General features: G+C 51.2%; 195 protein-coding genes and 8 tRNA genes (1 of these 203 cut by a window edge). 120 read left to right on the top strand and 83 right to left on the bottom strand.

Annotated features, from left to right (window positions below):
* From A0G03_RS06685 to A0G03_RS06655, 7 genes are all read right to left on the bottom strand, one after another.
* Positions 1–439, bottom strand: partial view of a type I polyketide synthase gene (locus A0G03_RS06685; protein WP_048258622.1) — the start only. 7,691 nt of this gene lie to the left of the window's left edge; 439 of the gene's 8,130 nt are visible here — the first part of the coding sequence; it begins with the start codon at positions 437–439; its stop codon lies off the left edge, out of view.
* 13 nt (positions 440–452) lie between these two features.
* The gene (locus tag A0G03_RS06680) at positions 453–1,895 is read right to left on the bottom strand and encodes a class I adenylate-forming enzyme family protein (RefSeq protein ID WP_048258623.1); all 1,443 of its coding nucleotides are present in this window, start codon (positions 1,893–1,895) and stop codon (positions 453–455) included.
* Entirely contained in the window at positions 1,892–2,425 is a 534-nt protein-coding gene (locus A0G03_RS06675) for a hypothetical protein (protein ID WP_039313139.1), read from the bottom strand. Before A0G03_RS06675 ends, A0G03_RS06680 begins: the two co-directional genes overlap by 4 nt.
* Complete coding sequence (locus tag A0G03_RS06670; RefSeq protein ID WP_039313135.1) at positions 2,422–3,567, bottom strand: beta-ketoacyl-[acyl-carrier-protein] synthase family protein; 1,146 nt, start codon at positions 3,565–3,567, stop codon at positions 2,422–2,424. The genes A0G03_RS06675 and A0G03_RS06670 overlap by 4 nt, the downstream gene beginning before the upstream one ends.
* Positions 3,561–4,058, bottom strand: coding sequence for a 3-hydroxyacyl-ACP dehydratase FabZ family protein (locus A0G03_RS06665; protein ID WP_039313130.1), 498 nt, complete (start codon positions 4,056–4,058; stop codon positions 3,561–3,563). The genes A0G03_RS06670 and A0G03_RS06665 overlap by 7 nt, the downstream gene beginning before the upstream one ends.
* Positions 4,055–4,330, bottom strand: coding sequence for an acyl carrier protein (locus tag A0G03_RS06660; protein ID WP_039313127.1), 276 nt, complete (start codon positions 4,328–4,330; stop codon positions 4,055–4,057). Before A0G03_RS06660 ends, A0G03_RS06665 begins: the two co-directional genes overlap by 4 nt.
* Positions 4,331–4,442: 112 nt before the next feature.
* Positions 4,443–6,005 carry a class I adenylate-forming enzyme family protein gene (locus A0G03_RS06655; protein ID WP_048258624.1) on the bottom strand — a complete coding sequence of 521 codons (1,563 nt, stop codon included), beginning with the start codon at positions 6,003–6,005 and terminating at the stop codon, positions 4,443–4,445.
* A gap of 259 nt (positions 6,006–6,264) precedes the next feature.
* Here A0G03_RS06655 and A0G03_RS06650 point away from each other — a divergent pair, with 259 nt between their 5' ends.
* The 5 genes from A0G03_RS06650 to A0G03_RS06630 all read left to right on the top strand — a co-directional run bounded on the left by A0G03_RS06650 (position 6,265) and on the right by A0G03_RS06630 (position 12,717).
* Positions 6,265–7,227, top strand: coding sequence for a LysR family transcriptional regulator (locus A0G03_RS06650; protein ID WP_048258625.1), 963 nt, complete (start codon positions 6,265–6,267; stop codon positions 7,225–7,227).
* Positions 7,228–7,646: 419 nt separating this feature from the next.
* Entirely contained in the window at positions 7,647–9,107 is a 1,461-nt protein-coding gene (locus A0G03_RS06645) for a UvrD-helicase domain-containing protein (RefSeq protein ID WP_048258626.1), read from the top strand.
* 119 nt (positions 9,108–9,226) lie between these two features.
* Positions 9,227–9,718, top strand: a complete 492-nt coding sequence (locus tag A0G03_RS06640; protein ID WP_048258628.1) for a DinB family protein — start codon at positions 9,227–9,229, stop codon at positions 9,716–9,718.
* Between the two features lie 292 nt (positions 9,719–10,010).
* The gene (locus tag A0G03_RS06635; protein ID WP_048258629.1) at positions 10,011–11,609 is read left to right on the top strand and encodes a conjugal transfer nickase/helicase domain-containing protein; all 1,599 of its coding nucleotides are present in this window, start codon (positions 10,011–10,013) and stop codon (positions 11,607–11,609) included.
* An 85-nt stretch (positions 11,610–11,694) separates the two neighbouring features.
* Positions 11,695–12,717 carry a tyrosine-type recombinase/integrase gene (locus A0G03_RS06630; RefSeq protein WP_011092233.1) on the top strand — a complete coding sequence of 341 codons (1,023 nt, stop codon included), beginning with the start codon at positions 11,695–11,697 and terminating at the stop codon, positions 12,715–12,717.
* Between the two features lie 181 nt (positions 12,718–12,898).
* On the opposite strand, the gene A0G03_RS06625 is transcribed toward A0G03_RS06630, so the two are convergent.
* A tRNA-Phe gene (locus A0G03_RS06625) sits at positions 12,899–12,974 on the bottom strand.
* Positions 12,975–13,145: 171 nt separating this feature from the next.
* On the opposite strand from A0G03_RS06625, the gene A0G03_RS06620 reads away from it, so the two are divergent.
* Both A0G03_RS06620 and A0G03_RS06615 read left to right on the top strand, forming a co-directional pair.
* Positions 13,146–13,991, top strand: a complete 846-nt coding sequence (locus A0G03_RS06620; RefSeq protein ID WP_048258630.1) for an AraC family transcriptional regulator — start codon at positions 13,146–13,148, stop codon at positions 13,989–13,991.
* Between the two features lie 35 nt (positions 13,992–14,026).
* Entirely contained in the window at positions 14,027–14,617 is a 591-nt protein-coding gene (locus A0G03_RS06615) for a LysE family translocator (protein ID WP_048258631.1), read from the top strand.
* On the opposite strand, the gene A0G03_RS06610 is transcribed toward A0G03_RS06615, so the two are convergent.
* The 5 genes from A0G03_RS06610 to aspA all read right to left on the bottom strand — a co-directional run bounded on the left by A0G03_RS06610 (position 14,614) and on the right by aspA (position 20,297).
* Positions 14,614–15,189, bottom strand: coding sequence for a transcriptional regulator (locus tag A0G03_RS06610; protein WP_048258634.1), 576 nt, complete (start codon positions 15,187–15,189; stop codon positions 14,614–14,616). The two genes, A0G03_RS06615 and A0G03_RS06610, sit on opposite strands and share 4 nt — an antisense overlap.
* Before the next feature lie 43 nt (positions 15,190–15,232).
* The gene (locus A0G03_RS06605) at positions 15,233–16,966 is read right to left on the bottom strand and encodes a protein-disulfide reductase DsbD (RefSeq protein WP_048258635.1); all 1,734 of its coding nucleotides are present in this window, start codon (positions 16,964–16,966) and stop codon (positions 15,233–15,235) included.
* A complete protein-coding gene (gene cutA / locus A0G03_RS06600; RefSeq protein ID WP_039303002.1) occupies positions 16,942–17,274 on the bottom strand; it encodes a divalent cation tolerance protein CutA in 333 nt (110 codons plus the stop codon). Before cutA ends, A0G03_RS06605 begins: the two co-directional genes overlap by 25 nt.
* Before the next feature lie 151 nt (positions 17,275–17,425).
* Complete coding sequence (locus A0G03_RS06595) at positions 17,426–18,727, bottom strand: anaerobic C4-dicarboxylate transporter (RefSeq protein WP_048258637.1); 1,302 nt, start codon at positions 18,725–18,727, stop codon at positions 17,426–17,428.
* A gap of 130 nt (positions 18,728–18,857) precedes the next feature.
* On the bottom strand, positions 18,858–20,297 hold the full coding sequence (gene aspA / locus A0G03_RS06590; RefSeq protein WP_048258638.1) for an aspartate ammonia-lyase: 1,440 nt from the start codon (positions 20,295–20,297) through the stop codon (positions 18,858–18,860).
* Between the two features lie 497 nt (positions 20,298–20,794).
* Between aspA and A0G03_RS06585 the strand changes: the two genes are divergently transcribed.
* The 5 genes from A0G03_RS06585 (at position 20,795) to ubiA (ending at position 25,181) form a co-directional block, all read left to right on the top strand.
* Positions 20,795–21,265: an FxsA family protein gene (locus tag A0G03_RS06585; RefSeq protein WP_048258640.1), complete on the top strand. Its 471-nt coding sequence runs from the start codon at positions 20,795–20,797 to the stop codon at positions 21,263–21,265.
* 237 nt (positions 21,266–21,502) lie between these two features.
* Positions 21,503–21,796, top strand: coding sequence for a co-chaperone GroES (locus tag A0G03_RS06580; protein WP_011092242.1), 294 nt, complete (start codon positions 21,503–21,505; stop codon positions 21,794–21,796).
* Positions 21,797–21,841: 45 nt separating this feature from the next.
* Entirely contained in the window at positions 21,842–23,491 is a 1,650-nt protein-coding gene (gene groL, locus A0G03_RS06575; RefSeq protein ID WP_011092243.1) for a chaperonin GroEL, read from the top strand.
* A gap of 280 nt (positions 23,492–23,771) precedes the next feature.
* Positions 23,772–24,305: a chorismate lyase gene (gene ubiC / locus A0G03_RS06570; RefSeq protein ID WP_048258641.1), complete on the top strand. Its 534-nt coding sequence runs from the start codon at positions 23,772–23,774 to the stop codon at positions 24,303–24,305.
* Between the two features lie 12 nt (positions 24,306–24,317).
* Positions 24,318–25,181, top strand: a complete 864-nt coding sequence (gene ubiA / locus A0G03_RS06565; protein WP_048258643.1) for a 4-hydroxybenzoate octaprenyltransferase — start codon at positions 24,318–24,320, stop codon at positions 25,179–25,181.
* 138 nt (positions 25,182–25,319) lie between these two features.
* On the opposite strand, the gene plsB is transcribed toward ubiA, so the two are convergent.
* The gene (gene plsB, locus A0G03_RS06560) at positions 25,320–27,785 is read right to left on the bottom strand and encodes a glycerol-3-phosphate 1-O-acyltransferase PlsB (RefSeq protein WP_048258645.1); all 2,466 of its coding nucleotides are present in this window, start codon (positions 27,783–27,785) and stop codon (positions 25,320–25,322) included.
* A 251-nt stretch (positions 27,786–28,036) separates the two neighbouring features.
* Between plsB and A0G03_RS06555 the strand changes: the two genes are divergently transcribed.
* The 3 genes from A0G03_RS06555 to A0G03_RS06545 all read left to right on the top strand — a co-directional run bounded on the left by A0G03_RS06555 (position 28,037) and on the right by A0G03_RS06545 (position 29,777).
* Complete coding sequence (locus A0G03_RS06555) at positions 28,037–28,402, top strand: diacylglycerol kinase (RefSeq protein ID WP_010282908.1); 366 nt, start codon at positions 28,037–28,039, stop codon at positions 28,400–28,402.
* Positions 28,403–28,512: 110 nt separating this feature from the next.
* Complete coding sequence (gene lexA, locus A0G03_RS06550) at positions 28,513–29,121, top strand: transcriptional repressor LexA (RefSeq protein WP_048258646.1); 609 nt, start codon at positions 28,513–28,515, stop codon at positions 29,119–29,121.
* A 446-nt stretch (positions 29,122–29,567) separates the two neighbouring features.
* Positions 29,568–29,777 (top strand): CsbD family protein, encoded by a 210-nt coding sequence (locus A0G03_RS06545; protein WP_039289892.1) that lies wholly within the window; start codon positions 29,568–29,570, stop codon positions 29,775–29,777.
* A 45-nt stretch (positions 29,778–29,822) separates the two neighbouring features.
* On the opposite strand, the gene zur is transcribed toward A0G03_RS06545, so the two are convergent.
* Entirely contained in the window at positions 29,823–30,332 is a 510-nt protein-coding gene (gene zur / locus A0G03_RS06540; RefSeq protein WP_039303032.1) for a zinc uptake transcriptional repressor Zur, read from the bottom strand.
* Between the two features lie 106 nt (positions 30,333–30,438).
* Complete coding sequence (locus tag A0G03_RS06535) at positions 30,439–31,137, bottom strand: pirin family protein (protein ID WP_048258648.1); 699 nt, start codon at positions 31,135–31,137, stop codon at positions 30,439–30,441.
* Positions 31,138–31,249: 112 nt separating this feature from the next.
* Between A0G03_RS06535 and A0G03_RS06530 the strand changes: the two genes are divergently transcribed.
* Positions 31,250–32,146 (top strand): LysR family transcriptional regulator, encoded by an 897-nt coding sequence (locus tag A0G03_RS06530; protein WP_039303041.1) that lies wholly within the window; start codon positions 31,250–31,252, stop codon positions 32,144–32,146.
* Positions 32,147–32,215: 69 nt separating this feature from the next.
* Here the strand turns inward: A0G03_RS06530 and A0G03_RS06525 are convergent, their stop codons facing one another.
* The 10 genes from A0G03_RS06525 to A0G03_RS06480 form a co-directional block, all read right to left on the bottom strand.
* Positions 32,216–33,211 carry a glutathione S-transferase family protein gene (locus A0G03_RS06525; protein WP_048258649.1) on the bottom strand — a complete coding sequence of 332 codons (996 nt, stop codon included), beginning with the start codon at positions 33,209–33,211 and terminating at the stop codon, positions 32,216–32,218.
* 118 nt (positions 33,212–33,329) lie between these two features.
* On the bottom strand, positions 33,330–33,725 hold the full coding sequence (locus tag A0G03_RS06520) for a DoxX family protein (RefSeq protein ID WP_012822487.1): 396 nt from the start codon (positions 33,723–33,725) through the stop codon (positions 33,330–33,332).
* A gap of 285 nt (positions 33,726–34,010) precedes the next feature.
* A complete protein-coding gene (locus A0G03_RS06515) occupies positions 34,011–34,301 on the bottom strand; it encodes a YqjK-like family protein (RefSeq protein ID WP_048258650.1) in 291 nt (96 codons plus the stop codon).
* Positions 34,298–34,693 carry a phage holin family protein gene (locus tag A0G03_RS06510; protein ID WP_011092256.1) on the bottom strand — a complete coding sequence of 132 codons (396 nt, stop codon included), beginning with the start codon at positions 34,691–34,693 and terminating at the stop codon, positions 34,298–34,300. The genes A0G03_RS06515 and A0G03_RS06510 overlap by 4 nt, the downstream gene beginning before the upstream one ends.
* Positions 34,694–34,706: 13 nt before the next feature.
* Complete coding sequence (locus tag A0G03_RS06505) at positions 34,707–35,012, bottom strand: ElaB/YgaM/YqjD family protein (RefSeq protein WP_005971326.1); 306 nt, start codon at positions 35,010–35,012, stop codon at positions 34,707–34,709.
* A gap of 190 nt (positions 35,013–35,202) precedes the next feature.
* Positions 35,203–35,592: a DUF1090 domain-containing protein gene (locus tag A0G03_RS06500; RefSeq protein WP_048258651.1), complete on the bottom strand. Its 390-nt coding sequence runs from the start codon at positions 35,590–35,592 to the stop codon at positions 35,203–35,205.
* Between the two features lie 5 nt (positions 35,593–35,597).
* Positions 35,598–35,993 (bottom strand): EnvZ/OmpR regulon moderator MzrA, encoded by a 396-nt coding sequence (gene mzrA, locus A0G03_RS06495; RefSeq protein ID WP_048258653.1) that lies wholly within the window; start codon positions 35,991–35,993, stop codon positions 35,598–35,600.
* Positions 35,994–35,995: 2 nt separating this feature from the next.
* Positions 35,996–36,679: a DedA family protein gene (locus A0G03_RS06490; protein ID WP_048258654.1), complete on the bottom strand. Its 684-nt coding sequence runs from the start codon at positions 36,677–36,679 to the stop codon at positions 35,996–35,998.
* A 453-nt stretch (positions 36,680–37,132) separates the two neighbouring features.
* A complete protein-coding gene (gene exuR / locus A0G03_RS06485; RefSeq protein WP_048258655.1) occupies positions 37,133–37,909 on the bottom strand; it encodes a transcriptional regulator ExuR in 777 nt (258 codons plus the stop codon).
* A 207-nt stretch (positions 37,910–38,116) separates the two neighbouring features.
* A complete protein-coding gene (locus tag A0G03_RS06480; protein ID WP_048258656.1) occupies positions 38,117–39,418 on the bottom strand; it encodes an MFS transporter in 1,302 nt (433 codons plus the stop codon).
* Between the two features lie 416 nt (positions 39,419–39,834).
* On the opposite strand from A0G03_RS06480, the gene uxaC reads away from it, so the two are divergent.
* The 4 genes from uxaC (at position 39,835) to A0G03_RS06460 (ending at position 45,042) form a co-directional block, all read left to right on the top strand.
* Positions 39,835–41,244 carry a glucuronate isomerase gene (gene uxaC / locus A0G03_RS06475; protein ID WP_048258659.1) on the top strand — a complete coding sequence of 470 codons (1,410 nt, stop codon included), beginning with the start codon at positions 39,835–39,837 and terminating at the stop codon, positions 41,242–41,244.
* A gap of 201 nt (positions 41,245–41,445) precedes the next feature.
* Positions 41,446–42,912, top strand: a complete 1,467-nt coding sequence (locus A0G03_RS06470) for a tagaturonate reductase (protein ID WP_048258660.1) — start codon at positions 41,446–41,448, stop codon at positions 42,910–42,912.
* A 19-nt stretch (positions 42,913–42,931) separates the two neighbouring features.
* The gene (locus A0G03_RS06465) at positions 42,932–44,422 is read left to right on the top strand and encodes a UxaA family hydrolase (RefSeq protein WP_048258662.1); all 1,491 of its coding nucleotides are present in this window, start codon (positions 42,932–42,934) and stop codon (positions 44,420–44,422) included.
* Positions 44,423–44,511: 89 nt separating this feature from the next.
* Positions 44,512–45,042 carry a YgjV family protein gene (locus tag A0G03_RS06460; RefSeq protein ID WP_048258663.1) on the top strand — a complete coding sequence of 177 codons (531 nt, stop codon included), beginning with the start codon at positions 44,512–44,514 and terminating at the stop codon, positions 45,040–45,042.
* A 146-nt stretch (positions 45,043–45,188) separates the two neighbouring features.
* Here A0G03_RS06460 and A0G03_RS21855 read toward each other — a convergent pair whose 3' ends face one another.
* The 4 genes from A0G03_RS21855 to A0G03_RS06440 all read right to left on the bottom strand — a co-directional run bounded on the left by A0G03_RS21855 (position 45,189) and on the right by A0G03_RS06440 (position 49,413).
* Positions 45,189–45,371, bottom strand: coding sequence for a hypothetical protein (locus A0G03_RS21855; RefSeq protein ID WP_048258664.1), 183 nt, complete (start codon positions 45,369–45,371; stop codon positions 45,189–45,191).
* A gap of 114 nt (positions 45,372–45,485) precedes the next feature.
* Positions 45,486–46,733 carry a serine/threonine transporter SstT gene (gene sstT / locus A0G03_RS06450; RefSeq protein WP_048258665.1) on the bottom strand — a complete coding sequence of 416 codons (1,248 nt, stop codon included), beginning with the start codon at positions 46,731–46,733 and terminating at the stop codon, positions 45,486–45,488.
* A gap of 455 nt (positions 46,734–47,188) precedes the next feature.
* A complete protein-coding gene (locus A0G03_RS06445; RefSeq protein WP_011092269.1) occupies positions 47,189–48,142 on the bottom strand; it encodes a TerC family protein in 954 nt (317 codons plus the stop codon).
* 272 nt (positions 48,143–48,414) lie between these two features.
* The gene (locus A0G03_RS06440) at positions 48,415–49,413 is read right to left on the bottom strand and encodes a Gfo/Idh/MocA family protein (RefSeq protein WP_048258666.1); all 999 of its coding nucleotides are present in this window, start codon (positions 49,411–49,413) and stop codon (positions 48,415–48,417) included.
* Between the two features lie 161 nt (positions 49,414–49,574).
* Between A0G03_RS06440 and rlmG the strand changes: the two genes are divergently transcribed.
* Entirely contained in the window at positions 49,575–50,714 is a 1,140-nt protein-coding gene (gene rlmG / locus A0G03_RS06435; RefSeq protein ID WP_048258667.1) for a 23S rRNA (guanine(1835)-N(2))-methyltransferase RlmG, read from the top strand.
* Positions 50,715–50,730: 16 nt separating this feature from the next.
* Here the strand turns inward: rlmG and A0G03_RS06430 are convergent, their stop codons facing one another.
* Positions 50,731–52,764, bottom strand: a complete 2,034-nt coding sequence (locus A0G03_RS06430) for an NADPH-dependent 2,4-dienoyl-CoA reductase (protein ID WP_048258669.1) — start codon at positions 52,762–52,764, stop codon at positions 50,731–50,733.
* 215 nt (positions 52,765–52,979) lie between these two features.
* On the opposite strand from A0G03_RS06430, the gene A0G03_RS06425 reads away from it, so the two are divergent.
* The 5 genes from A0G03_RS06425 to A0G03_RS06405 all read left to right on the top strand — a co-directional run bounded on the left by A0G03_RS06425 (position 52,980) and on the right by A0G03_RS06405 (position 58,374).
* Positions 52,980–53,276 carry a hypothetical protein gene (locus A0G03_RS06425; protein WP_011092273.1) on the top strand — a complete coding sequence of 99 codons (297 nt, stop codon included), beginning with the start codon at positions 52,980–52,982 and terminating at the stop codon, positions 53,274–53,276.
* Between the two features lie 265 nt (positions 53,277–53,541).
* A complete protein-coding gene (gene spy / locus A0G03_RS06420) occupies positions 53,542–54,030 on the top strand; it encodes an ATP-independent periplasmic protein-refolding chaperone Spy (RefSeq protein WP_048258670.1) in 489 nt (162 codons plus the stop codon).
* A 198-nt stretch (positions 54,031–54,228) separates the two neighbouring features.
* A complete protein-coding gene (locus tag A0G03_RS06415) occupies positions 54,229–55,698 on the top strand; it encodes a GGDEF domain-containing protein (RefSeq protein ID WP_048258672.1) in 1,470 nt (489 codons plus the stop codon).
* A gap of 71 nt (positions 55,699–55,769) precedes the next feature.
* Positions 55,770–56,132 carry a CopM family metallochaperone gene (copM, locus tag A0G03_RS06410; protein ID WP_048258674.1) on the top strand — a complete coding sequence of 121 codons (363 nt, stop codon included), beginning with the start codon at positions 55,770–55,772 and terminating at the stop codon, positions 56,130–56,132.
* 325 nt (positions 56,133–56,457) lie between these two features.
* Positions 56,458–58,374, top strand: coding sequence for a beta-glucoside-specific PTS transporter subunit IIABC (locus A0G03_RS06405; protein WP_048258675.1), 1,917 nt, complete (start codon positions 56,458–56,460; stop codon positions 58,372–58,374).
* A gap of 55 nt (positions 58,375–58,429) precedes the next feature.
* Here the strand turns inward: A0G03_RS06405 and A0G03_RS06400 are convergent, their stop codons facing one another.
* Complete coding sequence (locus A0G03_RS06400; RefSeq protein WP_048258676.1) at positions 58,430–59,818, bottom strand: glycoside hydrolase family 1 protein; 1,389 nt, start codon at positions 59,816–59,818, stop codon at positions 58,430–58,432.
* On the opposite strand from A0G03_RS06400, the gene A0G03_RS06395 reads away from it, so the two are divergent.
* Positions 59,817–60,089 carry a hypothetical protein gene (locus tag A0G03_RS06395; RefSeq protein ID WP_048258677.1) on the top strand — a complete coding sequence of 91 codons (273 nt, stop codon included), beginning with the start codon at positions 59,817–59,819 and terminating at the stop codon, positions 60,087–60,089. The two genes, A0G03_RS06400 and A0G03_RS06395, sit on opposite strands and share 2 nt — an antisense overlap.
* A gap of 32 nt (positions 60,090–60,121) precedes the next feature.
* On the opposite strand, the gene A0G03_RS06390 is transcribed toward A0G03_RS06395, so the two are convergent.
* Positions 60,122–60,886 carry a type 1 glutamine amidotransferase domain-containing protein gene (locus A0G03_RS06390; RefSeq protein ID WP_048258679.1) on the bottom strand — a complete coding sequence of 255 codons (765 nt, stop codon included), beginning with the start codon at positions 60,884–60,886 and terminating at the stop codon, positions 60,122–60,124.
* A gap of 178 nt (positions 60,887–61,064) precedes the next feature.
* On the opposite strand from A0G03_RS06390, the gene A0G03_RS06385 reads away from it, so the two are divergent.
* Positions 61,065–61,967, top strand: coding sequence for a LysR family transcriptional regulator (locus A0G03_RS06385; RefSeq protein WP_048258680.1), 903 nt, complete (start codon positions 61,065–61,067; stop codon positions 61,965–61,967).
* 415 nt (positions 61,968–62,382) lie between these two features.
* The gene (locus tag A0G03_RS06380; protein WP_048258681.1) at positions 62,383–64,374 is read left to right on the top strand and encodes an acyltransferase family protein; all 1,992 of its coding nucleotides are present in this window, start codon (positions 62,383–62,385) and stop codon (positions 64,372–64,374) included.
* Between the two features lie 453 nt (positions 64,375–64,827).
* Here the strand turns inward: A0G03_RS06380 and A0G03_RS06375 are convergent.
* Positions 64,828–64,903 (bottom strand) — tRNA-Ile (locus A0G03_RS06375).
* A 140-nt stretch (positions 64,904–65,043) separates the two neighbouring features.
* Here A0G03_RS06375 and mug point away from each other — a divergent pair.
* Entirely contained in the window at positions 65,044–65,547 is a 504-nt protein-coding gene (mug, locus tag A0G03_RS06370; RefSeq protein WP_011092295.1) for a G/U mismatch-specific DNA glycosylase, read from the top strand.
* Positions 65,548–65,643: 96 nt separating this feature from the next.
* On the opposite strand, the gene rpoD is transcribed toward mug, so the two are convergent.
* The 3 genes from rpoD to rpsU all read right to left on the bottom strand — a co-directional run bounded on the left by rpoD (position 65,644) and on the right by rpsU (position 69,757).
* Complete coding sequence (rpoD, locus tag A0G03_RS06365; RefSeq protein WP_048258683.1) at positions 65,644–67,479, bottom strand: RNA polymerase sigma factor RpoD; 1,836 nt, start codon at positions 67,477–67,479, stop codon at positions 65,644–65,646.
* Between the two features lie 154 nt (positions 67,480–67,633).
* On the bottom strand, positions 67,634–69,388 hold the full coding sequence (gene dnaG, locus A0G03_RS06360) for a DNA primase (protein ID WP_048258685.1): 1,755 nt from the start codon (positions 69,386–69,388) through the stop codon (positions 67,634–67,636).
* Between the two features lie 153 nt (positions 69,389–69,541).
* Positions 69,542–69,757 carry a 30S ribosomal protein S21 gene (rpsU, locus tag A0G03_RS06355; protein WP_001144069.1) on the bottom strand — a complete coding sequence of 72 codons (216 nt, stop codon included), beginning with the start codon at positions 69,755–69,757 and terminating at the stop codon, positions 69,542–69,544.
* Between the two features lie 227 nt (positions 69,758–69,984).
* Here rpsU and tsaD point away from each other — a divergent pair, with 227 nt between their 5' ends.
* A complete protein-coding gene (gene tsaD / locus A0G03_RS06345) occupies positions 69,985–70,998 on the top strand; it encodes a tRNA (adenosine(37)-N6)-threonylcarbamoyltransferase complex transferase subunit TsaD (RefSeq protein ID WP_048258686.1) in 1,014 nt (337 codons plus the stop codon).
* A 99-nt stretch (positions 70,999–71,097) separates the two neighbouring features.
* Here tsaD and argR read toward each other — a convergent pair whose 3' ends face one another.
* A complete protein-coding gene (argR, locus tag A0G03_RS06340) occupies positions 71,098–71,568 on the bottom strand; it encodes a transcriptional regulator ArgR (protein WP_048258687.1) in 471 nt (156 codons plus the stop codon).
* A gap of 469 nt (positions 71,569–72,037) precedes the next feature.
* Between argR and mdh the strand changes: the two genes are divergently transcribed.
* A complete protein-coding gene (gene mdh / locus A0G03_RS06335) occupies positions 72,038–72,973 on the top strand; it encodes a malate dehydrogenase (protein WP_048258688.1) in 936 nt (311 codons plus the stop codon).
* A gap of 263 nt (positions 72,974–73,236) precedes the next feature.
* Here the strand turns inward: mdh and A0G03_RS06325 are convergent, their stop codons facing one another.
* Positions 73,237–73,500 (bottom strand): helix-turn-helix domain-containing protein, encoded by a 264-nt coding sequence (locus A0G03_RS06325; RefSeq protein WP_005971488.1) that lies wholly within the window; start codon positions 73,498–73,500, stop codon positions 73,237–73,239.
* Positions 73,501–73,687: 187 nt separating this feature from the next.
* On the opposite strand from A0G03_RS06325, the gene A0G03_RS06320 reads away from it, so the two are divergent.
* Both A0G03_RS06320 and A0G03_RS06315 read left to right on the top strand, forming a co-directional pair.
* Positions 73,688–74,074: a DNA-binding protein gene (locus A0G03_RS06320; protein ID WP_048258689.1), complete on the top strand. Its 387-nt coding sequence runs from the start codon at positions 73,688–73,690 to the stop codon at positions 74,072–74,074.
* A 248-nt stretch (positions 74,075–74,322) separates the two neighbouring features.
* On the top strand, positions 74,323–74,697 hold the full coding sequence (locus A0G03_RS06315; protein WP_048258690.1) for a DNA-binding protein: 375 nt from the start codon (positions 74,323–74,325) through the stop codon (positions 74,695–74,697).
* An 85-nt stretch (positions 74,698–74,782) separates the two neighbouring features.
* Here the strand turns inward: A0G03_RS06315 and ispB are convergent, their stop codons facing one another.
* Entirely contained in the window at positions 74,783–75,754 is a 972-nt protein-coding gene (ispB, locus tag A0G03_RS06310) for an octaprenyl diphosphate synthase (protein ID WP_048258691.1), read from the bottom strand.
* A gap of 256 nt (positions 75,755–76,010) precedes the next feature.
* On the opposite strand from ispB, the gene rplU reads away from it, so the two are divergent.
* The 4 genes from rplU (at position 76,011) to cgtA (ending at position 79,084) form a co-directional block, all read left to right on the top strand.
* Complete coding sequence (rplU, locus tag A0G03_RS06305) at positions 76,011–76,322, top strand: 50S ribosomal protein L21 (protein ID WP_010283026.1); 312 nt, start codon at positions 76,011–76,013, stop codon at positions 76,320–76,322.
* Positions 76,323–76,340: 18 nt separating this feature from the next.
* Entirely contained in the window at positions 76,341–76,598 is a 258-nt protein-coding gene (gene rpmA / locus A0G03_RS06300; protein WP_005971498.1) for a 50S ribosomal protein L27, read from the top strand.
* 89 nt (positions 76,599–76,687) lie between these two features.
* Positions 76,688–77,650: a DMT family transporter gene (locus tag A0G03_RS06295; protein ID WP_048258692.1), complete on the top strand. Its 963-nt coding sequence runs from the start codon at positions 76,688–76,690 to the stop codon at positions 77,648–77,650.
* Between the two features lie 261 nt (positions 77,651–77,911).
* On the top strand, positions 77,912–79,084 hold the full coding sequence (gene cgtA / locus A0G03_RS06290) for an Obg family GTPase CgtA (RefSeq protein WP_048258693.1): 1,173 nt from the start codon (positions 77,912–77,914) through the stop codon (positions 79,082–79,084).
* Positions 79,085–79,154: 70 nt separating this feature from the next.
* Here the strand turns inward: cgtA and dacB are convergent, their stop codons facing one another.
* Positions 79,155–80,588 carry a serine-type D-Ala-D-Ala carboxypeptidase gene (gene dacB, locus A0G03_RS06285; RefSeq protein WP_048258694.1) on the bottom strand — a complete coding sequence of 478 codons (1,434 nt, stop codon included), beginning with the start codon at positions 80,586–80,588 and terminating at the stop codon, positions 79,155–79,157.
* Between the two features lie 268 nt (positions 80,589–80,856).
* On the opposite strand from dacB, the gene greA reads away from it, so the two are divergent.
* A complete protein-coding gene (gene greA, locus A0G03_RS06280) occupies positions 80,857–81,336 on the top strand; it encodes a transcription elongation factor GreA (protein ID WP_048258695.1) in 480 nt (159 codons plus the stop codon).
* A 128-nt stretch (positions 81,337–81,464) separates the two neighbouring features.
* On the opposite strand, the gene yhbY is transcribed toward greA, so the two are convergent.
* A complete protein-coding gene (yhbY, locus tag A0G03_RS06275; RefSeq protein WP_048258696.1) occupies positions 81,465–81,758 on the bottom strand; it encodes a ribosome assembly RNA-binding protein YhbY in 294 nt (97 codons plus the stop codon).
* A gap of 143 nt (positions 81,759–81,901) precedes the next feature.
* Between yhbY and rlmE the strand changes: the two genes are divergently transcribed.
* From rlmE to A0G03_RS06240, 6 genes are all read left to right on the top strand, one after another.
* Positions 81,902–82,531, top strand: coding sequence for a 23S rRNA (uridine(2552)-2'-O)-methyltransferase RlmE (gene rlmE / locus A0G03_RS06270; protein WP_048258697.1), 630 nt, complete (start codon positions 81,902–81,904; stop codon positions 82,529–82,531).
* Between the two features lie 56 nt (positions 82,532–82,587).
* Positions 82,588–84,528, top strand: a complete 1,941-nt coding sequence (ftsH, locus tag A0G03_RS06265) for an ATP-dependent zinc metalloprotease FtsH (RefSeq protein ID WP_048258698.1) — start codon at positions 82,588–82,590, stop codon at positions 84,526–84,528.
* A 118-nt stretch (positions 84,529–84,646) separates the two neighbouring features.
* Positions 84,647–85,480 carry a dihydropteroate synthase gene (gene folP / locus A0G03_RS06260; RefSeq protein ID WP_048258699.1) on the top strand — a complete coding sequence of 278 codons (834 nt, stop codon included), beginning with the start codon at positions 84,647–84,649 and terminating at the stop codon, positions 85,478–85,480.
* A 7-nt stretch (positions 85,481–85,487) separates the two neighbouring features.
* Complete coding sequence (glmM, locus tag A0G03_RS06255) at positions 85,488–86,825, top strand: phosphoglucosamine mutase (RefSeq protein WP_048258700.1); 1,338 nt, start codon at positions 85,488–85,490, stop codon at positions 86,823–86,825.
* A gap of 248 nt (positions 86,826–87,073) precedes the next feature.
* The gene (secG, locus tag A0G03_RS06245; RefSeq protein ID WP_048258701.1) at positions 87,074–87,406 is read left to right on the top strand and encodes a preprotein translocase subunit SecG; all 333 of its coding nucleotides are present in this window, start codon (positions 87,074–87,076) and stop codon (positions 87,404–87,406) included.
* Between the two features lie 24 nt (positions 87,407–87,430).
* Positions 87,431–87,517, top strand: a tRNA-Leu gene (locus A0G03_RS06240).
* A gap of 60 nt (positions 87,518–87,577) precedes the next feature.
* On the opposite strand, the gene A0G03_RS06235 is transcribed toward A0G03_RS06240, so the two are convergent.
* The 8 genes from A0G03_RS06235 to A0G03_RS06200 form a co-directional block, all read right to left on the bottom strand.
* Positions 87,578–88,594 carry an NADP-dependent oxidoreductase gene (locus A0G03_RS06235; RefSeq protein ID WP_048258702.1) on the bottom strand — a complete coding sequence of 339 codons (1,017 nt, stop codon included), beginning with the start codon at positions 88,592–88,594 and terminating at the stop codon, positions 87,578–87,580.
* A 52-nt stretch (positions 88,595–88,646) separates the two neighbouring features.
* Complete coding sequence (locus A0G03_RS06230) at positions 88,647–89,273, bottom strand: hypothetical protein (protein ID WP_048258703.1); 627 nt, start codon at positions 89,271–89,273, stop codon at positions 88,647–88,649.
* Between the two features lie 64 nt (positions 89,274–89,337).
* Entirely contained in the window at positions 89,338–93,408 is a 4,071-nt protein-coding gene (locus tag A0G03_RS06225; RefSeq protein ID WP_048258704.1) for a non-ribosomal peptide synthetase, read from the bottom strand.
* Between the two features lie 78 nt (positions 93,409–93,486).
* Positions 93,487–98,991, bottom strand: a complete 5,505-nt coding sequence (locus A0G03_RS06220) for a type I polyketide synthase (RefSeq protein WP_048258705.1) — start codon at positions 98,989–98,991, stop codon at positions 93,487–93,489.
* Positions 98,992–99,130: 139 nt separating this feature from the next.
* Complete coding sequence (locus tag A0G03_RS06215) at positions 99,131–99,403, bottom strand: hypothetical protein (protein WP_223250552.1); 273 nt, start codon at positions 99,401–99,403, stop codon at positions 99,131–99,133.
* A gap of 224 nt (positions 99,404–99,627) precedes the next feature.
* Entirely contained in the window at positions 99,628–99,900 is a 273-nt protein-coding gene (locus tag A0G03_RS06210; RefSeq protein WP_048258707.1) for a phosphopantetheine-binding protein, read from the bottom strand.
* Between the two features lie 10 nt (positions 99,901–99,910).
* Positions 99,911–101,422: an amino acid adenylation domain-containing protein gene (locus A0G03_RS06205; protein WP_048258708.1), complete on the bottom strand. Its 1,512-nt coding sequence runs from the start codon at positions 101,420–101,422 to the stop codon at positions 99,911–99,913.
* Between the two features lie 97 nt (positions 101,423–101,519).
* Positions 101,520–102,149 carry a DUF2589 domain-containing protein gene (locus tag A0G03_RS06200; protein WP_048258709.1) on the bottom strand — a complete coding sequence of 210 codons (630 nt, stop codon included), beginning with the start codon at positions 102,147–102,149 and terminating at the stop codon, positions 101,520–101,522.
* 315 nt (positions 102,150–102,464) lie between these two features.
* Here A0G03_RS06200 and A0G03_RS06195 point away from each other — a divergent pair, with 315 nt between their 5' ends.
* Entirely contained in the window at positions 102,465–105,563 is a 3,099-nt protein-coding gene (locus tag A0G03_RS06195) for a non-ribosomal peptide synthetase (protein WP_223250553.1), read from the top strand.
* 137 nt (positions 105,564–105,700) lie between these two features.
* Here the strand turns inward: A0G03_RS06195 and A0G03_RS06190 are convergent, their stop codons facing one another.
* Genes A0G03_RS06190 through A0G03_RS06180 form a run of 3 tightly spaced genes read right to left on the bottom strand, consistent with a single transcriptional unit; the run spans position 105,701 to position 107,226 of the window.
* Positions 105,701–106,132 carry a hypothetical protein gene (locus A0G03_RS06190; protein WP_048258711.1) on the bottom strand — a complete coding sequence of 144 codons (432 nt, stop codon included), beginning with the start codon at positions 106,130–106,132 and terminating at the stop codon, positions 105,701–105,703.
* A gap of 55 nt (positions 106,133–106,187) precedes the next feature.
* Complete coding sequence (locus A0G03_RS06185) at positions 106,188–106,640, bottom strand: lysozyme (RefSeq protein ID WP_048258712.1); 453 nt, start codon at positions 106,638–106,640, stop codon at positions 106,188–106,190.
* A complete protein-coding gene (locus tag A0G03_RS06180; protein ID WP_048258713.1) occupies positions 106,633–107,226 on the bottom strand; it encodes a DUF2589 domain-containing protein in 594 nt (197 codons plus the stop codon). The genes A0G03_RS06185 and A0G03_RS06180 overlap by 8 nt, the downstream gene beginning before the upstream one ends.
* 430 nt (positions 107,227–107,656) lie before the next feature.
* Here A0G03_RS06180 and A0G03_RS06175 point away from each other — a divergent pair, with 430 nt between their 5' ends.
* From A0G03_RS06175 to cptA, 13 genes are all read left to right on the top strand, one after another.
* Positions 107,657–108,271, top strand: a complete 615-nt coding sequence (locus A0G03_RS06175; protein WP_048258714.1) for a response regulator transcription factor — start codon at positions 107,657–107,659, stop codon at positions 108,269–108,271.
* A 310-nt stretch (positions 108,272–108,581) separates the two neighbouring features.
* Positions 108,582–108,658 (top strand) — tRNA-Met (locus A0G03_RS06170).
* A gap of 216 nt (positions 108,659–108,874) precedes the next feature.
* Positions 108,875–109,327 (top strand): ribosome maturation factor RimP, encoded by a 453-nt coding sequence (rimP, locus tag A0G03_RS06165; RefSeq protein WP_010279686.1) that lies wholly within the window; start codon positions 108,875–108,877, stop codon positions 109,325–109,327.
* A gap of 21 nt (positions 109,328–109,348) precedes the next feature.
* The gene (gene nusA / locus A0G03_RS06160; RefSeq protein ID WP_048258715.1) at positions 109,349–110,878 is read left to right on the top strand and encodes a transcription termination factor NusA; all 1,530 of its coding nucleotides are present in this window, start codon (positions 109,349–109,351) and stop codon (positions 110,876–110,878) included.
* Positions 110,879–110,903: 25 nt separating this feature from the next.
* Complete coding sequence (infB, locus tag A0G03_RS06155) at positions 110,904–113,606, top strand: translation initiation factor IF-2 (RefSeq protein ID WP_048258716.1); 2,703 nt, start codon at positions 110,904–110,906, stop codon at positions 113,604–113,606.
* A gap of 74 nt (positions 113,607–113,680) precedes the next feature.
* Complete coding sequence (rbfA, locus tag A0G03_RS06150) at positions 113,681–114,079, top strand: 30S ribosome-binding factor RbfA (RefSeq protein WP_005971529.1); 399 nt, start codon at positions 113,681–113,683, stop codon at positions 114,077–114,079.
* Entirely contained in the window at positions 114,079–115,023 is a 945-nt protein-coding gene (gene truB, locus A0G03_RS06145; RefSeq protein ID WP_048258717.1) for a tRNA pseudouridine(55) synthase TruB, read from the top strand. The genes rbfA and truB overlap by 1 nt, the downstream gene beginning before the upstream one ends.
* Before the next feature lie 123 nt (positions 115,024–115,146).
* Positions 115,147–115,416 carry a 30S ribosomal protein S15 gene (gene rpsO, locus A0G03_RS06140; protein ID WP_010279698.1) on the top strand — a complete coding sequence of 90 codons (270 nt, stop codon included), beginning with the start codon at positions 115,147–115,149 and terminating at the stop codon, positions 115,414–115,416.
* 250 nt (positions 115,417–115,666) lie between these two features.
* On the top strand, positions 115,667–117,787 hold the full coding sequence (gene pnp / locus A0G03_RS06135; RefSeq protein ID WP_048258718.1) for a polyribonucleotide nucleotidyltransferase: 2,121 nt from the start codon (positions 115,667–115,669) through the stop codon (positions 117,785–117,787).
* 137 nt (positions 117,788–117,924) lie between these two features.
* The gene (gene nlpI, locus A0G03_RS06130; protein WP_048258719.1) at positions 117,925–118,809 is read left to right on the top strand and encodes a lipoprotein NlpI; all 885 of its coding nucleotides are present in this window, start codon (positions 117,925–117,927) and stop codon (positions 118,807–118,809) included.
* A gap of 105 nt (positions 118,810–118,914) precedes the next feature.
* Positions 118,915–118,992: a protein YrbN gene (gene yrbN / locus A0G03_RS22090; RefSeq protein WP_101749494.1), complete on the top strand. Its 78-nt coding sequence runs from the start codon at positions 118,915–118,917 to the stop codon at positions 118,990–118,992.
* Entirely contained in the window at positions 118,985–120,892 is a 1,908-nt protein-coding gene (locus A0G03_RS06120) for a DEAD/DEAH family ATP-dependent RNA helicase (RefSeq protein ID WP_048258720.1), read from the top strand. The genes yrbN and A0G03_RS06120 overlap by 8 nt, the downstream gene beginning before the upstream one ends.
* A 286-nt stretch (positions 120,893–121,178) precedes the next feature.
* A complete protein-coding gene (cptA, locus tag A0G03_RS06115; RefSeq protein WP_048258721.1) occupies positions 121,179–122,897 on the top strand; it encodes a phosphoethanolamine transferase CptA in 1,719 nt (572 codons plus the stop codon).
* A 78-nt stretch (positions 122,898–122,975) separates the two neighbouring features.
* Here the strand turns inward: cptA and A0G03_RS06110 are convergent, their stop codons facing one another.
* From A0G03_RS06110 to ubiU, 3 genes are all read right to left on the bottom strand, one after another.
* The gene (locus A0G03_RS06110; RefSeq protein WP_048258722.1) at positions 122,976–123,983 is read right to left on the bottom strand and encodes a luciferase-like monooxygenase; all 1,008 of its coding nucleotides are present in this window, start codon (positions 123,981–123,983) and stop codon (positions 122,976–122,978) included.
* 166 nt (positions 123,984–124,149) lie between these two features.
* Entirely contained in the window at positions 124,150–125,028 is an 879-nt protein-coding gene (locus tag A0G03_RS06105; protein WP_048258723.1) for a U32 family peptidase, read from the bottom strand.
* Between the two features lie 11 nt (positions 125,029–125,039).
* Positions 125,040–126,035 (bottom strand): ubiquinone anaerobic biosynthesis protein UbiU, encoded by a 996-nt coding sequence (gene ubiU / locus A0G03_RS06100; RefSeq protein WP_048258724.1) that lies wholly within the window; start codon positions 126,033–126,035, stop codon positions 125,040–125,042.
* Positions 126,036–126,389: 354 nt separating this feature from the next.
* Between ubiU and ubiT the strand changes: the two genes are divergently transcribed.
* The gene (ubiT, locus tag A0G03_RS06095) at positions 126,390–126,914 is read left to right on the top strand and encodes a ubiquinone anaerobic biosynthesis accessory factor UbiT (RefSeq protein WP_048258725.1); all 525 of its coding nucleotides are present in this window, start codon (positions 126,390–126,392) and stop codon (positions 126,912–126,914) included.
* Entirely contained in the window at positions 126,908–127,450 is a 543-nt protein-coding gene (locus tag A0G03_RS06090) for a GNAT family N-acetyltransferase (protein WP_048258726.1), read from the top strand. The genes ubiT and A0G03_RS06090 overlap by 7 nt, the downstream gene beginning before the upstream one ends.
* On the opposite strand, the gene A0G03_RS06085 is transcribed toward A0G03_RS06090, so the two are convergent.
* The gene (locus tag A0G03_RS06085; RefSeq protein WP_048258727.1) at positions 127,434–127,745 is read right to left on the bottom strand and encodes a GIY-YIG nuclease family protein; all 312 of its coding nucleotides are present in this window, start codon (positions 127,743–127,745) and stop codon (positions 127,434–127,436) included. The genes A0G03_RS06090 and A0G03_RS06085 overlap by 17 nt on opposite strands.
* Positions 127,746–128,664: 919 nt before the next feature.
* Between A0G03_RS06085 and deoC the strand changes: the two genes are divergently transcribed.
* The 4 genes from deoC to deoD all read left to right on the top strand — a co-directional run bounded on the left by deoC (position 128,665) and on the right by deoD (position 132,979).
* A complete protein-coding gene (gene deoC / locus A0G03_RS06075) occupies positions 128,665–129,444 on the top strand; it encodes a deoxyribose-phosphate aldolase (protein ID WP_048258728.1) in 780 nt (259 codons plus the stop codon).
* A 129-nt stretch (positions 129,445–129,573) separates the two neighbouring features.
* Entirely contained in the window at positions 129,574–130,902 is a 1,329-nt protein-coding gene (deoA, locus tag A0G03_RS06070) for a thymidine phosphorylase (RefSeq protein ID WP_048258729.1), read from the top strand.
* An 89-nt stretch (positions 130,903–130,991) separates the two neighbouring features.
* Positions 130,992–132,215: a phosphopentomutase gene (deoB, locus tag A0G03_RS06065; RefSeq protein WP_048258730.1), complete on the top strand. Its 1,224-nt coding sequence runs from the start codon at positions 130,992–130,994 to the stop codon at positions 132,213–132,215.
* A 44-nt stretch (positions 132,216–132,259) separates the two neighbouring features.
* Positions 132,260–132,979, top strand: coding sequence for a purine-nucleoside phosphorylase (deoD, locus tag A0G03_RS06060; RefSeq protein WP_048258731.1), 720 nt, complete (start codon positions 132,260–132,262; stop codon positions 132,977–132,979).
* Between the two features lie 53 nt (positions 132,980–133,032).
* Here the strand turns inward: deoD and A0G03_RS06055 are convergent, their stop codons facing one another.
* From A0G03_RS06055 to A0G03_RS06025, 8 genes are all read right to left on the bottom strand, one after another.
* Entirely contained in the window at positions 133,033–134,781 is a 1,749-nt protein-coding gene (locus tag A0G03_RS06055; RefSeq protein WP_048258732.1) for an ABC transporter ATP-binding protein/permease, read from the bottom strand.
* Positions 134,782–134,829: 48 nt separating this feature from the next.
* Complete coding sequence (locus A0G03_RS06050; protein ID WP_048258733.1) at positions 134,830–137,325, bottom strand: TonB-dependent siderophore receptor; 2,496 nt, start codon at positions 137,323–137,325, stop codon at positions 134,830–134,832.
* Between the two features lie 145 nt (positions 137,326–137,470).
* Positions 137,471–138,448 (bottom strand): FecR domain-containing protein, encoded by a 978-nt coding sequence (locus A0G03_RS06045; protein ID WP_048258734.1) that lies wholly within the window; start codon positions 138,446–138,448, stop codon positions 137,471–137,473.
* Positions 138,445–138,987 carry a sigma-70 family RNA polymerase sigma factor gene (locus A0G03_RS06040; RefSeq protein WP_048258735.1) on the bottom strand — a complete coding sequence of 181 codons (543 nt, stop codon included), beginning with the start codon at positions 138,985–138,987 and terminating at the stop codon, positions 138,445–138,447. Before A0G03_RS06040 ends, A0G03_RS06045 begins: the two co-directional genes overlap by 4 nt.
* 48 nt (positions 138,988–139,035) lie before the next feature.
* Entirely contained in the window at positions 139,036–139,182 is a 147-nt protein-coding gene (locus tag A0G03_RS21850; protein WP_157860048.1) for a hypothetical protein, read from the bottom strand.
* A gap of 33 nt (positions 139,183–139,215) precedes the next feature.
* On the bottom strand, positions 139,216–139,695 hold the full coding sequence (locus A0G03_RS06035; protein WP_048258736.1) for a discoidin domain-containing protein: 480 nt from the start codon (positions 139,693–139,695) through the stop codon (positions 139,216–139,218).
* Between the two features lie 202 nt (positions 139,696–139,897).
* Entirely contained in the window at positions 139,898–140,341 is a 444-nt protein-coding gene (gene rimI, locus A0G03_RS06030) for a ribosomal protein S18-alanine N-acetyltransferase (protein WP_048258737.1), read from the bottom strand.
* Positions 140,292–140,723 carry a DNA polymerase III subunit psi gene (locus A0G03_RS06025; protein WP_048258738.1) on the bottom strand — a complete coding sequence of 144 codons (432 nt, stop codon included), beginning with the start codon at positions 140,721–140,723 and terminating at the stop codon, positions 140,292–140,294. The genes rimI and A0G03_RS06025 overlap by 50 nt, the downstream gene beginning before the upstream one ends.
* Positions 140,724–140,882: 159 nt before the next feature.
* Between A0G03_RS06025 and rsmC the strand changes: the two genes are divergently transcribed.
* A complete protein-coding gene (gene rsmC / locus A0G03_RS06020) occupies positions 140,883–141,929 on the top strand; it encodes a 16S rRNA (guanine(1207)-N(2))-methyltransferase RsmC (protein ID WP_048258739.1) in 1,047 nt (348 codons plus the stop codon).
* A 21-nt stretch (positions 141,930–141,950) separates the two neighbouring features.
* On the opposite strand, the gene A0G03_RS06015 is transcribed toward rsmC, so the two are convergent.
* Positions 141,951–142,943 (bottom strand): aldo/keto reductase, encoded by a 993-nt coding sequence (locus tag A0G03_RS06015; protein WP_048258740.1) that lies wholly within the window; start codon positions 142,941–142,943, stop codon positions 141,951–141,953.
* Between the two features lie 113 nt (positions 142,944–143,056).
* Between A0G03_RS06015 and A0G03_RS06010 the strand changes: the two genes are divergently transcribed.
* The 4 genes from A0G03_RS06010 (at position 143,057) to A0G03_RS05995 (ending at position 144,477) form a co-directional block, all read left to right on the top strand.
* On the top strand, positions 143,057–143,962 hold the full coding sequence (locus A0G03_RS06010; protein WP_048258808.1) for a LysR family transcriptional regulator: 906 nt from the start codon (positions 143,057–143,059) through the stop codon (positions 143,960–143,962).
* 103 nt (positions 143,963–144,065) lie between these two features.
* Positions 144,066–144,152: transfer RNA gene (locus A0G03_RS06005), tRNA-Leu, on the top strand.
* A 77-nt stretch (positions 144,153–144,229) separates the two neighbouring features.
* Positions 144,230–144,316: transfer RNA gene (locus A0G03_RS06000), tRNA-Leu, on the top strand.
* 74 nt (positions 144,317–144,390) lie between these two features.
* Positions 144,391–144,477, top strand: a tRNA-Leu gene (locus tag A0G03_RS05995).
* Positions 144,478–144,597: 120 nt separating this feature from the next.
* Here the strand turns inward: A0G03_RS05995 and A0G03_RS05990 are convergent.
* Together A0G03_RS05990 and A0G03_RS05985 are read right to left on the bottom strand one after the other, a co-directional pair.
* A complete protein-coding gene (locus A0G03_RS05990) occupies positions 144,598–144,888 on the bottom strand; it encodes a DUF1435 domain-containing protein (protein ID WP_048258741.1) in 291 nt (96 codons plus the stop codon).
* A 106-nt stretch (positions 144,889–144,994) separates the two neighbouring features.
* Positions 144,995–145,897 carry a LysR family transcriptional regulator gene (locus A0G03_RS05985; RefSeq protein WP_048258742.1) on the bottom strand — a complete coding sequence of 301 codons (903 nt, stop codon included), beginning with the start codon at positions 145,895–145,897 and terminating at the stop codon, positions 144,995–144,997.
* A 128-nt stretch (positions 145,898–146,025) separates the two neighbouring features.
* On the opposite strand from A0G03_RS05985, the gene budA reads away from it, so the two are divergent.
* Together budA and alsS are read left to right on the top strand one after the other, a co-directional pair.
* Positions 146,026–146,808 (top strand): acetolactate decarboxylase, encoded by a 783-nt coding sequence (gene budA, locus A0G03_RS05980; protein ID WP_048258743.1) that lies wholly within the window; start codon positions 146,026–146,028, stop codon positions 146,806–146,808.
* 21 nt (positions 146,809–146,829) lie between these two features.
* Positions 146,830–148,509 (top strand): acetolactate synthase AlsS, encoded by a 1,680-nt coding sequence (gene alsS, locus A0G03_RS05975; RefSeq protein WP_048258744.1) that lies wholly within the window; start codon positions 146,830–146,832, stop codon positions 148,507–148,509.
* Between the two features lie 102 nt (positions 148,510–148,611).
* On the opposite strand, the gene fucO is transcribed toward alsS, so the two are convergent.
* Positions 148,612–149,763 carry a lactaldehyde reductase gene (gene fucO / locus A0G03_RS05970; protein ID WP_048258745.1) on the bottom strand — a complete coding sequence of 384 codons (1,152 nt, stop codon included), beginning with the start codon at positions 149,761–149,763 and terminating at the stop codon, positions 148,612–148,614.
* Between the two features lie 563 nt (positions 149,764–150,326).
* On the opposite strand from fucO, the gene gcvT reads away from it, so the two are divergent.
* The 3 genes from gcvT to gcvP all read left to right on the top strand — a co-directional run bounded on the left by gcvT (position 150,327) and on the right by gcvP (position 154,996).
* Positions 150,327–151,442 carry a glycine cleavage system aminomethyltransferase GcvT gene (gene gcvT / locus A0G03_RS05965; RefSeq protein ID WP_048258746.1) on the top strand — a complete coding sequence of 372 codons (1,116 nt, stop codon included), beginning with the start codon at positions 150,327–150,329 and terminating at the stop codon, positions 151,440–151,442.
* 184 nt (positions 151,443–151,626) lie between these two features.
* Positions 151,627–152,019, top strand: coding sequence for a glycine cleavage system protein GcvH (gene gcvH / locus A0G03_RS05960; RefSeq protein ID WP_048258747.1), 393 nt, complete (start codon positions 151,627–151,629; stop codon positions 152,017–152,019).
* A 103-nt stretch (positions 152,020–152,122) separates the two neighbouring features.
* Positions 152,123–154,996 (top strand): aminomethyl-transferring glycine dehydrogenase, encoded by a 2,874-nt coding sequence (gene gcvP / locus A0G03_RS05955; protein ID WP_048258809.1) that lies wholly within the window; start codon positions 152,123–152,125, stop codon positions 154,994–154,996.
* A 150-nt stretch (positions 154,997–155,146) separates the two neighbouring features.
* Here the strand turns inward: gcvP and A0G03_RS05950 are convergent, their stop codons facing one another.
* On the bottom strand, positions 155,147–155,512 hold the full coding sequence (locus tag A0G03_RS05950; protein ID WP_048258748.1) for a winged helix-turn-helix transcriptional regulator: 366 nt from the start codon (positions 155,510–155,512) through the stop codon (positions 155,147–155,149).
* Between the two features lie 104 nt (positions 155,513–155,616).
* Between A0G03_RS05950 and A0G03_RS05945 the strand changes: the two genes are divergently transcribed.
* The 6 genes from A0G03_RS05945 to A0G03_RS05920 all read left to right on the top strand — a co-directional run bounded on the left by A0G03_RS05945 (position 155,617) and on the right by A0G03_RS05920 (position 161,641).
* Positions 155,617–156,366, top strand: a complete 750-nt coding sequence (locus A0G03_RS05945) for an SDR family oxidoreductase (RefSeq protein ID WP_048258810.1) — start codon at positions 155,617–155,619, stop codon at positions 156,364–156,366.
* Between the two features lie 135 nt (positions 156,367–156,501).
* The gene (locus A0G03_RS05940; protein WP_048258749.1) at positions 156,502–157,374 is read left to right on the top strand and encodes a carbohydrate ABC transporter permease; all 873 of its coding nucleotides are present in this window, start codon (positions 156,502–156,504) and stop codon (positions 157,372–157,374) included.
* Positions 157,364–158,263: a carbohydrate ABC transporter permease gene (locus tag A0G03_RS05935; RefSeq protein WP_048258750.1), complete on the top strand. Its 900-nt coding sequence runs from the start codon at positions 157,364–157,366 to the stop codon at positions 158,261–158,263. Before A0G03_RS05940 ends, A0G03_RS05935 begins: the two co-directional genes overlap by 11 nt.
* Before the next feature lie 165 nt (positions 158,264–158,428).
* On the top strand, positions 158,429–159,253 hold the full coding sequence (locus A0G03_RS05930; protein WP_048258751.1) for a phosphodiesterase: 825 nt from the start codon (positions 158,429–158,431) through the stop codon (positions 159,251–159,253).
* Positions 159,253–160,341, top strand: a complete 1,089-nt coding sequence (locus tag A0G03_RS05925; protein ID WP_048258752.1) for an ABC transporter ATP-binding protein — start codon at positions 159,253–159,255, stop codon at positions 160,339–160,341. Before A0G03_RS05930 ends, A0G03_RS05925 begins: the two co-directional genes overlap by 1 nt.
* A complete protein-coding gene (locus A0G03_RS05920) occupies positions 160,334–161,641 on the top strand; it encodes an ABC transporter substrate-binding protein (protein ID WP_039290013.1) in 1,308 nt (435 codons plus the stop codon). Before A0G03_RS05925 ends, A0G03_RS05920 begins: the two co-directional genes overlap by 8 nt.
* 135 nt (positions 161,642–161,776) lie before the next feature.
* Here A0G03_RS05920 and A0G03_RS05915 read toward each other — a convergent pair whose 3' ends face one another.
* From A0G03_RS05915 to A0G03_RS05900, 4 genes are all read right to left on the bottom strand, one after another.
* Positions 161,777–163,039 carry an MFS transporter gene (locus A0G03_RS05915; protein WP_048258753.1) on the bottom strand — a complete coding sequence of 421 codons (1,263 nt, stop codon included), beginning with the start codon at positions 163,037–163,039 and terminating at the stop codon, positions 161,777–161,779.
* 269 nt (positions 163,040–163,308) lie between these two features.
* Entirely contained in the window at positions 163,309–165,453 is a 2,145-nt protein-coding gene (locus A0G03_RS05910; RefSeq protein WP_048258754.1) for an alpha-galactosidase, read from the bottom strand.
* Positions 165,454–165,668: 215 nt separating this feature from the next.
* On the bottom strand, positions 165,669–166,673 hold the full coding sequence (locus A0G03_RS05905) for a LacI family DNA-binding transcriptional regulator (RefSeq protein ID WP_048258755.1): 1,005 nt from the start codon (positions 166,671–166,673) through the stop codon (positions 165,669–165,671).
* Positions 166,674–166,727: 54 nt separating this feature from the next.
* Complete coding sequence (locus tag A0G03_RS05900; RefSeq protein WP_048258756.1) at positions 166,728–167,336, bottom strand: HD domain-containing protein; 609 nt, start codon at positions 167,334–167,336, stop codon at positions 166,728–166,730.
* A gap of 403 nt (positions 167,337–167,739) precedes the next feature.
* Here A0G03_RS05900 and trhA point away from each other — a divergent pair, with 403 nt between their 5' ends.
* Positions 167,740–168,387, top strand: coding sequence for a PAQR family membrane homeostasis protein TrhA (gene trhA, locus A0G03_RS05895; RefSeq protein ID WP_048258757.1), 648 nt, complete (start codon positions 167,740–167,742; stop codon positions 168,385–168,387).
* A gap of 54 nt (positions 168,388–168,441) precedes the next feature.
* Here trhA and ygfZ read toward each other — a convergent pair whose 3' ends face one another.
* Complete coding sequence (gene ygfZ / locus A0G03_RS05890) at positions 168,442–169,443, bottom strand: tRNA-modifying protein YgfZ (protein ID WP_048258758.1); 1,002 nt, start codon at positions 169,441–169,443, stop codon at positions 168,442–168,444.
* 235 nt (positions 169,444–169,678) lie between these two features.
* Here ygfZ and sdhE point away from each other — a divergent pair, with 235 nt between their 5' ends.
* The 3 genes from sdhE to rlmF all read left to right on the top strand — a co-directional run bounded on the left by sdhE (position 169,679) and on the right by rlmF (position 171,513).
* Positions 169,679–169,945 carry an FAD assembly factor SdhE gene (gene sdhE / locus A0G03_RS05885; protein WP_039303362.1) on the top strand — a complete coding sequence of 89 codons (267 nt, stop codon included), beginning with the start codon at positions 169,679–169,681 and terminating at the stop codon, positions 169,943–169,945.
* Positions 169,926–170,339, top strand: coding sequence for a protein YgfX (locus tag A0G03_RS05880; RefSeq protein ID WP_072061993.1), 414 nt, complete (start codon positions 169,926–169,928; stop codon positions 170,337–170,339). The genes sdhE and A0G03_RS05880 overlap by 20 nt, the downstream gene beginning before the upstream one ends.
* 238 nt (positions 170,340–170,577) lie before the next feature.
* On the top strand, positions 170,578–171,513 hold the full coding sequence (gene rlmF, locus A0G03_RS05875) for a 23S rRNA (adenine(1618)-N(6))-methyltransferase RlmF (RefSeq protein ID WP_048258760.1): 936 nt from the start codon (positions 170,578–170,580) through the stop codon (positions 171,511–171,513).
* A 63-nt stretch (positions 171,514–171,576) separates the two neighbouring features.
* On the opposite strand, the gene A0G03_RS05870 is transcribed toward rlmF, so the two are convergent.
* The 3 genes from A0G03_RS05870 to A0G03_RS05860 all read right to left on the bottom strand — a co-directional run bounded on the left by A0G03_RS05870 (position 171,577) and on the right by A0G03_RS05860 (position 173,933).
* Complete coding sequence (locus A0G03_RS05870) at positions 171,577–171,900, bottom strand: hypothetical protein (protein ID WP_048258761.1); 324 nt, start codon at positions 171,898–171,900, stop codon at positions 171,577–171,579.
* Positions 171,901–171,928: 28 nt separating this feature from the next.
* The gene (gene fldB / locus A0G03_RS05865) at positions 171,929–172,447 is read right to left on the bottom strand and encodes a flavodoxin FldB (RefSeq protein ID WP_048258762.1); all 519 of its coding nucleotides are present in this window, start codon (positions 172,445–172,447) and stop codon (positions 171,929–171,931) included.
* Between the two features lie 160 nt (positions 172,448–172,607).
* Complete coding sequence (locus A0G03_RS05860; protein ID WP_048258763.1) at positions 172,608–173,933, bottom strand: MFS transporter; 1,326 nt, start codon at positions 173,931–173,933, stop codon at positions 172,608–172,610.
* A gap of 311 nt (positions 173,934–174,244) precedes the next feature.
* Here A0G03_RS05860 and xerD point away from each other — a divergent pair, with 311 nt between their 5' ends.
* From xerD to A0G03_RS05815, 9 genes are all read left to right on the top strand, one after another.
* On the top strand, positions 174,245–175,144 hold the full coding sequence (xerD, locus tag A0G03_RS05855) for a site-specific tyrosine recombinase XerD (RefSeq protein WP_048258764.1): 900 nt from the start codon (positions 174,245–174,247) through the stop codon (positions 175,142–175,144).
* Between the two features lie 125 nt (positions 175,145–175,269).
* The gene (gene dsbC / locus A0G03_RS05850) at positions 175,270–175,986 is read left to right on the top strand and encodes a bifunctional protein-disulfide isomerase/oxidoreductase DsbC (RefSeq protein WP_048258765.1); all 717 of its coding nucleotides are present in this window, start codon (positions 175,270–175,272) and stop codon (positions 175,984–175,986) included.
* Between the two features lie 6 nt (positions 175,987–175,992).
* On the top strand, positions 175,993–177,738 hold the full coding sequence (gene recJ, locus A0G03_RS05845) for a single-stranded-DNA-specific exonuclease RecJ (RefSeq protein ID WP_189315168.1): 1,746 nt from the start codon (positions 175,993–175,995) through the stop codon (positions 177,736–177,738).
* 114 nt (positions 177,739–177,852) lie between these two features.
* A protein-coding gene (gene prfB / locus A0G03_RS05840; RefSeq protein ID WP_101749491.1) for a peptide chain release factor 2 occupies positions 177,853–178,951 on the top strand; the annotation gives its coding sequence in 2 pieces (ribosomal slippage) (positions 177,853–177,927 and positions 177,929–178,951; 1,098 coding nt in all).
* Positions 178,952–178,959: 8 nt separating this feature from the next.
* The gene (lysS, locus tag A0G03_RS05835) at positions 178,960–180,477 is read left to right on the top strand and encodes a lysine--tRNA ligase (protein WP_048258768.1); all 1,518 of its coding nucleotides are present in this window, start codon (positions 178,960–178,962) and stop codon (positions 180,475–180,477) included.
* A gap of 397 nt (positions 180,478–180,874) precedes the next feature.
* On the top strand, positions 180,875–181,630 hold the full coding sequence (locus tag A0G03_RS05830) for an AraC family transcriptional regulator (RefSeq protein WP_048258769.1): 756 nt from the start codon (positions 180,875–180,877) through the stop codon (positions 181,628–181,630).
* Between the two features lie 62 nt (positions 181,631–181,692).
* Positions 181,693–182,376 carry a LysE family translocator gene (locus A0G03_RS05825; protein ID WP_048258770.1) on the top strand — a complete coding sequence of 228 codons (684 nt, stop codon included), beginning with the start codon at positions 181,693–181,695 and terminating at the stop codon, positions 182,374–182,376.
* A gap of 81 nt (positions 182,377–182,457) precedes the next feature.
* Positions 182,458–182,531: transfer RNA gene (locus A0G03_RS05820), tRNA-Gly, on the top strand.
* 270 nt (positions 182,532–182,801) lie between these two features.
* Entirely contained in the window at positions 182,802–183,194 is a 393-nt protein-coding gene (locus tag A0G03_RS05815; RefSeq protein WP_048258811.1) for a YybH family protein, read from the top strand.
* 101 nt (positions 183,195–183,295) lie between these two features.
* Here A0G03_RS05815 and A0G03_RS05810 read toward each other — a convergent pair whose 3' ends face one another.
* Complete coding sequence (locus tag A0G03_RS05810; protein ID WP_048258771.1) at positions 183,296–184,381, bottom strand: DUF1176 domain-containing protein; 1,086 nt, start codon at positions 184,379–184,381, stop codon at positions 183,296–183,298.
* 378 nt (positions 184,382–184,759) lie between these two features.
* Here A0G03_RS05810 and lpxP point away from each other — a divergent pair, with 378 nt between their 5' ends.
* Entirely contained in the window at positions 184,760–185,683 is a 924-nt protein-coding gene (gene lpxP / locus A0G03_RS05805) for a kdo(2)-lipid IV(A) palmitoleoyltransferase (protein ID WP_048258772.1), read from the top strand.
* A gap of 310 nt (positions 185,684–185,993) precedes the next feature.
* On the opposite strand, the gene A0G03_RS05800 is transcribed toward lpxP, so the two are convergent.
* Positions 185,994–186,410: a hypothetical protein gene (locus A0G03_RS05800; RefSeq protein ID WP_048258773.1), complete on the bottom strand. Its 417-nt coding sequence runs from the start codon at positions 186,408–186,410 to the stop codon at positions 185,994–185,996.
* A 342-nt stretch (positions 186,411–186,752) separates the two neighbouring features.
* Here A0G03_RS05800 and A0G03_RS05795 point away from each other — a divergent pair, with 342 nt between their 5' ends.
* The 23 genes from A0G03_RS05795 (at position 186,753) to A0G03_RS05685 (ending at position 222,096) form a co-directional block, all read left to right on the top strand.
* Positions 186,753–188,108 carry an NCS2 family permease gene (locus A0G03_RS05795; protein ID WP_048258774.1) on the top strand — a complete coding sequence of 452 codons (1,356 nt, stop codon included), beginning with the start codon at positions 186,753–186,755 and terminating at the stop codon, positions 188,106–188,108.
* A gap of 465 nt (positions 188,109–188,573) precedes the next feature.
* Positions 188,574–190,220, top strand: a complete 1,647-nt coding sequence (locus A0G03_RS05790; RefSeq protein WP_048258775.1) for a Na+/H+ antiporter — start codon at positions 188,574–188,576, stop codon at positions 190,218–190,220.
* Between the two features lie 358 nt (positions 190,221–190,578).
* Entirely contained in the window at positions 190,579–191,289 is a 711-nt protein-coding gene (locus A0G03_RS05785) for a response regulator transcription factor (protein WP_048258776.1), read from the top strand.
* Positions 191,267–192,781, top strand: a complete 1,515-nt coding sequence (locus A0G03_RS05780) for a sensor histidine kinase (RefSeq protein ID WP_048258777.1) — start codon at positions 191,267–191,269, stop codon at positions 192,779–192,781. Before A0G03_RS05785 ends, A0G03_RS05780 begins: the two co-directional genes overlap by 23 nt.
* Positions 192,782–193,094: 313 nt before the next feature.
* Positions 193,095–193,316, top strand: coding sequence for a Flp family type IVb pilin (locus A0G03_RS05775; protein ID WP_010295686.1), 222 nt, complete (start codon positions 193,095–193,097; stop codon positions 193,314–193,316).
* 7 nt (positions 193,317–193,323) lie between these two features.
* A complete protein-coding gene (locus A0G03_RS05770) occupies positions 193,324–193,875 on the top strand; it encodes an A24 family peptidase (protein WP_048258778.1) in 552 nt (183 codons plus the stop codon).
* Positions 193,876–193,921: 46 nt separating this feature from the next.
* A complete protein-coding gene (gene cpaB, locus A0G03_RS05765; RefSeq protein WP_048258779.1) occupies positions 193,922–194,875 on the top strand; it encodes a Flp pilus assembly protein CpaB in 954 nt (317 codons plus the stop codon).
* An 80-nt stretch (positions 194,876–194,955) separates the two neighbouring features.
* Positions 194,956–196,395 carry a type II and III secretion system protein family protein gene (locus tag A0G03_RS05760; protein WP_048258780.1) on the top strand — a complete coding sequence of 480 codons (1,440 nt, stop codon included), beginning with the start codon at positions 194,956–194,958 and terminating at the stop codon, positions 196,393–196,395.
* A 21-nt stretch (positions 196,396–196,416) separates the two neighbouring features.
* Entirely contained in the window at positions 196,417–197,103 is a 687-nt protein-coding gene (locus A0G03_RS05755) for a CpaD family pilus assembly protein (RefSeq protein ID WP_048258782.1), read from the top strand.
* Between the two features lie 14 nt (positions 197,104–197,117).
* Positions 197,118–198,317 carry a CpaE/TadZ family protein gene (locus A0G03_RS05750; RefSeq protein WP_048258783.1) on the top strand — a complete coding sequence of 400 codons (1,200 nt, stop codon included), beginning with the start codon at positions 197,118–197,120 and terminating at the stop codon, positions 198,315–198,317.
* Between the two features lie 57 nt (positions 198,318–198,374).
* Positions 198,375–199,778, top strand: a complete 1,404-nt coding sequence (locus tag A0G03_RS05745) for a TadA family conjugal transfer-associated ATPase (RefSeq protein WP_048258784.1) — start codon at positions 198,375–198,377, stop codon at positions 199,776–199,778.
* Positions 199,779–199,796: 18 nt separating this feature from the next.
* Positions 199,797–200,777 carry a type II secretion system F family protein gene (locus tag A0G03_RS05740; protein ID WP_048258785.1) on the top strand — a complete coding sequence of 327 codons (981 nt, stop codon included), beginning with the start codon at positions 199,797–199,799 and terminating at the stop codon, positions 200,775–200,777.
* Positions 200,778–200,791: 14 nt separating this feature from the next.
* Positions 200,792–201,751, top strand: a complete 960-nt coding sequence (locus tag A0G03_RS05735; RefSeq protein WP_048258786.1) for a type II secretion system F family protein — start codon at positions 200,792–200,794, stop codon at positions 201,749–201,751.
* Between the two features lie 118 nt (positions 201,752–201,869).
* Positions 201,870–202,721, top strand: coding sequence for a tetratricopeptide repeat protein (locus A0G03_RS05730; protein WP_048258787.1), 852 nt, complete (start codon positions 201,870–201,872; stop codon positions 202,719–202,721).
* Positions 202,721–203,269 carry a hypothetical protein gene (locus tag A0G03_RS05725; RefSeq protein WP_048258788.1) on the top strand — a complete coding sequence of 183 codons (549 nt, stop codon included), beginning with the start codon at positions 202,721–202,723 and terminating at the stop codon, positions 203,267–203,269. Before A0G03_RS05730 ends, A0G03_RS05725 begins: the two co-directional genes overlap by 1 nt.
* Positions 203,262–203,894 carry a TadE/TadG family type IV pilus assembly protein gene (locus A0G03_RS05720; protein WP_048258789.1) on the top strand — a complete coding sequence of 211 codons (633 nt, stop codon included), beginning with the start codon at positions 203,262–203,264 and terminating at the stop codon, positions 203,892–203,894. The genes A0G03_RS05725 and A0G03_RS05720 overlap by 8 nt, the downstream gene beginning before the upstream one ends.
* Positions 203,895–204,073: 179 nt before the next feature.
* Positions 204,074–205,705, top strand: coding sequence for a Tad domain-containing protein (locus A0G03_RS05715; RefSeq protein WP_048258790.1), 1,632 nt, complete (start codon positions 204,074–204,076; stop codon positions 205,703–205,705).
* 58 nt (positions 205,706–205,763) lie between these two features.
* Positions 205,764–213,878 carry a beta-propeller fold lactonase family protein gene (locus A0G03_RS05710; protein ID WP_048258791.1) on the top strand — a complete coding sequence of 2,705 codons (8,115 nt, stop codon included), beginning with the start codon at positions 205,764–205,766 and terminating at the stop codon, positions 213,876–213,878.
* 127 nt (positions 213,879–214,005) lie between these two features.
* A complete protein-coding gene (locus tag A0G03_RS05705; RefSeq protein ID WP_048258792.1) occupies positions 214,006–215,781 on the top strand; it encodes a TolC family protein in 1,776 nt (591 codons plus the stop codon).
* The gene (locus tag A0G03_RS05700) at positions 215,781–216,536 is read left to right on the top strand and encodes an efflux RND transporter periplasmic adaptor subunit (RefSeq protein WP_048258793.1); all 756 of its coding nucleotides are present in this window, start codon (positions 215,781–215,783) and stop codon (positions 216,534–216,536) included. The genes A0G03_RS05705 and A0G03_RS05700 overlap by 1 nt, the downstream gene beginning before the upstream one ends.
* On the top strand, positions 216,533–217,891 hold the full coding sequence (locus A0G03_RS05695; protein ID WP_048258794.1) for an efflux RND transporter periplasmic adaptor subunit: 1,359 nt from the start codon (positions 216,533–216,535) through the stop codon (positions 217,889–217,891). Before A0G03_RS05700 ends, A0G03_RS05695 begins: the two co-directional genes overlap by 4 nt.
* A 2-nt stretch (positions 217,892–217,893) precedes the next feature.
* Positions 217,894–220,023: an HlyD family efflux transporter periplasmic adaptor subunit gene (locus tag A0G03_RS05690; protein WP_048258795.1), complete on the top strand. Its 2,130-nt coding sequence runs from the start codon at positions 217,894–217,896 to the stop codon at positions 220,021–220,023.
* A 327-nt stretch (positions 220,024–220,350) separates the two neighbouring features.
* Positions 220,351–222,096, top strand: a complete 1,746-nt coding sequence (locus A0G03_RS05685; RefSeq protein WP_189315170.1) for a polysaccharide lyase family protein — start codon at positions 220,351–220,353, stop codon at positions 222,094–222,096.
* 78 nt (positions 222,097–222,174) lie between these two features.
* On the opposite strand, the gene actP is transcribed toward A0G03_RS05685, so the two are convergent.
* The 3 genes from actP to acs all read right to left on the bottom strand — a co-directional run bounded on the left by actP (position 222,175) and on the right by acs (position 226,227).
* A complete protein-coding gene (gene actP / locus A0G03_RS05680; RefSeq protein WP_048258797.1) occupies positions 222,175–223,833 on the bottom strand; it encodes a cation/acetate symporter ActP in 1,659 nt (552 codons plus the stop codon).
* Positions 223,830–224,141, bottom strand: coding sequence for a DUF485 domain-containing protein (locus tag A0G03_RS05675; RefSeq protein ID WP_048258798.1), 312 nt, complete (start codon positions 224,139–224,141; stop codon positions 223,830–223,832). The genes actP and A0G03_RS05675 overlap by 4 nt, the downstream gene beginning before the upstream one ends.
* A gap of 124 nt (positions 224,142–224,265) precedes the next feature.
* Positions 224,266–226,227, bottom strand: a complete 1,962-nt coding sequence (gene acs, locus A0G03_RS05670) for an acetate--CoA ligase (protein ID WP_048258799.1) — start codon at positions 226,225–226,227, stop codon at positions 224,266–224,268.
* Between the two features lie 902 nt (positions 226,228–227,129).
* Here acs and A0G03_RS05665 point away from each other — a divergent pair.
* Positions 227,130–227,522, top strand: a complete 393-nt coding sequence (locus tag A0G03_RS05665; protein WP_011092415.1) for a hypothetical protein — start codon at positions 227,130–227,132, stop codon at positions 227,520–227,522.
* A 748-nt stretch (positions 227,523–228,270) separates the two neighbouring features.
* Positions 228,271–230,640, top strand: a complete 2,370-nt coding sequence (locus tag A0G03_RS05660) for a TonB-dependent siderophore receptor (protein ID WP_048258800.1) — start codon at positions 228,271–228,273, stop codon at positions 230,638–230,640.
* Positions 230,641–230,686 lie beyond the last annotated feature (46 nt).

The raw sequence follows: 230,686 nt of genomic DNA, 5'->3' as shown, positions 1-230,686 counted from the left end.
GTGAGAAAGGCTCACCCGCCGCAAGTGCATCTGCTGGGTTCCAGTTCAGGTTGTCCTGAAATAGCGTACCGCTTTTATCCGCGCTTTGACGATAAGCGGGCAGTGCGTTGAGTAATTCAGAGGTCATTCCTGGCCACAAGGGGCCCTGCCCAGAGAAAACCAGTACTGGGTTTCCCCCCGCCGCCGCATTCCCTGTTAAAACGTTGCGCGCTGCGCGACCCTGCGAAAGTGACGTCAGTCCTTTGATCAACCCGGCTTTATCCGTCGCGAAGATGGCGCTACGAATTTCCGCATGCGGAATGGCGAATTGATGCAGACAAAACGTCGTTAATTCAGCGTCTGATAGGAATTCGATCTTGGTTCGCCAATGTTCGGCTACGCTGGCGAGCGCCGACGCTGATTCGCCAGAGAGTATAAGTGGCAGATTTAAGGCATCCATACGTGAACTCCTGTTATTTGGTGGCGACGTTTTGACGAGCGGTTTTTCTCCACCCGATGTCTGAAGAGGAATACAGCGTGATAATCTTCGGCTGCTCACTGCGAAGCAAAATTTTTCCGAGCTGGCGTCGAATCTCTCCTTCGCTCAGTGAGCTGTCTTGACAATAGACATCCAGCGTGAATTCCACACCGCCGGTCTCGGCGGCATCGTTATGTACCCACGCTTCCGCATGAGACACTCCCGCAATGGTTTCGGCTATTTCACTGACCGATTTCAAACACACCTTTTCGCCGCGGCTCATGACATAGGTTGGGTTGCGCTGTTTAAAGAAAAGATAGCCGTCCTCATCAATGGTGAAACGATCGCCGGTGTGGATGATGCGACGCTCTCCATGGCGTGGTGTATCAATACCTTCATCCAAACTGCGGATTCGTCGAATCATGCCGGTATAGGTTTCAACTATGAGTTCGCCATCCTTGTCGTCAGGGTTGTCCTTACGCAGGTGAACATTAACTTCAGGGAAAGGCTTACCGACGGACGCATATTTATCGGGCGATGCGCGATGCGCGGCCAGTGTTGCAACACGCGGCCCCGCCTGCGTCAAACCATAGGTGAGATACAGTTCGATTCCGGGATTACGCGATAGAATCGCCTCAACCGAACTGGCTGAGAGAGCATCTCCGCCGATGGTCAGACGTCGCAGCGGAGCTGGAAGCTGTTCGGAACCGGATAGCAACCAGGCATTAACCATTGTTGGCGTAATGGATGACTGGGTGATTTGGTAGGTTTCAATCGTCCGCTCGTAGTTGCCTGGCGTGAAAGGAGGGCCGGCAATAATCGCCGTATTTCCTAGCGCAAAAGAGGAGAGCAGTTGTGCGACGAAAGCATAGGAGTAGTACATTGGTAGATTGATCAATATCCGATCTTCCGCGCGCTGTTCAACTGCTTGTGCATGATTTCTCGCATTACGAAATAAATCGTTGATATGAAATAAGCAACCGCTGAAGATACCGGATGTTCCTGATGTGAGAAGAATGATCTCGCCCGGCTGATAACGGTGTTCACGGGATATTTCTACACGAATCAACTGACCCGATTGCGGCAGAGGTTGCGCAGGTTGCGTTTGCGCCAGCCCAGAGGGAAGGTGTAATGCGATCAGGTTTCTGGCACCAACTACCTGCGCGATACGATAAATACGAGACGCTGGTGCAGAAGACGGCAGCAGAACGGGAACCGCGCCAATGGTCAACAGCGCAAAAATGATTACGGCGAAGTGCACGCTATTCGGGATTGCCACCATTACGGGATTGCCGGGTTCAATCCCTTGTTCACGAAGGTGTTTTACCAGATCGACGAAAACCAACGATGGTGCATCATGCGGATTGACATCGACCTGAATAAGCCCGTCCAGAAAGTGCTGGGCGGAGCTGGGCGTGATGGTAGGTTGGGAGGTCATTGATGTTCCCCTCCGCTCTGAGTGACGACAACGCTGCGAATGTGGTGGCCTGATTCGTCGACACGATGTTCGGTAATAATGACGTGAGTTGCCGAACCCTCATCCAGCCAGAGCTGCGCTAATGCTGTGGCATAGGGCTGCATGTTGTCCGGTGGCATACTCCATACGATACTCGGACCACTAAATCGTAGGAATTGCGATGGAAGTCCGATGATCATCCCTGGACAGGCACCGGAAAAGCGCAATGGTGAAAGGTGTCCTGAGGGAAGTGTTTGTGAAATGTCGTGTATGGTCTTGAGAGTACATTGGTCGCTAATGGCGATATGCCCCACAGAAGAGCAGGCCGATGTAATGACATCTCGGTGCTCGTTGATAGCTTGCTCAACGGCTTCAAGAACAAGCCATGACAAAGGGTCTGCATAAAGTGAGGCTTTTTGTGCAGGTTTGTACGTATACAAATCAGGCGTACTTGCCATCCCATGACCCACGATGTTGAGTGCTTTCAGGGTTAATGTTTCGACGTTTGTCATCGTGCTGCGCTCCCTGCACTTTGGAAAACCAGACAGGTGTTAAATCCACCAAATCCAAGCGTTATGCTCAGCCCCGCTGTTGCCGTGCAAGGCATGTTTTTTTGATTGGCGATAGGTAAATCGGAGGGGGTAATGGGATCATACAATCCATGAATGGGGGGAAGCCTTTGTGTTTTTAATGCCTGTAGCACTGCAATGGCTTCAATGGCTCCCGTTGCGCCGAGTGTATGCCCAAATGCTCCTTTTGTGGCGAATAGCATCGGCGGGTGTGGCAAGGGGGAAAAAAATGCTGAATAAGCTTTTGCCTCTACACTGTCGTTAACCTGTGTTCCTGTACCATGAGCGTTTATAATGGAAATATCTTCCGGTTTTAAACCTGCGCTATTGAGCGCTCGTTCTACGGTAAGCATCACATTTTGCCCTGATAAATCAGGCGAAACGGCACTGGCGGCGTCGTTTGCGGAGCCTGCTCCTGCGAGGATTCCGTAAGGCTTGGCACCGCGACGTTTAGCATGCTCTTCGGATTCCAATATCAGAAAGGCAGCACCTTCACCGAGTACGGTACCATTGTGGCTAATATCGAATGCACGTAGGCCATCGTTAGACATTGTGCCTAGCCGTGAATGGCTGAGCCGTTTCCCCAGAGTCAGTACATCGGCTCCCCCGCATACACATATTTCGGTAAGGCCCGCCTTGATAAAGCTCAGCCCCGTTAAAATTGCATCAGAGCCTGCTGAACAGGCTGTACTTACCGTGATAGGAGACTTAACACAGCCGACTGCTTTGACAGCTTGTGTTGACCATTCTGATAACGAGAAAGTATCGGGTGAATCTAAATGATGGCCGTAGCTGGTTCCTAAAACTGGGAGAATATCTGGGTCATCCGCAGGAATAGAAGCATCCTCAAGCGCTTTACGTAAGGTTTTTACCGTTAATGCGTGTTGACGTCTTGCCCCGTCCCATTCTAAAGGGATGTCTGGTATTGGGGCTGCAAGGTTACTACGTAACGATAATGTGGAGTCTAGGTCGGTTATACCGGAGATACCCTCTAGCAGGTATTGCCAGACAGTGGGTATTTCATCACCTAACGCTGTAGACCAGGCCATACCTGTAACCCAAACAGGTGAGTGATGATTTACCATAACTGCTCTCCTAGCGTGGATATATTCTCGCGCACTAGCGAGCCTTTTAGCATTCCGACCGTTTGACCTGCGACTTCTGCTTTACAGGAAAAGGTCAGGAATTTATCTCGCAAACTTTCGCAATTGAGATTAAAAATAATTTGATCTCCGGGTACAACCACCCGTGTAAACCGAGATTTAATTGAGCCTACTAGCGTGATTTCATCATCAGCTAGCGGTGATGTTGAAAGCTGAAATAAAATAATTGCCGATTGTGATATGGCCTGCACCATATGGCTTGCCGGAAAAATAGCGCGTTCGGGAAAATGGCCAGCGATAGCATCTGTCTGACCCGAAACTGCCATAAGTGTTTTAATATATTTCCCTGGCTCGTAATCAAGAACACGATCGAGGTACACCATAGGATGTCGGTGTCTTAGCCATCCTTTAAGCTCCGTAAATCCCATTAATCGTGGCTGATGGTCATCTTTATCTTGGTGTTGAATATTCATTGGTTCCCCTCCTGATTATTTGATTTGAGAATTAACTCTGAAATCAATTTTGTGAGCGTTTGAATTGAATCGAAATATTGAGGAGTAAAGTATTCATCTTCAATTTTGATGTTAAACGCATACTCACACTGGGCTCGTAGTTCACTGAACCCTAAGGAATCTAGACCAAGACCATCTCGCATATTGATATCTGTCTCAATTTCTGAACGAGGGATGCCAATAAATAGATCGTCGATTAGAATTCCGATAATAGTGTTTTCTATATTTTTCAAGGTGATGATTCCTTTAGGTTAATAAGTGTTTTTAATGCTTTAGATGTCATTCATGTTATCTATTCATGGTTTGTGAATGGATTTCATAAATTCTTTGATGTTTACTATTTTCTTATAACGTAAAAACTTTTTCCGCCTGACTCTTTAATAAGTGGTATTCATTTGATAGTTTCCTACGGCTGATTTTTCCCGTGGTATTGACAGGTATTTCTTTAATGAAAATGTATTCGGATGGATGTTTGTAATGAGCAAGGTTATCGGATAAGTAGGATGCTATTGTTTCCGCCTTAAGTGAGTGGTTTTTTTGGGGTTGAATTAATGCAATAATACGTTCACCAGCGAATTTATCTGGGACGCTAAACACAACTGAGGCGGCGATGTCTGCGTGTTGAATAAGAGTATTCTCAATTTCTATTGGGTATACAGGATAGCCCTCTATTTTTATTTGATCTTTTTCTCTCCCGAGGAAAATCAAGTTTCTATTATTTTCTTGACGAACAAGGTCACCGGTAGCGAGCCATCGATCAGAGGGAAATAGTTCAATATCATGTCCATTCCAAATTCCTATGGTTTTCGCCGGAGAGCGAATTAGAAGTTCTCCATTACTTGATTGAGTATTATTTATTTTAATTTCTACGCCAGGTAGGGGCCAACCAATAGAGGGTTCGTTGATAGCATAGATATCGTGATGGTATATTACTGGCCCCCCTAATTCTGTTTGACCATAAGAACTTTGAAGATGAGAACCAAAACACTCAAAAAATTTCTGGCTTAATTCTGTTGCGCAGGAGTCACCTCCCGCGACACAAACTGTTTCACTAAGATCGAGTGAATTGTTGTTGTTTTCTTCATTTTTAATGATTTTATGAAAGTTTGACGGTGTTCCTGCAATCCATGCTGGCTGTGTTTCTTTTAATGTTTCTTTTAATGTTTCTGTAATGTTTTCTATGTCGACTTCTGAAAGTAATAGTACTGAATAACCCTTTTGAAGAGCAGCAAAGGTAATAAGTATACTCCATGGGCTAATGAGATCGACTAAGCTAAGAATAGCAGGCTTATCACCATCTGATTTGGGGAGTCTGGGGTTTATGGTTACTTTTGTTAAATTTACAGCATCAATTAGTGTTTTTTGTGAATAAACAATTCCTTTAGGGTGTCCTGTCGTTCCTGATGTGTAAAATATAGATGCGATTTCGTCTGTGTAAATGTTATCTTCTGAATAATCATAAGGTTGTGAGATGATTTCTTCCCAATTATGTGTATTATTTTCTTTATCTTCTATTTTTAGATCTATAACCCATATTTTTTCTAGCATTGTACATGATTCAATTTCTTGTTTTGTTTCATAAAATCTTTTTTTGTCACCAATGTACGCACAGGATGAGCTATGTTGAATTAAATTTTTCACTTCTTTAGCAGACAGTTTTAGGCTGAGAGGGACAAAGACTGCTCCAATTTTTAGGCAGGCATAATATGTAGCTATAAGTTCAAAGCAGTTTCCCATATGGATAGAAATTCGGTCTCCTTTTTTTATATTTGCACTCTTCAATCCTGTGGCTATTCGCTGGATTAAGAGAAGTAAATTATAAAAAGATATATTGTGATTGATTGATTTTACTGCTGTCTCCTTTGAATGTAAAAGAGCGTGCTTTCTAAATGATGAAAAGGTATTCATAGTTGCTCCCATTTTTCCATCTAACACTTAATAAAAGTAAGCTAAGTAATTGGGCTGCGAGGTTTGGGGATTAATATTTACTTTTGGTTATAGATGATGTTTTTCAGTTTAAAAATGGGAAAATAGTTATTGTTACTATTCCTTTTTTTCATGGTTTATTTTATGGGGTTTTGAGATTATTCTCATGGTTAATGATTTTGAAGTAAGAGATAGCTAGTGTGCGTTTATTGGGAAGTTTTCGTATCATGGAGATGAATAAATGGATTGGACTAATATTCCCCCTCTTTACGCATTAAAGGCTTTTGAATCAGCAGCCAAGCATCAATCTTTCACTTTGGCTGCGAGTGAGTTATTTATTTCGCAAAGTGCAATTAGTAAGCATATCAATACCATAGAGGTTTTTTTTGGCAGGAAGCTTTTCTATCGTAAAGGGCCAAAGGTTTTTTTAACTAAAGAAGGTGAGTCTTTTGCTGGTGATCTTCGCCATGCATTCGAAATACTAAGTAAAGCATGTGAAAATGTTCACCGTGCTGGAATCGTATTAACTATAAGCAGTCCATACACTTTTTCTATACGCCAGTTCATTCCTATTTTAAGAAAATATAAAAATAAAGATAACTTCCCAATAATCACTGTCGAAACTATAAATGATGACTATTCTCATTCTATTGCCAATTTAAAAAATCATGATGCAACAGTAAAATATGGCGATGGTAAGTTTTCTGATGAATGGAATTGTACTTTGCTTTCACCTGAGTGTTTAATTGTAGTGGTGTCTCCAAAGTTGTTACATCTCTTTGAAAAAGATAATAGAATTCTAATTGATCTCGTTTATGTTAAATCAAGAGAATTAGATTGGTTTTCTTGGTGTGAAGAGTCACGTTTGAAAGATCGGTTTCAAGTTATTAATAAGTATGAGTTTGAGTCGATGGATTCAGCTATTAATGCAGTGATAAAAGGATTGGGGATAGCGGTTGTTGATATTGGAATGGTCTATGATGAATTAATGGATGGCGTTTTGTTAACACCTTTTAAATTTTCTTTGTATTCTGGTAAGGGATATTATTTTTTGAGGGGTAGTGATGATGATAATGATTTATCCTCCTTGCTAGAGTGCGTGAAATTAGATTTATCTGGTAGGGGGTTGGCAGAGTTGTGTTTTAATGATAAATGCGATACGGATAATTGTAGATTGGTAGCGACGGAAAAGATTACTAAGTAGCTTCGCATAAAGGCGCTACACTTGCCGGGAGTGGCACTGCATCCATCAGCGCTGCTATCACACGATGAGAAGTGAAAAACTAATGTGATTCATTAATCTATGACAGTTATTTTATTGAAATGGATTTTTAACTAATTTTAATTATATTAAATTTGAGTGTTTTTTATAATGGTTTTTTAATTTTTAGCTTGGTTTGTTCTTAACAGTGATGTGATTGAGGTAAGTGCTATTTACTATAGACAAAGTGGTTATCTGATCAAGGTTAAAAAGTAATTTGTTGTTTGTTATTTTTTTGAATGCGGTCAGCAGTGAAATTTCTGAGCTCTGAAAATTTCCAAAATGAAGAATTAGTTTTTAATGGCGATAGATCTCCCTTTCTTGCACTGTGCGAACATGATTTTTCACCATGGAGTACAGATATGGCTTACTTGGACACGGCAGAACAATCCGCTGTGATCAACTGGAAAGGGAGACATCTGGTCGTTAATGCTTTTGCTGGCACTGGTAAAACGACAACGCTGGTTCGCTACGCGCAGGCCAATCCTGACCGAAGGATGCTCTACCTTGCGTATAATCGTGCAGTTCGTGATGATGCGGAACGCAAGTTTCCATTCAATGTTGAGTGTAAGACCTCTCATCAACTAGCATGGATGAAATTTGGCAAGCATCTAAAGCCGAGATTAACACCCAATTTGCGCATTACCGACGTCGGCCGGAAACTGAATACCCGCCACTGGCCGCTGGTCAGAATAGCGTTGACTGCGCTGAACCATTTCCTGTGCAGCGCTTCTTTGGCACTCAGTTATGAGCATCTTCCGGATGAGGGTGATCGCGAAGGACTAGATGCAGACAATATATTGGGGGCGGCTCAGTTTCTGTGGAATGAGATGAGCTGCATCGATTCGACGTTTCCTGTCACGCATGATACCTATCTGAAATTGTTCCAGTTGTCAGCGCCCGATTTGTCAAAACGTTGGGACACGATCCTGTTTGATGAGGCGCAGGATGCCAATCCTGTCATCAGTTCGCTGGTACTTACTCAAAATTGTAATGTCGTCCTGGTTGGCGATCGCCATCAGCAAATTTATCGTTTTCGTGGGGCCGATAACGCGCTGAATTCTCCAGCACTGGAAGGTGCTGACCGTTTGTGGCTGACGCAGAGCTTTCGATTTGGTCCGGCTGTTGCCGAAATGGCGAATGTTTTGCTGGCACGCCAGGAAGAAACACACCCAGTGATTGGCAATGGCGGTGATGACGATGTAATTGATCGACTGCCTGCAGACGTTTCGCGTTACACGATCCTCAGCCGTACGGTTGCCGGTGTCATCGGTGCAGCTCTCTATGAGAGCATGAAAGAGAAAATAGTGTACTGGGTCGGTGGGATTGAAGGCTATAAAACGGAAGAGCTGGAAGACTTGTACTGGTTTTCAGTCGATATGCCTGAACGGATGCGTACACCACGTCTTAGTCGTGAATACCGGGATTTTGAAGAGTATAAATCTATGACCAAGGCAACCGGCGATGTTGAAATGAACCAGGCTATCGGCTTGCTGGATAAATATTTCCCGCTCCCGCAAAAACTACAGGTCTTGCGTAGTCAGGCGACGACGAATGAAAAAGATGCCGATGTCGTGGTATCGACCGCGCATCGCAGCAAGGGACTGGAATGGGACACGGTGATGCTAAACGACGACTTCTCGGATATTACCGACCCGTTGTTATCTGAAGCAGCCAGGACGGATGAAACTAACTTGCTGTATGTGGCCACAACCCGGGCTCGGAAACTTTTGGTTCGAAATGAATTATTGAAGCTGCTTTGTGAACAGGAAGAGTCTGACGATATTGCAGAGGATCAATTTACTGACTCGAACTTAATCTGATACGGATGTTACTTGTGAACCAACCAGATTTGACAGTCAACTCAGTGCCAGAAGCGGAAGTTAGTAGAGAGCCCAACATGTTACTGATATGATCATAAAATAGATAAAAGAGGTAACGCATGGGTACTGACACAATAATTACGCTGTTTAGATACAAGCGCTGGATAGATATTGAAACTCTACAAGCGATTAAAAGAATTGATGCGTCTGCTAATGCAGAAAAACGCCATCTGACGCTCAGATTGATGAACCACATACATGTGGTTGATATGATATTCAGAGCTAACATTACCGGTCAGAAGCATTCCTACACTGCACTGAACACGCCAGAAACCCCCTCTGCTGACGAGCTTCTAATAACGATGACTGAATGTACAGACTGGTATATTCAACATGTCAATTCTATGTCCCCCGTTGGCCTTGCTGAAACAATTAAATTCCAATTTGTCGATGGTGGATCTGGTGAGATGAAGGCAATCGATATGCTCAATCATGTGCTGTTTCACGGAACATATCATCGCGGCGCTGTAGGTTGGCTACTTTCAGAAAGTAGTGTAACTCCACCCAAGGACGTACTGACCGTTTTTCTAAGAGATCATAACCACAAGTAAACGAGTGACAGGGTCATGTAAATTTAAAATCCCACTGGCGCCTTAAGCAAAAACTTGAGTGAATAAATGAATGTCAAGGAAGGTCAGTTTCTCGCTCTTAGCAGACTATGTCTCTACAAGACGCTGCTATATCGAGCAACGGTTAACCCCTAGATCAGTTTTCAACCGTTGGGGTGGATCAGTTTTTCACCGTTGGTAACACCAAATAATTTTTAAAATGCAAAAAGAGTTTCCTCTTGCCTCGGGTCTATGAGCCGCTCAAGACTGTGCCGCTTACTGGCCGGAGGCAATCATGTTCAACCGAATAAAAAATTTTATTGTTGGGACGGATAATGTTCCCCGAAGTGAAGCCATTTCGCCTGAACCAGCCTGCCCACTTGGATATTATCTCCCCCTTTCTGTTGATGCGTTGATTTCGCTTCCAAAGCGGCAGACTTTTCTCCAGCAGCTCAACGATAATCATGCGTTGCCGGCGGCATTCTATCGGCAGTGTTACCTGACGCCGCTGTTTTCATTACTCAGCCGTGTTCAGAACCTACCTGCCTCGAACGAGGGAAACTGGGCATATGCTGGCGCATTTGGTGATTTGACCGTGCAGTTCACTGCCTATGCCGTCAGGTTGGCCAAGGGGAGAACGTTACCGCCAGGGATCCCGCCAGAAGAACAAGCCGCTCAGGGGTTACTCTGGAATGCAGTCGTGTTCTGGTCGGCCTTGTTTTATCACTTGCCCTTGCTTTGTGAGTGGGAAGGAGAGCTGGATGGTGGGGAATGCTGGATGCCGGGCTTTACTATTCCGGGGAAGCCATTTCGCTTTCGACCTTGTATAGATAAATTGCCCCCATCCTATGCGCAAGGGCGGGTATCACTGCTGGCCGGTCAGTTATTGCCATTATCGGTATTACCCTGGTTATCGACTATTCCTGATGCATTCGATTGCCTGGCCCAGCGTATGCAGGGGAGACCCGCAACGATCGCACTGATTGATGAGTTGTTATTGTCGGCTGCAGAGAAATGTGGCGCGCCATCGTTAACGGGTATGTTGCTACCGGCGCAGCTGGCGACGGAAAGCGTTGAGGCTGTGATTTTGCCACCGGAACCTTTAGTTGCTTCAGCGCTAACATCAGCGCTGCCTGATAGCAATTCATCAGTAGCTGCTAACGGTAACATATCATCTCCGAGTCCAGACCCTGAGCTCGTGCTACAAAAACACGAGCCATTACTCCAGCCTGAGCTTGTTTCGGTGCTGGATTCAGCAGTACCAACTGGCTCGGTCTCAATTGTTGAAAAACAGTCAGTCACTGAGTTGGTCCCGGAATCTACTCAAAATGATACTCAAGCGCTTCTGAACCTTTTTTCCGGTATGGCAGAAGCACTTGTGCCTGACGTTGAAACGGCACTCGATATAGATATCCCTGTTCCAGATGAAATAAACAACCACAAGGAGAGTGAAAAGACGCCGTTGAATGAACCGAAAGCACCCGCTATTTTTTCTCCAGAAAATAGCGATAACATTCGAGAGGCGAATAATAAAGGCGCGGTATTTCTGGAGTGGTTATCAGCAGGTTTAATTGAAGGGAAAATAACGATAAATGAAGAGGGCGCTCGTGCTCACATTGTTGCCGGGTTCGTCTTCTTGTGTGTTCCTGAAATATTTTATCAGTTTCAGAAGGAGGCTGGAAATAAGGGGAAGCGCAACGCATTACAGTCATCTTTTGAGCGACTGGGGGTTCATCGTGTTGCTGATGGCAAGCGTTTCCTGCAGGCCAGAATATACAGCACCCCATCCGGTACGGGGACGTATCAAAACATTAACGGTTATCTGGTTAAAGCGTCATCACTTTACCGGGGAAATCGTATTCCTGACGAGAGCGCATTGTTGATCTTGCCTTGACGTATGGCAATCTGATTAGCGGGCTAATGTTTAGTCTGCACACAGCAAAGATGCATTTTGTGCTTTTTATTAGAAAGGAATTTATATGTCAGATAAGTCAATGACCTGGGACGAAATCGTTGATGAGTATTTTTTCTCACATAATTTACGTGAGGCGACAGAAATCAGCTATCGGAAAGTCGTGAGCGGGTTTAGTCGATTTATGGGAGAGACCGTTTCCCCTGCCCAAATAACACACCGGGATGTGTTGAAATGGCGTCGAAATCTATTAAAAGAACGTAATCTATCTACGCATACGTGGAATAACAAAGTGGCCCATATGCGGGCAATATTTAATTTTTCGATAGAGCGAAATTTAATCGATCAGGACAAAAATCCCTTTAACGATGCAGTTGTTCAAAAAGAGCGAAAAAAGAAGAAGACGTTAACACGTGAACAACTGACAGCCATTTATCTCCTCATGCAGCGAATAGAAACTGAAGAGCCTCATGCTATCTGGGGGCTGAGATGCGCACTTTATCCTGCCTGGTACTGGCTTACTGTACTCGATGCCCTTCGCTACACAGGAATGCGACAGAATCAATTGCTGCATATTCGTCTGCAGGATATCAATCTGGATGAAGGATACATTGAGCTACGTCTGGAGGGGAGTAAAACGCATCGTGAATGGCGTGTTCCTGCTGTTCGCCAGTTACGTGCAAGGCTCGCATCGCTAATAGCGCGAGCAAAGCTGGCTGGTGCTGAGCCCTCTGATATCTTGTTCGATGTTACCCGTTTTATGAAGTCTCGTCGGCATAAAGACGAATATCAGTACGATGAAGCGAGAGCACAGCAAGCCATCCGATCTTTTTTCAACCGATTGTCGCGGGATTGTGGATTTCTGGTATCAGCCCATCGCTTTCGGCATACGTTGGCAACGGAATTGATGAAAGCGCCGGAGCGTAATCTGCTGCTGGTTAAGGATTTGCTAGGGCATCGAAATGTGAGCACAACGATGGAATATGTCGAACTGAACATGGAAATCGTGGGACGGACACTGGAAAAAGAGCTGGCGTTACATACGGATATTTATGCGCAACCCGTTTTACATGACTTGACAGTAATGTAATTCACTGTAACCATACACGGGAACGAGAAAAGGGAATCTGCGCTAACAGATTCCCTATCTTGAGGATTTCAGTTCCTATTTACAGTGCAGCTATCTCTCCACTGGAAACGATTTTATGACCGAACCCTGTATTAACCGCCCGTTAAGCTTCTCATTCTTAACCAGCGTGCTTTGATGCAAGTGGTGCCCGGACTCGGAATCGAACCAAGGACACGAGGATTTTCAATCCTCTGCTCTACCGACTGAGCTATCCGGGCAACGGGGCGCATTAAACCTTAATCCCGTATGATCGTCAACCCTATTTAGGGAAAAGCTGTTCAACTGCTTAACTTTACGGCAATCTGATCGGGTAGGCGTCGATTTTGCACAAATCTTCCAGATTGATGCCTATGAACAGGTAATGCTGATAGCGAAAAGAGGGGAGCGAAATGGCGAACGACTGGCTTGAGCTACGTCAGCATGCAGATACGGGGATTGAAACGATCAAGGCGCATTTTGAAGGGCACGCCTATGATCCACACTGGCACGACAGCTACCTCGTGGGGGTGACGCTTTCCGGTACGCAGCAGTTTCACTGTCGCCGTGAACGACATCATAGTCGTCCTGGCGACGCCTTTCTGCTGGAACCGGGTGAAATCCACGACGGTGACGCGCCAGTAGATGGCGGGTTTACCTATCTGACATTTTATCTCGATGAGCAGTGGCTGACCAATGCGTTGCACGGTTTATATGCTTCCATGCCAGGAAGTTACTCGCTTCATTTTGCGCAAACACTTACACGTGATCCACAGCTGGTTCGTTCGATTGGCGACACGTTCGCCACGCTTCACAACGATGAAATGAAAATTGTGCAGCAGAGCGCTATGGATAACCTGCTCTCACAGATTACCACACATTGTCACTGGCGAAAAAGGTTACCCTCGCAGTTGCAAAGCACTGCGGTGGCTCATCGCGCACGCGATTATCTTTATGCGCATCTGGGCGAAAATATCGGTCTGTCTGACCTCGCGCGGGAGACGGACACCGATCGCTTCACGCTGACACGTTGCTTTAAACGTGAATTTCATCTGGCCCCGCACGCCTGGCTTATCCAGCTTCGTTTGGCGAAAGCTCGGCAGCGACTGGCGTGCGGCGATCAGCCTGCCGACGTGGCTGCGACCTTAGGTTTCTCCGATCAAAGCCATCTTGGCCGTTGGTTTCAGCGGGCGTATCGGATCACGCCTGCCCATTACCGTCGGTTGTGCACAAACCTTCCAGACGTTTCCAGAAAATAGCGGCACAGTCAGGGCTCTTAAAAAAGGAGTGACCTGTGAGTTTGATGCCGTTTCTGCTGTTTGCATTTGTCGCCTCGATAACGCCGGGGCCAACAAATATCCTGATTTTAACCAATAGCCAGCGCCATGGCGTGAGAAACACGCTACCTGCGGTGGTCGGTGCCTGTGTGGCAGCAAGCGCTATCGTCCTGATTTCTGGAGCTGGCGCGGGAGAGATGCTGCATCAGTATCCGGTGGTTCGTCAGGTGATGAGCTGGGCTGGCGTGCTGTGGCTAAGCTGGATGAGCTGGCAGTTATTCAGGGCACCTGCGGCTACTCTCTCTGGCGAATCGCACAACCGTTTTACGGCTCGCGCTGCGGCGTTGTTACAGGTGATTAACCCGAAAACGTGGATGATGGCATTAGCTGTCGTCAGCCTGTTCGCCCCCGCGGGGGAGCATGCATTGCGGGAGATATCAATAATGGCGCTGTGGTTTTTGATTATCTCGATGGCCTGTCTGGTGTGCTGGGCAGGGCTGGGAAAGGCCGTGAACAGAGTGTTTCGCACCACCGTTGCCATGGTGCGCTTTCAGCGCCTGATGGCGCTGTGTCTGTTCGTTTCCGCCTGGGCAGGCATGCTCGCTTAGGTCAACGCGCCGTTTTTGCGGCACAGCGCAAAGCGTAATACATCCTCTGCTAAGCGTTGTGCGGTGGCGATGCTGGCGGCCTGATGTTTGACCAGCAGGTTGCTCAGGCAGCCTTCCAGAATCAGTTCCATCTGCTGTGCGACCATCTCGGGATCGTCGGTTTCCAGCTCTTCCAGCAAATCGCGAGTGTAGCTGTAGGAAGCCAGCTTCTGCTGTTCTGCAATTTGGTGGATAGGGTGATTGATATCAGGGAAGAAGCTGCACGCAGCGATAAACAAACAGCCCGGATAACGCTGTTTGTTCACCGACTCATGCAGCACCTGATAGCGTGCCAGCAGCTTTTGCTCGATACTTTTCTCGTCGTCCAGTAGCAACTGACGCCGCCAGGTATCGACCTGTTGGCTGTGGTGACGCAGGCCGTCGTACAGCAGCGCCTCCCGATCCGGCCAAAATGGTGTCAGTTCCCCGACAGGAACACCCAGTTTCTCCGCCAGCATATCCAGCGTCGTCATGGCAAATCCGTGCTGCTCCAGTAGAGTAAGCGCATGTTCAAGAACATCTTCCCGTTGCATTAGGTCTCCTCCAGAAGCACAAAAATCGAATAGAAAGTGTCGTTTATGGGCTGAACTTCTGCAAATGTGCCTGAAATTGTTCAGCGTTCATAAAACCAGTGACGCGCGAGCCGAGGATCTCTTTCCCCTTAGCGTCAAAAAACACGATAGTCGGTAATCCTAAAACCTGTAGCTTTTTCAGCAGCGCGTTCTGTTCTTCGCGGTTAGCGGTAACATCCGCCTGTAGCAGCGTGATGCGCGACAGATGGTTCTGCACCACCGGGTCGCTGAACGTGTATTTCTCAAACTCTTTGCAGGCAACGCACCAGTCAGCGTAAAGGTCGAGCATAACAGGCTGATTGTTCTTTGCTAGCGCGCTGTTGAGATCGGCAATATTAGCGACAGGAGCGAAGTTCAACGCTGATGTGTGGGTTTGCGCCACGCTAGCCGAGGGAAATACCCAATCTTGCAGCGGTTTGGCGCTGATCACCACGCCTGCTAGTAGCAGCAACTGTACGCCGCGCATCCAGCCTTTGCTGCTGCGCAGCGTCAGCATGAGCGCCCAGCCGAAGAAGGCGATACCCAACACGCTCCATAGCCGCATTCCCCAGACCTCGCCGAGAATACGTTCCAGCAGGAAGACAGGCAGCGCCAGAATGATGAAGCCAAAGGCTTCTTTAACGTACTGCATCCACGGGCCGCTGCGTGGCAGCAGTTTGTTGCCGAACAGCGTGACCAGAATAAGCGGTAAGCCCATACCCAGTGCGTAGAGATAAAGCGTTCCACCGCCTGCCAGCATGTTACCGCTCTGGGCGATGTAAAGCAGGATGGCGCTGAGTGGGGCAGTGGTGCAGGGGGAACAAATTAGCCCGGCCAGCGCGCCCATGCAGAATACGCCGGTCACCGAGCCGCCCTGCTGGCGGTTGCTCCACTCAGCCAGCCGGGTTTGTACCGATGAGGGGAGCTGGAGCGTATAAAGGCCAAACATCGACAGTGCCAATGCGATAAACATCACCGACAGACCAATCAGAATATACGGATGCTGAAGCGCTGCCTGAAAGCGTAATCCCGCGGCGGCGACAACCAGCCCGAGTAGCGTGTAGGTCAGCGCCATGCCCTGAACATAAGTCATCGACAGCAGCAGCGTGCGGCGCGGCGTCAGCTGTTCTTTTCTGCCCAGCACCAGACTGGCAATCAGCGGGTACATTGGCAGGACGCAAGGGGTAAAGGCAACACCAATACCAATAAGTAACGCCCACCACGGCGAGAACGGCATAGGCGTAGTCTGCGGCGGTGCGGTCTGGCCTGATATCGTATTGATTGGTGAATCCGTGTTTGCGGTAGCAAGCACTTGACTGAGCGGTACGGTTCGCGTTTCTGGCGGATAGCAGAAACCTGCATCGGCGCAGCCTTGATAGGTCACTTTGACGGTCGCACCGCTTTCGGCCTGTTCAATCGGAACCGCTAGCGCCAATCGATCCCGCAGAATAAAGACCTGACCGAAGAACTCGTCATTATGGCTTTCGCCCTGTGGCAATTCCACCTTACCAATTGCGGCACCGTTCCCTTCGATCTTGATTTGCGCGCGGTACAGGTAGTAATCGGGATGGATGTCCCAGCGCAGATTGAGCTGGTTTCCCTGCTGCTGAAACTCAAAGGCGAAAGCCCCATCGACGGGTAGAAACCGTGACGTCGTGCTGTTGCCAAACAGTTTCTGACCAAAAGAAGAGGCGGCCACATGGGGTGTGCCGACAGCTGTCCATAACAGGAAAATCAGCGTAAAGATGCGTTGAGCCATGTCAGATAATCGCTATCGCCCCCAGATACCGGCAGGACGAGCAGCTCCGGCGTATCATAAGGGTGTTGTTGTTTCAGATGAGTCAGCAGCGCTTGCTGATGTGAGGTGTCGCTTTTTATCAGCATTTGTACTTCTGATTGCTGTTCGAGCTTGCCTTCCCAGTAATAGAGCGAACGGGCACCGGGCAGCAGGGTGACACAGGCGGCAAGCCGCGTTTCCAGCAGCGAATTGGCAAGCTGCTGCGCACAGGCATCGTCAGGTGCGGTACATAATATGACGACAGCATCGCAAAGCGGGCGGTCAGACATCATATCCTCCGTGTCAGATGAACAAAATCCCAGCTAACCAGAGCCACACTATACCTTGCTTTATTGTTTGAAGGGAATGAACGGCTCGAAGGTAAATGATACGGATCGGCCTGTCAGGCCGATCCGCGAGGTACTGTCCGAAGGGCAATCTTTAGATCAGGATGTTGCCGAGGATAAAGCCAAATATCACCGACAGCGTAATGGCGATCACGCCGGGAATCAGGAAGGAGTGGTTAAACACAAACTTGCCGATACGCGTCGAGCCAGTGTCGTCCATCTCCACCGCCGCCAGTAGGGTTGGGTAGGTAGGCAGAACGAACAGAGCAGAAACGGCAGCAAAAGAAGCCACCGCCGTGACCGGCGATACGCCCAGCAGCAGCGCGGCAGGCATCAGCGCCTTCGCCGTTGCCGCCTGAGAATAAAGCAGCGTGGCGGCGAAGAACAACACGATGGCCAGCATCCACGGGTAGCTTTGCAGCAGTGCGCCTGCGGTGTCCTGAATATCGGAAATATGCGCTTTAACAAAGGTATCGCCCAGCCAGGCAACACCCATTACGCAGATACAGGCGCTCATGCCGGACTTAAACGTGCTGGCTGAGAGGATGCGTGAGGTGTCGATCTTGCAGGTGATGCAAATCAGCGTGGCGATGGTCAGCATAAAGACCACAATCGCTTCGTTACGTGGCAGAACCGGATTCTGAATCAGCCCAACGGTGCCGCTGATTGCCGTCGCATACAGAACGACCGCGATAATACCAATCAGGAACAGCACCACGGACAGCTTGGCGCCCGGTTTGATCTCATGCTGGCTATTACCGCGCCGCGTGGTTTCCCCTTTTTTCAGACGTTCCTGATAAATCGGATCGTCTTTTAGCTCTTTGCCTAGGAAGTTAGTTACAATCGCCGTCAACATGATCGCGGCTAACGTGGTAGGAATACAAATCCCTAACAGCAGCAGGTAGCTGACGCCATGCGGTTCAAGAATACCGGCGACAAACACCACTGCCGCAGAGATTGGTGAGGCGGTAATGGCGATTTGCGAGGCGACAACGGCGATGGAGAGTGGGCGAGAAGGGCGAATGCCTTGCTCTTTGGCGACTTCAGCGATAACGGGCAGAGTGGAAAACGCGGTGTGCCCGGTTCCTGCCAGAATCGTCATGAAGTAGGTGACCAGCGGTGCGAGGAAAGTGACGTATTTCGGGTGTTTACGCAGCAGTTTCTCCGCCAGACTGACCAAGTAGTCCATTCCACCCGCCACCTGCATGGCAGCGATGGCGGCGATAACGGCCATGATAATTTCAATGACATCAAAAGGGATTACGCCGGGCTTTATCTGAAACCCTAACGTAAGTACAAGCACTCCTAGGCCACCGGCGAAACCAATGCCGATGCCTCCTAGTCGTGCCCCCAAATAGATGGCGAGCAGAACAATGAATAACTCAAGACCAAGCATGACTATGCTCCTTAATTAATTTAAATTTTAATAAAATATGCATAACTTATTCTTATGGCTGTATGCAGCAAAAAATAAAGGCACGCTGTTCTTCGTGAACGGACGTGCCTGAAAAAATTAAATGTCGGTGTTAAGGAAGCTCGTTTTCGTCAGTGTAGCGTTTGGCTTTGTACGCTGGATGCATCAGGTTCTGGATGGAGAAAATGTCATCCAGCTCAGCTTCTGTCAGCAGACCTCGCTCCAGTACGACCTCGCGCACGCTCTTTCCTGTTTCCGCACAGATTCTGCCGACGATATCGCCATTGTGGTGGCCGATGAACGGGTTCAGGTACGTCACAATTCCGATGGAGTTGAAAACATAGGCTTCGCAGACGCCTTTATTGGCGGTGATGCCATTGACGCATTTCTCCAGCAGGTTGTAGCAGGCGTTGGTCAGAATGTGGGTTGATTCAAACATTGCCTGACCGATAACCGGTTCCATCACGTTCAACTGGAGTTGCCCGGCTTCCGATGCCATGGTGACGCAGGTGTCGTTACCGATGACTTTGAAACACACCTGATTGACGACTTCCGGCACCACAGGGTTAACCTTGGCGGGCATGATGGAGGAACCCGCCTGCAATTCCGGCAGGTTGATTTCATTCAGGCCAGCGCGAGGGCCGGAAGAGAGCAAACGCAGGTCATTACAAATCTTCGACAGCTTCACGGCCAGACGCTTTAACGAGCTGTGCACCATGACATAGGCACCACAGTCTGATGTGGCTTCGATTAAGTCTTCTGCTGGCACGCACGGCAGTCCGCTGACTTCCGCCAGACGTTGCACCGCCAGTTGTTGGTAGCCGTCCGGCGTGTTCAGACGCGTACCAATCGCGGTGGCACCCAAATTGACCTCAAGCAGCAGTTCTGACGTGCGTAGCAGGTTTTTGATTTCTTCCTGCAACAGCACGTTAAATGCATGAAACTCTTGGCCGAGGGTCATCGGCACGGCGTCCTGCAACTGGGTCCGCCCCATTTTCAGAACGTCTTCAAATTCTTTGGCTTTACGCTCGAAGCCATCGCTCAACTTCGCTATCGCATCCGTCAATTTCAGTATGGCTGCGTAGACCGCAATACGAAATCCGGTAGGATAGGCGTCATTGGTGGACTGGCATTTATTCAGGTGATCGTTGGGGTTCAGATACTGGTATTCGCCTTTTAGATGGCCCATCAGTTCCAGACCAATGTTGGCTAATACTTCGTTGGTATTCATGTTGACCGACGTACCTGCGCCCCCTTGATACACATCTACCGGGAACTGATCCATGCATTTGCCGTTATTCAGCACTTCATCACAGGCGCGGATAATGACGTCAGCGATTTTTTTCGGGATAGTTTGCAGCTCTTTGTTCGCCAGCGCGGCGGCTTTCTTCACCATGACCATGCCGCGTACGAACTCGGGAATGTCACTGATTTTATTATTACTGATATAGAAGTTTTCGACGGCGCGCAGCGTATGAACGCCATAATACGCGTCTGCGGGAACTTCTCGGGTGCCTAACAGGTCTTCTTCAATACGGATGTTTTCTGACATGAAAATTCCTATCCTGTTGTACGACTAGTGATGTGACTAGACGTTGTGGGCTGGTTTTTCGGATGGTCTTACTTCGGAAAACGTCTTACTTCGGAAAGTAGCGCGACTACGGATAAACCGTCTTCTCTCGGCAATAGTATTGGGATGTTTGACCAACCATATATCCATTGCCGTGAGGATATGTCGTTACGACAGTGAAAAACAGGTGTTTAGATCACTATACTGGCGTTCTCTACCGTTACGGTAAATGAACTGTGATTGTAGTCACGAGTCATTATTTTAGAACAATAATCGTGGGGTGGCGGCTTGAAAACGTGCAAAGGCGCACCCATTTAACTAAATCATGATGTGCCGGATCGCAGAGCAGGGCGCGTGCTTTACCTAATCCATTGGGAGTAAAGCGTATCTGGATTTTCAATCGCGATGGCTTAACACGTTTTCATTAACACACGTTCTTATTTAACGACAGTACGCGTAAAAAAACACAGGAGAACCGGGTGCGCTGGTTACCGTTATTACTTATTTTTCTTTTAGCTTACATCGAGATATCGCTGTTTATTCAAGTGGCTGAAGTGATGGGCGTCGCCATGACGCTGCTACTGGTGGTCTTCACTTCCTGCCTGGGCGTTTCGCTGGTGCGCAATCAGGGGATGAAAACGCTGGTGCAGATGCAGCAGAAAATGGCGGCAGGTGAAAGCCCTGCGGCCGAAATGGTAAAAAGCGTTTCGCTGGTGCTGGCTGGCTTCCTGCTCCTGATTCCGGGCTTCCTGACTGATTTTCTGGGGCTGTTGCTGTTACTGCCGCCTGTGCAGAAAAGCCTGACGTTAAAGCTGATGCCTCACTTGCACATCTGGCGTTTCGGTTCCAGTGCATCGCCTTCCGATGGGAACACCTTTGAAGGTGAATACCAACGCAAGGACGGCGGGCGCGGAAATATTGAACACCGAGACGATCGGGATGACCGTTAACGTCGCGACAGTCTGAAAAGCAGATAAGGATATATCATATTGATAATCCTTATTTTTTATCTGCTATGGGTAACGCGTAGCCGCCTAACGCAAAAAAAATGAATTTTTTCCCTTGAAGGGCTAAGAAACGCCCCCACTTAGAACACCACAAGACCGATTATGAAAACATAGTCGTTATGAAAACATAGTCGGTGTTTATCCTAAACCGATATGGACTTTCTCAAAGGAGAGCTATCAATGAATATTCGTCCATTGCATGACCGCGTGATCGTCAAGCGCAAAGAAGTCGAGTCAAAATCTGCTGGCGGTATCGTACTGACTGGTTCCGCTGCTGGTAAATCTACCCGTGGTGAAGTTCTGGCCATAGGTCACGGGCGTATCCTGGAAAATGGCGAAGTGAAGCCGCTGGATGTGAAAGTGGGCGACATCGTTATTTTCAATGATGGCTATGGCGTGAAAGCAGAAAAGATCGATAACGAAGAAGTGTTGATCATGTCTGAAAGCGACATTCTGGCAATTGTTGAAGCGTAATTGCGCGTAATCATCTGAACTGAACGAATTTAAGGGAAGTACATCATGGCAGCTAAAGACGTAAAATTCGGTAATGACGCTCGCGTAAAAATGCTGCGCGGCGTGAATGTACTGGCTGATGCAGTGAAGGTTACCCTGGGCCCGAAAGGCCGTAACGTAGTTTTGGATAAATCCTTCGGTGCACCGACCATTACTAAAGACGGTGTATCTGTTGCGCGTGAAATCGAACTGGAAGACAAGTTTGAGAACATGGGCGCACAGATGGTGAAAGAAGTTGCCTCTAAAGCGAATGACGCAGCAGGCGACGGCACCACGACCGCAACCGTATTGGCTCAGTCCATCATCACTGAAGGCCTGAAAGCTGTTGCTGCGGGCATGAACCCGATGGATCTGAAGCGCGGCATCGACAAAGCAGTGATTGCGGCTGTTGAAGAATTGAAAAAACAATCTGTCCCTTGCTCTGATTTTAAAGCAATCGCGCAGGTTGGTACCATCTCTGCAAACTCCGACGAAACCGTGGGTAAATTGATTGCAGAAGCGATGGAGAAGGTAGGTAAAGAAGGCGTTATCACCGTTGAAGAAGGCACTGGCCTGCAAGACGAGTTGGATGTGGTTGAAGGTATGCAGTTTGACCGTGGCTACCTGTCTCCGTACTTCATCAACAAGCCAGAAACCGGTTCTATTGAACTGGAAAGCCCGTTCATTCTGCTTGCCGACAAAAAAATCTCCAACATCCGTGAAATGCTGCCAGTACTGGAAGCCGTAGCGAAAGCGGGTAAACCGTTGCTGATCATTGCAGAAGATGTTGAAGGTGAAGCGCTGGCGACACTGGTAGTGAACACCATGCGCGGTATTGTGAAAGTGGCTGCGGTGAAAGCACCGGGCTTCGGTGACCGTCGTAAAGCCATGCTGCAAGATATCGCGACGTTGACTGCGGGTACCGTAATCTCTGAAGAGATTGGTCTGGAGCTGGAAAAAGCGACGCTGGAAGATTTGGGTCAGGCTAAACGTGTTGTTATCAACAAAGACACCACCATCATCATTGATGGCGTGGGTGATGAAGTGGCAATTCAGGGTCGTGTGACTCAGATTCGCCAGCAGATTGAAGATGCAACGTCTGACTACGACAAAGAAAAACTGCAAGAGCGTGTGGCTAAACTGGCGGGCGGCGTAGCCGTTATCAAAGTTGGCGCTGCGACTGAAGTTGAAATGAAAGAGAAGAAAGCACGCGTTGAAGATGCGCTGCACGCCACTCGCGCCGCTGTTGAAGAAGGCGTGGTTGCGGGTGGTGGTGTTGCACTGATTCGTGCTGCGGCTTCTATCAGCGTATCTGGCCTGAAAGGCGATAACGAAGACCAGAACGTGGGTATCAAAGTTGCGCTGCGCGCAATGGAATCTCCGCTGCGTCAGATCGTAATCAACGCCGGTGAAGAAGCCTCCGTGATTGCCAATACCGTTAAAGCGGGCGAAGGCAGCTACGGTTATAACGCCTACACCGAAGAATACGGCGATATGATCGCAATGGGTATTCTGGATCCGACCAAAGTAACGCGTTCTGCTTTGCAGTATGCAGCTTCTATTGCTGGTCTGATGATTACCACCGAATGTATGGTGACCGACCTGCCGAAAGGCGATGCGCCTGATTTAGGTGCTGGTGGCATGGGCGGTATGGGTGGTATGGGCGGCATGATGTAATGTGACTCCCCTTGTCGCCGGAAGCCGTTTTCCGGTGGCAGGAAGTCAGGTTACAGAAGCTCGTCTTTCTGTCCTTTAAAGAGCACCATCCGGTCGCGATACCGAGTGGTGCTTTTTTTATGCGCCGTATTGCTGAAATGTTGCTACATCGGGGATGAATTGGTTTATAGCGTGTTATCAGGGGAGCATTCTGCGCTACAATGGGGGCGCTTACTTTATTTGCGAATACGTTTATTTACGAAGACTTGTATTTGCAAAGTAACCTGTTCGGAGTAGGGAAATGTCTGACGATGCGTCAACGCTTCTGCGCACCATATCCTGGTTTACTGAACCCCCTTCGGTATTGCCTGAACACATTGGTGACTGGCTGATGGAAACCAGTTCCATGACACAGCGGCTTGAAAAATACTGTGCCGAATTGAAGGTCACGCTTTGTCGTGAGGGTTTCATTACGCCACAGATGCTGGATGAAGAGCGCGATCAATTACCGCCTGACGAACGTTACTGGCTGCGTGAAGTGGTGCTGTATGGTGACGATCGCCCTTGGCTTTTTGGCCGAACGATTGTCCCGCAACAGACGCTCGAGGGTTCTGGCGCGGCGTTGACGAAAATAGGCAATCAGCCGTTAGGTCGTTATCTGTTTGAGCAAAAATCGCTGACGCGTGATTATATTCATACCGGATGCTGCGAAGGTTTATGGGCGCGGCGTTCCCGCCTATGTCTTTCGGGTCATCCGTTACTGTTGACTGAGCTTTTCTTACCGGAATCACCGGTTTATTACACACCTGGTGATGAAGGTTGGCAGGTAATTTGAGGAGATAAATCCTTGGAAAGAAGTGTTACAGCAGGGAAATGGCTGGCTTATTGTCGCTTGATGCGGATTGATAAACCGATAGGTTCCCTGTTACTGCTGTGGCCAACGCTATGGGCGCTCTGGCTGGCGGGAGGGGGCGCACCTGCACCGTGGACGCTCTTTGTTTTTGTCGCGGGTGTCTTCTTAATGCGTGCTGCGGGTTGCGTCATCAATGACTATGCCGATCGACATTTTGACGGCCATGTAAAACGCACGGCTTCTCGTCCGTTACCTAGCGGCGAAGTGAGCGAGCAATCTGCCAAAGTTCTGTTTGTCGTGCTGGTTTTGCTGGCGTTTGGTCTGGTGCTGACGCTGAATAAGATGACGATCTTGTTGTCTGTCGCTGGGCTGGCCTTAGCATGGATCTACCCGTTTATGAAACGCGTCAGCCATCTGCCTCAGTTTGTGCTGGGTGCGGCATTCGGCTGGTCGATCCCTATGGCTTATGCTGCGGTGAGCGAAAGCCTGCCTGCGACCTGCTGGATGATGTTTCTGGCGTATATCTGCTGGACGGTGGCTTACGATACGCAATATGCGATGGTCGATCGTGATGACGACTTGAAGATCGGCGTGAAGTCTACTGCGATCCTGTTTGGGCGTTTTGACAATATCATCATCGGATTATTGCAGTTCAGTATGCTGGCGTTGCTGCTGGCTTTGGGAAACATCACCGGATTGGGAATTCCCTACACTATTTCACTGCTGGTGGCTGCTGGGATGTTTATCTATCAGCAAATATTGACAGCCGGGCGTGAACGCGATGCCTGTTTCAAAGCATTCCATAATAATAAATATGCAGGAATGGCGATATTTATTGGTGTGCTGTTTGGCCTGTAGGCGGATCGGCAGATACAAAAAAGCAGCGATAAATCGCTGCTTTTTTTATGACGGAATGTGCTGTGTACTTGCTATGCCAGAGGTATCCACAGTTTGATAGCGGTACTTCTCCGCCATCTTTCCGTTACTTCTGTCTGGCTATTCCTGTGTTTTTTCTTCCACTACCTGACTACTTTCCATCTCAGTAGATGAGCTGGCGCTTTCGATAGTCAACCGAACTTCTGGAGTGATCAGATCGCCGAGGATGTTATAGATTGCCACGATATCGCCTTGCGCCGCTTCCGCACTGTCGGTGATATACCCTTCCGTACGTAAGGTTGCGACCAACGTTGAGAACACCGCTTTATCAAAGAATTCCGGCGCATTGATACCGTGTAGAACGGATAAGCGCTGTGCCATGTTTCGGCTTTCTTTCTCCAACGTCCCACGGTTGATTTCTGGATTTGCGCACAGCAACGACAGCGTAATCGCATAACGTTGTAGCGTTTCGCGCACGCCTGCCGATAGCAGTTGTAGCGTACGGATACGTGGCGGGTTAATCGCCAATTGACCATCACGGCTACACAGTAACTCTTGTCGAGTCAGTTCGTTGGCCAACGTTTCCAGCACGTCCGGCAATTGTTCTTTGGAATAGTGCAGGAACAGCTCGGCTTGCAGCAGCGGATAGATCAGCGTGATTTGTCGGACGACTTCAGCAAGCGTAATTCGGCGATGATGGATGACGATGCTGGCGATCAGCGACGGTAATACCAACAGATGCTGGATGTTATTACGGTAATACGTCATCAGTACCGCCTGCTCGCGCGGCAGAATGATGATGTCGCCAATACTGTCCTTCTCCACTTCGAACTTGTTCATGCTCAGCGCGTGTTCCAACAGCTCATCCGCTGTCTTCTTAGGTGCTGTAATATCTTTGTGGTAAGGAACCTGACGCAGCAATTGCAGGTAGCAATCCAGCTGTTCGTGCATTTGCTCACGTGTCAGTGAGCGCTGGCGCGATGCTAACAGGGCGGTGGAGCACAGGTTCATCGCATTTGCTGCCGCAGCGTTATTGATGCGCACCATGATATCCATAGAGATATCCTGCACCGTCGGCGTTAGCCAGCTTGGACGCTGTGCCTCGATGGGATCAATCGCGTCACGCCATTGCGGTACATGTTGGTTCAGATAGGTTGTGAGCGGGAGCGGTTCGCCGAAGTTCACGTAACCTTGGCCCAGATTACGCAGCTTACGTAAACCGCGCACCATCTGCATAAAGCCTTCTTTTTCCTTCACCGCACCGCGCAACTCTTTCGCATAGGTGCCGACTTCCATCACATGCTCGTAACCGACATAAATCGGCACCAGTGTGATAGGGCGCGTACCGCCTCTGAGCATGGCCTGAATGGTCATGGCTAGCGTACCGGTTTTGGGATCCAGAAGACGCCCTGTACGTGAACGCCCGCCTTCCATGAAGTATTCAACCGAATAACCACGGGCAAACAGCTCACCCAGATATTCGCGGAAAATCGTGGAATAGAGTTTGTTGCCTTTGAAGGTACGACGAATAAAGAACGCACCAAGACGGCGGAAGATCGGTCCCGCAGGCCAGAAATTAAGATTGATACCGGCAGCGATATGCGGGGGTACTAAGCCTTGATGGTACAGGACATAGGAGAGCAGCAGATAATCCATATGGCTACGGTGACAGGGCACATAGACAATGCCGTGGCCATCCTGCGCCAGCTGACGAACGCGTTCGGCGTTATGGACGTTAATTCCCTGATAAAGGCGGTTCCACGTCCAGCTCAATACGCGGTCTGACAGACGCACCGCTTCGTAGGAGAAGTCAGCGGCGATTTCTTCCATGAGCGCAATGGCGTTTTGCTGCGCTTTCTCATGAGAAATCTTCTTACTGCGAGCCTCATCGTCAACGGCTTTCTTGATCGCTTTGGAATCCAGCAGCTTATTAAACAGCTCCTGACGCACCGGTAAGCGTGGGCCAACTGCCGCCAAACGCTGGCGAGAGAAGTGCATACGGGCGACACGTGCCAGTTTGTGGGCTATGGTTTTGTCTGTTCCATGCTCGGTCGCCATATAGCGCAGCGACACTGGGCTTGAGAAGCGGACAAAACTGTCACGGCCTAGCCACAGAACGGCGAAGAATTTTTCAATGCCGTTGAGCAATCGCAGGTGTGGTGTGGCCTGCGAGTGACCTTCCCGACCTGGAGAGCGCCCAAACATCACGGAAACTGGCACCATCTGTACGTCTAAATCTGGATTGGCGCGGTGCAGGTCCAGATAATCGTGGAACAGCTTGACGGATTTCTGCTTGGGAACGTAATAACGGAAGACGCGCGGCCCGTCATTAATAAAGACGTGGCTAGGGAGTTCGACGCCATTGAATTCGAACGATTGAGAAGGATCGGGTATGCCCAATGCCAGACATTTCGTACGTAGCGTCAATAGATCTGCCTGAGAGTTATAAGGCAGAACATAGAGTATAGGACGTGAGGGATCTAACCCCAACTCGACCACGGGATCTGCGGGAATAACTTTGCTTTTCACCAGCAGTTTCAGCGGGAGATTCAATAATTTATAGTAAATTTTACGCCAACCTGACATAACAACGTGGAGCCTCTTGTTAGCAATTCGCCGCAAGGATACCAGAAACTGCGCCGGAGATCTGTGGTGATGAGACAACGTAGGTGCGTTAAAATGCGAACTATTTTGCATATACTCGTCATACTTCAAGTTGCATGTGCGTTGGCAGCGTTTAGTCACCCGAATCACTTACTTGAGTAAGCTCATCGGGACTCCCTCTCTTGCCGCCTGCCTGAAACTCGAATTATTTAGAGTCTAAAAATGGAGGATAAATGAATAAAGCAACGGGGATGACCCGGATTATCAAGGCTACCGGTTATTCCTTTAAGGGGCTGAAGCAGGCGTGGCAGCATGAGGCGGCGTTTCGTCAGGAAACGATACTGACGATTGTCGGCGTCATTATTGCTTGTTTATTGCCAGTTACGCTGGTCGAAAAACTGCTGCTGATTGGGTCTGTAGTATTGATTATGTTGTTTGAACTGGCTAACAGCGCTATTGAAGCCGTCGTCGACCGCATTGGCCTCGAGCATCACGAATTATCCGGCCGGGCGAAAGATATCGGGTCGGCGGCTGTCTTTGTTGCCATCTTGTTGGCCGCTGTCGTATGGGGCAGCATCCTCTGGCAACATTTTGCTTGACGGTACGCATAAATGAATAAAAGTCAGGGGCTTTGCCTACATCCCGATTCCCAATTGTGCCTTACCTGTATATACTCACAGCAAGACTGTATAAACAACCAGGGGGCGGAATGAAAGTATTAACAGCAAGGCAGCAGCAGGTTTATGACCTGATCCGCGATCATATTGCGCAAACCGGAATGCCGCCAACGCGTGCGGAAATTGCTCAACAACTGGGATTTCGCTCTCCGAATGCGGCCGAAGAACATCTGAAAGCGCTGGCGCGTAAAGGCGTGATTGAAATTGTGTCGGGTGCTTCTCGTGGTATTCGCCTGTTAATGGAAGAAGAAACGGGTATTCCTCTGGTTGGGCGAGTGGCGGCAGGTGAACCTCTGCTAGCACAGGAACATATCGAATGCCGCTATCAGGTTGATCCTGCGATGTTTAAACCTAGCGCTGACTTTTTGCTGCGTGTCAGCGGTATGTCGATGAAAAATATCGGTATATTGGATGGCGATTTGCTGGCTGTACATAAGACAGAAGATGTGCGCAACGGGCAGATTGTCGTGGCGCGTATTGAAGATGAAGTAACCGTTAAACGCCTTAAAAAACAAGGTAATACCGTTCATCTTCTCGCTGAAAATGAAGAGTTCGCCCCCATCGTTGTTGACCTGCGTCAGCAAAGTTTTTCGATAGAAGGCTTAGCGGTTGGCGTGATTCGTAACAGCGACTGGAGCTAACCGTTACTGATGCACTGCTCTCCAATCTGGATCAGTGCATCATGTTCTGTGTATTAATCTGCTAGTCATATATATTTAGTTACATTTAGCTGCGTTCTCTACTCTCCCCTATTACCGCCTGTTTTTTCACTGCTTTTTTGCGATAGTTTTCCCTTTCTTTGCTCTGTCCTAGTTACAGATACTTGGTTTTTTATTTTTAGTAAAATATTCGACTATAATTTTTATCAAGGTAAGCATTTTTGTCTTGATTGGTCGTTTGATGATTGATCATTAACTATCACATTTAGGTTCACCCAGTAATCAAGGGAGACAGTGGCGAAGAACACCGTGATGGTTAATACATTTATGATGCTACTTACTGAATAAGCCTATTTATCTGAAACTGACGCATAAGTTGGTCGTGACGATTTGTTTATGCGCAATGCACCTAAGGTATGGAGATTCTTATGAATAAAGACCAAGCCAGCGGTAACTGGAAACAGTTTAAAGGTAAAGCGAAAGAGCAATGGGGCAAATTAACTGATGACGATCTGACGGTCATCGAAGGTAAACGTGACCAACTGGTGGGTAGGATCCAGGAGCGTTACGGGTATGAAAAGGAAGCGGCAGAGAAAGAAGTTAAACACTGGGAAGATCATCACAAATATCACTGGTAGCAAACGTGATGTCTCTCCGCAGAAAAGGAACGATAGCCCTCAGGGCTATCGTTTTTTAATGGGAACGGTATGGTCGTGATCGCAATGATCCGGCTGTTTGCATGTCGCGACTTCCTGACAGCCTCCGCACAACCCGTGTGCTTCCACAACGCTGTGGCGCAGTGTAAATCCAGACTGCTGTGCCAAGCTGCGTAGCGTTTCTTCCACACCTTCGGTTTGACGTTCCGTGACCTGCCCGCAGCGATCGCAGATGAAAAGGGCAGATGTATGGCTGTGATCTTCGATATGGTGACACAACACATAGCTGTTGTTTGATTCGACTCGATGAATGAAGCCTTGTTCCAGCAGAAAATCCAGCGCGCGATAGACGGTCGGCGGCTTGGCCTGAGGCTCGGAAACTCGCAGTAGGTCCAGCAGGTCATAGGCGCTGATAGCACCGGACTGCTGTGCCATAAGGCGTAAAACCTCTAGTCGCTGCGGAGTGAGACGCACAGCGCGCTGCTGACAAATCTGTTCAGCCTGGGCAAGAAGTTTGTCCTGTTTGGTTGAATCCATTGTCATATCACCCTGACGCATTGAGGAACAAGACGGATATCTTACCACGACTGAGTAAAAACGCCGAGTGAGTGGCGTTTTCCTGCGAAGACAACAGACAGAGGAACTACACGACCAGATCGATGAGCAGTGCCCGCAACGGTGATTCTGCCTGTAGCGTCAACGTCGTTTCTTCCTTGATGAAGGCTCCGTCGCCACAGTGTAATGTTTCGCTGTGTTGGCTACCTTTCACCGCCATGGAACCGTGGATCAACTGGAGATAAGCCTGATTTCCCTGTAGGGCGATCGTGCTTTGCTCATTGGCCTGAAGATCGACATGATGGATCCAGACCTGCTGGCGCAGTTGCAGACTATCCTGCTCGCCTTCTGGTGAGGCAAGTAGAGTATGATTTGATGAATCCAGCCCCATACGCTGTAATGGGCTGTTCTCTCGGGTCTGGCAAGCATTCAACCATAACTGCAAGCGTGTCAGTGGTTTACTGGCATTGGTATTATGTTCGCTATAGCTGACGTTCGGCTGAGTGGCGAGCAACAGCACATCTCCCGCTTTAGCCTGAATGTGGCAGCCGTTGCTGTCGCGGTATTCCGCTTCGCCCTGAAGAATAATGTTCAGGATATCTACACGTGGGTAGGTTCGAGGCTGGAATGAGGCTCCCGGCGCCAACACTTCCTGATTGAGCACGCGAAGAGAAGCATATCCCAGTAACTGTGGGTCAAAATAGTGACCGAAAGAGAATGTATAGCGTGCCTGCAACCAGCCATAGTCGGCTTGGCCGCATTGCCCCGCTGCTCTTCGTGTGATCATAATCTTTATCCCCCAGAGAATTATTTATTAAACTGATAGTAATTGTGTGGACGTTGGATTGTTAGCTAGTTAATCTGGTCGGTATATTCAAAATTCCTGAATGAGTACGAAGATGGCGAGAGAACGAGCATTGACGCTGGAAGCCCTGAGGGTGATGGATGCGATCGATCGTCGTGGCAGCTTTGCCGCTGCGGCAGACGAGCTGGGTAGGGTGCCTTCGGCACTGAGCTACACCATGCAGAAACTGGAAGAAGAGCTGGATGTGGTGTTGTTCGATCGTTCCGGGCATCGTACTAAATTCACGAATGTCGGACGAATGCTGTTGGAACGTGGGCGTATCCTGCTGGAAGCTGCGGATAAACTCACTACGGATGCAGAAGCACTGGCACGTGGTTGGGAAACGCACCTGACGATTGTGACGGAGGCTCTGATTCCGACTCAGCGGATTTTCCCATTAATCGATAAACTGGCGCTCAAAGCGAATACGCAGGTATCGATCCTGACGGAAGTGCTGGCGGGTGCGTGGGAGCGTCTTGAGCAAGGTCGCGCAGATATCGTGATTGCGCCGGACATGCATTTTCGTGCATCTTCCGAAATGAATACCCGCAAGCTATACACGATGAATAACGTTTATGTTGCTAGCCCAGAACACCCTATTCACCAAGAGCCGGAGCCGCTGTCGGATGCGACCCGTGTGAAATATCGTGGGATTGCCATGGCGGACACCGCGCGTGAGCGTCCAGTACTGACCGTGCAACTGTTGGATAAACAGCAGCGTCTGACGGTGAGTTCGCTGGATGATAAACGGCGTGCGCTGTTGGCTGGGCTAGGTGTCGCGACTATGCCTTATCCGATGGTGGCACAAGATATTGCAGAAGGGCGTTTACTGGTGATTGGGCCAGAGCACCAGATGGAAAGCCAGATTATTATGGCGTGGCGGCGAGACAGCATGGGCGAGGCGAAATCCTGGTTCCTGCGTGAAATTCCAAAACTCCTGAACCAGCCCTAAATCCTGCGTTTTCTGAGGCAAGGTGTGGAGCCACACTTTGCCTCAGCACTTCATGCTTTACGTCAAACGTTAGTATAAATCGACAAACGCCCTATCACGGTGGTGAGGCTGATTCAGATCTTGCTCTGGACCCAGCGAAATCACTCCGTGAGGATTAATCGTGCCGTGGCTGCGATAGTAGTGATGACGAACATGCGCCATATCGACGGTCTCAGCGATGCCAGGCATCTGATAAATATCACGCAGAAAACCGAACAGATTTGGATAATCGCTCAGGCGATATTTATCGCACTTAAAATGCGTGTGATAGACCGGATCGAAACGGATCAGCGTCGTCCACAGCCGCAGGTCGGCTTCTGTTAACTGCTCACCAGTCAGGTAGCGCTGTTTTGCCAGTATGGTTTCCAGATCGGATAACGCAGCGAAAACGGTGGTTGCAGATTCATCATAGGCTGACTGAGTCGTCGCAAAACCGGCTTTGTAAACACCGTTGTTGACCTTGTCGTAAATCCAGCTGTTCAATTCGTCAATCTGAGTACGTAGTGCTTCTGGGTAGTAATCTCCCGCTATTGCACCTACGCCATCAAACGCGCTGTTCAGCATGCGGATAATATCGGCGGATTCGTTACTGACAATAGTGTGTTGCTCGGTGTCCCACAGGACGGGTACGGTTACCCGACCGCTATAGTCTGATTTGGCGTGCAGATAGAGTTGATAGAGGAATTCATGCTGATAGAGTGAATCACCCGTTGCGGCCTCAAAATCGGTACCGAACGTCCAGCCGTGATCGAGCATGAGTGGGTGAACCACCGAAACGGCGATGTGATCCTCTAACCCTTTCAACTGCCGCATTAACAGCGTGCGATGTGCCCACGGGCAGGCGAGAGAAACATAGAGATGATAACGGCCAGACTGGGCGGGAAAGCCGCCTTTGCCGGTGAGGCCGGGGGCTCCATCGGGTGTTACCCAGTTGCGGAATACCGATTCTGAACGCTTAAAGTGACCGCCGGTAGATTTGGTTTCATACCAGGTATCGTGCCATACGCCGTCAACCAGTTGTCCCATAAATCCTCCCGTTAGTGAATGATGATAAAACGACGGCAAGCCTTGTCTGCTTGCCGTCGCTATTGAGTGTATTCGCTATTCGACTATTAAGTGTAGTACAGGCCGGAGAAGGCTCGTCTTACCACTTTTTGCCCAGCAGGCGGTCGATGCTGAATGCGCCTGGACCCGTTACAGCCAGCAGGAGGTAGCCACCCGCGATGGTCAGGTTTTTCATGAACATCAGTTGGTTCATGCCTTCCGCAAAGTTAGAGTGGAAAAGCAGTGCGGTCAGCAGCGTAAAGCCCGCGGTGAACAGTGCGACAGTACGAGTCAGCAGGCCAAACAGAACCGCCAGACCACCACCCAGTTCCAGCAGAATTGTCAGTGGCAGCAGGAAGGTCGGTACGCCCATCGCCTGCATGTATTGCTGTGTGCCTGCATAGGCATCGCCCAACTTACCGTAACCTGCAACGATAAACAGAATCGGCATTAAGATACGTGCAACCAGTAGGGCAGTGCTTTCTAAATTTTTCATCATATCTCCAATTAATTTTATTGTGGGCTATGTCGCCCTGTTGTGTTTGTTATAGCAGGTGCTGTCTGAAATCTCGGCCCGCCATCAGGTTATGGGCAGATAGTATAGGGAGATGATTTCCTCTACCAGCGAGTATAATTGTTGTTTTATTTCAGAAAAATTGATGTTCGGTTAAATCTGCAAGAACGCGCTGCCATGACGTGAGCGCGTTAGGCAAGAGTGAGATAAAAAAGTGAGAGGAAAGTGTCGTATAGGACAGGAAAATAACCGAAGCGATAGAATGGGTTACGTACGTTGGTCAAATGTTTTGCGGACGAGCCTGAATGTCCCCCACAGCCCGACGAGGCGGCGTCCCCAGCGAATCATGCGGCTGGGATGGCGTACGCCATAGAGCGCCACGAGGCTGGAGCCAACGATCCAGTATTTACGCCACTGCATCAGGCTCTGCCAGCTGCGATCGTAGCGAGCAGTGGTATCCAGCCAGTGTTTCTTACCTGCCGATAAATCCAGCCGTTGTTGCTGTATCCGGCGTAGTAGCTGGGCTTTTTCTCTGTCTCGTTGCTGACGTTGGTTCACTTGGGATCGTCCTCCAGCAGCGATCTGTCGGTCGCCAGCTCCTTACGTGTCGCTTTGAGTAAGGTAGAACGGCGTACCTTCAGGAGTGTCCATATGCCGCCTATCAACGCCAGTCCAAGCAATGTGGCGGTAATACACCCCAGCGCAAACAGACGATATTGCGGGTCAATGCCCCAGATGATCAGCGCAATCAGGCTCATAATGCCAAAAGCGGCAAAAAGTAGCGTCAGACCGACCATGATCAGCAACTGAATTAGATTGGCTTTTTCTTCCTCTAATTCGATTACAGCTAGTCGGACGCGGCTTTCTACCATGCTGACAATAATGGAGATGATGCGCTGGGCAGAAGCCATGACCCCGCTAGCGGGGCCTTGTTGAGATTTATCTGTCATAACAATCCGCTAATTAGCGACGAGACAGTAGGACGCCAAGCACGACACCAACTGCCGCGCCAATGCCTACACCAGTCCACGGGTTCTGACGTACATAATCGTCCGCAGATTCAACCGCTTCTTTGGTTTGGGAAGCGATACGCTCACCGGTATCGCTCAGGCGGCTGCGCGTTTCTTTCAGCGCGCTTTCGGCCTTGTTGCGCAGTTTGTCGAGCTCTGCTTTAGATTTATCGCTGGAGGTACTTAATACTTCTTCCAGCGTGTCCGCCAGTGATTTCAATTCAGCGCGTAGGTACTCAGAATTTTGATCTTTAGCCATATTAATAACCCTTCATGTTATAAACCTGAACGTTAACTATAGCTGAAGTTGAAATTTATGCCGCCCTAAACGGGTACGGACAATTCTGATAACTCGCTGTAAATTTTAGTGATTTGGTTTTTGATTGTAAAATGAACAGTTGTCGTGTGTTTTGTATGGACAATGTTTTACAGAAGCGTGTGGTGATGGGTTATTGCGACACGCTACTTTCCGCAGCGCGTAATTCCTGCTCGGCTTCCGCTAACTTTCTTTCGCGTTTGAGGATCTTGTCTGCGTCATCCCCTTTCTGGCGGCTTTCGCTCAGTTCCTGTTGTCGTTCAGCGACTTGTTTACGTTTTTCAGCAATGGCTTCCTGACGTTTCTCTGCTAGTCCGGCATCCGTACAGTGGGTTTTTACACCCTCCAACGCCTTTTCTAATCCATTGATACGGTTTTGGTTACCGTGCTTGTGTGCTTCATCGATTTGGCGCTGAATGTCCTGCGCTTTCTGCTGACAGGTTTCTACCTGACCGGAGGTATTAGCAAGAGCATGACCGGAAAACAGGATAAATAATGCGATAACGGATGGAGACAGTTTCATATTCGTCACCCCAGTTTGGATTGTTTTTGTGTCAGTTTCTGCTGCCAAAATGGTGTCGGGTTTGTTGCCTGCTGCGCGGTAATGGTGACTTTAGGCAGAGACAAACGCAGAACGTCTCTGGCTGCGATGCTCTGTTCCGGCGAAGCAAGGCGAACGATCAGGCTATCTTGCTCTGGCGTAATGCTTTTGATCGCAATCCCTTTTTCATTGAGGCGCTGATACACGTAAAAGCCATCTGGCAATGCGGCACCTTCATAAGGCTTGATGTGTAGCATAGCATCGTCTTGGGAATGACGTGGTGACTGGGACTGCGTCAATACGATAATTGGCAGAGCAAGCAACAGCAGTATGCGGCCTATTTTCCTGGGGGATAACGTGGGGAATAACCAGCGGATTGACACGGTTAGCTCCCTTTTTCTGCATTATTTGCTTTAGTGTCGCGTTTTTTACGCCAGAGTACAAAGAGTGATCCAAACAGGCCGACAAACAGCAGTACCAGCGGCAGCATCATAAGGCAGAGCATGAGTTCGTCTTCATATTTCAGGAATATTGTCGTTTTTCCTAAAGCGAAGCCCAGCGTAACCAGAATAAATACCCACAGGAAACCGCTCATCCAGTTAAAGAACTGAAAACGTGCGTTATTCAGGCCTGACAAGCCTGCAATGGTGGGTAATAGCGTTCGGACAAAAGCCAGAAAGCGACCAACTAAAAGCGCGGACAATCCATGACGGTGGAAGAGCTGGTGGGCACGTTGGTGATAGTGTGCGGGCAAATGTGATAGCCAGCCCTGAACAATTCCCGTATTGCCAAGCCATTTCCCTTGGATATAGCTTGCCCAGCAGCCGAGGCTAGCGGCCGTCGTCAGTAGAAATATCGTAAAAGGGTAATTCATTGTGCCTTTGGCGACGAGAACGCCGACCAAAATGAGCAGGCTATCGCCTGGCAAGAAAGCGGCCGGAAGCAGGCCATTTTCCAGAAAGATAATCAGAAACAATAATATATAGATGGTCCACACCAGCTTTGGGTCGGCTAAAATATCGAAATCCTGATGCCAGAGTGCGTTTAACAGTTCTTTGATTAATTCCATCCGGTATTCCTAATACTGCTGTTGCATTTTAGCCTTGGCGACGATCACGCTTCTAGACATAACAAGAGTGAATAGTGTTATCAGGGCACAGGATTATGATTTTTTGATGATCTCTGTTTTTTCCGCCCGATAGTGGCGCTGGTGTCTGACTTGATGCTCGCTTTTCGCTGCGAACCCGATAAACAGGCAGCTTAGGGATTGTTTGGCCTTGGCAGACTTTGCATCCAAAGCGGCGGATTAAGCGTAAGAAAGACGCGTTAACTGTAACAAAATAGGTGTTGCTGAGACAGGAAAATATTACGACAACTTGGGCGGTTTAGGGGGATTTTTCGAGGAAGAGTTGGGATTTCTGCGATATTTTACACTCGCTGACAGAAATCAACGTTTTCTGACTTTTTCCCCTCTGGTGCAAAATTTTCCCCTTCGCTTAAAACGAGGGGGAAGATGCACATCTTAGGACTTGCCAGTGTGAATTTGGTCGAGATGAACAACTGGATTTTCGGCGAACATATAGCGATCGACGTTAAACTCGAAATCATCCGTCGTGGCGCGAAACAGCATCTGTTTCGTATTTTCCAGATGTTGCCACATTGCCAGTTTTGCCGCGTAAGGATCTTTGCGAATCAGCGCTTTAAGGATGCGGTCATGCTCTTCGCACCAGCTTTCAATCGACTTGTCGTCAATGTGTTCATGCAGTTTGCGCCAGTAGGGATTGTGAATCCGTTGGCTCCACATTTTCTCAACGATAGTTGCCATTGCTGAGTTTTGTGTTGCGAGTGCGACTTGAACGTGAAATTTGAGATCCCACTGAGAATCACGGAAGCGGTCTTCCTGACGCGCATATTCCTGAATTTCCATCAGTTGGATGATGTCCTGACGGGTCACCTGCGTTGCGGCAAACTCAGCAATATTGCTTTCAATGAGTTGGCGTGCCTGAAGCAGCTCAAACGGACCGGCTGCGACGAATTCGATATCACCGCTATTAATGAACGCGTTCTTCTGCTGGCTGGAAATAACGTGGATGCCTGAACCCTTGCGGACTTCAACGTACCCTTCGACTTCCAGCATAATGATGGCTTCACGCACCACGGTGCGACTGACGTTCATTTCTTCAGCAATATAACGTTCTGCCGGTAATTTTTCGCCGACCTGATACATACCGCTTTCGATACGCTGTTTTAATTCTGCGGCTAACTGCTGGTATAGCCGTCGGGGTTCAGTGAGTGCCATGATGATGTCTACTCTCGATAGATGACGGTCCATGTGCCACGTCAGGGCCTGAGTGTCTATCTCGTTAATCTTTGAGGGATGATTTGTTATACCACTTAATAATAGCAGCAACCAATGTTGTGGTCACAGTTATTACAATGTGTTAATGGGGAGGTGGCTCACCCAGTATCAGATCATACCGGATGAGTCAGGATAATGCAGGAGTTATCAGTGCTGGTTGGCTTCTTTCAATGTTTCAGCGGCTGCGGCGACTTCTGACGCAGGTTGGTTTTTCAACACCGTCCAAATCACGACAGCACCTAACAGGTCAAAGACTGCCAGTGCAGCAAACAGTGGGCTAAAGCCCATCGTATCAGCCAGCGCGCCGACAACGAGTGCGAACATGGTACTTGCCATCCAGGCTGCCATCCCTGTTAAACCGTTCGCCGTGGCGACTTCATTGCGGCCAAATACGTCAGATGACAGAGTAATTAGTGCGCCAGACAGCGACTGGTGCGCGAAACCACCGACACACAGCAGTGCAATGGCGACATAAGGGCTAGAGAACAGGCCGATCATCCCCGGAGCAATCATCAGTACTGCACCCATGGTGACAACCAGTTTGCGAGAAACGATCAGGTTCACTTTGAAATGCTTTTGGAACAGCATCGGCAAATAACCGCCCAAGATGCAGCCGATATCGGCGAACAGCATCGGCATCCAGGCGAACATGGCGATTTCTTTCAGGTTAAAGCCGTAGGCTTTAAACATGAACAGCGGGATCCATGCGTTGAAGGTTCCCCAAGCTGGCTCAGCCAGGAAACGTGGCAGCGCGATACCCCAGAATTGGCGATTACGCAGAATCTGCCAGGCAGACATTTTCTTCGCATTATTGGTTTGGTGCTGTGCTTCTTGCCCACTAAGAATATAGTCGCGCTCTTCGTCGCTGAGTTTTTTCTGATCTTTCGGGTGCTTATAGAAAATGAGCCAGCAGATGGCCCATACCATGCTCAGTGCACCAGTGATGATAAAGGCCATTTCCCAGCTGTGCGCCACAATGGCCCAGACCACTAGCGGCGGAGCGATCATCGCGCCGATGGACGACCCCACGTTGAAGTAACCGACGGCGACTGAACGCTCTTTTGCCGGGAACCACTCGCTGCTGGCTTTCAGGCCCGCAGGGATCATTGCCGCTTCAGCCATACCGACCGCGCCGCGGGCGATAGCCAGGCCACCCCAACTGTTTGCCAGTGCGGTGCCCATACAGCAGATAGCCCATATAATGGCAAACATGGCATAGCCGATTTTTGTGCCAAGCAAATCCAGTATATAGCCAGCGATGGGCTGCATAATGGTATAACAAGCTGAGTAGGCAGCAACGATGTAAGAATACTGCTGTGTGGTGATATGCAATTGATCCTGTAGCGTTGGTGCGGCGACAGAAATTGCATTACGCGTCAGATATCCCAGCACGGTGCCAATAGTCACCAGGCCGATCATATACCAGCGTAATCCTTTGATTTTACGCATTTAACTTTCTCTCCGAGTCAATAAAAAACACGGTGATGGCTCTTGAGTAGCGTCACGGTGTGATGTGTCTTGTGATGTCATGCAACACGTTTTTTTGTTGTGCTTGGCAGGAAAACCCTTCTCTTTATGAGATAGCGATTGAATCCCTGCTTAAGGCAGCGCTACAATAATTTGTCATACAACTTTAAAAGTTGAGTGATATCACAAAACCATTATTTTTATGCGGAATAACGAATTCCTCGTTTAAACCGAGAGAGACGAGGCATTTAAGGCGATAAGTGCTGGGTTATTGTACTGTTTGTTACATTTTTGCGATCATGACCTCACAAATACTGTGAGATATCGCGCATAATTGGTGTGATATCTTTTAACGACCAACCCATTTGGTGCACAAGAAGCACGGTAAGGAAGAAAACATGCCCCAGTTTCTGAGTGAAGATTTTCTGTTAGATACTGAATTTGCTCGTCGCCTTTATCATGAGTATGCCGTCGATCAACCCATCTTTGATTACCACTGTCATTTACCGCCTGAGCAGATCGCGGAAAACTATCGTTTCAAAAATTTGTATGACATCTGGTTGAAGGGCGATCACTACAAATGGCGTGCGATGCGTACCAACGGCGTGCCTGAGCGCTTGTGTACGGGTGATGCCAGCGACTGGGAAAAATTTGAAGCCTGGGCCGCAACCGTGCCGCACACCATCGGCAACCCGCTTTACCACTGGACACATCTGGAACTGCGCCGTCCGTTTGGCGTAACGGGCACGCTGCTGTCGCCAGGCACGGCAAAAGACATCTGGGATCGCTGTAATGCGATGCTGGAGCGTGATGATTTTACTGCGCGCGGCATCATGCAGCAGATGAATGTGAAAATGGTCGGTACGACAGACGATCCGATTGACGATCTGCGCCACCATAAAGCCGTTGCTCAGGATTCAAGCTTCTCTATCAAAGTGTTGCCGAGCTGGCGCCCAGATAAAGCGTTCAACATTGAGTTGGCAACCTTTAACGACTATATGGCGAAGTTGGGTGAAGTCTCTGACACCGACATTCGTCGCTTCAGCGATCTGCAAACAGCGCTGACCAAGCGTCTGGATCACTTTGCGGCGCACGGCTGTAAAGTATCTGACCATGCGCTGGATGTGGTGATGTTTGCCGAAGCGGATGACGCAACGCTGGACAAAATTCTGGCGCGTCGCCTTGCTGGCGAAACGCTGAGCGAACATGAAGTGGCACAGTTCAAGACGGGTGTTCTGGTTTGGTTGGGTGCGGAATACGCGCGTCGCGGCTGGGTTCAGCAGTATCACATTGGCGCACTGCGCAACAATAACCTTCGTCAGTTCAAGCTGCTGGGGCCGGATGTGGGCTTCGACTCCATCAACGACCGTCCGCTGGCTCAGGAACTGTCTCGCCTGCTCAGCAAGCAGAATGAAGAAAATCTGCTGCCGAAAACCATCCTTTACTGCCTGAATCCACGTGATAACGAAGTGCTCGGCACCATGATTGGCAACTTCCAGGGCGAAGGGATGCCGGGCAAGATGCAGTTCGGTTCCGGCTGGTGGTTCAACGATCAGAAAGATGGCATGCAACGCCAGATGACTCAGTTAGCACAACTTGGTTTGCTGAGCCGCTTTGTCGGCATGCTGACCGATAGCCGTAGCTTCCTGTCTTATACCCGTCATGAATATTTCCGCCGCATTCTGTGCCAGATGATTGGCCGCTGGGTGGAAGATGGCGAAGCGCCAGCAGATCTGCCGTTGCTGGGCGAAATGGTGAAAAACATCAGTTTCGATAACGCTAAAAACTATTTTGCCATCGAGCTGTAATTCCGCCGCGTCGTAAGGTGTGAATTGCGCGAGATACGCGGCAGTAAGATTCCCAAAGGGGCTTACGCCGCGGCTCTCGATGCCTCGGTCTTTTGTCATCAGCGCGCGTGGTGATTTGGTGCTGGTGAATATGAATATAGGGATGACGGTGGTCGATCGGTCGTGCCCTGAATGTGAGATTCGTCCTAAGGTAGCCTGTTAATGCAAATGTTAAATCGTCGTAACTTCCCCGGTCGTCAACACCCGGATCGTGTTATTCAATTTGGTGAAGGCAATTTCCTGCGCGCTTTTGTGGATTGGCAGTTGGATTTGCTGAATGAACACACCGATTTGGATGCGGGTATTGTCGTGGTTCGCCCGATCGATTCTGATTTCCCGCCCGCGCTGGACACTCAGGATGGGCTTTACACCACTATTATCCGTGGCCTGAACGAGCAGGGTGAGGCGGTTCGTGAACCGCGTCTAATCCGTTCAGTAAACCGTGAAATCAACGTGTACCGTCAGTTCGATGAATATCTGGCTCTGGCGCACGATCCAAACATTCGCTTCGTTTTCTCTAATACCACAGAAGCGGGTATCAGCTATCACGCAGATGACCGCCTGAGCGATGCTCCACCTGTCAGTTTCCCGGCGAAATTAACCCGTCTGCTGTATGAGCGCTTCTGCCATTTTGACGGCGCGGCGGATAAAGGCTGGGTGCTGCTGCCGTGCGAACTGATTGATTACAACGGTGTAGCACTGAAAGAGCTGGTACTGCGTTATGCCGCGCAGTGGGAACTGACGCCAACGTTTACCGCCTGGCTGAACGATCACAATACTTTCTGCTCGACGCTGGTTGACCGTATTGTCACAGGTTACCCGCGTGCCGAAGTTGAGGCGTTACAGCAGGAGATGGGCTATCAGGATACATTCTGGGATACAGCGGAACATTTCTATCTGTTCGTGATTCAGGGGCCACAGTGGCTGGCAGACGAATTACGCCTGAACAAGCTGGATCTGAACGTCCGTATCGTTGATGACATCAAGCCATATAAAGAACGCAAAGTGGCGATTCTCAACGGTGCGCATACCGCGCTGGTGCCGGTCGCATTCCTGGCAGGTCTGGATACCGTTGGCGAGTCAATGAATGATGCCCTGATTGGCAAATTCGTGGAAAAGACCATTGCCGAAGAGATTGTGCCGGTATTGGATTTACCGCATGACGAGCTGACCTCGTTTGCTCAGGCCGTGCTAAGCCGCTTCCGCAACCCGTTCATTCAGCACCAGCTGTTGTCTATCTCGCTGAATGGCATGACCAAATTCCGCACCCGCATTCTGCCGCAGTTGCTGACTTACCGTGAACGTCACGGGGAACTGCCTGCGCGCTTGACGTTTGCGCTAGCGGCTCTGATTGCATTCTATCGCGGCGAACGCAGCGGTGAAGGAGATGCGTTACAAACCTATCCATTGCAGGATGATGCACACTGGTTGGAGCGTTATTCCACGCTGTGGGCGGGCGTAAAAGAAAACACTGTCAGCCTGGCTGAGCTGGTGAATGTAGTACTGCGCGATGCAGACCACTGGGAACAGGATTTAACGCAGGTTCCTGGTTTGGCTGCGCAGGTGACTGAACAGTTACAAACCATTGTTGAACGCGGTATGCGCTCAGCCGTGGAAGGTTATTGCTAATCAGCAAGAAGGGTTATCCATGCAAAGTATTATAAAAATTCATTCTCTGGACAATGTGGCTGTCGCCCTGCGTGATGTCGAGCAAGGCGAAACGGTGTCGGTGGATAGCCATACGGTGACACTTCAGCAACCTGTCGTGCGCGGACATAAGTTCGCGCTAGAAACCATCGCACCGGGAGAAATGATTACCAAGTATGGCCTGCCGATCGGCCATGCATTGGTGTCTATTGCTCCCGGAGAACATATTCACTCCCAGAATGCGAAAACCAATCTGAGCGATCTGGATGAATATCAGTACCAGCCTGAATTTCTCGAACTGCCTGCACAGATGGGCGATCGGGACGTGCAGCTTTATCGCCGCAAAAATGGCGATGTCGGTATCCGTAATGAACTGTGGATCCTGCCAACCGTCGGTTGCGTGAACGGGATTGCTCGCCAGATTCAGCAGCGTTTCCTGAAAGAAACCAATGATGCTGAAGGTATCGACGGCGTTTACCTGTTTAGCCATACCTTCGGCTGTTCACAGCTCGGTCAGGATCACGAGAATACCCGCACGATGCTGCAAAACATGGTGCGTCACCCGAATGCCGGTGCGGTGTTGGTGATCGGTCTGGGATGTGAAAACAACCAGGTTGACGCGTTCCGCAGCACATTGGGTGGTTTTGATTCTGACCGCGTCACGTTCATGGTATGTCAGCAGCAGGACGATGAGGTTGAAGCCGGTCTGGAGCGTCTGCACACGCTGTATGAAGCGATGCGCCATGACAAACGCGAACCGGGTAAGCTGAGCGAACTGAAGTTTGGTTTGGAATGCGGTGGCTCCGATGGGCTGTCTGGTATTACGGCCAATCCGTTGTTAGGCCGTTTCTCCGACTATCTGATCGCCAACGGTGGCACGACTGTGCTGACCGAAGTACCGGAAATGTTCGGTGCGGAACGTATTCTGATGAGCCGCTGCCGTGATGAAGCCACGTTTGAGAAAACGGTGCACATGGTGAATGACTTCAAACAGTATTTCATCGCGCACAACCAGCCGATTTATGAGAACCCATCGCCGGGTAACAAGGCGGGCGGGATCACTACGCTGGAAGAGAAATCACTGGGCTGTACGCAAAAAGCGGGGCAGAGCAAGGTGGTGGACGTGCTGAAATATGGTGAGCGCTTACACACTCCAGGGCTTAACCTACTCAGCGCGCCGGGGAATGATGCTGTAGCAACCAGCGCGCTGGCGGGCGCGGGTTGTCATATGGTGCTGTTCAGTACCGGGCGCGGCACACCTTACGGCGGATTTGTCCCTACCGTAAAACTGGCGACCAACAGCGAGCTGGCGAAGAAGAAACCGCACTGGATTGATTTCGATGCGGGGCGTCTGATCCACGATATGCCGATGGATGAACTGCTAAGTCAGTTTGTGGAGCTGATTGTCGAGACTGCTGACGGTAAGCTGACGAAGAATGAAGTGAATGACTTCCGTGAATTAGCCATATTTAAGAGCGGTGTAACGTTGTAAATATCATCCATTCCAATTAAAATAAAACGGCGTTTCATTTTCATAATGGCGCCGTTTTTTTTCGCAGCAACTTTTTAGAGGCAGGGATCATGACACAGTATTGGATTGCCCAGTCTGTTGGTGTACTGGCGTTTCTGGTCGGTATCACCATGTTTTTCAACCGTAACGATAAAAAATTCAAAATACAGCTATCGGCATACAGCGCCGTGATTGGCCTACATTTCTTTCTGATGGGAGCAAATGCGGCGGGCGCCAGCGCAGTGTTGAACTCGGCGCGTACGCTCATTTCTCTGAAAACACACAATATTATTGTGATGTTTGTCTTTATTTCGCTCACGCTGCTGTTTGGTTTGTCGGGCATGCGTCATGCGATGGAACTGTTGCCGATAGCCGGTACGGTCGTCAGTACCTGGGCGCTGTTCCGCACCTCTGGGTTAACGACTCGCTGCGTGATGTGGTGTTCAACTGCTGGCTGGGTTGCGCACAATATCTGGCTGGGCTCGATTGGTGGATCGCTGATCGAAGGCAGCTTCCTGCTGATGAATGGCTTTAACATCATCCGCTTCTGGCGCATGCAGCAGCGCGGCATCGATCCTTTTAGCATAGAGAAGAAAGCATAATTTCAGGTTTTGCTTTGGTCGAGATGCGGAAGTAAATCTGTTTTCTACATAACTAAGTTCCTCCTTCTGCGAGGAGCTGCTTCTTAGTCATATTTTTATGCAGATGTGGAAAGGGTTTCGTGCGCCACAATACCGCCATTTTCATGCTACCTCGTAGCACGCGCCCGACACAGGGCGGCTAAGTCGCCGTCGCCCTGTGAACCCTGGCTTCCGGCTAAATTATGTCGCTGCGCGATACCTTCGTCGGTATCAGGCTTAACGGACCGCTTGCGACACGTTCCCGACGTGGCGCAAGCTTTCGCCGCATCCATGCGGCTCATCCTAAGCATGCTATCTCCTCAGCATAATTTCTTATGCCGAATGACTGACAACAGACTTGCGCTACTACACTACGCGTGGCTAAGAGGCCGCCTATCGAAGGGGGGAGCTACCCCCTAAATAGATTACAGCAGATTCAAACGCTCTTTTTCCGCCAGTTTGGCATCTTCCGCGTGGCACACGGCGGCGATGAACATCACATCCGTTGAGGAGTTCACCGCAGTTTCTGCCGAGTCCTGCAAGACGCCGATGATGAAGCCAACCGCAACGACCTGCATGGCGATATCGTTGGAAATACCAAACATGCTGCACGCCAGCGGGATCAGCAACAGTGAACCACCTGCTACGCCCGATGCGCCACAGGCACACAGCGATGCCACGACGCTGAGCAGAAGCGCCGTCGGCACGTCGATCTGAATGCCCAACGTATGTGCGGCGGCCAGCGTCAGTACCGTGATGGTAATCGCTGCACCTGCCATATTGATGGTGGCACCCAGCGGGATGGCGACGGAATACGTGTCTTCATCCAGATTCAACTTGCGGCACAGCTCCATATTTACCGGGATATTAGCGGCGGAACTGCGGGTGAAGAAGGCGGTCACACCGCTCTCACGCAGGCAGCGCAGCACCAGTGGATAAGGGTTGCTGCGAATCTTCCAGTAAACGATCAATGGGTTGACCACCAGCGCGACCAGCAGCATGCCGCCGATCAGTACCATCAGCAGATGAGCATAGCCCCACAGTGCACCGAAGCCGGTTTCCGCCAGCGTTGACGCCACCAGACCGAAAATCCCCAGCGGCGCGAAGCGAATCACCACGCGCACAATCATGGTGACCGCGTTGGAGGCATCGTTAATCATGTTCTTTGTGCTATCTGAACCGTGACGGAACGCAATGCCTAGCCCAACGGCCCAGACCAGAATACCGATGTAATTCGCATTCAGCAGCGCGTGAATTGGGTTGGCGATGACGCTCATCAACAGCCCCTCCAGCACTTCGACAATACCTGACGGCGGCGTGATGTCGGCGGCCTGCGCGTTGAGCGCGAGCGTGGAAGGGAAGAGGACGCTTAGCACGACGGCAATCAGTGCCGCAGAGAAGGTGCCGATGAGATAGAGAAACAGCACAGGGCGGATATTGGTTTTCTGCCCTTGCTGGTGGTTGGCGATAGAGGCCATGACCAGAACCAATACCAAAATCGGCGCGACGGCTTTCAGTGCGCCGACGAACAGCGTTCCCAATAAACCGGCAGCCAGCGCGGCCTGCGTAGATAGAGAGGCCAGAATAATACCGGCCGCAAGCCCCAGAAGGATCTGTTGAACCAGACTACCGCGAGTAATGTATTGCAAAAAGCGAGACTGTTGAGTTTCCATAATTTTGACGGTGTAACCGTTCCGTTTAGTGATTGTGTGTACGGAGCTGACACCTCTGGCATGTGCCGGGTGGTTTTTTCTTTCCGTAACTAAATGTGTTTGCATGTATCAGTATATGAAAATTTACTTTTGAGAAAAGCGATGATGTGGTTTTTTATGACGGACATCCTTGTCCGTCACCCTTCGGGCCGTTGCTGCGCAACGTTGAAAAACGCTCCCGACGTTTTTTTATGACGGACATCCTTGTCCGTCACCCTTCGGGCCGTTGCTGCGCAACGTTGAAAAACGCTCCCGACGTTTTTTTATGACGGACATCCTTGTCTATCACCCTTTTGGCCGTTGCTGTGTAGCACTGATTTTCGCGCAGAACGTGCGTGGGAATGATTGAATATGGAAACTTGAATGAGGGAAGACATCTCCGCACAGCGGGAGCCGTGCGGAGAGGAAGAAAAGGATTAACGCTCGGCGCGTTTGTTCACCCAGACGTTGATCAGCATGGTAATGATCAGGATGCTGGCAACGACGCCCAGAGAAATCGCCACTGGAATATGGAAAATGTCGATGAGCATCATCTTGGTACCAATGAAGATCAGGATGACGGCCAGACCATATTTCAACAGCGAGAAGCGTTCAGCCACACCAGCCAGCAGGAAGTACATCGCACGTAGGCCCAGAATAGCGAACAGGTTAGACGTCAGCACAATAAAGGGATCGGTCGTAACGGCGAAAATAGCCGGGATACTGTCAACGGCGAAAATCACGTCGCTGATTTCAACCATAATCAGCACCAAAAACAGCGGCGTGGCAAACAGTATGCCGTTACGACGGACAAAGAATTTATCGTTCTCGATGCTATCCGTCATGCGCAGATGGCTACGCAGCCAGCGCACCAGCGGTTTGTCACCGATCGCTCCATCACCTTCTTTAGCCAGTGCCATTTTAAGACCGGTGAACAGCAGGAACGCGCCGAACACATAGAGCAGCCACTGGAATTGTGTGACGAGCCAACTGCCGCCAAACACCATCAGCGTTCTGAGAACGATGGCACCCAGCACGCCGTAAATAAGCACGCGACGTTGGTATTGCGGAGGAACGGCGAAGTAGCCGAAGAGCATCAGCCAGACGAAGACGTTATCGACGGCTAGCGCTTTCTCGATCAAATAACCGGTCAGGAAGGCCAGCGACTGTGCGTTAGCGACTTCGCGGCCTACTGTGCCGTCCAAATACCACCAGAAACCGGCGTTGAACAGCAGAGAAAGCGTGACCCAGATGATCGACCAGACGGCAGCCTGTTTGAACGTCATTACCGTCGACCCTTTGCGCCCTTGATAGAGCAGGTCGATGGCCAGCATCACTATAACAATGGCAGCGAAGCTGCCCCATAACCATGGCGTGCCGATGGTGTGCATAGCAAGATCCTTAAATAGAAACAAAAACGGCCAACATCGGAAGGACGCTGGCCGCTTGTTATTAAAGCTGCAAATGCACCTCGCCTCCCGGCAAGGTCTCACTTACAACGTTAATGAAGCTGTTTCATTAAGAATCAAGCTTTTCATCAAAGTTGCCCAGTAACCGGATGCGGTAAGCATCGTAATGACGATTAGCTGGCGGAAAAGTTACTCCCCTTTGCCTGACAGAAGATAGGTGAAAAGATGATCTTGGTCAAATAATTATCACCGTCTTATTCCGCATTTCCCGGCGTCGCGGCATCGGCAGGAAACACGACACCCGTTTGGCGGCGAATTTCCGTCAGCAGTCCAGCAACGGTGCGTGATCGTGCCAGTTCTGCATGGTTGATGTCGTTATCGTTCACCAGTGTGGCAAAGGTTTCTGCTTCGTACAGCATGCTATTGATATGCTGTGGCTGGCTGAGATCTAACTGCTTGCCTTCACGCGGGATGAATTTCACGTTATGGCATTCGGAGACTTTTTCAATCACCAGCGAACCGTCTTCCCCTTGAATTTCGCTGGGAATGGCGGAGTGGCTGACTTTGGAATGGACGATGGTGACATCGAAATCGCCATAATTCAGGATGATGCTGCCGTGTGCGTCCACACCGCTTTCCAACAGCGTCGCGCTGGCCTGCGTAGTACAAGGCTCTCCCCACAGCGCCACGGCGAAGGCCAGACAGTAGTAGCCGATATCCATGATGGAACCGTTGGAAAACGCCGGATTGAACGTATTCGGGTTCTCGCCAGCCAGATAGCGCGGGTAGCGTGAGGAATACTGGCAGTAGCTCAGCACCACTTTACGCAATCTGCCGACTTTCGGCAGTGCCTGCTGCACCACGCTAAAGTTAGGCAGGCTGGCAGTTTTAAACGCTTCAAATAGCACCACCTGATTTTCTCTGGCACAGGCGATCATTTGTTCGACTTCATAGCGGTTGGACGCCAGCGGTTTTTCACAGATGACATGCTTACCGTGGCTCAGGAAGAGCAGGGCCTGTTCGCAGTGCAGTGAGTTAGGGCTTGCCAGATACACGGCGTCGATAAGGTCGGATTTCGCCATGGCTTCCAGTGAATCAAAGAGCGTATCCACCATGTAATCGGCTTGAAATGGCTGTGCTTTTTCTGCCGTTCGGGAATAGATGGCGGTGAGCTTCAATTTGCCAGTTTCATGGGCGGCATCAACAAACTGACGGGTGATCCAACTGGTTCCTACAATAGCGAAGCGAATCATAAGCGTTTGGTATCCTGAGGGCATCGGTGATGAATAGGCAGATTATCACGGTGAAATGACAAGGCAACGTCAATCATTTCCCTTTCTGGCAGAGAAAAGCATTTACTGATGGGCTATTTTAAGGGATAAACAGCGCAAATTTTATGATGTAGGAGAGGCTAATGAGCCAACTCGAATTGGAAACGTGCAACCTGACGTTGGTGCGTTACCCTCAGGTCGCTGAAAACTCGGCGCTACAGGCGTGGGATGCCGCAGATGAATACCTGCTGCGTGAACTCGGCACCATGGAAATCGCGCCGGGTCCGCGCCTGATTTTCAATGATACGTTCGGTGCGCTGGCCTGCGGTTTGCAAGCGCAGTCGCCTGTCAGTATCAGCGACTCTTATCTCAGCCAACTGGCGACGCGGCATAATCTGGAACTGAACGGCTATGATGCCGATGCGGTAACGCTGTTGGATAGCATGGCAGAGTTGCCTGATGCGCCTGCTCTGGTGGTAATGAAAATACCCAAGACAATCGCGCTGCTGGAACAGCAGTTGAGAATGTTGCGTAAGGTGGTCACGCCGCAAACGCGTATTATTGCCGGGGCGAAGGCGCGGGATATTCATACTTCTACGCTGCAGCTGTTTGAGCGCGTGATGGGGCCGACGAAAACCTCGCTGGCTTGGAAAAAGGCGCGTCTGGTTCACTGTGAGTGGGCGGAGCTCAAAGTCAGTGAGCAGTCACTTACTACTGAGTGGGAGCTGGATGGTTACGGCTATCGTATTCAAAACCATGCTAACGTGTATTCGCGTAATGGGTTGGATATCGGCGCACGTTTCTTTATGCAGCATTTGCCGGAACAGATAGACGGTAAGATCATCGATCTCGGTTGTGGCAACGGTGTCATTGGGTTGGCCGCGCTGAAAGCCAACCCGGACGCCACCGTCGGCTTCTTTGATGAATCCTACATGGCGGTGGCCTCGAGTCAGATTAACGTTGAGGTTAACTGCCCGGAGGATGTCGAGCGCTGTAGCTTCGTGGTGAACAACGGGTTGTCCCGCGTTAGGCGCGATACATTGCAGGCAGTGCTGTGTAATCCGCCATTTCATCAGTTACAGGCTGTGACCGATGAAATCGCCTGGCAGATGTTTATGGATGCCCGCCGTTGCCTTCAGGTTGGTGGAGAGCTGCGTATCGTGGGTAATCGCCATCTGGATTACTTCCACAAACTGAAGCGTTTGTTCGGCAACTGTGAAACGATCGCAAGCAACACGAAGTTCGCCGTGCTGCGTGCGGTTAAAACGAATTCGTCCCGTTAAGCTGTTTCTGCCTAAACTACAACGTTAACGCTAGCCGGGTGGCCTGATCGATTGCCCGGCGAGCGTCTAATTCCTGTGCCACATCTGCACCGCCAATCAGATGAACATGACACCCTGCAGCCAGTAAGGGGTCATACAGTTTTCGGTTAGGCTCCTGACCAGCACAAATAATGATGTTATCCACCGGCAGACAGCGCGTTTGCTGGTCGTGGATAATGTGCAGCCCCTCATCATCAATATGGTGATATTCCACGCCGCCCAGCATCGTCACACCGTGGCGCAGCAGCGTAGTGCGGTGTATCCAGCCTGTCGTTTTCCCCAAATTTTCGCCGGGCTTGCCCGTCTTCCGCTGTAATAAGGTAATGTCCCGTGAGTGAGGCAGCTCGTTAGCGTGATGGGGCAACAAACCGCCTCGGTGCTGTAACTGCTTATCAATCCCCCATTCCGCATAAAAGTCGCCGTCCAACTGAGAAGTGAGGGGGTTGGGACGATGGTTGTGATTAAGGAGATAGTGCGCAGTATCAAACCCGATGCCGCCTGCACCGATGATCGCCACGCGTTTGCCGACTGGCTTTTTGTCGTGCAGTACGTCCAGATAGCTCAGCACGCTAGGGTGATCGATGCCAGCAATCGCGGGGATTCGTGGCACGATGCCAGAGGCCAGAATGATGTCATCAAAACCGAGTAAATCAGCGGTGGTTGCTTGAGTGCTCAGGCGAAGCGTGACGCCGTGCAGTTCTAGCTGTCGACGGTAGTAGCGCAGCGTTTCATAAAATTCCGCTTTACCGGGAATCTGTTTGGCAATATTGAACTGTCCGCCGATATAGGAAGACGCTTCAAACAGCGTGACCTGATGGCCGCGTGCGGCGGCGTTGACGGCAAAGGCCATGCCTGCGGGACCAGCGCCGACTACCGCAAAGCGTTTACTGACTCGCGCGGGTTGGATAGGTAGTTCGGTTTCATGGCAGGCGCGTGGGTTGACCAGACAAGAGGTGACCTTGCCAGCGAAAATCTGATCGAGGCAGGCCTGATTGCAGCCGATGCAGGTATTGATTTCATCGGCACGCCCTGATTGTGCTTTTGCCACCAGTTCGGCATCGGCGAGAAAAGGACGCGCCATCGATACCATGTCGGCGCAGCCCTCAGCCAGCAACTGTTCCGCCACGCTGGGATCGTTAATACGGTTAGTGGTAATCAGCGGGATGCGGACTTTCCCCATCAGCTTCTTTGTCACCCAGCCGAATGCGCCGCGTGGCACCAGCGTGGCGATAGTCGGAATTCGCGCTTCATGCCAGCCGATACCAGTATTGATGAGGGTGGCACCCGCTTGTTCAATTGCCTGTGCCAGTTGAACAATTTCCTGCCAGCTTGAGCCTTCTTCTATCAGGTCGAGCATAGACAAGCGGTAGATCAGGATGAAATCAGGCCCCGTTCGTTCCCGTACGGCACGGACAATTTCAAGCGCGAAACGGCAGCGGCGTTGAAAGTCACCGCCCCATTCGTCATCGCGATGATTGGTATGCGTCACCAGAAACTGATTAATCAGGTAACCTTCCGAGCCCATAATTTCCACACCATCGTAACCTGCTTGCTGCGCTAGCCCGGCACAACGGGCAAAGTCGGCGATGGTTTGCACAATATCCTGCGTACTCATTGCACGTGGCGCAAAGCGGTTAATCGGTGCCTGAATCGCTGATGGTGCAACCGGATCGGGCTGATAGCTGTAGCGTCCGGCGTGGAGAATCTGCAGCGCGATTTTCCCTCCGGCGTCGTGTACCGCCTGTGTCAGAACCTGATGATGCGCCAACTGTGCGTTGTCGTGCAGAGTCGCGCCCCCTTTGGCGACGGCGCCTTTTTCATTTGGCGCAATACCGCCCGTAACAATCAGGCCAACGCCGCCCCGCGCGCGCTCGTGGTAAAATGCCGCCAGCCTTTCGGTGCCATCTGAGTGTTCCTCCAAACCGGTATGCATGGATCCCATCACAACGCGGTTCTTTAACGTCGTGAAGCCAAGATCAAGTGGGGAAAGCAGCGTAGGGTAGGCAGTCATTACACTCTCCGGCGAAGTTAACTGGTCTGATGAGTTATGGTGTTCAATCTAGCCGTAATTGAGTGAGTTGTGAAATTTATGTTTATTTATTGTGATTAATGTCATTGCCGATTGTAGGGGGAACCGCGCGTACGCAAGGGATCGTGCGCTGGAATGTTTGTTGTCAGGGGCGTGTGACATTATAATCCGCGGGTTTATTGGGCAAAGGTATCGTTATGCGGGTGGAAGAGTTGGAATATCGGCTGGATAGCGCGCTTCAGGCGTTAGAGCAAAGCGTTCAGCGTCAGCAGCAGACATGGCGGCAGGAACATCAGTCCCTTCAGCAGCAGTTGCTTCAGGCTCAAGAGCGTGATGCTTACCTTTGTACGCAGATTGAACGGCTTTCTGCACAGCTTAGCTCAATGGATAGTTCGCCGGAGCGAAATCCGCTGATTCAAAAAATGAAAGTCATTCATGCCCACCTTGATGCGTTGGCACAAGACGCTACCGCCTTTAGGCGTTCACTTCCGTAAGCGCACTGCCAGCATTTTTACGCTATTGGCTCGTGGTGCTGTAAAAAAGCACCAAGGGTAAAGCAGTAATATCGTGCCACGTTGTTCACGTAATACTCCCGCTCCTTACACAATTCCTCCTCATTCTCCACAATTGCCGCAAATGTGGAGCCGACACTTGCAGAGATTTACCCTTACTCTAATTAACTGAAGGTGTTGGGCCTATACTTTCTCTCGTAGCACGGCACTCGCCGTCGACAAGTCAATTCAGAGAGAGGAATAAAATATGCGTAAACTCACTGCAATGCTGGTTGCTTCTTCTTTGGCATTGGGCGCGGCAGGTCTCGCGCATGCTAATGAAGCACCGAAAGGTCCTGGCTCGGAACACAAGATGATGATGAAAGAGGGTCGGGAGCATCGTGGCATGATGGGGCCGGATGCGATGTTTAAGGAGCTGAATTTGACGGAAGCGCAGAAGCAGCAAATTAAAGACATCATGAAAGATTCCCGCGAGAAAATGCACAAAGCTATGCAGGATGATCGTCGTGATATGCATAGCCTGGTTGCATCAGATACGTTTGATGCCGCGAAAGCACAGGCCCAGTTGGATAAAGCCGATGCCGTACACAAGGCCAGAATGCTGAGCGGGCTGGAAACCAAAAACAAAATTTACAATGTTTTGACGCCAGAGCAGAAGAAGCAGTACAACGACAGTTTTGAAAAACGACTGACTCAACCGCCAAAACCTGACGGCAAGCCCGTTCCTGCGGAATAATTCGTTCACACGATACCTGAGATACCTAAGTTAGTAAGACCACCGGATTGACGTATTACCTCACGGGGAATGCATCAGTCCGGTGGTTTTTTTATTTATTTTCCCCTCATCCATCACACTGTGAGTAGGGAAATGATTAATGTTATTCTCACGGGAGACAGCAGGCGGGACTATTGGATAGCGGGCGGTAAAGGACAGATGAATAACGATTTGACGTTGAAAACTATAAAATTCATGCCGCTTCTGTTTCTGACCACTCTAATAGTGAGCTGTCTGGGATTTCGGTTTCGAGTGCTGGATGAACTGTCGCTGTTTTGGCCCGCTAATATGCTGGTTTTTTGTCTCATGATTAGTTTCAGGGCCAGAAAAGGGACGATAAAAGGTAAAACATTCTCGATCGGTATGGGTTTTTTAGTGGGCTATGCGGCGATGCTGTCGGCAGCGTTACTGATGGATAATAACTCGCCATTAAAAACCAAGGTACTGTTATGTTTGTGCAATATTATCTTTGTGGTGGCGGCCTGGTGCGCCTTTTGCCTGATGTGCCGGTTTACCGGAAAGTGGTCGACATTTGAAAAATTCAGCAAGTATTACGTCTATATTATTTTCGCTTCGACGTTTGTAGGCGCGTTCTCATCAGGTGTGGCTTATGGATTCTATGCGTATGTCTACGATGTTGGGAATCACTATGATGAATTTATGGACTGGTTCAGTGAACAACTGGGAACCGGTATTATTCTCGCGTTCTTTTTCCTGCGGGGTAAAGACATCCTGCGGGCGCTACGGAATATTCCGCTTTGTCCTAAGCACATCAGAGAAAATATTTTTCCCTTTCTGGTCTTCATTATTTTCTTATTGGTTAGCCTGTTTTTTCTGGACGCCAGTCTTATTACACTGTCCGTTATTCCACTTACGCTGTGCGCGTTCAATTACTCTTTCCCGATTATGTCGTTGCTCTGTGCGATTACGGGCGTAATACTAAATTATCTCTATATTAATCAGGTCGGTATACTCATAGATTCAAATTCCGAAGCGTACATTAATTCGTTTCTCACCACGGCACGGCTGAATATAGCGATGCTCATTATGGCGATGTTAAGCGTCTCGCATTTTGTCTCGATGAACCGGCGACTGATTAAAATCATCGAAGGTAACAGCCTGAAGGATGCACTTACGAATACCTTCAATCGTCGCGCTTTTCTCAGTATGTTGAACGTGAGACAGGGCGTGCTGATGAATAAGAGAAAACGTCAAATAACGCTGCTATTTCTGGATATCGATTATTTTAAGCAGGTCAACGATACCTACGGCCATGCCTGTGGTGATGAATTGATCGCCAGCTTTGCCCGTATGCTGAGCGCCAATATTCGACCGAGCGACATTCTTTGCCGCTGGGGCGGGGAAGAGTTCATTATTGCGGCTTACGACCTGACGGATGAGCAGTCTGAAGCCATGGCTGAAGCGCTGCGGCGTCTTACGGAATCCACTCCGCTTATGCTGTCCGATGGTCGGGAAATTTACTTTACTGTCAGCATCGGCGTTGCCATTTTTTCTCAGTATGAAGGCGGCAATATTTACGATCTCATCGGGCTGGCGGACGAGCAACTCTATAAAGCGAAGGCTCAGGGGCGTAATTGCGTTTGCATGCGCTTGGCCGAGGGCGTCTGAATCTTTTCTTGACCTTCCCCTTACTGGAACGTCTACCCTCAAAAAGCACTGTGACTGATTGAGAGGTTGTGATGAAGAAAGTCCATTTGTTAGTAACGGCGACCTTGCTGGTTCCATTTCTCTCGTTTGCTGCTGACAGCGCCCATAGCGGCCATGGTTCAACGAACGGCGAGTCGTCTTCCCAACAGGCATATACGAAAGGCATGGATGCGATGCATACCGAGATGATGGAAGGTATGAAGTCCAGCGACCCTGATATTGCCTTCGCCAAAGGGATGATTGCGCATCACCGTGGCGCAATTGATATGGCGAAGACGGAACTGCAATACGGCAAAGACCCGGAGCTGCGCAAGCTGGCGGAAGAGATTATCAAAGCCCAGCAGCCGGAGATCGACCAAATGGAAGCCTGGCTGAAGAAGCAGGGCAAACAGTAAATTTGCCGATGGCGTTTCTTTGAGAAGCGCCATTTTGTTTTTACGGCGTCATTGAGTCGTGGATTAGGCAGCTTTGCCTGATTGGCAGAAATTTAGTGACTGTTTTCACAGAATAAAACGTAGAGATAGCTTTCTCTGCGTTAACTTGTTAGAAAACAGGAAAGGACGTCACCAGAATTTTCTGGGCGAGACCTGGATAAAGCAGCGTAGGTAACACGCTGCTTTATCTAGGTTTTTTTTTGCTTATTTTCCAGCTGGCCAGCGGATAACAAGCGGGATGACGTGTATTAGGCAGTCGCAGCCATTGACGAAACGGGAAGTCATTATGAATAGCAAAGTGCTCGCTGAAAATATTCTGGAGTTAGTCGGAGGGGAAACCAACGTTTCTACTCTGGTGCATTGTGCAACACGCTTGCGCTTTAAGATTGTTGATCACGGTAAAGTGGATGTGGCTGCGCTGGAGGCGTTAGAAGGCGTCATTACGGTAATCAATGCTTCCGGGCAGTTGCAGGTGGTTATAGGGAATCGGGTGCCGGAGGTTTACCGGGCCTTTGGGCCGATCTCTACATTGCTGGAAGACGGCGACGGAAAACGCCAGACGGCGGAAAGTGATCAATCGACGTCTGCGATGGGACGATTGATCGATCTGGTTGCCGGCATCTTCACCCCCTTACTGGGAGCGATGGCGGCAGCGGGGGTGCTGAAAGGGGTGCTGGCTATCGTGATTGCGCTCGGCTGGCTCAATACCAAAGAAAGTACCTATGTCATCCTGCATGCGGCGTCCGACAGCCTGTTCTATTTTTTGCCGATGCTGTTGGCGATTACTGCTGCGCGTAAATTCGAAACCAACATTTTTGTGGCGGTGTCGATTGCTGGTGCACTGGTTTACCCGACGATTCAGGGGTTGTTTGATGCTGGTCAGCCTGTGACATTCTTCGGCCTGCCTGTCGTGATGATGAAATACACCTCCTCGGTGATACCGATTATCTTCAGCGTGTGGTTAATGTCGTATATCGAGCGTTTCCTGAATCGCCATATTCACGAAAGCGTGCGCAATATTCTGACGCCGTTCTTCCTGCTGGTGCTGATGGTGCCGCTAACGCTGATGACCATCGGGCCGATTGGGATTTCGGCCAGTAAGCTCATTGCGTCGGTGTTCGTCAATATCTATGAATTCAACCCGATTATTGCCGGGGCGCTTATGGCGGCGTCATGGCAGATCTTAGTGATATTTGGTGTGCACTGGGGCTTTGTCACCGTCTTTATTAACGATCTCTCGGTTATGGGTCACAGTTATCTTAAAGCGGCTTCCAGCCCGTCAGTTTTTGCCCAATCCGGTGCGCTGCTGGGCGTGATGGTGCGAACCAAAGATAAAAAGCTCAAAGCGCTGGCGGGTAGCACCTTTATCGCGTCGCTGTTTGGCATTACGGAACCTGGTGTTTACGGCGTCACATTGAAGCTGAAAAAACCGTTTATCTGCGCGGTGATTGCTGCTGCGCTGGGTGGCGCTATCGTTGGCTATGCGAAAAGTTCGGCGGTTTCGATGGGGATGCCCGGCTTGCTGACGTTGCCGATTTTCTACGGAGAAGGCTTTGTCGGATTCCTCATCGGCTGTGCCATTGCTTTCGTAGCAAGCTTTGTACTGACGTTGATCGTCGGGTTTGACGATCCCGTCCCGCCTGCGGAGAAAGCGTCAACGCCAACGCGTTCGCCATCTACGACACCTGCTGCGCCAGTAGTACGCCAGAACACAAATGCCCTACCGCTGAAAGAGGCTCCGGCGACGGCTGAACCGCTGGGATCGCCAGCAAAAGGTGAGTTGATCCCATTGGAAGAGGTGAACGACAAAGTGTTCTCTTCTGGCGTCGTCGGGCAGGGCGTTGCTATTCTTCCGCAGGAAGGCCGTATCTATTCGCCAGTGGACGGCATAATTGCCAGCACGTTTGCCAGCGGCCATGCCGTCGGTATTCTTTCGCAGAAGGGGGCGGAGATCCTGATTCATGTTGGTATCAATACGGTACAGCTGGAAGGTCAGCATTATCAGATGCACGTTGCAGAAGGCGACAAGGTGAAAAAAGGCCAACTGCTGCTGGAGTTCGATCTGGAAGCGATCCAGAAGGCGGGCTACGACACGGTGACACCTATGGTCATCACGAATGCGGAAGAATATCGCGTATTCAGCCTTGGCGCTGCACGCCAGCCGCAGGCCGGAGAGACGATCATCGTGCTGGCTCATGTTTAATTATCTAATAAACCAGACGGCGCGGTGTGAACGTGCCGTCTGGTTTTCTCGACAGTTACAACGATTTTCCGTTACTGCTAATCACATCCTGATACCAGTAGAAGCTGTCTTTGCGCCGGCGTTCCAACGTGCCTTTGCCTTCATCATCACGATCGACATGAATAAAGCCGTAGCGTTTTGACATCTGCGCCGTGCCTGCGCTGACTAGATCGATCGGCCCCCAACTGGTGTAGCCAAGCAGTTCGACGCCATCGTCGATGGCTTCACGTACTTGAATCAGATGACGACGCAGATAATCAATGCGGTAGCTGTCGTGAATGCTGCCATCGTCTTCCACCACGTCGCGTGCGCCTAACCCGTTTTCCACGATGAACAGCGGCTTCTGATAGCGGTCATACAGCTCATTCAACAGGAAACGCAGGCCTTCGGGGTCGATCTGCCAGCCCCATTCGGACGCTTCAAGATGCGGGTTAGGAATCAGGCGGATGATGTTGCCGCGTGAAGACTGGTATTTTTCTGGTTCGAAGGTCGCACAGCCACTCATGTAATAGCTGAATGAAACAAAGTCTACGGTGTGGCTCAGATCGTCTTTGTCCTGCGCGGTAATCGTGAGTTCGACATCATTTTCCCGGAAATAACGCTGAATCCACGCCGGATAGGTGCCGCGAACTTGCACGTCACCGAAGAACAGCCATTCCCGATTCTTGTTCTGCGCTTCCAGTACGTCTTTCGGATGACAGGTCATGGGGTAGCGCACCGCGCCCAGCAGCATATTGCCGATTTTGGCATCAGGGATGATGTCGTGACAGGCTTTCACCACGCGTGCACTGGCAACCAACTGATGGTGGATGGCCTGATAAATATCCTGTTTTGAGGGTTCGCCGCTTAGCCCGATACCCGTAAAAGGCGAGTGCAGCGCCATGTTGATTTCATTGAAGGTCAGCCAGTGCTTCACCTTGTCTTTGTAGCGGCTAAAGACGGTACGGGCATATTTCTCAAAATGGTCGATGACGGCGCGGTTGCCCCAGCCTCCCAGTTTTTTCACCAGACCGTATGGCATTTCATAGTGCGACAGCGTAATCAGCGGTTGAATATGATGCTTTGCCATTTCATCAAACAGGCGATCGTAAAAGGCCAAACCCGCTTCGCAGGGTTCTGCTTCATCACCTTCGGGATAAATACGCGTCCAGGCGATGGAGGTGCGTAACACCTTGAAGCCCATTTCGGCGAATAGCTGTATATCCTGCGGATATTGATGATAAAAATCGATTGCCCGATCTTTGATGCAGCTAATGCTCTCATCGCGTTCTGTCACCGGACCATGCACGCCCTTTAGCTGAAGATCGGAGGTCGACACGCCTTTGCCGTCTTCATTCCATGCCCCTTCAACCTGATTTGCTGCGACTGAACCGCCCCATAAAAATCCGTCGGGGAATGCTTTCATGGTATTTCTCCTCATCGTTTTCTACATCATTACGCTGCGCCAGATGGTGGCCTCGCGCTGTCGCGCAGGGAATTACCTGACAACAGGCAAAAAAAAACTTGGGCAGAAGAGAGTAGTGCTACTCACTTCTGCCCAAGTCTCGCCCGCCATTGGCGGTAACGTCTTGTTGGAACACTATACAATCCTGAATCTCTGCGGCAATGCCCCTGTCTGGTTATGTGACTCCGGTCACGACATCTCTGTGGGTGTGATGTGTTGTTGCCAGCGTTAGGTGTTTTGCCCTAACGCCTGCTGATACGGTAATTACGCTTTCGCTTGCAGTGCCTTGACGACAGCTTCGCCGAGCGTTTTAGCGGATGCTGGGTTTTGGCCGGTGATCAGTCGTCCATCAACGACGACTTTATTTTCAAATATCGGGGCTTCTTCAAATGTTGCGCCATCCTTTTTCAGTGCGGCTTCAAGTTCAAAAGGCACAATCTTGTCGTAATGGCGGAATGCCTCTTCTTCTGCCGTAAACCCGGTAAGGTGACGCCCTTTAATTAACAACTCGCCGTTGCTGAGCTTCACATTCAGCAAGCCAGCCGGGCCGTGGCAGACCGCGCTGACGATGCCGTTGTTTTCATATGTTGTACGTACGATGTTGATCAATTCAGGGTTGTTGACGAAATCCCACATTGGCCCGTGTCCGCCGACGAGCAGGATCGCGGTGTACTTAGCAGGATCAACCTTCGCGAGTGGGAGTGAATTGGCCAGCTTGTTGCGATGCTCTGGGTTAGTCCAGAAATTCAGACTTGCCTGGTCTTTGAGATCGAACCCATCGAAGGGCGGTAATCCTCCTTTAGGGCTGGCAATATCGTAATCCAGCCCGGCTTTATCGAAGACTTCAACCGGATGAGTCAGTTCTGGAAACCAGAAACCGCCAACAAGCTCTGGCGTCTTTTTATCCAGGCTGGAGACGACAATTAATACCTTCTCTTCTTTCTGTGCGTTCTGCGCGAAAGTAGGGGAGGCTGCTGCAAATACAGCCATCGCGGCGATAAGGCCTGTACAGCGCTTTATTATTGACATAGAAAATTCCTTCAGCAGGTGGTGTCTGCTGACTATATCTGTGATAACTGGTTGAAAATAGACGGTAAAAATGGAACGTATTGTTTAATAAATCGATGTAATAATTTTGTATTGGCGTGAGAAACTGTCGTAAATTACGTTTGATAATCCCTGTATCGCATGACGATGAGGAATCCTAATGGGGCAATCCGATAGCTTTGATGGACTTGCAGAATTTCTGGCTATAGCGAAACGATTGAGTATTCGCAAAGCGGCGCTCGATCTGGGCAAGACGCCGGGCTCGGTGAGCTTGTCGCTCCAGCGACTGGAACATCGCCTCGGCGTGCCACTTTTCCACCGCACGACGCGCAAGATGGCACTGACAGAAGCGGGAGAAGACCTGTTACTGAAAATTGGACCTGCCGCACAAGCCATCGCGGCAGGTTTTGAAGATGTCGCGCAATCGGCAAAAAAACCGTCGGGGACGTTGAAGCTGATTGTAGAGCGTTTAGCGCTCCCCCATGTTATCGAACCGCTCATTCCAGCATTTCGTCAGGCGTGGCCGAATTTGAATGTCGATATCACGGTGAGTAATCGTCACGATAATTTCGTCTCTGAAGGCTATGATGCCGGCATCATGATCGGTTCGTACATCGAGCAGGATATGATCGCGATACGGCTCTCGCCGCCATTTAAGTGGGCAGTATTTGGATCGCCAGACTATTTTAAAGCGCATGGAAAGCCGAAAGTCACAAGCGATCTGGTGCATCACGAATGTATTCGCTTTCGCCGCCCTGAAAAGGGAGATGTTTATCGGTGGGAGTTTATCGAAAATAAAGAAAGTGTAAGAGTTGAACCAACGGGCACAATTACCGTCAACGATGGCGAGCTAATGCGTAGCCTTGCAGTGAGAGGCGTCGGACTTATTTACTCATCCACTTTCCATACCTCACGCGAACTTGCAAACGGCACGCTGGAAGCGGCATTACTCGATCTCTCGCCGGGAAACGATGGCCTTTTTCTCTATTTCTCAAAAGCCGCGAGGAATCAACCCAAACTGCGTGCATTTATCGACGTGTGTTCGCAGGTTGTTAGGACGTGAATTCTTCTACCCTAATAGTTTCGCAATGAAAATAACTCTGCAAAGCTCCCCTTTTCAGCGGCATGTACGCCAACAGCGGTAAACATCACAATACCGCTCAACACGCAGGTTAAAATCTTACTCATGAGTTCCTTTCAGATATTTATCGTAACTAGCGCTATTTTTATAGTGTATTTCTCTAAAAAATAAACTGATAACAGCACGTAGGAAAACGGTAGGTGCAATGAACGTGGAGTTTGTTGGGGCATTCTGCGGGGGTAAAGTATCTGAATTACTGTTTAGCGTAACGGTTAGATAGGGTAAAAGTTGTTGCTGTTGGTCATCTGAGAGTATAATTTTTACCACTTTTTTACACTCTATCCGGCTAAAATTCTTTGACAAGTTTTGAAGTTTTGCCGAGCGTGAACTTAGCCTAATGACAACATCGAATTCTCATCTTTCACACCCAAAGTACCGCCCCGACATTGACGGATTAAGAGCCGTTGCTGTTCTCTCTGTTGTGGCTTTCCACGCCTTTCCTGATTGGATGAAAGGTGGTTTTATTGGTGTTGATATCTTTTTTGTTATCTCCGGCTTTTTGATTTCCACCATTATTTTCGAGAATCTAGATAAGGGAACATTCAGCTTTTCTGAGTTCTATGCACGCCGTATCAAGCGGATATTTCCCGCCTTGCTACTGGTTTTGACTGTTTCTATTGTATTTGGCTGGTTTGCTTTACTTGCTGATGAGTATAAGCAATTAGGTAAGCATACAATGGCGGGGGTTGGATTTGTTTCCAACTTAGTGCTATGGGGCGAATCTGGCTATTTTGATAATGCCGCAGAAACTAAACCACTTTTGCACTTGTGGAGCTTAGGTATAGAGGAACAATTCTATTTTCTCTGGCCTTTGCTGTGTTGGCTTTTTTGGCGAATGAATTTTCGCCGAATCGCGTTACTACTTAGTTTTATTTTGGCTTCTTTTGTTCTGAATATTTATATGATAAGGAGCGATGGAGTCGCAACGTTTTACTCTCCATTTACCCGATTCTGGGAACTGTTGTTCGGTAGTTTATTGGCGTTTATCGTTCTTTATCACAAGAGCTTTGTCGATAAGTTTCAAAAAAATCAGTTTGTGATAAATGGCTTTTCACTATTTGGTTTTTTGATCTTGGGTTTTGGCTTTTTATCCATCAATAAAGATGCATACTTTCCTGGCTTTTGGGCTCTTATTCCCGTTATTGGTGCTGTTTTAATCATTTTTGCCGGCCCTAATGCGATGCTCAATCGTTTGTTTTTGAGCAATAAGATAGTGGTTTGGTTTGGTTTAATCAGTTTCCCTTTGTACCTATGGCATTGGCCGTTATTGACCTTTTTGAGAATTGTAGAAAGAGGCACGCCAGATCGTTTTTTGCGATTAGCCGCTGTCTTTTTATCGATCTTATTGGCCTGGCTTACGTATAAATTTGTTGAAGGGAAAATAAGAAAATCAAAGGGATATAAATTTGTTGGTACATTGGTTCTTTTAAGTGTTGTACTATTTTTATCTGGTTCTGCTGTTTTTTATAAAGATGGATTTGCAGAACGCAAGGCTGTGACAACGAGTGATTTTACCAAAGAGGTCCAGTATCAGTTTATGGGGCCAATATGGGCCTATACAAAGAATGATATTTGCCTGTCTGAATACCCTTATAAAGATCAGAATACACTCGCTTGGTGGTTCTGCATGAAGAGTGGGACTAAGCCGCCAACGATTCTTCTTTTGGGGAATAGCTACGCAAACCAGCTCTATCCTGGGTTCGCTAAAAATGAAAAGTTGAAGCACCAGACTATACTTTCGATAGGAACGTGTGGGGTTGGTTTTGATAACTCTGGTGACGATCCGAGAAGCCCTTGCTATGGCTCCAGGATAACCGATCAAGCAAAATTTATTGATGACATTATCAAGAGAACACCATCCATAAAATTTGTTATTTTAGACGGTTTGTCACGACAGCCATCTAGCGATGAGATTGCCAGAGTGGTTCAACGCATCGACTTCCTTGAAAAACAGGGGATGAAGGTTATTATTTTTACGCCACACATAAGACCGGGTTTTCATCCAAAGGCCTGCTTTAAATCGCCCCTTAAACAGCATCCAAAGGATTGCTTGGTTTCCTCTGATGTTCGTAGTTCTATTCTGAAAGATTTCAACCCACTGCTCGTGGCGGTTAATAAAACCCACCCCAGCGTGCTTGTTTTTGAACAGAATGATGTATTCTGCGATAGAAAGGACGGTAAATGTTCTTATGTTAAGAATGGCCTTCCATTATATCGTGACGAGGGCCATACCTCAGAATATGCTTCACTGCTGCTTCAGGATTACTTTACTAAGTGGGCATCGAGTCATGTTCCATCGATTCTCGATCCAGCGCCTGCCGACAATTAATAGTGTGAGTACATCTATTTTATTTTCACGCTTTTCTTGAGGTAGTCAGCTTTTCGGCTGGTATTTTCCACTACCAGCCTATGCCTATTCAGATATTCACGGGGCGCTTGCTGTTATAATCATACAGAGAGCACCCCGTGGTTCATTTGATTTTACTCCCCGTTTTGAACAGGTAAAAATCCAGTCTTTCTGTCTGGTATTTCCGGTTAAACCCTTCGATAAAAACACTCTGGTTGACTCGATTTGATAAATCTCAAGCCACGCCATTGAAATGGTAATGGCCGATATTGCGAATACTATGATGTGTTTTTCTCAATCGAGAGGCAGGCGAGTTAATGCTAGTGAGTCGTGGGTGAGGTAAAGCGCTGTGATGGTGTTTGCTAACCACTCATCCTGTTTGAAAACACCCTGGAAAAACAAAGGAGTCACGCTATTAACGCAACTCCTTGAATTTGGTGGCCCCTGCTGGACTTGAACCAGCGACCAAGCGATTATGAGTCGCCTGCTCTAACCACTGAGCTAAGGGGCCGAATGGGCGATGATTATACGGTAATGTGCAGGGGAAGGTCTATAGCCTATCTGCCGGGTGGTGATTTTATACTCAAGATAGCTTGTTGTTATTCTTATCAGAATTTACGATGGGCGTAGTCAACGGCGGTAGGGAAAGACATGATTACCGATATTCTAGCTATGAACCTTCAGGTTGTTTTCTGCGGTATTAACCCAGGGCTGTCGACGGCCCATCACGGTTATCACTTTGCTAATCCCAATAATCGCTTCTGGAAAGTGATTCATCAGGCGGGTTTTACCGAACGTTTGCTGACACCTGCGGAAGAACAGCATCTGCTGGACACGGGATGCGGCATCACCATGCTGGTGGAGCGTCCAACGGTCGAAGCAACCGAGCTGGGACGAGATGAGCTGCTACAAGGCGGGAATGCGATCGTTGAGAAGATGACGCGCTATCAACCGCGTGCGCTGGCCGTGCTGGGTAAGCAGGCGTTCAGTCAGGCGTTTGGTATCAAAAAGGTTTCATGGGGGCGTCAGGAGCGGCGTATTGGTGAGACGCAGGTTTGGGTACTGCCGAACCCTAGCGGGCTGAATCGTGCGACGCTGGAGTCGCTGGTGGCGTCATATCAGGAACTGCATCAGGCATTGCAGGATAACGTATAAGCGCGAGCTGAGTATTCTGACAGGCAAAAAATAACCCCGGCGAGCCGGGGTTATTTAGAGAGAAAGCTATTTAGCGTGGATTAGCTGAGAGATGAATTAATCATCCAGGAAGCTACGCAGCACTTCGGAACGGCTTGGGTGACGCAGTTTACGCAACGCTTTCGCTTCGATCTGGCGAATACGTTCACGGGTAACGTCAAACTGTTTGCCCACTTCTTCCAGCGTATGGTCGGTGTTCATATCGATACCGAAACGCATGCGCAGTACTTTCGCTTCACGCGCAGTCAGGCCAGCCAGTACGTCGTGTGTCGCAGAACGCAGGCTTTCCGACGTTGCGGAATCCAGCGGCAGCTCCAGTGTCGTATCTTCGATGAAATCGCCCAAATGTGAATCTTCATCATCGCCAATCGGGGTTTCCATTGAAATCGGCTCTTTCGCGATCTTCAGCACTTTGCGGATCTTGTCTTCTGGCATCAACATACGTTCAGCCAGCTCTTCCGGCGTTGGCTCGCGACCCATTTCCTGCAACATCTGACGAGAGATACGATTCAGTTTGTTGATCGTCTCAATCATGTGTACCGGAATACGGATAGTACGCGCCTGATCGGCGATAGAACGGGTGATCGCCTGACGGATCCACCAGGTCGCATAGGTCGAGAATTTGTAACCACGGCGATATTCGAACTTATCTACCGCTTTCATCAGACCGATGTTGCCTTCCTGAATCAGATCGAGGAACTGCAAACCACGGTTGGTGTATTTCTTCGCGATAGAAATAACCAGACGCAGGTTGGCTTCCACCATTTCTTTCTTGGCGCGGCGAGCTTTCGCTTCACCAATCGACATGCGGCGGTTGATGTCTTTAACTTGCTCGATAGTCAGACCAGTTTCTTCTTCGATCTGTTGCAGTTTTTGCAGGCTGCGGGTGACGTCTTCTTCAACATCATTCAGCTTTTCAGACCAAGGTTTGCCCATCGCTACTGCTGCGGCAAACCAGCTGTTGTTGGTTTCATTGCCAGTGAACATCGTGACGAAGTTTTTCTTCGGCATTTTGCACTGTTCAACGCACAACTTAATGATCAAACGTTCCTGAGTACGGACGCGATCCATCATGGAACGCATGCTGTTAACCAGGAAATCAAACTGTTTCGGCACCAGGCGGAACTGTTTGAAGACTTCAGACAGGTTCAGGATTTCCTGTGCTGCCAGCGCATGGCTACGACCGTGGGCTTTGATCACCTGGCGAGTCGTTTCATACTGCTCACGCAGTTCGGTGAACTTCTCACGTGCCAGCTCAGGATCGATGCTGTTATCGTCTTCTTCTTCTTCCTCGTCTTCTTCCTCGTCGTCATCGTTTATTTCTTCGCTCGAAAGCTCGGAACCAACGTGAGTCGCGGTAGGGGCAATGTCCTCTTCCGCATTAGGATCGACGAAGCCGATGATCAGATCGGACAGGCGGCTTTCGCCGGCTTCGACACGATCGTATTGTTCCAGCAGATAGGTAATGGCTTCAGGATACTCCGCGACAGAGCACTGAACCTGATTGATACCATCTTCAATACGCTTGGCGATATCGATCTCGCCTTCGCGCGTCAACAGTTCAACGGTACCCATTTCACGCATGTACATGCGAACCGGATCGGTGGTGCGACCAATTTCCGATTCAACACTGGATAGAACCTGCGCAGCAGCCTCTGCCGCATCTTCATCGGCATCATTGGTGTTTTCGGCTAGCAACAGATCGTCAGCATCCGGTGCTTCTTCCATCACCTGGATGCCCATGTCGTTAATCATCTGGATGATATCTTCGATCTGATCCGAGTCGATGATATCTTCCGGCAGATGGTCATTGACCTCAGCATAGGTCAGGTAGCCTTGCTCCTTACCACGGGTAACAAGCAGCTTCAGCTGTGACTGCGGGTTTTGCTCCATAAGACGGTATCCACACTTCAGAGTATTTGGGTTGGTGTCGGTCAGCGTAGTTCGCTAACAATAGCATTAGGGGTATTTTTCTTATCGCCGCGGCCCCTGCAGCGGCTCTTTGCAGGGATCAACCCTGCTATTTATCGGCAATTAAGCCTCTATATCAGTGTTTTCTGGTCAACGCCAGTTGCAACGACCAAAGCTCTTTTTTTTCTTTGGCGTTGAGCCCATGCGTTCTGTCACGGGCAATTAATGTTTCTTGTCGCTGTTTCAGCAGTTGATCGTAGAGCTCTGCCAGACTGATTCTGAACTTCTCGTCTAGCTCTTCCTCTTCGATCATATGGTTCCATGAAGCCATGGTTTCAAGCTGTTTGCGGTACGTGCTGTCGCGATATTTTTCCAACAGCAGACCCATATTCATTCCAGGGCTGGCATTACAGGTTTTCACCAAATCCTGAAAGAGCGATAAACCGGGAACTTTGTCTTCTTCAATCCCTTCCAGCGCGAGGTCAGGAACCTCGGCAGCCAGTCTCGGGTTTTGTACTAAAAGTCCTACAAGTATACGCATAGTTGTGACTTTTAGTTGTGGCGGCTGGTAGGACTGAGCCTGATCTGCCACTTTGGGCAGCAATCTGTCCAACTGACTGTCGTCCAAAATTCCCAGCTTGTTGCCGAGCTGCTGGCGTAAATACAGCCGCAGCGTTTCTCCCGGTACCTGACCTATCAGCGGTAACGCCAGCGTACTGAGCTTGGTACGGCCATCGGGTGAACTCATATCCACCTGCTGTTGCAGTGTTTCAAACAGGAACTGCGACAGCGGCAGAGCGTGTTCCATGCGCTGCTCAAATACGGCTTTGCCTTCTTTACGCACCAGTGTGTCGGGGTCTTCACCGTCCGGCAGGAACATAAAGCGTAGCTGACGACCATCATTCAAATAGGGTAGCGCAGTTTCCAGTGCGCGCCATGCTGCTTCGCGTCCGGCACGGTCGCCGTCGTAACAACACACCACTAGGTCTGTGGCACGAAATAGTAACTGAATGTGATCGGCTGTCGTGGACGTACCCAGCGAGGCCACCGCGTAATCAATTCCAAACTGTGCCAGCGCCACCACATCCATATAGCCCTCAACAACCAACAATCGCTTGAGTTCTGGGTGGTTTTGCTGTGCTTCATACAGGCCGTACAGTTGGCGACCTTTATGAAAAATCTCTGTTTCCGGCGAGTTAAGGTACTTTGGGGTACCGTCGCCTAATACGCGTCCACCGAAGGCGATGACTCGACCCCGTTTATCGCGGATGGGGAACATCACACGCTCGCGGAAGCGGTCATACGTTCGGCCCTGATCGTTAGTCACCAGCATGCCGGCATCGTTCAATGTGCTGCGATCGTCATTATTGCGGCCAAAGCGCTTTAAAACGTTATCCCAGCCGGGCGGAGCGAAACCAATCGCAAAATGGCTGATAACCTCTGCGCTTAAACCGCGCTGTTGCAGATACTGCAACGCTGATGTTCCGATCGATTGGCTCAGTGCTTGCTGATAGAACCCGCTGAGCTGTCCCATCAATTCGTACAGACTTTGCCGTTGGTGACGCTCTAACTGGGTTGGGCCTGTGCCAGTTTCATAAGGCACTTCGAGGCCGTATTGCGTGGCAAGTTCTTCAATGGTTTCAACGAATTCGAGACGATCGTAATTCATCAAAAAGTCAATGGCGTTGCCGTGTGCGCCACAGCCAAAACAGTGATAGAACTGTTTGTCACCGTTTACGGTGAATGAGGGGGTTTTTTCGTGATGGAACGGACAGCACGCATGGTAGTTTTTGCCCTGCTTTTTCAGTTTGACGCGCGCGTCAATGAGATCGACGATGTCGGTGCGAGCCAGCAGGTCATTAATAAATACGCGTGGGATTCGTCCAGCCATAAGCCCCTGGTGTATACCTTTCTGTAACGTGGTTACATTGGATATAGCTTATAAACGACAACAAGCCGCGCTTCCTTTAGGAAAGCACGGCCTTCGTATGCAACTGCTAAGTCTGCGGATTAATCACGCGTTGGAGGGAAACCCTCCTGAAAATTAATACAGACGAGTGCGGCGTGCGTTTTCTCGAGCCAATTTCTTCGCATGACGTTTCACTGCAGAAGCTTTGGCGCGCTTACGTTCGGTCGTTGGTTTTTCATAAAACTCACGACGACGAACTTCAGCCAGAACGCCCGCTTTTTCACAGGAACGTTTGAAGCGACGCAGAGCTACGTCGAACGGCTCGTTTTCACGTACTTTAATTACCGGCATGTGCCTCTCACCTCAATAAATTCGGTTTGCCGCTGGCCTTGTGCCAGCCTTTTCAAAATGGTGCGGAATTCTACTGCAAACGTGACGCCTTTGTAAAGCATTGCGGTGATCATAAAACACCCAACCGCGGCCAGCGCAGAAATCAGGTCGCTTATGGTAGACTATCCGCAGTTTGAAGCAAGCGGCATTTTACGAATGCTCGTATCGTCATCAAAGTAGGAACAGCAATGCGCGTATTGGGTATCGAAACATCCTGTGATGAAACCGGAGTGGCTATTTATGACACGGAAGCGGGTTTGCTCGCCAATCAGCTATACAGTCAGGTCAAATTACATGCTGATTACGGTGGCGTAGTACCTGAGCTCGCCTCACGCGATCACGTGCGCAAAACGGTTCCTCTGATTCAAGCGGCGCTGCGTGAAGCCAGGTTACAGGCTGACGATATCGATGGTGTGGCTTACACCGCTGGCCCTGGTTTGGTTGGTGCGCTATTGGTGGGCGCGACGGTCGGCAGGTCGTTGGCGTTCGCCTGGGGTGTATCAGCGGTTCCTGTACATCATATGGAAGGGCATTTGCTGGCGCCGATGCTGGAAGATAACCCACCAGCGTTCCCCTTCGTTGCGCTGCTGGTTTCTGGTGGTCATACGCAGCTCATCAGCGTGACAGGCATTGGCGAATACCGCTTGCTGGGCGAGTCGGTTGACGATGCTGCGGGTGAAGCGTTTGATAAAACGGCGAAGTTGCTGGGATTGGATTATCCCGGTGGTCCAATGCTATCGAAAATGGCGCAGGCAGGTGATTCTCAACGTTTTACATTCCCGCGTCCGATGACCGATCGTCCGGGGTTGGATTTCAGTTTTTCTGGGCTAAAAACGTTTGCTGCCAATACGATTCGTAGCAACGGCGATGACGACCAAACGCGTGCCGATATTGCGCGTGCTTTTGAGGATGCCGTCGTGGATACGCTGGCCATCAAGTGTCGTCGTGCATTGGATGATACGGGCTTTAAACGACTCGTCATGGCTGGTGGTGTGAGCGCAAATCGGACATTGCGCCAGCGCTTAGGTGAAGTGATGGCAAAACGCGGTGGTGAAGTGTTTTATGCGCGTCCCGAATTCTGCACGGATAATGGCGCGATGATTGCCTATGCGGGCAGCGTACGTCTGCTGCATGGCGCAAGCCAGACGCTGGGCGTATCCGTTCGTCCACGTTGGCCGTTGGCTGAATTACCTGCGGTGTAAAAATGCCTGAGCGATACTTGCTACGTGTAGCGGCCTACACGTAGCGAGGAAGACGCAGCAAAGAATTGAGTAACCAAAAACGGCAGCGGACAAGTGGAATTACAGCTCTTGTTCGAAGAGCACCAGAATCGCTTCGTAAAGCTGTTTGACGCTGAAGCCTCTTGCTGGGGTGGTGAAGATGGTGTCATCACCGGCGATGGTGCCAAGAATCCCTTCTGACTTCCCTAGTGAGTCCAGCAGACGAGCAATGAGCTGTGCGGCACCTGGGCTGGTATGTATGACGACGACCGAGTCGTTGTAGTCAACGTCGAGCACAAGGTTCTTCAGCGGGCTGGATGTGGTAGGGACGCCGAGTTCAGCAGGGAGGCAATACACCATTTCCATTTTTGCATTGCGTGTGCGCACCGCGCCAAATTTCGTTAGCATGCGTGACACTTTGGATTGGTTGATGTTTTCAAATCCTTCGTCTTGCAATGCCTGAACAATCTCACTTTGAGAGCTGAACTTCTCTTCCTTTAACAGCGCTTTGAACGCTTTAACGAGGTCTTCTTGTTTTGTCGAATTTCGCATTCTGCACCGGATTAATTGTTATGATTAATCTTTCTATTATGCAGTTGTGTGAATTTTTATGCAATTAAATCGCCTATAATTCCAGTCTATTTCCCCATATATGCGCTAGTCGCTGTTTTCAAAAAAATTCATCCTATCGGGTAGTCCGAGAAATGCGTCCTGCGTCACATAAAAGTAAATCAAATGTTATCAGAATGATGTTGTTTGGACGCCATTGATCGGTGTAATGTAGCCCACTGGTTAAACGTACGTGAATGAACACCACGTTATAGCTCAATAGCTTATTAACTTTACTTACCTTTCAAACGAATGATTGTTTTTGATTTATTATTAGAGACATAGCGAATTCTTTGTCTCTCGTTCATTTGTAGAAAGATAAGTAGACTGATTTTATCCCCATTTTTATATTCTGTTTATAACCAAATGAATTCACGGCACTTTTTTATTTTACGATAATAAGGAGTTTAGGATGAAAGTTGCAGTTCTCGGAGCAGCAGGTGGTATCGGTCAGGCACTCGCACTCCTCCTCAAAACCCAGCTTCCTTCAGGTTCAGAACTATCCCTCTACGATATCGCGCCGGTAACGCCGGGTGTTGCCGTCGACCTGAGCCATATTCCTACAGCAGTGAAGATCAAAGGCTATAGCGGTGAAGATGCTAAACCGGCGCTTGTTGGCGCGGATATCGTGCTGATTTCCGCAGGTGTGGCACGTAAACCTGGTATGGATCGTTCCGATCTGTTCAACGTCAATGCTGGCATTGTGCGTAATCTGGTTGAGCAAATTGCGGTTACCTGCCCGAAAGCCTGCATCGGTATCATTACCAACCCAGTGAACACGACCGTTGCCATCGCAGCCGAAGTGCTGAAAAAAGCAGGCGTGTATGACAAAAACAAACTGTTCGGCGTAACCACGCTGGATATCATCCGTTCCAACACGTTCGTTGCTGAGCTGAAAGGCAAACAGCCGCAGGATATTAATGTGCCGGTTATCGGCGGGCACTCTGGCGTGACGATTCTGCCTCTGCTGTCTCAGGTGCCAGGCATTAGCTTCAGCGAGCAGGAAGTGGCCGATCTGACCAAGCGCATTCAGAATGCGGGCACCGAAGTTGTTGAAGCCAAAGCTGGTGGCGGATCGGCAACGTTGTCTATGGGTCAGGCTGCTGCGCGTTTTGGTCTGTCTCTGGTTCGCGCACTGCAAGGTGAAAGCGGTGTGGTTGAGTGTGCATACGTTGAAAGCGATGGCAAACATGCGCGCTTCTTCGCACAGCCAATTTTATTAGGCAAAGATGGTGTCGCTGAGCGTAAAGATATCGGCGCATTAAGTGCGTTTGAGCAAAACGCACTTAACAGCATGCTGGATACGCTGAAGCAGGATATTGAGTTAGGCGAGACGTTCATCAAGTAATTGATTACCCGTCATACTTCAAGCTGCATGTGCGTTGGCAATACTTGGCTCATTTCTGAGCCTCGCCCTAGAGGGCCGTCGCAAGCGACGTTCAAATTGGCTAAGCCAATTTTTCCTCGCTCACCCCAGTCACTTACTTATGTAAGTGACTGGGGACTCTCTGCGTCGCCGCCTGCCTGCAACTCGAATTATTTAGGGTATTATTGAATGTTAATAATACGCAGAATAAAAAGCCGGAGATGTCTATCTCCGGCTTTTCTTTTTTAATCGGGGCGGATGAGTTTTTTTCTATCGATGAGCTCATTGGTCTCTGGATTGTAGTACCGGCTGGGCCAAATCTCTGATGGATGAATACTCAGCGCATCGGCGATAAGCCATTCTCCCTTGGGCCAAGGGCGTGAGAGCGCGTTGGCTAGCGTAGATGAGCTTAATCCGGCCGCTCGCGATACCGCCGCCAGCGTCGTATTTTTCTTGCGCAGTGCAGCAATGATATCAGCGGGATGCCAGTCTTGTTTCCTTAAAATCATAATCCTTCCCTTATTTGCTATAAGACGACTGTAGATTAGTGGTATAAATAACGGATGTTAGTTATATGCCGAGCTAACATGACATTATTATTTGGAAATAATATAGCATTAATTTTTCTTAAAATTCTCAATTAATTTCCAAATAAGCGCGTTTTTGTTAGGGATGGCACTATCAGGATGAATGGCAATGAAAAAAGAGTGGTTTGCTACCAGCGAATTGGTTGGAGTCGGCGGCCTTCCGAAATCAAGACAAGGATTAAATAAGCGCGCCCGCGAGGATGGATGGGAGAAACGCCGCCGTAAAGGCGTCCAGGGAAGAGGAGTGGAATATTCAATTCACAGCTTGCCGGATACGGTAAAAAAGTCCCTATTACTCGAAAACGAGCCTTCCGCCTACTCGGCGAAACAGCCTGCGGCACTAGCCGTATGGATGCAGATTTATCAGCAACTATCTGAAAAAGAAAGAGATGAGCTAATCGCTTATATTTTGCGAATCGGTGTGTCCGCCACACTGAGCCAGTTAGGTATTACGCCGTCGGATGAGGAACCACTCTCATCGATGGTGATTGACTGATTCGCAGCTGACGATCTCTCCGAACGTTAATCATCAGCGATGAAAAGAAGCTGTATTTTCTTTTGTTTTGTCGCATTTTTTTAGCTGCGGTGTTTGGACATCGCGCTAGATTTCATCATTTCTTCTATGTCTTAGGTGTGTCGGTAACGTGTAATGGTTAGCGGTTTAGGTAATTATAGTCTATTATATGGAAACTTTTGGGCGAGTTGACGTAATGCCTGTTCAAAACAAACAAGGGAGTGACGAGTATGGACAAAGAATGGTTTGCAACAAGTGAGCTGGTTGGCGTAGGTGGATTGCCTAAATCACCGCAGGGGCTGAACAAACGGGCGCGTGACGACGGTTGGGAAAAGCGCAGGCGGAAAGGGGTTCAAGGGCGTGGCGTCGAGTACTCCATTCGCAGTTTGCCGAATGAAGTCAGGCATTCTCTGTTAGTGAAAGAGAATCCGCCAACAGAATATTATCGTATTGATAATGAGCCGACCCTGCTGTCGTCATGGGTGCATATTTTCCATCAGCTATCCGTTGATGAACGAGCCCGACTGATTAATTTCATCTTGCGTGAAGGAACAATAGCGATGTTGTCTCGACTGGATGATGTCACGCTCGATCAAACCGCCTAGTCTGTCGAGCGAGTAGCGCTGCAAGGCAGCGCTACTTAGGCCGAATCTGAATCAACGATCTTGTCAGATAAAATCCCACACCACGTTAGAAATCGCGCTGTACGGCCAAGTGGGCGAGGCCTTCAAGCGCCATGCGGTATGGTGTGTCTGGTAGATGCTGTAGTGCGCTGATTGCTTTATCAGCCTCTTCTTCAGCACGCTGACGCGTATAATCAAGCGAACCACATTGCTGCATCGCGGCAAGAACCGGTTCCAGCAAATGACGTCCGTTTCCTTCTTCAATTGCCTTACGAATCAGCGAGCTCTGTTCCGCATTACCTTTACGCATGGCATGCAACAGTGGCAGCGTTGGTTTGCCTTCATTGAGATCATCGCCCGTGTTTTTGCCTAGCGTTTTACCGTCTGCACTGTAGTCAAGCAGATCGTCAATTAACTGGAACGCGGTGCCTAGGTAGCGGCCATAGTCCTGAAGTGCTTTTTCTTGCTCTGGCGTAGCGCCCGCAAGGATGGATGAAGATTGCGCTGCGGCTTCAAATAAACGCGCTGTTTTGCTGTAAATGACGCGCATATAACTTTCTTCGGTGATATCCGGGTCGTTGCAATTCATTAACTGCAAGACTTCCCCTTCCGCAATCACGTTGACCGCTTCTGACATTAGTGCCAGCACGCGTAAGGATTCGAGGCTGGTCATCATCTGGAAGGCGCGGGTGTAGATGAAATCACCAACCAGCACGCTCGCTGCGTTGCCAAAGGCCGCATTTGCTGTCGCTTTACCCCGGCGCATGTCAGATTCATCTACCACATCATCATGCAGCAGCGTTGCGGTATGGATAAATTCGATCAGTGCTGCGACAGTGACGTGTTTATCACTGTTATAGGCAAGGGCTCTAGCTGCAAGCACAGCAATCATTGGACGTATACGTTTCCCGCCACCGCTGATGATGTAATGACCAAGCTGGTTGATCAAAACGACGTCGGAATTCAGTTGTTCAAGAATGACTTTATTAACAGCAGCCATATCATGCGCGGTTAATGTTGTAATTTGTTCTAGGTTCATGGTTTGTGCCAACGTATGTCTTCAACACTGCCGTAAGATTACTGTTGCATATCGGCAAGACGAAACTGATTGAGCCGATTGTACTTGAAAAATGAGAGAGATAAACGGCAGTTCATTCGTTGTATTCTTTTTCTTCACATCCGTTGATTATGCACTTGTCATCCTCAGTATTTTTGCGTAGAATTCGCGCCCTATTATGAATATTTATAGCGCGCTCTGAAACCTATTAATGGGTGCGCGGAAAGCGGAGTTTTATATGTACGCAGTTTTCCAAAGTGGTGGTAAACAACACCGAGTAAGCGAAGGGCAAACCGTTCGCTTGGAAAAGCTGGACATCGCAACTGGTGAAGCCGTTGAGTTTGACCAAGTTCTGATGGTTGCCAATGGTGAAGAAATCAAAATCGGCGTTCCTTTTGTCGATGGCGGTAAAATCAAAGCTGAAGTTGTTGCTCATGGTCGTGGCGAAAAAGTGAAGATCGTTAAGTTCCGTCGCCGTAAACACTACCGTAAGCAAGCAGGCCACCGTCAGTGGTTCACTGACGTGAAAATTACCGGCATCAGCGCTTAAGACTAGGAGAGCGGATAAATGGCACACAAGAAAGCTGGCGGTTCAACCCGCAACGGTCGTGATTCTAACGCACAACGTCTGGGCGTAAAACGTTTTGGCGGCGAAAGTGTACTGGCTGGCAACATCATCGTTCGTCAACGTGGCACCAAATTCCACGCAGGAACTAACGTTGGTTGCGGGAAAGACCATACTCTGTTTGCTTTGACTGACGGTAAAGTTCAGTTTGAAGTTAAAGGCCCGAAAAACCGTAAATTTATCAGCATCGTTGCTGAATAATTTTCCGCGTTAGGTCTTACGGATTTAAGCCCCGCAATTCTTTGCGGGGCTTTTTACATTCTGATTCTGAGTAAGCCATCTGGATAAGTATGAATACTAAACAACAGACGGGTATCGGTCTTTGTCTGGCGCTTACCACGGCTGTTTGCTGGGGGGCGTTGCCGATAGCTATGAAACAGGTTCTGGTGGTTATGGAACCTTATACGATTGTTTGGTATCGCTTTCTTATCGCGTCGATTGGACTCGGTATTATTCTGTCATCCCGTAAGAAGTTACCGCCAATGCGAGTTTTCCGTCATCGGCGTTGGTGGGTTCTGTTGCTGATTGCGACGGCGGGGCTATTAGCCAATTTTGTTTTCTTTAGCTCATCTCTGCAATATCTGAGTCCGACTGCGTCTCAGGTTATTGGACAGCTTTCCCCGGTTGGTATGATGTTCGCCAGCGTACTTATCCTGAAGGAAAAGATGCGTGGTACGCAGATCATTGGTGCAATTATGCTGATCTGTGGTCTGATTCTATTTTTTAACACCAGCCTGATTGAGATTTTTACCCGTCTAACAGACTACACGCTGGGTGTGCTGCTTGGCATTTGCGCCTCGGCAGTATGGGTATCCTATGGTGTGGCACAGAAAGTCCTGTTACGGCGTCTGACATCGCAGCAGATTCTGTTTCTGCTCTATGTTCTGTGTGTGGTCTTTATTACGCCTTTTGCCAAACCTGACGTTATTCTCCAGCTCAGCGGGTGGCAGCTTATCTGCCTACTATTCTGCGGTGCGAATACATTGATTGGGTATGGCGCGTTAGCGGAGGCGATGGCTCGCTGGCAAGCGTCACAAGTTAGCGCGGTTATTACGTTGACGCCGCTGTTTACACTGTTGTTTTCTGATTTACTTGCGTTGGGGTGGCCGAGCTTTTTCGCTGCGCCAGTGCTGAACTGGATTGGCTATGTTGGCGCGTTTGTCGTCGTTGCTGGCGCTATGTTCTCCGCTATCGGACATCGTTTCCTTCCCGGAAAAAAAGAACCAGTTCCACCGTTGATGGCGCAAAAGTAGATTAAGAAAAGCGTATTGCGGTAGGTCACCTGCCATCTTTTGACATTCTGCATGCGTTGTTTATTTTTAATACAGATGAAATTATTGGAGCAGGCAGGTACAATCCTGCTCCTTTGCTGGAATGCGTTCTGGTGCGTCATTTTTTTAATGGTGAGTAGAAATACGCTACATGCCGTAAAATCAAAACGTTACGCCAAAGAGAACCAATAACAAGCCTAAAACACGTAGATATTCTCTATTGGTTTTTTGCGGAGAGAATCAATGAAGTTTGTAGATGAAGCCACAATTCTCATTGTGGCGGGCGATGGTGGTAACGGTTGTATCAGCTTTCGCCGTGAAAAATATATTCCCAACGGTGGCCCAGACGGCGGTGATGGTGGTGACGGCGGTGACGTTTATCTGCTGGCAGACGAAAACCTGAACACGTTGATCGACTACCGTTTTGAGAAATCTTTCCGCGCTGAGCGTGGACAAAACGGGCAAAGCCGTGATTGTACGGGCAAGCGCGGTAAAGATATTACGATTAAAGTTCCTGTTGGGACTCGTGTTCTTGATCAGGGAACCGGCGAAGTACTGGGTGATATGACACGCCACCAACAGAGCCTGATGGTCGGGAAAGGCGGCTGGCATGGCTTGGGGAACTCGCGTTTTAAATCATCCGTCAACCGTGCCCCCCGTCAGAAAACCAACGGTACAAAGGGCGAAGAACGTGAACTGACGCTGGAGCTGTTGCTGCTTGCCGACGTGGGAATGCTCGGCCTGCCTAATGCCGGTAAATCGACCTTTATCCGTGCAGTATCAGCGGCGAAGCCGAAAGTGGCCGATTATCCGTTTACCACACTGGTACCTAGCCTTGGCGTGGTCCGTATGGATAGCGAGCAGAGCTTTGTTGTGGCGGATATCCCTGGTTTGATCGAAGGCGCATCCGAAGGTGCAGGGCTGGGTATTCGTTTCCTGAAGCACCTTGAACGCTGCCGTGTGTTGCTGCATTTGGTGGATCTGGCTCCGATCGATGAGTCAGACCCGATTGAAAATGCCAAGATTATTATCAACGAGTTAGAGCAGTATGGCGCTGGTTTGGCAGACAAACCGCGTTGGCTGGTTTTCAACAAGGTTGACTTGATCGATAAGGCTGAAGCAGAAAAACGTGCCAAAGATATTGCGGCTGCGCTTGGCTGGGATAATAAATACTATCTGATTTCTGCGGCAAACCGTGAAGGTGTCACCCCACTTTGCTGGGACGTGATGAACTTCCTGAATGCCAATCCGAAAATAACAGCGATTGCTGAAAGTGCACCGGAAAAAGTTGAATTCATGTGGGATGATTATCACCGTGAACAGCTGGCTGAAGTAGAAAAAGAAGCCGAAGAAGAGTGGGATGATGATTGGGACGATGAAGATGATGAAGGCGTTGAGATTATCTATCAAAAGTAATCCATTCTTCAGCTAGTCAATTCTCGCCTATCGCGGCCTTACCCTGTCAGGGTAAGGCCGTATTTTTATGCTAGTTGCTCTGATAAATATCTTTGTAGAGACGGCTTTCAAATCTCACCAGAGGGACGCGACGTTCTCGCTGGTCTTCTGGTGGTACGGCATAGCCGGACAGGAACTGAACGAAGGCCATGCGCTGGCCGCTTGCGGTGGTAATGAAGCCCGCCAGATTGTATACGCCCTGTAACGCCCCTGTCTTAGCCGAGACTTTGCCATCTACGCCAGCTTCGTGCAGGCCGCCACGATAACGCAGCGTACCGTCATAACCGGCAAGTGGGAGCATCGTGATGTAATTCAGCTCATTATCATGCTGCGCGATGTACTGTAATACCTGCATCATCGTTTCCGGTGAAATCAGGTTGTGTCGTGATAGGCCTGAGCCATCGACAACAATACTGTTTCCTAAATCCACACCCGCTTTCTGACGCAGAATCTGGCGCACTGCGTCGGCACCAGCACGCCATGTTCCCGGTATGCTAAAGCGTTCATGCCCGATAGTACGAAAAACCGTATCGGCAATCATATTGTCCGATTTTTTTAGCATGATAGTGAGTAGGTCGTGTAGTGGAGCTGATTGCGTCTGGGCCAGCACGCTTCCCGCTGGACCGGGCTGAGTCTGGCGACGAAGGCTGCCTTTAATGCGGATATCCGCCTGCTGGAGTTCATCTTTAACGATAGCGCCAGCATAGCTGGCTCCATCCTGAATCGCGAACGCCAGCGGAAGTGGTTCTGTGCGCTGAGTCAGGCAGCCAGTGAGCGTAAAGCGGTTCAATTCTCCAGGGACCACGTCCAGTTCGCAGTACTGGGCATCAGGGGAGCCTTTAGCCAGCGTGCGTACCTCGCTGAACATCTGCACTGGATAATAGGATGCAACGCGGATAAATGCGTTATCACCCGCTTTAGGTGCGCTGTAGAGTGAGACGGAAAAGCAGTTACGATCGACAATCGCTGCACCCGGCGGTGCGCTGAAACACTGTGTCATATCGTTCCAGGGCCAACCCGGTGCTTTATCATGGCTGGCAAAAACGGAAGTATCGATCAGCACATCGCCTGCGATTTCCCGTATTCCTCGTTTCCTTAATTCCTGCACCATATTCCGTATTTGTTGGCGCTTCAGGGTTGGGTCGCCGCCAAACCGTACGATCAGGTTGCCGTTCAGAATACCGCTGGTTACGGGGCCATGGCTCTCCATCGTGGTGATGAATCGATAATCTGGACCCAGTTGCAGTAATGCTGCTAATGCGGTTATCACCTTTTGCGTACTGGCAGGTAGCGCCATTTGCTGGCTATTGAAGGCCATGCTGGGTGTTGTCGCGCCAACTTTTTGTACCAATAACGCCAAATTGGCGCCATCAGGCAAATATTGACGATGATCTTCAACAGAAGCTGCATTGGCATGCAGAACAAAAGCGCAGGCAAGTCCGGTAACAATCGATGAAAAACGCATAATCTCAGCTAAGAACGGGGTAACGTGTGGTCATACTACGGCGCAATAAGGTCTAAAGTAAACGATGACCCTCATTGAACTCTGGGGTAAAATACGTATCAAAATGCAAAACCGCTACTAGCCTGGAAATTTTGTTCCGGGGCTGGTTGCTTTTGTTTTATGTCCAGTGAGGACTGGGACGTTGCAGAGACTCCGTCGCCTTTGATTTTTAGCGCGTCAGGATGACGATTATTTGAGTCTTACGGACTTTTTTAGAGGTATAGACAATATGAAACAATTTCCGATGACGTTGCGTGGCGCTGAAAAATTGCGCGAAGAGCTTGACCACCTGAAATCTGTACGCCGACCTGAAATTATTACGGCGATTGCCGAAGCACGTGAGCACGGCGATCTGAAAGAAAATGCAGAATATCATGCTGCACGCGAGCAGCAGGGCTTCTGTGAAGGGCGAATTCAAGACATTGAAGCCAAACTGTCTAACGCTCAGGTTATCGATGTCACGAAAATGGCCGCTAACAACGGGCGCGTCATTTTTGGTGCAACCGTGAAGGTGATGAATCTCGATAATGATGAAGAGCAAACCTACCGGATTGTTGGCGATGACGAAGCGGATTTTAAGCAGAATCTGATTTCTGTTAACTCTCCGATCGCGCGTGGTCTGATCGGCAAAGAACAAGATGACGTTGTGGTTATTCGTACACCGGGCGGCGATGTGGAATACGAAGTACTGAAGGTCGAATATCTATAAATTTTGCCGAATTGTTGATTTAAACAGCAAAAATTGTAAAGAAAAGAAAAAGGCCGCTTGCGGCCTTTTCTCTAACCGAGAGGCATGGCACCTTTCCGTTAAAACCGAGTATCCTGAAATAAAAAGTGTTATCGTGGTAACACAATTTTACGTTCTTTCGCAGGACGGTAGAGCACCAACGTATGGCCGATGACCTGGACGTTAGCGGCACTCGTTTCACGAACAATCGCTTCAACAATCAAGGCTTTGGTTTCACGATCTTCTGTCGCTACTTTTATCTTGATCAGTTCGTGATGCGATAATGCTTGTTCGATCTCAGCCAGAACACCTTCGGTGAGACCGTTATTGCCTAGCATGACAACCGGTTTTAGCGGATGTGCCAAGCCTTTCAGGTGTTGTTTTTGTTTATTACTTAGGTTCATTGTCTTTTTTACTTAGGTTGGGATTGAAAACGGTTCATTCTACCGCCATCTCATGATTATAACCAATTTGACTGTTCTGATTGGTAATATGTGAGAAGTTTCTCCCCACCACGAGCGTGTTACTGAGAATAGTTGGAAAATCGATGGCGAATAAAAAGCGTTCTGCAAGCTCCAGTCGCTGGTTGCAGGAACACTTTAGCGATAAATATGTGCTGCAGGCCCAGAAAAAAGGGCTGCGCTCACGTGCTTGGTTTAAACTTGACGAAATACAGCAGAGCGACAAACTGTTTAAACTTGGGATGACGGTTGTAGATTTAGGCGCTGCACCTGGCGGCTGGTCACAGTATGTGGTCACGCAAATTGGTGGAAATGGTCGAATTATCGCGTGTGATATTTTACCGATGGATCCGATTGTTGGCGTCGATTTCCTGCAAGGGGACTTTCGTGATGAACTGGTCCTCAAAGCCTTGCTCGAAAGGGTTGGCGATAGCAAAGTTCAGGTGGTGATGTCTGACATGGCCCCTAACATGAGTGGTACACCAGCCGTTGATATTCCGAAGTCGATGTATCTGGTTGAATTAGCACTTGGTATGTGTCGGGATGTATTAGCGCCAGGCGGAAGTTTCCTGGTGAAAGTGTTTCAGGGAGAAGGCTTTGATGAATACCTGCGGGAAATTCGCTCCCTGTTTACGAAGGTGAAAATTCGTAAACCAGACGCCTCACGTGCCCGGTCTCGTGAAGTGTATATTGTAGCGACAGGGCGCAAACTGTAGTACCCTAACGCTGTTTTTTAACACAGTTGTAATATGAGGTTAATCCCTTGAGTGACATGGCGAAAAACCTAATTCTCTGGTTAGTCATCGCAGTTGTGCTGATGTCTGTTTTCCAGAGCTTTGGGCCCAGCGAGTCGAATGGCCGTAGGGTGGATTATTCAACCTTCTTGACTGAAGTGAATCAGGATCAGGTCCGTGAAGCACGTATTAACGGGCGTGAGATCAGTGTTATCAAAAAAGACAGCAACAGATACACGACTTACATTCCTGTCAATGACCCCAAGCTACTGGATAACCTGCTAACGAAGAACGTGAAAGTTGTTGGTGAGCCACCGGAAGAGCCGAGCCTGTTGGCTTCTATCTTTATTTCCTGGTTCCCGATGCTGTTACTGATTGGCGTCTGGATCTTCTTCATGCGTCAAATGCAAGGCGGCGGCGGTAAAGGTGCCATGTCTTTCGGCAAGAGCAAAGCGCGTATGTTGACTGAAGATCAGATCAAGACGACGTTTGCTGATGTAGCCGGTTGCGACGAGGCGAAGGAAGAGGTTAGCGAGCTGGTCGAGTACCTGCGTGAACCTAGCCGTTTCCAGAAGCTGGGTGGTAAAATTCCATCAGGCATTTTGATGGTCGGCCCGCCGGGAACGGGTAAAACGCTGCTGGCGAAAGCCATCGCTGGTGAAGCGAAAGTGCCTTTCTTTACGATTTCCGGTTCTGACTTCGTTGAAATGTTTGTGGGTGTCGGTGCTTCACGTGTTCGTGACATGTTCGAACAAGCGAAGAAAGCTGCACCTTGTATCATCTTCATCGATGAAATCGACGCCGTTGGCCGTCAGCGTGGCGCAGGTTTAGGCGGTGGTCACGATGAACGTGAACAAACGCTGAACCAAATGCTGGTTGAGATGGACGGCTTTGAAGGCAACGAAGGCATCATTGTTATTGCGGCTACCAACCGTCCAGATGTTCTTGACCCAGCATTGCTGCGTCCAGGCCGTTTTGACCGTCAGGTTGTTGTTGGGCTGCCGGATGTTCGCGGTCGTGAACAAATTCTGAAAGTTCACATGCGTCGCGTCCCCTTGTCTCCAGATATCGATGCGTCAGTGATCGCTCGCGGTACACCAGGCTTCTCTGGTGCAGATTTGGCTAACCTGGTTAACGAAGCTGCATTGTTCTCCGCTCGTGGTAACAAGCGTGTAGTTTCGATGGTCGAGTTCGAGAAAGCGAAAGACAAAATCATGATGGGTGCAGAGCGCCGCTCCATGGTAATGACTGAAAAGCAGAAAGAATCGACGGCGTATCATGAAGCGGGGCACGCTATCATTGGTCGCTTGGTGCCGGAGCACGACCCTGTCCATAAAGTGACGATCATTCCGCGTGGTCGCGCACTCGGTGTGACGTTCTTCCTGCCTGAAGGTGACGCAATCAGTGCTAGCCGTCAGAAGCTGGAAAGCCAGATCTCTACGCTGTACGGAGGTCGACTGGCCGAAGAAATTATTTACGGTGTGGAACATGTCTCTACTGGTGCGTCCAATGACATCAAAGTTGCAACGTCTATCGCGCGTAACATGGTGACGCAGTGGGGCTTCTCTGACAAATTGGGTCCATTGCTCTATGCGGAAGAAGAGGGTGAGGTATTCCTCGGTCGCTCCGTAGCAAAAGCCAAGCACATGTCAGACGAAACGGCACGCATCATCGATCAGGAAGTGAAATCTCTGGTTGAGCGCAACTATGTGCGTGCTCGCGAACTGCTGATGGCAAATATGGACATCCTTCATTCAATGAAAGACGCGTTGATGAAGTATGAAACCATTGATGCACCGCAGATTGATGATCTGATGGGACGCAAGCAAGATGTACGTCCACCAGCTGGTTGGGAAGAGTCTCGCTCTGACAACGATTCTGGTAATAGCGGTGGTACACCTAAAGCGCCTACGCCAGTAGATGAGCCACAAACGCCTAATCCAGGTAACACAATGTCTGAGCAAGTGGACGACAAATAACTCGTCCGTAATAGACATCTGTAACGTTACGAAACCCCAGCTCAGGCTGGGGTTTTTTACTGGTCATGTTCTTCAAATCATATTTCATACTCACTACACCAGAATGCGGAGGTAAATCATGCAGCTGGTTGCCAGAGACTCAACCCTGGACCTTTCCTGCCCACACGTCATGGGCATTCTTAATGTTACGCCGGACTCTTTTTCCGATGGCGGTAAACACAACAAGCTCGATGCTGCATTACTGCACGTTCAGGAGATGATTACCGCTGGTGCGACTCTGATCGATATTGGCGGTGAATCGACGCGTCCTGGTGCGAGTGATGTGAGCACTGAGGAAGAACTGGATCGTGTGGTTCCCGTGATTGAAGCGATTGCTAAGCGCTTTGACGTATGGATCTCGGTCGATACCTCAAAGCCGGAAGTGATGACGGCGTCTGCGCTGGCAGGAGCGCATCTGATTAATGATATTCGCGCTTTGCAAGAGCCTGGTGCTCTGGAAGCTGCTGCAGCCACTGGTCTGCCAGTGTGCTTGATGCACATGCAGGGTATGCCGAGAACCATGCAGCACAAACCTCATTATGATGACCTGATGCAGGACATTGGGGATTTCTTACAACAGCAGATTGAACTCTGTGTGAACGCCAATATTCCGAAAAGTAAGCTATTGCTGGATCCTGGGTTTGGATTCGGTAAGAATCTTGCCCATAATTACGCGCTTCTGGCTCGCCTGAGTGAGTTACATCGTTTCGAGCTGCCGCTTTTGGTTGGCATGTCGAGGAAATCGATGATTGGACAGCTCCTCAATGTACCGCCTGCACAGCGTGTACATGGTAGCGTCGCCTGTGCAGTCATCGCGGCGATGCAGGGTGCACAGATTATTCGCGTTCACGATGTTAAAGAAACGGCTGATGCCATGCGCATTGTTGAGGCCACGCTTTCTGCGAAGGAATAAAAACAAGATGAGTAACCGCAAATATTTTGGTACCGATGGTATACGTGGCAAGGTTGGCGATACGCCGATTACACCTGACTTTGTGCTTAAACTGGGCTGGGCAGCAGGGAAAGTGCTAGCGCGACACGGTTCTCGTAAAATTATTATCGGCAAAGATACCCGTATTTCTGGCTATATGTTGGAGTCTGCGCTGGAAGCTGGGCTAGCCGCTGCCGGTTTGTCGGCTTCTTTTACCGGCCCAATGCCTACGCCTGCGGTTGCTTATCTCACGCGAACATTCCGCGCTGAAGCTGGCATCGTTATTTCTGCTTCTCACAATCCTTATTATGACAACGGTATTAAATTCTTCTCGATTGACGGCACCAAACTGCCTGATGACGTGGAAGAAGCCATTGAAGCTGAGATGGAAAAACCGCTAACGTGTGTTGAGTCCTCGGAGTTAGGTAAAGCTAGCCGGATTGTTGATGCCGCCGGACGCTATATCGAATTTTGTAAGGGGACTTTCCCGAGCGAGCTGAGCCTCAATGGCCTAAAGATTGTTGTCGATTGCGCCAATGGTGCCACCTATCATATCGCACCCAGCGTCTTGCGTGAGCTTGGTGCTAAAGTCATCGCGATTGGCTGTGAGCCGGATGGCATGAATATCAATGAAGAGTGCGGCGCAACGGACGTCAGACAGCTACAGGCTCGCGTGCTGGCTGAAAAGGCGGACGTGGGTTTGGCCTTTGACGGCGATGGCGATCGGCTCATCATGGTCGACCATTTGGGTAACAAGGTTGATGGCGATCAGATTCTGTACATCATTGCCCGCGAAGGCCTGCGTCAAGGGCAACTACGTGGCGGTGCGGTGGGTACGCTGATGAGTAATATGGGACTAGAGGTCGCGTTAAAGCAGCTCGGCATTCCGTTTGCTCGTGCCAAGGTGGGCGACCGCTATGTATTAGAAATGATGCAGTCAAAAGGTTGGCGTATTGGCGCGGAAAACTCCGGCCATGTCATCCTGCTAGATAAAACTACGACGGGTGACGGTGTGATTGCCGGTTTGCAAGTACTTACCGCGATCGTGAAAAACCATATGAGTCTGCATGACTTATGCAGTGGTATGAAGTTATTCCCACAGATCTTGGTTAACGTGCGGTTTACGGGTGAAAACGATCCGCTTGAAGACAACACTGTGCAGCAGATTACGCTGGATGTAGAAAAAGAGTTGGCCGGACGCGGACGCGTATTGCTGCGAAAATCTGGTACTGAACCACTCATTCGCGTAATGGTTGAAGGCGAACACGAAGAGACAGTGATCGCGCTGGCGAATCGTATTGCTGATGCGGTGAAAGCCGTCAGCTAAGGTTTTTTGATTCATCAATCAGGTAGATAAGGCTTTCGATGTGCACCTTGTGTCGAAAGCCGCTGTTTTTTTCTGCAATCAACCTGCGGTGACCAAATTACCCTTGCGTACGTTACATCCTTTGGTTAGTATTCAGACCCGCTTGATATGGGATGTCTCTACATCCTGCTTAGCGGAATGACACGCGGTTTACCGCCAGAATATAGCATCTCCATGAATCATGGAGAAAACGGTTAACGGGTACGACTATGTACGAAGCTCTATTAGTGATTTTCCTGTTAGTATCGATCGGGCTAGTTGCCTTGATCATGCTTCAGCAGGGTAAAGGTGCTGATATGGGAGCCTCGTTCGGAGCAGGTGCTTCTGCCACTTTGTTCGGTTCGAGCGGCTCTAGTAATTTCATGACCCGCATGACGGCGATACTGGCGACCCTGTTCTTCATTATCAGTCTTATTCTGGGCAACTTAAGTTCGCTGCAGAAAAAAGGCGGAGCATGGGATAACCTGAGCCAGCCAGAAAAAGTTGAACAGACGACAACGCCTGTTGCGCCTTCAACGCCGGCGAGTGACATTCCGAAGTAAGCGTTTTAAAGCAGTAATTGTGATGCCGTGGTGGTGGAATTGGTAGACACGCTACCTTGAGGTGGTAGTGCCCGATTGGGCTTACGGGTTCAAGTCCCGTCCTCGGTACCAACATAAAAAATAGACGTCAATAGACGTCTATTTTTTTGTCTTTAATTTCTCATTTCAGCCTTACAGGCGTACCAGTTGCTTGCCAAAGTGTTTGCTATCTAATAAGTCGATAAAGGCCTGAGGCGCATTCTCTATTCCCTCAATAATATTCTCCCGATATTTCAATCGTCCTTTCTCAACGGCATCCAGTAGCCAAATATCGGCTTCCGCATAGTCTTTGAACCATTCGGTCACGATAAAAAAGCGGCTCAGCGGGGCATTAGGCAGAGAAGAGAAAAATGCTACCGGACTGGAGGCGTCAACGTTAGGATCTTGATTGTATTGTGCTGCACTGCCACAGACGGGAACGCGAGCGCCTTCGTTCAGTAATTTAGCGACAAATAGCGAAACCCGACCGCCAACGTTTTCAAAATAGATATCAATTCCATTGGGACAAGCGGCCTGCAAGGCGTGATTTAAGTCATCTTCTTTATAATTAATGCAGGCATCAAAGCCTAATGTCTCAACGACATAACGACACTTCTCTTCGCTGCCTGCCAGACCGACAACTCGGCATCCAGCCTGTTTACCTAACTGACCGACAGCGGATCCCACGCCTCCCGACGCAGCGGATACCACCAGTGTTTCTCCTGCTTTAGGTTTAGCAATTTTGTTCATGCCAAAATAGGCGGAGCGCCCAGGTGTTCCTACTGCGCCAAGAAAAATAGACGGTGAAAAGGTCGTTGGTGGCACTCGGTGGGTAATGAAATCCTGAGGCGTGCCGACATAGTATTTCTGCCAACCTGAAAAGGTGAACACGCAATCCCCAACCCGAAATTTGGGGTTTTTCGTGGCGACGACATAGCCTATCGTTTCGCCCTGAATGACCTCTCCCTCTTTGATTGAACTGACGTAGGCCGTGCTTTTATTGAGGCGAGGGCGCATGTACAAATCAATAGACAGCCATTTATTTTCAACCAGATACTCACCGGGCTGTAGCTCATTGATATCACGTTCTTCCAATCTGAAATTGTCTAGCTGTGCAGGGCCATCAGGATGGCGATTCAGCACAACCAATTTGTTTTCTAACGGACTCATAATATTCCCTATATTCATCGTTCATTATGTTATGCATGGCTGGATGACCAATTCAGGCAGCGTTATCGTGTGTATGTGAAGACCAGCGATACGTTGGCCATTTGAAACTGAAGATCACCAGCAGTAACGTAAGCGGCCATCCGCTAATGAGGACAAGCGTATCCATCGGTAATTCTGGCTGGCGGGAGAGGGTGTAGATGATGATGGCTTTCACCAGATAAACCAGAATCCAGACGAGAGCTACCTCGTTCCAGACTTTGACGTACAGCGGCGAGCCATAGACGGGCAGCGTCTTGAGTTTTGGTGTGGCCTGTTCCGCCAATGTCCGTATCACGGGACGTCCCTTGATGCTGTAAGCGCTAAAGATAATGACGGTAGAAATTGCGCCGCTGACCGATAAAAAGACGCTCTCCTGCCTGATATCAAACAGCATGACCCCTTCCAAATAGAGATAGTGGCTAAGCCCTGAGACCAGGATGAGGGCGATGATTGGCAGAGTCCCTTCCCAACGGCTGAAATATTGCAGCGCACCAGAATAGATGGCTGTAATTAACAGAGCAACGCCAGCACCCCCCTGCCAAAATGCGATGTTGTAAATAACGACCGGTATGATTATGGTCAGAAGGGCATCGCGTGATACCAGATATCGCCAAACGGTTAATGACGGGGGATGGCTCATTTTTTCTCCTCGCTTACGTAATAAAACCGCCGTTCTACCCTTGAAGGCGTAGACGGCGGACGTGTTATCGCAATACGTTCTTTAGCTGTTCGGCTATGCGGGAAATATGCGGTGCATTCATCATCGAGATATGATCGCCGGAAGCCGGCAGTACCGTCAGGCATCCTGCCGTGAGACGACGCCACCCTAGCCCTGACTCTGGCAGGCGGGTACGACCCGGTAAGATATCTTCCGCCTCGACGACCAGTACATCTCCCGGATAGGGTTGACCACGATAAGCTTCTGTCGCGTAGATATGGGCTTGCAGGATGTTGATAAAGTCCTGAAATTCCGCCAGCCCAATCGACTCAGGAACTAATCCCACGCGTTTAAATTCAGCCAGAAAACGCGCTGTTCGCTGCTCGTTGCTTATGTCTGAAAGTGACTGCTCTGAAAGATCGAAAGATGCGCCAGTAAATAAGGCGACTTTCTGCGCAAAGTACGACAGACGCTCGGCCTCGTTCATATCTGCGGATCCGTCGATGTTGATCTCTGGCGCAGGCTGGTCCAGCACTAATACGGTGGGTTTTATGCCTTTTTCCGCGAGCTGTTGCGCCATTTCAAACGCGATAGTTGCGCCGAGAGACCATCCTCCGAGCACCAGACGGGAGTGATGAATAACGTCGCCAGCCTGTGAAAGATAGAAAGCGGCAAGCGTTTTGATATCGGCGTTATAAGGTTGGTTAACGCTGAAATCGGGTACTTGAATGCCGTAGATTGGATAGCTCCCGCCCAATTCACGCGCCAACGCGGAATAACACAGCACGTTACCGCCCGCAGGGTGGATCAGAAGCAAAGTAGATTTATCTTCAGGCTGCCCAACATTGATCGTCACCCTTGCTGTTTGAGTCTGGGATCCTTTTTCTCCAATAACGCGGGCCAACTGGGAAATGCTGCTGTTTTCAAACAGCTGTCCCAAAGACAAGGATGTCCCAAAATGCTGATTAACGCTGAGGATGAGTTTTAACGCGCTGAGAGAATTCCCGCCAAGCGTGAAGAAGCTCTCCTGCGTATCAACGGTATCGTTTTGTAAAATATCGCGATAAATCTCATGTAGATCGTGCTCGTGCTGATTTTCCGGGGCATGGAACGAGACATTTTTTTCCATCGAAGGTATCGGTAACGCGGCATAATTTATCTTGCCGCTGGCCGTTAATGGCATCGCATCTAGCCACACCCAACGTTCGGGATGCATATAGTCCGGCAGCTTGTTGTGCAGTGCTATTTTTACTGCGGCCTGATTGGGTTCAGTAATGCCGCACAGATACGCGGTTAGGACTGCATCCCCGTGTGGCAGCGTATTTTGTTTAATGGCAACGTGAGTCGCATTAGCGACCTGCTGTAATGCCTGCTCGATCTCCGCCAGTTCGACACGGTAGCCACGTACTTTAACCTGGCGATCCAAGCGTCCCATAAACTCAAGGTTGCCATCAGGCAGGAAGCGGCCTTTGTCACCGCTGCGATAAAGCCGTTCGCCCTCAAGGTAAGGATGAGGAATAAAACGTGCGTCATTCTGCTCCGGCAGGCCGATGTATCCTTCCGCGACATGTGAACCACCCAGATAAATTTCTCCCGGCAATCCGTTTGGAACCAACTTCTGATAAGGATCGAGCAGCAGCACATGGCTATCGGATAAGGGTTTACCGATGGGTAAATAGTCACCCGAAAAGGCACTGAGGTCGTCTGGTACTGGGTAGGTAGTGACGCCGACGGTGCACTCGGTTGGGCCATAATGATTGAGGATGCGACAAGGCGATCGGAACTCACGTACGCGCGTGATGAGGGACAGAGGGACGCGTTCTCCGCCGATAATCAACAGGCTATGCGGCAATAACGCTTCGGCTTGCGATGAAGTCAATAACGTCGCTAAATGCGATGGCGTAATTTTTATGCAATCCACCGGATAGTGCGCCAGATAGGCGAATAGTTCCTGTGGGGAACGGAGTAATTCAGTCGTGATCACGTCCAACTGACCTTGATGGATCAGCGCGGGAAATAACACCGTGTGTGCCAAATCGGTTGTGAAGGATGAAAACATGCCGTAGCGAGCATCTGGCGGCAGGTTGAGTACCGGCTGAATGGCTTGGCAATAGTGGCTTAACTGCGAATGTTTGACCCGTACACCCTTTGGTTTCCCTGTGCTGCCCGAGGTATAAATGATGTAAGCAGGGCCATCGATAACCGCCTGTGGGTTACTGTCTGGCATCATGCTGCGGTTTTGTTTTACGTAGAGGCAGGGGAGCATTTCACCGGGCACTTTTTCGTCGATGATGACACAGCGGGCGGCGGCGTTTTGCAGTATGAACTCAATCTGCTGAGTGGGGAGGTCCATATCGACTGGAACATAGCATCCGCCAGCTTTTAACACAGCCAGAATCGCGACGACGTAATATTCGCTTTTAGGCATAAAGATCGCGACGCACTCACCATGAGAGACCCCGTCTTTCTGTAGCTGATGAGCTAGCTGGTTGGCCCGTTCATTGAGCTGAGCATAGGTAAGCGTGCGCCCTTCACAGCGAACCGCGATGGCATCCGGCTTTTGTTGTGCCTGTTGTTCAAACTGCGAATGAACCGCAGGCGGGGGCGTGTTCACTGTCGAGTGGCATTGCGCGATTGTTGCGCTGCGTTCTTCGTCGCCTAACAGTGAGATATCCCGCACGGTTAACTGCGGTTGGGTGATTAAGGTTTCAAGAAGGGTTCGCAGATCGTTCAGCATGCGCTGGATGGTAGCGCTGGAAAATAGCGCGCTGCTGTAGTTCATCGTGAATAGCAGGCCGTCGCTATCTTTGTCTTCCTCTACCCATAAATTCAGATCCAGCTTGGCAGTGCCGTAATCCACTTTTAACGGCTTATATTTGAATCCGCCATGGCTGCTGTGAAAATGAGGAAAGACCTGATAGGTCAATATAGCCTGGAAGATCGGGTTGATCTGGGGATTACGCACATAGGTAATCTCGTCCAGAATATAATTGAACGGCACATCCTGATGCCTCATGGTTTCTTCGCATTCGGTGCGTGCGCCCTCAATCAGGGAGGCGATACTGGCATCAGGATCGATATCAAAACGTAATGGCAGGGTATTCATGAATAGCCCCATCATGTTTTGCGTGACGGGCAGATTCCGGTTGGCAAACGGCGCCCCGATGATAATTTCCTGCTGTCCGCTGTATTTATGCAGTAGGAGTTGGTAAGCCGTGAGGATAACGTGGAATTGCGTTGCCTGATGCTGCGCTGCACAGGTTTGTAAACGCTGGCAGAAGGACGCATCAAAGAACTGGCTGGCTATTTTCCCAGCCGTGCTCATTTTCGCAGGGCGAGGGTAGTCCATTGCCAGATCTAATTGCCCTGTGATGCCATCCAGTTTTTTCGTCCAGTAGGCAAGCCCGGTCTGGTATTCCCCTTCGGCATACCATCGATTTTCCGCCAGCGCGTAATCGGCGAACTGGAGCGTTTTTTCGATGGGTAATGTCCCCCCTTGCAACAGACGAAAGTAGTTTTCCATGAGCATCTTGAAAAACACATTGACCGTCCACCCGTCGGAAATGATGTGATGAAATGTCAGGAACAGGACATATTCATACCGATGGGTTTTGACCATATGGAGATAAACCAATGGGCCATTTTCCAGATCAAAAACAATTTTTCCTTTTGCCTTGGCCGTATCCGAGACATATTTTTCAATGTCTTCCTCGTTGAATGCTGAGATGTCGTCAAAGCTAAAAGTTGTGAAAGACATATCGTCAGCAATGCATTGGCACACGTCGTTATCGACCAGACGGAAGGTTGTACGCAGAATTTCATGTTGTTGCATTAGATAGTTGAGCGTTTGTTGTACTCGCGCCGGCTCCATGTCGTGTTCAATCCTGCATGCAAGAACATAGGGATTATTATAGACCTGGCTATCGTCAAGGTATTGGGCGAGCATCCAGATACTCTTCTGCGTACTGGTCATGGGGAAATGCGTTTTGCCGGGCGCGGCATGCGGAGTAATGGTTTTGCCTGATAGCGCGGCACCTGTTTTTTTCTTTTCTCTTGCCAGCTTTTTAATCTCATCCAAGCTGAGTGAGGTGAGTTTTCCAGTGGGAAGATGCGTCATTATCGAGTCTCATTTTATGGCATTCGGTTTTCACGTTAGCAGCCGCCTTCGGCGCTTATGCTGAAGGCGGCCGTTCCCTTATTCCTGCAATAAGGCTTCCAGCTCAGTGAGGATCAGCGTCGATAGCCCTTTCACTGTCTGGTTCTGATAAAACAGATCAACGCGAATATCGATTTCAAATATGCCGGAAACGGTGGAGACAACCTGTACTGCCAGCAGTGAATTCCCGCCGAGTTCAGTAAAGCTGTCGTTAACGCCGATACCCGAAATCCCCAGAATGGATTGCCAAACTTTGACGATCTCTTTCTCAATGTCATTTTCTGGCGCAATGTAATCCACAGAGAGTGCCGGTCTGGCGTAGCCTTCCGTTGCTTCGCTGTCTTGCAGGGTGAGTTCAGGCGTTTCCTGCTCAGGAATAGACTCATAAATGAGTTGTTCCAGATCGCTGGTAACGACCACTAATTGGTCAAATTCCAGGTGTGCGAGCTGGCGTTTTATCGCATCCAGACCTTCTGATAACAGAATGTCTTTATCTGCCAGATTCACTTTCACGGCAGCTGGAATCGCCACTGAGGCGCTTTCCTGCGTGCCGACCTGATTGCCCAGCGTCATCTTCATCAGCGTGTAATTTTCCAGCGTCAGCAGCCGAACGCCTGTCGCTGAAAGGAACGTGATATCCATGACGATGGCACTATCCTGCGGTTGATAGGCTTGCTTGAGCTTGACGTGGGCGTAACACTCTTTCTCCAGCGGAGATAGGAAGGCCATTTTCCCATAGCTGATTGGCAGGAAGTTCTCCTGGGTAATCAAGGCTATGCAAGATATGGCTGTTGCATCAATAAGTGCAGGATGGTACGGGTAGCGAGTAAGATCGTGCTCATATTCGCTCCCCAGCTCTTTATGTATCAGCCATTCGTTATGGCCCTGAACGATCTCGCGGTGGTTGTTCCAGCGCTGGCTGAACGACAGGAAACTCTCGCCCGTGTTGGCATTTCCCAGCTCGGTGATAAACGGCGAGTAGGCAATCTGCGTGGTGCAGCGCTGTCTGATCGCATCAATCGACAGTGGCGTGATGTCAGCCGCCTGAGCGCTGTGGCCAATGCCCCCGAATGCGTGTTCTTGCCATACCAGCTCAAGCACGCCTTGGCTCTTAAGGCTGAACTTATAATTTTTCCCCTCTGGCGTGATGAACAGTCTCATCTGTCGTGGCCAGTCATCGGTGTAAATAATAGGCTTGGTCAGCATCAGATTTTTGACCTGAAGGCTTTCCTGTGGCTTAACGTGCGTAATGAACTCATGCAGCAGCGATAAGATCGTCGCGCCAACCAGCGATGCTTGACCTGCAAGGCGGTGTTCATCAATAACCCAGTCCTGCTGCACAGCGAGATTGACCTGATAGCTTTCCTGCATACCTTCGCGTTCGACGAGGGTAAGCAGGTCACCTTTGGTTTCTTCAACTGCGGGTAGCTTGCTGTGTTTCTTCTCTTGCAACTGCTTGCTCCAGCGAGCTGCCATCCCCACATCACCCCATTGTCCCCAGTTCAGCGAGACGGTGCGTCCACGGCGACGCTGGTTGCGATAATGGGCAAAGGCGTCCATAAAGGCATTGCCTGAGCAGTAATCGATGCGGGCTTCATCACCCACAATGGCGGTAATGGAGGAGAACAGAACAAAGAAGTCAGGCTGCTTGTCTTGCAGAAGTTCATCCAGAATGAGCGAACCTGCGACCTTAGGATCAAGCACGCTGGCGCAATCGGCATCGCTTTTCAGCGGAATGATGCCCCCACCGGGCACACCTGCGGTATGGAACACGCCATCGATCTGTGGGAAGGCGGATAGCACGTCACGCATACCGCGATAGTTACTCACGTCTACCTGTGCCAGATGCACGTGGTTGCCACGCGCTTCCAGACGTAAAATGCTCGCCAGCTTTTCACTGATAGCATCATCGACAGGGTGCTGCTGGAGCCAGGTTTGCCATTCCTCACGAGGCGGCAGCTCGGTACGGTACGTCAGGATGATCGTTGCATTGCTTTGTTCGGACAGGTGATTGGCGACCAGTATTCCCAGGCCACCGAGACCGCCAGTGATGAGATAGACGCCGTCGTTTTTCAGTTCAGCCGGTAAGCCAATAGTGTCCTGCTTCAGATGCACGGCCTGGTAACTTTCTTCCCAGCGTTGATTTCCGCGGTAGGCCACCAGATTGCCATGTGTTGCAATATGGCTTTCTGCAATCAGCCACTGGGCAAGTTCATCTGGCTGAGCGGCATTCTGTTTTAGATCGACATCTACCAGATGGCACTGTACTTCGGGATATTCGTGATAGAACACACGCGAAGGCCCAACGAGCAGCGCATTTTCTGGTGAAGTGACGCGCTCGCCCATGACGCTGAATGTGTTGCTGGTGGCAAAGATCACATGCAGATCGTCCAGCAAATTCTCGTTCACCAGCGCCTGTTGGAGATAGAGGGCAGGGTAGAACGTATTCAACGGTGAGGAGAGATAGCTATGCTCAAGCGGCTGTGCCTGTTCTTCCGCCGTAAGATTCCATAAATACAGAATATGAGACGGTCGCAGCCCTTGTTCCGTCAGGCTTTTCAGTAGCCGGACATGATCGGCTCGCGCGGACGGATTGAGGGTATATCGCCCTTCGGAAAGCGTTTCTTGATACGCAGCTCCCGGGCTGATAACGAAGACCTTATGCCCGTCATTTTCCAGCAGTTGCTTCGCGTGTTCGGCGATGCCCAGCGTATCGGTCAGGAGCAGCCAGCAGGTGCTCTCAGCTTCAGCGTGTTTGCCCGCCATGTATTTTGCCGGAATAGTTTTCTTCCAGGTCGGCATATAGAACCAGTCACCGATATCGGCCTGTTTGCGCTTTTTAGCTTTAACGGATTGTTCACTCTGCGCATCATGGCTCGCTGACGACAGAGCAGGCAGGGCGAAGCGTTTGCGCTCGAAAGGATAGCCCGGCAGCGGGATGCGACGGCGGTGTTGTTCTGAATGATGCTGATGCCACGGAACGTCAACGCCGCTTGCCCACAGTGCGCCCAGCGTCGAGAGGATATGCTCGCCGGACAAAGCAACGTCTTTGGCCGTTGGCAGTGAGGCGTAAATCAAAGCACCGTCTTCTGCGCTGAAATGCTGCTTGGCGGATGATTCCAGTGAACGTCCCGGCCCGACTTCGAGAAACACGAAATCCTGATGCTCTTCAGCCATCAACGTTTTGAAAGCATGAGAAAACATCACTGGATTACGTACGTGACGCACCCAGTAGTCGCTGTTCTTCGCCAGTTCTTCAGTGACCCATTGCCCGTTAACGGTAGAAACAAACGGGATCTGCGGCGCATGCAGCGTGATGCTATCAATGACTTTTTTGAAGGCGGGCAGCATGGGTTCCATCATGTGCGAGTGGAAAGCATGCGAGGTATCCAGATGTTTGCAGAAGATATTCCCGTCTTCTAACTGCTGTTGGAAACGTGCGATATCACTTGAAGCACCAGCGATGACGCATAGTCCTGGGTAGTTAACTGCTGCAATTTCCAGCTTGGTGCCGTGAAGTTTTTCCTTCAGGCTTTCTTCATCGAGCAGGACGGCCAGCATATCTCCTGCCGGTAATGCCTGTACCATCTTGCCGCGCAGCGCCACGGCTTTCAGCGCATCTTCCAGTGAGAACACGCCGGACAGGCAGGCTGCCACGTATTCACCCACGCTGTGGCCAATCATGGCATCCGGCTGAATGCCCCACGACATCCACAGTTTTGCCAGACAGTACTCCACCACGAACAAAGACGGCTGGGTAAATTGGGTTTCATTGATGCGGGAAGCGGCGGTATCGTCGGTGTCTTGGAAGATAATCGACTTCAGGTTGACGTCCAGAATCGGTTCCAGATAGTCACAGCATTGATCCATGTTCTTGCGGAAGACGTCGTATGTGGCGTATAGCTCGCGCGCCATATTGATATATTGATTGCCTTGTCCTGGGAACATAAACACAACGGATTTTTGATTTTTCCCCTGTCGTGTCACCACCAGTGAAGGCTGATCCAATTTGGCCAGCAGCGAATCGCGATCCTTTCCAATAATGGCCGTGCTGTGTGAGAACCTTTGTCTTCCGACCTGTAGGGTGTAGGCGATATCCGCCAGATTGGCGTCGTCATGCGCACTGAGGTAATCGCGCAGGCGGCGTTTCATATCGTCCAGTGCCGTACGGCTTTTCGCGGAGAAAGGTAAAACCAGCAGACTATCGTCATGGGCATCACCCGCGTCTAACGGCGGTGCGGCTTCCAAAATGACGCAGGCATTGGTACCGCCAACGCCGAAAGAGTTCACCAGCGCACGATGCGGTGTTTCCGACGGTTCCAGCTCACTAAGTTCGGTATTCATGACAAACGGGCTGGTTTCAAACTCAATGTTAGGGTTTGGCGATTCGAAATGGAGCGAGGCGGGTAGCTTGCCCGTTTCCAGCGCCAGTGACGCTTTGATGAGGCTAGCCATGCCCGATGCCGCGTCCGTATGGCCGATATTGGTTTTTACCGAGCCCAGGCGGCAATACTGGGTTTTATCCGTGTATTCCTGAAACGTTTGTGTGAGCGAGGTGAATTCGATGGGATCGCCCAGCGCTGTCGCGGTACCGTGAGCTTCAACAAAATTGATTGTTGCGGGATCAAGCTGCGCATTCGCGATTGCCTGCTTGGCAACGGCGATTTGCCCGTGGATGCTCGGTGCGGTAAAGCCTGCTTTCAGGTTACCGTCGTTATTTACCGCGCCGCCTTTCAGCACGGCGTAAATATGATCGCCGTCGCGTACGGCGTCATTCAGGCGTTTCAGTAATACCACGCCTGCACCACGGCTGAACACCGTGCCATTGGCACGTGAGTCAAAGGCATAGCAGCGGCCATCTGCGGATTCCATGCCGCCTTGCATATAGGGGTAACCCCGGCGTTCTGGCGTATCCACGGAAACACCGCCAGCGACGATCAGATCGCTTTCCCCGTTCAGCAGGCTGTTCATGCCCATCACGACGGCGACCATCGCGGTTGAGCAGGCTGTCTGTACGTTAACACTCGGCCCTTTGAGGTTGAGTTTGTAAGACACCCGGGTCGTTACGTAATCTTTATCGTTGTTGGTGACGACCGATGCGCCGCTGGCGTATTTCTGTACTTCAGGATGGGCATTCACTTTACTTAAATGCCAGGCGGTTCCCGTTCCGCCAAATATGCCAACTTTGCCGGGGTAGGTGGTGGGCACATAGCCCGCATCTTCAAACGCGTGCCAGCAGCATTCCAGAAAGACACGATGCTGTGGATCCATAATTTCGGCATCACGAGGCGTAATATCAAAGAAATTAGCATCAAAGTGTTGTGCGTTACCCAGAATTCCCCGACGGCGAACATAGTTGGGTGAGGCGATCATCTCTTCTTCAATACCTGACTCCCTCAGTTCTTCTTCACTGAATGTGCTGATTGTCTCCACGCCGTCCAACAGGTTTTGCCAAAATATTGCGGTATCTTCTGCACCGGGAAAGCGGGCTGACATTCCTACAATGGCAATATCCTTATCGCGGAACTGTTCTTGCTGTTTCATTTCATTACCTCACCGTGAATATATTCGCCTCCTTTCACGGCGCAGGCCGTTAACCTTCCCTCTGCGAATGATATTCAGAGAAAGAAAGGTCGACGTCCTACGCCGTGAATATAGAAGGGACAGCTAAATTAAAAGTGAATTACTTTTTGCTACCTGCGATTTCAGCAGTAATCCGGCTGATAACGCTTTTCAGGCCGGATGCTGACGGGTGTTGCAATGATGCTTTGAGTGAAACTGGAATGGCTGGAATAGACTTCGTACGCCAGTATTTTTTGACGTTAGGAAGAATTTTCTGACCAATCGCATAGTAGTGAGCGGGTTTAGATGAGTTTTGGTGACTCAGAACAACATTAATTGCTGAGGCCACTTTTGCTTTTACTGCCGAAGCAGAGTTCAGTTGATTTGCAGACATGGTATTACCACCTATTATCAGTGAAATAAGAATGATGAAACACATTGCCCATTGCTGGGCGGTTATTCCCCCGGCTGATATACGCGTCATACTTCAAGTTGCATGTGTGTTGGCAGCGTTCAGTCACCCGAATTACTTACTTGAGTAAGTTCATCGGGATTCCTTCGCTTGCCGCCTGCCTGAAACTCGAGTTATTTAGAGTATAAATCCGCTTTTTGGCGTAATTACTTCTTGTTGCTTGATTTCCCAGCGTGTATTTCGCTAATACGCTTGCTTAGCATCTGTACCGTTGGGTATTGGAATAAATCAACAATAGAGATGGGTGACTCTATTTTATTTTTTATTTCTCGATAAACTTTGGACATCAGCAGGGAATTCCCTCCCGCATCGAAGAAGTTTTCTTGAATGGAAACCTTTGGATTGTTAAGTACAGTCCGCCAGATAGAAATAATATTTTTTTCTATTTCTGAAGGTAATATTGCTTTGTCATTTGACATTTTTTCACCATTAGTTATTTACGCAGGAACACAGTTTAGATTTATCAATTTTTCCATTGGGATGTGTTGGCATTTTTTCCAACGCAACGAAATGAGAGGGCACCATGAAAAAAGGCAACATTTTGGCAAGGTGCGCTTTTATCTCCTGGATATCGATGCTCTTTTGATGTCGTAATACATAAAACGCCGAGAGTGATGGCGCAGCGCTTTCCAGACGCCTTTCGAGAATAACGGCGGCATGGTTAATTTGTGGTAACGCCTGTAGGTGAGTTTCTATTTCTGCCAGCTCAATACGGTGCCCGCGCAATTTAACCTGACTGTCTATTCGGCCAATGAACTCCAGTACGCCGTCGGCACGCTGCTTAACCCAGTCACCCGTTTTATACATTTTTTGTCCAGCCTGGTGGCTGAATGGGTCATCCACAAATCGCTCCTGTGTCAGCTTTTCCGCATGCAGATAACCTTTTGCCAGAATATCCCCTGCCAGATAAAGCTCGCCGCTTTCCCCCAATTCGACAGGCTGTTGCGCTTCATCTAATACATAAGCGGCGGCATGAGGGATTGGCTTGCCAATTGGGGCGATTTTTTCCTCTGCCCCCGGTTGGCAGTGCCAATGGCAAGCAAATATTGTTGCTTCGGTCGGGCCGTAGAGGTTGTGGATTTTTCCCAGATATTGCTGGGAAAGATCGTTGACTAGGCTTTGATCGAGCGCTTCACCACCGGAAAAGATATGGCATAGCGAGGTGCAGCGAGATAGCACCTCCGCATCAGCAATGACACGCAGCGCCGTTGGCACAAACTGTGCGACGGTGACCTGATGACGGCACATAAATTCTGCCAGCAGCAGTGGATCGTACTTTGCGTCCTCGGTGATGACTGCACAGCTTGCGCCAGCGATCAGTGGCCAGAAAATTTCCCACACTGACACGTCAAAACTGAACGTAGACTGGTTAAGGACGGCGTCTTTGTGATGCAGGTCGAAAGCGTTTTGCATCCACGCCAAATAATTGACTACCGTTCGATGGCTGACCATGACGCCCTTTGGCGTTCCGGTTGAGCCGGAGGTGTACATCACATAGCAAAGGTGTTCTTCGCTGACCGTGGGAAGTGTTGGCGTTAGCTGAGAGGTCAGATCTATCTGGTTGATATCAACAATCTCACAACGGTCTGGCGTCAGCGTCAGCGCGTGTTCATCGTCAGTAATGACCAAATGCGCATCGGCATGATTGACCATATAATCCAGACGCTCATGCGGGTAGTACGGATCAAGCGGTAAATAACATGCACCGGTTTTCAATACGCCGAGCAGACTGACGATCAGATTCGGGCTTTTATTTAAATAGATACCGACAACATCCTCTGGCTTTACGCCCCGCTGCAACAGATCGCTCGCCAGCGCGTTTGCACGCTGATCTAATTGCCGGTAGGTCAACGTTTCTGTATCGCTTCTCAGGGCGATGGCGTCCGGCGTCTGATGCCGCTGCTGTTCAAATAAGGTATGGAGCACTCTTGCCGATGCCATGATCTGATCCTCTGGTGATGCCAGGGGTCACGCCAGGCATCCTTTTACGCGTTATGCAGGTACGGCATGCACTATGCCGCTGAGTAATGTGTTTTGATTATGACGATGCTTCTTGCTGCTCCGTAGACGCTGGTGGCGCGGCGTTTTCCGCTGTTTGTGGCGTACTTTTTTCTGTGGGAGTGCTTGGCCTGGTTGCAGCATCGGTCAGGAAATCGATGACACGCATGAGCGCTTCAGGCGCAGGCTGGCGTTTTACCTGTGTGTGAATGCTGTATTTGGCGCGCGTGTCCGTAGTCCGGGTCTGCGCTGATTTGTGTGATACCCGACCGGCCATTTTGACCTTGAAAGCCCCCCATCCCAGTGAAGCCGCCAGATTGCCGTCTTCTCCTGTGTCATCGGATGAAGATTCACTCTGTGTCACTTCAAGCTCGAAATCGATTGTCCCTTCTTCAATAGAAATGATCGGATGGGTAATCGCGGCAATCAGCGGTATGCGCATCGTTTTCGTCACCGCGCCTTTTGCTACGCCACTTTCATCAATCAGTGTCTCGTCGTAATCGAATTGGATGGCGACGGCTTTATTATTCTGAATGCATACGGATAATAGAAAATCCGTGTAGGCCTTGCTGGCTTGAACCTGTGCGTTAATCATTGCCTGTAATGGCCCGCTAATCATATTTTCCAGCGGTAACGCATTAATAACAGAACCGATAAATTGTGAATCCATCGGAGCCTCCAATTATCTGCAAATAGGGTGTGATGCACTGTCAATAAAAAATAGCAAAGGGAAGGGGAAATAATACCCGTCAGGGTACGGGGAACCTGTCGAATTCTGGCGTAGTCCTTTTGGTATATAGGCAATCATGTCTTTTATTTGTTAAACCCATACTCAGGCATACGTGTTATTCCGCGAGCCTTTCCTGGTATTGGTATAGCGAACCCATCGATTTGTACAATATTAATTATCACCGCATGAGATACCGGAATTCGCGTTAGATCCATTCCCGCAAAAAAAAGCATCCTTTTACAATATGGAAGGAAAATGATGAAAAGTAGAAAAGCCGTCTTTGAAATTATCTCTGAATGGTCATTGAAAAATCCCAATAAGACTGCGGTGGAATTTAATGGCGATAGGTTGAGTTATCAACAGTTAGAAGCACACTCGCGCCTGTTGGCCGATTATTTGTTATCACACTATCCGGATAATAAACGTGGCAGAATTGCCGTCTATCTGGAACCTGGCGTCATGATGCCCGTGGTCTTACTGGCTATTTTAAAGGCTGGACACACCTACGTTCCTCTCTCTCATTTTCATCCGTCAGAAAGAATAATTCAGATCCTTGATGATTCTTCGGCGTTTTTACTTATCTCGACGCGAACGATGGTAAATAAAACAGCTATCGATAAGGTTTCTCCCTCCACGCTTGCACTAGAGGATATTCATTATCCCGATGAACCTGTGGCGGTGTTACCACCCGTTTGCGAAAACGATCTCGCTTATATTCTCTATACCTCTGGTTCTACAGGGAAGCCAAAAGGGGTGGCTATTGAACACCGGAACCTGAGCTATTATCTGAACTGGTTTAATGAGGATGTGTGGCCAGAGACCCGTGCGACGCTCCCTTTGACATCGACACTCAGCTTTGCCGCCGCCGTGACACAGCTCTATGCGCCTTTATTACGCGGCGACACTCTCTTTATTTTGCCTGCCGATAGCTTGAATGAGCCGGAAGTTTTATTACGCTGGCATCAACAGCATCCGGACGGGGCTATTTACTGCGTACCGACCGTTTGGGATGAACTGCTGCGCTATCAGAAATCTTCTTCTCACGCATGGGCTTTACCTAAAACGGTCTTTCTCTCTGGCGAACCCGTCTCTTTTGATTTGAAAGAGCGCACGTTCCAGCAAATCCCTGATGTTAGGCTCTTTAATCTGTATGGCCCGACGGAAACGACGGCCAACTGCTCGTTTGCTGAATTAAAACTGGGGAAAAGTGTGACGCTCGGTAAGGCACTGCGTGGCAGCGAAATTCTGATCGTGGATGAGAGTCTGCTCCCCGTATCTGAAGGGGAAGAGGGGGAGATTTGCGCTATCGGTGAAGGCGTTGCCCGCGGCTACATTAACCGCGATGAACTCACTCAACAGCGTTTCTTTACCCATGTCAGCGGTGATAAAAGCTATTGGGGACATCGCACCGGCGACCTAGGGAAAAGGACGCCGGATGGGGAGATCCTATATCTGGGACGTATCGATCGGCAGATTAAGATTAATGGTATTCGTATCGAACCTGAAGAGGTCGAAATCGTTTTACGTCAGCATGCGGATATCGATAAGGCGCTGGTGCGGCCGATTCAGGAAAATGGGCGTCAGCGTTTGGTGGCCTATCTGGTGAGTCGTAATCCATCGCTTGCGACGAACGACCTGCGCCGATTCTTGCAAGACAAGCTGCCGAGAGCGATGCATCCGTCCCATTTTATTATGCTGGAAACCTTACCTAAACTGCCTAATGGAAAACTGGATGTGAGCCGGCTCCCGGCGCCTTGTCCGCAGCGCCCTGAGCTAGGATACCCTTTTAAAACCGCAGGTAATGAGCTGGAACAGGAACTGATTGATATTTGGCAGGAGGTGCTTGGCTTTCGTGAACTCGGTGCCAACGACAACTTTTTTGATTTAGGGGGCGATTCACTTCAGGCGATGAAAGCCAGGCTACTGATTCGCAAACGGCTGTTTAGCGAAATTGATTACCCACTATTTTTCAACAACGCGACGCCCCATTTACTTGCTTTCATCGTTCCTTACTATGTTAACGATGATGAGCCCGCGTTTGATGAGAGTGAAACGGATATCGAGGCACTCGCGCCATCATCGCAGCAGCGCTATTTTCTAACGCTGGATCAGCTCAGCCCAGAGCCATCGGTCTATCAATTAGCTTTTCGTCTGACGGTAGAGGGCACGCTGGATGAGTCTGCCGTGGAATGGAGTCTCCGGCGTATTTTGGAAGGTAACCCGGTGCTGCGAACCCGCTTTGATCTGGACAGGATGCAATGCCTTGAAGGGGATTATCCGATCGAGGCGATTCCGATTGAACGACTGACGGCTCTCCCTCCTGGTGGGTTGGCCAATACGCTGGGTGACCGACAACTGCTGGAGCTGGTCAATACGCCAGAGATGGATGTAGAACATTCGCCGCTCATCTGTTTTCATCTGGTCTCGCTGACGACTCAACGGCATATTCTGCTGGTGCGTGTGCACCATACGGTATTCGACCATGATGCGATTGGATTATTTTTCAATCAATTTGTTGAATATATCCGGGCTTATAGCGCGGGTGACCGCAGCTACAAGATAGGCGGTGAGGAACGTTATCTGCATTATCGGCAACAGCAGTTGCGTATCAAAGATAAATGCTATCCGGTAGAGCGCCAGTTCTGGCTGGATAAGATGGAGGATTACCTGACTGCGGGAGCCGATGCGACGGCATTTCCGCTACGTGAAAGCCAGAACGGGGAAAATTATTGGTGCATTTTGTCCGATACGCTAACGCAGGCGATAAAACACTATGCCCAGCAGCATCGCACGACGCCGTTTGTCTGTATGCTGACGGCCTTTACGCTGCTGCTCAAAACAACAGACTATCGACATGTTCCTATCGGTATTCCCGTGTCAAATCGCATGCTGACAGAGAACACCACTACGGTAGGCTGTTTCGTTAACATGGTGACTTACTACGATGATTCGCCAGCTCAGGAATCTTTCAGAACGCTTTTAGCGCGTAACCAGAATAAGATCCATGCCATTTTGGACAATCAGACGTTGCCCTACGATGTATTAATGACTGACGTCCGAGCCAAAGGATGGGCTGATAAGCTGCGTTTCCCTGTCAGCTTTAACTATCTGACGGCAATGCCGCAGGTTGTGCAGATTAATGAGGCTGAGTATCAGATTGCGGATATTGCGAGTCGTCAGGCCCGGTTGGATTTAACGCTCTCTGTTTATGACGATGATGCACTGACGCTGTGTTTTAATTATCAGCAAGCAGCGTTTAAAGCGGAAGATATCGCTGTGTTGTCCCATCAGTACCATCAAATTCTCATGGATATCGTACAGCCAATGACCCCTCTCTTATGCGGTAATCTATAGCTCATGCAAACGAGGCGTCCCGTGCTGAGACGCCTCGTGGAGATGACTGTATGGCTGTGCAAGTGGGGGAAATGATAACAGGAAGGCTGAGAGGCGCCTTCCTGTTATGTGGACGACTTACGGTTGAGGAGAAGTGATTAACGGTCTGATGAGTTTTTGTCATCGGGCGTTTTTTCCCGAGCCTCATTGATCGAATAAACACCTTTCGTTGCTTGTTTTATTTCCGATGCGACATCCAGGATATCGCTATTTTCCCGATAGCTGAAGAAATTTGCCAGCAACGTAACCAGGCCTACGCTAATAGCACCAACCAGATAACCTAATCCTATTGCGTTCTCCATTTTACTGATATTAACGCGCAGCAATTCGGCGATAATTCCTACCAGTGAAAAGGCCGCTGAAATACTGATGACAATAATAATTAAGGCAGCGACAAACTTGTCATAATTATCCAGTTTTTGTGGCCGCCAAAAGAAAGAAATACTGAGGCCGCCGAATAATCCTGCAACTGATGCAATAATATCACTGATCAGAATGTCATAAATGATAGGGATTTCTGAAGTATCCATAATATATCCACAATGATTTTCTCTATGAAATGGCGAATTTAAAATAGTAGTTTGGCTAGACGGCCTGTAGGAAAAGTGCTTCTTCTGCTTTTCTACGGCGCAGGAGTCCTTCCACGACTTGCTCACCATCTTTGTCCCAGCGTGGAAATTGATCGGCAGCGGCGCTATAGTTGCCCTGATTAAGCAGGCGTAATAATGTCGATTCCGCCAGGTTTTCTACTCCCAGGTTGTAAGTAAATGAGGTTAATGCACCAAATTGATTTCCATTGAGATCAACTTTTACGTATTTCTGAACCCCATTTTCCGCTGTTTTTAAGTCTTGACGTAATAGAAATTCAGCCTCCTGAGAGGTGATTCCATTATCAAAATTCTCATTTGGTAGTATTAAATGTCCGTATCCAATGGTCCATCTTCCTGCTGTATCAAGATACTTTGTTAATCTCAATCCTTCAAAGCTCTTAATCAAATTAAGGCCAGCCTCGTTGATTGTATCTGGAATGTTAGCCATTGTTTTTTTCCTCTTGGGTTATTCGGGGGAGAACAAGATTGGTATACTCATCAATTAACCGCATGATGCTTTCTGGTGGTTCGATCGAAGTGAACTGCATTTCTATATCGACGTGTTGACTATTTCGTCCCTTTTTCTCTTTGCCTGAAGGTGAAATGCTGACGTGAAAGTTACTAACGTTATAATCGTCTAAAGGGGAGGCTATTTCGTCCTTGCTGACTGAATCGGTTCTCACCGTCATCTGCACTTTCATTTTTTCCAGCATCAATCCCCTTGGACTAGAAAGGGCGACCAGCGGTAGTTCGACGTGGTGGCGAGAATCGAGCTGAATTGTAATTGTCTTTGGGGTTAACGTGCCATTCGCATCACGTTCAAAAAAAGGATCGAGCGTTTGTTGATATTGGTGGGCAATAAATTGATTGGCGGCGGTAGCTGCGTGCTGCATGCCGCGAGCAATGTCTGCTAGTGTCATTGCCTTTGATGACGTAACGTGATTATTCAACGTGGCGTGATTGTTTTTCTCTTGGCTATTATCAATATTATCTGGTTTTTTATTTTTTCCCGTGATCCAATTTTTGAATGACATTCTCTCACCTTATCTTATTTTTTCAGTTGCTAAACGTAAACAATCTGAAGGGAAATAAATAATAATTTGAGAAAACGTTAACAACTAATGAAAGGGAAACATATCCGTCATTGTGTTGGATATAGAATGAAATGTGTCATAGGCCATTTTCCTACGAATTGATAATTCATTGCGTTAATCTTTATGTGTTTATGAAATGATTACATCATTATAATTTATTTTGAGGTACCATTATTATTGGTAATGGTATTCCTCCGTGGTTTCTTATCTGAAATTATCATGTCAGTATGCGCTAATAGATATGAAAATGTCCATAAGGTAAACGGCGTATGCCAAATAGCGTGACATTGTTTTTTCAAGATAGGCTAAAACTTCTTAGAGGATTTTTTAAATATAGCATTTTAAAATAAATGTAAATGGAGATTGCACAGTGAATGTTGTTATTATCGATAAATCCCCTATTTTTATTCATGGTCTATCTGTTGGGCTGAATGATTTCATGCGCGATGTTAATATTGTTGGCGTAAATGATATTGACAATGTATGGCCTTGCCTTGAGGGGATGAACAACGCTTTTATTTTACTAAATTGTAATAAAGAAAATGGACAGTACAGCCTTTTTCTTGAAACTCTTCATGAGAAATATGTTGGTGTCAGCGTGATTATTATGGTTGATGTTATTGAAAAGCATGTTTTGAATAATTACCTGAAACACCATGTTATGGGCGTCATTCTTAAAACATCACCCGTTGATTCGATTGCTCAGGCATTAAAAACAGTGTCGATGGGGATGGTCTGTCTGCCGGATGATGGGGTGGTCTATGAAGGGTGGAGTGTAGATAACAGCGTAAAAGGCAAACTCAGTGAAAGACAGCATGAGGTTTTGCAACTGATTGCATCAGGTGCTTCTAATAAACAAATTAGTCGGACATTAAACATCAGCGCAGGAACCGTGAAGTCACATTTGGAGTCGATTTTCAGACGACTTAATGTGCGTAACAGAACGCAGGCTGCGATCGTGTTGTTAGAAGAAGAACGAAGATAAGTTTTATTTATTGCATCATTTAGATTTAGTTATTGTTTGATTTAAGCATCAGGGAATCTTCATCGCATCATCTCTTTCTGCCGCCCTTGGCAGTAGGTCTTTCCTCAATGGTTGACCAGCTTTGTGGCTAACGTGACGATACAAGATCTGCCCACAAAACGTGGAGTGCAATTGCGCGATGGCCGCGACCAGGCGACCCGCGTTTGTTGACAAAAGAACGCATTCCGCGTATAAAAATCGGCTTCGAACCAATCCTATGGATGACTTGCATTTATGCAGTTGTCAGCGTAGTATTTGCCAAGTTTTCGGACGCGGGGTGGAGCAGCTTGGTAGCTCGTCGGGCTCATAACCCGAAGGTCGTCGGTTCAAATCCGGCCCCCGCAACCACTTAACTTCCAGTAAAGTGTTTTTTCAAATACGTTCTTCACTCAATTTCTATCTCTTTTTGCAGTGATTTTTGAAAAAATCCTTCACCGAAGTTATGCCGCGTTGTCAGCGGTATTAGGGTCCAGTTGCATAAAGCCCCGATTTATCGGGGTTTTTTGTTATTTGGCAACAAACAACTGGGCTATTAGGCCCTTTTTTTATGTCTTGGGGGTGGACTTGTCCACATTAGAGCAAAAATTAACAGAGATGATTTCAGCACCCGTTGCCGCATTAGGCTACGAATTGGTTGGGATTGAGTTCATCCGCAGTCGTCAATCGACGCTGCGTATCTATATTGATAGTGAAGATGGGATCACTGTTGATGATTGTGCTGATGTCAGCCACCAGGTCAGTGCGGTATTGGACGTAGAAGATCCAATCACTGTCGCCTATAACCTGGAAGTTTCGTCTCCAGGGCTTGAGCGTCCCTTATTCACGGCGGCACATTATCTGCATTTCGTCGGTGAAGAGGTGACAGTGGTGCTGCGTATGGCAGTCCAGAATCGCCGTAAATGGTTGGGTGTGATCAAAGCTGTTGACGGCGAAATGATCACCATAACAGTGGAAGGCAAAGATGAAGTATTCGCGCTGAGCAACATTCAGAAAGCGAATCTTGTACCCCACTTTTAAAGTTTGGATGAGGCAACTAGGATGAACAAAGAGATTCTGGCTGTTGTTGAAGCAGTTTCCAATGAGAAATCCCTTCCGCGCGAGAAGATTTTTGAAGCGTTGGAAACCGCACTGGCGACAGCGACCAAGAAAAAATATGAGCAGGAAATTGATGTGCGCGTCAGTATCGATCGCAAAACGGGCGATTTTGATACCTTCCGTCGTTGGTTAGTGGTGAATGAAGTCACTCAGCCAACTCGCGAAATTACACTTGATGCCGCGCAATTTGAAGATCCTTCGCTTGATGTTGGCGGTTACGTTGAAGATCAAATCGAATCCGTAACCTTTGACCGCATCACGACGCAAACGGCAAAACAGGTTATCGTACAGAAAGTTCGTGAAGCTGAACGTGCGATGGTTGTTGATCAGTTCCGTGAACAAGAAGGCGAAATTATCACCGGTGTCGTGAAGAAGGTGAACCGTGATAATATTTCGCTCGAAGTCAGACCTATTGATGGTTCGAACACCAGTGCAGAAGCGGTAATTGGCCGTGAAGATATGCTGCCTCGTGAAAACTTCCGCCCTGGCGACCGTATTCGTGGCGTACTGTACTCTGTTCGCCCTGAAGCTCGCGGTGCTCAACTGTTTGTCAGCCGTTCCCGTCCGGAAATGCTGGTTGAACTCTTCCGCATTGAAGTGCCAGAAATCGGTGAAGAAGTTATCGAGATTAAGGCAGCGGCCCGTGATCCGGGTTCACGTGCGAAAATTGCAGTGAAGACGAATGACAAGCGTATCGATCCTGTCGGTGCTTGTGTTGGTATGCGCGGTGCACGTGTACAAGCTGTCTCCAGTGAACTGGGCGGCGAGCGTATTGACATCATTCTGTGGGATGATAATCCTGCGCAGTTTGTGATCAATGCAATGGCACCTGCCGATGTGGTATCGATCGTGGTTGATGAAGATACCTACACGATGGATATCGCCGTTGAGTCGAGCAATCTGGCTCAGGCGATTGGTCGAAACGGGCAGAACGTCCGTCTGGCTTCCCAACTGTTGAAACAGCATCGTTCAGACGATCGTTGGGAACTGAACGTGATGACAGTGGAAGATCTTCAAGCCAAGCATCAGGCCGAAGCACATGCTGCAATCGACGTCTTTACCAAGCACCTTGATATTGACGAAGAGTTTGCCACTGTGCTGGTTGAAGAAGGTTTCTCCTCACTTGAAGAACTGGCCTATGTGCCAATCAAGGAACTGTTGGCCATCGAAGGCCTTGATGAAGAAACCGTTGAAGCATTGCGTGAGCGTGCTAAAGCTGCATTAACAACGCTGGCACTGGCGCATGAAGAGAGCCTTGGTGACGGTCAACCTGCTGAAGACTTGCTTAGCTTGCCTGGGCTGTCGCGTGAGTTGGCGTTCAAGCTTGCTGCGATCGGTGTTTGTACGCTGGAAGATCTTGCTGAACAGGGCGTTGACGACCTGACAGATATTGAAGAGCTCAATGATGAGCAAGCGGGCGAATTGATTATGGCCGCACGTAATATCTGTTGGTTTGGCGACGACAACGAATAACGAACTGTAGCAGGAAAGGAACAGCATGACAGATGTAACCGTAAAATCGCTGGCCGCAGAGATTCAAACTCCGGTTGACCGCCTGGTACAGCAGTTTGCTGATGCGGGAATGACCAAGTCTGCATCGGACTCTGTGACCCAGCATGAAAAAGAAACGTTATTAGCGCATTTGAACCGCGATCGCGGTAATGCGCCGAGTAAATTGACGCTGCAACGCAAAACGCGCAGCACGTTAAATGTCCCTAGCACCGGCGGTAAAAGTAAGTCGGTGCAGATCGAAGTCCGCAAGACACGCACTTATGTAAAACGCGATCCGATTGAGGCCCAACAGGCTGAAGAGGAAGAGCAGGCACGGCGTGAAGCGGAAGAACAGGCACAACGTGCCGCTGAAGAGCAGGCTAAACGCGAGGCCGATCTGCGCGAAGCCGCTGAGAAAGCGAAGCGTGCTGCCGACGAGCAAGCCAAACGTGAAGCCGCTGAAAAAGCTAAGCGTGATGTAGCGGAAAAAGAAAAAGTGACGAACCAACAAAACGAAAATATGACCAAGCCGGCTCAGTCTGAGAAAGCGAAACGTGAAGCGGAAGCTGCCGAACTTAAGCGTAAAGCAGAAGAAACTGCACGTCTTAAAGTTGAAGAAGAAGCACGTCGTATTGCTGAAGAAGCTCGCCGTATGGCTGAAGAAAACGCCGGGCGTTGGGAAGCGGAAAGCGCGACTAAACCTGAAGAATCTGCCGATTATCACGTGACGACGTCTCATCATGCCCGTGAAGCGGAAGATGAAAACGACCGTCAGGTTGAAGGTGAACGCCGTACCCGCACCCGTGCTGCGAAAGTAACCAAGCAGAAGAAAGGCAATCGCCAGTCTGAGTCCAAAGCTGACCGCGAAGAAGCGCGTGCCGTTACCCGTGGCGGTAAAGGCAAGCGTAAGCCAAGCTCACTGCAACAGAGCTTCAATAAGCCTGTTCAGGCGGTTAACCGCGATGTTGTAATTGGTGAAACCGTTACCGTAGCTGAACTGGCTAACAAAATGGCCGTTAAAGGCTCTCAGGTCATCAAAACGATGATGAAGCTGGGTGCGATGGCAACCATCAACCAGGTCATCGACCAGGAAACCGCGCAACTCGTTGCGGAAGAGATGGGCCATAAAGTTATCCTGCGTCGTGAGAACGAGCTGGAAGAAGCGGTAATGAGCGACCGTGACATGGGCGTGGCAGCAGAATCCCGCGCGCCAGTCGTGACTATCATGGGTCACGTTGACCACGGTAAAACCTCACTGCTTGACTATATCCGTTCAACTAAAGTAGCAGCAGGTGAAGCGGGTGGTATTACCCAGCACATCGGTGCTTACCACGTTGAAACTGACAACGGTATGATTACGTTCCTGGATACACCGGGACACGCCGCGTTTACCGCAATGCGTGCTCGTGGTGCTCAGGCTACGGATATCGTGGTACTGGTTGTGGCGGCGGACGATGGCGTGATGCCTCAGACAATCGAAGCTATCCAGCACGCGAAAGCGGCTAAGGTTCCGGTTGTTGTTGCAGTAAACAAAATCGATAAGCCAGATGCCGATCCGGACCGTGTGAAAACCGAGTTGTCTCAGTACGGTATCATGCCGGAAGAGTGGGGCGGTGAATCTCAGTTTGTCCACGTATCTGCTAAAGCCGGTACGGGTATCGACGAACTGCTGGATGCGATTCTGTTGCAGGCCGAAGTTCTGGAACTGAAAGCCGTCCGCAGCGGCATGGCAAACGGTGTAGTGATCGAATCCTTCCTGGATAAAGGTCGTGGCCCGGTTGCAACCGTACTGGTACGTGAAGGTACGCTGAATAAAGGCGATATCGTTCTGTGCGGCTTTGAATATGGCCGTGTCCGAGCGATGCGTGATGAATTAGGTCGTGAAATTACGTCCGCAGGTCCTTCTATTCCGGTCGAAATTCTCGGTATGTCCGGTGTGCCTGCCGCAGGTGATGAAGCTACGGTAGTTCGTGACGAGAAGAAAGCGCGTGAAGTTGCCTTGTATCGTCAAGGTAAATTCCGTGAAGTCAAACTGGCTCGTCAGCAGAAATCTAAACTGGAAAACATGTTTGCCAACATGACAGAAGGTGAAGTTTCTGAACTGAACATCGTTCTGAAATCTGACGTACAGGGTTCTTGCGAAGCGATTTCCGATTCACTGCAGAAACTGTCTACTGACGAAGTGAAAGTTAAGATTGTCGGTTCCGGTGTGGGCGGTATCACAGAAACGGACGCCACGCTGGCAGCGGCATCGAATGCGATTATCCTTGGCTTTAACGTTCGTGCAGACGCATCAGCTCGCCGTGTCGTTGAAGCTGAAAGCTTGGATCTGCGTTATTACTCCGTCATCTATGATTTGATCGACGAAGTGAAACAGGCGATGAGCGGTATGCTGGCGCCAGAATATAAGCAAGAGATCATCGGTCTGGCCGAAGTGCGTGACGTCTTTAAATCACCGAAATTTGGCGCTGTCGCTGGTTGTATGGTGACTGAAGGTATCGTTAAACGTCACAACAAGATCCGTGTACTGCGTGACAACGTGGTTATCTATGAAGGCGAGCTGGAATCTCTGCGCCGCTTCAAAGATGACGTTAGCGAAGTCCGTAACGGCATGGAATGTGGTATCGCCGTGAAGAACTACAACGACGTTCGCCCAGGCGATATGATCGAAGTCTTTGAAACGATTGAGATCAAACGTACGATCGCGTAATCCGTTTTCAGCGACGACGTAAGTGATTCGTAAGGGGGGCCTAGTGCCCCCCGATTTTTACTGGAGGATTTATCATGGCAAAAGAATTCAGCCGCACCCAGCGCGTTGCGCAGGAAATGCAAAAAGAAATCGCCATTATCATTCAACGTGAAGTGAAAGATCCACGCATCGGCATGGCGACCGTATCCGGTGTGGAAGTTTCTCGCGATCTGGCGTATGCCAAGGTTTTTGTGACCTTCCTGAATGATAACGAGCCAGAGCAAGTTAAAATAGCGGTGAAAGCACTGCAAGATGCGTCTGGTTTTATCCGTATGATGATCGGTAAGGCAATGCGTCTGCGTGTTGTTCCAGAATTAACGTTCTCCTATGACAACTCATTGGTTGAAGGGATGAGAATGTCCAATCTGGTGACCAATGTAGTCAGAAACGATACGGAACGTCGTTCTGTTACGGGCGAAGATCAGGAGGATTAATGAGTCGTCCTCGTCGCCGTGGCCGTGATGTACACGGCGTATTGTTATTAGATAAACCGCAGGGCGTGTCGTCTAATGATGTTTTGCAGAAGGTAAAACGGATTTTTAACGCTAACAGAGCGGGCCATACGGGTGCGTTGGATCCATTAGCAACCGGTATGCTGCCGATTTGCCTTGGGGAAGCGACGAAGTTTTCCCAATACTTGTTGGATTCTGACAAACGCTACCGTGTCATTGCTCGGCTTGGGCAACGAACCGACACCTCTGATGCCGACGGTAATGTGATCGAAGAACGTGCCATTGGTTTTTCTGCTACGGATCTGGAGCAGGCGCTGGAGAGCTTTCGCGGTACCACGCAACAAGTGCCATCTATGTACTCGGCGCTGAAATACCAAGGGCGTAAGCTGTATGAGTATGCTCGTCAGGGGCTGACGGTTCCGCGTGAAGCACGTGAAATTACCGTTTACGAACTTCAGTTCATTCGCTGGGAAGGTGATGAGCTGGAACTGGAGATTCACTGCTCTAAAGGGACGTACATCCGTACCATTATTGACGATCTGGGTGAACAACTAGGCTGTGGCGCGCATGTGATTTATCTGCGCCGCTTGCAGGTTGCGACCTATCCTACCGAAAGAATGGTGACGCTGGAGCAGCTAGCGGCATTGGCCGAGCAGGCTCAGACGCAAGAACACTCACTGTCGCTGAGTCTTGATCCGTTGCTCATGCCAATGGAAAGTCCGGTTATTGATTTCCCTGAAGTGAATTTGCCACCAGTTGTTGCAGGCTATTTGAAGCTGGGACAAGCGGTTCAGGCAGCGAATGCACCATTGAACGGCATGGTGAGAATCACCGAAGGTGACGCGCACAAATTTATCGGAATGGGTGAAATTGACGACGATGGCCGCGTTGCGCCACGGCGTTTGGTTGTTGAGTATCCGGTGTAAACCCGCCCGTTGCTGCCTTGCTATCGCAGAACGCTGAGGGTAGAATAGCGCGGCTTGACTATTGGGTGGCTGAATTAGAGATCGGCGCCTGTTTTTTTATCTATAATGTTTTGGAGTATTACAATGTCTCTAAGTGTTGAAGCTAAAGCTAAAATCGTAGCAGACTTCGGTCGTGGCACTAACGATAGTGGTTCTACTGAAGTTCAGGTTGCTTTGCTGACTGCGCAGATCAACCATCTGCAAGGCCACTTTTCTGAGCACAAAAAAGATCACCACAGCCGTCGTGGTCTGCTGCGTATGGTTTCTCAGCGTCGTAAGCTGCTGGACTACCTGAAGCGTAAAGATGTAGCACGTTACACCAGTCTGATCGAGCGTCTGGGTCTGCGTCGCTAAGTCTTCTGTGTTTCAGTGGGAAGGGGCCTCTTTTGGCCCCTTTCTTCTAGGAAGCATTAGCAAAACAGAGTAGTGTATTGTTGTTAAATATGATCTTTCATTACAGAGGTTCGCGCGGCTAATGAGAGGCTTTATCTGCATAAGCAAGATAAGGGTTGTCATTAGTCGTGAGGATGTAGTGCAAAGGTCGGGAGTTCACTGGTGCGTTTATCTTGAATACGTGTAACGCGCCCCAGCTAAGGATATTATTTTGCTGAATCCGATCGTTCGTAAGTTTCAATATGGTCAGCATACCGTCACATTAGAGACAGGTATGATGGCACGCCAAGCTACCGCCGCTGTGATGGTAAGCATGGATGATACAGCGGTATTCGTTACCGTTGTCGGCGCTAAAACCGCTAAACCCGGACAAAGTTTCTTCCCGTTGACGGTTAACTATCAGGAGCGTACCTACGCTGCTGGACGTTTCCCTGGTGGTTTCTTCCGCCGTGAAGGCCGTCCAAGCGAAGGTGAAACACTGACCTCTCGCCTGATTGACCGCCCAATTCGCCCGCTGTTCCCAGAAGGTTTCCTGAATGAAGTTCAGGTGATTGCGACCGTTGTTTCCGTTAACCCACAGGTTAACCCTGACATCGTCGCCATGATTGGTGCCTCTGCGGCGCTGAGCCTGTCTGGTATTCCGTTCAACGGCCCTATCGGTGTTGCACGCGTCGGCTACCTGAACGACCAGTATGTCCTGAACCCAACGATGGATGAGCTGAAAGAAAGCCGTCTGGATCTGGTGGTTGCAGGTACAGAAGGCGCGGTTCTGATGGTGGAATCCGAAGCTGAAGTGCTGAGTGAAGATCAGATGCTGGGTGCGGTGGTGTTTGGTCACGAGCAACAGCAGATCGTTATCCAGAACATCAACTCACTGGTTGCTGAAGCGGGCAAACCGAAGTGGGAATGGCATGCGCCAGAAGTTAACGTTTCTTTAGAGCAGCGTGTACAGGCGTTGTCTGAAGCACGTCTGGGTGACGCTTACCGCATCACTGAAAAACAAGAGCGTTATGCACAAGTTAACGTCATCAAATCTGATGTTGTTGCTGCGCTGCAAGCCGAAGACGAAACGCTGAATGCTGGTGATATCCAGGAAATTCTGGGTAACGTCGAGAAAAACGTCGTACGTAGCCGCGTGCTGGCTGGCGAACCGCGTATCGATGGCCGTGAAAAAGACATGATTCGTGGTCTGGACGTGCGTACTGGCGTACTGCCGCGTACCCACGGTTCTGCGCTGTTCACCCGTGGTGAAACGCAGGCGTTGGTTACGGCAACGTTGGGTACTGAGCGTGATGCACAGAATATTGACGAACTGACCGGTGAACGTACCGATCGCTTCCTGCTGCACTACAACTTCCCTCCGTACTCTGTCGGTGAGACTGGTATGGTTGGCTCGCCTAAGCGTCGTGAAATTGGTCACGGTCGTCTGGCTAAGCGCGGCGTGCTGGCAGTGATGCCAAAGGCGAACGAATTCCCGTACACCGTGCGTGTGGTATCTGAAATCACGGAATCTAACGGTTCTTCTTCCATGGCGTCTGTCTGCGGTGCTTCTCTGGCACTGATGGATGCAGGTGTGCCAATCAAATCAGCCGTTGCGGGTATCGCGATGGGTCTGGTGAAAGAAGGCGACAACTTTGTTGTTCTGTCCGACATTCTGGGTGACGAAGACCACCTGGGCGATATGGACTTCAAAGTTGCTGGTAGCCGTGAAGGTATTACTGCGCTGCAAATGGATATTAAGATCGAAGGGATTACCCGTGAGATCATGCAGGTTGCTTTGAATCAAGCCAAAGGTGCACGTTTGCACATTCTGGGTGTGATGGAACAAGCAATCAGCACGCCACGTGGCGATATCTCCGAGTTCGCACCGCGTATTCACACCATCAAAATCAGTACCGATAAGATCAAAGATGTAATCGGTAAAGGTGGTTCCGTGATCCGTGCGTTGACTGAAGAGACAGGCACGACCATTGAAATCGAAGACGATGGTACTGTGAAGATCGCTTCAACTGACGGCGAAAAAGCGAAACACGCGATTCGTCGTATTGAAGAGATCACTGCCGAAATCGAAGTCGGCCGCGTGTATCAGGGTAAAGTTACCCGCATCGTTGATTTTGGTGCTTTCGTCGCTATCGGCGGCGGTAAAGAAGGCCTGGTGCATATTTCTCAGATCGCCGATAAGCGCGTAGAGAAAGTGACTGACTATCTGCAGATGGGTCAGGAAGTGCCGGTCAAGGTTCTGGAGGTTGATCGTCAGGGCCGCGTGCGCTTAAGCATCAAAGAAGCAACTGCGCAAACTCAGGAAGCGGCAGCCCCGTCTTCTGAGGAATAACGACTGTTAGAAAACGGTCTTATGGCACCTTGCCTGATTATGGCAAGGTGCTGCATGTATCGTAAGGGTATGGATGTCCTTGCGTTGAGCGGTCCGGGACAGGATGTTCATCCAATGTTTGTCTTCGGGAGTGGGAAATGAAGCCTTTCTTGCGCTGGTGTTATGTTGCAACAGCACTCATGCTGGCAGGATGCAGCAACACGGATTGGCGTAAAGACGCAGTATTGGCGATTCCGTTACAGCCGACTTTACAGCAGGAAGTGATCCTGGCACGCATGGAACAAATCCTTGCAAGCCGGGCATTAACCGATGATGAGCGAGCACAGCTATTATATGAGCGCGGAGTGCTGTATGATAGTCTCGGGTTACGGGCATTGGCGCGGAATGATTTTTCACAAGCGTTGACGATCCGCCCTGATATTCCAGAAGTTTTTAACTATTTGGGTATCTATTTAACGCAGGCAGGCAATTTTGATGCTGCCTATGAAGCGTTTGATTCTGTACTAGAGCTTGATCCAACTTACAATTACGCGCGTTTAAACCGTGGCATCGCTTTGTATTATGGCGGTCGCTATCTGTTAGCGCAGGATGATCTGCTGGCGTTTTATCGAGACGATCCGAATGATCCTTTCCGTTCGTTATGGCTGTATCTTGTGGAGCGAGAAATCAATCCAGAGACGGCCAAAATTGCGTTGAAGAAACGCTATGACGACGTGAAGAAAGGGCCTTGGGGATGGAATATTGTCGAATTCTACCTGGGTAGTATCAGTGAAAAAACACTGATGCAGCGTTTACAGGAAGAAGCTACGGATAACACTTCGCTCGCTGAGCATCTCAGTGAAACTGACTTCTATTTAGGTAAGCACTACCTAAGTCTGGGGGACAAGAACACCGCTTTGGCGCTGTTCAAGCTGACGGTTGCTAACAACGTTCATAACTTTGTTGAGCACCGCTATGCATTGTTGGAATTGGCGCTATTAGGCCAAGAGCAAGACGACCTATCAGGATCGGACCAGCAATAGCTGACGAACACTTAATCAGCCTGAAAAAACTTCGGTTATCACCTTCACGGGTGAGGGCTTTTTTGTTCGCTTTTTAATCCAATTTGAGCCGGTTCACACTTTTCAATGAAAATGACTGAAAATTTTCACGACGAGTTATGTAGACTGGCCGCCATGTCTAATGAGGCACGTTTACATGACTGATTTACTTACTTCTTTTTCCGATTTGGGGCTGTCTGCTCCTATTATTAATGCCCTGACCGATCTGGGCTATGAAAAACCATCGCCGATTCAGGCTGAATGTATTCCTCACCTGCTGAACGGTCGTGATGTGCTGGGTATGGCACAGACCGGCAGTGGTAAAACTGCGGCTTTTGCTCTGCCATTACTCAATAATTTAAAACCTGAGTTAAAAGCACCGCAGATGCTGGTGTTGGCTCCAACCCGTGAGCTGGCTGTTCAGGTTGCTGAAGCCTGTAATGATTTTGCCAAGCATATGCATGGCGTTAATGTTGTTGCCTTGTACGGCGGTCAGCGTTATGACGTTCAACTGCGTGCTTTGCGTGGTGGAGCACAGATCGTTGTGGGTACTCCAGGTCGTCTGCTGGACCACCTGAAACGCGGTACGCTGGATCTGTCCAACCTGAGTGGTTTGGTACTGGATGAAGCTGATGAAATGCTGCGTATGGGCTTTATCGAAGATGTTGAAAACATCATGGCTCAGATCCCTGCTACGCATCAGACTGCGCTGTTCTCTGCAACTATGCCAGAAGCGATTCGCCGTATTACGCGTCGTTTCATGAAAGATCCACAGGAAGTTCGCATCCAATCAAGCGTGACTACGCGTCCAGACATCAGCCAGAGCTACTGGACGGTGCAGGGTATGCGTAAAAATGAAGCATTGGTACGCTTCCTGGAAGCTGAAGATTTTGATGCGGCGATTATTTTCGTTCGTACCAAGAACGCTACGCTGGAAGTGGCTGAAGCGTTGGAACGTAGCGGTTACAACAGTGCTGCGCTGAACGGCGACATGAACCAGGCGCTGCGTGAACAAACGCTGGAGCGTCTGAAAGACGGTCGTCTGGATATCCTGATTGCGACCGATGTTGCGGCGCGTGGTCTGGACGTTGAGCGTATCAGCCTGGTAGTAAACTACGATATCCCGATGGATTCCGAGTCTTACGTTCACCGTATTGGTCGTACCGGTCGTGCGGGTCGTGCTGGCCGTGCACTGCTGTTTGTCGAAAACCGCGAGCGTCGCCTGCTGCGTAACGTTGAACGCACAATGAAGCTGACCATTCCTGAAGTGGAATTGCCAAATGCAGAATTGCTGGGTCAACGCCGTCTGGCTAAATTCGCCGCTAAAGTACAGCAACAGCTGGAAAGCAGCGATCTGGACATGTATCGTGGACTGCTGACTAAGCTGCAACCGCAGGAAGAGCTGGATATCGAAACGCTGGCTGCTGCGCTGCTGAAAATGGCACAGGGCGAACGTCCTCTGATTCTGCCACCGGATCAGGCATTCCGTCCTCGCCGCGAATTCCGCGATCGTGATGACTCTCGTAGTGATTCACGTGGCGATCGTCGCCGTGAACCCCGCGATGCTCGCGATTCCCGTGAACCCCGTGACGGTGACCGTCCACAACGCCGTGAGCGTCGTGAATCTGGTGAGATGGAGTTGTATCGTATCGAAGTGGGTCGTGATGATGGCGTTGAAGTTCGCCACATTGTTGGTGCTATCGCCAACGAAGGGGATATCAGCAGCCGTTACATCGGTAACATCAAGCTGTTCGGGTCCCACTCAACGATCGAACTGCCGAAAGGCATGCCGGGCGATCTGTTATCACACTTTACCCGCACGCGTATTCTGAACAAACCAATGAATATGCAATTGCTGGGTGATGCAGTCGCACAGCCAGAACGTCGTGGTGGTGGTCGTCCTGCTGGTGCAGGTGGCGAGCGTCGTGATGGCGCAGCTCCACGTCGCTCTTTCGGCGGTGGTGAACGCCGTGAAGGTAACGGTAACGGCGGTGAGCGTCGTGAACGTTCTTTCAATCGCGATGCTGCACCGCGCGCTCCACGTCGTCGTCCTGCTGACGCGTAAGCACATTGTTACAACAAGAAATAGAATATCGTTGTTGAGATATGTAGCAACTTGACCTTTTCTGTTATAAAAGCGACCCATTAATGGGTCGCTTTTTTTTGGTGTAAAATATCTTTTTTCTTCTTAAGCCCATTATTAATGATACCTGCGTATTATTGATTAAATTTAATGAGGGAATGAAGTCGGTTTTGCTAAGCATGGATAATGATAATTCCTATATGGTGACGTCGCTGCTGAATTCTTCGAAACGTCTAATCAATATCTTTTTACTTAAGGGGTAATTTAAGTGATTGAATATTCAAGAAATAATAAATTTAGCTGGAGTGCGCTTGTTTTCTTACTGCTCTTTTTATGGTCTTTCTCTTGCGCGCTGCAATTATGGATTATATTAAGTGGACACAGTGGGACTACGGGGTTACGAGACTCTCTACTATATAGTCTACTTTGGTTGGTCCCTTTGCTTTTCTTTCCTCAGTATACGCGCAGGATTGCTGCTGTTTTAGGTATCGTGCTATGGGTTCCTTCCGCGATCGCTATCTGTTATTACTCAATCTATAAACAGGAATTTTCACAGAGTGTCCTGTTTGTTATTTTTGAATCTAACACAACAGAAGCCACTGAGTTCCTGAGTCAGTATTTCAGTTTAAAGATGATTGCTGTGTTAGTTGCTTATACGGCAATTGTTTTTCTACTGTGGAAAAAATTACGTCCTGTTTATGTCATTACCGCAGCCAAAACTGTGACATCTTTGCTGATTTTTTCAGTATTGTTTGCCGTACCTGTATATAAGAAATTATTTACTCAGAAGATATCTATCGAAGACACTGCGGGCTACATTGCAGGTCGCATGGCAACTACCGCCCCTTGGCAATTTCTATCCAGCTATATTGAGTACCAACAGCAGTTAGAAAGCATGACCGAGATGCTACAACAGAATGCAGCTCTCCCTCCGTTAGAGAATCTAAAAGACGTAAATGGTGATACACCACGCACCTTAGTACTGGTTATTGGTGAGTCAACCACGAGTAGCCGTATGAGCCTTTATGGTTATTCTCGCCCGACAACGCCTCGCTTGGATGCATTGCATAATACTGATCCGAATCTCATTGTGTTCAATGATGTCGTGACATCTCGGCCTTATACTATCGAAATCCTGCAACAGTCCCTGACCTTTGCGGACGAACAAAATCCGGATTTATATCTCAGTAAACCTTCAATGATGAATATGATGAAGCAAGCGGGATATAAAACATTTTGGATCACCAATCAGCAGACGATGACTAAGCGTAATACCATGTTAACGGTGTTTTCACAGCAAACGGACAAACAGTTTTATTTGAATAACCAACGCACACAAAGTGTAAGACAATATGACGATGTCGTATTATCTCCTTTTCAAGAAGTGCTTGCGGATCCTGCTTCGAAAAAATTTATTGTCGTTCATTTATTGGGAACACATATGAACTACAAATACCGTTACCCAGATGATTTTGACAAATTCAATGGCCGTGATGGTACGCCTACAGGTCTGACCGACAGTGAAGTCGAAGTATATAATCATTATGATAATGCAGAGTTATATAACGATTACATTGTCGATACACTGATTAAAACATTTGAAAAAAGTAAGCCTAATGGTTTTCTTGTCTATTTCTCCGATCATGGTGAAGACGTTTATGAAACACCGCCTCATAGTGTGTTAGGACGTAATGAAGCGGCACCGACACGTGCAATGTACACTATTCCATTTATGGTTTGGATGTCACCGGAATGGCGTAAAAGCCATACTACCGATTACTCTAAGTATGTTGATCGTAAGTACAGCAATGCGCACCTTATCCACACTTGGTCCGACTTGTCTGGGTTAAGCTACAATATCTTTGAGCCTGAAAAAAGTGTAGTAAGCCCAGATTTTAAAGAGGCGGAACGTTGGATTGGGAATCCTTATGATAAGAAAGGCTTGAGAACATTTGATAGCTTACCTGCGACCATCGATGGGAAATAAGCCATCATCCATAATTAGCTAATTTTTCTAAACACAACGTCCGGTGAAAGCCGGACGTTGTGTTTTTACAATGTTTCATTACAGCGTCTTCTGCACATCCATCGCGATTTCAAAAGATTGCAGTCGTGCCTGATGGTCAAAGATCTGGCCATTGATCATCACTTCATCTGCCTGTGTTTCACGTAAAAGACTCTGCAACCCATGACGGACTTTCGCACGATCGCCGACAATCGACAGCCGCAGTGCTTGCTCCGTGCCAAACTGTTCAGCAGGTGACCCGACTGTGTCGATGTTTTCTACCGGCGCGGGTAACGGGCCTGGCGTTCCACGGCGAAGGTTGATGAACTGTTGCTGCATCGAAGTGAAGAGGAAGCGCGCATCACGGTCACTATCGGCTGCAACCACATTGACGCACACCATCGCATAAGGTTTAGCGTGAGTGGCGGAAGGGATAAATTTTTCGCGGTAGAGGCGGAATGCTTCCAGCAACATATCGGGAGCGAAATGGGCAGCGAAGGCAAAAGGTAAACCCAGTCTTGCCGCTAGCTGCGCACTGTACAAGCTCGATCCCAATAGCCAGATCGGAACGTGTAGACCCTGTCCGGGGACGGCCTGTACTGCCTGACCTGGTTGTGCATCGGCGAAGTAGCGTTGCAGTTCCTGCACATCGCGTGGGAAATCGTCAATATCGGCATTAAGGTGACGGCGCAGTGCCATCATGGTGCGTTGATCGGTACCGGGAGCACGGCCTAATCCCAAATCAATACGGCCAGGATAAAGTGATTCCAGCGTACCGAACTGCTCGGCGATGACGAGCGGTGAGTGATTCGGCAACATCACACCGCCAGAGCCAAGACGGATGCGTTGCGTACCGGAGGCAAGATAGCCGAGAAGCACCGATGTTGCTGCACTGGCGATACCGGTCATGCTGTGGTGTTCCGCCAGCCAATAGCGGTGATAGCCCCATTTTTCTGTATGTTGCGCCAGATCCAGCGAGCGATGGAAAGCGTCACGTGCTGTCGCGCCTTGCGGAATCGGTGCAAGATCGAGGACGGAAAACACAGCGGATTGAGAAGGTGTGGACATAATATGGCTCACTTTGTTGTTCACTGACTCTACCTTGTCGGTAGATGCTAATGCCGTCAGTCAATGATGAAAGTCAGAACAGTATGATGGAATGTCGCGGTTATACGTAGTTCAAAGGTGCGCTTAGGAAGGAAAAGGGCGGTTGGCCGCCCTGATAGGATGTGAGTTATTGAACGAGTTCTAGGCCAGCGACGCGACGCCAGTAGCCGTTACAATCGGCCTGATTTTCCAGCGTTAATGGCATATTGCCTTGCTCGTTGGCGCGGAAGGTATCCAGCATGGCTGGAGTGGTGATGTCGTTTGGCGACAGACGAACAATATCGACCAGATCTCGCATTGACGTCAGCTCGTTGCCGAGGTTGTAGCAATAGCCGCTTTGCGTCTGGATGCCATTGAGGACAAAGACCTGCTGATTCTCCTGCGACAGCATTTTCCTGCCGTGCGGGTAGCTAAGGCAGCAGGTTTCGCATTCATCTTTCGGTCGATCTTCTGAACGAGCGGTGAAGCAACGTGCGGAATAGGCTAATGGCAAATGGCCATAGCTGAGCACTTCCACTTCAAACTGATGGCGAAAGCCAAGCTCTTCACATTGGTTCAGCAGGTTTTGCAGCCAGTCACGAGAAAGCTCGACCGGCATGCACCAGCGCACCATACCTTGTTTGTGCAGCACACGTAGCGTGTAGGCATTGTAGCAATTGAGCGCGTGTCCGGCGACAAACGGCAGATTACGTTCGGCTGCGATGTTGACTGCGCCCAGATCGTTCGCTTCTAGCAAGAACTCGCCATTTTCCACATAACGCCTTAACTCTGTGAGTTCAGACGGAGCCTGTAAGAGCGCTAGCGTAGAGATCACCACCTGCTTGCCGCTGTTGGCGACTTCACGGGCAACGTTGAACCAGTCCGCTACTTTCATCAGACGGCGCTTGCTGCACACCGTTTCGCCGAGATAAACGATATCGGCGCTGCTGTTCACCGCGGCTTGATAAAACGCCTCGACGTCTTCTTTCGGCCAATAGTAGAGGATATTGCCTAATGCGTATTTCATATGTTCTCCTGCTACTGCCATTTGCGGTGATACGCACCAAGCGTGGTCTGCGTGCCTTCTGCCACTGCGCCTAATGCATCCATCCAGGACTGAGTGGGTACGAATGTCTCAGGATTGGCGCGGCAGCGATCGATAGCCTGTCGCCACACTTGCGTAATCTGGCTGACGTAGGCTGGGCTGCGCTGGCGACCCTCTATCTTCACGGAGGCAATATTGGCAGCCATCAGCTCAGGCAGAAGCTCCAGCGTGTTAAGGCTGGTTGGCTCTTCCAGCGCATGGTAGCGCTGTCCATCGACCAAATAGCGGCCTTTACACAATGTAGGGTAACCGGCGTTTTCATCGTCCTGGTAGCGGTCGATCAGGATATTGTTCAAGCGCGACTCCATGCCGTTTTCCGTCTGCTGCCAGCGTACAAACCGCGCAGGCGAGCAGGCACCCACGGTATTCGGTGATTCACCGGTCAGATAAGAAGAAAGGTAGCAGCGTCCTTCCGCCATGATGCACAGGCTACCAAAGGCGAAAACTTCGAGCGGTACGGGGCTGGTGCGAGCGATTTGCTTCACCTGATGAATGGACAGCACGCGCGGTAGCACGATGCGTGAGACATCGAAATGACGATGATAGAAGCGGATCGCTTCGGTGTTTGTTGCGGAAGCCTGAACCGACACGTGACGTTCAATGTTGGGATAGCGCTCGGCGGCATATTCCAGCATGGCGAGATCGGCGAGGATCAGCACATCGGTACCGATCTGTGCGGCCATATCTACGGCGCGCTGCCAGCGTTGATAGCCATCCGGGTGAGCAAACGTATTGATGGCGATATGCAGTTTACGTCGGTGGCGGTGCACGTACTCATGTGCTTCCTGTAGTTTCTTATCAGTAAAGTTCAACCCGGCAAAATGACGTGCGTTGGTGTCATCTTTCAGGCCGATATAGACCGCATCTGCGCCATTATCGATGGCAGCTTTCAGTGCCGGCAGATTACCAGCGGGGCAAAGCAGTTCCATACACAATCCTTCATTAATCCCTTCGGGCCGTAGCGGGTCGGTGCGATCAATGATGTTCAGACTGATACTGTTTTTATGACGTGCGTTTTGTCAGCCACCCTTGCGGGTCGTCGTAAGCGATTATTTATCAGTCGATGAATGTTATTAACGATTGGGAATCTTAATTAACCCATCAGGTAAGGACTTTGATTTAAGGCAGTTTATGGTGCTAATCGTCGCGCAAGGACAAAATCTGTTGGGCATAATCGGATAAGCGACTAGATTATTGACATAGACCTCTGCCGCTTGCGGTGGATGTGGCAAAATGTTTGCAGATTATCTGAACAGTCAGATTGCTTTAAGAGGAGTACGCCAGTGTTGGAAAAACTACGAGCGCAGATTGTGCGTCAGGGGCCGAGCTTATTAGGTAAGCCACTCAAGTTCACCCCCTTTGCGCTACAGCGTCAGGTTTTGGAACAGATGTTGGGCTGGCAGTTCCGTCAGGCGCTGGAAGAGGGCGATCTGGCATTTCTCGAAAGCCGCTGGCTGAAAATTGAGGTGCGTGATGTCGGTTTGCAGTGGTTTATGACGCTGCGTGAAGGTCGTCTGGTGGTAAGCCACGATGAGACGCCGGATGTCAGCTTCAGTGCGGATGCAAACGATCTGATTTTGATCGCCGCGCGTAAAGAAGATCCCGACTCGCTGTTTTTCCAACGTCGTCTGCGCATTGAGGGCGATACCGAATTAGGTTTGTATGTGAAGAACCTGATGGATGCTATTGAACTGGAAGCTATGCCTGCGCCGCTGCGTATTGGTCTGCTGCAACTGGCGAACTTTGTTGAAGCTGGGTTACGGGAGGGCGTGGTGCAAGCAACGAATCACGCGCCAGTATCATGCTAGTTCGGGTGGAAATTCCCGTTGATGCCGCAGGGATCGACAGCTTATTGCGCCGTTCTTTCCCTACGGGTGCAGAAGCAGATCTGGTGCATCAACTGCGAGAAGATGGCTTATTGACGCTTGGCGTCGTAGCAACCGACGATGAAGGTGGCGTGGTGGGTTACGCCGCATTCAGCCCAGTGCTGATCGAAGGTGAGGATCGGCAGTGGGTGGCGCTTGCGCCGTTGGCGGTAGACGACAGTCTGCGCCGACAAGGCGTGGGGGAGAAGTTGGTCTACGAAGGGCTGGATGCGCTGAATGAATTTAGCTATACCGCCGTCGTCGTGCTGGGTGAGCCTGCCTACTATTCCCGCTTTGGTTTCGTTCCGGCGACAGAGCACCAGTTGCATTGTCGCTGGCCTGACAGCGAATCGACGTTTCAGGTCTACCCACTGGCGGACAATCAGGTTGCTGGTGAAGATTCGCCTGAAGGCGAAAGTGGATTTGAACATGTGACGGGGCTGGTTGAATATGCTGAGCCGTTTAACCGCTTTCTCTAGCCGATAGCGTATCAAGACAAATCGTCTGAGGCTGGTCTTGTACCAGCCTTTCTTTTTGGTTTTTGCTCAACTGCTTAATGCGGTATTCCAGCTTAAGTGCATTTGAACGATCGCCTGCCAGACAGTGAAACACCAGCGTCAACTCCCCTTTCCCCCGCAGTGCTTTTGCCCCTTTTCCTGCTTGATGTTGATTCATGCGACGGCTGACATCCGTCGTGATACCGGTGTACAGCGCCCCGGCGACCGTGCGCAGCATGTACAGATACCAGCGGGAGTGTTCAGCATGTTCAGTCATGGTTTTGTCTGCGGTTTCTCGGAAGCAGTCTTATTGGCAGTCAGTGTAGGGTGCTTATCTTGTTACGTGAAGTAGCACATCGCTGTTGTGAAACGGATTGCAACCTCCCGTAAGGAAATAATTTTCCTGCTCTGCCGCGGTTTCCCCCTGTACTTAGGGAGAAGCCGCTATGCTTATTCTATACCCGTCATACTTCAAGCTGCATGTGCGTTGGCTGCGTTACTTGGCACACTTACGTGTCCCTCGCCCCGCAGGGGCCGCTGCAAGCAGCGTTCAAACCTGCCTCTGGCAGATTTGTCAGTCACCCGAATCACTTACTTGAGTAAGCTCATCGGGACTCCTTCGCTTGCCGCGTTACGAGGCCATAAATGGGCCTCGCCCTAAAGGGTCAACGCTTTGCGTTGTTCAAAACGTTAACGTTTTGTCCTGAAACTTGAATTATTTAGGGTATATATATGACTTCAACCAGAAGCATTGGGCGATCTGCGACTGTGTGCTGCCGCCTCTTTATTCATTTATGAAGGGCGGAGCTGGTCGACAAGGCTATCAGCGCTATTCCCCAGCTCGGCCTTATTCTGGGCAGTATGTGTGATAAAAATCACATATAATCATTATCTATTGCATTTCTATTACATCAAGTGTGAATGAATGCACAAAATAGTCCGGCATGGCGTGTTCAAATATCTGATATGCCCACGTGTATAAAGCGTTTCTTTCGATATCGTTCTTTCGGTGTTGAAATAATCACAGGATGAAGGGTTGAGGAAGGTTGACTGCGGTGAGAAGGATCTCGGTGCCGCTACAGGTTGTTTCTCCTGAGCGCTATCTTCAAGGAACCAAGTCCGCTCGCCAAACGTGCTGGTTTTACACCAGTTAATGTTCAGAGCCGGTTAGACCGGCTGACGAGTTGGAGAGTTGTATGACCAAGCTGACCACGGCCGCGCAACGCGCGCTGGCGCTGATGGATTTAACCACGCTGAATGAGGATGATACGGATGAAAAAGTGACGGCACTCTGCCGTCAGGCAAACAGCCCGGCAGGAAAAACTGCTGCTATCTGTATCTATCCACGTTTTATCCCTCTGGCGAAAAAGATCCTGCGTGAGCAGGGTACGCTGGATATTCGCATTGCGACAGTGACCAACTTCCCGCACGGCAATGATGATATTGACATCGCTGTTGCAGAAACCAGAGCGGCGATAGCCTACGGTGCTGATGAGGTTGATGTCGTATTCCCTTACCGAGCACTGATAGCAGGCAATACGCAAATCGGTTTTGCGCTGGTGCAGGCATGCAAAGCCGTATGTCAGGATGCCCACGTGCTGCTGAAAGTGATCATCGAAACGGGTGAGCTGAAACAGGAGGCGCTGATACGTCAGGCGAGCGAGATTGCGATTGATGCAGGTGCCGATTTCATTAAAACCTCAACCGGTAAAGTACTGGTGAACGCGACGCCGGAAAGTGCAGCGATCATGCTGAAGACGATCCGCGATAAAGGCGTGGGCGAGCATGTCGGCTTTAAAGCTGCTGGCGGTGTGCGTAACGCGGAAGATGCCGCCATCTATCTGCAACTGGCGGACGATATCATGGGCGCTGAATGGGCGAATGCGCAGCATTTTCGCTTTGGCGCATCCAGTTTGCTGGCGAGCCTGCTGACAACGCTCGGGCACGCGACAGCGGCCCCACAGGGCAGCTACTAATCACGTGCATACGGCGCGCTATTTTATTCGTGACAACATGTTGTTGATGACCGCATTAGTTCACGACAGCAAATGCGCTCACAGCGATAGGCTGCTGAGCCATATCAGAATTCATCAGGAGTACAGACCTTGTTTCTGATTCAAGAAATTATTCGTAAGAAGCGTGATGGAAAAACTCTGAGCGAAGAGGAAATCCGCTTCTTTATCAACGGCGTTCGTGACAACACCGTTTCTGAAGGTCAGATCGCCGCTCTGGCGATGACCATTTACTTTCACGACATGTCGATGGATGAGCGTGTGGCGCTGACGTTGGCGATGCGTGACTCCGGTACGGTGCTGAACTGGAAGAGCCTGAACCTGAACGGCCCGCTGGTGGACAAACATTCTACCGGCGGTGTAGGGGATGTTACCTCGCTGATGCTGGGGCCGATGGTCGCCGCCTGTGGTGGCTACGTCCCGATGATCTCTGGGCGTGGGCTGGGGCATACTGGCGGCACGCTGGACAAGCTCGAATCGATTCCGGGACTGGATATTTTCCCGAACGATGAAAGTTTTCGCCGCATCATCCAGCAGGTTGGCGTCGCGATTATTGGGCAGACCTCATCGCTGGCTCCGGCGGATAAACGCTTTTACGCCACGCGTGATATTACCGCTACGGTTGATTCGATCCCGCTGATTACGGCATCGATTCTGGCGAAGAAGCTGGCTGAAGGGCTGGATGCGTTAGTGATGGACGTCAAAGTGGGGTCCGGGGCGTTTATGCCGACCTATGAACTGTCCGAACAGCTGGCGCAGGCGATTGTCGGCGTAGCAAATAACGCAGGATGCCGCACCAGCGCATTATTGACAGACATGAATCAGGTGCTGGCCTCCAGCGCGGGTAATGCGTTGGAAGTGCGGGAAGCCGTGCGTTTCCTGACGGGAGAGAGCCGCAATCCACGCCTGTATGATGTTACTATGGCGCTATGTGGCGAGATGCTTCTCGCGGGCGGGCTAGCAAGCTCGGCGGACGACGCGCATTCACGTTTGCAGGCCGTGTTGGATAACGGCAAAGCCGCCGACGTCTTTGGCCGCATGGTCGCCGCACAGCGTGGACCGGGCGATTTTGTCGAACACTACGATCGTTACCTGCCAGTAGCAACGTTAAGTAAGCCGGTGTTCGCGACGCGTGAAGGCATTGTTACCGCGATGGATACCCGTGCGCTGGGCATGGCAGTCGTGTCGCTGGGCGGCGGACGTCGTCAGGCCTCGGATACGATCGATTACAGTGTCGGTCTGGATAGCATGATTAGCCTGGGTGAACGCGTTGACGCACAGCGCCCGCTGGCGGTGATCCACGCCAATACGGAAGCGCAATGGCAGCAGGCGGCGAATGAAGTCCGGGCTGCGATCCAACTAGGCGACACGGCACCAGAAAAGACCCCGATGGTCTATCGTCGGGTGAGTGCGGAAGCGTGATTGCGTAAGGTTGGCGATAGATAACCTTGAATTGATTTTCCCCTGCCGATAGGCAGGGCGTGAGCGCATCGCTGCGCAGGAGAGAAAGAATGAAACGTGTACATATTATGATTCTCGACTCGTTCGGGATCGGCAGCAGTGCTGATGCAGAACGCTTTGGTGATGTCGGTTCGGATACGCTGGGCCATATTGCTCAGGCGTGTGCGGCGGGAACGGCGAATAAAGGGCGCAGCGGCTCGCTGCATTTGCCGAACCTGAGCCGTCTGGGTCTAGGTAAAGCCGCCGAAGCCTCAACGGGAACGTTCCCAGCAGGGCTGGATGAAAATGCAGAAATTATCGGTGCTTACGCGCACGCCAGCGAAATTTCCTCGGGTAAAGATACGCCGTCTGGCCACTGGGAAATTGCTGGCGTACCTGTCCTGTTCGACTGGGGCTATTTTAAAGATGAAGAAAACAGTTTTCCGCAGGAACTGCTGGATAAACTGGTAAAACGCGCCAATCTGCCGGGCTATCTGGGCAACTGCCACTCTTCCGGTACGGTGATCCTGGATCAATTGGCTGAAGAACACATGAAAACCGGCAAGCCGATTTTCTACACCTCCGCCGATTCGGTGTTCCAGATTGCCTGCCATGAAGAAACTTTCGGCTTGGATAAGCTGTACGAGCTGTGTGAAATCGCCCGCGAAGAGCTGACCGAAGGGGATTACAATATCGGGCGGGTGATCGCGCGTCCGTTTATCGGTGACAAACCCGGCAACTTCGAGCGTACTGGCAACCGTCACGATCTGGCGGTTGAACCGCCAGCGCCGACCATCCTGAAAAAGCTGGTGGATGAAAAAGGCGGTGAAGTGGTTTCTGTCGGTAAAATTGCGGATATCTACGCGCAGGTCGGTATCACGAAGAAAGTGAAGTCGACCGGCATTGATGCGCTGTTTGATGCCACGCTGAAAGAAATGGATAGCGCGGGCGACAATACTATCGTGTTTACCAACTTTGTTGATTTCGACTCCGCCTATGGCCACCGCCGCGATATTCCGGGCTATGCGGCCGCGCTGGAGCTGTTCGATCGCCGTTTACCTGAACTGATGTCCCGCGTGAAAGACGATGACATCTTGATTCTGACGGCCGACCACGGCTGTGACCCGAGCTGGCACGGCACCGATCATACCCGCGAGAACGTACCGGTGTTGATCTATGGACCAAAAGTGAAGCCGGGATCGTACGGTCACCGTGAAACCTTCGCCGATATCGGGCAGACGGTTGCAGCTTACTTTGGCCTGTCGCCTATGGACTACGGCAAATCGATACTGTAAAAACATCGTTTTTAGTGAAACTTGATTAATTAAGGAATAAACGCATGGCTACGCCACATATTAATGCAGAAATGGGTGATTTCGCTGACGTTGTACTGATGCCGGGCGACCCGCTACGCGCTAAGTTCATTGCAGAAACCTTTCTGGAAAATGCCCGCGAAGTGAACAACGTGCGTGGCATGCTGGGTTTCACCGGCACGTATAAAGGCCGTAAAATTTCGGTCATGGGTCACGGTATGGGCATCCCATCCTGCTCGATCTATGCGAAAGAACTGATCACTGAATTCGGCGTGAAGAAGATCATTCGTGTGGGTTCCTGCGGTGCGGTGCGTGAAGACGTCAAACTGCGCGACGTAGTGATCGGTATGGGCGCTTGTACGGATTCCAAAGTGAACCGTATGCGTTTCAAAGATCACGACTATGCAGCGATTGCCGATTTCGACATGGTGCGTAATGCCGTTGATGCGGCTAAAGCACGCGATGTTTCTGTGCGCGTAGGTAACATCTTCTCTGCCGATCTGTTCTACACGCCAGACCCGCAGATGTTCGACGTGATGGAAAAATACGGCATTCTGGGTGTGGAAATGGAAGCGGCCGGTATCTACGGTGTTGCGGCAGAGTTCGGTGCGAAAGCGCTGGCAATCTGTACCGTTTCTGACCACATTCGTACTGGTGCACAAACCACGTCAGAAGAGCGTCAAAACACGTTCAATGAGATGATCGAGATCGCGCTGGAATCCGTTCTGCTGGGCGATAACGAGTAACCTCATCACAGCCCGGACATCCGCTCCGGGCTGTGTTTTTCCTGTCTTCGTCTTCACATCCTTCCGTAAGAAACCTGCTGACCGTCCACCTCTGGTGACGTAATCGAACAATCGATAGCGTGGCTCCCTGATCCCTCTTTTTCCTCTGGCGCGAGTGGCGTTAATGGTATCTGATGCGTGAAACAAGCCAGCACGGCAGGCTGATGGCTGACGGCCAGAACGATGGTTTCTGGCAGCGTTATCCTGATGTGCTCTAACAGCTGAAGCGCCGCCGCATCATCGAGTTGACTAGTGGCTTCATCCAGACAAAGCAATGTCGGGCGCAACAGCAGCGCACGCGCCAGTGACAGACGTTGCTGTTCGCCGCCAGACAGCTCTCGGCTCCAGTTCGCTTTGTCATCCAAGCGCGGAATCAGTGAGGCGAGTCCGGTTTGTTCCAATACTGTGGAGAGTTGTGAGCGATCGGCTAGCTGCGCCTGCGGATAACACAATACCTGACGCAACGTATCCTGCGGCAAATAGACTTTTTGCGGCAAGAATAGTGCCCGACCCACCGGAAAGTGCCACTCTCCCTGCGATGCAGGCCACAGGCCCGCCAGCGCCCGCAGCAGGGTGGTTTTCCCACTGCCGCTAGCTGCGCTGAGTACCGCCCACTCGCCAGCCGGAAGCGTGAGCGTAAGCGGGGCGAAATACGGTGAACCATTCGGGCGTGCTACAGATAACGCGTTGATATGCAGAGCTTGCCCTTCATGGCGCGGCGCGTCTGGCGTCGGTAACTGCTGTAAACGGTGCTGGAATTCCCACAGCCGTTCAATTGTCGAAGACCACTGAACCAACTGACGATACGCATCGATAAACCAGCCAAAGGCATCCAATACATAGCCGAAGGCGGATCGCGCCTGCATAATCGCCCCGAGGCTAATCTGACGGGCGAGAAACAGCGGCAGGGTCGCGAAAACGGGGATAATCAGGCTGAAACGAAAATAGCTGGTGGTAAAGCTTTCTAATCGAAACTCCCTCGCCATTAAACGCTGCCAGTTTTGCACGATAGGCAGAAAGTGTTGCCGCATCCGCTGCTGTTCGGCGTCGCTGCCCTGATAAAACGCGATTTGCTCGCTGTTGTCCCGCACTCGCAGCAGCGTGGCACGGTAGTCGGCCTCTGTCCGCTGGCGCTCAATATTCAGCTTGTGCAGACGGTGCCCCAATAGGTGCGTCACGACGCTGGCTAATGAAGCGTAAGCTAGCGCGATCCACACCAGATAGCCGTGTATCGTGAGGGTGTAGCCGCCCAGCGTGAAGGTATGGACGCCGGAAAGCTGCCAGAGAATGACGATGAAGGAGAAGAATCGGGCAATGTTCTTTAGCAAAGAGAGCAGGAGTTCGAGGCTTTGTTCGATCAGCAGACGAATATCTTCCGCAATGCGCTGGTCTGGATTATCCAGCCCTGAATTGAGCTGGTAGTGGGCATGATTGCTCAGCCAATCCTGTTCATACTGACGCGTCATGGTATCGCGCCAGCGGATAATTAGCTGTTTCTTGAACCAGTTTCCGCAGATGATCACCAGCACGAATAGCAGCGTGTAGGCAAGATAGCGCATCGCCATATCGTAGATTGATGCATGCTGAAAATAGTCGGCCAGTGCGTCATAAAAATCCCGGCTCCAGTTATTGTACTGCACGCTGATCCACACGACTGACAGCGTCAGGCTCATAATCAACAGCAGTAGCAGCCAGAGTTGGGTTGCACGCGTGGTCAGCCAGAAAGGCGCGACCAGCGAATAAAAGCGTTTAAGCGTTTGCATAATGGATTGAGCGATAACCTGCCAGCAAAGGCTGGCAGGCGAGTGCGCTTAGAAATTCCACTTCGCGGTTAGCATAAAATTACGTGGGTCGCCGTAATAGTTATTGCCGCTGAGGTGGCGGTTATTCAGGTTCAGGAGGTAGGTTTTATCCGTCAGGTTATTGCCTACCAGATTGAAGCTCAGGTTTTTGCTGTGCTGATAACGGATATTGGCGTTAAACAGCGTGTAGCCGCCCTGATGCAAGCCATAAACCCGATTAGGGTAGGTTTGTGTCTCGGTTTGTGCCGTCATTCCCGCGCCAAGCGTCCATTGGTTCAGCTCACCTGGCAGGTTGTATGAGGTGTACAGTTTGAACATATGCTTCGGCGTGCGTGGGCTGAACTGCGCGGCCTTTTCGCTCGCGCTTCCTTCAAGGTATTTACTGTTAGTCAGGGTATAACCCGCCTGAACCTGCCAGCCTTCAGCCAGTTTCCCCGTGATATCGAACTCGACTCCCTGGCTGCGTACCTTGCCTTCGGATTGCGAGCAGCTTGTCCCGATCAGGCAAGATGAACTATCCGCGACTGCCATCGCTCGGTTCGCTTGAATGATGCGGAACAGCGCCAGCGAGGTATTCAGATCGCCATCAAAGAACTCCCCTTTCACGCCGGTTTCATAGTTGGTGCCAGTAATGGCGGGCAGCAGTTTACCGTTGCGATCTTTTTCGCTTTGCGGCTTGTAGATCTCGGCGTAGCTCAGATACCAGGTGTAGTTGTCGGCAAAGTCCCACAGCAGGCCACCGTAAGGCACAAACTCATTGCTGGCATGCAGGCTGCTGAGCGAAGACGTGTTGCGAATATGGTTCGTGAAGTATTCGTCATAGCTATAGGCGCTGTAGCGGCCGCCCAGAATCAGCTTCCAGTCATCCGCCAGTTCGAATCTGGCTGTGGCGAATGCGCCGCGCTGGTACAGATTAAAGCGGTCATTGTAGTTATTGCTGTAGAGACTCGCATTTGACCAATCTGGCTCTGCCAGCGAATTGGGCTGCCAGTTGAAGATGTTCACGGCGCTGGTGTTGTTGATACGGATGTGGTTGTTATCGAAGTTCTCTTTCTGATAATCACCGCCCACCACCAGTTCATGGTTGCGTCCCAGTAGTTCAAACGGACCGTTCAGGCTCAGGTTGTAGCCCCACTGTTCAGCCTTATTGTCGTAGCGTAGGTTATTGTTCAGCGACGAATTTCCCGTCGCCGGGTTCACGCCGCTCGTGCCGTTCATGATTCCGATATAGCTGCTTGCCGCGCGGGAGTGGACATAATTCAGGGCGGTTTTCAGCGTCCAATCGTTATCAAACTGATGCTCCAGTTCGATGAACGGATTAATTTTTTCAAATTCGATACGGTTCCAGCTTGCGCCCAGATAGGTCGAACGGGGCAGGTTCAGGCTGCTTTTATTGGTGGCAAATGGGACGCCATACACATCAGGCACGCCTCGGGTCTTTTGCCAGTTGATACCGCCAGTAACGGTAGTGGACGGCGTGAGGTCGTAGGCCAGCGTGCCGAACAGCACTTTTCTTTCACTGTGCTCGTAATCTTTAAAGCTTTGCTTATCTTGATAAACACCAACGACACGGCCGCGCAGGCTGGCATCGTCGTTCAGTGGCCCAGAGACATCGAGTTCGCTGCGGTAATTATCCCAACTGCCTGCGCCCACGCTGCCAGACGCCTGAAAGTTGTGAGTCGGCTGTTTGCGCACCAGATTCACGGTACCGCCGGGTTCACCATTTCCCTGTGACAGGCCAGAGGCCCCGCGCAGGATTTCGACACGATCATAAATCGCCAGATCGGGAGATTCGCTTGAAGACTGCACCGCCCCCATGTTGGATACGCTGTTTTGGCTGGAAAAGTTAACGCCGTCTTCCTTGATATTATCCATCACGAAGGCGCGCGATTCGTATTTCACCTGATAGCTATTCTGATTGACCACGTTGATGCCGGTGGTTTGCTTCATAGCCTCATCCAGCGAAGTCATATTTTGATCGTTCATCTGCTGGCGCGTTACGACGCTCACCGACTGCGGCGTTTCTCGCGGTGACAGATTCAACTGTGTCGCGGTGTTCATGCTTCGCGTGGTGTAGGACTGTGTGCCTTCGGTCACGCCATTGCGGTTGACGCCTGCCACGACCAGCATTTCATCTCCTTGCGGTATTCTCTGTAAGCGCCAGACGTCGTTAGGCTGCGGAATCACCTGAAGCCCGCTCCCAGCCAGCAGCGCTGAAAATCCACCATCGACGCTGTAATTCCCTTTTAGGGACGGCCCGGTTTTTCCTGTCGCCAACTGTGCATCGCCGACCAGATAAACGCCCGACTGGGCAGCAAACTGGTTGAGTTGCTGGTTAAGCGGCCCAGCAGGGATGGAATACGTTTTGGTTGCCGCAGCAGTTGTCGTTTCTGTCGCCGTTGCGGTGGAATGCACAAGCAGCGGTGCACCACATAGCAACAGATGAACGGCAATCGCCAGTTTGGACGGTGTGCGCTGTGTAGAGAAAAATGGAATCAATGCCATGAAAATTCGCCTTCTGACCCAGAGTAAAAATTGGTGGTTTTACTGTGAATCGAACGACAGTGGAAAAAGGGGAACTCAAAAGAGAAAGTTTTTGTCTGTATTCAAAAAACGGTATCTAAAAAGGGTGACGGGTATGAGAGCAATATCAGCGTGGCTCGACGGTCACCCACCACGGAAAACGTTGATGGATACGGACCGGGAAGGCCTGCGCCAGCATGTTCAACGCCATGTCGGTATCGGTTAACGGGAAGGTGCCCATCACGCGTAAATCAGCGATGGCAGGCTGGCACGCCAAATAGCCGTGGCGATAGCGTGACAGCTGTGTCACGAGTTCTCCCAGCGGCATATTGTCCGCCTGTAGCACGCCGTGTGACCAGTCGGCATCGTTCTGCTGGTTGGGCAAGATGTCACCCTGACCGTTCGCGTTAAAACGCAGGTGATAGCCTGAATTAACCCGACGCGCAGTGGAAGCGTATGTGGCGTTGACGTCGACGGCATGCTGGTAAACGGCTAGCGTGGTCGTGTCCGATTCCTGCGCGACGCTGAATCGCGTGCCCAGAGCCTGCAAGCGCCCTTGTGCCGTGGTGACAAAGAAAGGACGGGCGTCGGTGGCAGTATCAATCAGAATATCACCCGCCAGCAGAGCGATTTCCCGATGCTGGTCGCTGTAGCGGATATCAATCGCGCTGGCAGTGTTCAGCCACAGCCGAGTGTTGTCCGATAAGGTGAGGGATTTGATTTCTCCTACCGCACTGTGATGATCGGCTGTCATCGCCAGCAGCGAGCCTTTCAACGGTGTATGGCGGTACGTCAGCCAGGAAAGCAGCGAGCCAGTGCTGAGCAGCGCAGCCAGCTTGAGTGCACGGCGGCGGCTAATTGATTTAGGTTGGTGCAGTAGCGTATTCAGTGCGGGCTGCTGACCATCGCCGCGCAGTGGTTGGAAACGCTGACTGACCATTTGTACGTATTCCCAGGCATGACGATGCTCTTCGCTTTCCTCCATCCAGCGCTGCCAGTGGTGGTAATGCTCATCGTCAGGTTCCCGATCGCACAGTTGGGCGTACCATTGCGATGCCTGCTGCAAGGCAATAAAGCTGGGTTTATTGATGCTGGGTTTACTCATGAATGAACAGCCTGACCGTCCGCGTCTATCTCCGCTTCCAGCAGCACACAGTGCAGCATGGCCTGCGCCATGTATTTTTTCACCATGCGTTCGGAAACGCCCAGCGTCTCGGCAATTTCCCGATAAGGTTGCCCCTGAACCTGCGCCATGATGAAAGCAGCACGCACCTTCTCTGGCAGCGCACGCAGCATCGCATCGACCTGATACAGGGTTTCGAGAATGATATTGCTGTCTTCCGCCGACAGCGCAACCGGCTCCGACTGTTCGGCTAACGAGGTGAGCCAGACCCGCTCAATTTCGCGTTTACGCCAAAGATCGACGCACATACCCTGCGCCATCACGCTCAAATAAGCTCGCGCACCGGCATGGTTGTCGAACTGCCGTGGTTTCAGCAGCAGCCGTAAAAACACATCCTGTGCCAGATCGGCCGCGTCACACAGATTCCCCAGCCGTTTACGCAATAGCCCCTGCAACCAGCCGTGATGCTGACAATAGAGCTGATGCATATCTGCTGAGGTATCAATATTGGCTGATGACATGTCTGGTGCCTGAAACGGAGCGATAGGAGGTCAAATTTCAGGCGCATCTTAGTTGAGAATGATTTTTATTTCAACGCTAAGGAAAATGTGGGTAACGATGAAGAAGGAGAAGGCGAGGTGCGGGGGGACAACAAGGCTGGAAAGCACCACACCCGTTAGCAACTGCTGGTGTGGTGCTTTCCACGAAATCGGCATGAACTAGCCTGAGCGCCAGACTATCCCAACCCGTTACTTAATTGCCTGAGAAGGAACCTGCGCAGCGCTGTTAAAGCTGATCTCGTTGATGGCGCTCCACTTGTTCACATCGGTGCCAAACGTATCCAGCTTAAAGAATTTTGCTTTAACGGCAGGGAAGGTGAATTTTTCACCGTCTTTGGCATTGCTGGACGTGACCAGATTGTCGGCCAGTTTTTTCCAGGCTTTACCATCGGTGGAGTAGGAAACGGAGAACTTCAGCTTGCGCTCGTCCGCTTTGAAAGGAACCAGAACAAAGTTCTCAACGGATTGTTCTTTATCCAGTTCTAACTGAACCCAGCTCTCACCATTTGCCGCCCAGCGCGTTTTTACGTCGCCGTCGGCAATATTGGCAGGCTTGTGGCCCTTGTCTGAATCATAAGCGGAGGCCGTAACCGCCGTGACTTGTACCGCGTAAGCGGAAAGAGAGAATAAACCGCACAGGAGCGTCGTGGCCAGAGTGTATTTTTTCATATTATTCCTCGTAGATAACGGATAAACCATGGCATGCCTGCAAACCAGAAACATGAAATGGAACCTTATTGTGATAAAAAAGAAACGAGGTTTTATTTATGACGATCACGTTGCGGGGATTTTTCTGTCGGGAAAAAAGGCAGAGCGGGACGGGGCGCACATTATGGCACCCGCCTTGTCGCGAGGAGTATAGGTAAAGCCGTTAACCGAGTGGCAGCGCCATGAGAATGGCGTCTTCCCGACCCTGTGCCGCGGGGTAGTAATCGCGGCGCACGGAGACTTCGTTAAATCCCAGGCTTTCATACAGCGCGATAGCCCGTGCGTTTGACTCGCGGACTTCCAGCCACAGCGTCACAATACCGCGCTGCTCCATCTCGTCGATCAGGTGTTCCAATAGCTGTCGACCTAGCCCCTGACGCTGGTGGTCGGGATGCACGGCGATATTGAATAACGTTGCTTCATCCAGCACCACTTGCGTGATGGCGTAGGCGGCAAGCTTCCCGTCGTGGTTCAATTTCAGATTGAAATAACGTTCACCCTGATTGCTGATAAACGTTTTTTCCGTCCAGGGAAAGGCGTGGCTAGCTTGTTCAATTTTAAAGGCTTGTGCCAGATCGGCTGGCGTCAGAGAAGATATCGTGTTCATGTTCACAGATCTGTTGCCACAGCGCCCGTTTGGCGTCGGCATTTTGATAAAGTTCGGAAAGCAGAGGGCTGGAAAGCTGAACGCCCTGTAGCGCAATGGGCTCCGCGATGCCCAGCCGCCAGCTATGGCAGCGTGCATCGGCGGGCAACATCTCTATCTGCTGCGGCGTCAGGCGGTAGGCTTGCGCAGGGGTGAGCGCAAGACTGTGCAGAACGTCGGTCAGTAGCGGTTCATCATCGGCCAGCGGTTCGGCGGAGACGATCACCAGACGCACCTGATCGGGCAGACTGACGGCGATTTCGCCTTGCAGCACCGTCGGGCGACGCAGGGTCCACTGCGTAATCCCCAGTTGCTGTAGCAGCCTGTCACGTCTTGATTCCATGCGTTATCCTGTCTGGCGTGCGAGAAAATGATTCGTGCCTATGCTAACAAACCCCGCCATGCTGCGCCAACGTCGGTGCGGTTATTTCCTCTCCGCTCTGCAACTTCGAGGCCGAAGCGTATATAATCCCCCGTTCAATGATTAAGGAGCCGTAGCCCGATGTCCGCATTAACCCCCGCCAGTGAAGTCATACTGCGCCATAGTGACGAATTTCTTTCACGCCGAGTTCTGTTTGCCGGTGATTTGCAGGATACCCTGCCCGCGCAATTTGAGGCGGCGTCGGTACGTGTCCATTGCAACCAATATCACCACTGGCAACAGATGGCAAAGCCACTTGGGGATAATGCTCAATACAGTCTGGTAGCGGACGCTGAGCTGGTGGCGGATAGCGATACGCTGATTTATTACTGGCCGAAGAGCAAACAAGAAGCAGAATTCCAACTGTGTAACCTGCTTTCACTGCTGCCGGTCGGCGCGGAGATTTTCGTTGTCGGGGAAAACCGCAGCGGCGTACGCAGCGCTGAAACCGTGCTGTCTGACTTCGTTGAACTGGTAAAAATCGACAGTGCGCGTCGCTGTGGGCTTTACCACGGTCGAATTGATAAGCAGGCCAGCTTCACACTGGATGAGTGGTGGGACGAATATGTGACGGACGGCGTGACTGTCAAAACGCTTCCGGGCGTCTTCAGTCGTGATGATCTGGATCCAGGTAGCCGACTGCTGCTGTCTACGTTTGAGCCGCATATGAAAGGCAAAGTGCTGGATATCGCCTGCGGTGCGGGCGTGCTGGCATCGGTGCTTGCGAAACAATCACCGAAAATCCGCTTGACGCTGAGTGATGTCAGCGCCGCAGCGGTGGAGTCCAGCAAAGCTACGCTGGCGGCGAATGCGCTGGAAGGCAGTGTGATTGCCAGTAACGTCTATTCAGACATCGATGGCCGTTTCGATGTGATCGTGTCCAATCCGCCGTTCCATGATGGCTTGCAGACTAGCCTGCAAGCCGCGGAAATGCTGATTCGTGGTGCGGTGACCCATTTACCGATTGGTGGACAGCTACGCATCGTCGCTAACGCCTTCCTGCCTTATCCGGCGCTGTTAGATGCCGCATTTGGTAGCCATGAAGTGTTGGCGCAGACCGGACGCTTCAAGGTGTATCAGGCCACCGTTGGACGCCCTCCGCGCACAGGCAAAGGCCGCCGCCGGTAATCTCGATTACTGATACGTCCGTTACTGATTAAGCGCCGCCATACTCTCCTTGCCGTAGCGTTCACCTGCTGCGGCATCGGGCGGGAAGATGGCATTAATGGCGGCCAGTTCCTCTTTCGTCAGTGTGACATCCAGCGCCGCAACGTTCTCTTCCAGATAGCGGCGGCGTTTGGTGCCTGGAATCGGCACGATATGTTCGCCCTGCGCCAGTACCCACGCTAACGCCAACTGTGATGGTGTGACCTGTTTTTCCTGCGCCAGTTGGTTAATTTTCTCTACCAACTGCAGGTTTTTTCCGAAGTTTTCCCCCGAGAAGCGTGGATTGGTGCGACGAAAATCGTCGGCAGCCAGATCGTCCGGGCTACGAATTGCGCCAGTCAGAAAGCCACGCCCGAGCGGGCTATAAGGCACAAAGCCGATGCCCAAACGCTCACAGGTGGGCAGAATCTCGGCCTCCATATCGCGCGTCCACAGTGAATATTCGCTCTGTAACGCCGTAATCGGGTGCACACGATGTGCACGCTCCAGCGTGGTGACGGAGGCTTCACTCAGGCCGATGTAGCGAATCTTGCCTTCTTTAACCAGCTCGGCCAGCGCGCCCACTGTCTCTTCAATTGGAACCGCCGGATCAATACGGTGCTGATAGTAAAGATCGATAACGTCCGTACCGAGCCGCGTCAGGCTGCCTTCCACCGAGCGACGGATATAATCCGGTTTACCGCAGACACCGCGAGCGTTGGGATTTGCCGGATCGCGCACGATACCGAATTTAGTCGCCAGAAAAATCTGCTCGCGCTTGCCTTTTATCGCTTTGCCCAGCAGCAGTTCATTGGTGTGAGGGCCATACATATCGGCGGTATCCAGCAAGGTGACGCCCAGCTCCAGTGCGCGATGCAACGTGGCGATGGACTCTTTTTCATCCTGCGCAGTAGAGTAAAAATCACTCATTCCCATGCAGCCTAGCCCAATCGCTGAAACCTTTGGACCGTTAGCTCCTAATTTGCGCTGTTGCATTGTCATCTTCCTCATCTCGTTGGCATTGAAAGCAGTCTGGTTGTTTATCCAAAAAAGATAAATACCGCTTTTTATGCAACACTATTCAAAAATAACCAACAATGGTGGTGGCGATGGATCATATTCAAGCGATGCGGGTTTTTGTTCGTATTGTTGAACTGGGCAGCTTTAGCCGTGCAGCGGAGCGTCTGGCGTTACCGCGTGCGACGGTGAGCAACACCATCAAACAGCTTGAAGGACGGCTGGGTGTACGTTTACTGCAACGCACGACCCGCCAGGTGCACATCACCGATGAAGGGCGCGTTTATTATGAACGTTGCCTGCAATTGCTCGCTGAAATTGAAGAGCTCGACACGCTTTTCACACAGCAAAAGCTACAGCCGGTTGGTAAAGTGCGGGTGGATATGCCGCACTCTCTGGCGCGGGAAATCGTTGTTCCAGCATTGGGTGAGTTCTATGCGCGTTATCCGCAAGTGACGCTGATGCTGAGTGCTAACGATGCAGCGATTAATGTGCTGCGTGAAGGCGTCGACTGCGTGCTGCGTGCCTGGCAAACGGATGATGAGACGCTAGCGACCCGCCATTTGCCGTCGATGCCGCAGGTCACCTGTGCGTCCGCTGACTATCTGGCGCGATATGGCGTGCCGCGTTCGCTTGATGACCTGTCGGGGCATCACATGGTGGGTTATTTCTCTCTGCGTACCGAGTTCCTCTATCCGCTGGAATTTATGTCTGGCGACGAGCGTATTACGCGTATGCTGCCCGGCACGTTGCAGGTAAACGGTGCTGATGCCTATATCGCAGGTGCGTGCGCTGGGCTGGGGATTATTCAGGCGCCGCGTCGTGGTCTGCGTCCTTTTCTTGAAAGCGGAGAGCTGGTAGAAATTTTGCCGGAGATACCGCCGCCCGCAATGCCGCTTTACGTGATGTATACACCCGGTCGCTTTCTTGCGCCGCGGATTCGGGTGTTCATAGAATGGCTCGATGAACTCTTTACGCGCAACGCCGTTGTGAGATGATGAATTTTGCAGCAAACCCCGCATTCCAGAGGAAATAATCATTGACGTGAACGCGAAAACCTCTAGAATTCGCCCCCGTAGTGATATTGCGTAAAGCAGTGTTGCGAAGGTGGCGGAATTGGTAGACGCGCTAGCTTCAGGTGTTAGTGTTCTTACGGACGTGAGGGTTCAAGTCCCTCTCTTCGCACCAACATCACTACGACGGTTCTGGTTTGTCGAACCGAAGCAGTAATCAGTATTGCGTGACCAGAAATACATGACAGAATTGCGAAGGTGGCGGAATTGGTAGACGCGCTAGCTTCAGGTGTTAGTGTTCTTACGGACGTGAGGGTTCAAGTCCCTCTCTTCGCACCATGTCGTGATAGGTTTGCCGCATAAGACAGTTATTGCATAAAATAGTACTGTGTAAGACAAGCAACGTTCTCAGTGCGAAGGTGGCGGAATTGGTAGACGCGCTAGCTTCAGGTGTTAGTGTCCTTACGGACGTGAGGGTTCAAGTCCCTCTCTTCGCACCACCGAACGCCTCGGTATCTTCCTGATTTTCCTCTCTGTTTATTCTCTTTTATCTTATTCTTAGCTATAGCGATTTTCTGCGTTTGTTGGCCATTCCGTGCTGTTTATCATTCCGCGTGTGTTTATAACGTCGTCAAATTAAACATGACGGATAGCGCCGCCAAACCGCCAGCCAGCGCAATGCAGGATGGCAGCAGCAGATAGTGGCGCAGACGTTGATGAAACAGCATGGCGAGGGTTGCCAATAAAGCGATGGCGATAATCACTTTCAGGTGCGTCAGGTTCAGATTGAGCAGCGCTAGCAACGGCATAATGGCACAAGGTAACAGCACGCCCCAGGCACTAGACAGATGCTTCCCCATACACCAGCTCACACCCCATAGCCCACAAGCTGTGATCATTGCTGTCAGCATTTCTCCACCCGTCAAAAATGATAATGATAACTAATATCATATAAGAATTTATATCAATTACTAGTTTTTTGACGAGCAGATTGCTGGAATTTTCTACTTAGCGGCATTAATCGGAATGTTGGCGACTTAGATGCTGGCGTATCAGGTGGATCATGTTCACGATCACGGCCGATCGTTCATGTTTACGCCAGATAGCCGCAATTTGTGTATGGACTTCGGGCATGCCGATATCATGATAGGTCACATTATCAGCCTTAATACAGGCGAGCGACTCCGGTATAAGGGTAATGCCGAAGCCTGCGGCGACCATCCCGATGGTGGCCGTCAACTGTGGGGCAAAGGGACTCGGTTTGGGACCATAACCTGACAGGTAGCAAGTCCGAATAATCATATCGTGTAGCCCCGGACATACCTCGCGTGGGAAAATAATCAGCGGTTCCTGGCGCAACTCGCTTAGCGAGACCTGCGTTTTATGGCTAAGCGCATGCCCAGCAGGTAACACCAATTTCATTGGCTCTTCGGCCAAAATTTCCCCGTTAATATCATCACTGAGATCGCAAGGTAAGCGCAGAAATGCGATGTCGATATTGCGTTCTTGCAGCGCGGTGATGAGCAATGCTGGGTTTTCTTCCTTCGGTAGCGGCTGAACATGAGGATGCTGCTGGCAGTAGCAATGCAGCAGCCCAAGCACGGTGGGATGGAACATGGCCGACGGTGAAAAGCCCACGTTCAGGCTACCTTTTTCGCCTCGTGCAATGCTTCTTGTCCGCGCGATCGCCGAATCGGTGAGTTGCAGAATCCGGCGCGCGTCCTCATACAGTGCTTGTCCCGCCTCCGTCATTTCTACGCCGCGCGTCAGCCGCTTGAACAGCGGTGTACCGATCTCCTGCTCGAATTTCTTGATCTGCTGGCTGAGGGGCGGTTGTGACATCCCCAGATTTTCTGCCGCACGAGTGAAATTTCGGGCTTGTGCAACGGCGACAAAATAGCGCAGGTAACGTAGTTCCATTCACGTAACTCCATATCTTTCCGATCTTGAAATGACCTTTATTGCATATTGGAATTTTGTTCTCTCCTGCGTCAATCTTTATCTAAAGATTAGTAATATTTAAGTAATTAGGCGGTGAGAAGGAATGTATGAAAACGAGTATCGGTGAACAATCCTGTGAAGAAGCCTTTGCTAGCTACGCTTATGACTTTCGGCAGGAGCACGCAGACTGCGTTATTTATCAGACCTCATTAATGAGTGGGCTAATAAATGGCGTATACGAAGGTAGCCGAACGATGGCTGAATTACTGAAGTATGGCGACTTTGGATTAGGAACATTTAATAGTTTGGATGGGGAACTGGTTGCATTAAATAGTCAGATTTTCCAACTGTTATCTGATGGTAGCGCACGGGCAGCGAGGCCGGAGCAGAAAACGCCATTCGCGGTAATGACGTTCTTCCGCCCGACGGAAACGATCCGTTTTCATCGCTGGACCTCACGTGAAGACGTACATCGCCAGATCGATGAGATCGTAGGAACGGACAACCTGTTCTGTGCGTTGCGGATTGATGGACGTTTTCGCTGTGTTGAAACGCGTACCGTCCCTCGGCAGTGCCGGCCTTATAAGCCGATGCAGGAGGCCATTGAAGGGCAGCCGACGTTTCATTTTGAACACCGGAACGGCAGCGTTATTGGGTTTCGCAGCCCAGCTTATACTCAGGGAATTAATGTCGCGGGTTACCACGAACACTTTATTACTGACGATCGCCAAGGCGGTGGCCATATTCTGAATTATGACGTTGAAAACGGCACGCTGACATTTGGCGTGATCGCCAAATTGATCATCGACCTGCCTCAGGATCGGGAGTTTCTCAATGCCGATCTGTCATCAGAAAACCTCAATAGCGTAATCAAGTCAGTAGAGAGCTAGTCATTTCATCGGAGTCATGTCATGGAAAAGTCCACCGAACAGCAAAGCTGGAGCAGCGGAGCCGAGCTGATTGTAAAACACTTAGAAGCGCAGGGCGTGAAGCATATTTTTGGTATTCCCGGCGCAAAAATTGATCGTGTGTTTGATGAGCTGGAAGACTCGACGATTCAAACGATTCCAGTACGGCACGAGGCGAACGGCGCGTTTATGGCTGCGGCGATAGGACGCCTCACAGGGAAAGCCGGCGTGACGCTGGTGACATCCGGCCCCGGCTGTTCCAATCTGGTGACGGGATTGGCGACGGCAACCGCAGAGGGGGATGCCGTCGTGGCGCTGGGCGGAGCGGTTAAAAGAGCGGATAAGCTCAAGTTGACGCACCAGAGTCTGGACACGGTTAGCCTGTTTCAGCCAGTCAGTAAATTCAGTGCGGAAATCACGGCATCTTCTGCAATATCGGAAGTGTTGGCGAATGCATTTCGGGCAGCAGAAAGTGGGCGGCCGGGGGCGGCGTTTGTCAGCCTGCCGCAGGATATCGTCAATGAGCCGGTTATTAGCCCGATTCTGGCCTGCCCGCATTTACCGCTGTTAAACGGCGCGCCACATAGTGATATTGCTGAAGCGGCCAAACGGCTGCGGCAGGCTAAAAATCCAGTGTTGTTGCTCGGATTAATGGCCAGCCAGCAGGAAAATGCACAGGCGCTGCGCCGTTTTCTGCACCATAGTCAGTTGCCGGTGACCAGCACGTATCAGGCTGCTGGCGTAATCGACCAGCAACAGTTCAATCATTTTGCCGGCCGTGTCGGACTATTCAACAATCAGGCTGGAGATAAGCTGCTGCAACAGGCGGATGTGATTGTCACTGTGGGTTACAGCCCGATTGAGTATGATCCATCGTTGTGGAACAACGGCAAGGCGACGCTGATTCACATTGATGTGCTGCGAGCTGAGATCGACAGTGCCTATCGCCCTGATATTGAGCTGCTCGGAAATATCGCGATGACGATGGACACGTTGAATGCCTGTATCAGTGAACCTTTTATCTTGTCTGCTGATACACAGTCTGTATTGCAGGATCGTCAGCGCCAGCGGCACGATCTCAGCACGCGTGCCATCAACATGACAGGATTTGCAATCCACCCGCTGCGTCTGGTGCGGGCGATGCAGGATATCGTGAATGAGGATGTCACGCTGTGTGTGGATATGGGGAGTTTCCATATTTGGTTGGCGCGTTATCTGTATAGCTTCCGGGCACGACAGATTCTGATGACTAACGGTCAGCAGACCATGGGGGTAGCATTACCGTGGGCGATAGCCGCATCGCTGGTACAACCCGGCAAAAAAGTGGTCTCCGTTTCCGGCGACGGTGGATTTATGCAATCCAGCATGGAGCTGGAAACGGCGGTGCGCCTGAAAAGCAATCTCCTGCATATCATCTGGGTGGATAACGGCTACAACATGGTGGAAATCCAGCAACTGCACAAATACCATCGCCCTGCGGGCGTGTCGTTCGGGCCGATTGATTTCAAAGCCTACGCAGAAGCGTTTGGCGCGAAAGGATTTGCGGTAGAATCTGCCGATGAATTGATTAGCAAACTCCGTCAAGCAATGGACGTTGATGGCCCAGCGGTCATTGCGATTCCGGTTGATTATTCGGACAACCACTGGCTGATGGGGAATTTGAATATTAGTGTGCTGATTTAGTGTGTATAGATTTAGCGTATATACATGTTGTGCCCGCACAGTAACGAGAGCGGGCACAAAACAAAGCCTTGTTGTCATGCGCTAATAAATGGTTATAAAACCTCAATAAATAGACTGATACAGCGCTTTTATGTCGTCGATGTTGGTATCGCGCGGGTTACCGCCGGTGCAGACATCGTCAAAGGCGGCCTGCGCCAGCGCGGGAATGTCCTCTTCTTTCACGCCGACATCGCGCAGTCTCGGCGGGATATCCACATCGTGAGAAAGCTGCCGCACGGCGTTAATCGCCGCTTCTCGCGCCTGAGTGATTGGCATCTCTACCGCGCCTTTTACCCCCATAGCAACGGCGATATCCCGGAATTTTTCACCGGTGTAATCGGCGTTGTAGGCCATGATGTGCGGCAGTAGGATCGCATTAGCGACGCCGTGCGGGGTGTTGTAGAACGCGCCGAGTGGGTGCGCCATGCCGTGTACCAGTCCAAGCCCAACGTTCGAGAACCCCATACCGGCGATATATTGCCCCAGCGCCATCTCTTCCACGCCTTTCGGTTTCCCGGCAACGGAATCGCGCAGTGAACGGTTGATAATTTCAATGGCCTTCAGGTGCAGCGTATCCGTCAGTTCCCAAGCGGCTTTGGTGGTGAAGCCTTCAATCGCGTGCGTCAGGGCATCAATCCCCGTTGCAGCTTTAAGCGAGGCCGGCATGCTCGTCATCATGTCGGGATCGACAATGGCGACAATCGGGATGTCATGTGGATCGACGCATACGAATTTGCGGCGTTTTTCTTCATCGGTGATCACGTAATTGATCGTAACCTCGGCGGCCGTGCCGGAGGTGGTCGGGATAGCGATAATCGGGACGGCAGGGCGTCGGGTGGCGGCAACACCTTCGAGGCTGCGAACATCGGCGAATTCAGGATTATTGATAATAATCCCGATAGCTTTACAGGTATCCTGCGGTGAGCCGCCGCCAATCGCGATCAGGTAATCGGCCTGCGATGCCTTGAAGCGCTCAATGCCCCTTTCCACCACGCTAATAGTGGGGTTTGGAATCACCTCATCGTAGATATCGTAGGGCAACCCAGCTGCGTCCAGCTTCGCTGTAACCTTGGCAGCGACACCGAATTTAACCAAATCCTTGTCTGTCACCAACAGCGCTTTCTTGAATCCGCGCCGCTTCACCTCATCGACTATCTGAGCGATAGCACCGGCACCAAAATAGGATGTTTCGTTAAGGATCATTCTGTTAGCCATCATCTCTCTCCTAATAGCGTTTGATTTTGATAAATCGAAAAATACATGCTGCGCAATTCCTTGCTATTAGTATGGGAAATGTTGGCTATGAATGCCTTCCACCTGCTGCCATGTACAGCTTGTACGCTGGCACTGAGGTAAAGACGCTTGAGAAGTGGCTCACAGAATCGTGATGGTGGTTGTGTAAGGGGGGAAGTAAGGCTGAGATTCGCTGTTAGATTTTGATTGAAAAAATCTAATTTAGGTCTGTTTTTATCATTATTTTATCTAATCCGAATGGGTTTTTTATTCAGTTGGCATTGCCTGAGTTATCCAGTTTTAATGTCATAAATCTGTGTTATCTACTCGTTTAAATAATTTATGTGCTTAGTTTTGCCTATTGGTAAGCATATTACGCTGCTTTGTTTTTTGTGAGTGACTCGATTTTCTTCTCTTTCTATATAATTTATCTTATGACTAAGAGTGTGGTTTAACCTGCGCTTCGGTGGTAAGTTCAGTCAGAAGATATCGTTTGCGCAGTGTGTTTTATCGCCTGAACGCCGTGCGCTGAAGAGGGATGAGGAATGGCAAAGCAGACTCCGTTGTACCAACAGCATCTGGCCGATGGCGCCAAAATGGTGGATTTTCATGGTTGGATGATGCCACTGCATTACGGCTCCCAACTGGATGAGCACCACATTGTGCGTCAGGACGCTGGCATTTTTGATGTCTCCCACATGACTATCGTTGATTTGCATGGTGTGAGAACCCGTGAGTTTCTGCGTTATCTGCTGGCGAATGATGTCGCCAAACTCACACAGCCAGGTAAAGCGCTTTATACCGGCATGCTGAATGCCTCCGGCGGCGTGATCGACGATCTGATCGTTTATTTTCTGACGGAAGACTATTTCCGTCTGGTGGTGAACTCCGCGACGCGTGAAAAAGATCTCGCCTGGATCGAGCAGCATGCTGCCGCGTTCGGTGTCGAAATCCGTGAGCGCGACGAGTTGGCGCTCGTCGCGGTACAAGGTCCGCAGGCGCAAGAAAAAGTTCAAGGCCTCCTGAAGGCACAAGGCCTGAGTGATGAAGACGTGGCTGCGGTTGCTAGCATGAAGCCGTTTTTTGGCAAGCAGGCAGGGGACTTCTTCGTCGCCACGACGGGATATACGGGTGAAGCGGGTTATGAAATCGCGCTGCCAAATGAGCAGGTGGTCGATTTCTGGCAGCAACTGCTGGCGGTTGGCGTGAAGCCTTGTGGACTGGGCGCACGCGATACGCTGCGGCTGGAAGCTGGGATGAATCTGTACGGTCAGGATATGGATGAGGGAATTTCGCCGCTGGCGGCCAATATGGGCTGGACAATCGCCTGGCAGCCGGAAGATCGCCAGTTTATCGGGCGTGAGGCATTAACGCATCAGCGTGAAAAAGGCACCGAGCAACTGGTTGGTTTGGTACTGACGGAAAAAGGCGTATTGCGCAATGATTTACCTGTGCGCTTTACTGATAGTGATGGCGTAATGTGCGAAGGGGTGATCACCAGCGGATCGTTCTCGCCGACGCTTGGCGTCAGTATTGCGCTGGCGCGTGTTCCGGCGGGAATTGGTGAGCAGGCTATCGTGCAGATTCGTAATCGCGAACTGCCCGTGCGCGTGACCAAACCCGGCTTTGTTCGTGCCGGAAAAGCCATCGTTCAGTATTAATAGCAAACTGCTTATCAAAATAAGCCCATACCCTAAATAATTCGAGTTGCGTGAAGGCAGCAACCGAGTGAATCCTCAGGAGCTTACACAAGTAAGTGACTGGGGTGAATGAGGGCAGCTAACGCACAAGCAGCTTGAAGTATGACGGGTATACAGGATTAACGACTTTAGGAAAGGGGATGCAATGAGCAATGTACCAACAGAATTAAAATACGCTACGTCACACGAATGGGTACTGCATGAAGGCGGCGGTATCTACAGCGTGGGTATTACCGAACACGCGCAGGAACTTCTGGGTGACATGGTGTTTATCGATTTACCGGAAGTAGGCACGGTAGTCGCGGCAGGCGAGGACTGCGCGGTGGCGGAGTCGGTAAAAGCGGCCTCGGATATTTATGCGCCTATCAGCGGTGAGATCGTGGAAGTTAACGACGATCTGGAAAACTCCCCTGAGCTGGTCAACAGCGCGCCTTATACCGACGGTTGGCTGTTCCGTATCAAAATTTCTGATGAGTCTGATTTGGATGAACTGCTTGATGCCGAAGGCTATCAGGCGTCGTTAGAAGAAGACGAGTAGTGAACGCGCCCCGGCCTTTGTGCTGGGGCGTTTGATTTTATTCGTCCGCGCCGTATTTCAGCGCGGCAACGATCTATCACGATTGATGCAGGAAATTGTTGTAATGACCCAGACACTCAGTCAACTCGAACATGACGGCGCGTTTATCGAGCGCCATATCGGTCCTTCCGTCAGCCAGCAGCAGCACATGCTGTCAGTGGTGGGGGCGACGTCGCTGGATGCGCTGATTCGCCAGATTGTCCCTGCGGACATTCAACTGCCTAGCCCGCCAGCGGTGGGGGAAGCCGTGACGGAACATGAGGCGTTAGCTGAGCTGAAGGCCATTGCAGGACGCAATCAACGTTATAAAAGCTATATCGGCATGGGCTACAGCACCGTGCTGATGCCGCCAGTGATTTTACGCAACGTGCTGGAAAACCCAGGCTGGTACACCGCCTATACGCCGTACCAGCCGGAAGTCTCTCAGGGGCGTCTTGAAGCGCTGCTGAATTTCCAGCAGGTTACACAGGATTTAACTGGGTTGGATCTGGCCTCCGCTTCGCTGCTGGATGAAGCCACTGCCGCTGCGGAAGCGATGGCGATGGCAAAACGCATCAGTAAACTCAAACAGGCCGAGCGTTTCTTCGTTGCCGATGATGTACACCCGCAAACGCTAGACGTGGTGCGTACCCGTGCGGAAACGTTCGGTTTTGAAATTGTGGTCGGCAAAGCTGGAGAGGCGCTGAAAGACGATGCGGTGTTCGGCGTCCTGCTGCAACAGGCAGGAACCACGGGCGAACTGCACGATTACAGCGACCTGATGGCCGCACTGAAAGCGCGTAAGGTCGTCAGCTGCGTGGCGTCAGATATTATGGCATTGGTTGTGCTGACCGCGCCGGGCAAGCAAGGCGCTGATATCGTCTTCGGTTCCGCACAGCGTTTCGGCGTGCCGATGGGCTACGGCGGCCCACATGCGGCGTTCTTCGCCTGTCGTGATGAACATAAACGTGCCATGCCGGGCCGTATTATCGGCGTGTCGCGCGATGCGGCGGGCAATACCGCGCTGCGCATGGCGATGCAGACGCGTGAACAGCATATTCGCCGCGAGAAGGCGAATTCCAATATTTGTACTTCGCAGGTGTTGCTGGCCAACATTGCGGGGATGTATGCGGTATTCCACGGGCCGGAAGGGCTTAAACGTATTGCGGGACGTATCCATCGTCTGACTGACATTCTGGCGGCAGGGTTAACGCAGGGCGGACGACTGCTGCGCCACCGCAGCTGGTTCGACACGCTAACCATTGAGGTTGCGGACAAGGACGCGGTACTGAGCCGGGCATTAAGTTTTGGCATCAATCTGCGCAGCGATTTGGCGAGTGCCGTGGGTATCACGCTGGATGAAGCGACCACGCGTGAAGACGTGCTGGCGCTGTTCGCCGTGCTGCTAGGTGACGATCACGGGCTGGATATTGACGCGCTCGACTCGGCTATCGGTCAGCAGGCTGCAACGATCCCGGCTGGTTTGCTGCGTCATGATGCGATCCTGTCGCATCCGGTTTTCAACCGCTATCACAGCGAAACCGAGATGATGCGCTATCTGCACCGTCTGGCGCGTAAGGATCTGGCGCTGAATCAGGCGATGATCCCGCTCGGCTCTTGCACCATGAAGCTTAACGCGGCGGCGGAAATGCTGCCGATTACCTGGCCTGAATTTGCCGAACTGCACCCGTTCTGCCCGCCGGAACAGGCGCTGGGCTATCGTCAGATGATCGAGCAGCTATCGGGCTGGCTGGTGCAGTTGACGGGTTATGATGCCGTTTGCATGCAGCCTAATTCGGGCGCACAGGGTGAATATGCGGGACTGTTGGCGATCCGTCGCTATCATGAGAGCCGCAATGAAGCGGGGCGTCATCTCTGCCTGATCCCTAGCTCCGCGCACGGGACTAACCCTGCATCGGCGCAGATGGCGGGGATGGAAGTGGTGGTCGTTGCCTGTGACAAACAGGGCAACATCGACCTGCACGATCTGCGTGAGAAGGCACAGGCAGCGGGTGAACAGCTTTCCTGCATCATGGTGACCTATCCGTCTACCCACGGCGTCTATGAAGAGACGATTCGTGAAGTGTGCCAGATCGTGCATCAATACGGTGGTCAGGTGTATCTGGATGGCGCCAATATGAACGCCCAGGTTGGCATTACGACGCCGGGCTACATTGGCGCGGACGTATCGCATCTGAACCTGCACAAAACTTTCTGTATTCCGCACGGTGGTGGCGGGCCGGGCATGGGGCCGATTGGCGTGAAAGCGCATCTGGCGCCGTTTGTGCCGGGTCATCAGGTAGTCAAAATTGATGGTGTGCTGACGGAGCAAGGGGCTGTCTCTGCGGCACCGTTCGGTAGCGCCTCTATCCTGCCGATTAGCTGGATGTATATCCGCATGATGGGCGCGGAAGGGCTGAAACAAGCCAGCCAGATGGCGATCCTGAACGCTAACTATATCGCAACGCGCTTGCAGCAGGCGTATCCGGTGCTTTATACCGGCCGTGACGGTCGTGTTGCGCACGAGTGCATTCTGGATATTCGGCCACTCAAGGAAAGCACTGGCATCAGCGAAATGGATATTGCCAAGCGTTTGATTGACTACGGTTTCCATGCGCCGACCATGTCGTTCCCGGTAGCAGGCACGTTGATGGTGGAACCGACGGAATCAGAAAGTCAGGTGGAGATAGACCGCTTTATCGATGCGATGCTGGCGATCCGTGCCGAAATCAACCGCGTCGCGCAGGGTGAATGGCCGCTGGACGACAACCCGCTGGTCAACGCGCCGCACACGCAGGCGGAGCTGGTGGCCGACTGGGCGCATCCATACAGCCGTGAGCTGGCGGTATTCCCAGCAGGCAGTGAACACAAATACTGGCCGAGCGTGAAGCGTCTGGACGATGTTTACGGCGACCGTAACCTGTTCTGCTCGTGTGTGCCGATGAGCGACTATGCGTAATTAACCGAACTGGCAGTTATTACAACGTCAGTCGCGTTGTTGCTCATGGTTCCTAAAGCCTCCTCTCTACAGAGGAGGCTTTAATTTATTGATTTTGTTATTTTTATCTATTCCCCTATGGCAGCGCGATGCCGAATCGGCATCGTGTGCTTAGCCATCATCAGCCAATGTTTTGCTATGTGTCCTCATCCAGTCTGCCAGTGAATCCAGCGTTGGCTGGAGCGATTTACCCAGTGGCGTGATCTGATATTCCACTCGCGGTGGCACTTCGGCATACACCTTACGTTGTACCAGTTTGCGCTGTTCAAACAGGCGCAACTGTCGTGTCAGTTCCTTCTGAGTGATAGGGGCGATAGCGCGTTGTAATGCACTGAAGCGCACGGGTTCGCCGATCACGATCAGGCGGTACAGTATGGGTATTGCCCATTTCCCCGCGATGAGATTGACGAAATTTACCATTGGGCACGGTTCTGCCCTGTCAGATGACGTATTTGCTGATGGGCCGTGAACAGACATAGGGTTCCACTATCCTCTTTAGTATCCAATTGGTGCCTACTTACAAAAGGATACTATTGATGAAATACTGCCGTTTTTCAAGCAATGAGACAGGACACATCATGATGAAACGGCTGCAAGATAAGTTTGCTTTGATCACTGGAGGCACAAGCGGCATTGGGATAGAAACGGCACGTCAGTTTCTGGCCGAAGGGGCGACGGTCGCGATTACTGGACGCGATGAGAACGCGCTGGCGCGTGCGCAGGCTGAGTTAGGCCATTCTACGCTGGCGATCCGTTGCGATGCCGGAGACATCCGCGCCCAGCATGATTTGGCGCAGACGCTGGCACAGCAATGGCCGCGTCTGGACGTGTTGTATGCTAATGCAGGCGATGTCACCCATCGTTCCCTGGAGGACTGGGATGAAGCGGCTTGGGATCGACTCATGGCAACCAATCTCAAAGGGCCGTTCTTTCTGGTTCAGGCACTACTGCCGCTGCTGAACAACCCGGCCTCGGTGATCCTATGTGGATCAACCAGTGCCCATATTGGTCTACCGCAGAGCAGCGCCTACGCTGCGAGCAAAGCGGGATTACTCTCACTGGCGCGCACGCTGTCGGCTGAACTGGTGACGCGCGGCATTCGGGTTAACGGCTTGAGTCCGGGCCCCACTGAAACGCCCGCACTTGATAAACTGGGTCTGTCCCCCGAGCAGCAACGTGCCATGCAGGAGCAAATTCGACAGTTGGTGCCGATTGGTCGAATGGGAACGCCCTGGGAGCTGGCGAAGGCTGCTGTTTTCCTTGCCTCTGATGAATCCCGCTTTGTTGTCGGAACGGAACTGCTGGTCGATGGTGGCGTTGCTAATTTGTAGAAGATGGGCCTGCGAAATCATTCGCAGGCATATTTTCCCAATCGGAAAGCAAACTGTCATTAAACTGACGCCCCTTTGACACGCTGGCGTTCTAGGGTAAGGCCTCTGTGTTTCACACTGAGCGACCCTAGAGTTATGCGTGCAAAATGCTTTCCCTACCTTGTGCTGTTGCCGACGCTGGTTTTTTTGCTTGCCTTCACCTATTTCCCCCTGCTGCGTTCAGTCATCGACAGCCTGTATGACACTCGTTTGAATGCCGATACGCCGCTGTTTGTCGGGTTGGATAATTTTGCGCGTCTGGTGCAGGACGCGGTGTTCTGGCAGGCGTTGCTGAACAACGTGCTGTATATCCTGATGATGGTCGTGCCCGGCGTGCTGTTGGCGCTGTTGCTGGCGGTGCTGCTGTGGGAAAACACGCGCGTGAATCGCTGGCTGCGTACCGCCTTTTTCTTTCCGATGATTATTCCGCTGGTGAGTGCCGCGACGCTGTGGCTGTTCATCTTTATGCCGGGGCTGGGGCTGCTGGATTACTATCTGGCGAAAGTATTCGGCCCGATGAATAACAACTATCTCGGTATGAGTGACAGCGCGCTGGTGGCAGTGAGCGTCATTGGTATCTGGAAATTTGCGGGTTACTACATGCTGTTTTTTCTCGCCGGTCTGCAAGCCATTTCTGCCTCTGCACGCGAGGCGGCGCTGATGGAGGGAGCCTCGCGGCGTCAGGTGTTTTTCTACGTCACGCTGCCGCTGCTGCGGCCAACCATCGCCTTCGTGGTCACCATCGCTTTTATCTACGCCATTACTCAGATTGATCACGTCGCCGTGATGACGCGCGGTGGGCCGAATAACGCCACGACCGTGCTGCTTTATTACATTCAGGATCTGGCGAATGACACCCACGATCTGGGCAAAGCCTCTGCGGCTACCTTCCTGACACTGGTGTTGTTGTTCGCCTTTTCCATTATGAATCTGAAGGTGCTGGAGAAGGGGGCACATTATGAGCGCTGAAAATCAGATCGTTGACGTTCGGAGCGTGAAAAGCCAGCGCGCTGAAAGCCGAAGCGCGACCAACCCTCTACGTATCACGACGCGGTTCACGCTGCCGCTGCTGCTGATTTGCGCCGCGTTGCTGTGGGTCAGTCCATTTATCTGGATGCTGTCTTCTTCCGTCAGTGCCAGCAGTTTTGGCGTGGATATGGCCTCGCTGCTGCCGCGTCTTCCGCTGACGTTCGATAACTTCCGCGATGCGTGGGACAGCGCTGACTGGTTACGGCTCTACACCAATACGCTGATCTTTGCGGTCGGCACGTTTCTGGTACAGCTGGTCACGATCACCACGGCGGGCTACATCTTCGCCTACCACGAATTCCGTGGCAAAACGCTGCTGTTCTACCTGCTGCTGATTCAAATGATGATCATGCCTGTCGTCATGATGGTGCCAAACATGATGACGCTAAAACAGCTTGGCCTGCTCAATACCCTGACTGGCGTGATGATGCCGTATTTCGCCTCAGCATTTGGTGTGTTTCTGATGCGTCAGGCATTTCTCAATATCGCTAAAGAGATCGAAGAAGCCGCGTTGATGGAAGGTTGCCGCTGGTGGCAGGTGGTGTTTCATGTCCTGATTCCCATGACCTGGCCGTCGATTCTGGCCTTCGCCACGGTCAGCATTACCTACCACTGGAACGAATATCTCTGGCCGCTGATGGTACTCAACGACCCGGACAAACAGGTGCTGACCATCGGGCTGGTGTCGTTCGCGATGGGCGCAGAGTCCGGCGGACAGTGGGGATTGATCTGCGCGGGTACGTTGCTGGTGTGCCTGCCGCTGATGGTGGCCTTTGTGGTGTTCCAGAAGCAGTTCCTGAGCAGCTTCGGCTTCTCAGGCATTAAGTAAATAAATCGCCAACGGGAAGATGCGGGTTACTTACTTTTATTGATTAGGAGAAACACAGGGGGAGGTTCCCGCAGGGACGCCTCACCCCTGTGGTCGCTCCGTGTATCTCGATCCTTAAGCGATCGGTGTTCGCCAACGGGCGAAATAATGATAGAGGTGGTTGTTATGTTGCTGGCTCAGATTTCCGATCTGCATTTTCGCAGTGAAGGGCGCAAGCTCTATGAGTTTATTGATATTAACGGGGAAAATGCCAAAGTCATCAATCAGCTAAATGCGCTGAGCGAGCGGCCGGACGCGGTGGTCATTAGCGGCGACATCGTCAACTGCGGGCGTCCGCAGGAGTATCAGGTTGCCCAGCGCGTGTTGCAGATGGTGGATTATCCGCTGTACGTGATTCCGGGCAATCATGATGACAAACAGCATTTTCTCAATGCGATGCGTCCACTTTGCCCGCAATTGGGCGATGATCCAGAAAATATCCGCTATGCGGTGGATGATTTCCCGATGCGCCTGCTGTTCATCGACACCAGTTTGACTGGGCAGGCGAAAGGCTGGCTGACGCCGTCCACGCTAGGTTGGCTGGAGCAGCAATTGCAGGATCACTCAACGCGTGAAACGGCGATCTTCATGCACCACCCGCCGCTGCCGTTGGGATCGGCGCATATGGATCGTATCGCCTGCGAAAATGGGCACGAGTTGCTGACGCTGATCGAACGCTTCCCGCAGCTTACGCGGATCTTCTGCGGGCATACGCATCGCCTGATTATGACGCAGCATCGGCAGGCGATTATTGCTACGGTGCCGGGCACCGTCCATCAGGTACCGTATTTCTACTATGACGATACGTCGTACTACAACCTGGAACCCGCTAGCGTCGTCATGCACCGCTATGTGCCGGTAACCGGGCTGGTGAGCTACAGCCAGTCGATCGCGTCGAACACCGGGCCTTACCTCTACGATCCACGAATCAGCTGTCCGGTGGATGCGTAATGGCCGTGATTCAGTTACGCAATATCAGTAAACGCTTCGAACACATGCAGGCGCTGGCATCGCTGTCGTTAGATATCGCCGACGGTGAGTTTCTGGTGCTGGTCGGGCCGTCCGGCTGTGGCAAAAGTACGCTGCTGCGTATGTTGGCTGGTCTGGAAGACGTGAGCGATGGGCAAATCCTGCTGGGCGACGACGACATCACGACGTGGAGCCCGAAGCAGCGCAATTTCTCGATGATCTTCCAGAACTACGCGTTGTTTCCGCATTTGACCGTTGAGCAGAACATCACTTTTGGCATGCGGATGCGCGGTGAGCCGAAAGCCGAGTATCCACAACGGGTACAGCGCGTTGCCAGCCTGCTTCAGCTTGAGCCGTTGCTTAAACGCAAACCGGGAAAACTGTCTGGCGGCCAGCGTCAGCGCGTGGCGATGGCACGGGCGATCGTGCGCGATCCACGCTTGTTTCTGATGGATGAACCGCTGTCGAATCTGGATGCTCGGCTGCGCAGTGATGTGCGGGACGGCATTATGGATCTGCATCGGCAGTTGAAAACCACCACCGTCTACGTTACGCACGATCAGATCGAGGCAATGACGATGGCGGACAGGATCGCCGTGCTGGATCGCGGCGTGTTGCAGCAGGTCGGTACGCCGGAACAGCTGTATTCTCACCCGGCTAACGTCTTTGTTGCCGGATTTATCGGCACGCCCGCAATGAACATGGTGACGCTGGCATGTTCCGATGGTCACGCGTTTTTACAAGCACTGCCTGTGGCGCTGCCCGCGAGTGAAGAAACACGTTCATTAACCAGTGTGCTGCTAGGGGTTCGACCTGAGCATCTTACCGAACACGCCGCGTCAGACGGCGATTTGTCATTGTCGGGAACGGTGAAGCAACGGGAGCTATTTGGCGCGGAGTATCTGATGCATGTGGATACGCCGTTGGGCAATATTCGCTACCGTCGTCCAAATCGCGATGGCGTGCCGAACATCGGCGCGTCCGTTGTACTTCATTTTTCACCGCAGGATTGTCATTGGTTTTCTGGGCAAACCGCCCGTAATTTATCCCAGGAGAAAAGAAATGCGTAAGCCTCGTATGATGGCGCTGGCGATAGCCTTGCTGATGTCTGGCCCTGCTCTGGCAAAAGAGAATATCGATTTTATGTTCCCCGCGCCGGTTGATGGCAAGCTGACGATGGAAATGACGCGCATCATCAAAGAGTACAACCAATCGCAAGATCAGGTTGAAGTGCGTGGGATCTTCACCGGCAGTTACGACACGACGAAAGTGAAAGCGGAAGCTGCTGCCAAAGCGGGCGATCCGCCAGCGCTGGTGATTATGTCTGCAAACTTCACTGCCGATCTGGTCATCAAAGATGAAATCCTGCCGATGGATGAGCTGTTCAAATACGGCAACGAAAAAGCCACGCCTTTTCTGACCAAAAACTTCTGGCCTGCGCTGCACCAGAATGCGCAGGTGATGGGCGTAACTTACGCGATCCCGTTCCATAACTCGACGCCGATCCTCTATTACAACGAAGATATGCTGAAGAAGGCCGGTTTTAACGAACCGCCAAAAAACTGGGATGAAGTGGCTGCGGTCGCCAAGAAACTGACCGATCCGGCGAAAGGGCAGTGGGGCATCATGATCCCGTCCACGAACGATGACTACGGCGGCTGGATGTTGTCTGCATTGACGCGCGCCAACGGCGGGGCGTATTACAATGCCGACTATCCGGGAGAAGTGTATTACAACACCGCATCGACCAAAGGCGCGCTCCAGTTCTGGCGTGACTTGGTGTATCGCGACAAAGCAATGCCTGCGGGTGTGCTGAATTCCAAGCAAATCAGCGCCGCATTTTTCTCCGGAAAATTGGGCATGGCGATGCTGAGCACCGGTGCGCTGGGCTTTATGCGTGAAAACACCAAAGATTTCTCGCTCGGTGTGGCGATGATGCCGGAAAAAGAGCGTCGTGGTGTGACCATCGGCGGGGCGAGTTTGGTGAGCTTCAAAGGGATTTCCGAGGAGAAGAAGAAAGCGGCCTGGCAGTTTATGAACTATCTGGTCAGTCCGGAAGTTAGCGGAAGCTGGAGCCGTTTTACCGGCTATTTCGCACCGCGTATGGCGGCCTACGATCTGCCAGAAATGAAAGACTATCTGGCGAAAGATCCGCGTGCAGCCATTGCGTTGTCACAGCTGCAATATGCCCATCCGTGGTACGCAACCTATGAAACGGTCGCGGTACGCAAAGCGATGGAAAATCAGCTGGCGGCGCTGCTAAACGATCCGGCGAAAAAGGTCGATGACGCTGCTGCCGCTGCACAGAAAGAGGCCGATGGCATCATGAAGCCTTACGTGGATAAAACCGCGCTGCGAGACGTGAAATAAGGACATCCCGCCCCGTTGATGTTGATTCAACGGGGCGGGATGAGCGTTGAAAAACGATTCTGAGCGATTTAGATCGTTAACACACCTACTCGCAGCGTCTTTACGATCTACCCATTATCACCGCTCGACTCACCTTTAATGCGCGGTCTGAGAACGCATACTCGCTGTACTACGTGAAGATGACAGCGTAAAGGCTGAGATTGCCGTAAAGGTGAGCGCGATACCACCAAGAAGCAGGTAAGTCTGGTTGAAGCCGATACGATCGTACAGATTGCCCGCGGCAGAGGAGAGAAATATTGCCATGAACTGTTTAGCGAACTGGAAGCCCACCAGATAAATCGTGGCCGACAAGCGCGAATCAAACGTATTGGCGATGTATTTAAAGACCCCGATGAGCAGTAACGGCACTTCGAAGGCGTGCAGCATCTTCAGGATGATGACTTCTGTGATAGACGTAGCGCAGGCTGAACCCAAAATCCTGATCGACATAATGGTTCCTGCCACCAGCAGCGCATTTTTGGCACCGATCCGACCGATCAGCCACGGTGTGCAGAACATCACCAGCGCATTTGCCGCTTCCCCAGCCGTGGTAACAAAACCAAAGATCTGATTACCCTGTTCCTGTGAACTAAAGAACGATTTAAAGAAATTAGCGAATTGCTGATCGTAGACATCATAAATACAGGCGACGCCGACCACGTACAGCACCAGCAACCAGAACTGACGATTGGCCAGCAGGCCTAATGCCAGCTTCACACTAAAAGGCGAGGCATTGGCACCGAGCGAGTCCATGACGGCGGCGGTCGGGTTGCTTTCCGTCTTCGCCAGACACAGCAACACGATCAAAATAATCGCCGACCCAGATCCCATCCAAAACACAATATCGGGGTTGATGTTAAACAGCATTCCCGCCGTTGAAGCACAGATTCCCCAGCCAAAGCAGCCAAACATGCGCGCCTTACCGTACTCAAAGTGGTGCTGTCGGCTGATGCGTTCGATATAGGCTTCAATGGCACCGGCGCCCGCACTGAAAGAGAACCCGATATACAGGCCGCCGACTAAGGCACCTAGTATCACGTTGATTTTTAACAGCGGGGCGAAGACATAGAGAAAGAAAGGGGCAAAAAAGAGCAATAGCACCGAGATCACCCAGAGCAGGTGCTTCTTCATACCCAGCTTGTCGGACAGGATGCCGAGGAACGGCTGAAACAGGATTGCGAACAACGACAGGAAGGAAAAGACGATACCAGTATCGGTTTTATTGAGCCCGATAACGTCCGACAGCCAAATCGGCAAAAACGGAAAGCACGTCGCCATGATGAAAAAATAAAGAAAGAAGAACGCGCCGAAAATCCAGAAGTTACGGTTATTTTTGTAGTAGCAGGAAGTAGTAGGCATCTTTATTTCCCCTGAAGGGTATCCCCGTCATACTTCAAGCTGCAGGTGTGTTGGCTGCGCTTAAATACTCGGCCCGTCGTGGGCCTCGCCCTGAAGGGCCGCTGCGAGCAGCGTTCAAATCTGCTCCCAGCAGATTTGTCACCCGAATCACTTACTTGAGTAAGCTCATCGGGATGCCTTCTCTTGCCGCCTTCCTGCAACTCGAATTATTTAGGGTATCTATGTGTGGTTGCGTATTGGTGCTACATGATTGCCGTACAACAAAAAAGCTAGCTGCTGGCGCTCTCCTGCACCGCGGAAAGCTCGACCAGAATGGCGGTTTCTGGCGTCAGGACGGGAAGGGCAATGCCGGCCTGCATCAGCCAATCGCCGGACACCACCAGCGGTTGGCGTAACCAAGGTGGAAGTTCACGCATGGTGCCGCCACCTTCGCGCACCGTTTTGATTTCCGGGCCGTCCAGCAGTTTGATTTCATAACGTGCGTCGGGCAGCAGGCCAGGGAAGCGGAGTGTGCCTGCCAGCGAATAATCTGGCATGCGCAACTGGGCTACCTGAAAAACGGCATGTTGTTGATCGCGGCTCACCACACCGGTGACCTGTACCGTATCGTCCGGCATCTCTACCCGCCAGGTTGTGCCGCTGTGCAGCAGCGGGCGCAGCGTTTTATGCAACTGGATGTAGTGGCGATAGCCTTCCAGTTCGTCATCATCGGCTTTGACAGGATCCAGCTCGATTCCCATGTGGCCGAACAGGGCTGTCAGGCCGCGAAAAGCAATGGTATGACGCCGATACGTGGCGTGGCAGCGGGCGTGCCCGATGTGTTGCCCCATCACCTCTGGTGGGAAGAAGTAGCTCATACCGCGTTGGATGGTCTGACGCTCCAGCGCGTCGTTGTTATCCGATACCCAGAAACGTTGGGTGCGCTCCAGCACGCCATAATCGATGCGGCCGCCGCCGGAGGCGCAGGATTCAAATTCGACATGGGGAAAACGCTGGCGCAGGGTATCGAGCAGGCGATAAAACTGTCGGGTTTGCGCATCGGCGGCCAGACGTCCTTCATGGCCGGGCTGCACCAGTTCGCGGTTCATATCCCATTTCACATAATCGACAGGGTGCTCGCCTAGCAGCCAGCTCAGTCGCTCCAGTAAATAAGCGAAGGCGTCGGGCTGGTTTAAATTCAACACATACTGGTAGCGGCCTGTGGGCTGCTCGTAGCCGGGCAATTGCAGCACCCAGTCGGGATGGGCGCGAAACAGATCGGAATCGGGGTTAATCATCTCTGGTTCGACCCAAATGCCGAACTCCATCCCCAGCGCTTTGACATGCTCAATGACTGGCATCAGCCCGTTAGGGTACTTTTCCTCGTCCAGATACCAGTCGCCGAGCGCGGCTCGGTCGTGATGACGTCCGCGGAACCAGCCATCGTCGATAATGAAGCGCTCTACGCCGACATCGGCGGCTTTGCTCGCCATCTGCATGATGTACTCTGGGGAGTGATCGAAATAGATCCCTTCCCACGTATTGAGGTGCACCGGGCGCGGCTTATCGCCGCAGAATTGGATCAGCGATTGGCGTAAGAAGGAGTGATAACGCTGGCTCATGCCGTTCAGGCCGGTATCGGAGAACGCCGCGTAGACCCACGGTGTTGTGAGCGATTCTGACTGCGCCAGCGTGATTTCGCCCGGCAGATAAAGGGCTTCCGCCTGTACGACGCGACGTCCGTCGGTTTTGATATCGGCACGCAGACGGTGGTTGCCGCTCCAGCCTAAATGCACGCCCCAGACGGTGCCACGTTGCTCGCTAAATGCGGATTCGCCAAGAATCAGAGCAGGAAAATATTCGTGTGAACTTCTTCCTCGACGGCTTTCCTGAATAAAACCGCCGTGCTGCAACGTGAGGCGGTGAGCCTGAAACTCACGCAGCCAGCGACCGTGAAACGCCATGACATCGCTCGCCCGTTCTGGGACGGGCAGCGTGACGGCAAGACGCTGTACTTGCCAGGCGTCAGCGCGCAGATTCTGTAACGTGTGGCGCAGTTGTAGCACATCGGTCTGCGGATCGAGTCGCAGTTCACTGGTCAGGCGAAGGCCAGCCTGTGTGTCGTCTGCCGTGATGGTGAGCGTGTTGTCTTGAACATCAACCTGCGTGGTCGTGAAGATCGGCGCGGCGTCGTAACCTGAACGGTGGCCTTCAATGCCCGGTGAACCGAACTGACCACGCCCGTATTCCATCGCCAGCGTCAGAGGAAGATCGACATCCAGACGACCATTGGCGACGGGGCGTTGCAGAGAAACGATATCTTCTGGCGAAAAGCCGCGCAGCCGTGGCCCCCAATAGAGAATTTCTGCTGCTGGAGCGCAGCGCACGATGACATCGCACCCTGCGCTGGTTAATTGAACAATATCACGCATCATAAGAAAGGCTCCAAATTACGACCAAACTGCAAGTAGTGCCTTTCAGTGAAAACTTAAACGTTTAAGTCATCAACTTAAACGTTTAAGAAATGTGATTTTGTTAAAATAATCGTCAGTAAATGGGCGCAAATTTCGATGAAGATGTGAACGGCGTCTCGCTGGCGGCTGGCGTAAAAAACCAACCGATGTCTTTATGAGAGAGGGGGCGGAATAGCTTAGGCGGGAAAACTCGTTTTACCGATGCGTAGCGTCGGCTGCCATAATACCTGCAAATTTTCTACGGCTTCGCCTGCGATGAGCGCCTGCGTCATGCTGGCAATCTGTTCGCCAACCTGTTCGCGTGTCGCCTGTTCTATTGCGGTTACGTTGAGGTCGGTCAGGCTGTCCTGTGGTAAACCGTCATACATCACTAACGCGATAGGATGTGAACCGGAAAGGCGACCAGCCTGCTGCAATGCGGCAACGGCGCCGTCGCCGTGAACGTTACCATCCATCACAATCGCGGTTGGCGGTTCAGGTAACGCCAGAAGGTCGAGCATGGCCTGGTAGCCCGCGCGACGTGTTGGATCAACACCACGCAGATAGGCATCGTGAAACGGCAAATCGTGGCGTTGCAGAGCATCGCGATAACCCTGACGGCGCTGCATGATGAACGCCTGCGGATGGTCTTCGCTTAACATGGCGATGCGGCGGTGGCCGAGCGTAATCAGGTGTTCAGTCGCCAGCGCCATGCCTGCGCGGTTGTCAAAATCGAACCAGGCGTAAGGGTGTGGTAGCTGGCTGCGTCCCAGCGCCAGAAAAGGCACCTTGTGGCGTTGTAGCAACATCAGTCGCGCATCCTGTTCGCACGTGTGTGCCACAATCAGCGCATCAATACGGTGGCTGGTGATCAACCGGACAGCGCCCTGACAGGCGTCTTGTTCGTCTGCCAGTAGGAGAAAATCTACGTCGTGCTGCGCCAGTTTGCTGCTGATCGCGCCAATCATCTCAAAAAAGATATCGTTACTCAGGGAGGAGGCGTAGGGATAGACCAGCCCAACCGCATTGCTTTTGCCCATTTTCAGGCGTCGCGCGTGCGTATTGGGGCGATAGCCGATGCGTTCCGCTTCTTCCTGAATACGCTGGCGCGTAGCTTCGGAGATATCCCGATGACCGTTCAGAGCACGGCTCACCGCAGCCACCGACAAACCCAGGTTATTCGCGATTGTTTTTAAAGACATCACCCTCTCCTGACGTGAATGCCCGGCGACGGGGCGTCTATCGGGAAAACCGAATTATAGCAACCATCCCTTGGCTTTGGCGTCTTCCAGATGCTGCTTCATGTATTGCCATAGTTCCGGGTTGATCGTGGCGATGAACTCGGCGCGGTCAAGAACCTGTTCCAGACGGATGCCGTTTTCTACCCAGCTTTGGCCGCCGTTATACAGGTTCATTAGCATCGGCATAACGCGATCGAGCACCAGAGCGAACTGGGCGCTGGGGGTTTCATTCGCTTCGTACTCTTCCCACAGATCGTGGAATTGCTGACGCTGTGGTTCCGGCAGCAGGCCGAAAATGCGGGCCGCGGCAGCGACTTCCTGATCGTGAATCGCAAGACGCGCGGAAAGATCGTACACGATCACATCGCCCGCATCGATTTCGACGATATCGTGAATCAGCGCCATTTGGATCACGCGCTGAATATCCACACCTTCACCTGCGTAAGGCGCCAGCGCCATCGCAGCGACGGCAAAATGCCAGCTGTGCTCGGCAGAATCTTCGTGACGTTCGCTGCCAATAATCTTGGTGCGGCGCTGCACGCTTTTCAATTTATCGATTTCTATCAGAAAGCCGAAGACATCGGTCATGGAACCGAAATTCAGAATAGATGGGGAAGATGACATGAAAAGCTTACCTCTTGCAGTGAAAACGATGCAGTAAAAATCATGCACTGACAAATACAGAAAGGCGCTGTGAGCGTCTGAACCGGATAACCGTTAACGCGAATAACCGATAAGGACGACAGAGCCCTTCAAAAAACAGGAAGATATCGAAGTCGGACATTCTAGGGGATGTTGCCCGAGATTGACATGCATGATCGCACGTTAAGAGGGCGAAGAAGCCAAAAATAAGACGGGAATAATTATTTTAGCTTACACGTGTACACTGAAACTATTCTCAGTTAATCTGCTCAAAGGTTAAACACCTACGCCTACTTCGTTCTGTACAAGAACGGGAAAGGTGAGGTGGATGACGTCAGCGCACGACGCTGTTGAATGTGTATTGTTAATACTGCGGAACCTATTGATGTCAAAAAATGCACAGATGTCGGACTACTCGCTGGCAGAGGAAATTGCGAATAGCATAAGCCATGGAATTGGTGTGATTTTCGGTATTGTGGGTCTGGTTTTACTGCTGGTACAGGCGGTCAACAATGACGCTGGCAGCGTGGCGATTACCAGCTACAGCCTCTATGGCGGCAGCATTATCCTGCTGTTTTTAGCGTCGACGCTGTACCACGCGATTCCCTCGCCGCGCATCAAACCGTGGCTGAAAAAATTCGACCACTGCGCTATTTATCTATTGATTGCCGGAACCTATACGCCATTTTTGCTGGTCGGGCTGGATTCACCGCTGGCGCATGGTTTGATGGTTGTCATCTGGAGCATGGCGCTGTTGGGCGTGATCTTCAAGCTGGCGTTTGCCCACCGTTTTGAAGTGCTGTCGTTGATTACCTACCTGGGCATGGGCTGGCTGTCGCTGGTGGTGATTTATCAGATGGTGATGAAGCTGTCGGCGGGGAGTGTAACGCTGCTGGCTGTGGGCGGCGTGGTGTATACGCTGGGGGTGATTTTCTACGCCAGCAAGCGCATTCCCTATAATCACGCGATTTGGCACGGATTTGTTTTAGGCGGCAGCGTTTGCCACTTTCTGGCGATTTATCTTTATATTTAAGTTCGTATAAAACGCATGAGCCTAACTGGCTCATGCGTGATGTTACTCGTCGGATTAATCCGTTATTTCATACGGCAGAGGTTGAACCGTGAGTTGGCTTTCGGCATCGTCACGTACGCGCAGGATATTCTCTGCGTTCAGATCGTTATTCAACACCGCCTGCACCCACACGTCACCGTTCTGCAATTGGCTGGCTGCCAATACTGTCCCGGTACGACGCCAGTTCTCGCCAAGTTGCAATTCGAGATCGTCCCCAGCCTGAGGCACCCGGTTTGCTTTACCCGCCAGCCAGTAGAGCGCACGCTTATTCGCCCCGCGATATTTTGCCCGAGCGACCATTTCCTGACCGGTATAGCACCCTTTGCTGAAGCTAATCCCATTTAATGCCTGTAAATTAGTCGCTTGCGGGATGAACTGCGCACTGTTTGCGCTGTCAATGATGGGCTGACCTGCTTCAATATCTAGCGTCAGCCACTGACGGCTGTCATTTAAACTGACTTTATCGCCGAGCTGTTCAAGCAGCGAAGCGCTCTGCTCAGTAGACAGCACCATCAGGAAACGTTCTGCAGGATGGGTGAAATGCAGTAAGGTTGCGCCTTCGTGCTGAACGACAGGGTGCTCGGCATCTGGAAGTTGGCTAAATACAGAGGCCAGCAACTCGCGGATACCTGCACCCGCGGCGCCCAGCAGGATAGCGTTATCGTCTGGCGCGATGGTCGTTTTCGAGAAAACGGCGTATTTTTTCAGTTCGCTAAGTTGGGCGTCGCGTAGATTACTGCGCTCAATGAAAGCAAAGCCTTCGCCGTGATGAAACAGACGCAGGTTGCTCCACATTTTCCCTTTCGCGTCGCAGTGGGCGCAAAGGATGTGCCCATTGTCAGGCAGCGCCCCGACATCGGCGGTGACCTGCCCTTGAAGATACTTGACGGTATCCGGCCCGACCAGCGTGGACAGTGCCCAGTCATCCAGTGAGATGAGCGTGGCGGCCAGTTGGGCGGAAGCAAATGGGAGCTGTGAGGCAAACGGAAGTTGATGAGCCGTATGTTGGTTAACCATATAGTACAATCCTGCGCTAAGGGCGATACCCGAATGGCCTAATGGTAAAAGAGCGCTCAGGGTTTGCAAGTGGTTATTCACGCAGCGTTATGGCATAGCACATCTTGATGCTGATGAGCGCACTTGGCGCAGTGCATGCGGGTAAACTATGTCAAAATGTTACTATTAGTTGATGCCCGCTACCGGAATCAGAGTACACTAGCGGCAAGCAGCGATAACAAGGTGGACATGAAATATGGAAATCGATAATAAATCACGCATTCATTGGGCATGCCGCCGTGGTATGCGTGAACTGGATATCGCGATCATGCCGTTTTTTGAGCATGACTATGACACACTTAATGACAGTGATAAGCGCACGTTTGTACGCCTGTTACAAAGCGACGATCCTGATTTATTCAACTGGCTGATGAACCACGGTGAACCGAAGGACGGAGAGTTGAAACGCATGATTTCCCTTATTCAGACGCGAAATAAAGATCGTGGCCCAGTGGCAATGTGACCTTCGCGTTTCCTGGCGCATGCAACTGCTGTCACTGGTTGTGCATGGCCTATTAGTGTTGCTCATTCTGCTGGCACCGTGGCCGGACGGCTATGCATGGCTATGGCTATGCCTGGTCACGATGGTTATGTTCGGTTTTATTCGTAGCCAAAGGAATATCAAATCCCGACAGGGGGAAATCGTTTTGCTTAGCGAAACGACCCTGAACTGGCGGCAGAAGGAATGGCAGATCGTCAAAAGACCGTGGCTTTTGAAAAATGGCGTGTTGTTGGCGTTGCAATCGGTTAACGATAAAGAAAAACAACAGCTGTGGCTGGCATCAGACAGTATGGGCGATGAAGAGTGGCGCCATCTGCGTCAGCTTCTTTTGCAGCAGAAGCACTGGGCGAGATAACGACGCATTTTTACGCGGTGTATCGCGCCTCGTGTGTAGAAAAATCACCACGATGATTTACGGAAATAATCGCAGCAGGTATCTTACGCCGCTTCGTGAGGATAGGATATCGGCTGTTCCCGTCAGGGGAATGTCGGCTTTCCTTTCTCTTTTTCCCTGTTTGAACCTGAGTTTATTCGGTCACCGCTTGGCCGTGCCTTACAATCTGTAGGGTATAACAATCTATTGGGTATAACTGATGACTAAGCCCGCAGTGCAAAAAAATGGTCTGCATCCTCGTAATCGCCATCGCGACCGTTATGATTTTCCCTCGCTCAAGCAGAGCTATCCTGCTCTGATCCCGTTTGTGAAGGTGAATGCCTACGGTGATGAGTCAGTGGACTTTGCCAATCCCGAGGCGGTGAAAACGCTGAATCAGGCGTTGTTGTTGCATTTTTATCAGATTGAGCACTGGACGATTCCAGACGGCTTTCTGTGCCCACCGATCCCCGGTCGCGCTGACTATGTCCACCATCTTGCTGATTTACTGGCGGAAGATAACCGTTCGGTGGTGCCGCGTGATGCATCCGTGCTGGATGTCGGCTGCGGTGCTAACTGTGTTTACCCGCTGATTGGGTTCCGTGAATATGGCTGGCGCTTTACTGGCAGCGAGATTAATCCGCTGGCGATGAAAGCGGCCAATGAGACGATTGAGGCGAACGCTGGCTTGAATCGATCGATTCGCCTGCGCCGTCAGAAAAACAGCAAAGCGATATTGGCAGGCATTATTCACAAGAACGACACGTTTGATGCCGTCATGTGTAATCCTCCGTTCCATGCCTCCGCTGAGGATGCCCGCGAGGGATCGCAGCGCAAGTTGCATAATCTGGGTCTGGATAAACGTTCACCGCTGAATTTTGGCGGGCAGCAGGATGAACTGTGGTGTGAGGGGGGCGAGTTAGCCTTCATTGGTCAAATGATCAAAGAGAGCGCCGGTTTTGCCCGTCAGTGTTTGTGGTTTACTTCACTGGTGTCGCGGAAAGAGAACTTGCCGGAGATTTATCGTGCGCTGGAAGCGGTTGAGGTGGAAAAGGTCAGAACGATAGATATGGCGCAAGGCCAGAAGCAAAGCCGCTTTGTTGCGTGGAGCTTTATGGATACCGCCGCGCGGAACCGCTGGTTACAAAAGCGCTAAGCGACTTCAGGCTTTACGGATATCAATATTCGCGGATACGTCACAGAGGTATCCGCGAACGTTTTACTCAACGCTAACGGTATCTGGTTCCTGTTTGACCACCTTCAACGACGTACCCTGAATCGCCATAAACACTGCTTCCCGCCTTGTCAGATAGCCTTTGACGGGATGTGGCTTAATTGCGCCAGTCAGCGAGGTATCGGTGATGATGCCGCAGCCTGTTGCGTGCGCGATTTGCTGTGCCGTCTCATCAAACCTTGAGAAATCGATATCGTAATATTGCGGCACATCGCATTTCCCGCCCAGATTTTTGGCGTATTCCTCTGTGCCCGTTTGCGCACAGCCTGCGAGCAATAATCCTGCGGCTGCGATGAGTAACATCTTCATCGTGTTTACTCCTGTTGACGCGTACCGTTTACAGCAGTGACGCCATCTCTTGCAGAATCTGTTCGCACCACTGTTCCAGCCGTTCATCGCTGAGATCGTATTGATTCACTTCGTCCAGCGCTAGCCCTACAAAATGTTTGCCGTCAGCAGCCAGCGGTTTTGGGCTGGTGAAGTCGTAGCCATCGATTGGCCAGTACCCAATAAATGTGACACCTAACGGCAGCAGTTGTTCATGCAGCATGCCCAGCGCATCAAGGAACCATTCGCTGTAGCCAAGCTGGTCGCCCATACCGTAAAGCGCTATCACTTTTCCTTTGAGGTTCAGCGTCGCTAATTGGCCCCAAATGTTTTCCCAGTCTTCCTGAATCTCACCGAAATCCCAGGTTGGGATGCCGAGAATCAGCGTACTGTAGTCTTCCATACGTTGAGGTTCGACATCCTTAACGTTGTGCAGATCCACCAATTCTTCACCCAGAATGTCGCGAATTCTTTCCGCAGCCATTTCGGTGTAACAGGTGCTTGAGCCGTAAAACAGACCGATTTTCATATTCAGTTCTTTATAAACAATTTCTATCAAGAAGGGCGCTTTCGCTTTAGGTCACAGAGAAGCGTGACGGGCGAATGATGCCGCCGGATGTCGGTATTCTAAAAGGAGAACAGGCGTAAGGAAAGGTGCAGTGAGGGCCGTAGCCCTCACGGAAGGGAAATTATCCCAGAGACTGGTGACGCGTTTCTTTAGTTAACAGCAGCGCAATCAGCGTCAGTGACGCCATGGCTGCCAGATAAACGCCGACATAGAACAGGCCGTAGTTGGCTGTCAGCCACGCGGCGATATACGGTGCAACCGATGCGCCGAGAATCGACGAGACGTTATAGGAGAATGACGCGCCGGTGTAACGGACTTCCGTCGGGAACAACTCCGGCAGCAGGGCACCCATCGGGCCGAACGTCAGCCCCATGATGCTCAGACCCAACACCAGGAAGCCCATCACCAGCGCCTGATTGCCTGAACCGAGCATATAAGGGAACAGCATGGCGAAGACGATCATGAGGCAGGTAATGGTAATCATGGTCTTACGGCGGCCAAAGGCATCCGCCAGATAGCCTGCGACTGGCACCATCAGACCAAAGCCGATCACCGCGATCATCAGCATCAACAGGAAACTGTTACGTGAGAAACCCAGTCCCTTAGGTGCTGGCGTCGTACCGTACGTCATGGAGTACACGGTCATGATATAGAACAGCGTGTAGGTCGCCAGCATGATGAAGGTGCCGAGAATCGTGACTTTCATATGCTTGCTGAGCAGCGTGCCCAGCGGCATACGTACCTGCTTACCGGCTTTGACCGCTTTGGTAAAGACGGGAGCTTCATGCAGTGATATGCGGACATACAGGCCAACCAACACCAGCACGGCAGACGCAACGAACGGCACACGCCAGCCCCAGCTCATGAACTGTTCTTCCGTCAACAGCCAGGACAACAGCAGGAAGGTGCCGTTAGCGAAGAAGAAGCCAATCGGTGCGCCAAGCTGGGGGAACGACCCATAGAGTGCACGTTTATTGGACGGGGCATTTTCGGTCGCCAGCAGCGCCGCGCCACCCCATTCACCGCCAAGACCCAAGCCCTGACCGAAGCGAGCGATGGCCAACAGAATCGGTGCAAAAATACCGATGGTTTCGTAGGTGGGTAACAGTCCGATCAGAACGGTCGAAATACCCATTGTCAGTAGAGACGCGACCAGCGTGACTTTACGTCCGACGCGATCGCCAAAGTGACCGAATACCGCCGAGCCAATAGGACGAGCCACAAAGGCAATCGCAAAGGTTGCCAGCGACTGTAGCGTGGCGGCAGTCGGATCGCCCTGTGGGAAGAAAATGTGCGGGAAAATCAGCACCGCAGCGGTGGCGTAGATATAAAAATCGAAAAATTCGATAGCGGTGCCAATGAGTGACGCAACAATCACTTTATTGCGTGAATTTACGGGTGGTGCTTCCGCTTCGGCATCGAGAGTGGGGGTGATGGTGGCTTGCATAATGTTTCTTTATTTTAACAACACGAACAGCCATTCTACGCATAGAAAAATCGGCTTTTCAACGTTGATTAAGTAAGGTCAATACCAGTAGACATGCGGCTTCAAGGAGCCTGTTCCGATATATTGACGATACATAAAATATAATGTGCCTTGGCCTTATTTTTGCCGGAGAATGTTATGGTGATGTTGAGGTTCACGGAATATGTGAGATCGCACACAATTCCGTTTGCGAGAGAATACCGCCTTGATGAAGGTGTAAAGTCGTCGCTTCATCGGCATAATATTGCCAATAAGTGAAGAGGGACACGGCGATGCAAGAACACGATCAGGCACTCATCGAACAGTTTCTCGATGCGCTGTGGCTGGAAAGAAATCTGGCCGAGAATACGCTGGCGTCTTATCGCTTGGATTTGCGTTCGCTTGCTGAGTGGCTTGCGCACCATGATAACGCTTTGCTTCAGGCGCAGGCGCTCGACCTTCAGGCGTTCCTCGCCGATAGGATCGAGGGAGGCTATAAAGCGACGAGTTCGGCTCGTTTGCTGAGCGCGATGCGTCGCTTCTTCCAGTACCTTTATCGAGAAAAACAGCGTAGCGACGATCCGAGTGCCGTGCTGTCGTCTCCGAAACTGCCGCAGCGTCTACCCAAAGATTTGAGCGAGGCGCAGGTTGGTGCGTTACTCGATGCCCCGAGCATTGAACAACCGCTGGAATTACGCGATAAGGCCATGCTTGAGGTATTGTATGCGACGGGGCTGCGCGTTTCCGAACTGGTTGGTTTGACGATGAGTGATGTCAGCCTGCGGCAAGGCGTGGTACGCGTGCTGGGTAAAGGCAATAAAGAACGGCTGGTGCCGCTGGGTGAAGAGGCGGTGTATTGGATCGAGTATTATCTGGAGCACGGTCGTCCGTGGTTATTAAACGGGCAGACGCTGGATGTGCTGTTTCCCAGCAATCGCGCACGGCAAATGACGCGCCAGACGTTCTGGCATCGCATCAAGCATTATGCGGTGCAGGCGTCGATCGACAGCGAAAAGCTCTCGCCGCACGTTTTGCGTCACGCGTTTGCTACCCATTTATTGAACCACGGCGCGGATTTACGGGTCGTACAGATGCTCTTAGGGCACAGCGATCTTTCCACGACGCAGATTTACACCCATGTGGCGACGGAACGGCTGAAGCAGCTCCATCAGCAGCACCATCCGCGCGCATAGCATAGAGTAAATAGACAGAGTAACAGGATGTTATCTGACTGGCGGGGCCTCTCGCCAACCACCTTAGCGTATTGCTACGAGCGACGTATTCACCATGACGTTGCGACACAAACAGGATTGATGAAATGAAAAAAGGGTTATTACTGCTTTCTTTGCTGGTGGCGACGGCGACCAATTTTGCCCACGCCGACGATGCCGCAATCAAGCAGACGCTGACGCGTCTGGACATGCAAGGTGCGGAAATACTGCCTTCGCCGATGGCTGGCATGAAAACTGTCATTACCGAGAGCGGCGTGCTGTACATCAGCGAAGACGGCAAGCATTTGCTGCAAGGCCCGCTTTATGATGTGAGCGGCACGATGCCGGTCAACACCACCAATAAAATCCTGATCGGCAAGCTGGATGCGCTGCAGGAACAAATGATCGTTTATAAAGCCGCGCAGGAAAAACACGTGATTACCGTTTTCACCGACATCACCTGCGGCTATTGCCACAAACTGCATGAGCAGATGAAAGATTACAACGCGCTGGGCATTACCGTGCGCTATCTGGCCTTCCCGCGTCAGGGCATGAAATCGCAGGCAGCGAAAGATATGCAGTCCATCTGGTGCGTGGCCGATCGCAATAAAGCGTTTGATAACGCGATGAAGAGCGAAGCGATCTCGCCAGCAACATGCAAAACCGATATCGCTGCGCATTACCAACTGGGCATCCAGTTTGGCGTGCAGGGGACTCCCGCTATCGTGCTGCAAGACGGCATGGTTGTCCCTGGATATCAAGGGCCGAAAGAGATGCTGGCCATGCTGGAAGCACACAAAGCCTCGAAGAAAACTGGCGGTTGATGCTACGTGGATATGATTACCCAACTCCGTCGGCGTCCGCTGGCGGAAGACATTGATTTACCTGACTCCGTTCCGCCTTTGTTGCGCCGTCTTTATGCGCAGCGCGGCGTTAAAGGGGCTCAGGAGCTGGAACGTGGCCTGAGTGGTTTACTCAATTACCGTTTGTTAAGCGGCATTGATAAAGCGATCGACCTGTTGCAACTGGCGCTAGCCGAGAAGCGCTGCATCGTGATTGTGGGCGACTTTGATGCCGATGGTGCCACCAGCACCACGCTTGCCGTACTGGCGCTGCGCAGCATGGGCGGCGCAAACGTAAAATATCTGGTGCCGAACCGTTTTGAAGATGGCTACGGGCTAAGCCCGGCCGTGGTGGCGCAAGCTGCCGCGCTGGGGGCTGAGGTGATTGTTACCGTTGATAACGGAATATCTTCTCATGCGGGCGTCGAAGATGCGCATCGTCGCGGTATCACAGTGCTGGTGACCGATCACCACCTACCGGGCGAAACCTTGCCTGACGCCGATGCCATGATTAACCCTAATTTGCCTGACTGTCAGTTTCCCTCCAAAGCGCTTGCAGGCGTGGGCGTCGCGTTTTACTTGATGATGGCGCTGTTTGTGCGCCTGCGCGATAGCGATTGGTTTACGCAACAGGGTCTGGCGAAGCCGAATCTCGCCGAATTACTGGATCTGGTCGCGCTGGGCACGGTGGCGGATGTTGTTCCGCTGGATGCCAACAACCGGATTTTAGTGGCGCAGGGGCTGAATCGTATTCGTGCCGGCGAGTGTCGACCGGGCATTCGAGCGCTGCTGGAAGTGGCGAACCGCGATGCCAGCCAACTGGTCGCCAGCGATTTAGGCTTTGCCATCGGGCCACGGCTCAATGCGGCCGGGCGGCTGGATGACATGACGGTCGGGGTCGAACTGTTATTGAGTAACGACATTACTCAGGCGCGCATGTTGGCTAACGATTTAGATGCGTTGAATCAGGATCGACGAGAGATCGAACAAGGAATGCAGGTCGAAGCCTTGCGCCTGTGCGAATCGCTGGAGCGTACACGCACCGAATTGCCTTACGGTCTGGCGATGTATCATCCTGAGTGGCATCAGGGCGTTGTGGGCATTTTGGCCTCGCGCATTAAAGAGCGTTTTCATCGTCCGGTGATTGCCTTTGCGCCTGCCGGTGACGGCATACTGAAAGGATCGGGACGCTCCATTGCAGGTCTGCATCTGCGTGATGCGCTGGAAAGATTGGATACGCTGTATCCCGGCATGATGGATAAGTTTGGTGGACATGCAATGGCCGCAGGGCTATCGCTGCATGAAGATCGATTTGAGGATTTCCGCCAGCGCTTTGGCGAACTGGTTGGTGAGTGGCTCGATCCGTCTCATCTTGAAGGCGTCGTCTGGTCTGATGGCGAATTGGCTCTGCCGGAGCTGAATTTGCTCTCAACGGCAGAAATGCTGCGCTACGCCGGTCCATGGGGGCAAGCGTTCCCTGAACCCACATTCGATGGCTGCTTCCGCATTCTTCAACCTCGCCTACTCAAAGAACGTCATTTGAAAGCGATGTTTGAGCCGATCGGTGCAACAGGAGCCGTGCCACTGTTAGATGGCATCGCGTTTAATGTTGATACGACCGTTTGGCCGGATCCGAGCATTAAAGAAGTGGAAATGGTGTACCAGCTGGATATTAACGAGTTTCGCGGTAAACGCTCGGTGCAGTTGCTGATTCAACATCTGTGGCCGCGTTAACTTTGCGAACCGAATAGGGTGGGCGGAAAGTCTATAAAATGCGCCTTTTATCCGCTAGAATGGCGGGTTACATCATTCCGTTGTCAACGACTTAACGTAAGAATATAAAAAATCATGTTTGAAATTAATCCGGTAAAAAACCGCATCCAGGATCTGGCTGAACGTAGCGCCGTTCTTCGGGGGTATCTTTGACTATGATGCCAAGAAAGAGCGCCTCGAAGAAGTAAACGCCGAACTGGAGCAGCCAGATGTCTGGAATGAGCCTGAACGTGCTCAGGCATTGGGAAAAGAACGCTCCTCGCTGGAAGCTATCGTCGACACCATCGATCAACTGGCTCAGGGTCTGGAAGATGTGACCGGTCTGCTTGAGCTCGCGGTGGAAGAAGACGACGAAGACACCTTTAATGAAACCTCAGTAGAACTGGATGTGCTGGAAAATAAATTAGGCCAGCTCGAATTCCGTCGCATGTTCTCTGGTGAGTACGACAGCGCGGATTGCTATCTGGATATTCAGGCGGGATCTGGCGGTACGGAAGCGCAGGACTGGGCCAGCATGCTGGTGCGTATGTACCTGCGTTGGGCTGAAGCCAAAGGGTTTAAAACCGAAATTATTGAAGAGTCAGACGGTGACGTGGCCGGTACGAAATCCGCCACCATCAAGATCATCGGTGACTATGCGTTTGGCTGGCTGCGTACGGAAACCGGCGTACACCGCCTCGTGCGTAAGAGCCCATTCGATTCCGGCGGTCGCCGTCATACCTCATTCAGCTCCGCGTTTGTCTACCCGGAAGTGGATGACGATATTGATATCGAAATCAATCCAGCCGATCTGCGTATTGACGTTTATCGCGCATCCGGTGCGGGTGGTCAGCACGTTAACCGGACAGAATCTGCGGTGCGTATTACCCACCTTCCGACCAACATTGTCACACAGTGTCAGAATGACCGTTCCCAGCATAAAAACAAAGATCAGGCGATGAAACAGCTGAAAGCCAAGCTGTACGAGTTTGAGATGCAAAAGAAAAATGCTGAGAAACAGGTGATGGAAGACAACAAGTCTGACATCGGCTGGGGTAGTCAGATTCGTTCCTATGTTCTGGATGATTCGCGCATCAAAGACTTACGTACCGGAGTGGAAACACGTAACACTCAGGCCGTACTTGATGGCGATCTGGACAAATTTATTGAAGCAAGTTTAAAAGCGGGGTTATAAGAATTCGCATGGCTGAATCACAATCACAGGGTGCCGATCAGGCGCAAGATCTGAATAATGAATTAAAAACGCGTCGTGAAAAGCTGGTGACGCTGCGTGAAAACGGGATCGCATTCCCGAATGATTTCCGCCGTGACAGCATCTCCGATCACTTGCACGCTGAGTTCGATGCCAAAGAGAACGAAGAGCTGGAAGAACTGGGTATCGAAGTGACCGTTGCGGGCCGTATGATGACCCGTCGCATCATGGGTAAAGCCTCTTTCGTGACCTTGCAGGACGTCGGTGGCCGCATTCAGCTGTATGTTTCCCGCGACGATCTGGCGGAAGGCATCTATAACGAGCAGTTCAAGAAATGGGATCTGGGCGATATCCTGGGTGCGCGTGGCAAGCTGTTCAAAACCAAAACGGGCGAGCTGTCCATCCACTGTACCGAACTGCGTCTGCTGACCAAAGCGCTGCGTCCGCTGCCGGATAAATTCCACGGTCTGGCCGATCAGGAAACCCGCTATCGTCAGCGTTATCTGGATCTGATCGCTAACGACGAATCCCGCAATACCTTCCGCATCCGTTCTAACGTGATGGCAGCCATTCGCCGCTTCATGGTGGATAACGGCTTTATGGAAGTGGAAACGCCGATGATGCAGGTGATTCCCGGCGGCGCGTCTGCCCGTCCGTTCATCACGCACCATAACGCGCTGGACATCGACATGTACCTGCGTATTGCACCGGAACTGTACCTGAAGCGTCTGGTTGTCGGTGGTTTTGAGCGCGTGTTCGAGATTAACCGTAACTTCCGTAACGAAGGTGTTTCCCCACGTCACAACCCTGAATTCACAATGATGGAACTTTATATGGCGTATGCCGATTATAAAGACCTGATTGTGTTGACGGAAAACCTGTTCCGTACGCTGACGCAGGACGTGCTGGGCTCGACGACGGTGGTGTACGGCGATCAGACGTTCGATTTCGGTAAGCCGTTCGATAAGCTGACGATGCGCGAAGCGATCTGCAAATATCGCCCTGAAACCAACGTTGCCGATCTGGACGATCTGGAGAAAGCGACCGCGATCGCACTGTCTCTGGGCATCAAGATCGAGAAAAGCTGGGGCTTGGGCCGTATCGTTACCGAGATCTTCGAAGAGACGGCAGAAAGCAGCCTGATCCAGCCGACCTTCATCACCGAATATCCGGCTGAAGTGTCGCCGCTGGCGCGTCGTAACGATCAGAATCCGGAAATCACCGATCGCTTTGAGTTCTTCATCGGCGGTCGTGAAATTGGTAACGGCTTCTCCGAGCTGAATGATGCCGAAGATCAGGCTGAGCGTTTTGCGCAGCAGGTCAACGCTAAAGATGCGGGCGATGACGAAGCGATGTTCTACGACGAAGACTACGTGACGGCGCTGGAGCACGGTCTGCCGCCGACAGCGGGTCTGGGTATTGGTATCGACCGTATGGTGATGTTGTTCACGAACAGCCACACCATCCGCGACGTCATCCTGTTCCCAGCGATGCGTCCACAGAAGTAAGCTCGTTTTAGCTGAGCCCTCTAAACCGGTGCAATTGCACCGGTTTTTTATTATTGGCAAAGGCCGCCGAGCGGTAGTAACGGATAGATCATAAAAACGCTGTAAACACATCCCTGTGCGCTCGGCTTGCGCAGATATGAATCTCATCCCTGAGATTCACCCTTTTAGGGCCGTCGCTAGCGACGTTCAAAAACGTTCCTGACGTTTTTGTCCATGGCGCAAACGCTTTACTCTTCTATTCCGTTACTCCCGTTTTTTTTTCGGCGAATGGGCTTATCACACTATCTGGCACGACATAACCACGTTTTGTCTCTGCATTCTTGTCGTCATTCTGTGATTGTTGCCCGACGGGGGAAGATGCTATTTTCAGGCATTCATTCACTGTCGGAACGCCCTCATGATGACTTACCGCGATGCCTGGTTTGAGCTGGCGCTGTTAACCAACGGCCGCAGCTTTCCACGTCATATGCACGATGAGTTCGTCATCAGCGCTAATCTCAGCGGATTGGAAACGGTCTGGCTTGATGGAGAGACCTTTGTTGCCACCAACGATATGGTGACGACCTACAATCCTAATCAGCTACAGGGCAGCGATAATGCGTTTGACCGCTGGCAGTGCGCATCGCTGTACGTTCACCCGCAGGCATTCGAGCATTATTTCCATCAAACGTTTCTATTCTCACAGGGCTGGAATCCTTCAGCGCAATTGGCGTCCGAGCTAAAACAGCTCGTTACCTCTGATTTGGACGACAACTCCCGTCAGGAGCGCATTATTCTGCTGCTGGCAGGATTGATGGAAGGTCAGCACCGAATGCTGCCTCAAAGCCAAGTCAAAGAGGCTGAGCGGATCACGCGGATCAAAGAGGGGCTGCTGAACGATCTCAGCGATGTCCCCACGCTTGATCAGTTGGCGCAGCAGGAAAGTCTGTCGGTTGCACATCTGGTACGTTCATTTAATCAGGCGGTTGGCTTGCCACCGCTGGCGTGGCTAATGCAACGGCGTATGTGTAAAGCGCGAGAACTGCTGCGGCAGGGCACCGCGATTAGCCAAGTCGCAGGTGATGTCGGGTTTGCCGATCAAGCGCATTTCACCAAAGCCTTCAACCGTTACAACGCCATGACACCAGGGCAGTTCCGCCGTATCAATTTTTGACAATACAGTGTTTCCCTTGAGCTCTACACTCGCCTTATTGCTTAACGCTCGAAGGGAATATCATGCTGTTAGTTGTCTTCACGGGGATATTGCTATCCCTGTCGTTGTGTCTCGATCTGGGGATGGTCAATACCGCGATTATTAACCGTGGGCTGCGGCACGGGGCGCGTTCGGCGTTTTATATCGGGCTGGGTTCCTGTTTCGGCGATCTGTTTTATGCCACGTTGTCGGTGCTAGGGCTGGCGGTGGTGTTTAATCTAACACCGGTGCGCTGGGTGCTATGGATTGGCGGCGGGCTGATTCTGATCTGGATGACGATCAGCATGGCGCGTGCGGCATGGCGTGACTATCAGGTTAAACGCTTTGCCGATCTGTCTGCGACAGCGAATACGGTGGATTCCGCTACACCACCTGCCCGGTACACTGAATTTTTCAGCGGCGTCGGCATGGCATTGGCGTCACCGACGGCGCTACTGTGGTTTGCGGCGATTGGCGGCACCATTATTGCGCAGTCTACGGATGGTTCTGCTTTCATGATCAGCCTGTTTCTGCTGGGTTTTTTCGTCGGCGGCGTACTGTGGACGTTCTTCCTCGCGGCGTTGGTGAAGTACGGTCAGCGGTTGCTGAAAGAACGCATCTCATTTTACTGCAGCCTGATCTCCGCGCTGTTATTTGCCTACTTTGCCTGGCACGTCATTTCCAATGGCTATGAGACGTTGTTCCTACCGCTATCCACGGCTGCATGACCGGTCAAAACAACAGCACTTTGCCGGGTTTTTTACTTGCTCGGCAACGGCATAGCGCTATAATGCCACTCGCCTCTCCGTGCGAGTGTAGTTCAATGGTAGAACGGCAGCTTCCCAAGCTGCATACGAGGGTTCGATTCCCTTCACTCGCTCCAAAACATTTCTGATCTCTTGATTCTAAAAATACCTATCTGCGTGATATACAATCAACTGCATTACCCTATGGTTACCCATTAAATTTGTAACTGCTGGACTACGTCTGCGTAATTCCCAAGAGAGTCATGATTTCTCGGCCACTGATGAACAAGTTGAGCAAATCACTCGCTATTATTGTGGCGATAGATGAGGAAAGAGGGATTTAATACCCGTTTCTATTGAATTTTCACGTCAGAATGTTCTGCGCCACGTTACTGAGGTCAATGCTTATGAAGCCACATCCGATACGCGAAATCATTGAAGCCTGTGATAGAGCAATATCTGAACGAAATTTTGATGCCTTGATGAATTATTATGCTGAGGATGCCGCACTCGTTATCAAACCTGGAATGGTTGCAAAAGGGAAGGGTGATATAAGAAAAGCATTTGTCGCTATTGCCGATTACTTTAAAAATCAAATTGTTGTTGAACAAGGAAATATGCAGGTCATAGAAGGCGGTGGTGACGCTTTAGTTATCATGGAAACGGTGCTTCATTACCCAGACGATCAGGGGAATATTGTCACAACAACTCGGCGAGCGACCTACGTGTTCAGGAAAGAAGCTGATGGAAACTGGCTTTGCACCATTGATAACTCCTATGGAACAACGCTTCTTGACTGATTATGCTTAGTCAATGCAGGCGCTCTCAGGATGATTCTGGCGCGTTTTTATTCTCTTTCCCCATGTTTGAATATGAGGCCCACGAGTGGCCCCAATTTCTTTCATTTCCCCGGTTTAATCACAGTCGCTGTCCAGTAGGGTAAATCCCAGGTGCCGCCGAGGCGGATCATACGGCATGAGCCTGTAATTGATGCTCGGCTTTGCTGGAATGTTTTGCCATCCCATACCCAGGCACTATCGCTCATGCAGTCCGCGAGTCCACGCCCTTTCTGTACTGCGGTAATTTCACCGTTTTCGTAGCCTACGCCGATTGTGGTCACGAGTTGGGGCTGAGTTTGCATGGCGTTGTCGATGACCCAGTAAGCGTAGCCTTCGTTGTAGGCGGCACGCCAGCAAAGGGTGCTGAGTAGAGACATACTGCCATTGAGTGGCGTGAGAATCATCGGTTCTGCTGCTCTGTCATCCTGTGGCGGAAAGTCATCGCAGTCATCTTCCTTTAGCGTCTTAAGCAGCTTTTTCTGGATGGCAGCTTGTTCTGTATTCGTCAGATGTCGTGAGGGTTCCTGTTGGGTTGCTGCCGAGTAGATAACGGGAGCTGCTACGGCAGGGTGCTCACTGTTTTTGTCGCCTTTTTTGGTGATGGCGTCCGTCGTGCCAATACGACCCTGCCTCTCATCCATCTTTAGCAAGACAGCGTAGGCGCCTGTTCCAGACAGTTCGGAAACGATGCCATCATGCAGAAACGCGACTTTCCCGCTTCCTTTCAGCGCCTGTAATACGGCAGGGATTTGTGTTTCATTGAGCTGCCAGAGATTGTCTTCGGTCGAGGTGAGCGAACCTTTATCCACACCGTCAACGGTTAGCGTGAGTTTGGTGCCTTTAGGAATCTCTTTGTCTACCTCAGCGAGTGTCACCTCAGCCGTTATTGGCGTGTTTTTCCCGGCATGGCGCGTTATAAGCAGGGAAACGTCTTGCGCTTTTTCATCTTCTCCCATGCTTTTCTCTTCTGACGTGTAGCCTGCTGCCCGGCACGTTAGCGTGTTATCGCAGACCACTTCCCAGTCTTTATGAAAGAAAGTGCTATCGGCGAATGTTGCGGCAAAAGCTAGCGTAGGAATGCTGGCGATGACAACAATTAATGCATTGAATCGTAATGCATTGGATCGGTAAGGGAGAGAAAAGAACATTTTCAATCAAGTCCTTGATTATGCTATGGCTTGTTATCCTCTGTGACCTGATGTCGGGAAGCCAGTCGCGTTTGTTGGCGCAGGGTATTATGTTAGCTTCAGGTTGTCTCAGATTGCGAATATTTCTTATCCAACTACTCCTTTATTGAGTATGAATCAGGTATGATATTGCTACCGTCAGCCGTTCATCGGCTGTGCAAAATCCCCTCTGTGTTATCAGCATGTTTATCCTGCTTTTTAACCTCATGCGCGATAACGGTCAGAATTAAGTTTTCCACACAGCTGAAACGATCCCTATAAATAAGTGTCATGATAGATGTAGCGCGATGAGAACGACTCTTTATGCGGTACGCTGTTAATCACTTAAAGATGAGTATCATGAAGATTAAGCAAACATTTACCAGGGCATTACTCCACCCGCGCTATTGGACGACTTGGTTCGGCCTTGGCGTGCTGTTTTTATTAGTCCAACTTCCTTATCCGCTGTTGATGAAAATCGGAAGCAGTGCAGGTCGTTTATCCCGTATCTTTCTTAAACGTCGGGTGTCGATTGCCCGGCGCAATCTTGAACTGTGTTTCCCTACGATCTCCGATGACGAACGAGAAGCCATGATCGACAGCAACTTTGCTTCGCTCGGAATGGCATTGGTTGAAACTGGCATGGCCTGGTTTTGGCCCGATCGTCGCGTGCGTCACTGGTTTGATGTTTCAGGGTTGGAACATTTACAGCGTGCTACCGCAAAAGGTCAGGGCGTGATGGTGATTGGTATTCACTTCATGTCGCTGGAACTGGGCGGTAGGGCGATGGGGCTGTGTCAGCCGATGATGGCGATGTACCGTCCGCACAACAATAAAGCGATGGAAATGGTGCAAACCTGGGGACGTTCTCGCTCGAACAAGGCGATGATCGATCGTAAAGATTTGCGTGGCATGGTGCAATCACTGAAACGTGGTGAAGCGGTATGGTTCGCTCCCGATCAGGATTACGGCCCTAAAGGCAGCGTGTTTGCACCGTTCTTTGCGGTGAAAAATGCGGCGACCACCAGCGGCACCTACACCATCAGTCGTCTGGCAAAACCCGCGATGATGACGACAGTGCTGATTCGTAAGCCCGATGCTTTGGGTTATCAACTGGTGATTCAGCCTGAATTACAGGATTATCCTTATCATGATGAACAGGCTGCGGCTTGCTACATGAATAAGGTAATTGAGAAAGAAATCATGCGTGCGCCTGAACAGTATCTCTGGCTGCATCGTCGCTTTAAAACTCGCCCAGCAGGTGAAGTCTCACTCTACGCCTGATGACGTAGTGAAAGAGTATAGTGAGATAGCGTAAACACGTGTGATATAGGATGGCGCTTCGGCGCCATCACTGCACAGCGAGCAGAATCCGTTACGCAAGGTGTAGAAAGGAAGGTAGAGAAACAAGGAAAGCGTACAAACAAAAATGGCTACCAGATGGCAGCCATTTTAGGGTGGTTAACGTACAGAGTACGATTAACGGAAGATAGCGTGGGGGTTAACACCGCGATAGGTTTTGCCCAACGCTTTTAATATTTGATTGATTTTGCGGACAACGCGCATCTTTTTTATCCCCACGATTCTTAAATAATTATTGGTTGAAAGTACCAAAGTTGATGTTGATGTTTTCAAACATAGCGATGATTTTGTTCAGCAGTTTCATGGTCATTTCCTCGTTGTTAGTTGATTTGTTTTCTGTGATGCTGTTCACGTTTTTAAGAATACTCGCACTGATACGGGTGGTCAACTTTTTTGTGATGTGAATCACAAAAAAATGAACGATCAGTTTGTGAGGAGTAAACCGCTGTTTTGATTTCCGTCTAAGAACCCTTTCTGCTTTTTCTTCATACTGGTGTGTTTTCAGCGAGTTGTCGGATTGATGATTACCTGTACTGGCTGCGCATTCCCTTATCGAAAAGATGAAGTGAGATAGGTAAATTGTCTCGATTAGCAGTTGAAATAAGCGCAGGGGAAGCGGGATAATCATGCGCTTCGCATTGCCTGCCATCGTTTTATCCAGCTTGTTTTAGTACAGCCTGTTTTGATTCGGCAATGTCTTGAGACAGTAACGTTTTTTCCGGTTCTGCATTCAGCGAGCTAATCGTTTGCGTGCGGGGCTATAGCCTAAATAATTCGAGTTGCAGGAAGGCGGCAAGAGAGGGAATCCCGATGAGCTTACTTGAGTAAGTGATTCGAGTGACTGAACGCAGCCAACGCACATGCAGCTTGAAGAATGACGGGTATATACGGTTCATGATGCGCCAGCGATGCTGGTGCACTCGCGGGGCAAGGCCGCGGGAGCCGTTCAGTATTGATCTTAAATAATAATGACATTTCAGGGGATACCACCATGTCAAACACCACCCGTCAGGCTGGCTCGCAAGGCTCGCTTGATGCTTTTTTCAAAATTACACAGCGCGGCAGTAACGTGCGTCAGGAAGTGTTAGCAGGCCTGACGACGTTCCTGGCCATGGTCTACTCGGTGATTGTCGTGCCGAGTATGCTGGGCAAGGCTGGCTTCCCGCCGACGGCCGTGTTCGTTGCGACCTGTCTGGTTGCCGGACTGGGATCGCTGTTGATGGGATTGTGGGCTAATCTGCCGATGGCGATTGGTTGTGCGATTTCTCTGACCGCATTCACCGCGTTCAGTCTGGTGCTGGGACAGCAAATCAGTATTCCCGTGGCGCTGGGTGCGATCTTCCTGATGGGCGTACTGTTTACCATTATTTCAGTTACGGGCATCCGCTCCTGGATCTTGCGTAATCTGCCGCTGGGCGTGGCACACGGTACAGGAATTGGTATCGGTCTGTTCCTGCTGATTATCGCCGCTAACGGTGTGGGTCTGGTGGTAAAAAACCCGATTGACGGCCTGCCGGTTGCGCTGGGCGACTTCACCTCTTTCCCCGTCATTATGTCTCTGTTGGGGCTGGCGGCGACTATCGGTTTAGAGAAGCGTCGCGTACCGGGCGGTATTTTGCTGGTTATCGTCGTGATCTCTGTTCTGGGACTGATTTTTGATCCGAATGTAAAATACGCTGGCTTCTTTGCATTGCCGAGCCTAAAGGCCGCTGACGGTTCATCGCTGATCTTCAGTCTGGATATCATGGGTGCGTTGCAGCCACTGGTTCTGCCAAGCGTGTTGGCACTGGTAATGACTGCCGTGTTCGATGCCACGGGCACGATTCGTGCTGTAGCTGGACAGGCGAACCTGTTGGATAAAGACGGGCAAATCATCAACGGTGGTAAGGCTCTGACCGCAGACTCCGTGAGCAGCATTTTCTCCAGTCTGGTCGGGACGTCACCGGCAGCGGTCTACATCGAATCCGCAGCGGGTACGGCAGCCGGTGGTAAAACTGGCTTAACGGCAACCGTCGTTGGTGTGTTGTTCCTGCTGCTGCTGTTTGTCTCTCCATTGGCATATTTGGTTCCTGGCTATGCTACTGCGCCAGCGCTGATGTACGTCGGTCTGCTGATGTTGGGCAACGTCTCTAAACTGAATTTTGATGATTTCGTTGATGCGATGTCAGGTTTGGTATGTGCCGTATTCATCGTACTGACCTGTAACATCGTGACCGGTATCATGCTGGGCTTTGGTGCGCTGGTATTAGGACGCATCTGCTCCGGTGAATGGCGTAAACTGAACATCGGCACTGTGATTATTGCTGTTGCGCTGGTGGTGTTCTACGCGGGCGGTTGGGCGCTGTAATCCCTTCTCACAGACCTTCTGGCTCGGTCCAGAAGGTCTGTCATTCCTCGTTTTTCCCTCCTTCATCATTACCCGCGCCAAATGCGATTTTATGTGCCCTTTTATTGGCTTTGGGTTGATGTTACTTGTGTGATAATCAATAAAGTAATTATCCGTCATACTTCAAACCGCATGTGCGTTGGCAATACTCGGCTCATCTCTGAGCCTCGCCCTGAAGGGCCGCCGCTAGCGGCGTTCAAATCGGCTAAGCCGATTTGTCCTCGCTCACCCCAGTCACTTACTGATGTAAGCTCCCGGGGATTCGCTGTGTCGCCGCCTTCTTGCAGCTTGAATTATTTAGGATGAAACCTCTCTTTTTTACCGAGAAATCCATTTTCATACCGGACTAAATGCGTTAAATATGGAAGGGCAGTTCACGCGCTCGCAGGCAGAATTTTTTGATTTAGGAGTACGTCTAAGGAAAGCATGGAAATATTTTTTACGATTCTTATTTTGACCCTGGTTGTATCCCTGTCCGGGGTAGTTACGCGCATTTTACCTTTTCAAATTCCTCTGCCTTTAATGCAAATCGCGCTGGGTGCCATCCTTGCCTGGCCCCAATTCGGTTTGCACGTTGATTTCAATCCTGAGCTGTTTATGGTGCTTTTCATTCCGCCATTGCTGTTTGCCGACGGCTGGAAAACACCCACGCGTGAGTTCCTGAGACACGGTCGAGAGATTATCGGTCTGGCGCTGGTTCTGGTACTGATCACCGTGGTAGGCATCGGCTATTTCATCTACTGGATGGTGCCGGGAATGCCGCTGATTGCTGCTTTTGCGTTGGCTGCCGTGCTGTCGCCGACGGATGCCGTGGCGCTGTCTGGCATCGTGGGTGAAGGTCGTATTCCGAAAAAACTGATGGGCATTTTGCAGGGCGAAGCGTTGATGAACGATGCGTCCGGCCTGGTATCGCTGAAGTTTGCTGTCGCTATTGCGATGGGTACGATGGTATTTACGGTTTCCGGTGCGGCGCTGGAATTTACTCAGGTAGCGCTAGGCGGGCTGTTGGCGGGCGTTGGTGTGACCTGGATATTCGGTAAATCGCTGCGCGTTATCAGCCGCTGGAGTGGTGATGACGCTGCAACACAGATCGTATTGTTGCTGTTGCTGCCTTTTGCGTCGTATCTGATTGCAGAACATATTGGCGTGTCGGGCATCTTGGCTGCCGTAGCCGCAGGGATGACGATTGGTCAGTCGGGTGTGATTCGTAGCGCGCCACTCACGATGAGGATGCGTGCCAACGGCGTGTGGTCGATGTTGGAGTTCGTGTTCAACGGCATGGTGTTCATCATGCTGGGTCTGCAATTGCCGGACATTCTGGAAACCTCGGTTACGCAGGCGGAGCTGGACCCAACGGTTGAAACCTGGATGCTGTTTACCGATATTGCAATCATCTATGGTGCCTTATTGCTGCTACGTTTCAGCTGGCTGTGGGTGATGAAAACATACAGCACGCATATCCAAAAAAAGCGGCCGATGGTTTTCGCCGAGTTTTCCACGCGTGAACTGTGGATCGCTTCTTTTGCTGGCGTCCGAGGGGCGATTACGCTGGCGGGTGTGTTGTCTATTCCGCTGTTGTTGACGGATGGCACGGCGTTCCCGTCACGCTATCAGCTGGTGTTTATCGCCACGGGCGTCATTTTGTTTTCTCTGCTGTGTGGTGTACTGGCGTTACCGTTTCTGCTGCGCGGCGTGGTGGTGGCAGACAAAGCGGCGCATGCCAAAGAAATCCGCATGGCGCGCATGGCTGTGGCGGAAGTGGCAATCAAAAGCATGCACAAAATGGAGGAGCGTCTGGCTGCCGATCGAGAGGAAAACATTGATGAGCAGGTGCTGAAAGAAGTCAGCGCACGCGTCATCGGTAATCTACGTCGACGGCTAATTAATAAAGACGATCCTGAAAACGGTATGTTGATTGAGGATCTGGAGCGGCGTTTTCGTCTGACTGCGCTGAATTCCGAACGTGCAGAGCTGTATCACCTGCGTGCCACGCAGCAGATCAGCAATGAAACGTTGCAAAAAATGCTGCGCGATCTCGATCTGATGGAAGCGCTCCTGATCGAAAATGAGTAAAACTCAGTGAGACGATCCCCGCTACTGCGTTGATTTATTTCTCTTCTCTTTCCTTCCTCTACATCCCCATGGCGTAAGCGATGGGGATGTTTTTTATACGCCTAACCTAAGAACTGTGTCAGGTGATTGTAAACTGCTTGTCACTAAATGATAATGATTGTTATTATCCGTAGGATTTTTCTTAGCAGTAGAAAAATCCTAAGTAAAAAGCTAAGAAGTAGAAAACCAGAAATAAAAAACGGCCCGCACGGTATCAGAACCGCGTGGGGTGAATAGCTGTTTGAAAGACCAGATAAAAAATAAACGGACATTAACCCTGAATTAATTAGGTAATAAGCCACGTTTATAGGGGAAAATTATGCGTGTATTAGTGGTTGATGATGATTCTGTGCTGTGCCATTGGCTCGGGTCTAAATTACATTCCCACGGCCATTCTTGCCGGATGGTGCACGATGGCGCACACGCATTAAAAGCAATCAAGGATGAAGTTTATGATGTCGTTTTGTTGGACAGAATGCTCCCTATCATGGATGGATTTACGGTATTACGTGAATTACAAGGGTCACGTCATCCGCCTATTATGCTGCTCTCGGCACTGGATCGAGATGTCGATCGAGTGATGGGACTGGAGCTGGGTGCGGAAGATTACCTCGGCAAGCCTTTTAATTTTAATGAGCTTAGATTACGTCTGGATATTATGGCGCGACGCGGTAAACGTCATGTCGATAATCCCTCTATGCTGATTTTTGAAGATCTGCAACTTGACCGTATGCAGCGCGTAGCATGGCGCGGTGGCAAACGCATCGATTTAACCGATAAAGAAATCAAGCTACTGATTATATTGATGGAAAATCCGGGGCAGGCGATTACGCGCACGATGCTGTTAGAGCGAGTATGGGGCTACAATTTTGATCCGCAAACCAATCTGATCGATGTTCATATGTCAAAGTTGCGGGCGAAAATTGATAAAGGATTCCCTCGTCCATTAATTAAAACGCTGAGAGCGATGGGCTACGCATTAGGCGCGGTAGATAAGGATAAAACCGATGTTGGCAGCCACGCTGAATAGAATAAAAATAAAGAGGCTGGGGCAGCGCTGGCAGATAAAAATAAAACACTGGCAATTACTGGGGGCAAGCCAATATCCCGGTTTTTTATGCACCTCTAATTTTCGTCAGGCAATAACCATTGTTTTTCTGTTCTTATTAATGATGCTGATGTGTATTGTCGGCTTCAGTTCATTAAGTGAAACACTGATTCGAACGCATGTCCGTGAAGTTATTCTGGGTAATATTTACGATTACTCGATGCAGTCGCGTTTAACGAATGCCGATAGTCTGATTGCGCAATTACGACAGGATAATCGAGCGAAAGGTGATGAATTACCGCTGTTTTTGGTGATGAATAAACACGGCGATATTCTGTATCACAATCATCCTTTAAGAACGCATCCATTAAGAACGAACCCATTAACGTCTGATTCTGCCAACACGCATCCTCTGGAAATGCGGCAGCATAGTGATTGCCGGATGGATGTCAGCTGTCTTAAAGCCGAAATTTCCAGCCCAGACGACCCTAATCTGATTGGTTTGTCCGTCATGTTGGATGATGGGGGCGTGCTGTTTACCGCTTACAACATTCGTCCGATGTTAGAGCGGGTGAGGACGATCCCGCTTGTAGCGGGGGCGGGATTATTTATCGTGCTGCTCTTCTGCCTGTTTGTCAGCCGTCATTTCAGCTTACGTAGTTTGCGCAGCGTGGAGAAAATTCGCGCGGCGCTGCATCGCTACAGCAGCGGTGAGCAACAGGTGCGTATGCCTCTATCGCCTTACGATGATGATTTTGACAGCCTGAGCGCTGATATTAACCAGAATCTGGAACGGATTGATCGCCTGATGGAACAGGTGCGCAATACATCGAGCCACGTCGCACATGAACTGCGTACCCCATTGACGCATCTGCAAAATCGTCTGTTCAACCTGACGGAGCGTGCAGGGCTGGATAACGATATTCGCGATGAATTGAATCTGGCGGTGGACGAGGTACATAAAATCCTTGGGCTGTTCCGTACCGTGATGCGTATCGGTGAAATCGAAAGCGGACGCTGCGTGCACCAGTTTGAGAACATTGAGGCGCGCCAACTGCTGGAAGAAATTGCTGAATATTATCAACCGCTGGCGGAAACGCGCGGCTGTCGGCTGAAGATTGAAATCAAAGCTGGAATCCAGCTCTTTGGCGACCGTGCGCTGCTGTTTCAGGCGCTGGCGAATCTGGTGGAAAATGCGCTGAAATACGCGGCACAGGGGAAATACATCACGTTGAGCGTGACGCTTTATCGCGGCTGGATTGCACTAAGTGTTGCGGACCGTGGTCCGGGTATTCCGCCTGCACTCCACGGCAAAGCGCTACAGCGTTTTCAGCGGCTGGATACCTGGTTTCAGTCCGGCTATGGGCTGGGATTGTCTCTGGTTCAGGCGATTATCGATCTGCACGGCGGCAAACTCTATCTGGACTCCTCCGAGCCGGGATTGAACGTCTATCTCTGCCTTAATCGCTGTTAATGTCTTTTTTCTCGCGATGAATACGACCCGTGGTAAGTAGTTTGTACTCTGTTTACCACGACGATCCTCTCTTGTTTTTATGAATATCCCTGCAAAAAATATGAATATTTATTAATTTTCTCTGTAACGAAATTTATGTTAATTATTGATTTATATTGATAATTTCTCGTATGGAAAGATTAACGAATATTAATGTTCTGCTGCTTGCGGTGTTTGATAATAAGTCTCATTATTAATCTTATTATCATCATGGCATCCCCCGAATCCCCGAGTAGGCCATGATTTCTTTGGCTGCGGATTAGAGAGTCTTCCTATGAAAAATATGAAAGCAAAATTGCGTTCTTTCCTGCGTGACGAGAGCGGTGTAACGGCGATCGAATACGGCATTCTTGCTGCGGCAATGGCTGCGGCTATCGGTGCGATTTTCGGCGGCGACGGTATTTTCGTAAAAGCGCTGAATGAAAAATTCACCCAAATCGCCGATCAAATTACTGGAACGGGCACCAGCGGCGGTACATCCGGCGCAGCGAAATAAGCGCGAGATGGCGGATTACACGCACTGGCTGCAGACGGCACTGCTGATGGGCTGCCTGCTGTGGTGTATCAGTACCGATCTGTTAGTACGCAAAATCACGAATCAGGCGGTATTGATTTTATTGCTGGGCTGGCTGTTCTTCAGCGCTTCACATGTCCTGCAATCCGGTGCGTTAGATAGGTTGGCACTACAGAAAATGTTGTGGGCGCTGCCAGGCGCGGCGGCAGTACTGGTTGTGGGATTTTTGCTTTTCCTTACCGGCAGATTAGGCGCTGGGGATGTCAAGCTGATGAGTGTGCTGTGCCTGTGGGTTGGGCAAGGACACCAGATCGTTTTCGTCATGGTGACGGCACTGGCTGGTGGGGTTTTAGCACTCAGTCTGCCGCTGCTTAATACCGTACCCACAGCGGTGGCGATGGGCATTCAAACCACCAACCGGATATTCAAGAGTCGGTTGCCTATGCCACCCGCGTTGCCCGCCGATCTTTCTCAAGGCATACCTTACGGTGTCGCCATCGCGTTTGGCGCAATGTATGTCCTGATTTTTCCCTTGTTTTAATTCTGTCGCAGCTTTAAGACACACACGCTAGGGTAGGCAAGTTGAAATGAAAGTGAACTCTACATACGTACTGTCAGGCGCACTCGTGCTGGCAGGAATTGTTGCGCTGATGGTGCGTAGCCATCTCTCTTCTGAACCCCCAGCGCCACCTCCGATGGTGGTTAAAGCACCGGAAAAAGTCGCAGTTCTGGTGGCCGCGAAAGCTCTTCATCCCGGTGATTTCATTGACTCCGCATCACTGCGCTGGGACGAAACGGATAAACCCGTTTCCCGCACGTTCAATTTTATTCGTGGTAAAGACAGCCAGTCTTTGCTGCTGGGCGCAACGCTGCGTGAAACGGTAGCGGAAGGTACACCGTTGACCAGCAACGTATTGGTTAAGCCGAATGAACCGGGCTTTGTTGCTGCCGTATTGCATAAAGGCATGCGTGCTATTTCTGTGCCTACCAGTGCCGTTGCCAGCAATGCCGGATTAGTGACGGCGGGCGATCGTGTCGACATCATCCTGAGTATGAAAAGAGACGATCAGCCGGAACTGCCTCCAAGCCGTACTCAGCCAGTTATGATGCCACTTTTGGCTTCACAGACCATTGTGCGCGATTTGCGTGTGTTGGCGCTTAATGATCGCACAGATGCCCCTATATACCCGCGTACGGATGTCAGTGCAGAAGATGGTGGTGAGCTGAATACTACAGCCAAAAGCCGTGAATCCGCGATGGGAACTCGCTCACGTACCGCTACCTATCAAACCGTCACGCTGGAAGTGACGCCGCAGCAAGCCGAAATGTTGGCTGTTGCAAAAGAGTTAGGTGTTTTACATCTGTCTCTGCGTAGCGCAGCTACGGATGAAACAGGGGATTTGGTTACCGCACCTTCTCAAGTAACCACTGTGACACAGGCTACTGATATCTATGGTGTTTTATCCGCAGGGTCCGGTGGTCATAAGGTTAAAACGTATCGCGGTGAGCAAAAAGACGTGGTGACGTTCCCCTCCCGATAGAACAAATACGCAATCTGACAACCTGCGGGGTGCCGCGAGTTGCTCATAGAACAATGAAGCCCATTACGGAAATTAAGTAAATGACGATGTTTTCGCTGTTTTTGAAATCGGACTTTCGGGGTACGTGCAAACGATTGCTGGCCGCTGGCCTGTTTAATGCGGTATTGCCTGTCACGCTGACGACGATGATGTTGCCTGTGACCACGCTGGCTGCCGGGGTATCTGAAGTGGCTGAAACCAACGTGGTGCACCTGACCGTGCATCAAGGACGGTTGTTACAGCTCGACGCGCTGCCAGACAGCGTGCTGGTGGCCGATCCGAATATTGCCAGTTTTGAACTGCCTTCACCGGGCAACCTGTTTGTTTACGCCAAAAGCGTCGGTACCACTACGCTCTATGCGATGGACGAAAATGGCAATGTCATCAACGCCATTCGTCTGGTGTCTGAACATGATTTGAAAGCGTTGGGTGAACGCATGAAGCGTGAATTCCCCGGTGCGGATATCCAACTGGAAGCCTCGATTCCCAGTGGTGTGATTGTGCGCGGCAGCGTCGATACGCCGCAGGATGCCAAGCGTGTTATCGACAGCATACAGGCTTATATCAGTGCATCCTCAAGCGGCGGGCAGGGCGGCGGTGGAGGCGGTGGTGAAAAACTGCCAGGTTCCAGCGAATCCTCCGGCAAAGTGATCAACCAACTTAAAATCAAAACGCCTTCGCAAATCAATATTCAGGTTCGCGTCGTGGAAGTGTCTCGCAAGTTGACCAGCGAATTGGGCTTCAACTGGGCTGCATCATTGAGCACTGGCAGCGGCAACATGAGCGCAGGCAGCGGTTCGCGTCTGAATCTGTTCAACGCCACAACCGGTCGATTTGCTAACCCAACGGATTCGGGCTTCCTGAACTTCGGTCGCTCCAGACTGAGCGGACTGTTAACCGCAATGAACCAACAGGGCATGGCAACCGTATTGGCTGAACCTAATCTAACGGCGATGTCAGGGGAAACCGCTGCGTTTGCTGCGGGTGGTGAAGTGCCAATCGTCTTGATCACCAACAACAGCGTCAGTATCGATTACAAATCCTACGGTGTGATTCTGCGTATGACGCCGACGCTGCTGTCTGCTAACCGCATTAGTCTGCACATTGCGCCGGAAGTTAGCGAACTCACGGATGTAGGTTCCGTACAGTTGGAAGGTGGATCGCGTATTCCAGCCTTAACGGTACGTCGTGCGGATACTACGGTGGAACTGGCCAGCGGACAGAGCTTTGCGCTGGCGGGAATGCTGCGTAGCGCGGGTAGCCAGACAATTAACGGCGTGCCGGGGTTGAGTAGCGTCCCGATGTTTGGCCGCCTGTTTGAAAGCGAATCCACCAGTCAGGAAGAAACGGAACTGGTGATTATCGCGACCGCTTATGTGGTCGAGCCGGTTAATGCAGGCGATCTTCAGACGCCGGGACAAGGCGTAAAAATGCTGGACTCGTCCATGCCACGTTCTGCGTCTATCGGCTATCTCTACTGAGTTCGTGAGGGGAAATAAAATATGAAAACGATCAACAGCAACCACCCTCCGTTTCGCCCGTTGCACATGCGTGCCGCAGTGCTGACCGCCGTTTTTCTGCTGGCAGGATGCGGATGGAACAAACCGATTAACGATGTGCGCATGCAGCGCTTCGATCAGCCGGCTCTGCAACCGATCGCGGTTCAGCCTTCATCGGTGTCCGTGCCGTTGCTGGTTGCACCGAACGGACGGGGTTTTCTGCCCGAGTCCCTGAAACAGCTCAATATCATGTTGAAAGATCAGGGGCGGTTATCCGCGCAGACGCTAACGCTTATCCCGCACAGCGCAAGCGGTGAGCAGATGGCTGGACGACTGGCGACGGTGCTGAAAAATGCCGGAGCCAATGCGCAGAATGTGAAACAGATGCGCCGTTCGACGGCGAGCGGACAGACTGGCGATCTGGAAGTGATCTCCGAGGCGCTGGTGGTCAAAACCACTCGCTGCACGATCAATGACCCAAATCAGCTGATGGTGAAGCCCTATGAGGCGATAGGTACTCTCGGCTGCGCTACGCAAAACAATCTGGCAATGATGGTCGCTGAACCACGGGATCTGATTCAGGCGAAAGCGCTGGATAGTGCGGATGGTGTGGCTGCGGTCAATAGCATCGAACGCTATCACAAAGGTGAAGTGAAAGAGCTTATCGACATTAACTTTGAAGAAGATTAAGGGCGTGACATTCCATGAGTGAAATTACCCCTAACGATGGTGAAGAACTGGCGCTACCGCTGGTGGCGTTCGCCAATGATGTACGCGATGTGGCAGATATTAGCGATCTCTTTGCTCGCCTGAAACAGCCGGATGTGCCGGTGATGCCTGGCGGCATTGCTGCTGCTCGTCAATGGTGCGAACTGAATGTCCCGCCGCGCGTTTTACTGGTGGATCTGGAAGGGGCGCACTGGCCGCTTCCCGCGCTGGAAGAACTTCTCAGCGTCTGCGGCCCTACCAGTCAGGTTATTGCGACAGGCAAAGAGCAAGATGTGGGGTTATACCGTGCGCTGCTTCAGGCGGGCGTGGTGGACTACCTGGTGAAGCCGCTCACGCTGGATCTGCTGGCAGCAACGCTGGCGAAGTGTGAAGGCCAACAGGCTGGGCCGGAATATGCACGTATGGGCCGAACGATTGCGGTCGTCAGCGCCAGCGGCGGAAGTGGTGCCAGTACCGTGGCGATGGGGCTGAGCCGCCTGCTGTCTGGTGAACGTCATTTACCCGTGGCGCTGGTGGATTTTGACCGTCGTAACGGTGACCAACTGCTGCTGCAAGGGCAAACCGATGATGCGGGTCTGGCGGCGGTGTTGGGGACTCAGGAGCTGGATACCCGACTGTTGCAGCGCGCCATGCTGCGCGTGGATACCCGTTTGCACCTGTTGGCGCAGAAGCCAGAGCTGGGCGAATTGAGCCCGGTTGAGGTGGATAACGTCCTGAATCTCGGTGGTGCGCTGTGCCGCATGTTCAATCAGGTGATTTGGGATCTGCCCAGCAGCTATCCGACCGGGGCACTGGACGTACTGACCTACGCGGATCTACGCATCATCGTGACGGAATTGACGCTTCAGGATGCACGTAATGTGCGGCGTGTACTGAATGAAATCGGCGACGAAAGCGAAGGGCAGCGTCTGCTGCTGGTGCATAACCAGAGCCGTTTTGCTACGAACGCGCCGTTAAGCCGCGATCAGTTTGAACAATTTACCGGCCGGAAGATTGATGTCGTGTTGCCGAATGCAGGCCACGCGCTGGCGCAGAGCCTCACGCTCGGCGCATTGAATCTGGCTGCGGCTCCTGCTTTCCAACAGGGATTACGCCAATTGGTCGATCTGGCCTGCGGCGTGCGTGCCAGACCAGCAGAAAAACGCTGGTTCTCGCGTTGGTTAAAACGCGCCTGATGATGTTAAGCGTTCGCCGTTTTTCAAAGGGTTAAGGACTATTTTAGGGTTACGGACATGTTGATTCGTAAGAATAACCTGCAAAAAAGTGAAGCAGGGAAAAGTGCGCCTCAGGCCGCGCCTGCTGCCAACGTGGCAGAACTGAAAACGCGTCCGGCTGCGGAGAACCGTACACAGCCAACGGCGAACACGTCTTCTGGAGCTGCCCCTGCTGCCCGCCAGACGGACAATCGGAACAGCCAGCGTCGGATTATCCGCGCACAGCTTTACGATCAGATCGATGCCGGTAAAGCGGCGATGATGGGGCGTGACAAACTGCTGGTGCAGATCGAAACGGTGATCCGCCGCATCTGTGATGAGCAACGGTTACAGCTTTCTCGGCAGGAAGAGGAAGCTATCGCCACCGAAATGCTGGATGAGATGACGGGAATCGGGCCGATCCAGCCGCTGTTGGCGGATGACACGGTCAACGATATTCTGGTTAACGGTGCTGGTCAGGTGTTTGTCGAGCGCTTTGGCAAACTGGAACTGTCGCCGATTACCTTCATCGACGAAGAGCATGTGTTTAACACCGCGCAGCGTATTGCCGCCGCGGTGGGACGCCGTATTGACGAAGCCAGCCCGATGGTGGATGCGCGTCTGCCAGACGGTAGTCGCGTTAACGTCATTACTTATCCGCTGGCGATCGACGGCACCACGATCTCGATCCGTAAATTTATGCGCCGCAACCTGTCGCTGGAAATGCTAGCGGAGCGCCGCTGCATGTCCTACGCGATGGCGGATGTTCTGAATAAAGCGATGCAGGCACGCGTTAACGTGATCGTCTCCGGCGGAACGGGTGCGGGTAAAACCACCTTGCTGAATGCACTGTCGCAGAAGATTGGCACCACCGATCGTATTATCACCATTGAAGATGCCGCCGAGCTGCAATTGCAGCAGGAGCACGTGGTGAGATTGGAAACTCGTCCTGTCAGCGCCGAAGGCACTGGCCGCATCGATCAGCGCGATCTGATGCGTAACGCCCTGCGTATGCGCCCCGACCGCATCATTCTGGGTGAAGTACGTGGCGGCGAGAGCTTCGACATGTTGCAGGCGATGAACACGGGCCACGATGGTTCGCTGTGTACGGTGCATGCCAATACCTCGCGTGACGCGATACAGCGTCTGGAAAACATGGTGATGATGGCGAACATGCAGCTGCCGCTGATGGCGATCCGTCGTCAGATCGCCAGCGCGGTTCACCTGATCGTGCAGATCGAACGTATGCGCGACGGCATGCGTCGTGTGGTGTCCATCACCGAAGTGTGCGGCATGGAGAACGAAGTGATCCAGCTTCAGGATCTGTTCAGCTTCAACATTCAGGGGATGGATGGACAGGGTCTGCTGACGGGGGAATATGTTCAGCACATTCAGCGCCCGCAGTTCTACAGCGATAAAGCGCATCTGTTTGATGCGCAATGATGAACTGAGGAGACGCCGATGAGTGATGTACGCCTGAATCTGATCACGCTGCTGGTATTTGGCAGCGTGCTGATGCTGCTCTTGGCGGTCAACGCCTGGAGAAAATCACGCCAGAACCGTCTGCAGCGTGAGCAGCGCTGGTTGCAGGTTTTAAACGAGGTTAGCCCGTCGGCTGCTGCTGCCGTGTCTGATTCGATCCTGCGTGACGAGATCAAAACGCCGTTGATGGGCGTCCCTGTCATTGGGCGCTGGCTCGCTATCCTCTGGGCGCAAATGACGTTCATCGGCTGGAAAAAGAACCTACCTCAGCGTTCTCTTTCGCTGGGAGCGGTCAGCCTGATACTCGGCATGATCTTAGGGCAGCGTACTCTGCTGCCGCTCACGATTGGACTGATGTTTACGCTGCTGTTGTTTGTCAGCATCGGCATGATGTTGTTTCGTTCGACGCTGCAAAAACATCTGAAAGCGCTGCGCGAAAGTCTGCCCGAAGCCATTGATGCGATTACCCGCAGCTGTCGTGCTGGTGTTCCGGTGGCGAATACTTTCTCGATTGTCGCCGAGCACCTGACTGGGCCGTTGGCGAATGAATTCAAGACGATTGACCACTGGCTGAAGCTCGGTATTCCACTACGTCAGGTCATTCAGGCCTCGGCGACGCGCGTACCGATGGCTGAATACCGCTTTTTCGTGGTCATTTTGATCATCAATCAGGAAGCGGGTGGGCGACTGGGGGAAACGCTGGAGCGTCTGTCTGCGACGCTGCGTGACCGTCGGGAACTGCAATTGAAAGTGCAATCCAAGACGTCTGAAGCGCGTGCGTCTGCCAAGATTGTCGCCGCGCTGTTCCCCGGCTGTCTGGCCTATTTGTACATGAAATCACCCGACGATTTCAGCTTCCTGTTCTCCGATCCGGTTGGAACGACGGTACTGATTTACGCCTTGTGCAGTGTCTCGGTCGGCATGTTGATCACGCACTTTATGGTTAAACGGATAGGGTAAAGGGAGAGCTACTCATGACTGTTTTTGACGATCCCTTACTGCTGTTGGCGCTAGTGCTGATGGTGGCTGGAATCTATCTGGCCCGTACACAACATAAAATCCAGCAATACAAACAGCTGGAAATTCGCATGCGTGGGCATTTACCCAGCGCCTCTATAGAGGCGGCCTCTCAGGATAACATCCTGAGAGGCCAGGGAACGGCATTATCCCCCCTGTTGGAAAAGCTGTTGCAGCCTCTCGCCACGCAGGGCGAACGCCTGTCGGGATCGGATCGCGATCGCCGCAATCTGCGTCGCCTGCTGGATCTCGCAGGGCTTCGCCGTAACGAAGCGGTGGGCTGGCTGGTGATGGGGAAATTTGCCGCTGGGGCGCTGCTCGCTATCGCTCTGGTGTGGGGCTGGTTGCCACCTGCTGACCGTGCGGGTTTGACGGGCGTAGCGGCAGGGCTGATTGGCTTCTTTGTCGGTTCCATGGTGCCGGAGTGGTGGCTGAAATGGCGTGCGGCAAGCCGGGGTGAAAAGCTGGCGCGTGCGGTGCCGGACGCGCTGGATCTGATGGTGGTCTGCGCCGAAGCCGGTCTGCCTATTGGACGCGTGTTACAGGTGGTATCGAAGGAGTTAGGGCTGTCTTCACCGGAAATGGCAGATGAACTGCACTACACCGCCGCCGAATTACAGATCCTGTCGGATCGTACGCTGGCGATGAAGCATTTGGCGGAGCGTACCCGGGTCAGCGAGATCGAAAGTATGGTGGCGACGCTTATTCAGGCGGAGCGCTACGGTACACCGCTGTCTCAGGCGCTGCGTACGATTGCCGATGAAAGCCGCAAGACGCTGATTCTGGGGCTGGAAGAGAAGGCTGGGAAATTGCCTGCGCAGCTGAGCGTGCCGTTGATGGCGCTGATCCTGCCGCCGATTATCGCGATTATGGCATCACCCGCGTTGGTGCGAGTGATTCGCCTGCTGGCGCAATAGCTTTTTACTTTCAACATATTGATTTTAAAGAATTGATTTTAAAACGTTGAGTTTACAAACATCGATTTCCGGTATGAACCGGAAATTACTAGCGTTACAACCGATGGAGTTATCGAAGATGGTCGATCTGGTAGCAAAACTTAAGCGCGGCGCGCCCATGCTGGCACTGCTGATTGTCAGTACCGTGCTGGCGGGATGCGGCAGCTCGATGGCGATTAAAGGCAGCAAAGATGAAGGCTTGCGTCTGGCCCGTCTGCTACGCGATCAAGGACGTGTTGAAGCGGCGACGGAAGTGTACGCGCGCCTCGATAGTCGTGATGCGCTGAAAGGGGCAGAGATGCTGGAATATGCCAGCGTTGCGGCTCTGGCACGTTCGCCACAGCAGACGCTAGAACTGTACGGACGAGCGCGTCAGGCGCTGGGCGGTGATACCAACCAAATGACGTCGGGAGAGGCGCTGGCGGTGTGTCTGGGAATGGGGCGTGCACAGCTGGCATTAGGACGTAATGCGATGGCGCAAACCGACTTTGCCTGTGCGCTGAAAGCACAGCCGAATGACGCTGGCGCACTCAATGGTATGGGCGTGGTGATGGATGCATCAGGCAAACACGCAGAAGCGCGTCAGCTGTTTGAAAAAGCATTGCAGGTGAACCCTGCCGATGTTGCGGCACTGAACAATCTGGCGCTTTCATGGTTGGCGAGCGGCAACGCGGACAAAGCGATTTCTCTGCTGCGTTCAGTGGATGAGAGCAACGCAACCGGCAGGCTGAATCTGGCGCTAGCCTACCTTTCTGGTGGCAGGGACGATGAAGCCCGTTCGGCGCTGGCGACCATTGCACAGCCACAGCGTATTGATGGCCTGATGGACGAACTGAATCAGCGTTTACAGCAGATGCAGCAGGATAAATCCCGTGGCGAAGCGCTGCTGTTGTCCAGCCGTCAACGTCTGCAATTGAGTGCACCTGAGTAATGGTGTGGCTTCGTAATCGCGACCCGTGGCGTAAGAAAGGTCTTGTGCCACGCCATGAACGTAACTGGCGCAGCACGCGCGGCGTGATCGCTACGGAAGTAGCATTTCTGGTGCCGGTGGTGTTGGTCGGGGTGATGATGCTGTTTGAACTGGCTCGTATCGGGCTGGTGATCGCCGTTGGCAGCGCCGCGTTGGATAAAGCCGTACAGACGTTTCGTCTTGATAACCTCGTTACGGACAGTGCGGAACAGATGGGAACGCGGCTAAAAGCTCGCATGGTTGAATCAGGGTACGGCTACCTCAAGGAAGACGATTTAACCGTCAGCGTGTTGCACTTCGACAACCTGACTCAACTTGGCGGGCTGACGAACGGCAATAGCAGTCAGGATAATCCCAATGATGAAGAAACGACGACGCTGCCAGTGTGGTCCGTGACGGTGCAGATTAAAAAAGCGTTTATTACGCCGCTGCCGGAAGTGTTAACGCTGGGGGACACCTTCCGTTATCAGTACAAACATGTGTTTGGGACGGAACTGCGTAATGACTGATCGCTTATTGAAAGCCTGTCGTTTATTAAAAACCGACCGTTTCCTGAGCGGGATCCGTCGCTTCTGGTGTTCTCGCCGTGGTTCTCTTGCGGTAGAAACAGCGCTGGCGTTTCCGATTGTACTGGCGATAGGCTCGCTGTGTGCGGATCTCTACACCGTCGGGTTGGAACGGACGCGCATGGAACAGCGAGCGGGTGCCATTGCGTCAATATTAGCGATGCAGCAGAAGCTGGATGAAAAAGGGCTAAAGGGGCTGCTCGATACGGTATTGCCAATGGAAGGGGCAGGGAACTATCAGTTGTTAATCAGCAACGTGCGCCAGACTGGTGAACTGTACTGGCAGTTGAGCAGAGGCACAGCAGAAGCGCTGTGTGTGGAAAGTGAGACACTGCCAGGCGAAGAGTATCTCCCTGAACTGCCGGAAAGAGATCGTGAAGAAGGCAGTAAGACTACCTCCATGATAGTGGTCGAGATTTGCCGTCAGGGTAAAGACGTGAGCCTGCTGGGCGGCATGTCGCTGGGCGGTCTGCTGCACGCGTCGTCAGTCAACCGGGTCGCTATCAACGTGGTTGAACTGGATGAGGTACTCAGAAAAGAGGCTCTGCTAGAGGAAGAAGATCAGTAATAACCGACGTATATACAGATACAGAAGCGGCAAATAGACCGCAAACGGCAGCGAGTGTCTCGTTACCGAAATAACGAAACGATTAAGACAAATAGGCATATGAGCAATGTCGTTTTTATTTTCCCGTTTTATGGGCGGGTTAAGTACGTGCTGAATACAGGTATACAGGACAGGAAGTAATGAAAAAAACCTTACAGAACAGAAGCGTAAAAAAAGACGACATTGGAATAACGCTATTCTGGCGTGAGCGCCTGTCTGCCTTCATTCAGCAGGAAAAGGGGGCGGGTACTGCATTCTATACGCTAGGTGCGATGGCCTTATTAGTGACAGCGGCTTTTATCGTCGATACCTCGACGGCAACGGGTGACGCGACGCAGATCAAACGCGCGACAGATGCCGCCGCGCTGGCTGTCGGGCATCAAGCGACCATTAATGGCGAAGAATACAGTCAGGAAGATACCAATAAGTTGGCGTATGAATACGTCAAAAACAATCTGGGGATAAATAAGGCCCTGAGTGAAAAACTGCTGGCGAGCGATGTGTCCGTTACTGAAGGGCGCAACAGTGCCACACGTAAAACCTATACCGTTACTGCCGCCTTTGAAACCAAGCCTAGCCTGCTGAGCCTGGGCGCAAAGAAGCAGGAAGTGTATTCGACCTCGGAAGTCATCAACCGGCCGACCGAAATTGCCTTTGTTATGCCAGTGACTGGCGATATGAGTGATGGGGATATCCGCTCGCTGAAAAGCGTCAGCCGCGCGTTTGTCGAACGCATGCTAAGCAGCGCGGACGGTAAACGCGACAACCTGTGGCTATCGCTGGTGCCGTACAGCCAGTCCGTAAACGTGTACGACGCAGAAGATGCGAATCGCATTCGTCGCTGGTCTACGCCGAGCGCGCTAAACCCGCCGGAGCTGCGTTCGCTTTTTGCCAGTGGCGTTGTCAGTAGCCTCGCCGACCGTCGTTTCCCCGATCGCCGCGCTAACCTACTGTGCATGTATCGCGGGCTAGGCCGAGAAGAAAACTTCTTCTGGGATGAGCCGCCCGCTGGGCAATTCCGTATTTACTACCGCCATGATTTGCCACAAAACGGCAGTCCTGGTGCACCGCCGATTACCTGGCGCGGTCCTAACCCCGATCTCTATCCGTGGGATAACAACTCCAATGCCGTGGATACCCGCTGGATTGTTGCTGACAAAGGGTGTCCGAACGCGGCACTGATGCCGCTGACCAACGAAGAAAGCCTACTGAATCAGCGTATCGAGCAATTTTCTGCCCGTTTTAACGTGAACTACGCCATCGGTATGTCGTGGGCGGGCGCGGCGCTGTCGCCTAATATGCGCGGCTCAGACGGCTGGGGTGATTCCAAGCTGCCGCTGGACTTCAATCTGGATGGCAATGGTGATGGGCAAAAAGTGATCATAATGATGGCGAATACCATCGGTAACTGGTTCGACACCGACAGCTATAACTTCAATCGCAACGAATTTCGTGGCTCGACCGGAACGGATCCTGCCCGTTCTTTTGCTGCACAGCGCTTCCGCGATCTGTGTTCCAGCTTCCGTGCGCGCAATATCAAATTTTATTTTGTCGGCATTCGTCCCGGCGACCCTGAAGACTTTGGCCGCAACCTGTTCGACAGAGAAGCGACGCCGGGCCTACTGGTCTGCACTGAAGGCGAAAAACGTATGAGCTTTATCGATGGTTCAGGCTTCGGCGCGGAAGGCGTTGAGGATCAATTGATTCAACGGTTGGATCGTATTGCCGGCCAGATCGAAACCGAGGGCGGCTATGTTCGGCTGGTTGAATAACCGCTGAATGTAGCCAGGAATGACGCGATTTGCCCCTTTTATTACAGGACATGACACGATGACTTTTTCCCGCTCAAAATCTGGTTCAGCCTTAACGCGCACGCCGCGTCAGGCGTGGGTATTGGAACCGCGCATGATGTTTGATGCCGCTGCCGTGGTCACCGCAGTGGATGTGGCTGCGCACGTTGCGGCAACGGACACCGCGCCCGGTGTCGATGCCACGCCAGCTAAGGCAACGGTCACCATCACCGATTCCAGCGACAGCTTTGCGCCTATTGATCTGTTCAGTAGCGTTAGCGTGTCAGCGGATAACGGCGGGCAGGAACTGAAAGATCTCGTGATTACGGTCAACCGCACGGGCGCTAATCAGGCAATCGTCATCGACGGTACTGACATTACGCTGGAAGCCGCTAATGGCGCGAAAACAACAGCGGGTGACGGACAATACAGCTATACCGTTGCAGTGAGCGGTGCGACGACAACCATCACGGTGAGTATTGCTTCATCTGAAGCGTTTGAGCCTAATGACGTTGCTAAGCTGATAGACGGTATTGCCTATAAGCCACTTGATAAAACCGTGGCTGGCGGCGATGTGACGGTAACGCTGAAAAGCCTGAGTGACGAGAGCGACACTGCCGATCTGAATATCCATGCGACCGTCACTATCGACAGCAAGATCAATGTGGCGCCAGAGCTTTCTGGCAGCACATTGCAAGAGGCTGAAGCCTTTACCGCTGGTACGCTGGCAAAGGCGACGGAAATCGCCTATTCCTCCGATGGTAGCCACGTTTATGCCGCCGGTGGTAACAATACCATCACCGTTTTCGCAGTCGACAGCTCCGGGCGCTTAACCCAGCAACAAAACCTGGTGGTTGAAAACCTTGGTACGGTTAATCATCTGGTAGTCAGTGCCGATGGCAAGTCGGTTTATACCGTTTCCAGCAACGGTAACCTGATTCATCTGAGCGTTAATGACGGCACACTGGCATATGTCAGCACCACGACACTTGAAGGCGGCGGCTCAACCGGCGGGCTGGCGATTTCCGATGATGGTAAACAGATCTATGTGGATGCCAGCAGTAATTCAGGCCGTGAAGTATATGTCTACAACCGCAATGCCGACGGTGTATTAACACAGATCCAGAAACTGGAAGCCCACCGGAACGGCGCCATCACCACCTCTGGTGACTATGTTTATGTGCTCCATAGCGGTGCGATGTTCAGTGCGCCTCATGAGTTGAGAATTTATCAGCGAGATCCCACCACCGGTTCACTGACGCTGCTTGATGATCTTTTGCTTACCCAAAAGGGAAGTAGTGCGGTCGATTACGCGCTCGCCTCTTCAAAAGATGGCAAGCTGCTGTATGTGGGCGACCCCAACAACGCCAATATCGCTATCTATCGGTTAGGGAGCGACAATAGGCTAACGTTGGTCGACACCGTCACCAGCGATAAAATCGGCAGTTTGACGCTCAACAGCGATGGCAGCCTGCTTTACGCCGCAACCACTGTGGGTACGGTCAATGTTTATGCGGTGGGGGAAAATGGCCGCTTAACGCTCACTGGCAGCCGTACCGGAGCCACCAACGGTGGTGACATTGCCGTCTCTGTCGATGGCAACTCCATTCTGGTTGCAGGCAACGGCGTCAGCCGCTATTCGCCGATACAAACACTGCTGCGCGGTGGGGAAATTACATTAGCGCATGGGCTTACACTTTCAGATGCCAATAATGATCGATTGGCAGAAGGCAATGGGGATTATAACGGCACGACGCTGACGATCTCGCGTGCACCCTCAGCACAAGCTGACGACCAGTTTGGGTTTGCTGAAGGCAACGGCCTGCAACGGGTTGACGGGACAATCATGAAGGGCGATATCGTTATCGCTACTTTCAGCCAAAGCGCTGGCGCTCTCACACTGACCTTTCTTGCGGGAGCCAGCAAAGCGGATGCCAATGCCGTGTTACACCAGATCACTTACAGCAATACTGGCACGGACACTAATGGCACTATCGTGAAGCTGGCGCTGCAAGCCAATGATGGCAAAGCAAACAGCCTGACTGTCACGTTGGATGTACTGATCACCAACAACACTGCACCAACGCTTGAAGCCACCAGTGTTGGAACGCACACCTATGACACCCATAGCACTGTCACCAATCCGTTTAGCAACAGCATCATCAGCGCAGGGGAAATCGGTCAATCGATTATCGAACTGACGCTAACCATTGACGGTGTAGATGAAGCTGCCAATGAATTTATTATCATCGCGGGTACGCGCATTGATCTGGCGAGCAACAGCAGTGGTCAGGCCGGCGATTATCATTACACCTATAGCCGCAATTATGGCACGGGTACGTTGGTAATAAGCAATGAAACCGGTGTAACGGCTGCTGCGGCACAAACGCTGGTCAACGGTATTGCCTACGTCAACGATACCCAGCAGGCCACCACGGGTGTGCGCACCATCACTCTCAGCAGTTTGCGTGATAATGGTGGCACTGCAGGAGAAGGAAATGACACCAGTGAGCTGGCTATCAGCGCTACTATCGCACTGGCTATCAACAATGCCCCTAGCTGGCAAAACACCGTCACAGATCCGGATGCTACGCTCTATTACAATAACAATACCCTGAGTGGGTACAGCGAATATGTCACTGACATCACGGTCTCGCCTGACGGTAAAACCCTGCTGATCAGCGGCAGTGATGGTGCCAATGCCAGCGGTAACAGCACGCTGCGCATCTATAGTCGTAACAGTGGCACTGGTGAACTAACGCTGGTGCAAACCTTTATTCAGGGGGAGAGCGACAACCCGGAAACCACCGCGATTGAAGCTAACGGCCTGCACGGCATCAGCACTATGGTTATGCAGGGCAACGATCTGTACGTCGCCGGACACAGCGGCAATGCGGCGACTTACTCGCTGGTGCGATTTACTTATGATGCCACTATCGGGCAATACCGCTACGCGGGTATGGTCGCTACACAAGGTGTAGGTGGTGTCACAGGGCTGGATGCACAGATCACCGAAATTGTGATTTCGGCCGACGGCAAATCGCTCTATACCATCAACGGCCTGACAACCGTCGATGGCAGCACTGGAAAATCTGTACTGGCGCAATTCGCCCGCGATCCGAACACCGGGGCGCTGACCTATCTGGACGCATATCAAGGTGGTTCTGCGGTGCTTGGTATGAATGCTCCAAGCGGCCTTGTCATCTCCGGCGACGGCAAATCCGTTTACGTTGCCAACAGCAGTAGCAGCATGATTACTGTGCTTTCACGCGATGTAGAAACAGGAAAACTGACTTACATTGGTCTCATCAATGATGCCAGCATTAGCGCAGATGCGAACAGTGGAGCACGGCCAAGCGATAATCGCTATTTAACGAACCTACTGGATATTACCCTCTCCCCTGACAGCAATTTTGTTTATGTCGGTTCTGGGCAGCAGGCCACACTTTCTATTTTCAGCCGAAACGCTAGCGATGGCAGCTTGACCTATGCCGGCACAGTGGATCTCTACAACAAAGGCTATACCCTCAGTAATGCACTTTCCGTGCGAGAACTGGTTATCTCACAAGATGGTACAGCACTTTATGCTGGCATGAACGGTGGCTCAGTGCTGGTATTCAGCCGTGATGTCCTCACTGGTGCTTTAACGTATGTCAGTGCCCTCAATACCGGAGCTCGCACTAACCACATTGTTGCCAGCCCTGACGGACTCAACCTTTACAGCGGGCGCAGTTCTGGCGGCACTGGGTTGGCTATACTTTCCGCATTGCCCAATGCCACTTACACCACCAACGGCCCGTCAACTTTTACGGAAGGTCTAGGCTTTGCTGATGTCGATGCCGATCAAAAATCCGATTACCAAGGCACGACGCTGACCGTCAACCGTGTTAGTGGTGCTTCGGTAGATGATCAATTTGGTTTTAAAAATGGCTCTGGGCTGCGTTTGGAAGATGGCAAGGTCATGAAAGGCAAAGCGACTATCGCCACTTTCGCGACGCAGGATGGTGTGCTGACAATCACCTTTAGCCGAGACGTGGATAAAGCTACTGCCAATCAGGTATTGCAGCAGATTACATATCTTAATACCAACACAGCACCGCCAGCGCGGGTTGACCTGAACATTCGGGTACGTGACAGTGAAGGAAAATTTGCCGATACCGCCGTAGCACTGCTGTTAACTGCAGTCCCTGTTACGCCAACGTTGGATGCTGAAAGCAAGCAAGCCAGTGCCACTATTACTACCAGTGGCCTGCCCGGTGCGGTGGATCTGTTCGATAATGTGGATGTGCGGCTCGGAAAAGCAGGTGCCGCACTCTCCGAGTTAACCTTCACCGTAAACCGTTCTAGTGCCAATGATGCATTGATTATTGATGGCACGACTATTCTATTGACGGCCACTGATGCAGCAGGTTTAACAGTAAAAGGTCACCAGTATCAGGTGACGGTGAAAGACGGCATTACCACTATTACCCTCAAACTTCATAGCGGAGATAATACGCCAAGCGACGTGAATGCCCTGATCGACAGCATCGACTACAAAGTGCTGAGCAATGATGTCGCGGAGGGGACGGCCACCATCACGTTGACACAACTGGTCGATGCTGACGATAACACCACATCGCTGGATATCCACAGTACAGTCACAGTGAGCGATACGCGTCTGATGCCACAACTCGGGGCTGAAACCGGCGCGCTTGATTATGGCGAACTGTTCGATGTGAAAGATGATAAAGGCAATTCCCTCTTTATCGGTATTCAAGGCATTACCGTCGTAGGGGAAAAGATTTATGTGGTTCGCACCCACAGTGACTCTGTCTATAACGAAGAAACCGAAACCAGTACAGACGTTACTTACAATACTCTCTCTGTGCTTCAGCGTGGCGAAGACGGCAAACTATATCTGTCCGATAGCGTAGAAATCACCGGATTGACTGACGCGACGCAGGTGCGTGCGTCCAGTGACGGGAGCAGTCTCTATGTCATCGGCGCGGAGAGTATTGCGATCATTAATGCCAGCGATTTGAGCGTGATCGGTGCGTTTGGTAATGATGTTGGAATGGTACGTGATGTGTTGGTTAACGATAGTAAGGTGTATATCACCACTGGGGAAAGCCTGTTGGTCTTCACGCGTGATGGTAATACGCTGACACTGAGCAAGACCTTTACGGATGGCGACAGCAGTGGCCTTGAGCTCGATGCTGCCAATGCTTTGGCGCTATCACCTGATGGTAAATCGTTGTTCGTCGCGACTTCTGGCGGCGATACCGTGGTTAGCCAGTTTAGTGTGGGTGATGATGGCGCGTTGACGTTCAAGCAAGCGGTTTCTGGATCAAGTACTAGTGAAGATGGGTATTACGCTTCCGCGCTGAGTGTATCTCCAGATGGAAAATCGCTGTATGTAGTGGATAACAATTCGTTACTGCATGCCTTCTCCGTCGCGCAGGATGGCACACTCACCGCAGTCTCAACCCTAACGATCGGCGAAGGGAGCACCAGCGTCAAGCAGGTGCTGGTTTCCCCCGATGGCAAATCGGTGGTGATCACGGGCGAACTGGGCAATAGCGAGAATTACAACACCTACGGCATCATTTTGTATGCCCGCGATGCAGATGGCAACCTGACGCAGCTCCAGGCTGTGGAAGGTTTTGGCGACCTTGCCAATTTTAATGGCACGCGATTGAATGAAGTTCGTCAGGTCGCGTTTAGCGCTGACGGCAAACAGCTGTATATAACAGGCTCAATTGACTACGGTTCCCCTGAAGGGGTGATCGTACTTGATCTGAAACCTGCCAGCGTCACCTTTACCGAAAATAGCAGTCCAGTCGCGCTGCTTCCCGGTGGTACGTTGTCTGCGCCGGTAAACGACCAAGGCAGTTATCAGGGAGCCAGTATTGCAATTGAGCGCGTTGGTGGCTCAGAGATGGGTGACCAGTTTGGCGTTTCATCTGACAGTGGTTTGAGCTTGAAGGATAGTCAGATCTGGCAAGGGGATAAGGCCATTGCTGATGTCACAATAGCGTCTAACGGCACGCTCACTATCACTTTCCTTACGGGGATCAGTCAGGTTGAAGCGCAACAAGTATTGCGAGCAATAACTTACCATTCCACGAGTAATGACCCAACCAAAGCAGGCGATAAAGCCACGTTTCGTATCACCTTTAATGATGGTCAAAGCCATACTGCGGAATTCACTATGGCCGTCGCATTGGTCGATCTTAACAATGCAGCGGTGGTGAGCACAGAACCGCTCAATTCCACTTATGCGCCCGGTAGCGATGCTGTCAATCTGTTTAAAAACACCGTCATTGACACGATTGAACAGGGCCAAAAGATTAACCGGGTTGATATTATTGTTTCCCCGGCAAGCGTGGGTGATGTGCTGTATGTCGATGGAGGGGAAATCTCACTCGACAAGAGCATCGATTATCAGGTCTTCGTCGGTAAAAGCCAGATTGAATACCGCGTCAGCGTCAGCAACGGGGTGGCCACCGTGAGTCTGTATGTGACGCGTGATGGGGCTAGCACTGCACAGGTAATCGATGGCATCACCTATAGCCACAGCAAAACAGATGCGACCGGTAACCGTACGATTGGCCTAGCCGTCTATGAAGATGTGGATTGGAAGCATCCAGCACCGCAAAATGCCGTGACTGAATTCAGTGAAAAAGCGGTTATCACCTTCCAGGGCAGCGAAATTCCTGAAAATAATGCCCCTGAGTATAACGACAGCGTCGGGCTGAATCTGGGTCAGTTGCAAGCGGGCACCGCGTACCGCTACACCTTGCCGGAAAACCTGTTTACCGACGCTGATAGCGACAGCCTGACCTTGCGTGTCAGCGGCCTGCCGGATGGGTTGAGTTTTGATGCTACGACCCGCACAATCTCCGGTACACCGACGGCGTCTGGTGATTTCACCGTAGTGCTTACGGCCAGCGATGGCAAAGCGGAAGCCACCCATACCGTTAAGGTGACAGTAGATCAAGCGCCCGATGTGGAACCAGAAAATAGCGCTCCGGTTTATAACGACAATGCCGGGCTGAATCTAGGCCAGTTGCAAGCTGGCACGGAGTACCGTTACACCCTGCCAGAAAATCTGTTTACCGATGCAGACAGCGACAGTCTGACCTGGCGCGTTAGTGGTCTGCCGAATGGACTGAGTTTTGATGCTCCGACCCGTACAATTTCCGGTACACCGACGGCGTCTGGTGATTTCACCGTAGTGCTTACGGCCAGCGATGGCAGAGCGGAAGGCACCCATACCGTTAAGGTAACGGTAGATCAAGCGCCCGATGTGGAGCCACAGCCTGAAACCCCTGATAACACCTCCACCGCGGCACCGGTCATTCTGGTGCAGCAGGGGGTAAGCCTGCCTGTTGATTCGGACGAAAGAGAACGCGAACAACCGCTGGGTGCGATTGTCGCCGAACTGTCTCGTCCAGACGTTCAACCGCTACCGACTAACATTGCTGCCGAACCTGTGCGGCAGCGCGATGCTGATACGGCGCGCCAGTCTGATGCCCCGTGGGTGCTCGATCCCGTGATGTCACAGCTGATGCCGACGCTGGATCAGATCAACTTCTCTTCTCGTGCTAACACCGTCGTGCGCGATAGCACGGCAGTCTCTCCGGCGGATTCCAACTTGTTCCTGAGCGTGCGCGGTCAGACAACGGCATTGGAATCGGCGTTCAGCAGCGTGCAGGGCGCGTTACGGCCGGATGCCTTGGGCGCACTCGCCTTTAGCTTACCGCAGCGCATGTTCAGCGTGCGTGAAGGCAATGCCACGCTGACGCTGCAACTGGCGAACGGGCGTCCGCTGCCTGCGTGGGTGCAGTTTGATGCCCGCAGCGGCGTGGTGCGGATTACCGATGCCAGTGCGTTGCAGGTGAATCAGATCCAACTGGCGCTGAAAGCCCAAACTGCAGACGGCACCAGCCGGACGGTGCCGATCACGCTGCAAACCGGACAGGGCGATGGCGCAGCGATGCCTACTGACCGTGGCGCGATGCAATTGCCTTCACTCCCCATTGAAAACCGGGATGTTGAACAGTTAGCGCCAGCGGGGAAAACCGCTTTTACCGAACAGTTGCGTCAGCATCAGCCGGAACAGGATGAACTGCTGGCGGCGCTCAGTGAGTTGAGCAGTCTGCGTGCCTAGCGCACCACAGAGAATACCGAGACGAGATTTTATTACTTAACCACTAACCCAGACGCTTGCAGGCGGGAGTCAATCCACCACCTGCAAGATGAAGGGACCAGACAAATAGAAGATGGGGAGAACCCGGGTGAATCAGCACATAGCGCATTTCTGGGATAGCCAGCAGCACGACAGTCAGCAGCAGAACGTTCAACGCGAGGCTATACCACGCTCCGCAGGTTCCCGTGCGTTACGGATCGCGGTGACCCTCGCCTGTCTGGGGTTGGCCGGCTGTGCCGTCAAACCTGAACCGGTAACGGTTGAACAGCAGGTTGCACAGGCGCTGAGTGACAGAACACAGATGTTCGCCAATCAGGAACCGGTGCGCGGTACGATCACGCTGGATGAGGCCATTGCCCGTGCGCTGAAATATAACCTGCAACAGCGGGTCGCGCTGCTGGAACAGGCGATGGAAGATGACCTGTTGGGCGTACAAAATCTGGACATGCTGTTGCCGAAACTGACCGCGCGCGCCGGGTTGCAAACCCGCGATAACGTGGCAGGTTCTAGCAGCCAATCGGTCACCACGGGTCGACAGTCGTTAGAAGCGTCCACCAGTCAGGATCAGACCCAGCGTACTGCCGATCTGACGATGAGCTGGAATGTGCTGGACTTCGGTATCAGCTATTTCAACGCCAAAGTGCAGGCAAACAAATCGCTGGCGGCGGAAGAGCGTCGTCGTCGCGTGGTGGCAGATATTACCCGTCAGGTGCGGACTGCCTATTGGGAAGCGGCTACCGCGCAGCGTTTGCAGCCGGAAGTCACTACTTCGCTGACGCAGGCACGTCAGGCGTTGGAATACGTGCGTCAGACCGAACAGCAGCGTCTGTTAGCGCCAGTTGAAGCGCTGCGTTTCCAGAAAAATATGCTGGAGATGGTGCGTCAGTTAGAAATCGTCGACAGCGATCTGGTGGTGGCGAAATCCCGTCTGGCGGCGCTGATGAACCTGCCGCCGTCCAGCAAATATGATGTTGTCGTGCCGAATGAAAGCAGTTTGGTTGCACCAAAGATGGCTTACTCGCTCGACGATCTGGAAAACTTCTCGATGGTGAAACGTCCAGAAGTGCGTGAAGAAAACTATCTGGCGCGCAACAGCGTACTGGAAACGCGTAAATCGCTGCTGCGTCTGCTGCCTGGCGTGTCGTTGTTTGCCGGTATCAACGGCGACAGCAACAGCTATCTGGTCAATCACCAGTGGGCGAATGCGGGTGTTCAGGTCAGCGGCAACCTGCTGAACGTGCTGTCGTGGTCATCGGTGAAACGTGCCGGACAGGCGAATGAAGACCTAGCGGAAGTCCGTCGTCAGGCGTTGCGCATGGCGGTATTGACGCAGGTGAACGTTGCCTGGCAAGAATACCAGCAGAGCACGCGGATGTTCGGTCGCTATCAGGAACTGGCGCGGATTCAGCGCGGCATCCTGAACCAAACCACGCTCAGCGTACAGCATCGTGCCGAGACGCAAATGGAACAGGTGCGCGTCAGTACGGAAACCATTCTGACGACCCGCGCGCGCGACCGCAGCTTTGCCGATGTGCAGAACGCGCTGGGCGCGGTGTATCAGGCTGCCGGGCTGGATGTGCTGCCGGATAACGTGAACGATGTCAGTCTGGCCGCATTGAGTAACTCGATTGCCCGTACCACGGGGAATCTTGAAAAAGGCGGTGTTGCGGTGCCGCGCTTGTCCTTGTCAACACCGGCTACACCTGCCACCACGACGGCTTCTACCGTAATAGCTCCATCTGCCACGAAGCCCATCACGCCTGTTGCCGTAACGCCATCGGCTAACGCAGGGAAACCCTATCGCGTGGTGAACACGGATATGTGGGACAACCTGCAATCTCTACAGGCGGGAGGCTCGCGTTAATGGCTGTCGGCATGATGCGTCCGCTGTTGCTGGTGAGTGCGTTAAGTCTGCCCCTGTGGGGGCAGGCTGCGACCACGGGGGACATTCGCGTGCAGCTTAGCGCACAGCGTTACACCGTGTTATCCAGCGAAATTGCCGGGAAAGTGACGGATATTGCAGTGAAAGAGGGCGAACACTTCAAACAGGGTGATACGCTAGTAACGTTTGACTGCACCGTGCTGCGTGAAAAACTGAACTACTCGAACGCCGCAGAGAATGCCGCACGCAAGAAACTGGCGATTGCCGATCGGTTGGATAAACTCAATTCGATCAGCCTGTCGGATGTGGATCAGGCGCGATCGTCGGTGTCGATGGCGCAGGCCGAAAGCGGCGTCAATCGTGCGATGCTGCAACGTTGTGCGATAAAAGCCCCGTTCTCCGGCCGCGTAACGGAAACCAAGGTCAAGCGTTGGGAATCCGTGGCGGAAGGGAAAGAGCTGTTAGCGATTTATGATGACAGCGCGTTCGAGCTGGAAATGATCGTGCCGTCGCGTTGGCTGGTGTGGTTAAAGCAGGGCAGTGCTTTTCAGGTTACGCTGGATGAAACTGGCCTGAGATATCCGGCAGAAATCAGCCGCCTCTCGTCGGCTATCGATCCGGTCAGCCAGTCAGTGAAGGTCTTTGGCCGGATTACGCAATCCACCGCTGGATTACTGCCGGGCATGAGCGGCGTCGCGCAGATTGCACCGCCTGACGCAAGTAGCGTAACGCCATGACCGAGCGGCATTCGACGACAGTAGCATCAACCGAACAGGATACCCGGCTGGCGCTGCTGGCCGAGCTGTTACAGTTGCAAAGCCGTGCCAGAGCGCGAGAAACGCTGGATGAACTGGCGTTTTTCATCGTCAATGAAACGCACAATCTGGTGAAGTATCGGCAGGCGCTGCTATGGGACTGCGACAAACGGCGTTTGCAGACGGCCTCTGGGCTGGCCTCGCTCGATCACAACGCGCCGTTTTGTACTGAATTTAGCCGCCTGTGCCGCCAGTGGCAGGAGGAAGGACGCCAAACGCAGGTGCTGCAATGCCGAGAGTTACCTGCTGACGATCAAGTTCTATGGCAGGAACACCTGCCGGAGTTTTTACTCTGGCTGCCACTGCGTTTACCGCAGGGGGATGCGCCGCTGGTACTGGTGCTAGCACGCGATAGCGCGTGGCTGCCTGCCGAAATCGTGCTGTTGGAAAAGCTGGCTGATGCTTACGCGCATGCGTGGTCGAGCCTGTGCAAAGTGCGTCGCAGTCTATCGAAAACGCCGCCAGCCAGACGTCGCCTGATCCTCGGCGCCGCGATCGCGCTAGTACTGATCTTATTGATCCCTGTTCGGCAGTCGGTGCTGGCTCCGGCGGAGATCGTTGCACACCGTCCGGTTATAGTACGCGCCCCTGTCGCGGGCGTGGTGGATGATATTCTAGTTCGGCCCAATCAAACCGTTAGCGCTAACCAGCCGCTGGTGCGGCTGGACGTGCGCGAACTGGAAAATCGGCTGGAATCGGCGCGGCAGGCTTTTGCGACTGCCGATGCCCAGTACCGTCAGGCTCAGCAGCAGGCGCTGTTCGATGCCAACAGCAAGGCCAGTCTGGCCGTGCTGCAAAGCCGCCGCGAGCAGGCGCAGAGCGACATGGATTTTCTGCAACGTCAGCAGGAACGTATGCAGCTGATTTCCCCGCGTGACGGCGTGGCGATTCTTGATGACGCCAGTGACTGGATTGGGCGTTCGGTAGCAGTGGGAGAACGCATCATGATGATCGCCGATCCACACGATGTAGAACTGGAGATCCAATTGCCTGCGGCTGATGCCATTGCGCTGGAGAATGGTGCGGATGTGCGCCTGTTCCTCAATGTCGCACCAAATTCGGCACAGGAAGCGCGGCTTGAGCAGATTGGCTATCGCGCAGCGCCGACGCCGGATAATGTGATGGCCTATCGACTGCGGGCGCGTTTTACGCAGGATGACCCACAGCTTCGCGTAGGCCTGAAAGGCACCGCCAAGCTGTATGGGAAACGGACGGTGCTATTTGTGTATCTGCTGCGTAAACCGCTCGCGTCCCTGCGCGTCTGGCTGGGCGTCTAACGATGGCTGGAGCTGCAACGCCAGCCGCCGGGCTTAGCCCGCTGCGCGATGAACTGATCCTGCATGCTGGGCCCGCTAACCGTGATGGATCGCCAAGCTGGACGCTGGAAGATCCGCTACGCGGTCTTTATTTTCGCATCGGCTGGGCAGAAATGGCGATGCTATCGCGCTGGTCGATGGGGAACGCCGAGCAGATCGTGGCCGAGGTTAATCAGACTTCTGCGCTGACACTCGATGACAGCGATGTGCAGTACTTCAACCGTTTCTTGCAGGCTAACAGCCTGACGCGTGTTTCCGGTGATGAAGCGCTGGCGCAGTTTACCCGTCAGGTGGAGCAGTCGCGCGTCTCGATTTGGCGCAAGCTGCTGAAGAATTATCTGTTCTTCCGCATTCCCTTATGGCATCCCGATCGCTTTCTGGGCGCTACGCTGCCGTGGATCGCGCCGCTTTTCAGCCGTACTTTTCTCAAACTGACGCTGCTGGTGGCTGTGCTGGGGCTATTCCTCGCCGGACGCCAGTGGGAAACGTTCAAGCATACGTTTCTGCACTTCTTCACGCTGGAAGGGGCGGCGTTAGCGGGGCTGACGCTTTGCTTTACCAAGATCCTGCATGAGTTCGGCCATGCCTACACCTGCAAGCGCTTTGGTGCGCGGGTCGCTACCATGGGCGTCGCGTTTCTGGTGATGATGCCGGTGCTGTATACCGATACGTCCGGTTCATGGAAGCTCACCCGCCGCCGACAACGGATGGCGATTGGCGCGGCGGGCATGATGACCGAACTGGTGCTGGCGGCGTGGGCAACGCTGGCGTGGAGTTTTTTACCGGACGGCATGCTGCGTAGCGCCGCGTTCATGTTGGCGACGACGACCTGGATCATGACGCTGGCGATTAACCTCAGCCCGCTGATGCGCTTCGATGGTTATTTCCTGCTTTCTGACGGATTACAGGTGCCGAATCTACAAAATAGAGGCTTTGCCATCGGCCGCTGGCAGATGCGCGAATGGCTGTTCGGGCTAGGGGATGCGCCGCCGGAACACTTTCCGCGCTGGCTGCAACGCACGCTGGTGGGCTATGCCTTTGCGGTGTGGATATATCGCTTTTTCCTGTTTACCGGTATCGCGATTCTGGTTTACCACATGGCGTTCAAGCTGCTGGGGATGCTGCTTTTTGCGATTGAAATCGGCTACTTCGTGGTGATGCCCGTGGTGAATGAAGTGCGTGAATGGAGTAAACGCCGTAAGGACTATCGTATGAACCGTAATATGACGACGACGCTGTCCGTGAGCGCCGTGATTCTGCTCTTGCTAATGATTCCCTGGCAGCGCAGCGTGTACGCTCCGGCACTGTTGCGGGCGGAACAGCAAAGCAGTCTGTATATGCCCGTACCCGCGATGATTCAACGCATTGAGGTGCAGGTTGGTCAGCCTGTACACGCTGGGCAGACGCTATTTACGCTGTCGTCTGATGCGCTGGCGCATGAACAACAGCAGTTGGAGCGACAAATCGCTACGCTGAACTGGCAAAGTACCTTTCAGGTATTCAACAAGGAAGCGGCTGGCGATCACCAACGGGTGAAGCAGGAGCACGAAGCCGCGCTGCAAAAATTGCAGGTATTGCAGCGTCAGTCTGAACAGTTGACGGTACGTGCGCCGATAGACGGCGTGGTGGCAGACATGGCGACGCCGCTGGAAACGGGCGAGTGGCTGGGGCAAGGCGAATGGCTAGCCGTGGTGACCAAGCCAACCGGCGGGCTGGTGGAAGCATTTGTGTCGGAAAAAGACTGGCAGCGGCTCAGCACGGGTGGAAAAGGCACGTTTTATTTACAGGATGTCAGCCGCTCGTCGCTGCCGCTCACGATTGTGGAAATTGCCAGCACGGCGACCCGCGATCTGAATGCCGCGCCGGAACTCGCTTCGGTTTACGGCGGCGATATTGCCACGTTGAGCGATTCACAACGTAAGCTGCATCCTGAGCAGGCAGTTTATCGCGTACTACTCAGCCTGCCTGCCGATTATCGTGCTCAGCCGCAAGTGCTGCGCGGCACAGTCGTCATGGACGGCGAGGCGCAAAGCCTGTTGATTCGCGGTTGGAAAGTGGTATCTGCCGTGCTGATCCGCGAACTGTCATTCTGATCGGTTTTGATTTCTGCGATGTCGATCCTGACTTTCTTCCCGCTAGTGCCAGATTCTTGTTTTTGCTGGCAGTAGCGTGAAGGAGGGCGCTTATCTCCTCGATTATGTTGTTCCTGATATCTCTATCCCATCTATTTAAAATGGCAGAAATTTTTAATTTCAGCGACAAGGTTTGGTGCCATACCGAGATACACGGGGCTACCACGGTGCGAGGTGTCCCTGCGGGAACCTCATCACCGTGTTTCCCCTAATATCTGACATTTGCCGTGGCCTGAACCACCGTGATGAAAATTCTTGTCTAACCGACTGAACACAAGAGGGCTGACTGTGAAGCGATCTGTCTTGTTGTTGGTGGGTGTCATGCTGGCACCCTATAGCTATAGTGCGCAGGATAATGCCGTGTCGTTATCCGTTTCGGGCTTGAATACCGTTCTGGATAACGGCTTGCTGAAAGTCACATTCGGAGAGGATGGCAGCGCGGTCAGCATGGTAACGGGTGGCAAAAATATCGTCACTAACCTGTCCGGTGCGGCGCGCGATCCGAGCAAAACGCGTAGCGCTTACCTCGATTACTATGTCAACAATAGCTATGTCAATAATGGCAATGTTAAAGGCGTCAAAGATTTCGTCCCCGAGCGCGTGGAAGTGCTGCGTAACGATCGTGAGATGGCGCATGTGGCCTATATCGATGACCGAGGTGGGCTGCTAAAGCTCGAATACCACCTGATTATGCGTCGCGGCGTTAGCGGGCTTTACAGTTATGTGGTGGCCGAAAATAGCGGAAGTCAGGATGTTAACGTCAGTGAACTGCGTAATGTCTATCGCTTCGATCCTGCACGGTTAGACCATCTCTACAGCGGTGTTCGTCAGGGTAAACCGCTGCTCTATAGCCAGCTTGAAGCCTCGCCAAAGGTGCAGGATGAAACCTGGCGACTGCCGGATGGCAGTATCTATTCCAAATATGACTTCGCTGGTTATATGCGGACCGCGCCTTTCTGGGGTGTTTTCGGCAATGGCGTGGGCGCATGGTTGATTCACGGTAACCGGGAGTATTTCTCTGGCGATGCGCTTAAGCAGGATTTGTTGGTGCATCAGGATGCGATCATTCTGAACTATATGACGGGGTCGCACTTTGGCACACCGGATATGAAAGCTCCGCCGGGCTGGAAAAAATTCTATGGTCCGTGGCTACTGTACATTAACGAGGGCGATACCGAACAGATGCTGGCGGATGCCCAGCGTCAGGCGCTGACGGAAACGGTCAATTGGCCGTATAAATGGGTGAGCGATTCCCGTTATCCTATCGATCGCACGCAGGTCAGCGGACGCGTTGCCAGCCAGCAGCCAGTCACCGTCGTGCTTTCATCGTCATTGGATGAGCCGTTTGATGCGCAAACCCGCGGCTATTCGTATCAGGCAACGACAGACTCGCAGGGGAATTTTGCCATTCCTCATGTCCGACCGGGTAATTACCATCTGGCCGTGTACGCTAACAGCGGTACGCAGCCGGGGATATTGGTGGAGCAAATGCTGTCCGTTTCTGGTGATAAGCAAGTACTGCCGGTGATAACGCTTCCTAAAGCCGAATCGGTTGTCTGGGCCATTGGGCAGGCAAATCGGCAGGCGAGCGAATTTCGTTTTGGCAATAAGGCACGCAACACCCGCTGGCAGCATGAGGTTCCAGCAAATTTGACGTTCGATATTGGCCGCAGTGACTACCAGCGCGACTGGTATTACGCGCAGACCAAACCGGGAAAATGGGATATCCGCTTTGCTCTACAACCTGAAAAGAAAACCTATTTCCTGAACATCGCACTGGCGGCAGCCAGCAACAGCGGCATGAGCGAGCCAACCGTGCCACAGTTGGCGGTAATGGTAAACGGCACCACGCTGGAGACACTAACTTACGACAACGATAAAGCCATCTATCGCGGTGCGCTACAGAGCGGTCGCTATCACGTTGCGCGTATCCCCGTGTCATCCGGTTTCCTGAAAAAAGGCAACAACACGATCACGCTGCAATTAAAAGGCGGCAGTGTGATGTATGACGTGGTGACGTTAAGCGAGGAGTAAACCCCGTTTCAGCAACTTAGAGCGTTGGGTTTCAGAAAGGAACGGGCCCGCGAGATGCGGGCCCGTTAGAGGTAGAGATTAGTGGGAACTGCCTTTTGAAGCGCCGACGCCGGTTTGTGAACGGACAAACTGTGCATGGAAGCGAGCACGTTCCTGCTGCCCGGTTTCGGAACGATCGGTGATGGAGAAGAACCAGATACCGATAAACGCGACCAGCATGGAGAATAGCGCTGGATAATCGTAAGGATAAATCGGCGTGGCGTGACCGAGGATTTTCACCCAGATTGTCGGCCCTAAAACCATCAGAATGACGGCCGTCAGCAGCCCTGCCCAACCACCAATCATGGCACCGCGTGTCGTCAGCTTCGACCAGTACATGGAGATGATAATGATGGGGAAGTTACAGCTGGCGGCGATGGAGAACGCTAACCCAACCATGAACGCGATATTCTGATTCTCAAACAGGATACCGAGAGAAATAGCCACGACACCCAGCACCAATACGGTGATTTTCGAGACTTTCAGCTCATCACGTTCTGTCGCTTTCCCTTTCTTGATCACATTAGAATAGAGGTCGTGGGATACGGCAGAGGCGCCCGCCAGCGTCAACCCAGCGACGACGGCCAGAATGGTGGCAAAGGCCACGGCGGAGATAAAGCCGAGGAAGAAGTTGCCGCCGACCGCATCGGCCAGATGCACTGCCGCCATGTTATTCCCACCGATGAGTGCGCCCGTCGCGTCCTTAAACGCCGGATTGGCACTGACCAGCAGAATAGCGCCGAAGCCGATGATGAAGGTCAGGAAGTAGAAATAGCCCATGAACCCAGTGGCGTAGAACACGCTTTTTCGGGCCTCTTTGGCATCGCTGACGGTGAAAAAACGCATCAAAATGTGTGGCAAACCGGCCGTACCGAACATCAGCCCTAATCCGAGAGACAATGCGGATATCGGGTCAGAAACCAGTCCGCCGGGGCTCATGATCGCCGCGCCTTTCGGGTGAACCGCCATCGCCTGTTTGAACAGCGCATCAAAGCTGAATCCGACGGATTTCATTACCATGACCGCCATGAAGGTGGCGCCGAATAGCAGCAGGACGGCTTTGATAATCTGTACCCATGTGGTGGCGAGCATGCCGCCAAACATCACGTACATCACCATCAGAATGCCGACCAGTACCACGGCTACATGGTAGTTGAGGCCGAACAGCAGTTCGATGAGTTTCCCTGCGCCAACCATCTGTGCGATGAGGTATAACGCCACGACCACCAGCGAACCACAGGCAGAGAGGCTGCGGATGGGGTTTTGTTTCAGACGGTATGACGCGACGTCAGCAAAAGTGTAACGCCCAAGGTTGCGTAGTCGCTCCGCGATCAGAAACAGAATAATCGGCCAGCCGACCAAAAATCCGAGCGAGTAGATCAGGCCGTCATAGCCGGAGGTATAAACTAGCGCAGAAATACCGAGGAAGGAGGCGGCTGACATGTAGTCACCCGCAATCGCCAGCCCGTTCTGGAAACCGGTAATGTTGCCGCCAGCCGTATAATAGTCGCTACGTGAGCGGGTTTTCTTCGACGCCCAGTAAGTGATATACAGCGTGCCGCCGACGAACAGCAGAAACATCACGATAGCCTGAATATTCAAGGGCTGGCGCTGGACATCCCCCGTGAGCGCATCTGCCGCCCACGCAATCACGGGTAGCGTCAACAGTCCGAACAGCATCATAAAGCGTATTTTCATTGCTTTACCTCATCCAGTAACTGCTTGGTCAGGCGATCAAATTCACCGTTAGCGCGATACACATAGACGCCCGTCAGAATGAAGGAAATCACAATCAATCCCACGCCAATCGGAATACCACGGGTAATGCTCGAATCGGGAGCGATCGGTGTTCCCAGCCAGCCTGGTGCAAAGGCGATCAGTAGAATAAAACCGACATAAAGCACCAGCATGATTAGCGAAAGGAAAGCGGCAAAACGCTGTCGCTTGTTGACCAGTTCTCTGAATAGAGGGTTACTTTCAATCCGTTGATAAATGGCATCATTCATCGTAAGTCTCCAGTAATCTGTTAGGTTGAGTATTGCCGCAACGTTGCTACCTGATTTATCGCCAGCCACATCCCCGCAAGCCACGTCATGGCTTACGGGAATAGAGAAAGCTTGGGTCAGGTCGTTATTGAGAGGCGGTACTCATGGCCTGCTTTTCTTCGAGCAGTTTTTCGACGACGCCAGGATCGGCCAGCGTTGAGGTATCCCCCAGATTGCTGGTGTCACCGGCGGCGATCTTACGCAAAATACGACGCATGATTTTGCCGGATCGCGTTTTCGGTAAGGAGTCAGTCCAGTGCAGGATGTCCGGTGTGGCAATGGGGCCGATTTCCTTACGCACCCAATTGCGCACTTCCGTATACAGCTCGCTGGACGGCTCTTCGCCGTGATTTAGTGTGATATAGGCGTAAATGGCCTGCCCTTTCATATGGTGTGGGATACCCACCACGGCCGCTTCGGCAATCTTAGGATGTGCGACGAGCGCAGACTCGATTTCTGCCGTCCCCAGACGGTGCCCGGAAACGTTCAGCACGTCGTCAACACGACCGGTGATCCAGTAATAACCATCCTCGTCACGGCGCGCGCCGTCGCCGCTGAAATACATGCCTTTGAAGGTGGAAAAGTAGGTTTGCTCAAAGCGATCGTGATCGCCAAACAGCGTTCTTGCTTGGCCTGGCCAAGAATCCACAATCACCAGATTGCCTTCGCTGGTGCCTTCCTGTGGATTGCCAAGATTGTCGACTAATGCAGGTTGTACACCAAAGAATGGGCGCGTCGCGGAACCGGCTTTAGCTTCGATTGCGCCGGGGATCGGGGTGATCATGAAACCGCCCGTTTCTGTTTGCCACCAGGTATCGACGATAGGGCATTTACCATTGCCGATTTTGTTGAAATACCATTCCCAGGCTTCCGGGTTGATCGGTTCGCCAACGGAACCCATGATCCTGAGCGATTCGCGCGATGTGCCTTCGATCGCCTTGTCACCTTCAGCCATCAATGCGCGGATCGCAGTAGGAGCGGTATAGAGAATGTTGACCTTATGCTTATCGACCACTTGCGCCATACGTCTAGCGTCCGGCCAGGTTGGTACGCCTTCGAACATCAGCGTAATCGCGCCGCATGCCAGCGGACCATAAAGCAGGTAGCTATGCCCCGTAACCCAGCCAACGTCTGCTGTACACCAGTAGATGTCGCCGGGATGGTAGTCGAAGACATACTTGAAGGTCAGTGCGGCATAAACCAGATAGCCGCCGGTGGTATGCAGAACGCCCTTGGGCTTACCGGTCGAACCTGATGTATAAAGGATAAACAGTGGGTCTTCCGCATTCATCTCTTCTGGTGGACAGTGATCGTCTGCTTTTTCAACCAGTTCGTGCCACCACAGATCGCGCCCGTCCTGCCATTCATTGATTTTACCTGTACGGCGGAAAACGATAACGCTGGAAATGGTGGTGACGTTCGGGTTCTTTAATGCTTCATCAATGTTCTTTTTCAGCGGAATCACACGCCCGGCGCGTATGCCTTCATCGGCGGTGATGACCAGCTTGGCGCTGGAATCGATGATGCGCCCAGAAATGGCTTCAGGAGAGAAGCCCCCGAAGATCACCGAGTGGATAGCGCCGATTCTGGCACAGGCCAGCATTGCGACAGCGGCTTCCGGCACCATCGGCATATAAATAGCAACGACATCACCTTTTTTGACGCCCTGTGACTTCAACACATTGGCGAAGCGGCACACGGACTGATGCAGCTCACGATAGGTGACTTTTTTACTTTCGGTTGCGTCATCCCCTTCCCAGATGATGGCGGTTTGATCGCCACGCTCGGCCAGATGGCGATCCAGACAATTTGCTGCCACATTTAATGTACCGTCTTCAAACCAACGAATACGGATATGGCCAGGGTCGAATGAGGTGTTCTTGATCGTTTCATAGGGTTTTATCCAATCGACGATCTTTCCCTGTTCACCCCAAAAGGCGGCGGGATCGTCAACGGACAGCCGATACATATTTTCGTATTGCTGGGCATTTATCAGTGCATTTTCCGCAATAGCGGCGGGAATGGCGTGTTTATTATGTTGTGTCATAGCGCTTCTCCTTAAACATGTTAATGCTATGTCAAATAATGGTTAATTGTAGTTAACCTGTTATCTTTGTTTCTTTTTTGCGCGATTGATCACGCAATGCAGGAAAAGCAATGAAGCGTTACTTAAAAGATAGTCTTTTGGTTCAGAAAGTAGGCAGTTTTTTCGTGATAGCCAAAATGCGATAAGTGATGTATGTCACAATATGAAAGTCAGCAGAATTATGTAGGCTGTTATAATGTCATTAACGATCAATTCATTGTTTTCAATAGATTATATCTATTGTTATCAAGTTTTTGATCGCCCTTTACGATCAAAAGGCATAAAGATCCCGCTTATTCAGCCGATAGTAAAAAACCTGTTCAGAGTATATTCCTACGTGAGCCAGCTATTTAGCGCGTTCAGTAGTGGTCTGTGTGTTGAAATTTTGTTCTAGTTGTTAATTATATGTAGGCTATTAATGAAATAGATTTATCTGATTATCAACGAGCAGATAAGTGTGAATAATCTACACTCTAGGTGGGTTCCACAGCACAGATGTGGGCCTTCTTAAAATGGGTAAAGATGCTGTGTGCTAGCCGCTAACAAAAAGAAAAGTGAAGTGTTATTTTTTGTGTCTTATTCAGAAATATCCGGTTTCCAAAAATAAATAACATAGATATACCCAACATCACTGACGCTGAGTAAGGCGGCAGATGTTTGAGCCCCGGTAACCAGAGAACCGATAAACGGTTCCGGTTAGCGAAATTCACTATTTTCATTAGGTGATTTTCTGGGGTTGGGAAGAACACTATTAGTCCGGAAACCTTTTAAATTCCGGTAGGTTGATTGCTTATCAATGGTGTGCCGTGACGTCATGGCACGCTGTGAGATATCTTTTTACATAGCATGATGCAGAGGAAACAATGAGTCTGATATTTGGCCGGAATGAGATTTTAGGCATGCTCTCTCAACCAGTTCAGAATGATCGGCGTGCTGTGGCGGTGATTGACGAAAAATGTAAGGTCGTCTGCGCGAATTCTGCCTTCAACGCCCATTTTGGATTGCGTGCTGAAATGAATACGCCCGTCTCAATTGATGATGTACTCCCTATTAACGTGAAGTTTGCCTATCACGACTTTATGACCAATTCCAACGTGTTGAGTACACGCGTGGTCTCGGATCTGCTGTCTGATGGCTTTACTAAAAAGCAGTTAAGTACGCTGTCTTTTTCTAAGCTGAACGTTGAGAATCGAGTGCTTTCTCTGCTGATCCTGAATCAGGATGCGGTTGAGCCTTCGACAAACTTGGCTTCATAAGCTTGAGTCATTGTAGATTATCTGGCCGGAAGAGTAGATACGTATACTTTCCAGTGGAAAATAACGACAAAAGACAAATTGTTGTTATTGATAACGTTGTTATTGCTGATTTAGCATCGTTTTATCAACAGCAATCGATTGCGTTGGTTATTCTCTGATTACCCACTGGCGGCCAGTAGAACGATAAAGCAGCACCAATTTTTCGTGCATGGAGAATAAAAAACGTTTTTATTAATCACCATGGTGTGAAAAGTTAAGAAAAATAGAGAGTTAACTATTTTATTGCATATAGTATGCCTCTTTAAAATAAACAGCGAAACGTTTCGATATCATCCCGCCTTTCTCCTTGCCTATTCTCTTTTCCTTCTGCCTTTTTTTGGATTATTCCTTTAGGCAACACGGTTTATTAATCATTGATAATAAGCTCTGAAAATTTTCTTTATTTTTAGTGCGTTGAATCATGATGGATGACAAATGAATAAATAGACTCTCGTCTAATTATTGATGAGGTCGAGCCGATGCCACGCTTATCGACATATAGCACTTTTTGATAAAATTCGACGTTGGTTTTTTATAGTTAATGGTATTTCTGCACATGGGTTTACCAATATCGGCAACGCAATTTCCGTAATATTTCTGATTCATAACGCTTACTTTAATTATTTTTCGATTTTTAGTTCCCCTTTTTACTCTCTCAATTGGCATAGCTTCTGAAAACAAGCGTTTCTTATGCGATAGGGGATAAATAATGGTTACATTCCGTACCCACCTGTTGGCTCGTATTTTACGTGCCGGGGTACTTGGGGCATCGTTTGCTTCAGTGCTGCCAATGGCGGCGGTCTATGCTGCATCTGCGGTATCCGTTCAACAATACGCGGTGTCGTCCGGCCCGCTCAATCAGGTGCTTAATCAATTTGCCCAACAGGCTGGCGTATTACTTTCTTACGATCCAGCATTAGTGGCGGGTAAACGCGGTGCGGGGTTACAGGGGAACTACAGCGTTGAGCAGGGTTTCCAGCAGATTCTCAGCAATAGCGGCCTCAGTGCACAGTACAGTGCTGATGGCAGTGTGACGCTAGTGCCGCGCGCGGCGGGTGAGCCAGTACCCGTTTCTGCACCTGTTGGCGCTAAAAACGATCGAATTGTCGTTACTGCTCCACCGAATACTGCGATGAAGTTGGATGTACCCATTTCAGAGACGCCGCGTGCGGTTGCCGTTGTGACAGAGAAACAGATCGAAGAGCGCGGGGCGCAAAAAATCGATCAGGCGCTGCGCTACAGCAGCGGTATTCTGGCGACGCCATATGGGCCGGATAACAAGGCTGAATGGGTGACTATTCGTGGATTTAGCGATCAATCTCGGTTCCAAAATGGTCTGGCTACGCTGAATGAAGATGGATTCTATGGTCAGCAGATTGAACCGTTCGGCGTCGAGCGTATCGAAGTGCTGAAAGGCCCAGCCTCTGTCCTGTACGGACAAAACCCGCCGGGCGGCCTGGTTAATGTCATCACCAAACGACCGACGCGTCTGCCGCAGGGAAAAGTGGAGCTGGAATACGGTTCTAACGACTATCGCCATCTGGCCGTCGACAGTGCGGGTCCGTTAAATGATGATGGCTCGGTGCTGTATCGCGTTGTCGCGCTGGCTCGCGATACCTCGGGTGAGATGGATTTCTCGAAGAGTAAGCGACTTTACCTGGCTCCGAGCGTCACGTTCCTCGGAGAAGACACGGAACTGACCGTATTAGCCAGCTACATGGATACTAACTCGGACACGACCAACGGCTTTAAGCTGCCGTACGGTACATTACATGGCACGCCGTTTGGCAAAGTTGGCTATAAAACATCGCTGGGTGAACCGGGAATGAACCGCCATGATACCCGGCAGTTCACTCTGGGTTATGAGTTCACGCATCATCTGAATGACACCTGGACGTTCCACCAGAACCTGAACTACGCCTACCTTAATTTGGATCTGCGTAATGCTTATGCGCTGAGTATGGCTGATGCGCGTCATGCTAATCGTGGGTTGACCTACCGCGACGGCTTTGCGCAAAACTGGGCCACGGATAACCGCTTAGTAGGGGAATGGCAGTGGGAAGATATTGAAAACACCCTGTTGCTCGGGTTTGACTATCGCCGCGCCAATGCGCAAAGCCGCGATGGGAATCTGTACTCCTTTGGTGCCCCTATCGATATCTTTAATCCGGTCTACGGTAACTACACGTCACCGGACAGCCAGTTGTTCGATCACCGCTCTGGACGCCATCAGACCGGTTACTACGTTCAGAATCAGATCAAATATGACGAGCGTCTGATCTTCTTACTGGGTGGACGTTACGATGTGGCGAAGTCTCGCGACCGTAATTTGTCATCAGGCGCGGATACCCGCACCGACGATACCAAATTCACCAAGACTGCTGGGGTAATGTATCTGTTTGATAACGGAATTTCCCCTTACATCAGCTACTCGGAATCGTTCTTGCCGGTGTCGGGCCGGGATGGTTACGAACGTCCTTATGTGCCAGAAGAAGGCCAACAGACGGAAGTTGGCGTGAAATATACGCCGGAAGGTTTTAACGGTTATGCGTCTGCTGCCTTGTTTAATCTGGAACAGAAAAACGTTAAAACGACGGATCCTAAAAACCCGAGTCTGACTATTCAGGCGGGTGAAGCACGTTCACGCGGCCTCGAATTGGAATTGAGCGGTGAGGTTTATACCGGTCTGACGCTGACGGCAAACTATACTTACAACGAAGTGGAGACGACTAAATCCGGTTCCGTTGGCGAAGTAGGCAAACGTCTTCCGGGACTGCCTGAGCAAATCGTGTCTGGCTGGGCAACCTATGCCTTTAACGGCAAACTGGAAGGGTTAAGTATCGGTAGTGGCGTGCGATATGTTGGCAGTTCTTACGGTGACATAGCCAATACGGCGGATATGAGGGTTCCGGCTTATACGCTGTGGGATGCGATGATTGCCTATGATTTCAGCAAAGACTGGCGGTTGCAGGTTAATGCCACTAATCTGACAAACCGTGAGTATGTCAGCGCCTGTAACTACTGGTGCTACTACGGCGAAGGCCGTAACGTTAGCGCGAATGTCAGCTATCGTTGGTAATCTCCCGTTTTAAGGTTGCTGATAAAGGTCACCGAGCGGGAGTAAC

It is taken from the genome of Pectobacterium peruviense, from assembly GCF_002847345.1.
In the GTDB taxonomy this organism is placed as follows: Bacteria; Pseudomonadota; Gammaproteobacteria; order Enterobacterales; family Enterobacteriaceae; genus Pectobacterium; species Pectobacterium peruviense.
Note: the sequence above shows the minus strand (reverse complement) of the source record. Positions and strands in the feature narration are given on the sequence as shown.

Coding starts and splice junctions, on each gene's coding strand:
- rbfA (WP_005971529.1), top strand. CDS start 113,681: ATGGCAAAAGAATTCAGCCGCACCCAGCGCGTTGCGCAGGAAATGCAA.
- A0G03_RS05735 (WP_048258786.1), top strand. CDS start 200,792: ATGACTGTTTTTGACGATCCCTTACTGCTGTTGGCGCTAGTGCTGATG.
- A0G03_RS05825 (WP_048258770.1), top strand. CDS start 181,693: ATGCTGTTAGTTGTCTTCACGGGGATATTGCTATCCCTGTCGTTGTGT.
- A0G03_RS06380 (WP_048258681.1), top strand. CDS start 62,383: ATGACAACATCGAATTCTCATCTTTCACACCCAAAGTACCGCCCCGAC.
- xerD (WP_048258764.1), top strand. CDS start 174,245: ATGCAAGAACACGATCAGGCACTCATCGAACAGTTTCTCGATGCGCTG.
- deoD (WP_048258731.1), top strand. CDS start 132,260: ATGGCTACGCCACATATTAATGCAGAAATGGGTGATTTCGCTGACGTT.
- A0G03_RS06510 (WP_011092256.1), bottom strand. CDS start 34,693: ATGACAGATAAATCTCAACAAGGCCCCGCTAGCGGGGTCATGGCTTCT.
- mug (WP_011092295.1), top strand. CDS start 65,044: ATGATTACCGATATTCTAGCTATGAACCTTCAGGTTGTTTTCTGCGGT.
- fucO (WP_048258745.1), bottom strand. CDS start 149,763: ATGGCTAACAGAATGATCCTTAACGAAACATCCTATTTTGGTGCCGGT.
- A0G03_RS06320 (WP_048258689.1), top strand. CDS start 73,688: ATGAAAAAAGAGTGGTTTGCTACCAGCGAATTGGTTGGAGTCGGCGGC.
- A0G03_RS06555 (WP_010282908.1), top strand. CDS start 28,037: ATGAATAAAGCAACGGGGATGACCCGGATTATCAAGGCTACCGGTTAT.
- A0G03_RS05770 (WP_048258778.1), top strand. CDS start 193,324: ATGGCGGATTACACGCACTGGCTGCAGACGGCACTGCTGATGGGCTGC.
- A0G03_RS06665 (WP_039313130.1), bottom strand. CDS start 4,058: ATGAATATTCAACACCAAGATAAAGATGACCATCAGCCACGATTAATG.
- rsmC (WP_048258739.1), top strand. CDS start 140,883: ATGTCCGCATTAACCCCCGCCAGTGAAGTCATACTGCGCCATAGTGAC.
- yhbY (WP_048258696.1), bottom strand. CDS start 81,758: ATGAACCTAAGTAATAAACAAAAACAACACCTGAAAGGCTTGGCACAT.
- A0G03_RS06200 (WP_048258709.1), bottom strand. CDS start 102,149: ATGGATTCACAATTTATCGGTTCTGTTATTAATGCGTTACCGCTGGAA.
- alsS (WP_048258744.1), top strand. CDS start 146,830: ATGGAAAAGTCCACCGAACAGCAAAGCTGGAGCAGCGGAGCCGAGCTG.
- gcvH (WP_048258747.1), top strand. CDS start 151,627: ATGAGCAATGTACCAACAGAATTAAAATACGCTACGTCACACGAATGG.
- truB (WP_048258717.1), top strand. CDS start 114,079: ATGAGTCGTCCTCGTCGCCGTGGCCGTGATGTACACGGCGTATTGTTA.
- A0G03_RS05915 (WP_048258753.1), bottom strand. CDS start 163,039: ATGCCTACTACTTCCTGCTACTACAAAAATAACCGTAACTTCTGGATT.
- A0G03_RS06040 (WP_048258735.1), bottom strand. CDS start 138,987: ATGTCATCAGCCAATATTGATACCTCAGCAGATATGCATCAGCTCTAT.
- A0G03_RS05800 (WP_048258773.1), bottom strand. CDS start 186,410: ATGGCAGGCAATGCGAAGCGCATGATTATCCCGCTTCCCCTGCGCTTA.
- A0G03_RS05935 (WP_048258750.1), top strand. CDS start 157,364: ATGAGCGCTGAAAATCAGATCGTTGACGTTCGGAGCGTGAAAAGCCAG.
- A0G03_RS06680 (WP_048258623.1), bottom strand. CDS start 1,895: ATGACCTCCCAACCTACCATCACGCCCAGCTCCGCCCAGCACTTTCTG.
- A0G03_RS06580 (WP_011092242.1), top strand. CDS start 21,503: ATGAATATTCGTCCATTGCATGACCGCGTGATCGTCAAGCGCAAAGAA.
- rimI (WP_048258737.1), bottom strand. CDS start 140,341: ATGAACACGATATCTTCTCTGACGCCAGCCGATCTGGCACAAGCCTTT.
- gcvT (WP_048258746.1), top strand. CDS start 150,327: ATGGCAAAGCAGACTCCGTTGTACCAACAGCATCTGGCCGATGGCGCC.
- A0G03_RS05675 (WP_048258798.1), bottom strand. CDS start 224,141: ATGAATGATGCCATTTATCAACGGATTGAAAGTAACCCTCTATTCAGA.
- folP (WP_048258699.1), top strand. CDS start 84,647: ATGCAGCTGGTTGCCAGAGACTCAACCCTGGACCTTTCCTGCCCACAC.
- A0G03_RS06635 (WP_048258629.1), top strand. CDS start 10,011: ATGTTCAACCGAATAAAAAATTTTATTGTTGGGACGGATAATGTTCCC.
- acs (WP_048258799.1), bottom strand. CDS start 226,227: ATGACACAACATAATAAACACGCCATTCCCGCCGCTATTGCGGAAAAT.
- A0G03_RS06395 (WP_048258677.1), top strand. CDS start 59,817: ATGGTATTTCTCCTCATCGTTTTCTACATCATTACGCTGCGCCAGATG.
- A0G03_RS05910 (WP_048258754.1), bottom strand. CDS start 165,453: ATGATGCGTGATATTGTTCAATTAACCAGCGCAGGGTGCGATGTCATC.
- A0G03_RS05780 (WP_048258777.1), top strand. CDS start 191,267: ATGTTGGCAGCCACGCTGAATAGAATAAAAATAAAGAGGCTGGGGCAG.
- ubiC (WP_048258641.1), top strand. CDS start 23,772: ATGTCTGACGATGCGTCAACGCTTCTGCGCACCATATCCTGGTTTACT.
- A0G03_RS05920 (WP_039290013.1), top strand. CDS start 160,334: ATGCGTAAGCCTCGTATGATGGCGCTGGCGATAGCCTTGCTGATGTCT.
- rpsU (WP_001144069.1), bottom strand. CDS start 69,757: ATGCCGGTAATTAAAGTACGTGAAAACGAGCCGTTCGACGTAGCTCTG.
- dnaG (WP_048258685.1), bottom strand. CDS start 69,388: ATGGCTGGACGAATCCCACGCGTATTTATTAATGACCTGCTGGCTCGC.
- A0G03_RS06535 (WP_048258648.1), bottom strand. CDS start 31,137: ATGATCACACGAAGAGCAGCGGGGCAATGCGGCCAAGCCGACTATGGC.
- A0G03_RS06090 (WP_048258726.1), top strand. CDS start 126,908: ATGCTAGTTCGGGTGGAAATTCCCGTTGATGCCGCAGGGATCGACAGC.
- A0G03_RS06215 (WP_223250552.1), bottom strand. CDS start 99,403: ATGTCTGCAAATCAACTGAACTCTGCTTCGGCAGTAAAAGCAAAAGTG.
- A0G03_RS06225 (WP_048258704.1), bottom strand. CDS start 93,408: ATGACGCATCTTCCCACTGGAAAACTCACCTCACTCAGCTTGGATGAG.
- A0G03_RS06620 (WP_048258630.1), top strand. CDS start 13,146: ATGGCGAACGACTGGCTTGAGCTACGTCAGCATGCAGATACGGGGATT.
- A0G03_RS06480 (WP_048258656.1), bottom strand. CDS start 39,418: ATGCGTAAAATCAAAGGATTACGCTGGTATATGATCGGCCTGGTGACT.
- rplU (WP_010283026.1), top strand. CDS start 76,011: ATGTACGCAGTTTTCCAAAGTGGTGGTAAACAACACCGAGTAAGCGAA.
- A0G03_RS06425 (WP_011092273.1), top strand. CDS start 52,980: ATGCGGGTGGAAGAGTTGGAATATCGGCTGGATAGCGCGCTTCAGGCG.
- A0G03_RS05785 (WP_048258776.1), top strand. CDS start 190,579: ATGCGTGTATTAGTGGTTGATGATGATTCTGTGCTGTGCCATTGGCTC.
- A0G03_RS06315 (WP_048258690.1), top strand. CDS start 74,323: ATGGACAAAGAATGGTTTGCAACAAGTGAGCTGGTTGGCGTAGGTGGA.
- mdh (WP_048258688.1), top strand. CDS start 72,038: ATGAAAGTTGCAGTTCTCGGAGCAGCAGGTGGTATCGGTCAGGCACTC.
- A0G03_RS06110 (WP_048258722.1), bottom strand. CDS start 123,983: ATGTCCACACCTTCTCAATCCGCTGTGTTTTCCGTCCTCGATCTTGCA.
- A0G03_RS06505 (WP_005971326.1), bottom strand. CDS start 35,012: ATGGCTAAAGATCAAAATTCTGAGTACCTACGCGCTGAATTGAAATCA.
- A0G03_RS05710 (WP_048258791.1), top strand. CDS start 205,764: ATGACTTTTTCCCGCTCAAAATCTGGTTCAGCCTTAACGCGCACGCCG.
- A0G03_RS06405 (WP_048258675.1), top strand. CDS start 56,458: ATGAATAGCAAAGTGCTCGCTGAAAATATTCTGGAGTTAGTCGGAGGG.
- A0G03_RS05715 (WP_048258790.1), top strand. CDS start 204,074: ATGAAAAAAACCTTACAGAACAGAAGCGTAAAAAAAGACGACATTGGA.
- nusA (WP_048258715.1), top strand. CDS start 109,349: ATGAACAAAGAGATTCTGGCTGTTGTTGAAGCAGTTTCCAATGAGAAA.
- sdhE (WP_039303362.1), top strand. CDS start 169,679: ATGGAAATCGATAATAAATCACGCATTCATTGGGCATGCCGCCGTGGT.
- A0G03_RS06605 (WP_048258635.1), bottom strand. CDS start 16,966: ATGGCTCAACGCATCTTTACGCTGATTTTCCTGTTATGGACAGCTGTC.
- A0G03_RS05830 (WP_048258769.1), top strand. CDS start 180,875: ATGATGACTTACCGCGATGCCTGGTTTGAGCTGGCGCTGTTAACCAAC.
- A0G03_RS06430 (WP_048258669.1), bottom strand. CDS start 52,764: ATGACTGCCTACCCTACGCTGCTTTCCCCACTTGATCTTGGCTTCACG.
- A0G03_RS06655 (WP_048258624.1), bottom strand. CDS start 6,005: ATGAATACCTTTTCATCATTTAGAAAGCACGCTCTTTTACATTCAAAG.
- A0G03_RS05695 (WP_048258794.1), top strand. CDS start 216,533: ATGACCGAGCGGCATTCGACGACAGTAGCATCAACCGAACAGGATACC.
- plsB (WP_048258645.1), bottom strand. CDS start 27,785: ATGTCAGGTTGGCGTAAAATTTACTATAAATTATTGAATCTCCCGCTG.
- A0G03_RS05985 (WP_048258742.1), bottom strand. CDS start 145,897: ATGGAACTACGTTACCTGCGCTATTTTGTCGCCGTTGCACAAGCCCGA.
- A0G03_RS06640 (WP_048258628.1), top strand. CDS start 9,227: ATGGGTACTGACACAATAATTACGCTGTTTAGATACAAGCGCTGGATA.
- dacB (WP_048258694.1), bottom strand. CDS start 80,588: ATGCGTTTTTCATCGATTGTTACCGGACTTGCCTGCGCTTTTGTTCTG.
- A0G03_RS06055 (WP_048258732.1), bottom strand. CDS start 134,781: ATGCAAACGCTTAAACGCTTTTATTCGCTGGTCGCGCCTTTCTGGCTG.
- lexA (WP_048258646.1), top strand. CDS start 28,513: ATGAAAGTATTAACAGCAAGGCAGCAGCAGGTTTATGACCTGATCCGC.
- A0G03_RS06045 (WP_048258734.1), bottom strand. CDS start 138,448: ATGAGTAAACCCAGCATCAATAAACCCAGCTTTATTGCCTTGCAGCAG.
- A0G03_RS06050 (WP_048258733.1), bottom strand. CDS start 137,325: ATGGCATTGATTCCATTTTTCTCTACACAGCGCACACCGTCCAAACTG.
- A0G03_RS05925 (WP_048258752.1), top strand. CDS start 159,253: ATGGCCGTGATTCAGTTACGCAATATCAGTAAACGCTTCGAACACATG.
- dsbC (WP_048258765.1), top strand. CDS start 175,270: ATGAAAAAAGGGTTATTACTGCTTTCTTTGCTGGTGGCGACGGCGACC.
- A0G03_RS05750 (WP_048258783.1), top strand. CDS start 197,118: ATGAGTGAAATTACCCCTAACGATGGTGAAGAACTGGCGCTACCGCTG.
- A0G03_RS06385 (WP_048258680.1), top strand. CDS start 61,065: ATGGGGCAATCCGATAGCTTTGATGGACTTGCAGAATTTCTGGCTATA.
- A0G03_RS06035 (WP_048258736.1), bottom strand. CDS start 139,695: ATGAAAAAATACACTCTGGCCACGACGCTCCTGTGCGGTTTATTCTCT.
- A0G03_RS21850 (WP_157860048.1), bottom strand. CDS start 139,182: ATGCCGATTTCGTGGAAAGCACCACACCAGCAGTTGCTAACGGGTGTG.
- cpaB (WP_048258779.1), top strand. CDS start 193,922: ATGAAAGTGAACTCTACATACGTACTGTCAGGCGCACTCGTGCTGGCA.
- A0G03_RS05755 (WP_048258782.1), top strand. CDS start 196,417: ATGAAAACGATCAACAGCAACCACCCTCCGTTTCGCCCGTTGCACATG.
- A0G03_RS05860 (WP_048258763.1), bottom strand. CDS start 173,933: ATGCAAGCCACCATCACCCCCACTCTCGATGCCGAAGCGGAAGCACCA.
- tsaD (WP_048258686.1), top strand. CDS start 69,985: ATGCGCGTATTGGGTATCGAAACATCCTGTGATGAAACCGGAGTGGCT.
- A0G03_RS05795 (WP_048258774.1), top strand. CDS start 186,753: ATGTCAAACACCACCCGTCAGGCTGGCTCGCAAGGCTCGCTTGATGCT.
- actP (WP_048258797.1), bottom strand. CDS start 223,833: ATGAAAATACGCTTTATGATGCTGTTCGGACTGTTGACGCTACCCGTG.
- A0G03_RS06010 (WP_048258808.1), top strand. CDS start 143,057: ATGGATCATATTCAAGCGATGCGGGTTTTTGTTCGTATTGTTGAACTG.
- A0G03_RS05950 (WP_048258748.1), bottom strand. CDS start 155,512: ATGTCTGTTCACGGCCCATCAGCAAATACGTCATCTGACAGGGCAGAA.
- A0G03_RS06530 (WP_039303041.1), top strand. CDS start 31,250: ATGGCGAGAGAACGAGCATTGACGCTGGAAGCCCTGAGGGTGATGGAT.
- A0G03_RS06500 (WP_048258651.1), bottom strand. CDS start 35,592: ATGAAACTGTCTCCATCCGTTATCGCATTATTTATCCTGTTTTCCGGT.
- rlmE (WP_048258697.1), top strand. CDS start 81,902: ATGGCGAATAAAAAGCGTTCTGCAAGCTCCAGTCGCTGGTTGCAGGAA.
- A0G03_RS06650 (WP_048258625.1), top strand. CDS start 6,265: ATGGATTGGACTAATATTCCCCCTCTTTACGCATTAAAGGCTTTTGAA.
- fldB (WP_048258762.1), bottom strand. CDS start 172,447: ATGAAAATCGGTCTGTTTTACGGCTCAAGCACCTGTTACACCGAAATG.
- rpmA (WP_005971498.1), top strand. CDS start 76,341: ATGGCACACAAGAAAGCTGGCGGTTCAACCCGCAACGGTCGTGATTCT.
- rlmF (WP_048258760.1), top strand. CDS start 170,578: ATGACTAAGCCCGCAGTGCAAAAAAATGGTCTGCATCCTCGTAATCGC.
- infB (WP_048258716.1), top strand. CDS start 110,904: ATGACAGATGTAACCGTAAAATCGCTGGCCGCAGAGATTCAAACTCCG.
- A0G03_RS06630 (WP_011092233.1), top strand. CDS start 11,695: ATGTCAGATAAGTCAATGACCTGGGACGAAATCGTTGATGAGTATTTT.
- rpsO (WP_010279698.1), top strand. CDS start 115,147: ATGTCTCTAAGTGTTGAAGCTAAAGCTAAAATCGTAGCAGACTTCGGT.
- A0G03_RS05905 (WP_048258755.1), bottom strand. CDS start 166,673: ATGTCTTTAAAAACAATCGCGAATAACCTGGGTTTGTCGGTGGCTGCG.
- A0G03_RS06610 (WP_048258634.1), bottom strand. CDS start 15,189: ATGCAACGGGAAGATGTTCTTGAACATGCGCTTACTCTACTGGAGCAG.
- A0G03_RS06190 (WP_048258711.1), bottom strand. CDS start 106,132: ATGGATACTTCAGAAATCCCTATCATTTATGACATTCTGATCAGTGAT.
- A0G03_RS05660 (WP_048258800.1), top strand. CDS start 228,271: ATGGTTACATTCCGTACCCACCTGTTGGCTCGTATTTTACGTGCCGGG.
- A0G03_RS06390 (WP_048258679.1), bottom strand. CDS start 60,886: ATGTCAATAATAAAGCGCTGTACAGGCCTTATCGCCGCGATGGCTGTA.
- spy (WP_048258670.1), top strand. CDS start 53,542: ATGCGTAAACTCACTGCAATGCTGGTTGCTTCTTCTTTGGCATTGGGC.
- A0G03_RS05900 (WP_048258756.1), bottom strand. CDS start 167,336: ATGTCATCTTCCCCATCTATTCTGAATTTCGGTTCCATGACCGATGTC.
- A0G03_RS06235 (WP_048258702.1), bottom strand. CDS start 88,594: ATGAGTCCGTTAGAAAACAAATTGGTTGTGCTGAATCGCCATCCTGAT.
- A0G03_RS06120 (WP_048258720.1), top strand. CDS start 118,985: ATGACTGATTTACTTACTTCTTTTTCCGATTTGGGGCTGTCTGCTCCT.
- A0G03_RS06230 (WP_048258703.1), bottom strand. CDS start 89,273: ATGAGCCATCCCCCGTCATTAACCGTTTGGCGATATCTGGTATCACGC.
- A0G03_RS05700 (WP_048258793.1), top strand. CDS start 215,781: ATGGCTGTCGGCATGATGCGTCCGCTGTTGCTGGTGAGTGCGTTAAGT.
- A0G03_RS06470 (WP_048258660.1), top strand. CDS start 41,446: ATGCAAATGTTAAATCGTCGTAACTTCCCCGGTCGTCAACACCCGGAT.
- A0G03_RS06325 (WP_005971488.1), bottom strand. CDS start 73,500: ATGATTTTAAGGAAACAAGACTGGCATCCCGCTGATATCATTGCTGCA.
- A0G03_RS05945 (WP_048258810.1), top strand. CDS start 155,617: ATGAAACGGCTGCAAGATAAGTTTGCTTTGATCACTGGAGGCACAAGC.
- aspA (WP_048258638.1), bottom strand. CDS start 20,297: ATGTCAGAAAACATCCGTATTGAAGAAGACCTGTTAGGCACCCGAGAA.
- exuR (WP_048258655.1), bottom strand. CDS start 37,909: ATGGCACTCACTGAACCCCGACGGCTATACCAGCAGTTAGCCGCAGAA.
- A0G03_RS06675 (WP_039313139.1), bottom strand. CDS start 2,425: ATGACAAACGTCGAAACATTAACCCTGAAAGCACTCAACATCGTGGGT.
- A0G03_RS06015 (WP_048258740.1), bottom strand. CDS start 142,943: ATGCAACAGCGCAAATTAGGAGCTAACGGTCCAAAGGTTTCAGCGATT.
- A0G03_RS06400 (WP_048258676.1), bottom strand. CDS start 59,818: ATGAAAGCATTCCCCGACGGATTTTTATGGGGCGGTTCAGTCGCAGCA.
- A0G03_RS05745 (WP_048258784.1), top strand. CDS start 198,375: ATGTTGATTCGTAAGAATAACCTGCAAAAAAGTGAAGCAGGGAAAAGT.
- A0G03_RS05775 (WP_010295686.1), top strand. CDS start 193,095: ATGAAAAATATGAAAGCAAAATTGCGTTCTTTCCTGCGTGACGAGAGC.
- A0G03_RS06105 (WP_048258723.1), bottom strand. CDS start 125,028: ATGAAATACGCATTAGGCAATATCCTCTACTATTGGCCGAAAGAAGAC.
- yrbN (WP_101749494.1), top strand. CDS start 118,915: ATGAAAATGACTGAAAATTTTCACGACGAGTTATGTAGACTGGCCGCC.
- A0G03_RS06445 (WP_011092269.1), bottom strand. CDS start 48,142: ATGCACACCATCGGCACGCCATGGTTATGGGGCAGCTTCGCTGCCATT.
- A0G03_RS06025 (WP_048258738.1), bottom strand. CDS start 140,723: ATGGAATCAAGACGTGACAGGCTGCTACAGCAACTGGGGATTACGCAG.
- cutA (WP_039303002.1), bottom strand. CDS start 17,274: ATGTCTGACCGCCCGCTTTGCGATGCTGTCGTCATATTATGTACCGCA.
- A0G03_RS05760 (WP_048258780.1), top strand. CDS start 194,956: ATGACGATGTTTTCGCTGTTTTTGAAATCGGACTTTCGGGGTACGTGC.
- deoB (WP_048258730.1), top strand. CDS start 130,992: ATGAAACGTGTACATATTATGATTCTCGACTCGTTCGGGATCGGCAGC.
- glmM (WP_048258700.1), top strand. CDS start 85,488: ATGAGTAACCGCAAATATTTTGGTACCGATGGTATACGTGGCAAGGTT.
- A0G03_RS06520 (WP_012822487.1), bottom strand. CDS start 33,725: ATGAAAAATTTAGAAAGCACTGCCCTACTGGTTGCACGTATCTTAATG.
- A0G03_RS21855 (WP_048258664.1), bottom strand. CDS start 45,371: ATGCTTAGGATGAGCCGCATGGATGCGGCGAAAGCTTGCGCCACGTCG.
- A0G03_RS06490 (WP_048258654.1), bottom strand. CDS start 36,679: ATGGAATTAATCAAAGAACTGTTAAACGCACTCTGGCATCAGGATTTC.
- rpoD (WP_048258683.1), bottom strand. CDS start 67,479: ATGGAGCAAAACCCGCAGTCACAGCTGAAGCTGCTTGTTACCCGTGGT.
- A0G03_RS05930 (WP_048258751.1), top strand. CDS start 158,429: ATGTTGCTGGCTCAGATTTCCGATCTGCATTTTCGCAGTGAAGGGCGC.
- A0G03_RS06210 (WP_048258707.1), bottom strand. CDS start 99,900: ATGTCAAATGACAAAGCAATATTACCTTCAGAAATAGAAAAAAATATT.
- A0G03_RS05730 (WP_048258787.1), top strand. CDS start 201,870: ATGGTCGATCTGGTAGCAAAACTTAAGCGCGGCGCGCCCATGCTGGCA.
- A0G03_RS05990 (WP_048258741.1), bottom strand. CDS start 144,888: ATGCTGACAGCAATGATCACAGCTTGTGGGCTATGGGGTGTGAGCTGG.
- lpxP (WP_048258772.1), top strand. CDS start 184,760: ATGAAGATTAAGCAAACATTTACCAGGGCATTACTCCACCCGCGCTAT.
- A0G03_RS06085 (WP_048258727.1), bottom strand. CDS start 127,745: ATGACTGAACATGCTGAACACTCCCGCTGGTATCTGTACATGCTGCGC.
- ispB (WP_048258691.1), bottom strand. CDS start 75,754: ATGAACCTAGAACAAATTACAACATTAACCGCGCATGATATGGCTGCT.
- A0G03_RS05810 (WP_048258771.1), bottom strand. CDS start 184,381: ATGTTCTTTTCTCTCCCTTACCGATCCAATGCATTACGATTCAATGCA.
- A0G03_RS06595 (WP_048258637.1), bottom strand. CDS start 18,727: ATGCTTGGTCTTGAGTTATTCATTGTTCTGCTCGCCATCTATTTGGGG.
- ubiU (WP_048258724.1), bottom strand. CDS start 126,035: ATGGAACTGCTTTGCCCCGCTGGTAATCTGCCGGCACTGAAAGCTGCC.
- ygfZ (WP_048258758.1), bottom strand. CDS start 169,443: ATGGTTAACCAACATACGGCTCATCAACTTCCGTTTGCCTCACAGCTC.
- rlmG (WP_048258667.1), top strand. CDS start 49,575: ATGAGCCAACTCGAATTGGAAACGTGCAACCTGACGTTGGTGCGTTAC.
- budA (WP_048258743.1), top strand. CDS start 146,026: ATGAAAACGAGTATCGGTGAACAATCCTGTGAAGAAGCCTTTGCTAGC.
- A0G03_RS05870 (WP_048258761.1), bottom strand. CDS start 171,900: ATGAAGATGTTACTCATCGCAGCCGCAGGATTATTGCTCGCAGGCTGT.
- A0G03_RS05815 (WP_048258811.1), top strand. CDS start 182,802: ATGAAGCCACATCCGATACGCGAAATCATTGAAGCCTGTGATAGAGCA.
- A0G03_RS06205 (WP_048258708.1), bottom strand. CDS start 101,422: ATGGCATCGGCAAGAGTGCTCCATACCTTATTTGAACAGCAGCGGCAT.
- A0G03_RS06295 (WP_048258692.1), top strand. CDS start 76,688: ATGAATACTAAACAACAGACGGGTATCGGTCTTTGTCTGGCGCTTACC.
- A0G03_RS06180 (WP_048258713.1), bottom strand. CDS start 107,226: ATGTCATTCAAAAATTGGATCACGGGAAAAAATAAAAAACCAGATAAT.
- A0G03_RS06525 (WP_048258649.1), bottom strand. CDS start 33,211: ATGGGACAACTGGTTGACGGCGTATGGCACGATACCTGGTATGAAACC.
- sstT (WP_048258665.1), bottom strand. CDS start 46,733: ATGGAAACTCAACAGTCTCGCTTTTTGCAATACATTACTCGCGGTAGT.
- A0G03_RS05665 (WP_011092415.1), top strand. CDS start 227,130: ATGAGTCTGATATTTGGCCGGAATGAGATTTTAGGCATGCTCTCTCAA.
- A0G03_RS06645 (WP_048258626.1), top strand. CDS start 7,647: ATGGCTTACTTGGACACGGCAGAACAATCCGCTGTGATCAACTGGAAA.
- A0G03_RS05790 (WP_048258775.1), top strand. CDS start 188,574: ATGGAAATATTTTTTACGATTCTTATTTTGACCCTGGTTGTATCCCTG.
- groL (WP_011092243.1), top strand. CDS start 21,842: ATGGCAGCTAAAGACGTAAAATTCGGTAATGACGCTCGCGTAAAAATG.
- gcvP (WP_048258809.1), top strand. CDS start 152,123: ATGACCCAGACACTCAGTCAACTCGAACATGACGGCGCGTTTATCGAG.
- greA (WP_048258695.1), top strand. CDS start 80,857: ATGAAACAATTTCCGATGACGTTGCGTGGCGCTGAAAAATTGCGCGAA.
- A0G03_RS05725 (WP_048258788.1), top strand. CDS start 202,721: ATGGTGTGGCTTCGTAATCGCGACCCGTGGCGTAAGAAAGGTCTTGTG.
- cgtA (WP_048258693.1), top strand. CDS start 77,912: ATGAAGTTTGTAGATGAAGCCACAATTCTCATTGTGGCGGGCGATGGT.
- A0G03_RS06415 (WP_048258672.1), top strand. CDS start 54,229: ATGAATAACGATTTGACGTTGAAAACTATAAAATTCATGCCGCTTCTG.
- A0G03_RS06465 (WP_048258662.1), top strand. CDS start 42,932: ATGCAAAGTATTATAAAAATTCATTCTCTGGACAATGTGGCTGTCGCC.
- deoC (WP_048258728.1), top strand. CDS start 128,665: ATGACCAAGCTGACCACGGCCGCGCAACGCGCGCTGGCGCTGATGGAT.
- A0G03_RS05740 (WP_048258785.1), top strand. CDS start 199,797: ATGAGTGATGTACGCCTGAATCTGATCACGCTGCTGGTATTTGGCAGC.
- secG (WP_048258701.1), top strand. CDS start 87,074: ATGTACGAAGCTCTATTAGTGATTTTCCTGTTAGTATCGATCGGGCTA.
- A0G03_RS06670 (WP_039313135.1), bottom strand. CDS start 3,567: ATGGTAAATCATCACTCACCTGTTTGGGTTACAGGTATGGCCTGGTCT.
- ftsH (WP_048258698.1), top strand. CDS start 82,588: ATGGCGAAAAACCTAATTCTCTGGTTAGTCATCGCAGTTGTGCTGATG.
- A0G03_RS06460 (WP_048258663.1), top strand. CDS start 44,512: ATGACACAGTATTGGATTGCCCAGTCTGTTGGTGTACTGGCGTTTCTG.
- nlpI (WP_048258719.1), top strand. CDS start 117,925: ATGAAGCCTTTCTTGCGCTGGTGTTATGTTGCAACAGCACTCATGCTG.
- A0G03_RS06185 (WP_048258712.1), bottom strand. CDS start 106,640: ATGGCTAACATTCCAGATACAATCAACGAGGCTGGCCTTAATTTGATT.
- A0G03_RS06195 (WP_223250553.1), top strand. CDS start 102,465: ATGATGAAAAGTAGAAAAGCCGTCTTTGAAATTATCTCTGAATGGTCA.
- A0G03_RS06440 (WP_048258666.1), bottom strand. CDS start 49,413: ATGATTCGCTTCGCTATTGTAGGAACCAGTTGGATCACCCGTCAGTTT.
- A0G03_RS06545 (WP_039289892.1), top strand. CDS start 29,568: ATGAATAAAGACCAAGCCAGCGGTAACTGGAAACAGTTTAAAGGTAAA.
- A0G03_RS05720 (WP_048258789.1), top strand. CDS start 203,262: ATGACTGATCGCTTATTGAAAGCCTGTCGTTTATTAAAAACCGACCGT.
- argR (WP_048258687.1), bottom strand. CDS start 71,568: ATGCGAAATTCGACAAAACAAGAAGACCTCGTTAAAGCGTTCAAAGCG.
- A0G03_RS05690 (WP_048258795.1), top strand. CDS start 217,894: ATGGCTGGAGCTGCAACGCCAGCCGCCGGGCTTAGCCCGCTGCGCGAT.
- uxaC (WP_048258659.1), top strand. CDS start 39,835: ATGCCCCAGTTTCTGAGTGAAGATTTTCTGTTAGATACTGAATTTGCT.
- copM (WP_048258674.1), top strand. CDS start 55,770: ATGAAGAAAGTCCATTTGTTAGTAACGGCGACCTTGCTGGTTCCATTT.
- A0G03_RS06220 (WP_048258705.1), bottom strand. CDS start 98,991: ATGAAACAGCAAGAACAGTTCCGCGATAAGGATATTGCCATTGTAGGA.
- trhA (WP_048258757.1), top strand. CDS start 167,740: ATGTCAAAAAATGCACAGATGTCGGACTACTCGCTGGCAGAGGAAATT.
- lysS (WP_048258768.1), top strand. CDS start 178,960: ATGGCTGAATCACAATCACAGGGTGCCGATCAGGCGCAAGATCTGAAT.
- A0G03_RS05940 (WP_048258749.1), top strand. CDS start 156,502: ATGCGTGCAAAATGCTTTCCCTACCTTGTGCTGTTGCCGACGCTGGTT.
- zur (WP_039303032.1), bottom strand. CDS start 30,332: ATGGATTCAACCAAACAGGACAAACTTCTTGCCCAGGCTGAACAGATT.